The 230,686-nt window shown below is 74.8% G+C and carries 203 protein-coding genes, 1 tRNA gene and 1 pseudogene (1 of these 205 cut by a window edge); 115 read left to right on the top strand and 90 right to left on the bottom strand.

Features of this window, described 5'->3' with window-relative positions; genetic code table 11:
• The 11 genes from PH189_RS20860 to truA all read left to right on the top strand — a co-directional run.
• Positions 1–149, top strand: the final stretch of a protein-coding gene (locus tag PH189_RS20860; protein WP_274190747.1) for an adenylate kinase. Its footprint begins 409 nt before the window's first position; only the last 149 of its 558 coding nucleotides appear in the window; its start codon lies beyond the left edge, outside the window; it ends in the stop codon at positions 147–149.
• A 100-nt stretch (positions 150–249) separates the two neighbouring features.
• Positions 250–1,011, top strand: a complete 762-nt coding sequence (gene map, locus PH189_RS20855; RefSeq protein WP_274190756.1) for a type I methionyl aminopeptidase — start codon at positions 250–252, stop codon at positions 1,009–1,011.
• Between the two features lie 71 nt (positions 1,012–1,082).
• Entirely contained in the window at positions 1,083–1,538 is a 456-nt protein-coding gene (locus PH189_RS20850) for a DUF1707 SHOCT-like domain-containing protein (protein WP_274190746.1), read from the top strand.
• A gap of 199 nt (positions 1,539–1,737) precedes the next feature.
• Positions 1,738–1,959, top strand: a complete 222-nt coding sequence (gene infA, locus PH189_RS20845) for a translation initiation factor IF-1 (RefSeq protein WP_030532868.1) — start codon at positions 1,738–1,740, stop codon at positions 1,957–1,959.
• Positions 1,960–1,981: 22 nt separating this feature from the next.
• On the top strand, positions 1,982–2,095 hold the full coding sequence (gene rpmJ, locus PH189_RS20840) for a 50S ribosomal protein L36 (RefSeq protein ID WP_018330934.1): 114 nt from the start codon (positions 1,982–1,984) through the stop codon (positions 2,093–2,095).
• 198 nt (positions 2,096–2,293) lie between these two features.
• The gene (rpsM, locus tag PH189_RS20835) at positions 2,294–2,674 is read left to right on the top strand and encodes a 30S ribosomal protein S13 (protein WP_274190745.1); all 381 of its coding nucleotides are present in this window, start codon (positions 2,294–2,296) and stop codon (positions 2,672–2,674) included.
• A 32-nt stretch (positions 2,675–2,706) separates the two neighbouring features.
• A complete protein-coding gene (gene rpsK / locus PH189_RS20830; RefSeq protein WP_116708483.1) occupies positions 2,707–3,117 on the top strand; it encodes a 30S ribosomal protein S11 in 411 nt (136 codons plus the stop codon).
• 19 nt (positions 3,118–3,136) lie between these two features.
• The gene (rpsD, locus tag PH189_RS20825; protein WP_274190744.1) at positions 3,137–3,742 is read left to right on the top strand and encodes a 30S ribosomal protein S4; all 606 of its coding nucleotides are present in this window, start codon (positions 3,137–3,139) and stop codon (positions 3,740–3,742) included.
• 101 nt (positions 3,743–3,843) lie between these two features.
• Positions 3,844–4,917 carry a DNA-directed RNA polymerase subunit alpha gene (locus PH189_RS20820; RefSeq protein ID WP_274190743.1) on the top strand — a complete coding sequence of 358 codons (1,074 nt, stop codon included), beginning with the start codon at positions 3,844–3,846 and terminating at the stop codon, positions 4,915–4,917.
• A gap of 86 nt (positions 4,918–5,003) precedes the next feature.
• Positions 5,004–5,699, top strand: coding sequence for a 50S ribosomal protein L17 (gene rplQ, locus PH189_RS20815; protein WP_274190742.1), 696 nt, complete (start codon positions 5,004–5,006; stop codon positions 5,697–5,699).
• Positions 5,700–5,746: 47 nt separating this feature from the next.
• A complete protein-coding gene (gene truA / locus PH189_RS20810) occupies positions 5,747–6,571 on the top strand; it encodes a tRNA pseudouridine(38-40) synthase TruA (RefSeq protein WP_274190741.1) in 825 nt (274 codons plus the stop codon).
• A gap of 81 nt (positions 6,572–6,652) precedes the next feature.
• On the opposite strand, the gene PH189_RS20805 is transcribed toward truA, so the two are convergent.
• From PH189_RS20805 to eccD, 6 genes are all read right to left on the bottom strand, one after another.
• On the bottom strand, positions 6,653–7,030 hold the full coding sequence (locus tag PH189_RS20805; protein WP_274190740.1) for a VOC family protein: 378 nt from the start codon (positions 7,028–7,030) through the stop codon (positions 6,653–6,655).
• Positions 7,031–7,075: 45 nt separating this feature from the next.
• Positions 7,076–7,390, bottom strand: coding sequence for a Rieske (2Fe-2S) protein (locus PH189_RS20800; protein WP_274190739.1), 315 nt, complete (start codon positions 7,388–7,390; stop codon positions 7,076–7,078).
• Between the two features lie 17 nt (positions 7,391–7,407).
• On the bottom strand, positions 7,408–8,085 hold the full coding sequence (locus PH189_RS20795) for a hypothetical protein (protein ID WP_274190755.1): 678 nt from the start codon (positions 8,083–8,085) through the stop codon (positions 7,408–7,410).
• 80 nt (positions 8,086–8,165) lie between these two features.
• Complete coding sequence (gene eccE / locus PH189_RS20790; RefSeq protein WP_274190738.1) at positions 8,166–9,392, bottom strand: type VII secretion protein EccE; 1,227 nt, start codon at positions 9,390–9,392, stop codon at positions 8,166–8,168.
• Positions 9,389–10,735, bottom strand: a complete 1,347-nt coding sequence (locus PH189_RS20785; protein ID WP_274190737.1) for a S8 family serine peptidase — start codon at positions 10,733–10,735, stop codon at positions 9,389–9,391. The genes eccE and PH189_RS20785 overlap by 4 nt, the downstream gene beginning before the upstream one ends.
• Positions 10,732–12,270, bottom strand: a complete 1,539-nt coding sequence (gene eccD / locus PH189_RS20780; RefSeq protein WP_274190736.1) for a type VII secretion integral membrane protein EccD — start codon at positions 12,268–12,270, stop codon at positions 10,732–10,734. Before eccD ends, PH189_RS20785 begins: the two co-directional genes overlap by 4 nt.
• Before the next feature lie 165 nt (positions 12,271–12,435).
• Between eccD and eccCa the strand changes: the two genes are divergently transcribed.
• The 9 genes from eccCa (at position 12,436) to PH189_RS20735 (ending at position 23,363) form a co-directional block, all read left to right on the top strand.
• Complete coding sequence (gene eccCa / locus PH189_RS20775; protein ID WP_274190735.1) at positions 12,436–16,500, top strand: type VII secretion protein EccCa; 4,065 nt, start codon at positions 12,436–12,438, stop codon at positions 16,498–16,500.
• Positions 16,497–18,593, top strand: a complete 2,097-nt coding sequence (locus PH189_RS20770; RefSeq protein WP_274190734.1) for a type VII secretion-associated protein — start codon at positions 16,497–16,499, stop codon at positions 18,591–18,593. Before eccCa ends, PH189_RS20770 begins: the two co-directional genes overlap by 4 nt.
• Positions 18,594–18,718: 125 nt before the next feature.
• Complete coding sequence (locus PH189_RS20765; RefSeq protein WP_274190733.1) at positions 18,719–19,090, top strand: WXG100 family type VII secretion target; 372 nt, start codon at positions 18,719–18,721, stop codon at positions 19,088–19,090.
• Positions 19,091–19,121: 31 nt separating this feature from the next.
• Complete coding sequence (locus PH189_RS20760) at positions 19,122–19,409, top strand: WXG100 family type VII secretion target (protein WP_274190732.1); 288 nt, start codon at positions 19,122–19,124, stop codon at positions 19,407–19,409.
• Between the two features lie 161 nt (positions 19,410–19,570).
• The gene (gene rplM, locus PH189_RS20755; RefSeq protein ID WP_274190731.1) at positions 19,571–20,014 is read left to right on the top strand and encodes a 50S ribosomal protein L13; all 444 of its coding nucleotides are present in this window, start codon (positions 19,571–19,573) and stop codon (positions 20,012–20,014) included.
• Positions 20,011–20,634 carry a 30S ribosomal protein S9 gene (gene rpsI, locus PH189_RS20750; protein WP_274190730.1) on the top strand — a complete coding sequence of 208 codons (624 nt, stop codon included), beginning with the start codon at positions 20,011–20,013 and terminating at the stop codon, positions 20,632–20,634. The genes rplM and rpsI overlap by 4 nt, the downstream gene beginning before the upstream one ends.
• Complete coding sequence (gene glmM, locus PH189_RS20745) at positions 20,634–21,998, top strand: phosphoglucosamine mutase (RefSeq protein ID WP_274190729.1); 1,365 nt, start codon at positions 20,634–20,636, stop codon at positions 21,996–21,998. The genes rpsI and glmM overlap by 1 nt, the downstream gene beginning before the upstream one ends.
• Before the next feature lie 250 nt (positions 21,999–22,248).
• Complete coding sequence (locus tag PH189_RS20740) at positions 22,249–22,611, top strand: hypothetical protein (protein ID WP_274190728.1); 363 nt, start codon at positions 22,249–22,251, stop codon at positions 22,609–22,611.
• Complete coding sequence (locus PH189_RS20735) at positions 22,608–23,363, top strand: hypothetical protein (protein ID WP_274190727.1); 756 nt, start codon at positions 22,608–22,610, stop codon at positions 23,361–23,363. Before PH189_RS20740 ends, PH189_RS20735 begins: the two co-directional genes overlap by 4 nt.
• Here the strand turns inward: PH189_RS20735 and PH189_RS20730 are convergent.
• Positions 23,335–24,216 carry a dienelactone hydrolase family protein gene (locus PH189_RS20730; protein WP_274190726.1) on the bottom strand — a complete coding sequence of 294 codons (882 nt, stop codon included), beginning with the start codon at positions 24,214–24,216 and terminating at the stop codon, positions 23,335–23,337. The two genes, PH189_RS20735 and PH189_RS20730, sit on opposite strands and share 29 nt — an antisense overlap.
• Positions 24,217–24,319: 103 nt before the next feature.
• Here PH189_RS20730 and glmS point away from each other — a divergent pair, with 103 nt between their 5' ends.
• The 9 genes from glmS to groL all read left to right on the top strand — a co-directional run bounded on the left by glmS (position 24,320) and on the right by groL (position 33,991).
• Positions 24,320–26,194 (top strand): glutamine--fructose-6-phosphate transaminase (isomerizing), encoded by a 1,875-nt coding sequence (gene glmS, locus PH189_RS20725; RefSeq protein WP_274190725.1) that lies wholly within the window; start codon positions 24,320–24,322, stop codon positions 26,192–26,194.
• Positions 26,195–26,262: 68 nt separating this feature from the next.
• On the top strand, positions 26,263–27,726 hold the full coding sequence (locus PH189_RS20720; RefSeq protein ID WP_274190724.1) for an NAD(P)H-hydrate dehydratase: 1,464 nt from the start codon (positions 26,263–26,265) through the stop codon (positions 27,724–27,726).
• The gene (alr, locus tag PH189_RS20715) at positions 27,723–28,904 is read left to right on the top strand and encodes an alanine racemase (protein WP_274190723.1); all 1,182 of its coding nucleotides are present in this window, start codon (positions 27,723–27,725) and stop codon (positions 28,902–28,904) included. The genes PH189_RS20720 and alr overlap by 4 nt, the downstream gene beginning before the upstream one ends.
• Entirely contained in the window at positions 28,901–30,097 is a 1,197-nt protein-coding gene (locus tag PH189_RS20710) for an alpha/beta fold hydrolase (protein WP_274190722.1), read from the top strand. The genes alr and PH189_RS20710 overlap by 4 nt, the downstream gene beginning before the upstream one ends.
• Positions 30,094–30,648, top strand: a complete 555-nt coding sequence (locus PH189_RS20705; RefSeq protein WP_378014985.1) for a tRNA (adenosine(37)-N6)-threonylcarbamoyltransferase complex ATPase subunit type 1 TsaE — start codon at positions 30,094–30,096, stop codon at positions 30,646–30,648. The genes PH189_RS20710 and PH189_RS20705 overlap by 4 nt, the downstream gene beginning before the upstream one ends.
• A gap of 10 nt (positions 30,649–30,658) precedes the next feature.
• Entirely contained in the window at positions 30,659–31,321 is a 663-nt protein-coding gene (gene tsaB, locus PH189_RS20700; RefSeq protein WP_274190721.1) for a tRNA (adenosine(37)-N6)-threonylcarbamoyltransferase complex dimerization subunit type 1 TsaB, read from the top strand.
• Positions 31,318–31,824, top strand: a complete 507-nt coding sequence (gene rimI, locus PH189_RS20695) for a ribosomal protein S18-alanine N-acetyltransferase (RefSeq protein WP_274190720.1) — start codon at positions 31,318–31,320, stop codon at positions 31,822–31,824. Before tsaB ends, rimI begins: the two co-directional genes overlap by 4 nt.
• A gap of 130 nt (positions 31,825–31,954) precedes the next feature.
• Positions 31,955–32,266, top strand: coding sequence for a co-chaperone GroES (gene groES, locus PH189_RS20690; protein WP_274190719.1), 312 nt, complete (start codon positions 31,955–31,957; stop codon positions 32,264–32,266).
• A 93-nt stretch (positions 32,267–32,359) separates the two neighbouring features.
• On the top strand, positions 32,360–33,991 hold the full coding sequence (gene groL / locus PH189_RS20685) for a chaperonin GroEL (protein WP_274190718.1): 1,632 nt from the start codon (positions 32,360–32,362) through the stop codon (positions 33,989–33,991).
• A 77-nt stretch (positions 33,992–34,068) separates the two neighbouring features.
• Here the strand turns inward: groL and PH189_RS20680 are convergent, their stop codons facing one another.
• Positions 34,069–34,365 carry a WhiB family transcriptional regulator gene (locus tag PH189_RS20680; RefSeq protein ID WP_274190717.1) on the bottom strand — a complete coding sequence of 99 codons (297 nt, stop codon included), beginning with the start codon at positions 34,363–34,365 and terminating at the stop codon, positions 34,069–34,071.
• 627 nt (positions 34,366–34,992) lie between these two features.
• On the opposite strand from PH189_RS20680, the gene PH189_RS20675 reads away from it, so the two are divergent.
• The 3 genes from PH189_RS20675 (at position 34,993) to PH189_RS20665 (ending at position 37,388) form a co-directional block, all read left to right on the top strand.
• On the top strand, positions 34,993–35,589 hold the full coding sequence (locus tag PH189_RS20675; RefSeq protein WP_116709579.1) for a response regulator transcription factor: 597 nt from the start codon (positions 34,993–34,995) through the stop codon (positions 35,587–35,589).
• Between the two features lie 323 nt (positions 35,590–35,912).
• The gene (locus tag PH189_RS20670; RefSeq protein WP_274190716.1) at positions 35,913–36,491 is read left to right on the top strand and encodes a sigma-70 family RNA polymerase sigma factor; all 579 of its coding nucleotides are present in this window, start codon (positions 35,913–35,915) and stop codon (positions 36,489–36,491) included.
• The gene (locus PH189_RS20665) at positions 36,492–37,388 is read left to right on the top strand and encodes an anti-sigma-D factor RsdA (protein WP_274190715.1); all 897 of its coding nucleotides are present in this window, start codon (positions 36,492–36,494) and stop codon (positions 37,386–37,388) included.
• Between the two features lie 68 nt (positions 37,389–37,456).
• Here the strand turns inward: PH189_RS20665 and PH189_RS20660 are convergent, their stop codons facing one another.
• Positions 37,457–37,846 (bottom strand): DUF5319 domain-containing protein, encoded by a 390-nt coding sequence (locus PH189_RS20660; protein WP_274190714.1) that lies wholly within the window; start codon positions 37,844–37,846, stop codon positions 37,457–37,459.
• A gap of 83 nt (positions 37,847–37,929) precedes the next feature.
• Between PH189_RS20660 and guaB the strand changes: the two genes are divergently transcribed.
• The 6 genes from guaB to PH189_RS20630 all read left to right on the top strand — a co-directional run bounded on the left by guaB (position 37,930) and on the right by PH189_RS20630 (position 47,690).
• Positions 37,930–39,435 (top strand): IMP dehydrogenase, encoded by a 1,506-nt coding sequence (gene guaB / locus PH189_RS20655; protein ID WP_274190713.1) that lies wholly within the window; start codon positions 37,930–37,932, stop codon positions 39,433–39,435.
• Positions 39,436–39,453: 18 nt separating this feature from the next.
• A complete protein-coding gene (locus PH189_RS20650; RefSeq protein WP_274190712.1) occupies positions 39,454–40,593 on the top strand; it encodes a GuaB3 family IMP dehydrogenase-related protein in 1,140 nt (379 codons plus the stop codon).
• An 83-nt stretch (positions 40,594–40,676) separates the two neighbouring features.
• Positions 40,677–43,511 carry an ATP-binding protein gene (locus tag PH189_RS20645; RefSeq protein WP_274190711.1) on the top strand — a complete coding sequence of 945 codons (2,835 nt, stop codon included), beginning with the start codon at positions 40,677–40,679 and terminating at the stop codon, positions 43,509–43,511.
• A 20-nt stretch (positions 43,512–43,531) separates the two neighbouring features.
• Positions 43,532–43,687, top strand: a complete 156-nt coding sequence (locus tag PH189_RS20640) for a hypothetical protein (RefSeq protein ID WP_274190710.1) — start codon at positions 43,532–43,534, stop codon at positions 43,685–43,687.
• Positions 43,684–44,412, top strand: a complete 729-nt coding sequence (locus PH189_RS20635) for a hypothetical protein (protein ID WP_274190709.1) — start codon at positions 43,684–43,686, stop codon at positions 44,410–44,412. The genes PH189_RS20640 and PH189_RS20635 overlap by 4 nt, the downstream gene beginning before the upstream one ends.
• Complete coding sequence (locus tag PH189_RS20630; protein WP_274190708.1) at positions 44,409–47,690, top strand: bifunctional cytochrome P450/NADPH--P450 reductase; 3,282 nt, start codon at positions 44,409–44,411, stop codon at positions 47,688–47,690. The genes PH189_RS20635 and PH189_RS20630 overlap by 4 nt, the downstream gene beginning before the upstream one ends.
• A gap of 118 nt (positions 47,691–47,808) precedes the next feature.
• Here PH189_RS20630 and PH189_RS20625 read toward each other — a convergent pair whose 3' ends face one another.
• The 4 genes from PH189_RS20625 to PH189_RS20610 all read right to left on the bottom strand — a co-directional run bounded on the left by PH189_RS20625 (position 47,809) and on the right by PH189_RS20610 (position 52,836).
• Positions 47,809–48,975: an RtcB family protein gene (locus PH189_RS20625; protein WP_274190707.1), complete on the bottom strand. Its 1,167-nt coding sequence runs from the start codon at positions 48,973–48,975 to the stop codon at positions 47,809–47,811.
• Positions 48,976–49,075: 100 nt separating this feature from the next.
• On the bottom strand, positions 49,076–49,879 hold the full coding sequence (locus PH189_RS20620) for an IclR family transcriptional regulator (protein WP_274190706.1): 804 nt from the start codon (positions 49,877–49,879) through the stop codon (positions 49,076–49,078).
• Between the two features lie 46 nt (positions 49,880–49,925).
• Positions 49,926–51,170, bottom strand: coding sequence for an MFS transporter (locus PH189_RS20615; RefSeq protein WP_274190705.1), 1,245 nt, complete (start codon positions 51,168–51,170; stop codon positions 49,926–49,928).
• A 55-nt stretch (positions 51,171–51,225) separates the two neighbouring features.
• Positions 51,226–52,836, bottom strand: a complete 1,611-nt coding sequence (locus PH189_RS20610) for a bifunctional 3-(3-hydroxy-phenyl)propionate/3-hydroxycinnamic acid hydroxylase (protein ID WP_274190704.1) — start codon at positions 52,834–52,836, stop codon at positions 51,226–51,228.
• 95 nt (positions 52,837–52,931) lie between these two features.
• Here PH189_RS20610 and PH189_RS20605 point away from each other — a divergent pair, with 95 nt between their 5' ends.
• Genes PH189_RS20605 through PH189_RS20595 form a run of 3 tightly spaced genes read left to right on the top strand, consistent with a single transcriptional unit; the run spans position 52,932 to position 55,791 of the window.
• A complete protein-coding gene (locus tag PH189_RS20605) occupies positions 52,932–53,891 on the top strand; it encodes an amidohydrolase family protein (protein ID WP_274190703.1) in 960 nt (319 codons plus the stop codon).
• A complete protein-coding gene (locus PH189_RS20600; protein WP_274190702.1) occupies positions 53,888–54,736 on the top strand; it encodes a dioxygenase family protein in 849 nt (282 codons plus the stop codon). Before PH189_RS20605 ends, PH189_RS20600 begins: the two co-directional genes overlap by 4 nt.
• Positions 54,737–54,741: 5 nt before the next feature.
• Complete coding sequence (locus PH189_RS20595) at positions 54,742–55,791, top strand: maleylacetate reductase (protein WP_274190701.1); 1,050 nt, start codon at positions 54,742–54,744, stop codon at positions 55,789–55,791.
• Here PH189_RS20595 and PH189_RS20590 read toward each other — a convergent pair.
• The gene (locus PH189_RS20590; RefSeq protein ID WP_378014990.1) at positions 55,763–56,425 is read right to left on the bottom strand and encodes a maleylpyruvate isomerase family mycothiol-dependent enzyme; all 663 of its coding nucleotides are present in this window, start codon (positions 56,423–56,425) and stop codon (positions 55,763–55,765) included. The genes PH189_RS20595 and PH189_RS20590 overlap by 29 nt on opposite strands.
• A 56-nt stretch (positions 56,426–56,481) precedes the next feature.
• Positions 56,482–57,111, bottom strand: a complete 630-nt coding sequence (locus tag PH189_RS20585) for a TetR/AcrR family transcriptional regulator (RefSeq protein ID WP_274190699.1) — start codon at positions 57,109–57,111, stop codon at positions 56,482–56,484.
• 70 nt (positions 57,112–57,181) lie between these two features.
• On the opposite strand from PH189_RS20585, the gene PH189_RS20580 reads away from it, so the two are divergent.
• Positions 57,182–58,336, top strand: a complete 1,155-nt coding sequence (locus PH189_RS20580) for a cytochrome P450 (RefSeq protein WP_274190698.1) — start codon at positions 57,182–57,184, stop codon at positions 58,334–58,336.
• A gap of 50 nt (positions 58,337–58,386) precedes the next feature.
• Here the strand turns inward: PH189_RS20580 and PH189_RS20575 are convergent, their stop codons facing one another.
• Together PH189_RS20575 and PH189_RS20570 are read right to left on the bottom strand one after the other, a co-directional pair.
• Positions 58,387–59,718, bottom strand: coding sequence for an FAD-dependent oxidoreductase (locus PH189_RS20575; RefSeq protein ID WP_274190697.1), 1,332 nt, complete (start codon positions 59,716–59,718; stop codon positions 58,387–58,389).
• Positions 59,719–59,761: 43 nt separating this feature from the next.
• Positions 59,762–60,334 carry a PadR family transcriptional regulator gene (locus PH189_RS20570; RefSeq protein ID WP_274190696.1) on the bottom strand — a complete coding sequence of 191 codons (573 nt, stop codon included), beginning with the start codon at positions 60,332–60,334 and terminating at the stop codon, positions 59,762–59,764.
• 69 nt (positions 60,335–60,403) lie between these two features.
• Between PH189_RS20570 and guaA the strand changes: the two genes are divergently transcribed.
• Both guaA and PH189_RS20560 read left to right on the top strand, forming a co-directional pair.
• The gene (gene guaA / locus PH189_RS20565) at positions 60,404–61,972 is read left to right on the top strand and encodes a glutamine-hydrolyzing GMP synthase (protein ID WP_274190695.1); all 1,569 of its coding nucleotides are present in this window, start codon (positions 60,404–60,406) and stop codon (positions 61,970–61,972) included.
• A gap of 7 nt (positions 61,973–61,979) precedes the next feature.
• Entirely contained in the window at positions 61,980–63,101 is a 1,122-nt protein-coding gene (locus PH189_RS20560) for an aminotransferase class I/II-fold pyridoxal phosphate-dependent enzyme (RefSeq protein ID WP_337994178.1), read from the top strand.
• Between the two features lie 73 nt (positions 63,102–63,174).
• On the opposite strand, the gene PH189_RS20555 is transcribed toward PH189_RS20560, so the two are convergent.
• Positions 63,175–63,621 carry a MarR family winged helix-turn-helix transcriptional regulator gene (locus PH189_RS20555; protein WP_274190694.1) on the bottom strand — a complete coding sequence of 149 codons (447 nt, stop codon included), beginning with the start codon at positions 63,619–63,621 and terminating at the stop codon, positions 63,175–63,177.
• 73 nt (positions 63,622–63,694) lie between these two features.
• Here PH189_RS20555 and PH189_RS20550 point away from each other — a divergent pair, with 73 nt between their 5' ends.
• Positions 63,695–64,066: a cupin domain-containing protein gene (locus PH189_RS20550; protein ID WP_274190693.1), complete on the top strand. Its 372-nt coding sequence runs from the start codon at positions 63,695–63,697 to the stop codon at positions 64,064–64,066.
• On the opposite strand, the gene PH189_RS20545 is transcribed toward PH189_RS20550, so the two are convergent.
• From PH189_RS20545 to ureA, 4 genes are read right to left on the bottom strand one after another with little or no spacing between them, the layout of a single operon-like run.
• On the bottom strand, positions 64,044–65,384 hold the full coding sequence (locus tag PH189_RS20545) for an MFS transporter (protein ID WP_274190692.1): 1,341 nt from the start codon (positions 65,382–65,384) through the stop codon (positions 64,044–64,046). The genes PH189_RS20550 and PH189_RS20545 overlap by 23 nt on opposite strands.
• Positions 65,381–67,054: an amidohydrolase gene (locus tag PH189_RS20540; protein WP_274190691.1), complete on the bottom strand. Its 1,674-nt coding sequence runs from the start codon at positions 67,052–67,054 to the stop codon at positions 65,381–65,383. The genes PH189_RS20545 and PH189_RS20540 overlap by 4 nt, the downstream gene beginning before the upstream one ends.
• A gap of 11 nt (positions 67,055–67,065) precedes the next feature.
• Positions 67,066–68,754, bottom strand: coding sequence for an urease subunit alpha (locus PH189_RS20535; RefSeq protein ID WP_274190690.1), 1,689 nt, complete (start codon positions 68,752–68,754; stop codon positions 67,066–67,068).
• Positions 68,751–69,356, bottom strand: coding sequence for an urease subunit gamma (gene ureA, locus PH189_RS20530; protein ID WP_274190689.1), 606 nt, complete (start codon positions 69,354–69,356; stop codon positions 68,751–68,753). Before ureA ends, PH189_RS20535 begins: the two co-directional genes overlap by 4 nt.
• 107 nt (positions 69,357–69,463) lie before the next feature.
• Here ureA and PH189_RS20525 point away from each other — a divergent pair, with 107 nt between their 5' ends.
• Positions 69,464–70,636 carry a helix-turn-helix domain-containing protein gene (locus PH189_RS20525; protein ID WP_274190688.1) on the top strand — a complete coding sequence of 391 codons (1,173 nt, stop codon included), beginning with the start codon at positions 69,464–69,466 and terminating at the stop codon, positions 70,634–70,636.
• A complete protein-coding gene (locus tag PH189_RS20520) occupies positions 70,633–71,856 on the top strand; it encodes an FAD-dependent monooxygenase (protein ID WP_274190687.1) in 1,224 nt (407 codons plus the stop codon). The genes PH189_RS20525 and PH189_RS20520 overlap by 4 nt, the downstream gene beginning before the upstream one ends.
• Before the next feature lie 50 nt (positions 71,857–71,906).
• Here PH189_RS20520 and PH189_RS20515 read toward each other — a convergent pair whose 3' ends face one another.
• Both PH189_RS20515 and PH189_RS20510 read right to left on the bottom strand, forming a co-directional pair.
• Positions 71,907–72,638, bottom strand: a complete 732-nt coding sequence (locus tag PH189_RS20515; protein ID WP_274190686.1) for an IclR family transcriptional regulator — start codon at positions 72,636–72,638, stop codon at positions 71,907–71,909.
• Positions 72,635–74,089: an APC family permease gene (locus PH189_RS20510; protein ID WP_274190685.1), complete on the bottom strand. Its 1,455-nt coding sequence runs from the start codon at positions 74,087–74,089 to the stop codon at positions 72,635–72,637. The genes PH189_RS20515 and PH189_RS20510 overlap by 4 nt, the downstream gene beginning before the upstream one ends.
• A 294-nt stretch (positions 74,090–74,383) precedes the next feature.
• Between PH189_RS20510 and PH189_RS20505 the strand changes: the two genes are divergently transcribed.
• Both PH189_RS20505 and PH189_RS20500 read left to right on the top strand, forming a co-directional pair.
• The gene (locus PH189_RS20505) at positions 74,384–75,823 is read left to right on the top strand and encodes an APC family permease (RefSeq protein WP_274190684.1); all 1,440 of its coding nucleotides are present in this window, start codon (positions 74,384–74,386) and stop codon (positions 75,821–75,823) included.
• A gap of 34 nt (positions 75,824–75,857) precedes the next feature.
• Entirely contained in the window at positions 75,858–77,792 is a 1,935-nt protein-coding gene (locus PH189_RS20500) for a primary-amine oxidase (protein ID WP_274190683.1), read from the top strand.
• 79 nt (positions 77,793–77,871) lie between these two features.
• Here the strand turns inward: PH189_RS20500 and PH189_RS20495 are convergent, their stop codons facing one another.
• Positions 77,872–78,207, bottom strand: a complete 336-nt coding sequence (locus PH189_RS20495) for a DUF3159 domain-containing protein (RefSeq protein ID WP_274190682.1) — start codon at positions 78,205–78,207, stop codon at positions 77,872–77,874.
• Complete coding sequence (locus PH189_RS20490) at positions 78,200–79,405, bottom strand: PspC domain-containing protein (RefSeq protein WP_274190681.1); 1,206 nt, start codon at positions 79,403–79,405, stop codon at positions 78,200–78,202. The genes PH189_RS20495 and PH189_RS20490 overlap by 8 nt, the downstream gene beginning before the upstream one ends.
• 209 nt (positions 79,406–79,614) lie before the next feature.
• Between PH189_RS20490 and PH189_RS20485 the strand changes: the two genes are divergently transcribed.
• Positions 79,615–80,961: an ATP-binding protein gene (locus PH189_RS20485; RefSeq protein ID WP_274190680.1), complete on the top strand. Its 1,347-nt coding sequence runs from the start codon at positions 79,615–79,617 to the stop codon at positions 80,959–80,961.
• Positions 80,958–81,635 carry a response regulator gene (locus tag PH189_RS20480; protein ID WP_274190679.1) on the top strand — a complete coding sequence of 226 codons (678 nt, stop codon included), beginning with the start codon at positions 80,958–80,960 and terminating at the stop codon, positions 81,633–81,635. The genes PH189_RS20485 and PH189_RS20480 overlap by 4 nt, the downstream gene beginning before the upstream one ends.
• Positions 81,636–81,641: 6 nt before the next feature.
• On the opposite strand, the gene PH189_RS30360 is transcribed toward PH189_RS20480, so the two are convergent.
• The 4 genes from PH189_RS30360 to PH189_RS20460 all read right to left on the bottom strand — a co-directional run bounded on the left by PH189_RS30360 (position 81,642) and on the right by PH189_RS20460 (position 86,682).
• Complete coding sequence (locus PH189_RS30360) at positions 81,642–83,375, bottom strand: serine/threonine-protein kinase (protein ID WP_337994177.1); 1,734 nt, start codon at positions 83,373–83,375, stop codon at positions 81,642–81,644.
• Between the two features lie 100 nt (positions 83,376–83,475).
• Positions 83,476–85,518: a hypothetical protein gene (locus PH189_RS20470; RefSeq protein ID WP_274190678.1), complete on the bottom strand. Its 2,043-nt coding sequence runs from the start codon at positions 85,516–85,518 to the stop codon at positions 83,476–83,478.
• Between the two features lie 254 nt (positions 85,519–85,772).
• A complete protein-coding gene (locus PH189_RS20465) occupies positions 85,773–86,090 on the bottom strand; it encodes a hypothetical protein (RefSeq protein WP_274190677.1) in 318 nt (105 codons plus the stop codon).
• Between the two features lie 202 nt (positions 86,091–86,292).
• Complete coding sequence (locus tag PH189_RS20460; protein ID WP_274190676.1) at positions 86,293–86,682, bottom strand: chorismate mutase; 390 nt, start codon at positions 86,680–86,682, stop codon at positions 86,293–86,295.
• Positions 86,683–87,145: 463 nt separating this feature from the next.
• Here PH189_RS20460 and pcrA point away from each other — a divergent pair, with 463 nt between their 5' ends.
• The gene (pcrA, locus tag PH189_RS20455; RefSeq protein ID WP_274190752.1) at positions 87,146–89,479 is read left to right on the top strand and encodes a DNA helicase PcrA; all 2,334 of its coding nucleotides are present in this window, start codon (positions 87,146–87,148) and stop codon (positions 89,477–89,479) included.
• Between the two features lie 385 nt (positions 89,480–89,864).
• Here the strand turns inward: pcrA and PH189_RS20450 are convergent, their stop codons facing one another.
• Together PH189_RS20450 and PH189_RS20445 are read right to left on the bottom strand one after the other, a co-directional pair.
• The gene (locus PH189_RS20450) at positions 89,865–91,082 is read right to left on the bottom strand and encodes a M23 family metallopeptidase (RefSeq protein WP_337994176.1); all 1,218 of its coding nucleotides are present in this window, start codon (positions 91,080–91,082) and stop codon (positions 89,865–89,867) included.
• A gap of 261 nt (positions 91,083–91,343) precedes the next feature.
• Positions 91,344–92,315 carry an alpha/beta fold hydrolase gene (locus tag PH189_RS20445; RefSeq protein WP_274190675.1) on the bottom strand — a complete coding sequence of 324 codons (972 nt, stop codon included), beginning with the start codon at positions 92,313–92,315 and terminating at the stop codon, positions 91,344–91,346.
• A 284-nt stretch (positions 92,316–92,599) separates the two neighbouring features.
• Here PH189_RS20445 and sucC point away from each other — a divergent pair, with 284 nt between their 5' ends.
• The 6 genes from sucC to purH all read left to right on the top strand — a co-directional run bounded on the left by sucC (position 92,600) and on the right by purH (position 100,221).
• Complete coding sequence (gene sucC / locus PH189_RS20440; protein ID WP_274190674.1) at positions 92,600–93,772, top strand: ADP-forming succinate--CoA ligase subunit beta; 1,173 nt, start codon at positions 92,600–92,602, stop codon at positions 93,770–93,772.
• A gap of 1 nt (position 93,773) precedes the next feature.
• Entirely contained in the window at positions 93,774–94,661 is an 888-nt protein-coding gene (gene sucD, locus PH189_RS20435; protein ID WP_274190673.1) for a succinate--CoA ligase subunit alpha, read from the top strand.
• A 57-nt stretch (positions 94,662–94,718) separates the two neighbouring features.
• Complete coding sequence (locus PH189_RS20430; protein WP_274190672.1) at positions 94,719–96,377, top strand: DUF5336 domain-containing protein; 1,659 nt, start codon at positions 94,719–94,721, stop codon at positions 96,375–96,377.
• A 244-nt stretch (positions 96,378–96,621) separates the two neighbouring features.
• Positions 96,622–97,941: a cell division protein PerM gene (locus tag PH189_RS20425; RefSeq protein WP_274190671.1), complete on the top strand. Its 1,320-nt coding sequence runs from the start codon at positions 96,622–96,624 to the stop codon at positions 97,939–97,941.
• A 61-nt stretch (positions 97,942–98,002) separates the two neighbouring features.
• Positions 98,003–98,620: a phosphoribosylglycinamide formyltransferase gene (gene purN / locus PH189_RS20420; RefSeq protein ID WP_274190750.1), complete on the top strand. Its 618-nt coding sequence runs from the start codon at positions 98,003–98,005 to the stop codon at positions 98,618–98,620.
• Positions 98,617–100,221 (top strand): bifunctional phosphoribosylaminoimidazolecarboxamide formyltransferase/IMP cyclohydrolase, encoded by a 1,605-nt coding sequence (gene purH, locus PH189_RS20415; protein ID WP_274190670.1) that lies wholly within the window; start codon positions 98,617–98,619, stop codon positions 100,219–100,221. Before purN ends, purH begins: the two co-directional genes overlap by 4 nt.
• Here the strand turns inward: purH and PH189_RS20410 are convergent.
• Complete coding sequence (locus PH189_RS20410; RefSeq protein ID WP_274190669.1) at positions 100,218–101,132, bottom strand: alpha/beta hydrolase fold domain-containing protein; 915 nt, start codon at positions 101,130–101,132, stop codon at positions 100,218–100,220. The genes purH and PH189_RS20410 overlap by 4 nt on opposite strands.
• Before the next feature lie 79 nt (positions 101,133–101,211).
• Between PH189_RS20410 and PH189_RS20405 the strand changes: the two genes are divergently transcribed.
• A complete protein-coding gene (locus PH189_RS20405; RefSeq protein WP_274190668.1) occupies positions 101,212–101,571 on the top strand; it encodes a chorismate mutase in 360 nt (119 codons plus the stop codon).
• On the opposite strand, the gene PH189_RS20400 is transcribed toward PH189_RS20405, so the two are convergent.
• Positions 101,523–102,305, bottom strand: coding sequence for an NAD-dependent epimerase/dehydratase family protein (locus tag PH189_RS20400; RefSeq protein ID WP_274190667.1), 783 nt, complete (start codon positions 102,303–102,305; stop codon positions 101,523–101,525). The genes PH189_RS20405 and PH189_RS20400 overlap by 49 nt on opposite strands.
• Positions 102,306–102,511: 206 nt before the next feature.
• On the opposite strand from PH189_RS20400, the gene PH189_RS30355 reads away from it, so the two are divergent.
• Both PH189_RS30355 and PH189_RS20390 read left to right on the top strand, forming a co-directional pair.
• Positions 102,512–103,384: a hypothetical protein gene (locus tag PH189_RS30355; RefSeq protein ID WP_337994175.1), complete on the top strand. Its 873-nt coding sequence runs from the start codon at positions 102,512–102,514 to the stop codon at positions 103,382–103,384.
• A complete protein-coding gene (locus PH189_RS20390; RefSeq protein WP_274190666.1) occupies positions 103,381–105,093 on the top strand; it encodes a DNA polymerase Y family protein in 1,713 nt (570 codons plus the stop codon). The genes PH189_RS30355 and PH189_RS20390 overlap by 4 nt, the downstream gene beginning before the upstream one ends.
• Before the next feature lie 12 nt (positions 105,094–105,105).
• Here the strand turns inward: PH189_RS20390 and PH189_RS20385 are convergent, their stop codons facing one another.
• The gene (locus PH189_RS20385) at positions 105,106–105,516 is read right to left on the bottom strand and encodes a RidA family protein (RefSeq protein ID WP_274190665.1); all 411 of its coding nucleotides are present in this window, start codon (positions 105,514–105,516) and stop codon (positions 105,106–105,108) included.
• A gap of 81 nt (positions 105,517–105,597) precedes the next feature.
• Here PH189_RS20385 and PH189_RS20380 point away from each other — a divergent pair, with 81 nt between their 5' ends.
• Positions 105,598–105,981, top strand: a complete 384-nt coding sequence (locus PH189_RS20380) for a winged helix-turn-helix transcriptional regulator (RefSeq protein ID WP_274190664.1) — start codon at positions 105,598–105,600, stop codon at positions 105,979–105,981.
• Positions 105,982–106,088: 107 nt separating this feature from the next.
• Positions 106,089–109,667, top strand: coding sequence for an error-prone DNA polymerase (locus tag PH189_RS20375; RefSeq protein ID WP_274190663.1), 3,579 nt, complete (start codon positions 106,089–106,091; stop codon positions 109,665–109,667).
• 84 nt (positions 109,668–109,751) lie between these two features.
• On the opposite strand, the gene PH189_RS20370 is transcribed toward PH189_RS20375, so the two are convergent.
• Positions 109,752–110,414, bottom strand: coding sequence for a GPR1/FUN34/YaaH family transporter (locus PH189_RS20370; RefSeq protein ID WP_274190662.1), 663 nt, complete (start codon positions 110,412–110,414; stop codon positions 109,752–109,754).
• 201 nt (positions 110,415–110,615) lie between these two features.
• On the opposite strand from PH189_RS20370, the gene PH189_RS20365 reads away from it, so the two are divergent.
• From PH189_RS20365 to PH189_RS20340, 6 genes are all read left to right on the top strand, one after another.
• Positions 110,616–111,197, top strand: coding sequence for a hypothetical protein (locus tag PH189_RS20365; RefSeq protein WP_274190661.1), 582 nt, complete (start codon positions 110,616–110,618; stop codon positions 111,195–111,197).
• Positions 111,198–111,229: 32 nt separating this feature from the next.
• A complete protein-coding gene (locus PH189_RS20360) occupies positions 111,230–112,267 on the top strand; it encodes a DMT family transporter (protein WP_274190660.1) in 1,038 nt (345 codons plus the stop codon).
• Positions 112,268–112,271: 4 nt separating this feature from the next.
• Entirely contained in the window at positions 112,272–113,123 is an 852-nt protein-coding gene (locus tag PH189_RS20355) for a bifunctional methylenetetrahydrofolate dehydrogenase/methenyltetrahydrofolate cyclohydrolase (RefSeq protein WP_274190659.1), read from the top strand.
• Between the two features lie 7 nt (positions 113,124–113,130).
• A complete protein-coding gene (locus PH189_RS20350; RefSeq protein ID WP_337994174.1) occupies positions 113,131–113,556 on the top strand; it encodes a DUF3017 domain-containing protein in 426 nt (141 codons plus the stop codon).
• 111 nt (positions 113,557–113,667) lie between these two features.
• Positions 113,668–114,879, top strand: a complete 1,212-nt coding sequence (locus PH189_RS20345) for an NADP-dependent isocitrate dehydrogenase (RefSeq protein ID WP_274190658.1) — start codon at positions 113,668–113,670, stop codon at positions 114,877–114,879.
• Positions 114,880–115,056: 177 nt separating this feature from the next.
• Entirely contained in the window at positions 115,057–116,337 is a 1,281-nt protein-coding gene (locus tag PH189_RS20340; protein WP_274190657.1) for an AI-2E family transporter, read from the top strand.
• A gap of 17 nt (positions 116,338–116,354) precedes the next feature.
• Here the strand turns inward: PH189_RS20340 and PH189_RS20335 are convergent, their stop codons facing one another.
• Both PH189_RS20335 and PH189_RS20330 read right to left on the bottom strand, forming a co-directional pair.
• On the bottom strand, positions 116,355–116,783 hold the full coding sequence (locus PH189_RS20335) for a DoxX family protein (protein WP_274190656.1): 429 nt from the start codon (positions 116,781–116,783) through the stop codon (positions 116,355–116,357).
• A gap of 82 nt (positions 116,784–116,865) precedes the next feature.
• A complete protein-coding gene (locus PH189_RS20330; protein WP_274190655.1) occupies positions 116,866–117,351 on the bottom strand; it encodes a GNAT family N-acetyltransferase in 486 nt (161 codons plus the stop codon).
• Positions 117,352–117,455: 104 nt separating this feature from the next.
• Here PH189_RS20330 and PH189_RS20325 point away from each other — a divergent pair, with 104 nt between their 5' ends.
• Complete coding sequence (locus PH189_RS20325) at positions 117,456–118,001, top strand: TetR family transcriptional regulator (protein ID WP_274190654.1); 546 nt, start codon at positions 117,456–117,458, stop codon at positions 117,999–118,001.
• A 66-nt stretch (positions 118,002–118,067) separates the two neighbouring features.
• Here the strand turns inward: PH189_RS20325 and PH189_RS20320 are convergent, their stop codons facing one another.
• Positions 118,068–118,853, bottom strand: a complete 786-nt coding sequence (locus tag PH189_RS20320) for an MFS transporter (RefSeq protein WP_337994173.1) — start codon at positions 118,851–118,853, stop codon at positions 118,068–118,070.
• 124 nt (positions 118,854–118,977) lie between these two features.
• A pseudogene (locus PH189_RS30350) lies at positions 118,978–119,418 on the bottom strand (MFS transporter); the annotation flags it as partial.
• On the opposite strand from PH189_RS30350, the gene cofG reads away from it, so the two are divergent.
• From cofG to yhjD, 4 genes are all read left to right on the top strand, one after another.
• Complete coding sequence (gene cofG, locus PH189_RS20315) at positions 119,401–120,747, top strand: 7,8-didemethyl-8-hydroxy-5-deazariboflavin synthase CofG (RefSeq protein ID WP_274190653.1); 1,347 nt, start codon at positions 119,401–119,403, stop codon at positions 120,745–120,747. The pseudogene PH189_RS30350 and the gene cofG sit on opposite strands and share 18 nt — an antisense overlap.
• Positions 120,744–121,829 (top strand): FO synthase, encoded by a 1,086-nt coding sequence (locus tag PH189_RS20310; protein WP_274190652.1) that lies wholly within the window; start codon positions 120,744–120,746, stop codon positions 121,827–121,829. The genes cofG and PH189_RS20310 overlap by 4 nt, the downstream gene beginning before the upstream one ends.
• Positions 121,826–123,292, top strand: coding sequence for a flavin-containing monooxygenase (locus PH189_RS20305; protein WP_274190651.1), 1,467 nt, complete (start codon positions 121,826–121,828; stop codon positions 123,290–123,292). The genes PH189_RS20310 and PH189_RS20305 overlap by 4 nt, the downstream gene beginning before the upstream one ends.
• Before the next feature lie 97 nt (positions 123,293–123,389).
• The gene (yhjD, locus tag PH189_RS20300) at positions 123,390–124,466 is read left to right on the top strand and encodes an inner membrane protein YhjD (RefSeq protein ID WP_274190650.1); all 1,077 of its coding nucleotides are present in this window, start codon (positions 123,390–123,392) and stop codon (positions 124,464–124,466) included.
• A 12-nt stretch (positions 124,467–124,478) separates the two neighbouring features.
• Here yhjD and PH189_RS20295 read toward each other — a convergent pair whose 3' ends face one another.
• On the bottom strand, positions 124,479–125,756 hold the full coding sequence (locus PH189_RS20295; RefSeq protein WP_274190649.1) for a PucR family transcriptional regulator: 1,278 nt from the start codon (positions 125,754–125,756) through the stop codon (positions 124,479–124,481).
• A 222-nt stretch (positions 125,757–125,978) separates the two neighbouring features.
• On the opposite strand from PH189_RS20295, the gene PH189_RS20290 reads away from it, so the two are divergent.
• Together PH189_RS20290 and PH189_RS20285 are read left to right on the top strand one after the other, a co-directional pair.
• Positions 125,979–126,923: an alpha/beta hydrolase gene (locus PH189_RS20290; RefSeq protein WP_274190648.1), complete on the top strand. Its 945-nt coding sequence runs from the start codon at positions 125,979–125,981 to the stop codon at positions 126,921–126,923.
• 13 nt (positions 126,924–126,936) lie between these two features.
• Positions 126,937–128,448, top strand: a complete 1,512-nt coding sequence (locus PH189_RS20285; RefSeq protein WP_274190647.1) for a flavin-containing monooxygenase — start codon at positions 126,937–126,939, stop codon at positions 128,446–128,448.
• Between the two features lie 19 nt (positions 128,449–128,467).
• Here PH189_RS20285 and PH189_RS20280 read toward each other — a convergent pair whose 3' ends face one another.
• The 4 genes from PH189_RS20280 to PH189_RS20265 all read right to left on the bottom strand — a co-directional run bounded on the left by PH189_RS20280 (position 128,468) and on the right by PH189_RS20265 (position 133,833).
• A complete protein-coding gene (locus tag PH189_RS20280) occupies positions 128,468–129,916 on the bottom strand; it encodes an AMP-binding protein (protein ID WP_274190646.1) in 1,449 nt (482 codons plus the stop codon).
• A gap of 16 nt (positions 129,917–129,932) precedes the next feature.
• Complete coding sequence (locus PH189_RS20275) at positions 129,933–131,132, bottom strand: D-alanyl-D-alanine carboxypeptidase family protein (RefSeq protein ID WP_274190645.1); 1,200 nt, start codon at positions 131,130–131,132, stop codon at positions 129,933–129,935.
• Positions 131,133–131,252: 120 nt separating this feature from the next.
• Positions 131,253–132,305: a PA containing protein gene (locus PH189_RS20270; protein ID WP_274190644.1), complete on the bottom strand. Its 1,053-nt coding sequence runs from the start codon at positions 132,303–132,305 to the stop codon at positions 131,253–131,255.
• Between the two features lie 148 nt (positions 132,306–132,453).
• The gene (locus tag PH189_RS20265; RefSeq protein WP_274190643.1) at positions 132,454–133,833 is read right to left on the bottom strand and encodes a primosomal protein; all 1,380 of its coding nucleotides are present in this window, start codon (positions 133,831–133,833) and stop codon (positions 132,454–132,456) included.
• A gap of 114 nt (positions 133,834–133,947) precedes the next feature.
• On the opposite strand from PH189_RS20265, the gene PH189_RS20260 reads away from it, so the two are divergent.
• The 8 genes from PH189_RS20260 to PH189_RS20225 all read left to right on the top strand — a co-directional run bounded on the left by PH189_RS20260 (position 133,948) and on the right by PH189_RS20225 (position 143,894).
• Positions 133,948–134,886 carry a haloalkane dehalogenase gene (locus tag PH189_RS20260; protein WP_274190642.1) on the top strand — a complete coding sequence of 313 codons (939 nt, stop codon included), beginning with the start codon at positions 133,948–133,950 and terminating at the stop codon, positions 134,884–134,886.
• Between the two features lie 11 nt (positions 134,887–134,897).
• Positions 134,898–135,527: a uracil phosphoribosyltransferase gene (gene upp, locus PH189_RS20255; protein WP_274190641.1), complete on the top strand. Its 630-nt coding sequence runs from the start codon at positions 134,898–134,900 to the stop codon at positions 135,525–135,527.
• 42 nt (positions 135,528–135,569) lie between these two features.
• Positions 135,570–137,369: a methionine--tRNA ligase gene (gene metG / locus PH189_RS20250; protein ID WP_274190640.1), complete on the top strand. Its 1,800-nt coding sequence runs from the start codon at positions 135,570–135,572 to the stop codon at positions 137,367–137,369.
• Positions 137,362–138,258: a TatD family hydrolase gene (locus PH189_RS20245; protein ID WP_274190639.1), complete on the top strand. Its 897-nt coding sequence runs from the start codon at positions 137,362–137,364 to the stop codon at positions 138,256–138,258. The genes metG and PH189_RS20245 overlap by 8 nt, the downstream gene beginning before the upstream one ends.
• A gap of 292 nt (positions 138,259–138,550) precedes the next feature.
• Positions 138,551–140,095: a resuscitation-promoting factor gene (locus tag PH189_RS20240; RefSeq protein WP_274190638.1), complete on the top strand. Its 1,545-nt coding sequence runs from the start codon at positions 138,551–138,553 to the stop codon at positions 140,093–140,095.
• Positions 140,096–140,171: 76 nt separating this feature from the next.
• Entirely contained in the window at positions 140,172–141,056 is an 885-nt protein-coding gene (gene rsmA, locus PH189_RS20235; protein ID WP_274190637.1) for a 16S rRNA (adenine(1518)-N(6)/adenine(1519)-N(6))-dimethyltransferase RsmA, read from the top strand.
• Between the two features lie 32 nt (positions 141,057–141,088).
• Positions 141,089–142,102 (top strand): 4-(cytidine 5'-diphospho)-2-C-methyl-D-erythritol kinase, encoded by a 1,014-nt coding sequence (locus PH189_RS20230; protein WP_274190636.1) that lies wholly within the window; start codon positions 141,089–141,091, stop codon positions 142,100–142,102.
• A 28-nt stretch (positions 142,103–142,130) separates the two neighbouring features.
• Entirely contained in the window at positions 142,131–143,894 is a 1,764-nt protein-coding gene (locus PH189_RS20225) for an ABC-F family ATP-binding cassette domain-containing protein (protein WP_274190635.1), read from the top strand.
• Between the two features lie 64 nt (positions 143,895–143,958).
• Here PH189_RS20225 and PH189_RS20220 read toward each other — a convergent pair whose 3' ends face one another.
• From PH189_RS20220 to PH189_RS20210, 3 genes are read right to left on the bottom strand one after another with little or no spacing between them, the layout of a single operon-like run.
• A complete protein-coding gene (locus PH189_RS20220) occupies positions 143,959–144,717 on the bottom strand; it encodes a CPBP family intramembrane glutamic endopeptidase (RefSeq protein ID WP_274190634.1) in 759 nt (252 codons plus the stop codon).
• Positions 144,718–144,762: 45 nt separating this feature from the next.
• Positions 144,763–145,353, bottom strand: a complete 591-nt coding sequence (gene pth, locus PH189_RS20215) for an aminoacyl-tRNA hydrolase (RefSeq protein ID WP_274190633.1) — start codon at positions 145,351–145,353, stop codon at positions 144,763–144,765.
• A gap of 9 nt (positions 145,354–145,362) precedes the next feature.
• Positions 145,363–146,070, bottom strand: a complete 708-nt coding sequence (locus tag PH189_RS20210) for a 50S ribosomal protein L25/general stress protein Ctc (RefSeq protein ID WP_274190632.1) — start codon at positions 146,068–146,070, stop codon at positions 145,363–145,365.
• A 173-nt stretch (positions 146,071–146,243) separates the two neighbouring features.
• Between PH189_RS20210 and PH189_RS20205 the strand changes: the two genes are divergently transcribed.
• Positions 146,244–146,891 (top strand): class I SAM-dependent DNA methyltransferase, encoded by a 648-nt coding sequence (locus PH189_RS20205; protein ID WP_274190631.1) that lies wholly within the window; start codon positions 146,244–146,246, stop codon positions 146,889–146,891.
• A 282-nt stretch (positions 146,892–147,173) separates the two neighbouring features.
• Here the strand turns inward: PH189_RS20205 and PH189_RS20200 are convergent, their stop codons facing one another.
• The 4 genes from PH189_RS20200 to PH189_RS20185 form a co-directional block, all read right to left on the bottom strand.
• The gene (locus PH189_RS20200) at positions 147,174–147,665 is read right to left on the bottom strand and encodes a class I SAM-dependent methyltransferase (RefSeq protein WP_274190630.1); all 492 of its coding nucleotides are present in this window, start codon (positions 147,663–147,665) and stop codon (positions 147,174–147,176) included.
• A gap of 10 nt (positions 147,666–147,675) precedes the next feature.
• Positions 147,676–148,647, bottom strand: coding sequence for a ribose-phosphate diphosphokinase (locus PH189_RS20195; protein ID WP_274190748.1), 972 nt, complete (start codon positions 148,645–148,647; stop codon positions 147,676–147,678).
• An 8-nt stretch (positions 148,648–148,655) separates the two neighbouring features.
• On the bottom strand, positions 148,656–150,140 hold the full coding sequence (glmU, locus tag PH189_RS20190) for a bifunctional UDP-N-acetylglucosamine diphosphorylase/glucosamine-1-phosphate N-acetyltransferase GlmU (RefSeq protein ID WP_274190629.1): 1,485 nt from the start codon (positions 150,138–150,140) through the stop codon (positions 148,656–148,658).
• Between the two features lie 121 nt (positions 150,141–150,261).
• Positions 150,262–151,959 (bottom strand): GGDEF domain-containing protein, encoded by a 1,698-nt coding sequence (locus tag PH189_RS20185; protein ID WP_274190628.1) that lies wholly within the window; start codon positions 151,957–151,959, stop codon positions 150,262–150,264.
• 205 nt (positions 151,960–152,164) lie between these two features.
• On the opposite strand from PH189_RS20185, the gene PH189_RS20180 reads away from it, so the two are divergent.
• Positions 152,165–152,980, top strand: a complete 816-nt coding sequence (locus PH189_RS20180; protein ID WP_274190627.1) for a phosphatase PAP2 family protein — start codon at positions 152,165–152,167, stop codon at positions 152,978–152,980.
• On the opposite strand, the gene PH189_RS20175 is transcribed toward PH189_RS20180, so the two are convergent.
• A complete protein-coding gene (locus PH189_RS20175) occupies positions 152,905–154,326 on the bottom strand; it encodes an MFS transporter (RefSeq protein WP_274190626.1) in 1,422 nt (473 codons plus the stop codon). The genes PH189_RS20180 and PH189_RS20175 overlap by 76 nt on opposite strands.
• A gap of 50 nt (positions 154,327–154,376) precedes the next feature.
• The gene (locus PH189_RS20170) at positions 154,377–155,414 is read right to left on the bottom strand and encodes a carboxylate--amine ligase (protein ID WP_274190625.1); all 1,038 of its coding nucleotides are present in this window, start codon (positions 155,412–155,414) and stop codon (positions 154,377–154,379) included.
• Between the two features lie 277 nt (positions 155,415–155,691).
• Between PH189_RS20170 and PH189_RS20165 the strand changes: the two genes are divergently transcribed.
• Complete coding sequence (locus PH189_RS20165; protein WP_274190624.1) at positions 155,692–156,627, top strand: glycosyltransferase family A protein; 936 nt, start codon at positions 155,692–155,694, stop codon at positions 156,625–156,627.
• Between the two features lie 14 nt (positions 156,628–156,641).
• Here the strand turns inward: PH189_RS20165 and PH189_RS20160 are convergent, their stop codons facing one another.
• From PH189_RS20160 to PH189_RS20145, 4 genes are all read right to left on the bottom strand, one after another.
• Positions 156,642–157,604 (bottom strand): heparin lyase I family protein, encoded by a 963-nt coding sequence (locus tag PH189_RS20160; RefSeq protein WP_274190623.1) that lies wholly within the window; start codon positions 157,602–157,604, stop codon positions 156,642–156,644.
• A 122-nt stretch (positions 157,605–157,726) separates the two neighbouring features.
• Positions 157,727–159,745 carry a lipopolysaccharide biosynthesis protein gene (locus tag PH189_RS20155; protein ID WP_274190622.1) on the bottom strand — a complete coding sequence of 673 codons (2,019 nt, stop codon included), beginning with the start codon at positions 159,743–159,745 and terminating at the stop codon, positions 157,727–157,729.
• A 256-nt stretch (positions 159,746–160,001) separates the two neighbouring features.
• Positions 160,002–160,072: transfer RNA gene (locus PH189_RS20150), tRNA-Gln, on the bottom strand.
• Positions 160,073–160,182: 110 nt separating this feature from the next.
• Positions 160,183–161,175 carry a heparin lyase I family protein gene (locus PH189_RS20145; RefSeq protein ID WP_274190621.1) on the bottom strand — a complete coding sequence of 331 codons (993 nt, stop codon included), beginning with the start codon at positions 161,173–161,175 and terminating at the stop codon, positions 160,183–160,185.
• 586 nt (positions 161,176–161,761) lie between these two features.
• On the opposite strand from PH189_RS20145, the gene PH189_RS20140 reads away from it, so the two are divergent.
• The 5 genes from PH189_RS20140 to PH189_RS20120 are packed head-to-tail and all read left to right on the top strand — an operon-like array spanning position 161,762 to position 167,372.
• Positions 161,762–163,519: a sugar transferase gene (locus PH189_RS20140; RefSeq protein ID WP_274190620.1), complete on the top strand. Its 1,758-nt coding sequence runs from the start codon at positions 161,762–161,764 to the stop codon at positions 163,517–163,519.
• A gap of 1 nt (position 163,520) precedes the next feature.
• A complete protein-coding gene (locus tag PH189_RS20135) occupies positions 163,521–164,792 on the top strand; it encodes a class I SAM-dependent methyltransferase (RefSeq protein WP_274190619.1) in 1,272 nt (423 codons plus the stop codon).
• Complete coding sequence (locus tag PH189_RS20130) at positions 164,789–165,610, top strand: glycosyltransferase family protein (RefSeq protein ID WP_274190618.1); 822 nt, start codon at positions 164,789–164,791, stop codon at positions 165,608–165,610. The genes PH189_RS20135 and PH189_RS20130 overlap by 4 nt, the downstream gene beginning before the upstream one ends.
• Positions 165,611–165,613: 3 nt before the next feature.
• A complete protein-coding gene (locus PH189_RS20125) occupies positions 165,614–166,288 on the top strand; it encodes a PIG-L deacetylase family protein (RefSeq protein ID WP_274190617.1) in 675 nt (224 codons plus the stop codon).
• Positions 166,289–166,346: 58 nt separating this feature from the next.
• Positions 166,347–167,372 (top strand): NAD-dependent epimerase/dehydratase family protein, encoded by a 1,026-nt coding sequence (locus PH189_RS20120; protein ID WP_274190616.1) that lies wholly within the window; start codon positions 166,347–166,349, stop codon positions 167,370–167,372.
• 43 nt (positions 167,373–167,415) lie between these two features.
• Here PH189_RS20120 and PH189_RS20115 read toward each other — a convergent pair whose 3' ends face one another.
• Positions 167,416–167,964: a dTDP-4-dehydrorhamnose 3,5-epimerase family protein gene (locus PH189_RS20115; protein WP_274190615.1), complete on the bottom strand. Its 549-nt coding sequence runs from the start codon at positions 167,962–167,964 to the stop codon at positions 167,416–167,418.
• A 49-nt stretch (positions 167,965–168,013) separates the two neighbouring features.
• On the opposite strand from PH189_RS20115, the gene PH189_RS20110 reads away from it, so the two are divergent.
• Complete coding sequence (locus PH189_RS20110) at positions 168,014–169,171, top strand: class I SAM-dependent methyltransferase (protein WP_274190614.1); 1,158 nt, start codon at positions 168,014–168,016, stop codon at positions 169,169–169,171.
• Between the two features lie 7 nt (positions 169,172–169,178).
• Here PH189_RS20110 and PH189_RS20105 read toward each other — a convergent pair whose 3' ends face one another.
• On the bottom strand, positions 169,179–170,393 hold the full coding sequence (locus PH189_RS20105; protein WP_274190613.1) for a glycosyltransferase family 4 protein: 1,215 nt from the start codon (positions 170,391–170,393) through the stop codon (positions 169,179–169,181).
• On the bottom strand, positions 170,390–171,493 hold the full coding sequence (locus PH189_RS20100) for a glycosyltransferase family A protein (RefSeq protein WP_274190612.1): 1,104 nt from the start codon (positions 171,491–171,493) through the stop codon (positions 170,390–170,392). The genes PH189_RS20105 and PH189_RS20100 overlap by 4 nt, the downstream gene beginning before the upstream one ends.
• Positions 171,494–171,797: 304 nt before the next feature.
• On the opposite strand from PH189_RS20100, the gene PH189_RS20095 reads away from it, so the two are divergent.
• Positions 171,798–172,784 carry a polysaccharide lyase family 20 protein gene (locus PH189_RS20095; protein ID WP_274190611.1) on the top strand — a complete coding sequence of 329 codons (987 nt, stop codon included), beginning with the start codon at positions 171,798–171,800 and terminating at the stop codon, positions 172,782–172,784.
• On the top strand, positions 172,781–173,800 hold the full coding sequence (locus PH189_RS20090) for a hypothetical protein (RefSeq protein ID WP_274190610.1): 1,020 nt from the start codon (positions 172,781–172,783) through the stop codon (positions 173,798–173,800). Before PH189_RS20095 ends, PH189_RS20090 begins: the two co-directional genes overlap by 4 nt.
• A 198-nt stretch (positions 173,801–173,998) precedes the next feature.
• Here the strand turns inward: PH189_RS20090 and PH189_RS20085 are convergent, their stop codons facing one another.
• The 9 genes from PH189_RS20085 to PH189_RS20045 all read right to left on the bottom strand — a co-directional run bounded on the left by PH189_RS20085 (position 173,999) and on the right by PH189_RS20045 (position 188,631).
• Entirely contained in the window at positions 173,999–176,101 is a 2,103-nt protein-coding gene (locus PH189_RS20085) for a lipopolysaccharide biosynthesis protein (protein ID WP_274190609.1), read from the bottom strand.
• A 130-nt stretch (positions 176,102–176,231) separates the two neighbouring features.
• Positions 176,232–178,385: a heparinase II/III family protein gene (locus tag PH189_RS20080; protein WP_274190608.1), complete on the bottom strand. Its 2,154-nt coding sequence runs from the start codon at positions 178,383–178,385 to the stop codon at positions 176,232–176,234.
• A 26-nt stretch (positions 178,386–178,411) separates the two neighbouring features.
• A complete protein-coding gene (locus tag PH189_RS20075) occupies positions 178,412–179,590 on the bottom strand; it encodes a glycosyltransferase (RefSeq protein ID WP_274190607.1) in 1,179 nt (392 codons plus the stop codon).
• Positions 179,568–180,770 (bottom strand): glycosyltransferase, encoded by a 1,203-nt coding sequence (locus PH189_RS20070; RefSeq protein ID WP_274190606.1) that lies wholly within the window; start codon positions 180,768–180,770, stop codon positions 179,568–179,570. Before PH189_RS20070 ends, PH189_RS20075 begins: the two co-directional genes overlap by 23 nt.
• 19 nt (positions 180,771–180,789) lie before the next feature.
• Complete coding sequence (locus tag PH189_RS20065) at positions 180,790–181,908, bottom strand: glycosyltransferase family 4 protein (RefSeq protein ID WP_274190605.1); 1,119 nt, start codon at positions 181,906–181,908, stop codon at positions 180,790–180,792.
• Entirely contained in the window at positions 181,905–183,491 is a 1,587-nt protein-coding gene (locus PH189_RS20060) for an O-antigen ligase family protein (protein ID WP_274190604.1), read from the bottom strand. Before PH189_RS20060 ends, PH189_RS20065 begins: the two co-directional genes overlap by 4 nt.
• Positions 183,488–185,992: a hypothetical protein gene (locus PH189_RS20055; protein ID WP_274190603.1), complete on the bottom strand. Its 2,505-nt coding sequence runs from the start codon at positions 185,990–185,992 to the stop codon at positions 183,488–183,490. The genes PH189_RS20060 and PH189_RS20055 overlap by 4 nt, the downstream gene beginning before the upstream one ends.
• 136 nt (positions 185,993–186,128) lie before the next feature.
• Positions 186,129–187,325, bottom strand: coding sequence for a glycosyltransferase family 4 protein (locus tag PH189_RS20050; RefSeq protein WP_274190602.1), 1,197 nt, complete (start codon positions 187,323–187,325; stop codon positions 186,129–186,131).
• A complete protein-coding gene (locus PH189_RS20045) occupies positions 187,306–188,631 on the bottom strand; it encodes a nucleotide sugar dehydrogenase (protein WP_274190601.1) in 1,326 nt (441 codons plus the stop codon). Before PH189_RS20045 ends, PH189_RS20050 begins: the two co-directional genes overlap by 20 nt.
• Before the next feature lie 234 nt (positions 188,632–188,865).
• Here PH189_RS20045 and PH189_RS20040 point away from each other — a divergent pair, with 234 nt between their 5' ends.
• Both PH189_RS20040 and PH189_RS20035 read left to right on the top strand, forming a co-directional pair.
• Positions 188,866–190,047 (top strand): GNAT family N-acetyltransferase, encoded by a 1,182-nt coding sequence (locus PH189_RS20040; protein WP_274190600.1) that lies wholly within the window; start codon positions 188,866–188,868, stop codon positions 190,045–190,047.
• A gap of 97 nt (positions 190,048–190,144) precedes the next feature.
• On the top strand, positions 190,145–191,101 hold the full coding sequence (locus PH189_RS20035) for a polysaccharide deacetylase family protein (RefSeq protein WP_274190599.1): 957 nt from the start codon (positions 190,145–190,147) through the stop codon (positions 191,099–191,101).
• Here PH189_RS20035 and galE read toward each other — a convergent pair.
• Positions 191,076–192,059 carry a UDP-glucose 4-epimerase GalE gene (galE, locus tag PH189_RS20030; protein WP_274190598.1) on the bottom strand — a complete coding sequence of 328 codons (984 nt, stop codon included), beginning with the start codon at positions 192,057–192,059 and terminating at the stop codon, positions 191,076–191,078. The two genes, PH189_RS20035 and galE, sit on opposite strands and share 26 nt — an antisense overlap.
• A complete protein-coding gene (locus PH189_RS20025) occupies positions 192,056–193,435 on the bottom strand; it encodes a glutamate-1-semialdehyde 2,1-aminomutase (RefSeq protein WP_274190597.1) in 1,380 nt (459 codons plus the stop codon). The genes galE and PH189_RS20025 overlap by 4 nt, the downstream gene beginning before the upstream one ends.
• Before the next feature lie 255 nt (positions 193,436–193,690).
• On the opposite strand from PH189_RS20025, the gene PH189_RS20020 reads away from it, so the two are divergent.
• Together PH189_RS20020 and PH189_RS20015 are read left to right on the top strand one after the other, a co-directional pair.
• Entirely contained in the window at positions 193,691–194,320 is a 630-nt protein-coding gene (locus PH189_RS20020; RefSeq protein WP_274190596.1) for a hypothetical protein, read from the top strand.
• Between the two features lie 81 nt (positions 194,321–194,401).
• Positions 194,402–195,226 carry a hypothetical protein gene (locus tag PH189_RS20015; RefSeq protein ID WP_274190595.1) on the top strand — a complete coding sequence of 275 codons (825 nt, stop codon included), beginning with the start codon at positions 194,402–194,404 and terminating at the stop codon, positions 195,224–195,226.
• A gap of 128 nt (positions 195,227–195,354) precedes the next feature.
• Here PH189_RS20015 and PH189_RS20010 read toward each other — a convergent pair whose 3' ends face one another.
• The 5 genes from PH189_RS20010 to PH189_RS19990 form a co-directional block, all read right to left on the bottom strand.
• Positions 195,355–197,052 carry a glycine/sarcosine N-methyltransferase gene (locus PH189_RS20010; RefSeq protein ID WP_274190594.1) on the bottom strand — a complete coding sequence of 566 codons (1,698 nt, stop codon included), beginning with the start codon at positions 197,050–197,052 and terminating at the stop codon, positions 195,355–195,357.
• Between the two features lie 260 nt (positions 197,053–197,312).
• Positions 197,313–198,521: an OmpA family protein gene (locus PH189_RS20005; protein WP_274190593.1), complete on the bottom strand. Its 1,209-nt coding sequence runs from the start codon at positions 198,519–198,521 to the stop codon at positions 197,313–197,315.
• Positions 198,518–199,531 (bottom strand): hypothetical protein, encoded by a 1,014-nt coding sequence (locus PH189_RS20000; RefSeq protein WP_274190592.1) that lies wholly within the window; start codon positions 199,529–199,531, stop codon positions 198,518–198,520. Before PH189_RS20000 ends, PH189_RS20005 begins: the two co-directional genes overlap by 4 nt.
• Positions 199,528–200,328 (bottom strand): hypothetical protein, encoded by an 801-nt coding sequence (locus PH189_RS19995; protein ID WP_274190591.1) that lies wholly within the window; start codon positions 200,326–200,328, stop codon positions 199,528–199,530. The genes PH189_RS20000 and PH189_RS19995 overlap by 4 nt, the downstream gene beginning before the upstream one ends.
• A gap of 2 nt (positions 200,329–200,330) precedes the next feature.
• The gene (locus PH189_RS19990; protein WP_274190590.1) at positions 200,331–201,182 is read right to left on the bottom strand and encodes a hypothetical protein; all 852 of its coding nucleotides are present in this window, start codon (positions 201,180–201,182) and stop codon (positions 200,331–200,333) included.
• Between the two features lie 394 nt (positions 201,183–201,576).
• Between PH189_RS19990 and PH189_RS19985 the strand changes: the two genes are divergently transcribed.
• Positions 201,577–202,209: a vitamin K epoxide reductase family protein gene (locus PH189_RS19985; RefSeq protein WP_274190589.1), complete on the top strand. Its 633-nt coding sequence runs from the start codon at positions 201,577–201,579 to the stop codon at positions 202,207–202,209.
• Entirely contained in the window at positions 202,206–204,419 is a 2,214-nt protein-coding gene (locus PH189_RS19980) for a heavy metal translocating P-type ATPase (protein ID WP_274190588.1), read from the top strand. The genes PH189_RS19985 and PH189_RS19980 overlap by 4 nt, the downstream gene beginning before the upstream one ends.
• A gap of 103 nt (positions 204,420–204,522) precedes the next feature.
• On the opposite strand, the gene PH189_RS19975 is transcribed toward PH189_RS19980, so the two are convergent.
• The 4 genes from PH189_RS19975 to PH189_RS19960 form a co-directional block, all read right to left on the bottom strand.
• A complete protein-coding gene (locus PH189_RS19975; protein ID WP_274190587.1) occupies positions 204,523–205,251 on the bottom strand; it encodes a DsbA family protein in 729 nt (242 codons plus the stop codon).
• A 104-nt stretch (positions 205,252–205,355) separates the two neighbouring features.
• A complete protein-coding gene (locus PH189_RS19970) occupies positions 205,356–206,729 on the bottom strand; it encodes a cytochrome c oxidase assembly protein (RefSeq protein WP_274190586.1) in 1,374 nt (457 codons plus the stop codon).
• A 94-nt stretch (positions 206,730–206,823) separates the two neighbouring features.
• Positions 206,824–207,597 carry a zf-HC2 domain-containing protein gene (locus PH189_RS19965; protein WP_274190585.1) on the bottom strand — a complete coding sequence of 258 codons (774 nt, stop codon included), beginning with the start codon at positions 207,595–207,597 and terminating at the stop codon, positions 206,824–206,826.
• Positions 207,598–207,599: 2 nt separating this feature from the next.
• Positions 207,600–208,157, bottom strand: a complete 558-nt coding sequence (locus tag PH189_RS19960; protein ID WP_274190584.1) for a sigma-70 family RNA polymerase sigma factor — start codon at positions 208,155–208,157, stop codon at positions 207,600–207,602.
• 343 nt (positions 208,158–208,500) lie between these two features.
• Between PH189_RS19960 and PH189_RS19955 the strand changes: the two genes are divergently transcribed.
• From PH189_RS19955 to PH189_RS19945, 3 genes are read left to right on the top strand one after another with little or no spacing between them, the layout of a single operon-like run.
• A complete protein-coding gene (locus tag PH189_RS19955) occupies positions 208,501–208,746 on the top strand; it encodes a hypothetical protein (RefSeq protein ID WP_274190583.1) in 246 nt (81 codons plus the stop codon).
• Positions 208,743–209,477, top strand: a complete 735-nt coding sequence (locus tag PH189_RS19950; RefSeq protein ID WP_274190582.1) for a DUF5134 domain-containing protein — start codon at positions 208,743–208,745, stop codon at positions 209,475–209,477. The genes PH189_RS19955 and PH189_RS19950 overlap by 4 nt, the downstream gene beginning before the upstream one ends.
• A gap of 28 nt (positions 209,478–209,505) precedes the next feature.
• Complete coding sequence (locus PH189_RS19945; protein WP_274190581.1) at positions 209,506–210,930, top strand: PepSY-associated TM helix domain-containing protein; 1,425 nt, start codon at positions 209,506–209,508, stop codon at positions 210,928–210,930.
• Here PH189_RS19945 and PH189_RS19940 read toward each other — a convergent pair.
• A complete protein-coding gene (locus PH189_RS19940; RefSeq protein WP_274190580.1) occupies positions 210,918–211,727 on the bottom strand; it encodes a class I SAM-dependent methyltransferase in 810 nt (269 codons plus the stop codon). The two genes, PH189_RS19945 and PH189_RS19940, sit on opposite strands and share 13 nt — an antisense overlap.
• 110 nt (positions 211,728–211,837) lie before the next feature.
• Between PH189_RS19940 and PH189_RS19935 the strand changes: the two genes are divergently transcribed.
• The 4 genes from PH189_RS19935 to PH189_RS19920 all read left to right on the top strand — a co-directional run bounded on the left by PH189_RS19935 (position 211,838) and on the right by PH189_RS19920 (position 215,426).
• Positions 211,838–213,184 (top strand): UDP-glucose dehydrogenase family protein, encoded by a 1,347-nt coding sequence (locus PH189_RS19935; protein WP_274190579.1) that lies wholly within the window; start codon positions 211,838–211,840, stop codon positions 213,182–213,184.
• Positions 213,185–213,295: 111 nt separating this feature from the next.
• A complete protein-coding gene (locus PH189_RS19930; RefSeq protein ID WP_274190578.1) occupies positions 213,296–213,772 on the top strand; it encodes an SRPBCC family protein in 477 nt (158 codons plus the stop codon).
• Positions 213,773–214,055: 283 nt separating this feature from the next.
• Complete coding sequence (locus PH189_RS19925; protein ID WP_274190577.1) at positions 214,056–214,847, top strand: DUF1990 family protein; 792 nt, start codon at positions 214,056–214,058, stop codon at positions 214,845–214,847.
• A 225-nt stretch (positions 214,848–215,072) separates the two neighbouring features.
• Entirely contained in the window at positions 215,073–215,426 is a 354-nt protein-coding gene (locus PH189_RS19920) for a hypothetical protein (RefSeq protein ID WP_274190576.1), read from the top strand.
• Between the two features lie 29 nt (positions 215,427–215,455).
• On the opposite strand, the gene PH189_RS19915 is transcribed toward PH189_RS19920, so the two are convergent.
• Together PH189_RS19915 and PH189_RS19910 are read right to left on the bottom strand one after the other, a co-directional pair.
• On the bottom strand, positions 215,456–216,523 hold the full coding sequence (locus tag PH189_RS19915; RefSeq protein ID WP_274190575.1) for an endonuclease/exonuclease/phosphatase family protein: 1,068 nt from the start codon (positions 216,521–216,523) through the stop codon (positions 215,456–215,458).
• Between the two features lie 53 nt (positions 216,524–216,576).
• Positions 216,577–218,109 carry a heparin lyase I family protein gene (locus tag PH189_RS19910; protein ID WP_274190574.1) on the bottom strand — a complete coding sequence of 511 codons (1,533 nt, stop codon included), beginning with the start codon at positions 218,107–218,109 and terminating at the stop codon, positions 216,577–216,579.
• Between the two features lie 527 nt (positions 218,110–218,636).
• Here PH189_RS19910 and PH189_RS19905 point away from each other — a divergent pair.
• Together PH189_RS19905 and PH189_RS19900 are read left to right on the top strand one after the other, a co-directional pair.
• On the top strand, positions 218,637–219,551 hold the full coding sequence (locus PH189_RS19905) for a hypothetical protein (protein WP_274190573.1): 915 nt from the start codon (positions 218,637–218,639) through the stop codon (positions 219,549–219,551).
• A gap of 119 nt (positions 219,552–219,670) precedes the next feature.
• Positions 219,671–220,477, top strand: a complete 807-nt coding sequence (locus tag PH189_RS19900) for an SCO4651 family lipoprotein (protein WP_274190572.1) — start codon at positions 219,671–219,673, stop codon at positions 220,475–220,477.
• A 94-nt stretch (positions 220,478–220,571) separates the two neighbouring features.
• Here PH189_RS19900 and PH189_RS19895 read toward each other — a convergent pair whose 3' ends face one another.
• Positions 220,572–221,120 (bottom strand): hypothetical protein, encoded by a 549-nt coding sequence (locus PH189_RS19895; RefSeq protein WP_274190571.1) that lies wholly within the window; start codon positions 221,118–221,120, stop codon positions 220,572–220,574.
• A gap of 233 nt (positions 221,121–221,353) precedes the next feature.
• On the bottom strand, positions 221,354–221,944 hold the full coding sequence (locus tag PH189_RS19890) for a TetR/AcrR family transcriptional regulator (RefSeq protein ID WP_274190570.1): 591 nt from the start codon (positions 221,942–221,944) through the stop codon (positions 221,354–221,356).
• 122 nt (positions 221,945–222,066) lie between these two features.
• Here PH189_RS19890 and PH189_RS19885 point away from each other — a divergent pair, with 122 nt between their 5' ends.
• Positions 222,067–224,100, top strand: a complete 2,034-nt coding sequence (locus PH189_RS19885; RefSeq protein ID WP_274190569.1) for an acyltransferase family protein — start codon at positions 222,067–222,069, stop codon at positions 224,098–224,100.
• 1 nt (position 224,101) lies between these two features.
• Here PH189_RS19885 and PH189_RS19880 read toward each other — a convergent pair whose 3' ends face one another.
• Positions 224,102–224,248, bottom strand: a complete 147-nt coding sequence (locus tag PH189_RS19880) for a hypothetical protein (RefSeq protein WP_274190568.1) — start codon at positions 224,246–224,248, stop codon at positions 224,102–224,104.
• Between the two features lie 203 nt (positions 224,249–224,451).
• Between PH189_RS19880 and PH189_RS19875 the strand changes: the two genes are divergently transcribed.
• Together PH189_RS19875 and PH189_RS19870 are read left to right on the top strand one after the other, a co-directional pair.
• Entirely contained in the window at positions 224,452–224,616 is a 165-nt protein-coding gene (locus PH189_RS19875) for a hypothetical protein (RefSeq protein ID WP_274190567.1), read from the top strand.
• A 61-nt stretch (positions 224,617–224,677) separates the two neighbouring features.
• Entirely contained in the window at positions 224,678–225,784 is a 1,107-nt protein-coding gene (locus tag PH189_RS19870) for a C39 family peptidase (RefSeq protein WP_274190566.1), read from the top strand.
• Positions 225,785–225,821: 37 nt separating this feature from the next.
• Here the strand turns inward: PH189_RS19870 and PH189_RS19865 are convergent, their stop codons facing one another.
• Positions 225,822–226,460, bottom strand: coding sequence for a hypothetical protein (locus PH189_RS19865; protein ID WP_274190565.1), 639 nt, complete (start codon positions 226,458–226,460; stop codon positions 225,822–225,824).
• Positions 226,461–226,721: 261 nt separating this feature from the next.
• On the opposite strand from PH189_RS19865, the gene PH189_RS19860 reads away from it, so the two are divergent.
• On the top strand, positions 226,722–227,075 hold the full coding sequence (locus tag PH189_RS19860) for a VOC family protein (RefSeq protein WP_274190564.1): 354 nt from the start codon (positions 226,722–226,724) through the stop codon (positions 227,073–227,075).
• Between the two features lie 136 nt (positions 227,076–227,211).
• Entirely contained in the window at positions 227,212–228,309 is a 1,098-nt protein-coding gene (locus PH189_RS19855) for a GNAT family N-acetyltransferase (protein ID WP_274190563.1), read from the top strand.
• 22 nt (positions 228,310–228,331) lie between these two features.
• Here the strand turns inward: PH189_RS19855 and PH189_RS19850 are convergent, their stop codons facing one another.
• Both PH189_RS19850 and PH189_RS19845 read right to left on the bottom strand, forming a co-directional pair.
• Positions 228,332–229,585, bottom strand: coding sequence for a cytochrome P450 (locus PH189_RS19850; protein WP_274190562.1), 1,254 nt, complete (start codon positions 229,583–229,585; stop codon positions 228,332–228,334).
• A gap of 5 nt (positions 229,586–229,590) precedes the next feature.
• Positions 229,591–230,247 carry a response regulator transcription factor gene (locus PH189_RS19845; RefSeq protein ID WP_274190561.1) on the bottom strand — a complete coding sequence of 219 codons (657 nt, stop codon included), beginning with the start codon at positions 230,245–230,247 and terminating at the stop codon, positions 229,591–229,593.
• Positions 230,248–230,686 lie beyond the last annotated feature (439 nt).

Here is a 230,686-nt window from a genome sequence, read left to right as displayed (position 1 = left end):
TCCGGCACCGCCAGGAGGTCTACCGCTCGGAGACCGAGCCCCTCATCGCGCACTACAGCGACATCGCCGTGCGGGTCGACGCCGTCGGGTCGGTCGAGGAGATCACCGACCGGGCCATGGACGCGCTCGCCGACGAGCCCGACGACTGACTTGGGGAACCCGAGTCGGCGCCCGATGACGGAGGTCGTCGCAGTGCTCACAGCGGGGGTCGGCGGGATCGCCGACCGCGTGCGGGGACGCTTCGTGGAGATGAAGACGCCGGGCCAGATCGAGGCGATGCGCGCGGCCGGCCTCGTGGTCGCGGCCGCCCTCGCCGCCGTCACCGACGCGGTCCGTCCCGGGGCCAGCACGGCCGACCTCGACGCGGTCGCCGAGGCCACGATCCGGGAGGCCGGCGCGGAGCCCTCGTTCCTCGGCTACCAGGGGTTCCCGGCCTCGATCTGCGCCTCGGTCAACGAGCAGGTCGTGCACGGCATCCCCTCCGCCACGAGGGTGCTCGCCGACGGCGATCTGATCTCGATCGACTGCGGCGCGATCCTCGAGGGCTGGCACGGGGACGCCGCGGTCACGGTCCCCGTGGGCACCCCACGCCCCGAGGACGAGTCGCTGTCGGCGGCCTGCCGGGCGGCCATGTACGCGGGCATCGAGCGCCTCGTGCCCGGCGGCCGGCTCGGCGACGTCTCGCACGCCGTCGAGGACGAGGCCCGACGTCGCGCGGCCGCGGACGGACGCGAGTACGGGATCGTCGCCGACTACGGCGGGCACGGCATCGGGACCTCCATGCACATGGACCCGTTCGTGCCGAACCTCGGGCGGGCCGGTACGGGCATGCGCCTGCGCAGCGGGATGGTGCTGGCCATCGAGCCGATGCTCACCGGCGGCACCGACGAGACCGACGAGCTCGCCGACGGCTGGACCGTCGTCACCTCGGACGGCAGCCGGGCCGTGCACTGGGAGCACTCGGTGGCCGTCACCGACGACGGGCCCCGCATCCTCACCGCGCCGGCGTGAGCGGAGCCGCCGGCGGATAGCAGAACTATCCGCTCGCTGTTATCCTCGGGCCAGTGGCGTGAGGAGACGGGGTGGTCGTGGTGGCCGGGGACGAACTGCGGGTGTCGGACGCGGACCGCGAGCGTGTGGCGGCGCGACTGGGGCGGGCGCATGCCGAGGGGCGGCTGACGCTCGCCGAGTACGACGAGCGGGTGCGCGCGGCGCACGGCGCGGTGGTGGGGTCCGACCTCCTGCCGCTGACCGCGGACCTGCCGGTCGAGGCGCCGGCGCGCTCGGGAGGCGCGGCTGGTTCGGAGGCGCGGCCGGCGCGCTCACCGATGCGAGCCGCGGTGGCGGTGTGGGCGGTGGTCTCGGTGATCAACCTCGTGATCTGGGTCGCCGTCTCGGTCGGCACGGGCGGGGTCGTGGCACCGTGGTGGATCTGGGTCGCCGGACCGTGGGGGGTCGCCCTCGCGATCGGGGCACTCGCCGCCCGGGCGGGCCTCCCGTTCCCGGGTCCGTGCGCCGGGATGCCGATCCGGCGCTGACGTGATGGTCGAGGGCCCCGGTGGCGAGGCTCCCGACACGCCACGCGTACACTCGACAGCTGGTGCGCGTGTCGTGCCGGCCCTCGCTCGTGTGTCGGTCCGGTGTCGAGCGCGCTCCCCGTCCCTTGTGGACGTGTCGCCGCGACGCGGTGGCACCGAGCCGGGGACGGCAGCGTACGTCGAGAAGAATGCGGAGGACATGGCGAAGAAGGACGGCGCCATCGAGGTCGAGGGCCGGGTCATCGAACCCCTGCCCAACGCGATGTTCCGGGTGGAGCTCGAGAACGGGCACAAGGTCCTGGCGCACATCAGCGGCAAGATGCGTCAGCACTACATCCGGATCCTCCCCGAGGACAAGGTCGTGGTGGAGCTGTCGCCCTACGACCTGTCGCGCGGCCGGATCGTCTACCGCTACAAGTGATCCACACAGCGAGGAAGAGGACGTGAAGGTCCAGCCGAGCGTCAAGCGCATCTGCGCGAAGTGCCAGGTGGTCCGCCGTCACGGGCGGGTCATGGTCATCTGCGACAACCTGCGCCACAAGCAGCGCCAGGGCTGAGAACAGACCCAGGGCAGCAGTACCAGGCACCCGCGGCCACACGCGGCCGCACTCCATTCCTCCCCGCACCTACGTCGGCTCGAGAGATCGATGCCCCGGCGGAACACCCCCGGCTCGGGAGGCCGGGGCCCGGACCCGTGAGGTCCGGGACGGGCGGGGAGCCAGACCTCCCGGACGACACGAGGAGCACGTCGCCACATGGCACGACTCGCCGGCGTCGATCTCCCCCGCGAGAAGCGGATGGAGATCGCGCTGACCTATATCTTCGGGATCGGCCGTAGCCGTTCCAAGGAGATCCTCACCGAGACCGGCATCGACCCCGACCTCCGGTCGAAGGACCTGTCGGACTCCGATGCCGCGACACTGCGTGCGTACATCGAGAACCACTTCCGGGTCGAGGGTGACCTGCGCCGCGAGGTCCAGGCGGACATCCGGCGCAAGGTCGAGATCGGCAGCTACCAGGGGCTGCGGCACCGCCGCAACCTGCCGGTGCACGGGCAGCGGACGAAGACCAACGCCCGCTCGCGCAAGGGCCCCAAGAAGACGGTTGCCGGCAAGAAGAAGGCCGCACGCAAGTGATGCAGGCCCCCCTCGATCAGGAGAAGAGCTAGATGCCACCCAGGACTCGCCAGGGCGCGGCCGGGGCCAAGAAGGTCCGTCGTCGGGAGAAGAAGAACGTCTCCCACGGGCACGCGCACATCAAGAGCACGTTCAACAACACGATCGTCTCCATCACCGACCCGACCGGCAACGTCATCAGCTGGGCCTCGGCCGGACACGTGGGCTTCAAGGGCTCGCGCAAGTCGACGCCGTTCGCCGCGCAGATGGCTGCCGAGAACTGCGCCCGCAAGGCCGCGGAGCACGGGATGAAGAAGGTCGACGTCTTCGTGAAGGGCCCGGGCTCGGGCCGCGAGACCGCGATCCGGTCGCTGCAGGCGGCCGGCCTCGAGGTCGGCACGATTTCCGACGTCACCCCGCAGCCGCACAACGGCTGCCGCCCGCCGAAGCGTCGCCGGGTCTAGGGCGGAGAGGAGACACACGATGGCTCGCTACACAGGACCTGCCACCCGCAAGTCCCGCCGCCTGAAGGTCGACCTGATCGGCGGCGACAAGTCCTTCGAGCGCCGCCCGTACCCCCCGGGTCAGCACGGCCGGATTCGCATCAAGGAATCCGAGTACCTGCTGCAGCTGCAGGAGAAGCAGAAGGCCCGCTTCACCTACGGCCTGCTCGAGAAGCAGATGCGCAAGTACTACGAGGAGGCGAACCGTCGCGAGGGCAAGACCGGCGACGAGTTCCTCAAGCTCCTCGAGTCGCGTCTCGACTCGGTGGTCTACCGCGCCGGGATCGCGCAGACCCGTCGTCAGGCCCGCCAGCTCGTGGGCCACGGCCACTTCCTGGTCAACGGCCAGAAGGTCGATGTCCCCAGCTACCGGGTGACGCAGTACGACATCATCGACATCCGGGACAAGTCCCGGAACATGCTGCCCCTCGTGGTGGCGAAGGAGAACTTCGGCGAGCGGCCCGTCCCGGGCTGGCTCCAGGTCGTTCCCGACTCGCTGCGCATCTTCGTCCACTCCCTCCCGGAGCGGACGCAGATCGACACGCCGGTCTCGGAGCAGCTGATCGTCGAGTTCTACTCGAAGTAAGCCCACGAAGTACGCAAGACCCCCGGCCCGGGCGATCGTGCCCGGGCCGGGTCTCACGTTCGGCGTCAAATAGCGGACGCCGCATCGGAAAGGTTTCGCACGTGCTGATCTCTCAGCGTCCCGCACTGTCCGAGGACGCCATCGACGACACCCGTTCCCGGTTCATCATCGAGCCGCTGGAGCCGGGTTTCGGCTACACCCTCGGCAACTCGCTGCGTCGTACCCTGCTGTCGTCCATCCCGGGCGCGGCCGTGACCAGCATCCGCGTCGACGGTGTCCTCCACGAGTTCACCACCGTCCCGGGGGTGAAGGAGGACGTCACCGACATCATCCTGAACCTCAAGGAGCTCGTCGTGAGCTCCGAGGAGGACGAGCCGGCGACGATGTACCTGCGCAAGCAGGGCCCCGGCACCGTGACGGCGGGCGACATCGTCCCGCCGGCCGGCGTGACCGTGCACAACCCCGACCTCCACATCGCGACCCTGAACGACCAGGGCCGCCTCGAGGTCGAGCTCGTCGTCGAGCGTGGTCGCGGGTACGTCCCGGCCGCACAGAACAAGGCGTCCGGCGCCGAGATCGGCCGCATCCCGGTCGACTCGATCTACTCGCCGGTGCTCAAGGTCAGCTACAAGGTCGAGGCGACCCGCGTCGAGCAGCGCACCGACTTCGACAAGCTGATCCTCGACGTCGAGACCAAGCCGTCGATGACCCCGCGCGACGCGATCGCGTCCGCCGGGCGCACCCTCGTCGAGCTCTTCGGGCTGGCCCGTGAGCTCAACGTCGACGCCGAGGGCATCGAGATCGGGCCCTCGCCCGCCGAGGCCGACTCGATCGCCGCGTTCGCGATGCCCATCGAGGACCTCGACCTCACGGTCCGGTCCTACAACTGCCTCAAGCGGGAGGGCATCCACACGGTCGGCGAGCTCGTCGGCCGCTCGGAGGCCGACCTGCTGGACATCCGCAACTTCGGTGCGAAGTCCATCGACGAGGTCAAGATGAAGTTGGCCGGGCTGGGCCTCGCGCTCAAGGACAGCCCGCCCGGGTTCGACCCGTCCGCCGCGGCGGCGGACTACCCCTCGGAGGGCTTCGAGTCCTACGGCTCCGACGGCGGCTTCGGCGGCTACGGGGCCTCGGAGGACGACGGCCAGGACTACGCCGAGACCGAGCAGCTCTAGCACCCCAGCAACTCTGACGTGCTGCCCCCTCCCCGGTCCGTTCGCGGGCCGGGGAGGAAAGGCGTCACGAGACAGGAGCATTCGACATGCCCCAGCCCAGCAAGGGCCCGCGGCTCGGGGGTTCCCCCGACCACCAGAAGCTGATGCTGGCCAACCTGGCCACGTCGCTCTTCACCCACGGCCGCATCCACACCACGCGGGCCAAGGCCGACCGGCTGCGCCCGTACGCGGAGCGGCTGATCACCAAGGCCAAGAAGGGCGACCTGCACAACCGGCGTCTCATCCAGGAGCAGATCCGGGACAAGGACGTCGTGCACCGTCTGCTCGCCGAGATCGGCCCGTTCTTCGCCGACCGGCCCGGTGGCTACACGCGCATCGTGAAGACGCTGCCGCGCCGGGGCGACAACGCGCCCATGGCGGTCATCGAGCTGGTGAACGAGCGCACGGCCAGCGCGGAGGCCTCCCAGGCCACCCGCGTCGCGGCCCCGCCGACGTCCCCGTCGGGCCCGGGCGCCGAGGTCGGTGACACCGCGACCGGTGCCGCCGCCACGGCGGCCTCCATCGCGGCGGCCGAGAGCGGCGAGGAGACCTCCGCGCCGGAGGTCCCCGAGGCCGAGGCCGCGGCGGCCGAGGACACCGCCTCCGAGGACACGACCGAGTCGTCGGCGGCCGCCGACGACGACGTGCCCGAGGACATGGCCGACAATGCGGCGGCCAGCGCGGGTCTCGAGACCTCCGGTTCGGACTCGGACTCGGACTCGAAGGACTCGGACAAGTCCTGACCCCGCACGACCCCCACGAGCCCGCCGTCGACCCCGACGGCGGGCTCGTGGTGTCTCCGGGCCCGACCCGGCGGTACCGGATCGACCTGGCCTACGACGGCACGGACTTCTCGGGCTGGGCGCGCCAGCCGGAGCTGCGCACGGTGCAGGGCGTCCTCGAGGAGACGCTGTCGACGATCTGGCGGGTGCCGGTCGCGCTGACCGTCGCCGGGCGCACCGACGCCGGCGTGCACGCCGACGCGCAGGTCTGCCACGTCGACCTGCCCGCCGGGGTGGAGCTCCATCCCGGTCTGATCGGCCGGCTGGCGCGGATGCTGCCGGCCGACGTGCGGGTGCGCGCGGTGACGCCGGCGCCCGACGGCTTCGACGCGCGGTTCTCCGCGATGCGCCGCCACTACGCGTACCGCGTCAGCACCGCCCCGTGGGGGCCCGAGCCGCTGCGCGCGCGCGACACCCTGCGCTGGCCACGGCCCCTCGACGTCGACGCGATGAACACTGCCGGTGCCGCGATGCTCGGCGAGCACGACTTCGCGGCCTACTGCCGTCCCCGCGCCGGCGCGACCACCGTGCGCGAGCTGCAGCACCTGCGTTGGGACGCGGAGCCCGGCGAGCCCGACGTCCTCGTCGCCCGGCTGAGCGCCGACGCGTTCTGCCACTCGATGGTCCGCTCCGTCGTCGGCGCGCTGCTCGCCGTGGGCGAGGGCCGGCGGCCCGTCGAGTGGCCCGCGGCGCTGCTCGCGGCGCGCGCGCGGTCGAGCGAGGTCACCGTCGTCGCCGCCCGGGGGCTGCGGCTGACCGGGGTCGACTACCCGGACGCCGCGGACCTCGCGGACCGCGCCGCGCGGACGCGGCGTCGTCGTGACGAGGTGTGAGTGTCGATCGATAGGTGTCAGCGAAGTGCCGTCGCAGACACTGGGTGTCCGTATCGGTACTTCGATCATCGGGACCAGAGCTCAGCCGCCGCTGCCGTAGGGCCGGGTGAGGATCTCGAGGTTGTGGCCCTCGGGGGAGTCGAAGTAGGCGCCCCGGCCGCCGTCGTTCGTGTTGTGGCCCGAGCGCCGGTGACCGGGGTCGGCGTAGGTGGGCACGCCCCGGTCCTGCAGGCGGGCGGCGATGACCGCGAACTCGTCGTCGGGGACGAGGAAGGCGTAGTGCTGCGGGTGCGGGTCGTCGACGTTCATGAAGTCCAGGCTCGTGCCGTGGGCGACCTCGACGACGGTGAACGGCCCGAAGTGGACGGGCGCGGGCAGACCGAGGACCTCGGCGAGCCAGGCCGCACCGGCGTCCTGGTCCCGGGTCTCGACGATGGTGTGGTTCAGCTCGATGGGCATGACGTCGAGGGTCCGACCTCGAGGGCGGTCGAGGTCAAGCCCCGGTCAGCCCCCGGCCGCCACCTCGACGGTCCCGCCGTCGACGCGGCAGGGCAGCGCGACCAGGTGGCAGTCGCCGGGGTCGATCCCGCGGCCGGTGGCCACGTCGAAGGTGTAGCGGTGGTTCGCGCAGGTGAGGACGCCGCCGACGAGCGTCCCGCGCTCGAGCGGCCAGGCCCGGTGCGGGCAGCGGTTGTCGTACGCGCGCACCTCGCCGTCGACGCGGACCAGCAGCACCCGCCGGCCGCCGACCATGACCGCGATCATCCTGCCCTCGGGCAGGTCCGCGACGGCCAGGACCGGGCTGAACGTGTCGTCCATCGTGTCTCCTCGCCGGGCTAGTCACCCCGGCGCACCGGGCCCAGGATCGCGCTCTCGCGGGGGCCGGTGACGAGGTCGACGCGACGCCAGAGGTTGCGCCCGAGCACCACGATGCCGCGATCGGGGAGGGTCCGCAGGGTCTCGGTCATCGCCGGCGTGAGTCGCCACAGCCGCCCGGCGAGCTCGGCCTCGTGCGGGGGCAGGCGCTGGATGAGGACGAGGTCGGCGTCGTCGGCCAGGTCGGACACCGCGGGCACGAGCGACGGCAGGACGACCAGCGTCGTCTGCCGCGGACGTCGCGCCGGTGCGGGACCCCGCGCCGTCGCGCCCCGGTCGTAGACGACGAGCAGGGGCTCGCCCCCGGCGGCGAGGTCGGCGGGGGGCTCGCGCACGACGCGGACGGGGACGGCCGGGTCGTCGGCGGCCGGGTCGTCGGCGTCAGCGGCCTCGGCGCCGGACACGCTTCCCGCGCGCCGGACCGCGTCCCACACCGGCGGGCGCCCGGTGACGACCACGGCGCGCGTGCCGGTGCCGACCGCGCGCAGCGTCACCTGGCGGGCGAGGTAGAGCCCGCCGAGGAGGACGACGCGCGTGGGGGCGGGGCGCACGAGGGTGACGGCGACCGGCTCGCCGTCCGCGTCGGCGCCGAGGACGACGCCCGCCGGCCGCACGGGCGGACCGAGGGCGTCGAGCATCTCCGGCGGCACCGAGAACGTCGGCGCGAGCTCCGGGTCCGCGCGGGTGGGGGCGACGCGGCCCGCGGCGCCCGGCGTCGTCACGGCGCCACCCCGAGCGGGAGCGTCGCGGCGAGCCCGGCGGCGTGCTGGCCGTCGAGCGGGTCGAGGGTCATTCCGAGGGCGTGCCCGCGGGCGACCAGCTCGCGGCCGGCCTCCTCGAGCGCGTCCGGGGTGTCGGCGGTGAGGCGCACGGTGCCGCGCAGCCCGACGGTCGCCGGCGCGCTCCCGTCCGCCCGCGGGTCGGGCTCGAGGGTCAGGGCGAGCGTGCAGGTGCGCGCCGCCGTCGCCGTGAGGGCGGTCAGGCGCTCCGGGGCGTCCGCGGCCGGCCAGCACGTCACGGCGTGCGCCGCGTGCCCGACCTCGCCGACGACGACGGCGCGCCAGTGCTCCCGGAGGCGCTCTGGCCCGCCCGGGGTGTCGGAGACCTCGAGGCCGGACTCCAGGACCTCGTCGACACCGAGCGGGCGGACCGCGGTGCCATGCTCGGCGAGCACCCGCCCGATCCGCGCGAGCGCCCCGACCACGGCCCGGTGCGCCCCGGCGACCCCGCCGCCGCGCTCGGCCACCGCGTCGGGGCAGCGCGAGGGATCGAGCCGCACGACGAGCCACGCGTCCCGGCGCGAGAGCGGCGGCAGGGCGCCGAGGACCTCGCGGTACGCGGCGGCGGCGGGAGTGTCGTCGGCGACCGGACGGCAGTGCCAGAGTGCGCTCACGGCGTCGAGCACGACCCCCCGGTCGGCCAGGCACCCGGCGAGCGACGCCAGCGGGAACGTCGCGGCGCCCGACGAGGCGTCGCCCGCGACGAGGCCGGGCGCGCCGTCGGGGGAGGTCGGGTCGAGCGCGAGGACGGCGCTCCAGCCGCCGCCGTGCCCGAGCATCCCCACCTCGCGGCCGTCGTGGTCGCGGGTGCGCGCGACGGTGAGGTCGCCGGTGAGCAGGCGCAGCGTCCGCAGGCGCGGGTCGGCGTCGGGATCGAGCGGCTCGGATTCGCGCTCGCGGGTCCGGAGCCGGTAGCGCAGCGCCAGCCCGATCCACACGACGAGCCAGCGCCCGCGCACCCGCAGCAGCCCGACGAGGATCGCGGCGGACAGCACGACCCCGGCGAGCGGCAGGAGCCCGCGGTCGACGGCGACGAGCGCCACCGCCAGGGCGAGCCCGACCTCGACGACGACCACACCCGCGAGCGGGACGGGCCCGAGCGAGGGCCCGGACGGCCGGCGCGACACCGACGGTGCCGGGCGGACCGGAGTGACGACGAGGCTCATCGCGCACCACCCCGCCGGCGGCGGACCGCGACGGCGCCCACCGCGAGGACGGCGGCGACGGCACCGACGGCGGCGGTGATCCACCCGCTGCCGGACCCCTCCGTCGGGGGCGCCGGCGGCTCCGGACGGACCTCGGGCCCCGTGCGGGGCGGGCCGCCGCGGATCGCGGCCGCGGCGTCGAGCACCCCGTAGCCGACGGCGTCGTCGCGGACGCCGGGTGCCAGCCCGGGCGGCGGAGTCGCGGAGCGCACGAGCGCGGCGGCGACCTCGCGCGCCGGGGTCTCGGGCGAGCGCTGGCGCAGCAGGGCCGCGGCCGCGGCGACCCGCGCCGCGGCGAAGCTCGTGCCGACCAGCGGCCCCGAGGAGCCGTCGGGCGCGCCGAGGGTCGTGGTGAGGCCGTTGCCGCTCGCTGCGAGCGACGACGGCTCGCGCCCGGGGGCGGCGAGGTCGACCCAGGGTCCGGCGAGCGACGAGGGGTCCGGAGCGCCGGCGTCGTCGACCGCGCCCACGGCGAGCACGTCGTCGCCGAACCATGCGGGCACGGGGACGCTGCGCACCGGCCCACCGGTGTTCGGGGCGCAGGCCGGGCCGGTGTTGCCCGCGGCGGCGACCACGACGACACCCCGGTCGACCGCCTCGCGGACGGCGGCGCGCAGGGCCCCGAGCGCGGGCGCGTCGGACGGGTCGGCGACCTCGGCGGGCGTACGGCAGGCGGTCAGGGCGAGGGTGAGCACCCCGACGCCCGGGGTGTCCGCGGCGTGCCGGACGGCCCGGGCGAGGCTGGTGACGTCGCCGACCCCGGCGCGGCCGTCGACGCCGAAGAAGGCGCTGGTCTGGCGGACGGCGAGCACGCGGACGGCAGGTGCCCGGCCCACCACCAGGTCGTCGGGGGCGGGGCTGGCGGCGATCACCCCGGCCACGGCGGTGCCGTGCCCGTCGCAGTCGTCGAGGCCGGAGGTGCCGGCCACGAAGTCGCCACCGTCGACGATGCGGCCCGCGAGCCGGGGGTGGGCGGCGACGCCGGTGTCGACGACGGCGACCAGCTGGCCCTCGCCGCGGCCGCCCACCCAGGCGTCCGCGGGGTCGGGGCCCGGCGGGAGGTCGCCGAACCCGGTGCCCGACGGCGGGGTCGGCGAAGGGCAGGGGGCGTCGCGGCGCGCGCCGGGCACGCCGTCCGGGGCGGCGTCGAGGGCGTCGAGGGCCGCGCGGTCCGGCGCGGGGGGCGTCGGGGCGCTGGAGGGGGCGTCGACGGGATCGGCGGCCCCGGCGGGCGCGGCGCTCAGCACGACCGTGAGCACGGTGAGGACGACGGCGACACCGGCGCCGGCGAGCGTGCGCGTCACAGGAGCCGCATCGCCGTGTACAGGTCCATGACGGCCAGCGCCACGGGCAGCACGGCCGCGATCCCGAGGGCCTCCGCGATGTCGACGGCCCGCCGGGCCACCGGGGAGAACCGCCGCCGGGGCACCACGGCGCCGAGCACGAACGCGCCCGCGCCGGCGGCGAGGGCGACCGCCGGCACGGCCAGCATCGCGACGGGCGGCGGGGCGACGAGCAGCCAGCCCACGACCAGCCCTGCACCCGCGAGCAGCGCGCAGACGAGCAGGGCCACGGCCTGGACGCCGTTGGCGTAGGTGCGCGAGCGCAGGCCGAGCAGGAGCGTCAGCAGGACCGCGAGCGCCCAGCCGGCGACACCCCGCCAGCCGCCCACCGGCGCGAGCGCGAGCACGGTGACGGCGCCCGCGGTGACGGCGCCGCATCCGAGGACCAGGCCGGAGAGGGCGGCGTGGGCGCGATCGGCGCGTCGTTCGATGTCGGCGTGCTCGGCGACACCGGGGTCCTCGGCGAGCTCGTCGGCCGACGCCGGGACGCGGGGCAGGGGGAGGCGGGCGAGCGCGATCCCGGTGCGCGGGAGCAGGGCGGAGGCGACGAGGGCGAGCGCGCCGACCCCGGCGGCGATGCCCGCGGCGTCGCCCGCGTCGGCGACGGTGGCGATGCCCGTGGGCAGGGCGATGAGCACCGCCGCGGTGAGGGCGCCGAGCAGGGCGGCGACGCCGGTGCGCCCGGCCCGGCCGAGTGCCAGGAGCGAGGCGGCGGCGACGGCCGCGGCGAGGACCGCGCCGAGCAGCAGCTGCGGGGCCCCGGCCGTCGCGGCCAGCGAGGCGGCGGGGCCGGCGGGGGCGGCGGCTCCCCATGGCACCACGGCGACGCCCGCCACCCCCGCGAGGGCCACGGCACCGATGGCGAGGACCGATCCGGCGGCCGTGCCGTCGACCACCCGGGTGCACACCGCCGCCGCCGCGAGCGCCCCGAGGGCGGCGACGCCGGCCACCGCGGCCGTGCCCAGCCCTCCGGCGGTGCCCGGGCCCCGACCGGCGACGACGAACGCGAGGACCGCGCCCACGAGCCCGAGCGCCAGCCCGCAGAGCCCGAGGACGCCCGCGAGCCCCGGCCCCCACGCCCGGTAGCTCGGCGGCGTGGCCTCGGCGACGGCGTCGACGACGTCGTCGAACAGCGGTGGCGGCGCCGCGTCGGCCCGGCGTCGCAGCACGAGCTGGTCGCCGTCGAGGACACCGAGGGAGGCGAGCGTGCGCGACGGGTCGACCGGGCCCTGCCCGAGCGGGGCGAGCGTCCAGGCGCCGCCCCGCGCGCCGGCGGCCGGCTCGCCGGTCATGTCCAGCAGCGCCGGCAGCAGGTCGGCCAGCGGGACGTCGGGAGGCAGGGCGACGTCGACCCGCGTGCGGGGCGCGAGGACCGACACCCGGCTCGCGGCCGTGACCGGCGCCGCCGACCCCGCGGACCCCACGGGCAAGGAGGCGCGGGCCCCGTCGCCGGCGGCCTCCGGCAGCGCGCGACCCGGGCGGGCGGTGTCCGTCATGCGCTCCTCCCGGCTCTCGGCGACCGTCGGTTCGGGGATCTTGTCATCGGCGCCGTCCGGGACCGTCCGGAGGTTCGCCGAGACGGACCCGGCGCGGGCCGCGGCTCCTTAGTATGGCCGGACCGCGAGGGCCGGGTGGTGCATTCGGAGGATGGGGGGCGACCGGTGGGCACACGGGTCTTCCGGCGCGCGGCGCGCCCGGCGCCCCCGGAGGTGCCGTCGGGCGAGGTCCATCTCGAGGCCCCGCCGGAGATCCCCCGCGCGGTGCCGACGTCCCCGTTGCTGCGGCTGTTGCCGCTGCTCATGGTGCTCGGCTCGCTCGGGTTCGTCGTCGTCATCGGCGTCGACAACCCCACCTCGTGGCTCTTCGGCGGGATGTTCGCGCTCTCGACCATCGGCATGGTGGCCGGTGGCGCGACGCGCGGCGGCGGGCAGCGCCGGGCGGAGGCGGACGAGGACCGCAAGGACTACCTGCGCTACCTCGCGCAGATGCGCCGGCGGGCCCGCGAGACGGCGGTCGACCAGCGGCGCGCTCTCGAGTGGACCCATCCCGAGCCGACGAGGCTCGTCGGTCTCGCGCGCGGCCCGCGGATGTGGGAGCGCCGCCCGTCCGACCCGGACTTCGCGCACTTGCGCGTCGGCCGCGGCTCCCAGCGACTCGCCACCGCCCTCGTCCCGCCGCAGACCGGTCCCGTCGACGATCTCGAGCCGGTGTCGACGGTGGCCCTGCGCCGCTTCGTGCGCACCCACTCGATCGTCCCGGATCTGCCCACCGCGGTGTCGTTGCGCGCGTTCGCGTCGGTGGGCGTCACCGGGGGCGACGCGGCGGCCCGTCGCGGGCTCGTGCGGGCGCTGCTCGCGCAGCTCGTGACGTTCCACAGCCCCGAGGACCTCGTGGTCGCCGTGGCCGCGACGGGGCCGGCCCGCGGGGAGTGGGAGTGGGTCAAGTGGCTCCCGCACGTCGCGCACCCGCGGCTCTCGGACGGGGCCGGGCCGGTGCGGATGGTGACGTCCTCGCTGGCCGCCGTGGAGTCGTGGCTGGCCCCGGAGCTCGCCGGGCGGGGCCGGTTCACCCGGGGCGCCGCGCCGGCCGCCGACACCCGGCACGTGGTCGTCGTGCTCGAGGACGCCGAGGTCACGCGCTCCGAGCAGGTCGTGCTCGAGGAGGGTCTGGCCGGCGTCACCCTGATCGACCTGTCGGACTCGCTCGGCACGCTGACCGCGCGCCGGGGCCTCGGGCTGGTCCTGGGGGAGGGTGGGGAGGACACGGCCGAGGGCCGCATCGGGGCCCGGGGCCAGCAGGGCGTCGAGTGGTTCGGCCGTCCCGACACCCTCGGCGGCGCCGAGGCCGAGGCGCTCGCGCGGCGGCTCGCGCCCTGTCGCCCGCCCGCGGCCGGCGCGCACGACGAGGAGCCGCTGCTGACCAGCCCCGGCATCCTCGAGCTGCTCGGCGTCGACGGGGAGCCCGACACGTTCGACGTCACCGCGGCCTGGCGTCCGCGCCCGGTGCGCGACCGGCTGCGGGTGCCGTTCGGGGTCTCGGCCGACGGCGAGCCGGTGGAGCTCGACATCAAGGAGGCCGCCCAGGAGGGGATGGGCCCGCACGGGCTGTGCGTCGGGGCCACCGGGTCGGGCAAGTCCGAGCTGCTGCGGACCCTCGTGCTCGGGCTGATCACGACGCACTCGTCCGAGGCGCTCAACCTCGTGCTCGTCGACTTCAAGGGCGGCGCGACGTTCGCCGGGCTCGCCGGCGCGCCGCACGTCGCCGCGGTGATCACCAACCTCGCCGACGACCTGAGCCTCGTCGACCGCATGCAGGACGCGCTGGCGGGCGAGATGCAGCGCCGCCAGGAGAAGCTGCGCGCCGCGGGCAACCTCGCCAACGTCGGCGAGTACGAGCGCGCCCGGGAGAACGGCGCGCCGCTGGAGCCGTTGCCGACCCTGTTCGTCGTCGTCGACGAGTTCTCCGAGCTGCTGAGCCAGAAGCCCGACTTCGCGGAGCTGTTCGTCGCGATCGGGCGGCTGGGCCGCTCGTTGCCGATGCACCTGCTGCTCGCCTCGCAGCGCCTCGAGGAGGGACGGCTGCGGGGGCTCGACTCGCACCTATCCTACCGCATCGGGCTCAAGACGTTCTCGCCGTCGGACTCGCGTGCCGTGCTCGGCGTCCCGGACGCGGCGGAGCTCCCGCCGGTGCCGGGCTCGGGCTACCTCAAGGTCGAGTCGTCGACGATGACCCGGTTCAAGGCCGGGTACGTGTCGGCGCCGTACCGCTCGGCCGAGCCCGCGCCGCCCGACCCCTCCCCGGTGCCCCGCGAGATGCGCCCGCGCCCCTTCACCGCGGGCTGGGTGGAGCCCGGCGCGGTGCTCGAGGGGGGCCACGCCCCGGCCGGCGGGCCGCCCGCGGTGATCGGCCCGCACGGCCCCTCGGCCCCGCGCGGGGCGGGGACGCCGTCGGTGCTCGACGTCGTCGTCGAACGGCTGCGCGGCCAGGGCCCGCCCGCGCACGAGGTGTGGCTGCCGCCGCTGGCCGACCCGTCCACGCTCGACGCGCTGCTGCCGCCCCTGACCGCCACCCCGGACCGCGGGCTCACCGCGCCCGGCTTCCCCGCCAACGGGCAGCTCGCGGTGCCGGTGGGCGTCGTCGACCGCCCCTACGACCAACGTCGCGACGTGCTGTGGGCAGAGCTCGCCGGTGCGGCGGGGCACGTGGTGGTCGCCGGCGGGCCGCAGTCGGGCAAGTCGACGCTGCTGCGCACGCTCGTCGCCGGGGCCGCGCTGACCCACACGCCGGCCGAGGTGCAGTTCTACGCGGTGGACCTCGGCGGCGGCACGCTGTCCGGGCTGGCGGGGCTGCCGCACGTCGGCACGGTCGCGGGACGCGGCGAGCCCGAGCTCGTGCGGCGCACCGTGGCGGAGGTGACCGCGCTGCTCGCGGGGCGGGAGCGCTGGTTCCGGGAGGCCGGCGTCGAGTCGATGGCCGACCTGCGGGCCCGGCGCCGCCGCGGCGAGCTCGCGCCCGGCACGGGCGGCAGCGACATGCTCGGCGACGTCTTCCTCGTCGTCGACGGCTGGCACGCCTTCCGGAGCGAGCACGAGGGCCTCGAGCAGACGGTGATCTCGCTGGCGACGGGCGGGCTCTCGTACGGGGTGCACGTCGTGATCACGGCGAGCCGGTGGGCGGAGCTGCGGCCCGCGCTCAAGGACCTGCTCGGCACCCGCTTCGAGCTGCGGCTCGGCGACCCTTCGGAGTCCGAGGTCGACCGCCGCGTCGCCGCCGTCGTGCCGTCGGGGCGGCCGGGGCGCGGGCTCTCGCCGGACAAGCGCCACGTCCTCACCGCCCTGCCGCGTCTCGACGGGGTCGCCGACACGGCCGACCTCGGGCGCGCCACCGGCGAGCTCGTCGCCCGCGTCGCGGCGGCCTGGAGCGGCACCGGGGCGCCGCGGGTCCGGCTGCTCCCGGACCGCGTGGGCGTCGAGTCGCTGCCCGGCCCGGACGAGGGCCCGCCGCACCTCCTGCCGCTGGGGCTGTCCGAGGAGCGCCTCGCGCCGGTCCTGCTCGACGTGTCCGCCGACCCCCACTTCGTCTGCTTCGCCGACGCCGAGTCGGGCAAGACGGCGCTGCTGCGGGGGCTGGCCCACCAGATCGTCACGCGGTACCGGCCGGAGCAGGCCCGGCTCGTGATCGTCGACTACCGGCGCTCGTTGCTCGGGGCGGTGGCCAGCGACCACCTCATCTCCTACACGTCGTCGGCCGCGGCGCTGACCCGGGCGCTCGCCGAGCTCGTCGAGTCGCTGCAGCGCCGGCTGCCCGGCCCCGACGTCACCCCCGAGCAGCTGCGGGCGCGCTCGTGGTGGACCGGCCCGGACGTCTTCGTCCTCGTCGACGACTACGACCTCGTCGCCGGCGCCGCGACCAACCCGCTGGCCGTCCTGCTCGACCTGCTGCCCCAGGCCCGCGACGTCGGCCTGCACCTCGTCGTCGCTCGGCGCACGGGCGGGGCGTCCCGCGCGGTGTTCGAGCCGGTGCTCGCCCGCCTGCGCGAGCTCTCGTCGCCCGGGATCGTCATGAGCGGCAGCCGCGACGAGGGCGTGCTGCTGGGCACGGTGCGGCCGGGTCCGCAGCCGCCCGGGCGCGGGTGGCTCGTCGGGCGACGCCACGGGGAGCGCCTCGTGCAGGTCGGGTGGCGTGCCCCGGATCCGCCGATCACGGTCCCGGACGCCGCACCGTGAGCGAGGGCCCGACGGTCGCGATCGATCTCGGGGTGACGACGGTGGCCGCGGCGGTGGACGTGTCGCCGTCGCCCGACCCCGCTGAGGGACGCACTCCCGCGGAGACCGTCGAGCCCGCCGACGTGCCGCTCGATCTCGCCGCCGTGTTCGCCCCCGCCGACGGCACGGCCCTCGCCGTCGGGGCCGCCGCCCGGCGGCTGGCTCCGACCGATCCCTCGCGCTACGAGCCGACGCCGCGCCTGCGGGTCGACGATCCCGACCTCCTGCTCGGCACCCGGGTGGTCGGGATCGCGGAGGCGTGGGGCGCCGTCCTCGCCGGGGCGCTCGAGCGGGCGGGCCCGCTGCTGCGCGGCGACCGGCCGCGCCACCTCGTCCTCACCCACCCGGCCGGTTGGGACGCGGGGCGCCGCGAGGTGCTGCGGCGCGCGGGCTCCGGGCTCGCCGCCGAGCTCACCCTGCTCGCGGAGCCCCTGGCGGCCGCCGCGTACGCCGCATGGATGCGCCCGCGGGAGAGACGTCCCGGACCGATCGCGGTGCTCGACGTCGGGGGGCGCGGCGCCGATGCGTCCGTGCTCGCGCCGGAACCCGGGCGCTGCGGCGGGGCCCGGCTGCTCGCGCGGCGACGGGACGAGCGCTTCGGGGGCGACGACGCCGACGAGCTGCTGCTGGGTCACCTGCTGTCGACGCTCGCGGACGAGCCGACCCCCGAGGACCCGTCGCGTGATGATCCTGCGGCGCGGCGCGACGCCGACCGGGTCCGCGAGGTCGTCGCCGCCACGACCCTCGGCGACCGCCGCCACCGTCAGGTGCTGCTCGACGACGTGCGCGCCGCGAAGGAGCGGCTCTCCGACGCCGAGCAGGCGGCGGTGCCGCTGCCCGGACGGCTCACGGCGGCGTGGCTGTCCCGGGGCGAGCTCACCGAGGTTCTGCGCCCGTCGCTGCGGCGGGTCGTCGACCTGCTCGCCGAGACGCTCGCCGACGCCGGCACCGGCCCGGAGCACCTCGACGGCGTGTGGCTCACCGGCGGCGGCGCCCGGATGCCGCTGCTCGCGGCGCTCGTGCACCGCGAGCTGGGTGTGCCGGCCACCGTGGCCCTCGAGCCGCGGCTGGTCGTGGTGCAGGGCGCGCTCGTCGTGGCGCGGGAGGACGAGGCGTTGCGCGGAGGCGGCGCCGGTGCCGCGGCGTCGCGGGCGGCGGTCGCCGTCGGGGCCGGTGCGGGCCGGTCCTCGTCGTCCGCGCCCCGACCGGCCGCCGGTCCGCTGCTCGACCCCCCGACCGTCGAGCTGCCGCCGGGGGAGCGGGCGTGGCCCCGGGCCGAGCCCGCGAGACCCGACGCCGAGCCGACCGAGGACCTCGGCGATCCCGCGGACACCCCCGCCTGGCTGACGCCGACCTCGTCGGGGTCCGCGGCGCTGCTCCCGGTGCGCCGTGTCGGCGCCACGAACGGGGACGGCGGGGACGACGGGAGCGAGGGCGCCACCGCCCCCGGGGCCTCGCGCCGGCTCCCCGCACGCCGGCCGGGGTCGGCGGGCCCGCCGCGGGGCCCGGTGGGTGTCGGCGCGGTCGTGATCGCGGTGCTGGCGATCCTCGCTCTGGTCACCGGGATCGTCCTGGGCGTGCGGGCCGTGAGCCGCCCGTCCGGCACGCCCACGGTCGTCGGCGGGCAGGTCTTCGTCACCCCGGTCGGGTGGGTCACCGCCGGCGGCGACGCGGCCGCGCGCCGGGTGCTGCTCCGCCCCGCCGGTGCCCCGCGGGGGACCGACCTCGTCGCCGTCCAGGAGAACCCCCTCGACGGCGCCGCTGCCGAGGACCCGGAGCGCGCCCGCGGGCAGCTGGCCGCCCAGTACGAGGCCGCGCGCGCCGCCGGCGATCCCGTGTCGGGCTACGAGGCGCGTGCCGAGTTCGGCGACCGCGAGGTCGCCCGCTACCGCCAGGACCCCGCGCCGGGTGTGCGGGTCGACTGGTTCGTGGTGCTCTCGTCGTCGTCCTCGATGGTCAGCGTGGGGTGCCGACACGCCACGGACGACGCCGGGGCGACGCGGGTCCTCGCGGCCTGCGCGCAGGTCGTCGAGACCCTCGGGCCCGCCGGCTGACCGGGGTCGCGGACCGGGTCCGCGGGTTTCACCAAACGACCACCACGGCCCGCGCCCGCTCGTCATGCTCGATCCGTCAGCAGCACACGGGGCCGGTCGGCCCCCGGACACGGAGGGAGCCGCGGATGGCCGGGCAGTTCGGTACCGAGACCGACGTCATGCTCACCGCCTCGCAGCGGATCCAGGACATCAAGCAGGGCATGCAGGGCCACATGAGCAGCCTGCAGTCGCAGCTCGCGCCCCTGGCGGGCACGTGGCGCGGCCAGGGCTCCGTCGCGTTCCAGGGGCTCATGGCGCGGTGGAACGAGGACGCGACGCGGATCAACACCGCCCTCGACGAGATCGCGGCGAAGATCGGCCAGAGCGGGCGGAACTACGCGGCGTCCGACGAGGACAACCGCCAGGCGTTCTCCCAGCTCGGCGGCACGGGCGGGTCGGGCCCGGCCCCCGGTGCGACGACGCCCGCCTCCGGCGGCGGCCTCGGCCAGTACCTCTGAGACACCCCGCACGTACGAGGACGGAGTTGCCATGAGCAGTGAGATCCGGGTGTCGTTCGGCGACATCGAGGGCGCGCAGGCCAGCATCGGCCGGGGCGCGTCCGCCATCGAGCAGGAGCTGGCCGATCTGGACTCGACGATCGCCCAGCTCGCGGTCTGGGACGGCGCGGCCGCCGACTTCTACCGCCAGCGCCAGCAGCAGATCCGCACGTCCTGGGAGGACATGAAGGGCCTGCTGGCGCAGATCGGCACGCGCACCGGCACGGTCAACGCGAACTACCAGAACACCGAGAACCAGGTGAGGAACATGTTCACCTGACGGCGGCTCCGCGGGGACGACCAGCGGCGAGGGGGTGGTCGCCGTCGTCGACGGCCGCACGCGTACTCTGGACGACTGATGCGCGGTGCATGTCCCGCGCCCGCTCGACCACACCCCGGCCCCGAGCCGACCGCCCAGCCGTCCGTGACGAGGTAGCTTCCGTGCGCACGTTCAGTCCGAAGCCCGGTGACATCGACCGCGCCTGGCACGTCATCGACGCGTCCGACGTCGTCCTCGGCCGCCTGGCCGCCCAGAGCGCCCAGCTGCTGCGGGGCAAGCACAAGCCGACGTACGCGCCGCACGTCGACACCGGCGACTTCGTCGTGATCGTGAACGCGGAGAAGATCGCCCTCACCGGCGGCAAGCGTGACGACAAGATGGTGTACCACCACAGCGGCTTCCCCGGTGGTCTGCGCTCGCGCACGATCGGCGAGGAGCTCGACAGGTTCCCGGCGCGCGTGGTCGAGAAGGCCATCAAGGGCATGCTTCCGCACAACCGCCTCGGCCGCGCCATGGGCAGCAAGCTCAAGGTGTACGCCGGTCCCGAGCACCCCCACGCCGCGCAGAAGCCGGTGCCTTACGAGATTCGACAGGTGAGCCAGTGACCAGCCCCGACGACGCGACCGACCAGCCCGAGGTCAACGACACGGACGCGGCCCAGACGCTCGCCGAAGCTGCGGACCTGCCCGAGGGCGCCGTCGGCGGCACCCCGGTGTCCGCCACGGACGAGCCCGGTGCCGATGACGAGGTCCTGGCCGAGGTCGAGGTGGACGCCGACACCGACGCCGAGACCGACGTCTTCGGTGACGCCGCGCCCGCGCCGGTGTTCGCCCAGATCGACCGCCCCATCCAGACGGTCGGCCGCCGCAAGGAGGCCATCGTCCGCGTCCGCCTCGTGTCGGGCACGGGCCGCATCGTGTGCAACGGGAAGGCCTTCGAGGAGTACTTCCCGAACAAGGTGCACCAGCAGCTCATCCGTGAGCCGCTGGTGATCACCGAGCGCACCGAGCAGTTCGACGTCTTCGCCACCCTCCACGGCGGCGGCACGTCGGGCCAGGCCGGCGCCCTGCGCCTGGGCCTCGCCCGCGCCCTCACCGAGGTCGACCCCGACGACCGTCCGGGCCTCAAGAAGGCCGGCTTCCTCACCCGCGACCCGCGGGCCACGGAGCGCAAGAAGTACGGCCTCAAGAAGGCCCGGAAGGCTCCTCAGTACTCGAAGCGCTGATGGCGCGGCTCTTCGGCACCGACGGTGTCAGAGGGCTGGCCAACGCCGACCTGTCGCCCGAGCTGGCGACGGCGGTCTCCGCGTCGGCCGCGGGCGTGCTCGCCGAGCACGCCCGGGTCGGCGGTCGGCGTGGTGCGGCAGGCAGTCGTCCCCTGGCCGTCGTGGGTCGCGACCCGCGAGCCAGCGGCGAGATGCTCGAGGCGGCCGTCACCGCCGGCCTGAGCGCCGCGGGTGCGGACGTCCTGCGCGTCGGCGTGCTGCCGACGCCCGGTGTCGCATACCTCACCGGCGAGTTCGACGCCGACCTCGGCGTGATGATCTCGGCGTCGCACAACCCGATGCCCGACAACGGCATCAAGCTCTTCGCTGCCGGCGGGCACAAGCTGCCCGACGCCGTCGAGGACGAGATCGAGGCGCACGTCCGCGAGGGTCACGCCACGCCGCGTCCCACCGGCCGTGACATCGGGCGGGTGCGCGACGTCCCCGACGCTCTCGAGCGCTACGTGGCCCACCTCGCCTCGGCCACGCCGACGCCGCTGACGGGGCTGCACGTGGTCGTCGACTGCGCGCACGGCGCCGCCTCGCAGGCCGCGCCCCGCGCGTACGCCGCGGCCGGTGCCCGGGTGACGGCGCTGCACGCGGACCCCGACGGCTGGAACATCAACGACGGCGTCGGCTCCACGCACATGGACGTCCTCACGCGCGCGGTCGTGGCCGAGGGTGCCGACCTGGGGATCGCCCACGACGGCGACGCCGACCGGTGCCTGGCCGTGGCGGCCGACGGCTCCGTCGTCGACGGCGACCAGATCCTCGCGATCCTCGCGCTCGACATGCACGAGCGCGGCGAGCTCGCGGCCGACACCCTCGTCGTCACCGTGATGAGCAACCTCGGCCTGCACCTCGCCATGGCCGACGCCGGGGTCGCGCTGAGGACGACGGCGGTGGGCGACCGCTACGTCCTCGAGGAACTGCGCTCCGGGAGCTTCTCGCTCGGCGGCGAGCAGTCCGGGCACGTCGTGCTCCCGGCGCACGCCACCACGGGCGACGGCCTGCTCACGGCCCTGCGCCTCATGGCGCGCGTGGCGCACACCGGACGCCCGCTCGGCGAGCTCGCCGCGGTGATGACGCGCCTGCCCCAGGTGCTCGTCAACGTGCCCGTCGCCGACAAGGCCGCCGTGGGCGCCTCGACGGAGGTGGCCGACGCCGTCGCCGCCGCCGAGGCCGAGCTCGCCGGTCGGGGCCGGGTGCTGCTGCGCCCCTCGGGCACCGAGCAGCTCGTCCGCGTGATGGTCGAGGCGCCGACGCAGGTGGTGGCCGGCCAGGTCGCCGACCGGCTCGCGGGGCTCGTCTCCAACGTCCGCTGACGGCCTCCGCCGACGACCCTCCGCGGACGACCCCCGACGACCGCCTGACGCCCGCCTGACGACACAGCGCCACCGGCCTACGACGCTCGGTGTCGCCGCGCCCACCGGGGCGGGGGCGGGGCCGGGTTCGCGCTCCTCGGCGGTCGGTCAGGCGTTAACCTGACGGCGGTCCCGCGCCCCGGCGTCATCGCCGACCGGGACGGGACGGTGTCGGCACCCCGCGCGTGCGGGCCGGACGCGGAGGACGCGGATGGACTCGATCCCGCCCCCGCACGGCCCGGCCCGGCACCTCGAGGACCTCGTCGCGGGTCTCGACGAGGACGCCGCCGAGGACGACGGCCCGCCGCCGGACCTCCCCGAGGTCGTCGAAGCCGTGACGGGACGCGCGCGCGACCTCCACGAGCTGGCCGACCGGCTCAGCGCCGAGCACGGCGAGCCCGGCCGGGTCGGCGAGGCCGGCACGCTCTCGGCCGTCGCGCTCCTGCGGGCCCACGCCGGCGCGGTCGACGACCTGGCGGAGCACCTGCTCAGCGCCGGATCGGGCGACGGTCCCGGCGACGACACGGGCCCCCAGGGCCCCGGACCGCGCGGGGTGCCGCGCAGCGCCGGGTGACCCGCCCCGACCGCCCGCTCCGGCTCGTCGGAGAGGCCGGCCCGGTCGACGTCACGGGGCCGTCCCGCGCGGCCCTCTTCGGCGCCGTCGACGCCGCGGTCGGCGTGCTGGCCACCCACCTCACCCGCTGGGCGGCGCTGCCGCCGTGCTGGCGGGGCATCCCCGCCGGCCCGGACACCGACCCGGCCACCGTGCGGCGCGCCGGCGCCGAGGCCCGCGAGCTCCCGGACCCGGCAGCCCTCGCCGCGCAGGCGGAGGCGCTGCGCGAGGCGGCGACGCAGGTGCGCCGCCAGCACGTCGACACGGCCGAGGACCTCGGGCCGCTGTGGGACACGTGGGCGGGTCCGTCGGCGGACGCCGTGCAGAAGCGGGTGTCGGCGCTGGCGCGCTCCGCACACGGCCTCGTGGGCGAGCTGGGGGACACCGCGGACGTCTTCGAGGTGGCGGCGGCCACTGTCGCGGCCGCGGCGCGCGACCTCGCGGCGGGCGCGGCCGCCGTCCGGCCCGCCGATCCCGTGGGCGGCCTGCACCCGGCCCAGGTCGACGCCCTGCTGGCCGCAGCGCGGGCCGACCCGTCGGCGGAGCCCCGGCTGCGGGCCTGGGCCGCCGACCTCGAGGAGCGCCTGCGTGTCTTCCTCGCCGCCGCCGCGCGCAGCCGTGCCGCCGGACGCGAGGCCGGCGCGCGGGTGCGCGAGCGCCTCGCGGCGGGCGGGGGCGACCCGCTCAGGCCGAGTGGACCTCGGTCCCCTTGACGGGGCCGTCGAACGCCGCGGCGTAGCGCCCGTCGCCGTTCAGCCGGTGCAGCAGGAACCCGGTGAGCAGCGCCTTCACGAGGCTCCGCGTCGCCGCCTCGCCCTTCCCGTCGAGCAGGATGTCGCTCCAGTGCCGCCCCTCGAGCAGGCCGAGGTGGGTGGCCTTCTTGATCGTGCGCAGCGAGGACTCGCCGCCCCAGTTCTGCTCGACCAGATCGGCACCCGCCGCGGGCGGCGACACGAGGTCCTTGCCGAAGCCGAGGTGCATGCCGGGCAGGTGCACGGCGCGGGCGGCGTCGACCGCCGACGGCTTCGTGTCGGTCAGGGCGATGGTGGCGACGGCCTGGACCGCGACGCCGTGACCCACCTCCCAGTACGGCTCGCCGACCGCCTGCACCTGGGTGTCGGCCGCGGGCACCGCCGCGGCGAGGACGGCCGAGCCCGCGCCCATGCCGTGCCCGGCGAGGCCGAGCTTGCCCGGGTCGACGCTCACGGCGGCGCCGCGGGCGCTGCCGCCCAGCCGCACACCCGAGCAGACGCCGAGGGCGGTGCGCAGATCGTGGGCGAGGGCACGGTGCGAGCCGATCGGGCTGCGCTGGGTGTCCGGGGCCGCCGCGACGATCCCCCAGCTCGCGAGATGCCGGAGCAGCCCGAAGTAGCGGGAGGCCGGCTGCAGCCAGTCGTGCGCGAAGGCCACGGCCGGCAGGCCGGTGCCCGTGGCGGGGGTGAACACCGCTCCGGGCAGGCCCACCAGCGCGAGCTCTCCGCGCAGCACGGGGTACGGGCCGGGCCGCGAGAGCTCGGCGACCACGGCCTTCGGCGCCAGGGCCTTCCCACCGATCACGCTCGCCATGGCCCGGGAACCTATCGGAGCGGGCCCGTCACGGCCCGTCGTGACCCCCGGGAGGGTCGTGCACCCGCAGGGGCCGCGAGCGGGCGCGTCTACCCTGAGGCCCGTGTGCGGGATCGTGGGATACGTCGGCTGGCGCGGAGCCCAAGAGGTCCTCGTCAATGGTCTGAGACGACTGGAGTACCGCGGGTACGACTCCGCGGGGGTCTCCGTCGTCGACGGGACGGGGTCGCTCGAGGTGCACCGGGCGGCCGGACCGCTCGACAACCTCGTCGCGGTCCTGCCCGAGGGCGGGGCGTCGGACGAGCCCACCGGGCGCGGTGGGACCACCGGGATGGGTCACACCCGCTGGGCCACCCACGGGCCGCCGACCGACCGCAACGCCCACCCGCACCAGGACGCCACCGGCAAGGTCGCGGTCGTCCACAACGGCATCATCGAGAACTTCGCCGCGCTGCGCGCCGAGCTCGAGTCCGAGGGCGTCGAGCTGGCCAGCGACACCGACACCGAGGTCGCGGCCCACCTCGTCGCGCGGGCGTTCGACGCCGAGCCGGGCGCGGGGCTCACGGGTGCCGTGCGCGCCGTCGTGGCGCGTCTCGAGGGCGCGTTCACGCTGGTGTTCACCCACGCCGACCGGCCCGACGAGATCGTCGCCGCCCGGCGCTCCTCGCCGCTGGTGGTCGGCGTCGGCGAGGGCGAGATGTTCGTCGCCTCCGACGTCGCCGCGTTCATCGACCACACCCGCGAGGCGGTCGAGCTCGGTCAGGACCAGATCGTCACGCTGACCCGCGACGGCGCGGTCGTCACCGACTTCCACGGCGACACCGCCAAGACCCGCCCCTTCCACGTCGACTGGGACATCGCCGCCGCCGAGAAGGGCGGCCACGACTTCTTCATGCTGAAGGAGATCGAGGAGCAGCCGACCGCGCTGGCCGACACCCTGCGCGGGCACCTCGTCGACGGCCGCATCGTGCTCGACGAGCAGCGCCTCTCCGACCAGGAGCTGCGCGACATCGACAAGGTGTTCGTGGTCGCCTGCGGCACGGCCTACCACGCGGGCCTGCTCGCGAAGTACGCGATCGAGCACTGGTGCCGCATCCCCGTCGAGGTCGAGGTGGCCAGCGAGTTCCGCTACCGCGACCCCGTGCTCGACCGCTCCACGCTCGTCGTCGCGATCTCCCAGTCGGGCGAGACCGCGGACACGCTGGAGGCCGTGCGCCACGCCCGCGACCAGAAGGCCCGGGTGCTCGCGATCTGCAACACCAACGGCGCCCAGATCCCGCGCGAGTCCGACGCCGTGCTCTACACCCACGCCGGCCCCGAGGTCGGTGTCGCGGCGACGAAGACGTTCACCGCGCAGGTCGTCGCCTGCTACCTCGTCGGCCTCGCGCTGGCGCAGACGTTCGGCACGAAGTACGCCGACGAGGTCGCCCGCGAGTACGCCGAGCTCGAGTCGAGCACCGACGCCGTGGCCCGCGTGCTGCAGACAGTGGTCGAGCCGACCCGCGCGCTGGCGCGCGAGCTCTCCGCCTCGAAGGCGGTGCTCTTCCTGGGCCGTCACGTCGGCTTCCCGGTGGCCCTCGAGGGCGCGCTCAAGCTCAAGGAGCTCGCCTACATGCACGCCGAGGGCTTCGCGGCCGGCGAGCTCAAGCACGGCCCGATCGCGCTGATCGAGCAGGACCTGCCCGTCGTGGTGGTCATGCCCTCGCCCAAGGGGCGCGCGATCCTGCACCAGAAGCTGCTCTCGAACATCCGCGAGATCCAGGCCCGCGGGGCCCGCACGATCGTCGTGGCGGAGGAGGGCGACGAGACGGTGCGCCCGTTCGCCGAGCACCTCATCGAGGTCCCGGCGGTGTCCACCCTGCTCCAGCCGCTCGTGGCGAGCGTGCCGCTGCAGGTCTTCGCCGCCGAGGTCGCCCGCGCTCGCGGCTACGACGTCGACAAGCCCCGCAACCTCGCGAAGTCCGTCACCGTCGAGTAGTCCTATGTGCGTGATCTTCTGAGCTGTAGCTCAGAGGATCACGCACGTACGGCGGAGGAGGCAGCCAGGTGTACGGCGTCTGGACGCCCGAGCAGGTGGGTGCCGCCGAGGAGCCCGTGCTCGCGCGCACTCCCGAGGGCGCGCTGATGCGTCGGGCGGCGCACGGCGTCGCGCAGGTCGCGCTCGCCGAGCTCCGGCGCCGCACCGGCGGGGTCGCCGGGCGGCGGGTCGTCGTGCTCGTCGGCGCCGGCAACAACGGCGGCGACGGGCTCTGGGCCGGCGACGAGCTGCGCCGGCGCGGCGTCGCCGTCACCGCCGTGCTGCTGAGCCCGGACCGCGCGCACCCCGCGGGGCTCGCGGCCTTGCGGAAACAGCGCGGACGCATCGTCACCGACGTCGAGCACGGCGTCGTGGCCGTGGACCACGCCGACCTCGTCCTCGACGCGATCGTCGGCACCGGCGCTCGTGGGGGCCTGCGGCCCGAGGCGGCCACGCTGGTGGACGCCGCCCGCACGACGGACGTCCCGATCCTCGCCGTCGACACCCCCAGCGGCGTCGACCCGCTCACCGGCGTCCCGGGCGAGCACCACGTCCGCGCCGCCGCCACCGTGACGTTCGGGGCCCGCAAGCCCGTCCACGTGCTCGCCGCGCCCCTCTGCGGCCCCGTCACCCTGATCGACATCGGCCTCGGCCCCGAGCTCCCGCCCGCCCCGGTCGACGTGCTCGACGCGGCCGACGTCGGCGCGCGCTGGCCGGTGCCCGGGCCCGGCGACGACAAGTACAGCCAGGGCGTCGTCGGGATCGCCGCAGGCTCCCGGACCTACCCCGGCGCCGCCGTCCTCGCCTCCGGGGCCGCGGCGCTGTCCACCAGCGGCATGGTCCGGTACGCGGGCAGCGCCGCCGACGAGGTCCGCGCCGCGTGGCCCGAGATCGTCGCCACCGACACCGTCGGCGAGGCAGGGCGCGTGCAGGCGTGGGTCGTCGGCCCGGGCCTCGGCACCGACGACGCCGGCGCGCAGACCCTCGCCGACGTCCTCGACACCGGCCTGCCGGTGCTCGCCGACGCCGACGCGGTGACGCTGCTCGGCCAGCACGCCGGGCTGCGGGAGAAGGCCGCGGGCGCCCCGGTGCTGATCACCCCGCACGCCGGGGAGTTCGCCCGGGTCGCCGAGCTCACCGACGACCGCGTCGACTCCGCCCGGCGCGCGGCCGCCGACCTCGGGGTCACCCTGCTGCTCAAGGGCAACGCGACGGTCGTCGCGGCCCCCGACGGACGTGTGCTCGTGCACCCCGCGGGGAGTGCCTGGCTCGCCACCGCGGGCTCCGGCGACGTGCTCTCCGGGGTCGCCGGTGCCCTGCTCGCCGCCGGCCTCGAGCCCTGGTGGGCGGGCGGCTGCGCGGCGTTCGTGCACGCCAGGGCCGCCGACATCGGGGCGGGCGCGGACATCGGTCCCGGCTCGCCGGTTCCGGCGTCGCACGTCCAGGCCGCCCTGTCGACGGCGATCCGCCAGGTCCGGGAGGCACGCGGATGACCCCCCACGGAGCCGCGACGAACACCCGCCCCCGCGTCGAGGCCCACATCGACCTCGACGCCCTCGCCCACAACGTCGACCTGCTCGCCGGCCTCGCCCGGCGGTCCGGCGCCGCCACGATGGCCGTGGTCAAGGCCGACGGCTACGGCCACGGGGCGGTCGACGTCGCGCGCACCGCCCTCGCGAGCGGCGCCACCTGGCTCGGCGTCTGCACCCTCGGCGAGGCCGCCGAGCTGCGCGCCGCCGGCATCGACGCCCCGGTGCTCTCCTGGCTGCACCTGCCCGACGAGGACTTCGCGCCCGCGGTGGCCGACGGCGTCGACCTCGGGGTCTCGTCGCGCCCGGAACTCGACGGCGTCGTCGCCGGGGCGCGCCGCGCCGGCCGGCCCGCCCGCGTGCACCTCAAGATCGATACCGGGCTGAGCCGCAACGGCTGCCCGCCCGAGGCCTGGGGCGAGCTGCTCGACGCCACCGAGGACGCCCGGTCCGCGGGCGAGGTCGAGGTCGCCGCCGTCTGGTCGCACCTCGCGCACGCCGACGCCCCCGCCCACCCGACGATCGACGTCCAGGCGGCCCGCCTCGACGAGGCCTGGCGCACGGCGTCGGCGCGCCTCGGCGGGCCCGCCCCGTGGCGGCACCTGGCGAACTCCGCGGCCACGCTCACCCGCCCCGACCTGCACCTCGACCTCGTCCGGCCCGGCATCGCCGTCTACGGCCTCGACCCGCTCGAGGCTCCGGACCATCACGGGCTGCGTCCGGTCATGACGTTCCGCACCCGGGTCGCGCTGGTCAAACGGATCGCCGCCGGGGAAGGTGTCTCGTACGGTCACGAATGGGTCGCTCCCAGCGACCGGGTACTCGCACTGGTCCCCACGGGGTACGCCGACGGGGTGCCCCGACGGCTCGGAGGGACGATGACGGTGCAGCTGGCCGGTCGGCGCCGACCGGTCGTCGGGCGCGTGTGCATGGACCAGGTCGTGGTCGACCTGGGTCCGGCCGCCGACGCCGCAGACGCGGCCGTCGCCCCGGGCGACGAGGTCGTCCTCTTCGGCCCCGGCGACGCGGGCGAGCCGACGGCCGCCGAGTGGGCGCGCTGGCTCGACACCATCCACTACGAGGTCGTCACGGGCGTCGGCTGCCGTCCCCGCGTCACCCGGACCTCCGGGTCCCGCCCATGAGCGACGACGGACGCCACGACCACCGCGTCTCCCCGGGCGGCGTCGCGGGGGCCGTGGCCGGCGCGGTGCTGGGCGGCGCCGCCGCGGCGGGTGCGGTCGGGGCCGGCCGGGCCCGCAACCGCATCCTGCGCCAGCGGGCGCGCCTCTCCGAGGAGGAGCAGGCCCACCCCTCGAAGCTCGGCATGCTCCCGCCGGGCCGCGAGTCGTCCGTCGCCGCGGACGACGGTGTGCGGCTCTCGGTGGAGGAGGTCGACCCGGTCACCCCGGGCGCGAAGGCCGAGCTGACCGTCGTGCTCGTCCACGGGTTCGCCCTCGACCGCAAGTGCTGGCACTTCCAGCGCCGGATGCTCTCCGAGCTCACCGAGCCCGCGGTACGCACCGTGCTCTACGACCAGCGACGCCACGGCCGCTCCGGCCAGGCGAGCGCGCGCTCGTGCACGATCGCCCAGCTCGGCGCCGATCTCGACGCGATCCTGCGCTCCGTCGTCCCCGAGGGCCCGATCGTGCTGGTGGGGCACTCCATGGGCGGCATGACGATCATGGCACTGGCCGAGCGCCACCCGAAGCTGTTCACGGAACGCGTCGCCGGCGTGGCACTGGTCTGCACCTCGGCGGGCGACGTCATGGCCGGCGGGCTCAAGCAGGCCGTGCTGTCGCACCGCAACCCGACGGTCAACGTGCTGGGGCGGGTGGCGCACTGGCAGCCCGCCTTCGCCGACCGCGTGCGGCGGGCCGCCGGCAACGTCATCTGGGCGTTCGTGCAGGGCCTGTCGTTCGGTGACCGCTCCACCGACCCGGCGCTGGTGAACCTGGTCGACCGGACGATCGCCTCCACCCCGCTCGACGCGCTCACCTCGTTCGCCAACACCCTGTCCACGCACAACCGCCGCGCGGCGCTCGCGGGGCTCTCCCAGTGCGAGGTGCTGGTCGCGGGCGGGACTCTGGACCGGATGATCCCGTACGAGCACTCCGAGCTGATCGCCGCGGAGATGCCGCACGCCGAGCTCCTGCCCCTCGAGGGCGCCGGGCACATGGCGATGCTCGAGCAGCCCGGCGAGTTCGACGCCGCCCTGCTCGAGCTCCTGCGCCGCTGCACCCACCGCACCCAGGTCCTGCGCCGCCTGCGCCCCGGCCGCGCCGCGTCGGACGACCGGCCGCGCCGGGGACTGCGACGACCGCGGCGACGGGCGTGACCCGGCCGGGAGCCGTGGGGGCGGGGCGGCGCGTCGTGCTGCCCACCGCGGCGGACACGACGGCCCTCGGGCACGAGCTGGGCACGCGCCTGCAGCCCGGCGACCTCGTCGTGCTCGCGGGCCCGCTCGGGGCCGGCAAGACGTGCCTCGCCGCCGGCATCGGCGAGGGCCTCGGCGTCGAGGGCCCGGTGACGTCCCCGACCTTCGTCATCGCCCGCGAGCACCCGCCGCTGCCCGCCGCCCTGGGCGGCCGCGGGGTCGTGCTCGTCCACGTCGACGCCTACCGGCTCGGGGTCGGGACGAGCGGCGACCCGGACCCCCGCGACGTCGCCGCCCAGATCGACGACCTCGACCTCGACACCGACCTCACCCGTGCCGCCGTGGTGATCGAGTGGGGCGAGGGCGTCGCCGAGCACCTCGCCGCCGAGCACCTGACGGTCCGGCTGGACCGCACCGGGACGCCCGACGGGGCGGGTGGGGATCTCGACTGCAGGCTCGCCGTGCTCGAGGGCCCCGCCCGCCTCGTCGGCGGCGGGGACCCCGGCTCGTAGGGTCTCGGGCGTGCTCGTCCTGGCTCTCGACACCGCCACCGCCCGCATCACCGCGGGTGTGGTCGAGCTGGGTCCGGACGGACCCCCCGTCACCCTCGCCGCCCGCGACGGAGTCGGCGCCCGGGCTCACGCCGAGCTCCTCGCCCCCGCGGTCCGCGACGCGCTGGCCGAGGCCGGACGCACCCGCCGCGAGCTGGACGCCGTCGTCGTCGGACTCGGCCCCGGGCCGTTCACGGGCCTGCGCGTCGGGCTCGTCACCGCGGCGGCGATGGGCGACGCGCTCGGCATCCCGGTGCACGGCGTCGGCACCCACGACGCGATGGCCGCGGGCCTGCCGGGACGGATCCTGGTCGTCACCGACGCCCGCCGCCGCGAGGTCTACTGGAGCCTCGTGGTCGACGGGGTCCGTACCCACGGCCCCGAGGTCGTGGCGCCCGCCGTGCTCGCCGAGCGCCTGGAGGCCGACCTCGGACCGGTGGACCGGGTCGTGGGCGACGCGGCACACCAGCTCGGCGCCGGGGGCGAGGTGCCCGGCCCCACGCCCTCCGGACTGGTCGCCGTCGCCGCGGCCGCCCTGCGCGCGGGAACGCCGCCCGCTCCACTGTCGCCGCTCTACCTGCGCCGCCCCGACGCGATCCCGCCCGGCGCGCCGAAGACCGTCACGCGCGCATGACCAGCACCGACGTCGTCGTCGACGCCCTGACCCCCGACGACGCCGACCGGTGCGCGCAGCTCGAGGCCGTCCTGTTCCCCGGCGACGACCCGTGGAGCGCGCGGGCGTTCCGCGACGAGCTCCGCGCCGGCCACGTCTACCTCGCCGCCCGCAGCGCGGGGGAGCTCGTCGGCTACGGCGGCATCGCCCTGCTCCCGGCGCGGCTCGGGCAGCAGGCCGAGGCCGAGATCCACACGATCGGGGTGGACCCCGGCCACCAGGGACGCGGCATCGGGCGCGCCGTGCTCGACGGCCTGCTCGCCGCCGCCGACCGGATCGGTGCGACCACGTACCTGGAGGTGCGCACCGACAACGGGGCCGCGCAGCACCTCTACCGCGTCACGGGGTTCGAGATCGTCGGCACCCGCCGCCGCTACTACTCCTCGGGTGCGGACGCGCACACGATGAAGCGGCCGCCCGGCGGCGAACCGGCCGGCGACCCGCCCAGGTCAGACCCTCGTTGATGACCTGGCACTCTCGGGGATAGAGTGCCAGCAGCACGGCGTCGGAGCCGCCCCGGCACCCGCGACGACGGGACGGACCGCCGGCGCCGTGGAGATCGTTTCCGGCGTATACCGCTCCGACCCCAGACAGGTGGAGGTCACCGACGTGGCCAGCGTGAACATCAAGCCGCTCGAGGACAAGCTCGTGGTGCAGGCCAGCGAGGCCGAGACCACGACCGCGTCCGGCATCGTCATCCCGGACACGGCCAAGGAGAAGCCCCAGGAGGGCAAGGTCCTGGCCGTGGGCCCGGGCCGCGTGGACGACAACGGGAACCGCATCCCGCTCGACGTCGCGGTGGGTGACGTCGTCGTGTTCTCGAAGTACGGCGGCACCGAGATCAAGTACAACGGCGAGGACTACCTGATCCTCTCCTCGCGCGACGTGCTGGCGGTCGTCAACTAACGACGCCGCTCCACAGAGCACAGCGATGCCGCCCCGGTGGCCCCGGACGGGGTGACCGGGGCGGCGTCGTCTCGCGTCACGAAAGGTAGGTCAGTGCCCAAGCAGATCACGTTCGACGAGACCGCCCGCCGCGCCCTGGAGCGCGGCGTCGACCAGCTGGCCGGTGCGGTCGTGGTGACCCTCGGACCGCGGGGGCGCCACGTCGTGCTGGAGAAGAAGTTCGGTGGTCCGACGATCACCAACGACGGCGTCACCATCGCCCGCGAGATCGAGCTCGAGGACCCCTTCGAGAACCTCGGTGCGCAGCTGGCGAAGAATGTCGCCACCAAGACCAACGACGTCGCCGGCGACGGCACCACGACGGCCACGGTCCTCGCCCAGGCGCTGGTCGCCGAGGGCCTGCGCAACCTCGCCGCGGGCGCCAACCCCACCGCGCTCGGGGCCGGCATGGTCGCCGCCACCGAGAAGATCACCGAGGTGCTGCGCTCGCGCGCCACCCCGGTCGACGGCCGTCAGGGCATCGCCGCCGTCGGCGCGGTCGCGTCCCGCGACCAGACGATCGGCGACCTCATCGGCGAGGCCATGGAGAAGGTCGGCGAGGACGGCGTCATCACCGTCGAGGAGGCCTCGACGCTCGCGACCGAGCTCGAGGTCACCGAGGGTCTCCAGTTCGACAAGGGCTACATCTCGCCCTACTTCGTCACCGACAACGACTCCATGGAGGCGGTGCTCGAGGACGCTCAGGTCCTGCTGCACCGCGACAAGATCAGCGCCATCCAGGACCTCCTCCCGCTGCTGGAGAAGGTCGTCGAGGCGGGCAAGCCGCTGCTGATCGTCGCCGAGGACGTCGAGGCCGAGGCGCTCTCGACGCTCGTGGTGAACTCGATCCGCAAGACGGTGAAGGTCGCCGCGGTCAAGGCGCCGTTCTTCGGCGACCGCCGCAAGGCGTTCATGGACGACCTCGCCGCCGCGCTCGGCGCGACGGTGGTCAACCCCGAGACCGGCACCAAGCTGGCCGACGCCGGTCCCGAGGTGCTCGGCAGCGTGCGCCGCGCGGTGATCACCAAGGACACCACCACCTTCGTCGAGGGTGGCGGCTCCAAGGACGCCGTCGACGCCCGCGTCGCCCAGATCCGGCGGGAGATCGACGAGACCGACTCCGACTGGGACCGCGAGAAGCTCCACGAGCGGCTGGCGAAGCTCTCCGGCGGCGTCGCGGTCATCAAGGTCGGCGCGGCCACCGAGACCGAGATGAAGGAGCGCAAGCACCGCATCGAGGACGCGATCGCCGCCACGCGCGCGGCGGTCGAGGAGGGCATCGTCCCCGGCGGCGGCAGCGCGCTGCTGCACGCCTCGGCCGAGCTCGCCGACGGCCTCGGCCGCACCGGCGACGAGGCCACGGGCGTGGCCCTGGTGCGCCGGGCGCTCTCGGCGCCGCTGCGGGCCATCGCCCGCAACGCGGGGCTCGAGGGCTCGGTCGTCGCCGCGCGCGTCGCCGAGGCGGGCTGGGGCACCGGCTACGACGCCGCGGCCGGCACCTACGGCGACCTCATGGCGACCGGGATCATCGACCCGGTCAAGGTGACGCGCTCCGCGCTGGAGAACGCCACCTCCATCGCGCGCATGGTCCTGACCACGGAGAGTGCCGTGGTGGACAAGCCCGTGGACGAGGAGCCCGCCGCCGCGGGCGGTGGCCACGGCCACGGTCACGGGCACGGCCACTGACAGACCTGCACGAAGCACGACGGGCCCCACCGCAGCCGCGGTGGGGCCCGTCGTGTGTGCGGGGGTCGGGAAGCGGCTCAGCCGCTCGTGAGACGGCGCGGGCGCCCGGTGGCGACCGCGACCCGCTCGGATTCCGACATGCCGCCCCAGATGCCATAGGGCTCGCCGGCGGCGATGGCGTGCCGACGGCACGGCTCGACCACCGGACAGTCGCGGCAGACCGCCTTCGCCCGGCGCTCCCGGTGCGCGCGGGCGGGGCCGCGCTCACCGTCGGGGTGGAAGAAGAACGCGCTGTCCATGCCTCGGCAGGACCCGAGTCGCTGCCAGTCCCAGATGTCGGCATTGGGTCCCGGAAGCCGGCGGACGTCCGCCATGAGCCACCTCCTACGCGAGGACCCGTGGGTCCGGCTGCTCCGCGCGTCCGCACGGGGGTCGGTGTGGTCCGCCTCCGTGCGGTCGCGCTTCCGGTGGCCGTCACTGACCGTGCCCACGACGGCGCGGACCGCGACCACCGACGGGGACCCTATGGCGGTTGCGCGCGACCGGACAAGAGCTTGCGACGTGCGCCATCCCTCACGTCGAACGGTCGCCTACATGCAGGGGTGCTTGCCGAACCGGCTCCGATCCGTGATCATCCTCCGCACGCGGAGTACACGGGAGGTCGCCGGACGGTCGTATTCGGTGGATCTCCGGTCGTCACCGTAAGGTCGCTGGGACGTTGGACAGGGGGAGGGTCGTCACGCTCCTCCGGTCGTCGTACCGGGCGGAGTCGGGAGGCCGTGGTGGCCCTCGGCCCCATCGAGGCGTGGACTGCCCTGCGCCCGTCGTGAGGAGAGCGCATGGACCGGCACGTCGAGCGGGGACTCGACCGCGGACGCGAGCCGGGGCCGACGCGGCCCGGCGAAAAGAGCGCCGACGGCGGGTCAAGCTCGTCGCTCCGGGTGCCGATGGGGGAGAGTGCTCGCTCATCGGCTGCTGCGTCCGTGCAGAAAGGAGCTCCCGTGACCACGGTTCTGATCTGCGACGATCGTCGCAGCGTCCGTGAAGGCCTCACGAGGGTGATGTCCGCGGTCCCGGGGGTCCACCGCATCGACTGCGTCGCCCACGGCGACGAGCTGCTCACGCGGTTCTCGCGGCAGACCGTCGACGTCGTGCTCGTCGGCACCCAGCGCGCGGTGCCCACGGGTGTCGAGGCCACGCGCCGCCTGGTGGCCGCCCACCCGCAGGCCAACGTCATCGTCTTCGGTGCTCCCGACGACTCCGGCAGCATCGCCGCCGCGATCGCCGGCGGTGCCCGCGGCTACCTGCGCTGGGACGCCTCGCGCCCCGAGCTCGTCGCCGCGCTCGCCCACACGCTCGCGAGCACCTCGGTGCCCGCCCCGCGCACCCCGGCCGACTCCGGCGTCCAGCTCACCGAGCGGGAGCTGCAGGTCCTGCGCGGCATGGCCCAGGGCAAGAGCAACGGCCAGATCGGCCGCGAGCTCTACCTCTCCGAGGACACCGTGAAGACCCACGCCCGCCGCCTGTTCCGCAAGCTGGGCGTTCGTGACCGTGCGCAGGCCGTGGCGCACGGCTTCCGACGGGGCCTGGTCTCCTGACCGCTTACCGGAACGACGGCCGTTCGGGGGGTGCCGGCGACGTGACCCGAGGGACGCACGCCGACGACGTCCCGACGCCGGTGTTCGGGATCCCTCGCGCGGTGCACCGCGCGGCGGATCGGTGGCGTGGCCCGGATCGGGCGAACGTCGCACCTCCTGCTTCCTGGGCCGCGCAGGGCCCGCCGACCGCCCGCTACGCTGATCCGACCAACCCGTCGACCGGTCACCTCACCTCGGCCGGACCGTCGGACCGTCCGGCGGTGGAGCCGACGCCGATGCGCCCGGTGCCACCGCCCCGCGTAACACCGGGGCCACGCGCAGCGATGAGCGAAGTAGGGAACGACCTCGAGGGTCTGGTGGCCGCCGCCAACGACGGCGACCGTTCGGCTCTCAACCGCGTTCTCGCGATCATCCGGCCGCTGGTCGTGCGGTACTGCCGCGCGCGCATCGGCCGGCAGGAACGGTCGGCGGTCTCCGCCGACGACGTGGCCCAGGAGGTGTGTCTCGCCGTGCTGACAGCGCTGCCGGGCTACCGCGACCAGGGTCGCCCGTTCCTCGCGTTCGTCTACGGCATCGCCGCCCACAAGGTGGTCGACGCCCACCGTTCGGTCGCCCGCAGCCGCTCCGAGCCGGTGGAGGAGCTCCCCGAGGAGCTCGATCCCCGGGACGGCCCCGAGCAGCGTGCACTGAACGGCGCGTTGTCCGTCCAGATGGGTCAACTGCTCGACACGCTTCCCCCCAAACAGAGGGAAATCCTCGTGTTGCGTGTCGTCGTTGGATTGTCGGCGGAGGAGACCGCGGAAGCGGTCGAATCCACTCCCGGCGCTGTGCGGGTGGCACAGCACCGGGCCCTGTCGAAGCTGCGGACCGCCGTGTCCGCGATCTCGGAAGAGGTGAGTTGAGTGGGCGGCCACCGGGCGTCGGGCGGGTCGGAGGGCGACCTCGTCGACGGCCCCGTCGACCTCGCAGCGGTCCGGGCGGACGACGCCCTGATCGACGCGCTCGCCGGCGGTGCCGGCGGAGGGGCTGACGGCTACGGATTCGGCGGCTCCGACGACGACGACCGCCTCGCGGCGATCCTCGCCGCGTGGCGGGCGGACATCGAGGCCGACCCGATGCCGGAGCTCGTGTCCCTGGACGAGGCGGCCGAGGCCGTCGCCGCCGGGCACGAGTCGCGCGACCGGTTGCGCTCGCGCGGCCGACGACGCATGCCGTTCGCGATCGCCGCGGTGGCGGCTGCCGTCGCCTGTGCCGGGCTGACGGTCGCGGTCCACGGCGCGATGCCGGGCGACACGCTCTGGGGCGTCTCCAAGGTCTTCTTCGCCGAGCGCGCGCAGGGTGTCGAGCGCGTCGAGGAGGTCCGCACCCGCATCGAGGCCGCCAACGGCGCCCTGGCGCGGGGCGACACCGCGGCGGCCCGCAACGAGCTGGCCCAGGCCAACATCGCCATCCCGCAGGTCGCCCCCGAGCAGCGGGCCCCGCTGGTCCAGGAGCGCGACCGGGTTCAGAGCTCGATCGAGTCCGACCCCTCGCCCTCGTCCCGCGAGCCCGCCGGCTCCGAGCCGAGCACGGCGCCGTCGTCGGGCGCAGGGCAGCAGACCGCGGACGACCCCGCGAGCCCGAGCCCGGAGGCCCCGGCCGCGGCGACACCGGAGGAGTCGGCACCGACCCAGTCGGAGCCCCAGGAAGTGCCGGCGACCCCGCAGGACGGCGACGACGCCCCGCCCCCGCCGCCGCCCGGCGGGACGACCACCAACGGGATGTCCTCCAGCCCCGGTGCGACGACCACGACGGGCTGACCCACTCCGAACGCCGAACGGCCCGGCCCCCGCGAGGGGACCGGGCCGTTCGTGCGTGAGGAGGAGGGCTACTCCGCGAGCGTCGCGTCCGCGAACCCGCGGCAGTACTCCCAGGTGACGTAGGACGCCGGGTCCGGGTCGAACGGGGGCTCGTGCGGACGCATGTGGCCCTCGTCGAGGAGCTGCTGGAGGCTCGCCCGCAGGAGGTCCCAGTCGTGGTAGTGCTGCTCGGAGCAGTCCTCGCAGTCGACCACGACGCCACGGACGCCGCGGGGCGCCAGCAGGGCCTCGAACACGGCGAGGTCGCCGAGGTCGGCCACCACCTCGTCGCGCTCGGCGTCGTCGAGGGGCGCGTCGTCGGCGGCGTCGGCGTCCGGCCCCCCGAGCGCGCGGGCGGGGTCCGCGGGATCTCCCGCGAACGGATCGGGCGGCAACGCTTCGTACGGCACGACCAGCAATTTACCCGTCTCGCGGCGAGCGTCACGCGGCGGCGGTCCGCACGCCCGGGGGACCGGTCGGCGGCGCGACTACGATTGACCGCATGGTGTTGACCGAGCCCGGGTTGCCCGAGAAGTTCGCGTTGCTCGGCCTGACCTTCGACGACGTCATGCTCCTGCCGGCCGAGTCCGACGTGGTGCCCTCCGAGGCCGACACGTCCGCGCGGCTGACCCGCCGGGTCACCCTGCGCGTCCCGCTCGTGAGCTCGGCGATGGACACCGTCACCGAGTCGCGGATGGCCATCGCGATGGCCCGCCAGGGCGGCATGGGCGTGCTCCACCGCAATCTGCCGGCGGAGGCGCAGGCGGCGCAGGTCGAGGTCGTCAAACGGTCCGAGGCCGGCATGGTCACCGACCCGGTGACCTGCTCGCCCGAGGACACCCTCGCCGAGGTCGACGCGCTGTGCGCCAAGTTCCGCATCTCGGGGCTGCCGGTCGTCGACGGGTCCGGCCGGCTGGTCGGCATCATCACCAACCGCGACATGCGCTTCGAGGTCGACCACTCGCGTCGCGTGCGCGAGGTCATGACCTCCGAGGACCTCGTCACCGCGCAGGTGGGCGTGACGGCCGAGGCCGCGCTCGGCCTGCTGCGCCGACGCAAGATCGAGAAGCTCCCGCTCGTCGACGGCGCCGGGATCCTGCGCGGGCTGATCACGGTCAAGGACTTCGTCAAGACCGAGCAGTACCCGATGGCCACGAAGGACCCCGACGGCCGCCTGCTCTGCGGCGCGGCGGTGGGTGTCGGCGACGACGCCTGGTCGCGCTCCATGGCCCTGGTCGACGCCGGCGTGGACGTCCTGGTCGTCGACACCGCGCACGGGCACTCCCGCGCGGTCACGGCGATGGTCGCGAAGCTCAAGCAGGAGCTCGGCGAGCGCGTCGAGGTCGTCGGCGGCAACGTCGCCACCCGGGCGGGCGCCCAGGCGCTGGTCGACGCGGGCGCGGACGCCATCAAGGTCGGCGTCGGGCCGGGCTCGATCTGCACCACGCGCGTCATCGCCGGGGTCGGCGTCCCGCAGATCACCGCGATCCACGAGGCCGCGGCGGCCGCGTCGCCGGCCGGTGTCCCGGTCATCGGCGACGGCGGGCTGCAGTCCTCCGGCGACATCGCGAAGGCGCTCGCCTCCGGCGCGAGCACGGTGATGCTCGGGTCGCTGCTGGCCGGCACCGCGGAGACGCCGGGCGACCTCGTCCTGCTGGACGGCAAGCAGTTCAAGACCTACCGCGGGATGGGGTCGCTGGGGGCGATGCAGACCCGCGGTCGGCAGGGCTCCTACTCCAAGGACCGCTACTTCCAGGACGACGTCCTCTCCGACGACAAGCTGGTGCCCGAAGGCGTGGAGGGGCGCGTACCCTTCCGGGGGCCGCTGGCCCAGGTGGCCCACCAGCTCGTCGGCGGACTGCGGGCGGCCATGGGCTACACGGGCTCGCGGACCACGGAGGAGCTGCAGCGGGCGCACATGGTGCGCATCACCGCCGCCGGGCTCGCCGAGTCGCACCCGCACCACGTCACCATGACCGCCGAGGCGCCGAACTACGGCGCGCGCTAGCCAGGAAGGACCTCCCGCGTGCGCGAGCAGGTCGAGATCGGTCGGGGCCGCAGCGCCCAGCGCAGCTACGTGTTCGACGATCTCGACATCGTCCCGTCCCGCCGGACGCGCTCGTCGTCGGCGGTGTCGACGGCCTGGCAGCTCGACGCGTACCGCTTCGAGCTCCCGCTGCTGACGCACCCGACGGACGCCGTGGTCTCCCCGGCCACCGCCGCCGAGGTCGGACGGCTCGGGGGCCTCGGCGTCCTCAACGCCGAGGGCCTGTGGGCCCGGCACGCCGAGGCGGAGAAGGCGCTGGCCGAGGTGGTCGCCCGCGCCGCCACCGACCCCGCGGACGCCGTCGCCGAGCTGCAGCGCCTGCACGCCGCGCCGGTGCAGCCCGCGCTGCTCACCGAGGCGCTCGAGCGGATCCGGGGCGGCGGCGCCACCGTCGCGGCGCGGGTGAGCCCGCAGCACGCCCGGGAGCTCACGCCGACCCTGCTGGCCGCAGGTGTCGAGGTGCTCGTCGTGCAGGGGACGATCATCTCGGCCGAGCACGTCGGGGGCGAGGACGACGGCACCCCCGAGGGTCCGCTCGACCTCGAGGACTTCATCGACGGGCTCGACATCCCCGTCGTCGCGGGCGGGGTCGCCGACTACCGCACCGCCATGCACCTCATGCGCACCGGCGCCGCCGGCGTCATCGTCGGCTACGGGCAGAGTGCGGCCACGTCGACCGACGCCGTGCTGGGCATCGGGGTGCCGATGGCCACCGCGCTCGTCGAGACGGCCGCCGCACGGCGCGACTACCTCGACGAGACCGGCGGGCGCTACGTCCACGTCGTCGCCGACGGCGGCATGGGCACGTCCGGCGACATGGCGAAGGCCATCGCCTGCGGGGCGGACGCGGTGATGCTCGGCGAGCAGCTCGCCGCGGCCGAGGAGGCCCCGGGCGCGGGCTGGTACTGGACGGCGTCGGCCGCGCACCCGTCGCTGCCCCGCAGCGGGATCACCCGTGTGCCCACCGTCGCACCCGACCTGGCGACCGTCCTCACCGGACCCGCCCGCTCCGGCGCGGGCACGATGAACCTCTTCGGCGCCCTGCGTCGCGCGATGGCCAAGACCGGTTACTCCGACCTCAAGGAGTTCCAGCGCGTGGGGCTGTCCGTGCGCCGCTGACCTGCGATCACGCAGGGCGATCACCCGGTCTCCCGCGGAAGTGGGCCTGGACAGGAAACGACGGGTGCGCTCAGGTCGCCCTCATGAGCGCGCACTCCGGGGGGTCGTGGCCACGGCGTGCGGCGTCGGCTCCCGTGTTCGTCGGGCGCCGCGGCCCGCTGGCGCTCATCGATGAGGCCTGGGACGACGCGTGCGCCGGGCGACCGGGGGTCGTGTGGGTGGAGGGCGAGGCCGGCGCCGGCAAGAGCGCGGTGCTCGCGCGCGCCGTCGCCGGGCGTCGGGCGTCCGCCGTCCTCACCGCCACCGGCGACGCCGCGGAGGTCGGGCTCGCGCACGGGCTGCTCGACCAGCTCCTGACGGATCTCCCACCGGCCCTGCTGGACCGCTTCCCGCTGCTTCGCCCCGACCGCGACCCGCGGGCCGACCCGCTGGCCGTGGGCGCCGACCTGCTCGGTGCGCTGGGCGCCCTGCCGGACGACCGGCCCGGGGAGGACCCGGTGCTGCTGGTGCTCGACGACCTGCAGTGGGCCGACCCGGCCTCGGTGCGGGTCCTGGTGTTCACGCTGCGACGGCTGCGCCACGACCGGGTCCTCGTGCTGGCCGGCGTGCGGGTGGCCGGGACCGGGCCCGGCGCGCGGGAACCGGGCCCCGCCGACGCCTGGTGGGAGCGCCTCCCGGCCGCGGGTCGGGCGATCCGCCGCGTGCGCCTCGAGGGTCTCGAGCCCGCGGAGCTCTCCGAGCTCGCCGCCGCCGTCGGTCGTCCGCTGGGGGCCACCGGCGCCGCCGAGCGGCTGTGGCGCCACACCCGGGGCCACCCGCTGCACGCGCGGGCGCTGCTGGAGGAACTGCCGCCCGAGGTGCTCGCGGGCAGCGCCGACGCGCTGCCGGCGCCGCGCAGCCTCGCGTCGGTCGTGCTCGTGCGCCTCGCCCGTGCGGCGCCGGCGACCGAGGCGCTGGTGGTCGCGACGTCGGTGCTCGGCGAGAGCGCCCCGCTCACGCTCGCCGCCGCCGTCGCGGGCCTCGACGACCCCGCTGCCGCCCTCGACGAGGCGGTGGGGATGGGCCTGCTCGAGGAGCTCCCCGGCGGGCCGACGGTCCGGATCGGGTTCGTGCACCCCCTCGTGCGGGCCGCGATCCGTGGGGACCTGCCGCCGATGCGGCGCCGCGCGCTGCACGCGGCGTCGGCCGGTCTCCTCTCGGGACGCGCCGCCCTCGACCACCGGGTCGCGGCGGCCGCCGGCCCGGATCCGGAGCTCGCCGCCGAGCTCGAGGACCTGGTCGCCGAGCCGGGCGCGGCCCTCGCCGGCTCCGAGGCGGCCGACCTCCTGCGCGCGGCTTCCGATCTCAGCACCGACGCGGACGACCGCGAGCGCCGGCTGCTCGCGGCGGTGTCCCGGCTGCTCGCGGACGGCGAGGTCGCGCGGGCCGTGGCCCTCGAGGGCGCGGTCGAGGGCTGCCGGCCGGGGCCCTGGCGCACCGCGGTGCTCGGCCAGCTGGCGCTCGTCACCGGACGGTTCGGCGTGGCCCACGAGCGCCTGGAGGCGGCGCTGGCGACGGGCGATCCGGGCGCGGGACGGCCGGGCGACCGGGCGCGCTCCGGCGCCGCGGCCCACCTCGCGGTGCTGCATCTCCTGCGCGGCGACCCGGCGCGGGCGATCGAGTCCGCCGGCGTCGCGCTCGCCCACCCCGCCCGCGGTGACGACGTCCGCCTCCCGGCGGGGCTGGCGCTGATCGTGGGGCTCGCGGTCGCAGGACGCGGCGACGACGCCCGGGCGATCCTCGACGGCGCCGGGGGCGACGACGGGCGCGGACCGCCGGTCGACGCGCTGACCCTGCGGGGGATGCTCGCGACGCTCGGCGGCGACGACGCGACGGCGTCGCTGCACCTCGACGAGGCGGTCCACCGCGCGCGGGCGGGTGAGCCGGTGCGCGCACTGGCCCTCGCCCTGGCCTTCCGCCCGGCGGTCGCGGACCGGATCGGGGTCACCGAGGGCGTGGTCGAGGGCTTCGAGCTGGCGATCACGCTCGCCCGCGACGGGGGAACGGCGCTGCCCGGCGCGCTCGCGCACGCGTTCGCGGCGGAGGCGCTGGCGATCCGGGGACGCGGGGACGAGGCGCGGACCCACCTCGCGGCGGCGGCGGCGCACGGCCCGCACTGGTGGGGCGTCGACCTGTGCACGTCGGTCGCGGGGGCGGTGCTCGCGGAGGTCGAGGACGATCCCCACGGGGTGCTGCGGGCGCTCGCGCCGGCGCAGGAGCCTGCGGTGCGAGCGGCGGCCGACGGCCTCGGGGTGCTCGCCCCGCGGGTGCTCGAGGCCGAGGCGCTGCTGTCCCTGGGCCGGGTCGACGAGGCCGCGGCGGCGCTCGACGCCCTTGCCCCGCGGGCGACCGGCCGGTACGCCGTCGACGTCGCGCGGCTGCGGGTCCGGCTCGGGGCCGCCCGGCGCTCGGTGGCCGAGGCGGGCGTCGCCGACGTGGTCGCCCCGCACGCGGTGGCCCGCCTGGAGACCGAGATCGGGCGCCGCCTGCTCGCGGCCGGCGAGCGCCGGGCCGGCGTCGACCTCCTGCGCACCGCCCGCGACACCCTCGCCCGCCTCGGTGCCGCGCCGTGGTGTGCCCGCGCCGAGGAGCTGCTGCACGCGGCCGGGCTCACGCCGGCGCCGACCAGCAGCGATCCCGGCGCGCTCGGGCTGACCCCGCACGAGGAGGCCGTCGTCGCCCTCGTCGCGCGGGGGCTCACGAACCGCGAGGTCGGGAGCGACCTCTACATCACCCCGCGCACCGTCGCGTACCACCTCAGCAACGTCTACGCGAAGCTCGGCGTGACATCCCGGCGCGAGCTGCGCTCGCGACTGGAAACCCGACTGGAAGGTCCGGCCGGGGCGTCCGTCCCCTCCTCGCCGCACGCTCGACGCTGACGAGCGGAGAGGAGGCCGGCATGCAGCTGACCGTCGATCTCCTCCGCACCCCCGACGGGCGCCTGGAGGGCACCGTGATCACCGAGACCGGCCGGGAGCAGGCGTTCTCCGGCACGCTCGACCTGCTGCGGGTCCTGGAGGACCTGCAGGCCGAGCCCGTGCAGGACGAGCGGTGAAACCCGCGACGCCGCGGCTCGCCGCGGTGATGGGTCTCGTCTTCTCGGGCCTGTTCGTCGCCGCCCTCGTGGTGGTGAACGGCGTGCCGCACCTCGGCGCCCCCGACGCCGCGTACGGGACGTTCTACGACGGGGCCGGCAACACCGTCGTCACCGCCGTGGCCCTCTACCTCGTGCCGCTGGCCGGGATCGCGTTCCTCTGGTTCGTCGTCGCCCTGCGCTCCGTGCTCGACTCGCTGGAGCCGGCGCCCTCGGCCATGGCGAACGGCCTCAACCTGCTGTCCGGGGTCCTGTTCGTCGCCCTGCTCTTCGCGGGCACGGCCGCCCTCGCGACGCCGGTGCTCGTGACGACCATCGGCGGCGGTCCGCCGCTGTCTCCCGAGGCCGCGCGCGCCCTGTCCGGGCTCGGCTACGGCCTGGTCTTCGTGTTCTCCGTGCGCGGTGCCGGCATGTTCGCGCTGACCACGACGACGCTGCTGCGCAGCGCGGGCGTCATGCCCCGCGGCGCGGCGATCGCCGGCTACGTGCTCGCGACCTGGCTGCTGATCACGGCGACCGACCACCCCGCGAGCCTGCTCGTGCTGCCGGCCTGGGTGGTCATCGTCGCGGTCGTGCTCCTGCGCCACGACCGCCGCGGCCGCCTCGAACAGCCGGCCGCGAGCGCGCCCGGATCCGCGGCGCCCACCACCGTCACCCCCGTGCCCACCCCGAGGAGCGAGCCATGACCACCCCGGCGTCGACGACGGCAGCCACGACCACCGCTGGGCAGCCCGCCGCCTCCCGCCCGCTCTCCGACATCCCGGGCCCGAAGCCGCTGCCCGTCGTCGGCAACATGCGCGACGTCGACACGCATCGGCTGATCCAGAGCATCATGGAGCTGGCCGACGAGTACGGCACGATCTTCCAGCTGCACACGCCCGGCGGGACGACGTACGTCGTCTCCGGTCTCGAGATGGTGCAGGACCTGTGCGACGACAGCCGCTTCGACAAGCTCGTCGGCACCGGCCAGCGCGAGATCCGCAAGACCCACACCAGCGCCGGTCTCTTCACCGCGGACACCGCCGACCCGCTGTGGAAGTCCGCGCACGACATCCTGCTGCCGAGTTTCTCGACCTGGGCGATGAAGGGCTACCTCGACCCGATGGTCGATATCGCCCAGCAGCTGATGCTCAAGTGGGAGCGGCTCAACCCCGGCGAGCCGATCGACGTCGCGGGCGACATGACCCGTCTGACGCTCGACACCATCGCGCTGTGCGGCTTCGGCTACCGCTTCAACTCCTTCTACCGCGACACCCAGCACCCGTTCGTCGAGGCGATGATGGAGTCGCTCTCCGAGAGCCTCAAGCGCCAGCAGATGCTCCCGATCCAGGTCAAGGTCCGTCGGGGCGCCCAGCAGCGGTTCCTGGCGAACGCGAAGTACATGGACGACACGATCGACACGATCGTCAAGGAGCGGCGCGCCTCCGGCGATCCGGGCACCGACCTGCTCGGACACATGCTGGTCGGCACCGACAAGCAGGGGAACACGCTGCCCGACCACAACATCGTGGCGCAGTGCGGCACCTTCCTGATCGCCGGCCACGAGACGACGAGCGGGCTCCTCTCGTTCGCGATCGCCTTCCTGCTCAAGAACCCCGATGTCGTGGCGCGCGCCCAGGAGGAGGTCGACCGCGTGCTGGGCACCGACCCCAGCGCCGCGCCGACCGTGGCGCAGATCGGCCGGCTCGGCTACGTGCGCCAGATCCTCGACGAGACGTTGCGGCTCTGGCCGACCGCGCCCGCGTTCACGCGCCAGGCGAGGACCCCGGGTGAGACCGTCGGCGGGTACGGCCCGTTCGACCCGGGCACGGGGATCGTCGCCCTGACCCCGATGCTGCACCGGTTGCCGGAGGTCTGGGGCACCGACGCGCGGGAGTTCAACCCCGACCACATGGCCCCGGAGCGCCTCGACGCGCTGCCGCCCAACGCCTACCGGCCGTTCGGCTCGGGCCAGCGGGCGTGCATCGGGCGGCAGTTCGCGCTGCAGGAAGCGGTCCTCGTGCTCGGCATGGTCCTCCAGCGCTTCGAGCTCGTCGACCACGCGAACTACCAGCTGAAGATCAAGGAGTCGCTGACCATCAAGCCCGACGGGCTCACGATCACCGTGCGGCCCCGGGTGGGCCGGACGTGGGGGTCGGCAGAGCGGCCCGTCGTCAGCATCCCCGAGCCGCGGGCGGCGTCCCTCCCGGTCGCCTCCCCGGATCGTCACGGCACCCCGCTGCTCGTGCTGTTCGGCTCGAACCTGGGCGCCGCCGAGGACCTCGCCACCCGCATCGCCCGCGACGCGAGCGACCGCGGCTACACCGCACGTACCGCCGCGCTGGACGAGGCCGTGGGCGAGCTGCCGACCGACGGTGCGGTGGTCGTCGTGACCTCGTCGTACAACGGGGAGCCGCCGGACAACGCGGGGAAGTTCTGCGCCTGGCTGGACGGAGCGGCGTCGTCGGCCGCAGGCGTGAAGTACACGGTCTTCGGGTGCGGCAACCGCGACTGGGCCGCGACGTACCAGGCCGTGCCCATGCGCGTCGACCGCGGGCTCGAGGCCCGCGGCGCGACCCGCGTGTACCCGCGCGGCGAGGGTGACGCCCGCGGCGACTTCGACGCGCAGTTCGAGGACTGGTACGCCGGGCTGTGGGACGGCCTCGGTGCCGCCCTGGGCCTGGACGCCTCGACGACGGCGACGGCCGACGGCGGACCGCGGCTGTCCGTGACGCTCGAGCAGCGGCGCACCGCGAGCCCCGTCCTGCAGTCCTATCGCGCGCAGGCGGCCACGGTGCGGGTGAACCGCGAGCTCACGGCCCGCGCCGGCACGCCGGGCGGCCGCTCGGTGCGCCACCTCGAGATCGCGCTGCCCGCCGGTGCCACCTACGCGACCGGCGACCACCTCGGGGTGCTGCCCCGCAACCCGATGGGGCTGGTCAACCGCGTCATCACCCGCTTCGGGCTCGACGGGGGCCAGTTCGTCACCGTCACGGCGTCCGGCAGCGCGCCGACCCACCTCCCCGTCGGCGAGCCCTACCCGCTGCTCGGCATCCTCGCGGGCTGCGTCGAGCTGCAGGACGTGGCGAGCCGCGCGGGCCTCACGGCGATGGCAGCGGCGATGCCCGAGGGCCCGGCGCGCGACGAGCTCGCGGGCCTGGCGGCGAGCGACGACGACGCGAAGGCGCGCTACCGGGAGCAGATCGCCAAGCCCCGGCGCACGCTGCTCGAGCTGCTCGAGGCCCACCCGGAGTGCGACCTGCCGTTCGCGACGTTCCTCGACCTGCTGCCCCCGCTGCGCCCGCGGTTCTACTCGATCTCGTCGGCGCCCCAGACGTCGTCGGAGGTCGCGCTGACCGTCGGGGTGCTCGAGGGCCCGGCGCGGGCGGGCGACGGCGTGACATTCCGGGGCGTGTGCTCCGGGCACCTGGGTGACGTCCCCGAGGGCGGCACGGTGTTCACGTTCGTCCGCTCGCCGAGCATCAGCTTCCGGCCCCCGGAGAACCCGCACGTCCCGATGATCATGGTGGGCGCGGGGACGGGGATGGCCCCGTTCCGCGGGTTCCTCCAGGAGCGCGAATCGCTCCGGGCGCGCGGCGTCCCGATCGCACGCTCGCTGCTGTTCCTCGGCTGCCGCGACCCCGAGGACGATCTGCTCTACGCCGACGAGCTCGCGGCCTACGAGAAGGCGGGCGTGGCCACGCTGTTCCCGGCGTACTCGCGGGTGCCGGGCTCGCCGTACCGCTACGTCCAGCACGCACTCGAGGGCGCGGCCGACGAGGTGTGGGCGGCGATGCAGTCCGACGCCGTCGTCTACGTGTGCGGCAACGCCTCGACCATGGCGCCGGGGGTGCGCGCGGCCCTGGTCGCGGTGTTCCGCGCGAAGACCGGCGCGGGCGAGGCCGACGGCGAGGCCTGGCTCGCGGGCCTGCGGGCGTCGGGCCGGTACCTCGAGGACATCTGGGGCGAGACCGCGGTGGTGTAGGCGCGGGGTGCCACGGCGGGCCCGCCCCGGACGAACGAACGGCGCTTTCGCTGCTTGCGATGCAACGACAGCGCCGTTCGTTCTGTCGGAGGTCCGGCCGGACGGGCCAGCTCGCGTCCTAGGAGCCCTTGACGTTCACGATCTGCCGCAGGGTGTGCCGGACCTCGACGAGGTCGGCGGCGTCGGCCATGACCACGTCGACGTCCTTGTACGCCGCGGGGATCTCGTCGAGGAACGCCTCGGCGTCCCGGAACTCGATCCCGGCCATGGCCTCCCGCAGCTGGTCGTGCGTGAAGGTCTTCCGGGCCGCGGTCCGCGAGTACGCCCGGCCCGCCCCGTGGGGCGAGCTGTGCAGCGACGCGGGCTCGCCCTTGCCGGCCACCACGTACGACGCGGTGCCCATCGACCCCGGGATCAGGCCGGCCCGACCGGCCGAGGCATCGATGGCGCCCTTCCGGGAGACCCAGACCTGCTCGCCGAAGTGCTCCTCGGACTCGGTGTAGTTGTGGTGACAGGAGATCCGCTCCTGCTCCACCACCTCGGTGCCGACGAACTCCGAGGTCTGCCGCACGACCCGGTCCATCATCTCCTCGCGATTGAGCAGCGCGTAGTGCTGGGCCCACCGCAGCTCGCGGATGTAGGCCCAGAACTCCTCGGTGTCCTCCGTGAGGTAGGCGAGGTCCGGGTCGGGCAGGTCGACGCCGGCGCAGGCCTCGCGCGCCACGGCCGTGTGCCGCTGGGCGATCTTGTTGCCCACGCCCCGGGACCCGGAGTGCAGGAACAGCCACACCCGGTCGGCCTCGTCGACGGTGACCTCGATGAAGTGGTTGCCGCTGCCCAGCGTGCCGAGCTGCGCCTCCCACCCCTTCTTGTCCCGCGACGGGTCGAACCCGGCCTCCTCGGCGAGGTTCGTGAGCTCCTCGACCCGCGGCACGGAGGTCGCCACGACCTTCCGGTTGTGGTGCCCGGCCCCGAGCGGGATCGCCCGCTCGATCGACTCCCGCAGCGGCGCGAGCGACCCCTGCGCCCGCAGCTCCCCGACGTCGAACTGGGTCCGGACGGCCGCCATCCCGCAGCCGATGTCCACGCCCACGGCCGCCGGCATGATCGCCCGCAGGGTCGGGATCACCGAGCCGACGGTCGCGCCCCGGCCGAGGTGCGCGTCGGGCATGAGTGCGACGTGGGGGTGGATGAACGGCATCGCCGCGGTCCGCTCGGCCTGCTCGCGCGTGCGCGCGTCGAGGATCGACGCCCAGTTGACCAGACGCTCGCGGATCTTCTGCATCGTGTTGCCTCCTCTCCGCGGCGCGGGTGCCGTCGGACGGGGAGGGACGCTAGCCGCGAGATCGGGTCGGGGCCGCCCATTTGCGCGGAGCACGAAGTGCTCAGGCCACGCCGAGCTCCGCGGACATGGCGGCGGTGGCCTCGAGCAGCGCCGCGGTCACGTCGCGCAGGACGTGCTCCGACGCCGCGCGCTCGGGCAGGGCCAGGGCGACCACGAGCGGGAGGGAATCGCCGGTGGTGAGCACCGGCGCGGCCACCGAGGCGATGCCGGGGATGACGCCGCCCGACGTCCGGGCGTAGCCCAGGCGCCGGACCTCCTCGACGACGGCGTCGACCTCGCACGTCGAGCCGGCGCCGGTGTCGGCCTCCTGGGCGCGCAGGACGGGCTCGGTGAGCGAGCGGGGCAGGTGGGCGAGGTAGACCCGGCCCACCGACGACGTCAGCATCGGCATCGTCGCGCCCACGCGCACGGTGATCGGGAGCGCGTAGGCGCCGTAGTCCCAGCGCACGATCACGGGCCCGTGGTCGCCCCACACCGCGAGGTTGACCGCGTGGCCCGTGCGGTCGCGCAGGCCCGGGATGTACTGCGAGACCAGCCCGACCTCGTCCATGCGCCGCAGCGACTCGGCGCCGAGGCGGCGCAGCGCCGGACCCATGTCGTAGAGCCCGGAGCTGCGCGACTGCGCCACCATCCCCGCACGCCCCAGGCTCACGAGGTAGCGGTGCGCCTTGCTGGCGCCCATCCCGCTGGCGTGGGCGATCTGCGTGAGGCTCATCGGCCCGCCGCCGCGCTCGAGGGCGTCCAGCACCGTCATCGCGATCTCGACCGACTGGATGCCCTGACGGGAGGCGCCCGACGCGCTCTGCGGTTCGGGGTCGTCGTCCTGCGCGCCGGCGGGGGCCACGCCGGGGAGCGTAGTCACGGCCCCGTCATCACCCGGGCCACGATCGTCACGCCGTGACCCGCGCCGTCTCGGACGTCACCGAGCGGGACCGGATCGCCGGGACCGCCACCGCCAGCAGCGCCCCGACGATCCCGGGGACGGCGAACAGGTAGAAGTTCCACGCCACGCCGAGCCCGGAGGACAGGATCGCCGCGCCCACCAGCGGGCCGGCGATCGCGCCGAGGCGCCCGATCGACAGCGCCCAGCCGATCGCACGGCCGCGCAGCTCCGGCGGGTGGTGGCCGACGATGTAGGCGTTGGTGAGCACCTGCGAGCCGATGAGTCCGAGGCCGCCGATGAACATGAGCAGGAACAGGACCCCGAGCGCGGGACGGGCACTCATCACCAGCAGGCTCGCGGCGCCGGCGAGGAACGCGACGGCCACGACGGGCTTGATGCCGACGCGGTCGGCGATCCGTCCGCCGAGGACCATGCCCACACCGGCGCCGACCCACAGAGCCGCGGTCTGCAGCAGCGAGGAGCCGAGCGAGTAGCCGGCGGTCTGCATGATCGTCGGGAGCCAGGTGCTGATGCCGAACACGAGCAGCAGGCCGCAGAACGACATCGCCCAGAACAGCAGCGTCGCGCCGCGCACCCCGGGGGCGAGCAGCGGGCGCAGGCCCAGGAGGTCGCCGCGTGAGGTGCCGCCCGACTCCTCGTGCACCGGGCTCTCGGGGAGCATCCGGATCGCGAGCGGGAGCAGCACGATCGCCGGGGCCGCGCCGATGACGTAGATCCAGCGCCAGCTCCCGCCGGTGAGCAGGGCGGCGCCCAGCAGCGGGGCGAGCAGGGCGCCGGCGGCGTAGCCGGACATCATGATGCCGACGTTGCGAGCTCGGCGTTCCGGCGCGGAGAGGTCGGCGACATAGGCCGTCACCGTCGGCAGCACGATGCCCAGCCCGACGCCGACGGCGAGGCGGGCGGCCCCGAACAGGGCGAAGGTCGGCGCGATCGCGCACACGAGCATGCCGAGGGAGAACAGGCCCGCGCCGCCGATCAGCAGCCGCCGGCTGCCGGCCCGGCGGATGGTGGCCGCGCAGATCGCGGCACCGAGCAGCATCCCGATGGCCACCAGCGAGCCGACGGTGCCGGCGGCGGCCTTGTCCGCGCCGAAGCCGCGGTCGGCGAGCAGGGACGGGACGGTGACGCCGTAGCAGGCGAGGTCGTAGCCCTCGAGCGCGGCGAAGCCGGCCGAGAGGACCAGGACGAGGCGCTCGGTGGCGCGTGCGGGTGGGTCCGGAGGGAGAGTCATCGGGGCTCCTGGCGTCGTCGGCGAGGGTGGCTGCGGGCTGGTCAGTGCTTGCCGGTCAGTGCTGGAGGGCCGGGCTGGGCGCGCCGAGCGCCGCGACGAGCTCGCGGGCCAGCGCGTCCGTCGTGTCGGCGTCGGTCGCGGTGCCGAAGACGTAGAAATCGGGACGGACGGCGGCCGCGACGGCACCGAGGGACGCGAGCCAGGCCAGGTGGGTGCCGTCGGTGTCCAGGAGGCCGTCCACGACGGCCCCGGGTCGCGGGTCCGTGTGCAGGGCGACGACGCGGACGCCCGCGGCGGCGAGGGTCGCGGCGGTGTCCTCGTCGAGGGTGACGCTGCGGGCGTCGAGCAGCAGGTGGGCACCGTGCCCCGCGACCTGGTCGAGCCGGTCGCGCACCGTGCCGTCGTCGACGACGCCCTGCACCGCGAGCTCCCCGCGCCCGGGACCCGACGCCGTCGCCAGCAGGCCGTCGAGCAGCCCGGGGAAGCGGATGGTGTCGGGCTTCTGGTTCGCCGCCCGGCGCCCGAGCAGGACGCGGTCGCGCTCGGCGGCCCGCTCCGGGTCGCGCACCGTCTGCTGGCGACCCAGCTCGATGCCCTTCTCGATCACCGCACGGACGTGGGGCTCGCGCTCCTGCTGGTAGGTGTCGAGGACGTCGTCGGCGAGCCGGCCCCGCAGGACGGCGTCGAGCTTGAACGCGATGTTCTGGGCGTCGCGGATCCCCGAGCACATGCCCTGCCCGAGGAACGGCGGCATCTGGTGCGCGGCGTCGCCGGCGAGCAGGACGCGCCCGACCCGCCAGCGGTCGGTGACCAGGGAGCGGAACGTGTAGGTGGCGACGCGGATGAGCTCGGCGTCGTCGCGGGAGAGCCAGCGGGTGGTGCGCGCCCACACCTTCTCGGGGTCGCGCTCGACGTCGAAGTCCTCGACCGAGTCGAGCATGTAGCTGAAGCGGTGGTGCGCCGGACCGAGCGAGATGATCGAGGTGGGGCCGGCCGGGTCGCCGACCTGCCGCGCGGTGGGCACGGTGTGCGCCGCGGCGGCGTCGCGGAAGCGGAAGTCGCACACCATCCAGGGCTCGGAGAACCCGTAGTCCTCCATCGCCAGCCCGAGCGCGGAGCGCACGAAGCTGTTGCCGCCGTCGCAGGCGATCACCCAGCGGGCCCGGACCCGGTGCGGCTCGCGGCCGCCGACCCGGAGCTCGACGTGGTCGCCGTGGTCGGCCAGGCCCGTGACCGGGCTGTCGAAGCGGACGTCGACTCCGGCCTCGCGGGCGCGCCGGTCGAGCGCGTCCTCCAGCTCGGGCTGGTACATCATGTACCACTCCGCCCAGCCGCTGCGGCCCGTCTCGGCGAAGTCGTGCTCGATGAGCAGCTCGCCCGCGGCATTGCGCCACTCGTAGTTCCGCTGCACGTGCAGCGTCGGCACCAGCTCCTGCGCGACGCCGAGACGCGCCAGCGTCCGCATCGTCTCGTCGTCGAAGATCGCCGCCCGGGGCAGGTTGTAGAGCCCGGCGTAGCGCTCCAGCGCGACGACGTGGTGTCCGGCGGCGCCCAGCAGCGCGGCCGTCGCCATCCCCACGGGCCCGTAGCCCACGACGGCCACGTCCACGGTCTCGGAGTCGGGGGTCGAGCTCCGCTGCGCTCCGTCTCCGGCGCTCTCGATCATGCGTGCTCCTCCTGTGAGGTTTGACACCGACGAACGGTAGGATTCATCATTGAGGAAGTCAATGCGCGATGGTGAATCTCAGGAGCGAGGTCAGGATGCGGACGATCGGGCTGGAAGAGCACTTCGTCACCGAGGAGCTCGCCGGGTACGGCGCGGGCACGGCGACGATCGCGGAACCCCACGTCTGGGCGGAGATGTCGCGCCGGCTGCTCGACCTCACCGGGGCGCGGCTCGAGCGCATGGACGCCGCCGGGCTCGACGTGCAGGTGCTCTCGCTGAACTCGCCTGGCCTGCAGGCCGAGCCGGACGCCGCGACGGCGGTCTCGCGCGCCACCGCCGTCAACGACCTGCTCGCCGCGACGATCGAGGCCCACCCGACACGGTTCGCGGGCTTCGCCGCGCTGCCGCTGCAGGACCCGCAGGCCGCGGCGAAGGAGCTCGAGCGCTCGGTGACGCAGCTCGGCCTGCGCGGGGCGCTGGTCAACGCCCACACCCAGGGCCGCTACCTCGACGACCCCGAGCTGCGCGTCGTCTGGGAGTACGCGGCCGGCCTCGACGTCCCGCTGTACCTGCACCCGGCCAACGGCGTCGACGCGGCGGACGTCCTGTCCGGCCACCCCGAGCTCATCGGCCCGATGTGGAGCTGGGGCACCGACACCGCGTCGCACGCCCTGCGGCTGATCTTCTCCGGGGTGTTCGACGACTTCCCCGAGGCGAAGCTGCTCCTCGGGCACATGGGCGAGGCCCTGCCGTTCGTGCTCTGGCGCCTGGACTCGCGCTGGGACTTCCATGCCCACCACGGCATCGAGCTGGCCCGCGGGCGCCCGTCGGAGTACCTGCGCCACAACCTCTACATCACGACCAGCGGCGTCTGCTCCGCCGCGCCGCTGCTGTGCTCGCTGCTCGCGCTGGGGTCCGACCACATCCTCTTCGGCACCGACTACCCCTTCGAGGAGATGGACGTCGCCACCGAGTTCCTGCGCACCGCCCCGATCAGCGAGGCCGACCGCGCCAAGATCGCGCACGGCAACGCCGAGCGGCTGCTGCGGCTGTGAGCACCGGACTCACGGACGAGGTGCTCGCGAGCTTCGCGTCCACCCCGGACCAGCGTCTGCGCACGATCCTCGAGCGCGTCGTCGTGCACCTCCACGAGCTCGTGCGCGAGGTGGAGCCCACCGTGGCCGAGTGGGAGACCGCGATCGGCTTCCTCGCCGACGTCGGCGCGATGTGCGACGACACCCGCCAGGAGTTCATCCTGCTCTCCGACGTGCTCGGGGTGTCGTCGCTGGTGGAGACGCTCAACGGCTCCCCTGAAGGCACCGAGAGCACCGTGCTCGGCCCCTTCCACATGACGTCGTCCCCGGCGCGCGAGCTCGGGGACAGCATCGACGACGTCGGCGGCGGGCGGCGCGCGCTGGTCACCGGCCGGGTGGTCGACCCGGCCGGGCGGCCCGTGCCCGGCGCGGAGATCGACGTCTGGCAGTGCACCGAAGACGGTTTCTACGACGTCCAGCAGCCGGACGTGCAGCCGGCGGGCAACGGGCGCGGGCTCTTCCACGCCGACGACGAGGGCCGGTTCCGGTTCCGGACCGTCGTCCCGGCCCACTACCCGATCCCCACCGACGGACCCGTCGGCGCGCTGCTGGGCACCACCGGGCGTCATCCCTACCGGCCCGCGCACGTGCACCTGCTCGTCTCGTCGCCGGGGTTCGAGACGCTGACGACGCACCTGTTCGTGAAGGGCAGCCCGTACCTCGTGCAGGACGCGGTGTTCGCGGTGAAGCCCGACCTCGTCGTCGATTTCGTGGAGGTCGATCAGGTCACCGAGGGGATGGACCGGCCGTACCGGCACGCGGACGTCGAGATCGTGCTGGTCCCCGCCTCCTCGGACGTACGTTGACGGGCATGCGCTTCGTCCACGACGCCCTGCCGATGCGCGTGGTGTTCGGCCCCGGCCGCCTCGCCGAGCTGGGCGAGGAGGTCGAGCGCCTGGGGCTGACCCGGGTGCTGGTGCTCGGGACCCCGGAGCAGGAGGCGACGCTGCAGCGGGCCGCGGACGGGCTCGGCGGGCGCGCTGCGGGCGTCTTCGCGGGCGCGCGGCAGCACGTGCCGGTCGAGGTGGCCGGCGCGGCTGCCGACCGGGCCCGGGAGCTCGACGCGGACGGCTGCGTCGTGGTCGGCGGCGGGTCGTCGGTGGGGCTGGGCAAGGCCGTCGCGCTGCGCCACGGCCTGCCCGTCGTCGCCGTGCCGACCACCTATGCCGGCTCGGAGATGACCCCGATCTGGGGGCTCACCGAGGACGGGGTCAAGCGCACCGGTCGCGACCGGGCGGTCCTGCCGCGCTCGGTCGTCTACGACCCCGAGCTGACCGTCTCCCTGCCGGTCGGCCTCTCGGTGACCAGCGGGCTCAACGCCGTCGCCCACGCCGTCGAGGGGCTGTGGGCGCCGGACGGCACGCCGATCACCGCGGTGATGGCCGAGGAGGGCGCGCGGGCGCTGCTGGCGGCACTCCCGGTGATCGTGGAGACGCCCGACGACCTGGACGCGCGGTCCGGGGCGCTGCAGGGCGCGTGGCTCTGCGGCGCGGTGCTCGGGGCGACGACGATGTCGTTGCACCACAAGCTCTGCCACGTCCTGGGTGGCTCGTTCGACCTGCCGCACGCCGAGACCCACGCCGTGGTGCTCCCGCACGTCGTGGCCCACAACGGCCCCGCCGCGCCCGCGGCGGCCGCCGCGCTGGGCCGGGCGCTCGGGGTGGGCCCCGACCCCGACACGGTGGCGAAGGCCCTGGCCGCCCGGGCCCGCGACCTGGGCGCCCCGACCTCGCTGGCGGCCCTCGGCATGCCCGCCGACGGGCTGCCCCGCGTCGTGGAGCAGGTGCTCGCCGCGCCCTACGCGAACCCCGCCCCGGTGACGCGGGAGAGCCTCATGGGGCTTCTCGAGGCGGCGTTCTAGCGAGTCGGCTGCGCAGGGCCGCGACACCGGGTCCGTCGAGGTCATCGAGGTGGGCGGCGCGCCCGGCCATGACCATGACGAGCGCCAGCGTCGGACCGGTGACCAGGGGGCCGTCGCCGGCGGCGAACGGGCCATCGGTGGCCTCGAGGCGCAGGCCCTCGCTCACCGTCTTCCCGGCGACCGTGAAGTCGCGGCTCGCGACGAACTCGGCGACCGTGGTGGTCGTCTCCACGGGCGGCGTGCGCACGATCCCGAGCGGGCGGCGGATGTCCTCGCCGTGGATGACGACCTCGCCGAGCCACGCCGCCTTCGGGCCCCACGTCGACGTCGTGCTGTCCTGCACCGCCCGAAAGCGCGCGAGGGTCTCCGCGGGCGTCGTGCCGCGGTGTTCGGCGAGCCGGCGGTCGTTGTGCCGGTCGAAGTCGAACCGCGCACCCAGGACGCTGCGCACCCAGCGCCAGGGCCCGATGCTCGCGGCGGCGGTGAGGTGGGCGACGGTCTCCTCGACCGTCCACCGGTCGGACAGCGACGTCGTCGCCCACTGCGCGTCGGTGAGCCCGGCGAGGTCGTCGGCGAGCGCGGCCCGCTCGACGTGGGTGGCGGCGTAGACGGTGCGGGGGTCGGCCACGGGCATGAGGATCCCTTCCTCGGCGGGTGCGTCGAGAGGTGGACGGCCGCCGCGCCGCGAACTCATCGATGCTCCGCACGTGGGTGTTCCGGGTCGTCAGGACGACCGAGAACACTCACGTGGCCGAAGGCCATCCGCAGGTGGGCGTCGAGGGTGGCGACGGCGTGGTCGGCGGTGACGTGACCGCCCAGGACGTGGACGGCCAGCCCCTCGACGAGCGAGAGCAGGCCGGTGGCGGCCTGCTCGGGCTCCAGGGCGCCACGTCCTGCGGACCGGATCTGCTCCGCGATCATGGCGCGCATCCCCCGGGTGTCCTCGCGCAGCCGGGTCGCCACGGTGGGGCGGCTCGCGGCGTAGGCGTGGAAGGCGATCGCGACCCGGCCCTCGAGCACGCGGTCGTCGTCGACCGGCAGGAGCTGGACGAGCAGGGCGCGCACGACTGCCCGTGGCCCGTCGTGCGTGGTCGGGTCGGCCTCGAGACGGGCCTGGACGCGGGCGGAGACGACGTCCAACGCGAAGACCATCATGTCGTCCTTGGTGCGGAAGTAGTGCTGCACCATCCCCGCGGTGACCCCGGCCTCGGCCGCGACGTGGCGCAGGCTCACGTCCATCAGGCCGCGGGTGGCGGCGACGCGGAGCAGGGCGTCGGCGAGCAGCGTCCGGCGCTCGTGGGGGTCGACCTGCTTCGGCACGGCGTCACCTTGTCACATTGCACTTGTATCGTCATCCTTCTCGTGGCATCGGCACTGTGGAGGAGGAGCCGTGGAGCAGGCGCTGCCGCTCGAACGCCCGGACCCGGTGGGGCCGCCGGCGTACGACCGGACGGCCGGATCCGTGAGCCGTGTCGTCCGCGACGATGGGCGCCGCGCGTGGCTCGTCACGTCCTACGACCTGGTCGCGGCCGGACTCGCCGACCGGCGTCTCGGGCTCGTGCCGCCCGGGGTCCCCGTCGACGAGCGCGCGTCGTTGTTCCAGGACGGGCCGGCGCACGCCCGCCTGCGCCGCCTCGTCGCGCGGGCGTTCACCCCGCGCCGCATCGCCGATCTGGCGCCGCGGGTGACCGCGCTCGCCGAGGCCCACGTCGCGGCGCTCGTGGACGCCGACGGCCCGGTCGATCTGGTCGACGTGCTGTCGACGCCCCTGGCCGTCGGGAGCCTCGGGCTGCTGCTCGGTGTCGACCTGGCCGAGCACCCCGAGTTCCGGAGTCTGGTCGAGGACGCCCTGCGCGCCGATCCGGCGGCCGCTACGGGCGACCCCGCCCAGCTCGCCGAGGCCGAGCGCGCGTGGGGCGCGCTGAGCGCGTTCACCGCCGGGCTCGTCGCGGCCGCCCGGCAGGACCCCGGTGCGGATCTCCTCAGCGCCCTCGTCGCCGTGGACGACGCCGACGACGGGCGGCTGGGCGACGGCGAGCTGGTCGCCCTCGTCAGCGCGCTGCTGGCGGCCGGGGTGATCACGGTGCGGGGAGGGCTCGCGGTCGCCGTGGTCCACCTGCTGCGCACCGACGCCCTGGCCGGCCTCGCCGAGCGGGCCGACGTCGAGGCCCTCGTCGACGAGCTCGTCCGGCGCCTGGGTGTCGAGGTGTTCCCGCGCTGGGCCCAGGAGGACCTGGAGATCGGCGGCGTCGCGGTCGCGGCCGGCGACGAGGTGCTCCTACGGATCGAGGCCGCGAACCACGACCCGGCCCGCTTCGACGACCCCGAGGCGTTGTGCCCCGGCCGGCGCGGCCCGCACCTGGGCTTCGGGCGGGGCCCGCACCACTGCCTGGGCGCGGCGCTGGCCCGGCTGGAGATCACCGCAGCGCTGACGGCCCTCTCACGACGGGCTCCGAACCTGCGCCTGGCCGTCCCGCTCGCCGAGGTGCCCTGGCATCGCGGCGACGTGGACGCAGGACCCCTCGCACTGATGCTCCGCACGTGAGTGTTCCGGGTCGTCAGGACGACCCGGAACACTCACGTGGCCGGAGGCCCTCACACGAGCTCGGAGTCCCGCACCTTCTGGAAGCCGCGGGCCATGCGGCGCTTGGCGGGCGGGATGCGGTCGACCAGGCGCATCCCGGTGCGCTGGGCCAGCACCGAGAGCGGGCCGATCACCGGGCGACGGGCGGTGCCGTTGTCGTTCATGAACTCCAGCGACTCGCGCACGGCGAGCGACGAGTACCGGCGCATGAGGTCCTCGTACTCGCCGACGGCCTCGACGAGCCCGAGCTCCCCGTCCCGCACGCGCACGAGCCGGTCGCGCAGCTCGCGGGCGTCGCGCAGCGCGGTGTTGGCGCCCGCCCCGCGGCCCGGGGTCATCGTGTGGATCGCGTCGCCGAGCATCGTCACGGTGCTCGGGGTCCACGCCGGGACCGGGTCGGCGGTGCGGATGCTCAGCGCGACCGCCGCGCCGGGGTCGGAGGTGGCGATCAGGTCGAGCCAGCGCGGGTCCCAGTCGGCGCCGAGCTCGCCGGCGAGGGCGACGAGGTCGGCGCCCTCGCGCTCGAGCACGTCGGCCGGCGCGAGGGTGCGGGACGTCGTGATCGCCCAGGACACGTGGTCGGTGGTGTTGTCGAAGCGCAGGCCGGGCCAGCGCTCGACGAGCCCCTCGTCGTTGGAGCCCGGACCGTCGACGCCGCCCCACGGCATCCGCATCACGTGCGTGATCCCGAACTGGCCCCGGCGGTCGAAGCACATGCCGAAGCCGTTCCGCACGGGGTCCGGCAGCAGGGCCTCGGTGCGCTCGGTGAGCAGCGTCTTCCCGCCGATGCCGACCAGGCCGGTCTCGGTGTGCCTGGCGTGCGGGAGGTACTGGCGCCGCACCGGCGAGCCCGCGCCGTCGGCGCCGACGAGCAGGTCGCCGGTGTCCGAGCTGCCGTCGTCGAAGTGCGCGGTCACGCGCCCGTCGGGGTGCTGGGAGTAGTGCGTGAAGCGGCGGTCGAACGTGATGACGTCCTCCATGCCCGTGAAGAGGACCTGGCGCAGGGTCATCCGGCTGACGTTGTGCTCGCTGTCCTCCGGGTCGCCGCTGGTGTGCGGCAGGTCGTCGAACGACATCGTGAGCAACGTCCGGTACCGCTCGGTGAGCATCGCGAGCGTGTCGTAGGGCGCGGCGGTGGTGGCCACGAACGTCGCGAAGAGCTCGGGGGACAGACAGGCCTTGAGTGCTCGGGCGCCGTTGGGGGAGATGCCGACCCGGTAGCCGTGCAGGCCGCTCGTCCGGGTCCGGTCGCGTTCGTGCACGGCGACGTCGACGCCGGCGCGGCGCAGGCCGTGCGCGAGGCACATGCCGCCGGTCCCGGCGCCGATGATGATCACCTTCATGGCGTGTCCTCCCCGCCGGTGTCCGCCCGGCGTGCGATGTCGGTCAGTTCGGCGCGGCGCGGTCCCAGGTGAGGGCGCCGGAGCGGAGGTCGTCGAGCAGGGCGGCGATCCAGGCGACGTCGGTCTCGAGGTGCGCGATCGCGTACTCGGCCTCGACGACGACGATGCGCGGCAGGAACGCGGGCGCCGTCTCGAGGTCGTGGCGCACGCGCTGGAGCTCGCTGCGCCGGTCGGACAGGCGCAGGGCCAGCGCGTCCGCGGCGACCTCGGGGTCGAGCAGCGGCAGGTGGGCGAGCGCGGCGGTGAACTCGGCGAACTCGTGGCGTGGCGCCGTGAGCATGTCGAGGGTCCAGGTGATCGCCAGCTCGCGGCCGGCGTCGGTGGCCGCGTAGACGGTGCGCTCCGGCCGCGTCGCCTCCCGTTCGGTGGCCCGGGCGACGAGCAGGTCGTCGCGCACGAGGCGGTCGATCGTCTTGTAGAGCTGCGAGCGCTGGCCGACGTTGACGACCTGGTCCTTGCCGCGCTCCCGCAGGAGCTGCTGCATCCGGTACGGGTGCATGGGCTCCTCGGCGGCGAGAGCGAGGACGGCGAGGGCGAGTCCGGAGCGCTGAGTCATGGTAGCGAGGACACTAGTGTCATGGACACTACAAGGCAAGGACGTCCCGGTGGTGCGCCTTCCGGCACGATGGGGGCCGTGAGCTCCAGTGGTGACCGCCCCGTCCTCGTCGTCGACTACGGCGCGCAGTACGCGCAGCTCATCGCCCGGCGGGTGCGTGAGGCGCAGGTGTACTCCGAGGTCGTCCCGCACACGACGGCCGTCGACGACATGCTCGCCAAGGACCCGGCGGCGATCGTGCTCTCCGGCGGGCCGGCGAGCGTCTACGCCGACGGGGCCCCGGGCGTCGACCCCGCGCTGTTCGACGCCGGGGTGCCGGTGTTCGGCATCTGCTACGGCTTCCAGCTCATGGCCGGCGCGCTCGGCGGCGTCGTCGAGAACACCGGCGCGCGGGAGTACGGGCGCACGGAGCTGTCGGTGACCGATCCCGGGCGCCTGCACGACGCCCTGCCTGTCGCGCACCCGGTGTGGATGAGCCACGGCGACGGCGTGACCAAGGCGCCCGAGGGCTTCACGGTCACCGCGTCGTCGCCCGGTGCGCCGGTCGCCGCGTTCGAGGACGTGGCGCGCCGGTTCGCCGGTGTCCAGTACCACCCGGAGGTCGGGCACTCGCCGCACGGCCAGGAGGTGCTGCGCCGCTTCCTGCGCGACGTCGCCGGCGTCGACGCCGACTGGAACACCGCGAACATCATCGCCGAGACCGTCGACGCGATCCGCGCGCAGATCGGCCCGGAGGGTCGCGCCGTCTGCGGCCTCAGCGGCGGCGTCGACTCCGCGGTGGCCGCGGCGCTGGTGCAGCGGGCGATCGGCGATCGCCTCACCTGCGTGTTCGTCGACCACGGCCTGCTGCGCGAGAGCGAGCGCGGCCAGGTCGAGCGCGACTTCGTCGCGGCCACGGGCGTCGACCTCGTCACCGTCGACGCGGCGGAGACGTTCCTGCGCGAGCTCTCGGGCGTCGTCGACCCGGAGGAGAAGCGCAAGATCATCGGCCGGGAGTTCATCCGGTCCTTCGAGGGCGCGGCGCGCGAGGTGGCCGAGGGCAAGGGCGCGGACTTCCTGGTCCAGGGCACGCTCTACCCCGACGTCGTCGAGTCCGGCGGCGGGTCCGGCGCGGCCACCATCAAGTCGCACCACAACGTCGGCGGTCTGCCCGACGACCTGCAGTTCTCGCTGGTCGAGCCGCTGCGCGCGCTGTTCAAGGACGAGGTGCGCAAGGTCGGCGCCGAGCTGGGCCTGCCCGAGACGATCGTGCGTCGCCAGCCGTTCCCCGGTCCGGGGCTCGCGATCCGGATCATCGGGGCCGTCGACGCCGACCGGCTCGCCACTCTGCGCCGCGCCGATGCGATCGCCCGCGAGGAGCTGACCTCGGCCGACCTCGACGAGGTGATCTGGCAGTGCCCGGTGGTCCTGCTCGCCGACGTGCGCTCGGTGGGTGTGCAGGGTGACGGGCGCACCTACGGGCACCCGGTGGTGCTGCGTCCCGTCTCCAGCGAGGATGCGATGACCGCCGACTGGACCCGCCTGCCCTACGACGTGCTCGAACGCATCTCCACCCGGATCACCAACGAGTGCGCTGAGATCAACCGTGTGGTCCTGGACGTGACGAGCAAGCCGCCGGGGACGATCGAATGGGAGTGACCGACTAGTGGCCGAGACGATCTTCAGTGAGATGTCCCGGCTGGCGCTCGAGCACGACGCGATCAACCTCGGCCAGGGTTTCCCGGACACGCCGGGCCCGCACGAGGTCGTCGACGCCGCCGTCGCCGCCATGCACAAGGGATGGAACCAGTACCCGCCGGCGGTGGGCATCGCGTCATTGCGTACGGCGATCGCGGAGCACCAGCGCCGCTGGTACGGCCTCGACGTCGAGGCGACCGGCGGCGTGGTGGTCTGCTCCGGCGCGTCCGAGGCGCTCTCGTCGGCCATGACCGCGCTGCTGCGTCCCGGCGACGAGGTGATCGCGCTCGAGCCGTACTACGACCTCTACGGGGCGACCGCGCAGCTGCTCGGCGCGCACCTGGTGCCCGTGCGCATCCACGCGCCCGACTACGCGCTCGACCCCGCGGCGCTGCGGGCGGCGGTCACCGGGCGCACCCGCATGATCGTGCTGAACACCCCGCACAACCCCACCGGCGCGGTGCTCTCGCGCGACGAGCTGCAGGCGATCGCGGACGTCGCGATCGAGCACGACCTCATCGTGCTGGCCGACGAGGTCTACGAGCACCTGGTGTTCGACGACAACGTCCACGTCCCGATCGCGACGCTGCCGGGGATGTTCGAGCGCACGATCACCGTCGGCTCGGGCGGCAAGACGTTCTCGGTGACCGGCTGGAAGATCGGCTGGGCGACAGGCCCGGCCCCGCTGGTCGAGAAGGTGCTCGGGGTCAAGCAGTGGTTCTCCTTCGCCGCCGGCACGCCGTTGCAGCACGGCATCGCGGTCGGGCTCGAGCTGCCCGACAGCCGGCTCGCCGCCCTGGGCGCCGACCTCGGACGCAAGCGCGACCTGCTCACCGACGGCCTGCGCGAGCTTGGCCTCGAGGTGTTCCACTCCAAGGCGACGTACTTCGTCACCGCTGACGTCGCGCCCCTCGGCGTCACCGACTCGCTCGAGTTCTGCCGCTCGCTGCCCGAGCGCGTCGGCGTCGCGGCCGTCCCGAACCAGGTCTTCCACGCCTCGCCCGAGGGCGTCGAGACCCAGGTCCGCTTCGCGTGCTGCAAGCGCGACGAGATCCTCGCCGACGCCCTGCTGAGGCTGCGCAAGCTCTGAGGCCCGGGGTGTCAGCGAAGTGCCGTCGCTGACGTTGAGTGTCCGTATTCTTCCGTCGATCACTCGCGGCCGGTCACCACGCGGGGCGCAGCGGCCCCGGGGTGACGACGCGGCGCAGCATCGCGTGCAGGGCGCCGAGCGACGCCCGGGGCAGCACCTCGTTCCAGCCGGCGACGACGTCGGCGGCCGCCGCCTCCGCCGCACGGGTGCACGCCTCGCCCGCCTCGGTCAGCCGCAGCAACCGCGCGCGGGCGTCACGGGGATCGGGCTCGCGCACGACGTAGCCCCGCTCGACGAGCCCCGCGACGAGCTGGCTCGCGGCCTGCTTGGTCGTCCCGAGGTGCTCGGCGAGGTCGACGACCGTGGTGTCCGCCGCCGCGATCCGGGCGAACGCGAAGCCGTGCGCGGGCCGCAGGTCGTCGTACCCGCGAGCCGCCATGCCCTCTCCGATGCCGTCGACCACCTCGGTGGCGGCGCGCAGCACGAGCATGGCCAGGTCGGTGGCAGCACGGTCGTCCACGCCCGCACCTTGACACACCGGTCAAGCAGACTGACCATATGGTCAATCACATTGACTATCCCGAGGAGTCCCGATGCCCGTCCTCCGCCCCGCCGACGCCGTCCGCCACGAGGTGCACGGCGCGTCCTTCCACGCCCTCGTCGCCCCGTCGCGCGGCAGCGCCGAGCTCTGCGCCTGGCGCCTCGAGGTCCCACCGGGCCAGGTCGGGGCGCCGCACCGGCCGAGCCGCGAGGAGGTGCTGCTGGTGCTCGACGGCGAGCTGACCGTGGTCCTCGACGGCCACCCGGAGACGGTCGTCGCCGGCGACGTCGTCCTCGTCCCGGCCCGCGCCGAGCTGCGCGTCGACGGCGGGACGACGACGGCGTCCGTCTGGGTCACCACGTCGCCCGGTCTTGAGGCGGAGCTCGCCGACGGCTCCCGGCTCACGCCTCCCTGGGCGCAGTAGGCCGGCTGTCCTCGAGGGACAGCTCGCCCTCGGGCACGTAGAGCCGCGGCGCCACCATCCCGCTCACCACGGTGATCAGGGCGATCCCGACCAGCAGGAGCCCCGGCGCCCACGAGCCCCCGCCGGCCGCCGCGAGCACCGCGGTGGCGACGAGGGGGACGAAGCCGGACACGATCCCCGCGAGGTTGGCGGCGAGCGCGATGCCGCTGTAGCGCAGGCGCGCCGGGAAGAGCCGGGCGAGCAGGTCGCCGGAGACCGCGTACGGGATCGAGAGCATCGCGACCCCGAGCGTCACGCCGAACACGACCGCGGCGGCGTTACGGGTGTCGAGGAGCCAGAACATCGGCAGCGCGACGACGGCGGACGCGACGCCCCCGAGCACCGTCACCCGCGCGGCCCCGAAGCGTTCCGCGAGGCGGCCGCCGATCACGAGCACCCCGATCTCCACCACGGCGGCGACGAGGGTCGCGCCCAGCACCAGGGGTCGCGGCAGGTCGAGGTCACCGGTGGCGTAGCTGATGACGAACGTGGTCGCGAGGTAGAAGCCCCCGACCCCGAGCAGCGCGGACCCGGCGCCGACGAGCAGGCCCGGCCACGCGCCGGTGATCACCTCGCGGACGGGGGCGGACGCGCGGGCGTCCTCGGCGAGCAGGCGGTCGAACAGCGGCGACTCCTCGACGCGCCGCCGCAGCCACAGGGCCACGGCGACCAGCGGGAACGCCGCGAGGAACGGGAGGCGCCAGCCCCAGGAGTCGAAGTCCTCGGGCGGCAGCAGCGCCACGAGCAGGAACGCGCCGGAGGAGAGCAGCGTGCCGACGGGTGAGCCGATCTGGGGCATCGCCGCGTACCGCCCGCGCTTCTCCGGCGGGGCGTGCTCGACGGCGAGGGTGATCGCGCCACCCCACTCCCCGCCGACCGCGACGCCCTGCAGCAGGCGCAGGAGGGTCAGCAGCACCGGCGCCGCGACGCCGATGTCGGCGAAGTCGGGCAGCACACCCACGAGACCGGTGACGATGCCGATCATGACCACGGTGATCAGCAGGCAGGCGCGCCGCCCGATGCGGTCGCCGAGGTGGCCGAAGATGATCCCGCCGAGCGGGCGCGCGGCGAACCCGACGGCGAAGGAGGCGAACGCGGCGAGGGTGGCGACCACGGCGTCGTCGGTGGCGAAGAACAGCCGGTTGAACACCAGGGACGCGGCGGTGCCGTAGAGGAAGAAGTCGTACCACTCCAGCGCGGTGCCGACGAAGGCGCCGACGGCGACGCGGCGGGCGTCGGCCGCGGTGGGGGTGCGGTCCGGGGACGAGGTGTCGCTCATGAGGGGTCTCCGTCGGGCGGCAGTCCCAGGGCGTCGGCGCCGTGCGTGGCGCGCCCGCCCCGGAGGGTGGCGACGACCTCGATGTCGCCGATGCGGTCGGTGTCGACGCGGGTGAGGTCGTCGCCGAGGACGACGAGGTCGGCGGCGAGGCCGGGCGCGAGCCGCCCGCGGACGTCCTCGTCACCGGCGATCCAGGCGGCGTCGACGGTGTAGGCGCGCAGCGCGGCTTCGACGTCGACGGCCTCGTCGGCGCCGAGGACGCGCCCCGCCGCGGTACGGCGCTGCACCATCGACGCCATCCCGCGCAGGGGGTGCCCGTCGGCGACGCACGGCCGGTCCGAGCTCGCGGGCACACGCACGCCGGCCCGCAGGAACGACGCGTGGCGGTAGAGCAGGCCGGCGCGCTCGTCGCCGACGGCGGCGGCCATCGAGTCGCCGATCTCGTACAGGAAGCGGGCCTGCGGAATCGGCGTGACGCCGAGGGCGGCCAGGCGCGAGAGAGCGGCGTCGTCGACGACCCCGGCGTGCTCGAGGCGGTGCCGGGGTGGGCGCACGCCGGGCCAGGGCCGGTCGGCGGCCGCGGAGAAGGCGTCCACCGCGGCGTCGACGGCCCGGTCGCCGATGGCGTGCGCGGCGACGGTCCAGCCGCCGGCGACGGCCTCGACGAGGGCGTCGTGCAGGACCTCGGGCTCGGCGCCGAGGTAGCCGGCGTGGTCGCGATCCGCGTAGGGCTCCCGCATCGCCGCCGTGCGCGAGCTCAGGGCGCCGTCGAAGAAGATCTTCGCGGGTCCGATGCGGAGCTCGTCATCACCGAGGCCCGGCCGCAGCCCGAGATCGAGGCCCCGCCCCGCCCCGCCGGGCGCGTCGTGCAGCACCGAGATCTCGGGCATGAGGTCGACCCGCACGGTGAGGTCCCCGCGCTCGCGGGCGAGCTGGTAGGCGGCCAGCTCGCGCGGCGAGCGCCCGATCCACCCGCCGGCGATCCCGGCCTCGGTGACGTGGGTGAGGCCCTCCCGGGCGAACACGGCGGTGGCGCGCGCGATCGCGTCGGCCAGGTCGGTCACGCCGTAGGGCCGCAGGAGGTCGCCGGCCAGCGCCTGCGCGGCCTCGAGCAGGACGCCGGTGGGGTCGCCGGCGTCGTCGCGGACGATCACGCCCCCGGCGGGGACGACGGCCTGCCCGTCCAGCACGCCGGCCCGCGCCAGGACCACGGTGGACACTGCGCAGACGTGCGCGGAGCGGTGCTTGAGCCACACCGGCCGGCCGCCGCCGGCACGGTCGAGCGCGTGCCGGTCCGGCGAGCCGCCGAGCGCGACGTCGTCGTAGCCGCTGCCGACGACGAAAGCGTCGGGCGGGAGCTCGGCCGCCCGAACGGCGACCGCGTCGTAGACGGCGTCGAGGTCGCGCAGCCCGCCGAGGGGGATCTCGGCGAGCGACTGCCCGAACCAGGCTGTGTGCTGGTGGGCGTCGTCGAATCCGGGCACCACCGTCGCGCCCCCAACGCCGGCCACGCGGCGCGCCCGCACCCCGGCCGGGAGCTCGTCGTCCTCCAGCACGGCGAGGATGCGGCCCTGGTGGACGGCCAGCGCCCGGCCGCGCGGGCGGGCGTCGTCGAGGGTCAGGACGTCGGCGTCGCGCAGCAGGAGGTCGATCTCCAGTTCGTCGGACACGGGAGGCCTCCTCACGCCAGGTGGTGGAGTCGGGTCAGGGGCAGGTCCACGGCGTGGTGCAGCGGCACCTCGCGGCCGTCGACCCGCACCGGCGCCGGCTCACCGGGGATCTCGACGTCGGGGGTCGCGGTGTTGAAGAGCATGTCCGCGGCGCCGAGGCCCCGGCTGTCCGCGATCGCGGTGTAGCGCGGCCCGATCGGCAGGGCGGCACGCGTGGCCGGGTCGTCGAGGCACGCGGCGGCGACGAACTGGTGGGACAGCCGGGCGGGCGCACCGCCGCGGGCCCCGTGGAAGCCGCGCATCCGGCGGGGCTGACCGATCCGCGTCGAGCCCGACCCCGACCCGGCCGCGCCCCAGGCGACGAACCCGGACTTGATCACCAGTTCGGGCACCGCCCCGAACCAGGCGGGCGACCACAGCACGATGTCGGCGACGCGGCCGGCCCGCAGCGAGCCGACGTGCCCGGCGAGCCCGTGCGCGACGGCCGGGTTGTGCGTGAGCTTGGCGAGGTAGCGCAGGACCCGCGCGTTGTTCGCGACGTCCGGACCGGTCTCGCCGGCGAGGTGGGCCTGCACGTGGGCGAGCTGCCAGGTGCGGCGCACGGTCTCGCCGATCCGGCCCATGCCGAGCGCGTCCGAGTTGATGATGGAGATGGCGCCGTCGTCGTGCAGCCGGTTCTCCGCCGCGATGGCGTGCTCGCGGATGCGGCTCGCGGCGATGGTCCGGTCGCTGGGCAGGTCGGGGTGCCCGCGGTGCACGGTCATCGTCATCGGGCCCAGCTCGCGGACGGTCGCGGCGGTGAGCGGGAGGGTGGGCGTGGTCGACGACGTCAGGACGGAGTCCCGGCCGACGATGCGCAGCAGGTCGGGGTGCCCGCCGCCGCCCTCGACGTGGTACGCGTGCACGGTCCGCCCGCCCACGGCGTCGAGCGTGTCCTCCAGGAAGCCGGACTCGTTCAGGGTGTCGGTGTGCAGGGCGACGGGGAGGTCGGCCTGCTCGGCGACGCCCAGACAGGTGTCGACGGCGTCCGGGCCGGCGCCCCAGTCCTCGTGGACCTTGAATCCGCCCGCGCCGGCGAGCACCGCCCGCTCCAGGAGCTGGGCCGAGCCGGACGACCCCCGGGCGAGGAACGCGGCGTTGACCGGCGCGCCGGTCCAGGAGGCCATGAGCGTGTGCAGGTTGGGCGCGGGGTTGGCGCCGACGTCCCAGACGCCGCCGATGCCCATGCCGACCAGCGTCGTCACGCCCGCCGAGAGCGCGGCCGGGACGAGGTCGGCGTTGGAGAGGTGGACGTGGGAGTCCACGGCGCCCGGCGTCGCGACGAGGCCCTCGCCCGGCACCATCGCGGTGTGGGCGTCGACGACGAGCTCGACGCCGTCCTGGACGTCCGGGTTGCCGGCACGGCCCACCCCGACGACGCGCCCGTCGGCGATGCCGATCGAGGTCTTGCGGATCCCGAGGACGGGGTCGAGCAGGAGGACGCCCAGCACGACCATGTCGAGCGCGCTGTCGCGGGGCGCGCGGTCGGTGACCAGCGCGCCCTGGCGGGCGGTCTTGCCGCAGCCGCCGAGCATCTCCTCGCCGGGCTCGGTGTCGTCGGCGGCCACCTCCACCCACAGGTCGGTGTCGCCGAGGCGCACGCGGTCACCGGTCGTGGGGCCGTAGAGCCTCGCGTACTCGGCGCGGTCGAGGGAGCTCACCGGGCGACACCTCCCAGGCGCACGGCCGTCGCCGCCCGCGTCGTCCCGGCCTCCACCCGCAGCGCCGTCCCGGCGGCGATGTCGAGGCGCAGGCGCGCGGGGTCGGCGTCGTCGGTGTCGACCTCGTCGTCGACCTCGACGCGGAGCCGCCGGTTGAGCCGGTCGAGCGGGACGTGCGAGGTGACCCAGACCGGCTGGTCGCCCTCGTTGTGCAGGCGGACCCCGCAGCGGGCCCGGCCCGGGGCGAGCTCGACCGTCCCGGCGGCGGGGCGGACGGCGCCGGGGCCCTCGGGCGTCGGCGGCCCGAACGGCCGGTCGACGTGCACGAGGGTCGTGCCGTGCGGGAACAGCGCCTCGACCTGCACCGACGGCACGGTCGTGGCGACGCCCGCGAGCACCTGGTCGGGCCCGACGATCCCGTGCGCGCGCCGCACCACCTCGTCGAGGTCGTGACCGTCCCAGGCCAGCTCGCAGATCTCGTCGCACACCAGCGCGACCGCCTCCGACGCCCCGAGCCGGGCGCCCCGCGCGAGGCGACGACGGGCGAGCTCGGCCGCGCTGTGCAGCAGCACCCTCTCCTGCTCGCGGGGGATCAGGTGCACGGCGTCCTCTCCGGTGACGGCCTCGGTGGTGAGCGCTCCAGCGTGCCCGGACCGTCCGGCGCACGGAAGGCGTCCTCGTCGCGTCCCGCGCGCCCTAGGTTGGGCAGATGCACAACGATCGTCGCTGGCGGGATCTCGTGGAGCGCGTGCGCGACGACGCCGACGCGCTGCGGGTCGCGTTCGTCGACCGGGTCCGCACGGTGCCGGCCTACGGGCGGGGCCTCGTCCCCGCCGAGCGGCTCGACGCCGACGCCGACGACACGTTCGCCTACCTGCTCGGCCGTCTCGCGGGGCGCGCCGTGCCGGAGCGGCTGGCCGAGGTGGGGCCCACGATCGGCCGGGACCGGGCTCGCCGCGGCGTGCCGCTCGACGACCTGCTCACCGCGGTCCGCCAGGACTTCGGCGTGCTGTGGGAGGCCCTGCGTGCACGGGCGACGCCGGACGAGGCGGCGCTGCTGGTCGAGCGCGTCCAGACCGTGTGGACCGTCGTCGAGGACTACTCGTCCCGCATCCGGCTCGCGTACCTGGAGGAGGAGGCGGTGCTCGCGCGGGAGCGCCAGGGCGAGCGCACGGCGCTGGTCGGGATCCTCCTCGCGGCCGACGACCCCGCTCCGGAGGACGTCCGGCGGGCCGCGATCGCGCTGGGACTCGACGCCGGGGACGACGTCCTCGTCGCCGCGGCCGCGGGTGGGGACGCGGCCGCGCTCCGACGGGCCGCGGACCGCCTGGCCGCCGGCGGTCGCCCGGTGCACGTACAGCCGACCGGCCGGCACAGCGTGCTGCTCGCGCGCTGGGAGGGGCCGGACGGCGCGCCGGTGCGGGCCGCCCTCGAGGGCGTGCGCTGCGGGGTGGGACCGACGGCGCACGGCCTCGCCGAGGTCCCGCGCCGCGCCCGGCTCGCGGGCGAGCTCGCCGACGTCACGGCGGGCGGGCCCGCCGAGCCCCGCACCCTCGCCTCGGCCTGGCTCCCGCTCGCCGCGGCCCGACTCTCCGACGTCGGGCCCGACCTCGTGGCGTGCGAGCTCGGCGGTCTGGCCCGCGTGCCCGCGGCGGAGCGGGAACGGCTCGTCGCGACGGTGCGCCGCTTCGCCGTCGACGGAGCGGTGGCCGACACCGCCGCGTCGCTGTTCTGCCACCGCAACACCGTGCTGAACCGTCTGCGCCGCGTCACCGGGCTCACCGGGCGGGACCCGACGGTCCCGGCGGACGCCGCGGTCCTGCTGCTGGCGCTCGCCTGCGACGAGATATCTCCATCGTCGAGAGGTATCGTGATGGAGTGAGCGATGTCGTGGTGGTCGGCGGGGGTCCCGCCGGAGTGCTCCTGACCTACCTGCTCGCCCGGGGCGGGGCGTCGGTGACGCTGCTCGAGTCCCGCCACGACTTCGCGCGCCGCTTCCGCGGCGACACGCTCGCGCCCGGGGTGCTCGAGTACCTCGACGGGCTGGGGCTGGCCGAGCCGCTGCTCGCCGAGGTACCGCACACCCGCTCCGACGCCTTCCGCTGGCACACGGCGTCGCGCACCTGGACGCTCGTCGACTACCGCGGCGCGAGCACGCGTTTCCCGTTCTACGCGCTGATCCCGCAGGCCGAGTTCCTGCCGTGGCTCGCCGAGCGGGCCCGCGCGCACGGGGCGACGGTGCACATGGGGGCGCGGTTCTCCTCGCTGCGCCACGATCCCGACGGGCGCGTGTCCGGCGTCGAGTACACGGTGGACGCCGCGAAGCACCACCTCGACGCCGCACTGGTCGTCGGGGCGGACGGCCGGAACTCCAAGGTCCGGGCGACGGCCGGGCTCGCGGTCACCGAGCTGGGGGCGAGCCTCGACATCCTCTGGCACGCCCTGCCGCGCCGCGACGACGACCCGTCGTACTCGGGCCTCGACCTGTTCGGCACGCCCACCGGCAGCGTCGCGCTGCTCGATCAGGGCGGCGACTGGCAGCTCGGGTGGACGATCCGCGCGGGCACGCTCGCCGAGGTCCGCACTCGCGGCATCTCCGCGCTGCGGGACGCCGCCGTCGGCGCCCTGCCGTGGCTCGCCGGGCGCCTCGACGACCTGGGCGACGTCGCCGACCTCACCCTGCTCCCCGTGCGCATCACCACCGTCGAGCGCTGGACGCGGCCCGGGCTGGTGCTGCTCGGCGACGCCGCGCACGTGATCTCGCCGGTGGGTGGCAACGGGATCAACCTCGCGCTCGCCGACGCGGCCGACCTCGCCAACCGTCTCGTCGGTCCCCTGCGCCGGACCCCGCCGTCGCCGCGTCAGCTCGACGACGCCGCGGCGGGCCTCGAGGCCGCGCGCCGCCCGGCCGTCGAGCGCGAGCAGCGGGCCCAGGTGCGCACGGAGCGCGCCGCGGCCGAGCGCATCGGCAACGGCGATCCCGGCCCGCCGCCGGTGCTGCGCGTACTGTCCCGCCTGCCGGGCTTCCCGCGGCTCGCCGGGCGGCGCAACCGCGTCGACGTGCCGGCACCGGTGCCGGTGATCGCGGCCGCCGCACCCTGAGCTGGGGGATTTCCTGCTGCTGGACGTCAGCGGGCCCCCAGGCTGGTAGGTCAGGCGAGCAGCGGGGCCAGCTCCGCCGCGTGCTCGCGGAGGAGCTCGATCAGCTCGGTGTTGGGCGCTGCGACGCGGTCGGCGGGGCCGGTGAGGGCGAGGCCCGCGACGAGGCGGCCGTCGCCGGGCGCGCGGATCGCGACGGCGAGGCAGCCCCGGGCGGCGTGGAACTCGCCGCACTGGCGGGCGAGGCCGGTGCGCGCGACCTCGACGAGCGCGACCTCGAGCTCGTCGCGGTCCACCACCGTCCGCGGGGTCAGGCGGGCGAGCGGGCCGTCGGGGAGCTCGTCGTGCTCGGCGAGCAGCAGGCGGCCGAGCCCGTTGGCGTGCGGGTGGCGGGCGAGCTCGTCGGCGTCGGTCGGCGGGTGGTCGGGGTCGGGGTCGACGAACAGGAACCGGTGCCGGTCGTAGGCGACGAGGTGGGCGCCCCAGCGGACGCGCTCGCGCAGCCGGCGCATCACGTCGCGCGCGGCGGTCGGGGCGGAGAGGGGCGCGGGCGCGAGGTTCGCGATGCGCCGGCCGAGGGCGAAGCCGCCGAGGTCGGGCAGCCGCACGAGGTACTCCTCGGCGACGAGCAGGTTGAGCAGCCGGTAGGTCGTGGCCGGCGGGATCCGCAGTGCGGCGGAGATCTCCTTCGCGGTGACGCCGACCCCGGCCGCGGCCACCTCCTCGAGGATGAGCAGCGCGCTGCGCACCGCCTGGGGCTGCCGCCCGCTGATCGGCGAGGTCACCGGGGTCCCGCGGCGAGGACGTCGGCGGTGGTGGTCTCGTCGTACACGCCCATCCCCCGCAGGGCCGCCCCGCGGCGCCGACGCAGGACCACCCAGCCGCCGGCGCCGAGAACGAGCAGGCCCGCCAGGGTGATCAGCAGGCCGGCGCTCGCGTGGAGCACCACCACGACGACGGTGGCGACGAGCGCGGCCGACGCGAGCACCGAGGCCACGACGACCCCGCCGGTGAGCTCGCCGATGCGGGCGAGGAACCGGGGCGCGGCGAGGCACACCAGCAGGTAGGCGGCGAGGAAGCCGAGGGTGGCCACCGCGACCAGCCCGCCGAACACCGTCGCGGGCGCGACGCCGGCGGCGGTGCCGACCACCACCACGGCCGCCGGCACCGGCACCGTGACCCACACCGCGACGGCCGGTGTCAGGTGGCGACGGTGGGTGCGCCCGAGCGCCGCGGGTGCCACGCCCTCGCGGGCCAGCGAGAACAGCACGCGGACCAGCGTGTTCAGCGCGGCCAGCGCACACGCGCCGAAGGAGGCCACGATGCCGACGTCCATTCCGACCGAGGCCCAGCTGAGGTCCCCGACGGTCGCCGGGACGCCCGACGTCGGGCTCGTGGCGCGGCCCGCGCCGCCCGGCGTGGCCAGCTGCACGAGGGTCGCCACGAGGTAGAGCACGGCGGCCACGGCGGCCGTGGTGGTGATGGCCCGGGGGATCGATGCGAACGGCCTGCGGGCCTCGACGCCCAGCGACGCGGCGCTGTCGAACCCGATGAACGCGGCCAGCGCCGGCAGCACGCCGACAGCGATGCCGCCCAGCCCGGGTCCACCCAGCCCCGACCCGGACCCGGCGCCCACCGGGGCCGGCGGCGTGCCGGGGGCCGTGGTCAGGGCGAGCGCGACGAGCACCACGAGGATGAGGCCGATCGACACGGCCTCGATCACCAGCATCACCCGCCCGGCCAGACGGACACCCCGGACCGCGCCCACCGCCACCGTGATCGCGAGGACGACGACGAGCGCGACGCCGACGCCAGCGGCGAACGCGTCGCCGCCCCCCGCGAGCCGCGCCACGAGCGCGCCGCCGTACCAGGAGACGCCGGCGAACGTGACGGCGACGAGCATCCCGTACCCCACGACCATCGCCACCGCGCAGGCGTAGGCGCCGCCGGGGCCCAGCCCCTGCGCGGTGAAGCTGTAGAGACCGCCGGCCGCGGCCATCCGTCGCGCGAAGACCGTGATGCACGCGGCGACCAGCCCGACCACGACGGCGGCGATCGCGAACGACCAGAGCGCCCCGTTGCCGGCGGCGGCGATGACGAGCAGCGGGGTCGAGGCCATCGCGCCGGCCGGGGCGGTGGTGGCCACGGACTGGGCGAAGACCCCCGGCGGGCGCAGGGAGCGACGGCGCAGCCCGGCCACCGGCGAGCGCGACCGCAGCACGGGGATGCGCGTCACGGCGGACCTCCGGGCGTCGGCACGCCCGTCACCGTAGGGCCGGAGCCCCGTCACGGCGACGAACTCGTCCTCCGAACGAGAAACGACCCGCCGCGATTCTCATTCCGACGGCTCCGCGCGAATGGCCGATCTCCGTTCGGAGAACGATCGAAGGTCACGACGTGGATTCGTGGGAGTTCGGATCTCTCCGGACCCCGCGCAGCTCAACGAGGGGTTGACCCCGCGGGAACGCCTCCGCAAACGTGACCCGCGACATTCTCCTCGGCCCCTTTCCTCCGATTCCCGGGAGTCGCCATGGCCGCGCCCACCGAATCCGCCCACGCGCCCGCCACACGCCTGTCCGGCACCCTCGGGGTCGGTGCCATCGTCTTCATGGTCGTCGCGGCGGCCGCCCCGCTGACCGTCATCGCGGGCACCATCCCGCTGGGGGTCGGGGCCGGGAACGGCGCCGCCTTCCCGGCCACCTTCGTGCTGTGCGCGGTGGTGCTCCTGCTCTTCGCCGTCGGGTTCTGCGCGATGAGCCCGCACGTCCCCGACGCCGGCGCCTTCTTCACCTACGTGCGCCACGGTCTCGGGCGGCCGCTCGGGATGGGCGCGGCGTTCCTCGCGCTCGCCACGTACACCGCCGTCCAGCTCGCGGTCTACGGCTACATCGGCGCGGCGATCGACGAGCTCGTCACCAGCTACGGCGGTCCGAGCGTGCCGTGGTGGGTCTGGACGATCGCGGTGATCGCCGTGGTCGCCGTCCTCGGCTACCGCCACATCGAGCTCTCCAGCCGGGTCCTCGGCGTGCTGCTGATCGCGGAGATCGCGATCGTGGTGGTGCTCGACGTCGTGGTGGTCCTGGCGGGCGGCTCCCCGGAGGGCCTCTCGACGGCGGCGTTCGACCCCGGCCAGATCTTCTCGGGCGCGGTGGGCATCGCGATCATGTTCGCGATCGCGAGCTTCATCGGGTTCGAGGCCACCGCGGTGTTCCGCGACGAGGCCCGCGACCCGCAGCGCACGATCCCGCGCGCCACCTACCTCGCGCTCGTCATCATCGGGGTCTTCTACGCGGTGTCCAGCTGGGCCATCGTGTCCGCATGGGGCGACGAGGCCGCGGTCGCGGAGGCCGGGGCGAACCCGGGCACGTTCCTGGTCTCGACGGCGACGAACTGGCTCGGTCCCGTCGGCGGGCACATCGTGACGATCCTGCTCGTGACCAGCCTGTTCGCCGCGATCCTCGCGTTCCACAACGTCGCGGCCCGCTACTGGTACGCCCTCGGAGGGCACCGGGCCGTCCCGGCCGCGTGCGGTCGCACGCACCAGAGCCACGGCTCGCCGCACGTCGCATCGCTCACCCAGACCGGGATCTCGCTGCTGTTCATCGTGGTGTTCGCGGTGGCCGGGCTCGACCCGGTCGCCCAGGTCTTCGCGTGGATGGCGGGCACCGCGACGCTCGGCGTCCTCGTCCTCATGGTGATGACCTGCCTGGCCGTGCTCGTGTTCTTCGCCCGCAGCGGGGTCGACCGGCGCGTCTGGAACACCCGGATCGCCCCGCTGCTGGGGCTGCTGGGGCTGCTGGGCTGCCTGGTGCTCACCCTCGGCAACTTCCCGACGCTCATCGGCGGCTCCACGGCGCTGGCGGTCGGGATCGGCGCCGTGCTCGTCCTCGTCACCCTCGCGGGCGTGGCCGTCGGCATCACCCGGCGCGAGGGCACGCCGCCCGTCGTCACCCGCGAGACCGCCCTGTGACCACCCGTTTCCAGCCGATCCGGAGGACTGCACCGTGACCGCCACCGCCCCGGGGAGCGTCGCCGCCGACGCCGCGACCCACCCGCTCGACCTGGCCACCACCGAGGAGTTCCGGGCCGTCCGGGAGGTGCTCGCCGACGCCGGGATGCTCGGCGACTCCGTCCGCTACTGCTTCGCCGGGCTCGAGGAGCCCGACAAGGCGGCCGTCCTCGCCCACACCGACGGCGACCGCGTCGACCGGCGGTTCCGCGTCCTGCTGCTCGACATGAGCGGCGCGCCCTCGCGCGACGTCGTCGTCTCCGCGACCCGCGGCGAGGTCGACGCGGCGGTCGAGCTCGACCCCGCGACCAGCGGCCAGCTCCCGATCATCGACTCCGAGTTCGAGATCATGGAGGAGATCGTCCTGGCCTCCACCGAGTGGTGCGACGCGCTGCGCCGCCGCGGCATCGACCCGGCGACGGTCCGGGCCGTGCCGCTCTCGGCCGGGGCCTACTACCCGGAGGAGACCGGGCGACGCATGGCGCGGGTGCTCGGGTTCCGCCAGGACCACGAGAAGGACTCGCCCTGGGCGCATCCCGTCGACGGTGTCGTCGCCTACGTCGACCTCGTCGCCCGCGAGGTCTCCCGCGTGATCGACCACGCGCCGCTGCCGGTGCCCGACGAGCCGGGCAACTTCGACGACCCCGAGCAGGTCGGCCCGCAACGCACGACCCTGAAGCCCATCGAGATCACCCAGCCCGAGGGGGTCAGCTTCACCCTCGAGGGCAACCGGCTGCGCTGGGAGGGCTGGGACCTGCGCATCGGGTTCAACGAGCGCGAGGGCCTGACCCTGCACCAGATCGGCATCCACGGCCGGCCGGTGGTCTACCGGGCGTCGATCGCCGAGATGGTGGTGCCCTACGCCGATCCGTCGCCCGTGCGGTTCTGGCAGAACTACTTCGACGCCGGCGAGTACATGTTCGCCCGCTACGCCAACTCGCTCGAGCTCGGCTGCGACTGCCTCGGCGAGATCCGGTACATGGACGTCGTGGTGGCCGACGACGACGGCTCGCCGCGCACGATCACCAACGCGATCTGCCTGCACGAGGAGGACTACGGGATCCTCTGGAAGCACACCGACCTGTTCACGAACGCGTCGGAGACCCGCCGGCAGCGTCGCATGGTGATCTCGTTCTTCACCACGATCGGCAACTACGACTACGGCTTCTACTGGTACCTCTACCTCGACGGCACGATCGCGTGCGAGTCGAAGTTGACCGGCATCCCGTTCACCTCGGCGTACCCGTCCGAGGGGCACCCGTTCGCGACCCGGGTGGCGCCGGGGCTGGGCCTGCCCTACCACCAGCACCTGTTCTCGGCGCGCCTGGACATGGCCGTCGACGGCCAGCGCAACGCCGTCGAGGAGTGCGAGGTGGTCGCCCTGCCGATGGGGGAGGACAACCCCTGGGGCAACGCCTTCACCGAGTCGCGCACGCGGCTGACCCACGAGGCCGAGGCCCAGCGCCTCGCCGATCCGGGCCGCGGCCGCACCTGGCAGGTGGTCAACCCGGAGTCGACCAACCGCCACGGCCGCCCCGTCGCGTACGCCCTGCAGTCCGACGGGAGCCCGACGTTGCTCGCCGACGAGCGCTCCGTCGTCGCCGGCCGCGCCGCCTTCGCGACGAAGCACCTCTGGGTCACCGCCTACGACGCCGACGAGCGCTATCCGGCCGGCGACTACGTCAACCAGCACGCCGGCGGGGCGGGCCTGCCGACCTGGACCGCGGCCGACCGTGCCCTCGACGAGGACGGCCGGGGCGCCGACGTCGTCCTGTGGCACACGTTCGGCCTGACGCACGTGCCGCGCCCGGAGGACTGGCCGATCATGCCCGTCGACTACGCCGGCTTCCGGCTGATGCCCGTCGGGTTCTTCGACCGCAACCCCACGCTCGACGTCCCGCCGTCGTCGAACGGTCACTGCCACTCGTAGGCCCCGGCACTCCTGACCCTGCACAGCATTACTGGCTGGTATCGCTCGCTGTGCGAGCGATACCAGCCAGTAGTCGTTCTCAGGGGCGGCGGCGCAGGGTCGCGAGGAGGACGCCGAGCCCGACGCCGACGGCGCCGAGGGCGAGGACCCAGCGCGGGTCGACGCTTGCGATCGTGCCGGTGAGGGCGAGGACGGCGACGAGGATCGCGGCCAGGCCGGCCACGAGGCCCAGCGGGTCGGGCCCGGGCCGGCGGGCCGGGGCCTCGCCGGCCTCACCGTCCATCGTGTCCACGTCGTGGTGGATCGTGTAGGGCTGGTCGGGGGTGTAGGGCTGGTCGGTGTAGGACTGGTCGGTGTAGGACTGGCCGGTGTAGGACTGGCCGGTGCCGGTCTCACCGGGTCGGCGCTCATCCACGGCGCACCTCCACGTCTCCGCCGCCGCTGACGGCCTGCAGCTGGATCCTCGGGCCGCCGGGCCCGTCGGGTCCGAGGTCGGTCACCGGGCCGTCGACCCGGCCGAGGCACTCCGCCGTGCCGCCGCCGCTCTCGCAGGTCGCGGTGACGTCGGCGTTGATCGGCACGAGGACGGTGACGTCGCCCGCGCCGCTGCTCACCTCGGTCTGCACGGGCGGCGACCCCGGCGGGGTCGCGGCGAGGCCGCGCAGGTCGAGCTCGGCGTCGCCGTAGGCCGTCTCGTAGGCCGGGGCGACCGTGCCGATCATCGGCGCCCAGGAGGCGTCACCGAGGGTCTGGACCGCGCCCGGCGCGCCGTCGGAGTCGAAGCGGAAGTCCCCGTCGTTCCACGGGCCGTTCCCGGCGCCGTTGGCGGCGGCCACCAGCACGAGCGCGAGCGGCACCGCCGCGATGATCAGTCCGCGTCCCCGGTGCAGGAACGCACCGACCACCAGTCCCGCGCCGATCACGGCGAGGGCGGTGCCGAGCACGGCGGTGACGCCGAGCGGCACCAGGCCGAGCAGGCCCAGCAGGGCGACGATCCCGGCTGCGACGATCGCGGCGCCGAGGGTCACGGGCACGACCTTCGAGCGCGGCTTCGACGGCTCGGGCGGCGCCGCGGGCTCCGGGAGGTCCCAGGCGAACGGCGCCGCGCCGAGCGGGTCCCACGACGGCGGCTTCGGGGCGTCCCCGGTGTCGGCGGTGGGCGCCACCCCGTCGACCGCGACAGGCCGCTGCGGGTCCCGCAGGTGGCCGCGGCTGCGGTGCAGCGCGTAGAGCAGGCCGACCGCGACGACGATGCCGATCACCGTGCCGAGGTCGCCGGAGAACGCCGAGGCGACCGCGGCGATCCCGAGGAGCGTCCCGATGACGACCGCCCACACCGGCGTCTCGCGGCGCCGGCCCGTCTCGTCGACCCGCGGGAGGACGAGGATGCCGGCGATGTAGACCAGCAGGCCGACCCCGTAGAACAGCGAGACCACGAACCCGACCCGCACCAGCGTCGGGTCGACGGCGTAGCGCCGCGCGATCGCGGCGGCGACGCCCGCGATCTTGCGGTCCTCCTTGAGCCGGGCGGGGCGCGTCGCCCACATCTCACGGAGGGTCGCGCCGACGTCGGCTCCCGCCGGCGCCCGCGACCCCTGGCCGGGACTGCTCATCGTCCTCATCCTCCTCGCCGTTCGGGCCGGTGTGCGCGGCCCGTCGTTCCCCGTCGGCCCCGTGCGAGCCGGCGATGACGTCGACACTGGCCGCCGCACAGGCCCGAAACCTCCGGGAGCGACCCCGGTCCCCACCCCGAGACGACCCCGAGGACCTCGGGGGTCTCCGACCGGCCCGCCCGGGGGCGCGCGCGTGTGACGATGACGTCGTGGACGAGACGGCCTCCGTGGAGGAGGTGGACACGGTGAGCGAGGCGGCGGCACCCGCTGCCCCGGCACCCGCTGCCCAGCCCGCGCCCTTCGCCCTCTCGCGTGTCCGCCGCCGCCGGCAGGGATCGGTGATCGCGGGCGTCACCGGCGGGGTCGCCGACCACCTCGGCGTCGACGTCCTGCGCGTGCGGCTGGTGTTCGTGCTGCTCGTGGCCGCCTCCGGCGCCGGGTTCCTCGCGTACGCCGCGCTGTGGCTGTTCTGCCCCATCGAGCCGCGCGGCGTCCGGCGCGAGCTGCCGCCGAACGAGCGCCGCCAGGGCCTGGGGCTCGCGACGCTCGGGGTCGGGCTCGCGTTCGTGCTCTCCGCGCTGGGCGGGGAGCTCTCCGGCTGGGTGACCGTCCCGCTCGGGGTGGTGCTCGCGGGCGTGGCCCTGGTGTGGCGGGAGGCCGACACCGGCACCGGGGTCGCCGCCGGAGCGACGCGTCGCGCGCGCTGGCTCGGCGGGAAGCTCGGCCTCGTGCGGGCCCTGGCGGGCGCGCTGCTGGTCACCGCGGGGATCGCGGCCTTCCTGCTCGGCAACATCGACCTCGGCCAGGTCCAGTTCGGCCTGCTCGCGGCCCTGGCCACCCTGGCCGGCGTCGTCGTGCTCACCGTGCCGTGGTGGCTGCGCCTGGTCCGCGAGCTCGGCACCGAGCGCACCGAGCGCATCCGCGGGCAGGCGCGTGCCGACATCGCCGCGCACCTGCACGACTCGGTGCTGCAGACCCTCGCGCTGATCCAGAAGCAGGCGGGCGAGGACGCCTCCGGCCGCGAGGTGCGACGCCTCGCCCGCAGCCAGGAGCGCGAGCTGCGGGCCTGGCTCTACGGCCCGCCCGGCGGCGACACCGGGCACCCCGCCGCCGCGACCGACGCGACGCTGGCTGCCACCCTCGCCGCGGCCGCCGGCGAGGTCGAGGACGACTACGGGGTGCGGGTCGCGCCGGTCGTGGTGGGCGACGCCCCGCTGGACCCGGACACCGCCGCCCTGGTCGCGGCGGCCCGCGAGGCGATGGTCAACGCCGCCAAGCACGCCGGCGTCGACGAGATCGACGTCTACGCCGAGGTGGAGACCGAGACCGTGGAGATCTTCGTGCGCGACCGCGGCTGCGGGTTCGACCCGGCCGCGGTGCCCGACGACCGGCGCGGACTCGCCGGCTCGATCACGGACCGCATGGCCCGCCACGGCGGGAAGGTGCAGCTGCGGAGCACACCGGGCGCGGGCACGGAAGTCGGTCTCGTCCTGCCCCGTGCCCGGCGCGGGACCCCGGCCGCCGCCACCCCCGACAGCGAGGAGGAGACCCGATGAGCGAGCCCGCCGCGCCCGACGACGCCGTCAGCGTCGTGATCGTCGACGACCACGCGCTCTTCCGGCGCGGGGTGCGCGCCGAGCTCGAGTCGCTGGCTCGCCGCACCGTCAGCGTCGTGGGCGAGGCGGGCTCGGTCGACGAGGCCGTCGCCGTCATCGGGCACCGCCGGCCCGACGTCGTGCTCCTCGACGTGCACATGCCGGACGGCGGCGGCGCCGCGGTGCTCGCCCGGACCCGGCCGGAGCACCCGGAGGTCGTGTTCCTGGCGCTGTCGGTGTCCGACGCCGCCGAGGACGTCATCTCGGTGATCCGCGCGGGCGCGCGCGGCTACGTCACCAAGACCATCTCGGGCCGCGAGCTCGCCGACGCCGTGGTGCGGGTGCACGCCGGCGACGCTGTGTTCTCCCCGCGTCTCGCGGGCTTCGTGCTCGACGCCTTCGCCGACCGCCCCGGCGCGACCGGTGTCGTCGACCCCGAGCTCGACCAGCTCACCCGGCGCGAGCGCGACGTCCTGCGCCTGCTGGCCCGGGGCTGGTCGTACAAGGAGATCGCCGCCGAGCTCGTCATCTCGGTGAAGACGGTCGAGACCCACGTCTCGAGCGTCCTGCGCAAGACGCAGTCGTCCAACCGGCACGAGCTCACGCGCTGGGCGAGCGACCGCCGGCTGGTGTAGCGCCGATCAGCTGTCGTCGTCCCTGCCGCGACCGCGGTCGCCGCGGTCGCCCCCGCGGTCGCCCCCACGGTCGCCCCCACGGTCGCCCTGCTCGTCGCCCGAGCGCCCGTGGGAGTCGTCGTCGCCGTGGTCCTCGACGCGCGTGGTCGGGGGTGACGAGGTGGTGGTCGGGCCGGACGCCTCCGCGACAGGGGCCTCGAGGCTCAGCCCGGTGGCGGCCGCGCGGGGGCTGGCCGCGTCGACGTTCTCGTCGGTGTCGATGAGCCAGCGGCCGTCGGGCCCCTGGACCATGCCGAGCTCGTGCACCTCCTGGCTGCGCTCGCGGCCCTCGGGAGCGAAGTCGAGCGTGGCCCGCACCGTGTCGGCGTCGAGCGCCGAGGCGTCGACGACCTGCACCGACGAGATCGTCGACCAGAACGCCTGGTAGTTCCCGAAGCCGCCCGTGCGGGCCTGCAGGTTCGGCCCGAGGCGCGCCCAGCCGGCGGCCTCGTTCCCGGTGACCACGCCGTAGTAGTCGCGGACCGCGCTCACCATCGCCGCCTGCGGGTCGGCCTCGCCGCCGCCGACGGTCGACCCGACGGTCGCGCCCGTGGTGTCCGTGCCCGACGACGAGAGCAGGGCGACGCCGACGACACCGCCCGCCACCAGGGCGACGAGGAGCACGATGACGGCGATGGTCGCGGTCGGCCGGCGACGTGGGCGTCGCCGCGATGCCGGCGGCTCGGGGGCCGGCATGCCCTGGCGGGTGGGCGGCCCGGCCGGTGCCGGCCCGCTGGCCGGCGGGGAACCGGGCCGGCCGGGTCCGCCGGCGCTGCCCCAGGGGTCCGACCCGTGCCGCGCCTCGGGCACGGGCGGCGGGCCGCCGGCGGGGTCGGTGGCGCCCAGGGGGACGAGGTCGGCGAGCGGGGTCTCGGTGCGCCCGCCCGCGTGCGCGATCCGCCCCAGCTCCTGGCGGGCCTGCGCGGCGGACGGGCGCTCGGCGGGGTCGTCGCGCAACAGGCGCATGAGCAGCGCGGTCAGTGGCCCGGCCTGCTGCGGCGGGACGACCTTGCCGGCGGCCACGGAGTGCAGGAGCGCGAGCGCGTTGTCGTCGGCGCCGAAAGGCGGGATGCCCTCGACGGTGGCGTAGAGGGTGGCGCCGAGGGAGAACACGTCGGACGCGGAGGTCGAGTTCTCGCCCCGGGCGACCTCGGGGGCGAGGTAGGCCGGCGTGCCGGCGAGCATCCCGGTGCGGGTCAGCGTCAGGTCGCCGGTGGCGCGCGAGATGCCGAAGTCGGTGATCTTGACGGTGCCGTCGGCCCCGAGCAACACGTTGCCGGGCTTGACGTCGCGGTGCACGATGCCGGCCTGGTGGGCGGCGTCGAGCGCGTCCGCCACCTGGCGCCCGATCCGCGCCACCGTGCGCGGCTCGAGGGTGCCCTGCTCGCCGAGGACGGCGGCGAGGCTGCGCGACGGCAGGTACTCCATGACCAGCCACGGCTCGTCGCCCTCGATCGAGGCGTCGAACACCGAGATCGCGTGCGGATGCTGCAGGCGGGCGGCGATCCGGCCCTCGCGCAGGGTGCGCTGGCGGACCTCGTCGGCCTCCCGCTCGTCGAGGCCGGCGTGCAGGAACACCTGCTTGACGGCGACGACCCGGCCCAGACGCTCGTCCGTGCCGCGCCACACGACACCCATCGCCCCCGCGCCGATCCGTTCCTCGAGGCGGTAGCGCCCGGCGACCACGCGGGGAGCGCTCACCGGCTGCTCCCCGTCCGTGTGTGCACGAGGGTCACAGTAGAGGTCCCGACCGGGTGACGACCACGCGCCCGGCGAGCCCCCACCGCACCCCCGCGGCGGTTCAGGAGCCGCCCAGCAGGCCGTCGACGGTGTCGTCGACGGCGCCGGTGGTGTCGCTCGCGGTGTCGGTCACCGAGTCCACCGTGTCGTCCACCGTGTCGCCGACGGCGTCGGTGGTGTCCTCGACCGTGTCGCCCGCGGACTCGGAGACCTCGTCGACGGTGTCGGCCGTGTCGGCCCCGGTGTCGTCGGCCGTGTCCGCGCTCTCCTCGACCAGGTCGGAGGCCGTGTCGCCGACGACCGGGGTGTCGTCGACGGCGTCGGAGGCCGAGTCGCCGACCTCGTCGACGGTGTCGGTGACGTCGTCGGTCGCCGACGCGACCTCGTCCGTGGTCGCGTCCAGCGCGCTCCCGACGTCCTCGCCCGTCCCGTCGACGGCGTCCGTGACCGCGTCGGTGGTGGGCTCGACGACGTCCTCGGTGGACGGGACCGGCGTGGTCGCGGCGACCTCGCGGGCGCCCCGGACGGTCGTGGCAACGGTCGAGGCGGCCGGCGCCACGACGTCGTTCCCGACCGTCGCGGGCACGCCGCTCACGGGGGTCGAGCCCGCCAGCACGCCACCGAAGAGGCCGCCGACGCCGTCGACGACCGGTCCGACCTCGCCGACCGTGGTCTCGACGACCCCGGCGAGGCCGCCGACGGTCGTCCCGACCGTGGTGCCGGCGCCGCCGACCGTGTCCCCGAGCCTGCCGGTCACACCCTCGACGGTGGTGCCGACCCCGCCGACGGTGTCCCCGACGGTGGTGCTCAGGCCTCCCACGGTGTCGTCGACGGTCCTGGTGAGGCCGCTGGCGACGGGCCTGACGGGGCCGCCGACGAGGCCGCCGACGGAGTTGCCGACACCGCCGATCGTGCCGCCCACGCCGGTGCCCAGCTCGCCGACGGTGTCGCCGACGCCGCCGACGAGACCGCCGGCGGTGGTGCCGACGCCGCTGATCACGCCGCCGGCGCCGGCGCCGACGTCGCCGATGACACCGCCGGCCGTGTCGCCGACGCCACCGATCACGCCGCCGACCCCGCCGATCACCCCTCCGACGGGACCGCCACCGGGCGCTCCGCCGCCGGGTGTTCCGCCGCCGGGTGTTCCGCCGCCGGCTCCGCCACCGCCGGCTCCGCCACCGCCGGGGAGCCCGGGGGCGCCGCCGGGGAGGCCGCCTCCGCCGGGCGCTGCGCCACCGTTCGCGCCGCCCGGGGTGCCCGCGCCGCCGGGGAGCGTGCCCGCCCCACCGTCCAGGAGGCCGCCGGCGAGCCCGCGGCCCGCGACGGCGGACCCGCCCGGGGCGCCGAGCCCCAGGCCGAGGTCGGCGACCGAGGCGCTGAGCGTCACTTGCGCCGGCGTGGCGATGCCGTCCGGGCCCAGGGCGCCGGGGATCGAGCCCGGCAGGCCGGGGCCGCCGAGGCCGGGCGGGAGCGCGACCGGGCCGCCCGTCCCCGGACCCTCCTCGATGAGCGGCGGGACACCGGGCAGCGGCAGGCCGGCCACGCTCGCGACCGCACCGGCGACCAGGAGGACGCCCGTGCTCGCTCCGAGCGCCCGGCTGTTCCCGCGGCCGAACACGTTGGTCCGGCGGCGCGCGGAGCGCCCGGGGGTGGGCGGGGTGGGTCGCCGGAGGGCGAGGGGGGCCGGGGGCTCGTCGGCGACGATCTCGTCCGTCGCCGGCTCGTCGGCTGCCGCCGTGGCCGGAGGCGACCCGTCCATCACCGGCGGCGGCACGGTCAGCCGGGCGAGGATCTCGGTGACGGGGATGCCGGCGGTGTGGCGGGGCTCGTCGGCGACGGACGCGCTCTCGGGGTCCCGGAACAGGTCGTGGACGGGATGGCGCGGCACCGGGACGAGCTCGATCAGGCCTTCCTCGTCGACGCTGTCCTCGTCCGGGCCGGCGTCGTCGAGGTCCTCGAGGTCGTCCGCACCGTCGTGGGCGACGATCTCGGGGTCGTCGTCCCCCGGGAGCGCCGGCGGGGGGACGGTGGGGACGGCGAGGAGTGAACCGGTGGTCGTGGCCGGCTCGTCGAACCAGGCGTGCCGGCCCTCGCCCTCGCGCATGTCTGCCGCTCCTCGTCCGTCGAGGACGCGCCGGGTCCGGGTTCACCGGGACGGGGGCGCGTCGTCCACTCCGTGTGAGGACATAGCTACTCGCGTGTCATCCGGGCGGGGAAGGTCTATCCAGGGGACGAAGGTCCATCGTCCGGGTCAGGGCGCCCAATGGGCGTGCCGTGCCTCTTGGCGCGCCCGGCGCTGCCCGCCGACCGGTCGTACACAATCGACCGCCGTCGGTCGTCCGGCGACGACCGTTCGGCTCAGGACGACCCGGAGGCGAGCCGCTTGCGGGCGCCCTGGAACTGGTTCACCGCGACGAGACCCACGCCGCCGCCGACGAGCAGTCCGACGACGTCCAGCGGGACCCCGCCGCCGGTGAGCAGCAGGGCCACGAGGGCGCCCAGCGCGAGACCCCCGGCGGCCGGGATGCGACTGCGCGCGTCCGCAGCCAGATGTCCGGCGCCCGGACGCTTCGATGCCACCGACGAGAGCATCAACAGGTACCCGCCGTAGCCCAAAGAGGCGAGCAGGCCCAGCACGGTGATGATCGTGGCGATCAGGTCGATGACCGTTCCCATGACACCAGGGTGCCACTCGTCGTGTGGGGTCCGTAGTACGTCGCGAGGGTCTGCGGTGTGCGGCGCGTGCGCCCGGTGCCGGGACCTCACCCGTCAGGACGCAGAGGATGCGGCCGTTCGTGTGGCGGGCCCGATGCGGCCCGTCCCGTTCGCCCGCCGGACAGGAGGCCGGGGCGGGGGTGCCGCACCCCGCGGCGCGTCCTCAGCTCCGCCCGCCGAGGCGTCCCCGGCCGAGGCGCAGCAGCAGCATGGCGAGCTCGCGACCCTCGGTGCCGAGCCCGCGGAAGCGGGCGAGGACCTGCATCTCGCGGTTGTAGACGATGCGCGGCCCGCCGGCGGCCATGCGGGCCAGGCCGATCCGCTGGGAGATCTCCGAGCGCCGGCGCACGAGACGCAGCAGTTCGGCGTCGATCGCGTCGATCTCCTCCCGCAGCGCGGGGATCTCCTCGGCGGTCGCCGGGGCCAACGGCGCGGCGGCCTCGGGCGCGCCCTCCTGGCCGTCCTCGGGCGCGGTCTCCGGCGCGCCCTCGGGGGCGGGCTCCGCCGCCGTCGCGGCGTCGGACGTCGGGGCGTGCGCGGGATCGCTGGTCATGGCACTCACGGGATCGGCCTCCAGGGGGTGTCCGGGGTGGGTGGGGTCCTCCTGACCCCGGACACGAAGACGCCCCGGGGTCCGTGGACTCCGGGGCGGCGTGGGTCGGGCGCGGCGGGCGCGTCAGGTGTCCACGGGCACCAGGGTCCGGTACCCGTAGAAAAATCGACGCGACTGCTCGTGCACGCGGATCACTATGCCATCGCGCCTCGATGCCGCCAACCGTCGGCTGTCGGGGGTTGTCGGACGGTCCCGGTAGCGTGGACCGACGATGAGCACCGGTCCCGCCACCCGCCCGCCCGCGTCCGACGCCGGGTCGGGTCCGCCGGTGCGCTCGGCGGCCTCCGCCCTGTCGCGCCGCCTCGCCGCCGCGGCCGCCGGAGGCGGTGACGCCGGGGCCGGAGCTGCGGTCCGCCGGGACACCGGCCGTCCCGATCCGGCCGAGGATCCGCTGCTCGAGGGCATGAACCCGCCCCAGCGCGAGGCCGTGGTGCACACCGGCTCGCCGCTGCTGATCGTCGCGGGCGCCGGGTCGGGCAAGACGCGGGTGCTCACCCACCGCATCGCCTGGCAGATGCGCCACCAGGGGGTCGGACCCGGCCAGTTCATGGCCATCACGTTCACCAACAAGGCCGCGGCCGAGATGCGCGAGCGGGTCGCGGCGCTGGTGGGTCGCCGTGCGAACGCGATGTGGGTCTCGACGTTCCACTCGATGTGCGTGCGGATCCTGCGCCGGGAGTACCGCCACCTCGGGCTGAGCTCCACGTTCTCGATCTACGACGCGGACGACTCGCGGCGGCTGGTCGCCACGGTCGCCCGCGGGCTCGACCTCGACACCAAGAAGTACTCGCCGCGCGGGCTGCTGGCGCGCATCTCGGCGTGGAAGAACGAGCTGGTGTCGCCGATCGAGGCCGTCGACGCCGCCGCCACCGAGGCGGAGAAGCGCACCGCCGAGGTCTACACCGTCTACCAGGACCGCCTGCAGCAGTCGAACTCCCTCGACTTCGACGACCTCATCGGCCGCACGGTCGACCTGCTCACCCGCTTCCCGGACGTCGCCGAGTACTACCGGCGCCGGTTCCGGCACATCCTGGTCGACGAGTACCAGGACACCAACCACGCCCAGTACATGCTGGTCCGGGCGCTGGCGGCGGGCAGCGACGACGGCTCCGTCGAGCCCGCGGAGCTCTGCGTGGTGGGCGATGCCGACCAGTCGATCTACGCCTTCCGCGGCGCCACGATCCGCAACATCGTCGAGTTCGAGCGCGACTACCCCCAGGCGCGCACGATCCTGCTCGAGCAGAACTACCGCTCCACCCAGCGCATCCTCAGCGCCGCCAACGCGGTCATCAGCCGCAACGCCGAGCGGCGGGACAAGCGGCTGTGGACCGACGCCGGCGACGGCGAGCTGGTCGTCGGCTACGTGGCCGACAACGAGCACGACGAGGCCGCGTTCGTGGCCTCCGAGATCGATCGCCTCGTCGATGCCGGCGAGGTCCGGTTCGGCGAGGTCGCGGTGTTCTACCGGACCAACGGCCAGTCCCGTGTCTTCGAGGACGTCTTCATCCGCCTCGGGCTCCCGTACAAGATCGTCGGCGGGGTCCGCTTCTACGAGCGCCGCGAGGTCCGCGACGCGATGGCCTACCTCAAGGTGCTGTCCAACCCCGAGGACACGGTCTCGCTGCGCCGCATCCTCAACGTCCCGAAGCGCGGCATCGGCGACCGCGCCGAGTCGGTGGTGGCCGACGCCGCCGACCGCGAGCGCATCACGTTCGCCGCGGCCCTGCGCCGTGCCGCGGCGGGCGAGGTCCACGGGCTCGCGACGCGCTCGCAGCGCAACATCGCCGACTTCGTCGAGATGATGGACGGCCTCGCCGCCACCGTGGCGGGCGGCGCGTCGGTCGACGAGGTGCTCGACGCCATCCTCGACCGCTCCGGCTACCGCAAGGAGCTCGAGGGCTCGGAGGACCCGCAGGAGCAGTCGCGCCTGGAGAACCTCCAGGAGCTCGTCAGCGTCGCGCGCGAGTTCGTCCAGGACGCCATCAACGCCGAGGGGCTCGAGGAGGAGCCGGCTGCCGCGGCCGTGAGTGACGATGACGGCCAGGACGACACCCCGGGCGACGGCCTCGCCGAGCCCGGCTCGCTCGAGGCGTTCCTCGAGCGGGTGTCGCTGGTGGCCGACGCCGACTCGATCCCCGACGGCGGCGACGGCGTGGTCACGCTGATGACGCTGCACACCGCGAAGGGCCTCGAGTTCCCGGTCGTGTTCGCCACCGGCTGGGAGGACGGCATCTTCCCGCACTCGCGGGCCCTGGCCGACCCGGCGGAGCTCTCCGAGGAGCGCCGCCTCGCCTACGTCGGCATCACCCGCGCCCAGCAGCGTCTCTACCTCTCGCGGGCGGTGATGCGCTCGGCGTACGGGCAGCCGCAGGCCAACCCGCCGTCGCGGTTCCTCGACGAGGTGCCCGCGGACGTGTGGGAGTGGCGGCGCGTCGAGCCGACCTTCGAGCGCTCGTCGCCGGTGGGTCGCACGCGGTTCGGCTCCGGGCGCTGGGCGAGTCCCGGCACCGACGTCAGCGGGCGCCCGTCGCGCCCGTCACCGATGCGTCCGGACTGGAAGGAGGCGCCGACGATCTCGCTGGACGTCGGCGACCGCGTCAGCCACGACAAGTACGGCCTCGGCACGGTCACCACCGTCGACGGCGTCGGCTCGCGGGCCACGGCCACGATCGACTTCGGGTCCTCGGGCACCGTGCGGCTCATGCTCATCGGCGGCGTGCCGCTCACGAAGCTGTAGCCGCTGATCAGGGGCGCGTCATGCACCCGGGTCGGCCGGCCCGGGTCGATGAGGTGCTCGTGATCCCGGCGATGACGTGAGACCGCCCGCCCGCACATCGCGAGTGGCACGTTCCGCAGACCGTCGGGCGTGTCGGTCATGCGCAACGTGCCGCTCGCCGCGGGCCGGGTGCGCCGAGGTTCGGCCCGACGCCTCGACGCGGCGCGTCAGTGGTCCTCGCCGGCATCCGAACACCCGGCGTCCGAACGGCCCCCACCCCGCAACACGAACGGCGCGTTCGCTGCTGCGGAAGCAACGAGAGCGCCGTTCGTCGGGCACCCGCTGCCGACGAGGGCCCCGGAGCGCGGTGCGCTGCGGGGCCCTGGTCGTCCTACGGGGGAGCGGACTAGTCCTGTTGGGATCCCAGCGAGATGCCGCGCTCGGCGAGCCACGGCAGCGGGTTGATCTTGTTCTCGCCGTTGGTCCAGACCTCGAAGTGCAGGTGCGGGCCGGTGGAGCGGCCGCGGTTGCCGATCTCGGCGATCTCCTCGCCGGCCCGGACCTGCTGGCCCTCCCGCACGTAGGAGCGGTTCACGTGGCCGTAGACGTTGATCGTGCCGTCGTCGAGCTCGACCTTGACCCACATCCCGAAGCCGCTGGCCGGGCCGGACTCGACGACCGTGCCGTCGGCGACCGAGACGATCGGGGTGCCGATCGGGCCGGCGATGTCGATGCCTCGGTGCGACGAGCCCCACCGGGCGCCGAAGCCCGAGGTGAAGCGACCCTCCGCCGGCTTGACGAAGTCGGGGCGGGCGGCTTCGGCGGCGGCGCGGGCCTGGGCGGCGCGACGCTCGGCGGCCTTGCTGATCGCGCTGACCTGACCCGGGCCCTCGGCGGAGTCCTCCTCGTCCGAGGACGCGGCGGCGGACGAGGCCGGCGCCGTGACGGGCAGGACGTTCGAGGTGGCCGCGTCGAGGCCCGTCGAGGAGACCGAGGAGGCCGAGGAGGCCGAGGAGGCCGCGGAGGACGACCCGGTGTCGGTCGTGGTGCCGCGGTCGGCGGCGAGAGCCAGCTCGGCGGTGGTGGGCGCCTCGCCCAGCGCGTCGAGGCCGGCGAGGCTGTGACCCGCAGTGGCCACGGCGCCCACGGCGACCGCGGCGACGGCCAGACGGCCCCGCAACGGCGACGGGCCACGCCCGGCGGGCGGCGCGGGGCGCAGGCCACGGCCGGGGTCGGCGTCACGGCGCTGCGGTGCCGGCCGGGGTTCCCGGCGCGGCTCACGGGGGAGCTCGCGCGGGTCGGACGGCAGGGGACGGCGACCGTCGCCCTGGGGGCCCTGCGGCCCCGCGGGCCGGCCACCGGCGGGCCGTGCGGGGGCCGGAGCCGGACCGGGACGGAGGCCGACGGGCCGGGTGGGGAGCGGTCCCGGTGCGCGCCCACCGGTGACCAGGCCCGCGGCGTCGCCACCGCGGCGCCCACCACGGGCGCCGAGCCCGGGCAGACCACCGGCGATGCCGCTGAGGTCGGGGAAGCGCGGGCCCGACGGTCCGCCGGCGAGAGCCGGGGTGAGACCGAGGGCGAAGAGGGGCGCGGACGGCGGGCGGGGGGAGCTGTGACTCGCCAAGACCATCCTTCCCGCAGATCGGGGTCCGTCGCGGCGGCGCGGGCCGGGGGAGCCCTGAGGAACGTTCGGGGTCGTTCCGTATGCCGTTCGTGACCAGACCGTGATGAGGACCAGCGGAAGGTAGCCAGGACGTCACGTCCCCGGCAAACGACACGAGTGCCTCGAGCGGGTCGCTACGCCGTGCGTGCGGGCGGGCGCGCTGAGCGGTCGTCACCGGGACGGGTGACGCCGTTCGACCCGTCCGGACCTAGAAGAAGCCGTTCATCCGGCGAGTGCCCGCTGGTCGCGCCCGCCGCGGAGCGGGCGTCGGGCGAGCAGCCGGCCCACGAGGTGTACGACCTCGGGGTCGATGGTCATCGACAGGTGCCCGACGTGCTCGAGCGTCACCTCGGTGACCTGCAGGTCCGGGTGCTCGAGCCGGGCGTGGGACTGCGGGATGATCAGCTGGTCCTGCTTGCTCCACACGGCGACGATGTGGGTGCGGCACCCGGGGGCCGGCTCCTCGAGCTCGCGGAGGAGGTCGGAGCCGGGGCACAGCTGCTGCGGCACCGGCGTCGGCGGCAGGAAGTGCGCGATGAGGCTGCCGCGGTGCGGCGTGCCCAGGGTGACCAGCGTGTCGACGCGGGCGTCGCCCCCGAGCCGCTGGACGTAGTAGCGCGCCATCAGACCGCCCAGCGAGTGGCCGACGATGTGGACGCGGTCGGCCCCGGTGCTCGCGCAGATGCGCTCGACGTGGTGGCCGAGCTCGCGTGCGGCCTCGCGGATGTCCCCGGTGAACGCGGTGAGCACGCTGAAGTTGACGGCGTGCACGACGCCGAACCCGCGCCGCCGCAGCTGGCGGGCGAGGAGTGCGAAGATCGAGCGGTTGTCGACGATGCCGTGCACCAGGAGCACCGGTGTGGTCGACGCGTCCATGTCGGAGACGACGAGGCTCCGCTGCGACGGGCTCAGGGCGTCGGTGCGGTGATGGACGAAGGTGCCCGCCGGGCGCAGGGCCTCGTCGATCAGTCCCCACGGGTAGAGCGAGAGGTGCACGGCGGTGTAGGCGAGCTCGACGGCCAGCCCGCGCACGCCCGCGGGGACCCCGACCGTGCGGGCGGCGTAGGTGACGCCGCGCCAGAGGGCGCCCGCCACCGAGGCGAGGGGGCCCGCCCCGACCGGCTCCACGGCCAGGTCGACGGGTCCGACGCCGCCGTGCTGCGCGTCCCTCGACATGACACTCGTCACGTCCATGAGGTGGACGTTAGGCGCTGTTCACGTACGTGTCACCTGGACCTGGGTCCAGACCGATCAAGATCAGCGTCCGGATCACGGGTCCGTGCGCGGTCCGGAACGATTCAGCACTCCGTGGGGTGCTTCCTGTGTCCTGCGTCGCCCCGGTCACGGCGACCGGTGCCGACCAGCCTGGATAGGGTCCCCGCACATCCGTCGAATCGTGGGCGCCGGCGGCGCCGCGCGACCTCGCCCGGCGCCCGCCGACCGGCGGCGGCCGGGGAGTTGGTGAGGAGAGTTCACGAGTGGACCTGTACGAGTACCAGGCGAAGGACGTCTTCGCCGCCCACGGCGTGCCGGTGCTGCCCGGGCGCACCGTCGACACCGCCGCGGAGGCGGAGCGCGCTGCGCAGGAGATCGGCACGGCGGTGGTGGTCAAGGCGCAGGTGAAGACGGGCGGCCGCGGGAAGGCCGGCGGCGTCAAGCTGGCGAAGGACCCGGCCGAGGCCAAGGAGAAGGCCGAGGCGATCCTCGGCCTCGACATCAAGGGCCACATCGTCCATCGGGTCCTGGTCACCGAGGCCAGCGACATCGCCGAGGAGTACTACTTCTCCTTCCTCCTCGACCGGTCCAACCGCACCTTCCTGGCCATGGCGTCGGCCGAGGGCGGCATGGAGATCGAGGAGCTCGCCGTCGAGCGGCCCGAGGCGCTGGCCCGGGTGCCGATCGACGCGATCGCCGGCGTCGACCGCGCGAAGGCCGACGAGATCGTCGCCAAGGCCAAGCTGCCCGCCGAGGTCGCCGACGAGGCCGCCCAGGTCATCGTCAAGCTCTGGGAGACCTTCGTCGGCGAGGACGCCACGCTGGTCGAGGTCAACCCCCTGGTGCGCGACCCGCAGGACAGGATCATCGCGCTCGACGGCAAGGTCACCCTCGACGAGAACGCCGAGTTCCGGCACGCCGAGCACGCCGAGCTGGTCGACGAGCGCAGCCAGAACGCGCTCGAGGCCAAGGCGAAGGAGAAGGGCCTCAACTACGTCAAGCTCTCCGGCGGCCAGGTCGGCATCATCGGCAACGGCGCGGGTCTCGTCATGTCGACCCTCGACGTCGTCGCGTACGCCGGCGAGGCGCACGGCGGCATGAAGCCCGCCAACTTCCTCGACATCGGCGGCGGCGCTTCGGCCGAGGTCATGGCGGCCGGGCTGGACGTCATCCTCGGCGACGACGACGTGCGCAGCGTCTTCGTCAACGTCTTCGGCGGCATCACCTCGTGCGACGCGGTCGCGAACGGCATCGTCGAGGCCCTGAAGATCCTGGGCGACGACGCCGCCAAGCCGCTCGTCGTCCGCCTGGACGGCAACAACGTCGACGAGGGTCGCCGGATCCTCGCCGAGGCGAACCACCCCCTGGTCACGGTGGTGGACACGATGGACGACGCGGCCGCGAAGGCCGCCGAGCTGGCTGCGGCAGGGGCCTGACATGTCGATCTTCCTCGATGAGAACAGCAAGGTCATCGTCCAGGGGCTCACGGGCTCCGAGGGCATGAAGCACGCGACGAAGATGCTGGCCTCCGGCACCAAGATCGTCGGCGGCGTCAACGCCCGCAAGGCCGGGACGACCGTGGAGATCACGGGCACGAACGTGCCGGTCTACGGCGGCGTCGAAGAGGCCATGAAGGAGACCGGGGCCGACGTCTCGGTGCTCTTCGTGCCGCCGAAGTTCGCCAAGGACGCCGCGGTCGAGGCCATCGACGCCGGCATCGGGCTCGCCGTCGTGATCACCGAGGGCATCCCGGTGCACGACTCGGCCTGGTTCTGGGCGCACGCCTGCGCCAACGGCAACCGGACGCGGATCATCGGTCCGAACTGCCCGGGCATCATCAGCCCCGGCAAGTCCAACGCCGGCATCATCCCGGCCAACATCGCGGGCCCGGGCACGATGGGCCTCGTGTCGAAGTCGGGCACGCTGACCTACCAGATGATGTACGAGCTGCGGGAGATCGGTTTCTCCACGGCGATCGGCATCGGCGGCGACCCGGTGATCGGCACGACGCACATCGACGCCCTCGAGGCGTTCGAGGCGGACCCCGAGACCGAGGCCATCGTCATGATCGGCGAGATCGGCGGCGACGCCGAGGAGCGTGCGGCCGACTACGTGAAGGCCAACGTCACGAAGCCCGTCGTCGGCTACGTTGCGGGGTTCACGGCTCCCGAGGGCAAGACGATGGGCCACGCCGGTGCCATCGTCTCCGGCTCCGCGGGCACCGCGCAGGCCAAGAAGGAGGCGCTCGAGGCCGCCGGCGTCAAGGTGGGCAAGACGCCCTCCGAGACCGCCGACCTCGCGCGCTCGCTGGTCAGCCGGGGCTGACGCCCCGGCCCGACCGCCCGCTCCACCGCTGACGTCGTCGTCCCGGGAGGACACCTCATGAGCTCACCGACCCAGGGTCCGCCCCCGGGCGGCCCGTCCGGCCAGCGGCCGCAGGGCGCGTCCGGTCCCGGCTGGGGCTCCGGCGGCGGGTCGCCGTACGGCGCGTCGTCGCCGTACGGGGGGTCCTCCTGGGCCGGCGCCGGTCAGGGCCAGCCCGGGCAGGTTCAGCCCGGTCAGGGCCAGCCGCCGGGCCAGGGCCAGGGTCAGGGCCAGAGTCAGGGCCAGACCGGTCAGGGCCAGCCCTACGGCCCGCCCGGCCAGGGCGGCTACGGAGGCCAGCAGCAGGGCTACGGGCAGCAGGGCCAGCACACTCAGCAGGGCTGGGGTGCCGGGCCGGGGGCCGGCGGCCAGGCCCCGTCCTACCCGCCGTCCGGTGGCTTCCCGGCGGCGACCACGACGATCGCGACGACGCCGGAGTCCGGCGCCGCGACGGGGCCGAACCCGTCGGCGTCCGGGGCCTCCGGGATCACGGCGTCCTCGAGCGCCGAGAAGGGCGTCGCGCTCGGGGCGGGCATCCTCGCGCTGCTCGCGTACATCCTGACCTTCTTCGGCTCCGCCGAGGCGTCGGGCGTGGCCTCCGACCTCAGCGCGGCCTTCGGGTCGCTGTTCTACCTGCCGCTGGTGCTCGCCGGCGGGCTGCTCACGGCGGCCTCGCTCCTGCCGCGCGGCCCGCAGACGCTGGTGCCGGGCGCCGTCGTGGGCGTCACCGGCGCGCTCGCCATGCTGCCGCTGCTGGCCTATGCCGACGGGCTGCTCGTCGTGCAGGTCGTGCTCGCGGTCCTCGCGGCGGTCGCCTCGGTCGTCGCGGCGCTGTTCGCCAGCGGCGTGATCAACGCGCCGGCGTCGCGCCCGGCCTCCTCCGGGTTCGGCGCACCGGCGGGCGGCGCCGGGTCCGGTGCCCACGCCGCCGGGCCCGGTGGCCCCTGGGGCGGGGCCCCGGGCGGACCGTCCGCCGGCCCGCCCGGGTACGGCGCTCCGGGTGCGGGTCCGCAGACCGGCCCCGGGTCGGGCCAGTTCGCCAACCCCCGTGGCCCGGGTGGTCCCGGCCAGGGTGGCCAGGCGGCGGGTCCGCCGTCGGGTCCCCTCGGCGGGGGCTACGGCGGCCCGGGCTCGCCGGCCGTCGGTTCGGCGGCGGCCACCACCCAGGTGGTCCCCGGCGCCACCGCCTCCGGGCAGGGCTCCTCCACGTCGGGCGGCGACACGTCCGGCGCCCGCTCCGACCGCGACGACGCCCCCGACGCGTCGGGGGGCAGCACCACCGTCACGCCGACGTCGGGCGCGGGCCCCACCGGCACCCCCGCCGCCGGGTTCTCCACCTACGGCTCCGGCGACGGCGGCCCGTCGTACGGCTCCGGCCCGGGCAGTTCCTCGTCCGCAGGCCCCGCCAACGGGGCCGGGTCGAACACCCCGCCGTCGGGCACGCCGCAGGCCTCCGCGGCCGGCTCGACGCCCGGGGGCGGCAGCTCCACCCCCGGCTACGGCATCCCGTCCACCGGCTGGGGGGCGCCCTCGGGCAGCCCCGGTGGCTCGGGCGGCCCCGTCGCGCCGCAGCCGCCGACGGGCGAGTCCCGGGGTGCCCACGAGTCCGGCGAGGACCCGGGCCGCCCGCAGTCGTCGTCCGACGACCGGCGCGGCGAGTGGGGCTCGCCCCGCTGAGTCCTGCGCGTCGCGGAGGGAGCGAGGGACGCCCTGGCTGCCCCGGACGCCGTCGGGGTGACCCTCGCTCCGACCCCCGGAGCGGCCGCGCGGCGTGGCAGCCGGGTGCGACGACGCCCGGCTGAGAGGGTCTCGAGGCGTGACGGCGCCGACGGACGATCCCCCGCGGCGCGGCCGTCGTGCCGCTGGCACCCCCACCGCTACGGCCCCGGCGCGGTCGACCGGGACGCCGGCGTGGCTCCCAGTGCTCGCGCGGGTGGCGCTGCTGCCGCCGGCGGTCTGCTACGGCATCGCGGTGGTGGTCGCGGGCGTGGTCGCCGCGCTGGCCTCCGGCGCGACCCCGGGCGGTGAACCCGGCCTGGGCCAGGCGCTCGCGGTCGGCATCCCGCTGTGGCTGGTCGCCCACCTCGTGCCCCTGCAGGTCACCGGCGTCCCGCTGGGCGTCCTGCCCCTGACGCCGGCGATCCTGCTCGCCGTCCTCGTCGCCGGCGTCGCGCGCGGCGCGGTCCGGCGGCTGGGCGCTCGGCCGGGCGATCCTCGGCCCCTGCACGGCGTCCTCGTGCCCGTCGTGGCCACCGCCGCCGCGGCGCACGCCGTGATCGGGGTGCTCGCCGCCGCCCTGCTGACCCCGGAGAACGTCGTCGACGCCTCGCCGGGGCTCGCCGGCGTCTCCTGCGGCGTGCTCGCGGGCCTGGCCGCGCTGGCCGGGGTCGCGGGTCCGTGCGGCGTCCTCAGGGTGACCCGCCGCCTGCCGGCGTGGGCCCGCCAGGGTCTGCGCGGCGGCCTCCTGGCCACTGCGGGCCTGCTGACGGCGGGGGCGGCCCTGCTGCTCGCCGCCCTGTTCGCGGACGTCGCCGACGTCCGCGGCGTGTTCGTCGGCATCGCCCCCGAGGCCGGGAGCGGTGCCGGGCTGGCCCTGCTCACCGCCGCCTACCTGCCGAACGCCGTCGTGGCGGCGACGGGCTGGCTGATCGGGCCCGGGGTGTCGATCGGCGCGGCGTCGGCCACGCCGATGGCGATCACCTCCGGCCTGCTGCCGCCGATCCCGCTCGCGACCCTCCTGCCGCAGAGCCCGCCCCCGACCTGGGCCGGTCTCGCGTTCGCCGTCCCGCTCGCCGTCGGCAGCCTGGTGGGGTGGCGCCTCTCGCCGACCGCCCCCGACGCCCCGACCCGGGTCCGCTCGGTGCTCACCGCGGCCGCGACCGCCGCCGTCCTGCTGGGCCTCGCCGGCGTGCTGTCCGGGGGGCGCCTCGGCGCGGGGCCCTTCGACCCCGTCTCGGTGCCCGCGGTCCCGGTCGCGCTCGCCGTGCTGGGCTGGGTGCTCGTCCCGGGCCTCGTCGTCGCCCTGCTCGCGGTGCCGATGGGCACCAGCGGGGCCGCCGCCCGTCCGGCGCGGCGGCGTCCGAGGACCACGGCGCCGGAGGTTCCCGCCGAGCCCGACGAGGTGACCGACGCGCCCTCCGGGGACGTCGACGACGCACCGGACGGGGGTTCCGCCGCCCCGGACCCGGCCGAGGCCGCCGGTGACGAGGGCGTCGGTCCTGGTGACGGCGTCCGCGGCTAACCTGGGGGCGACATCCACGCCCGGCCCGGGAGCAGCGCTGACCACCACCGAGCAGCACCGGCTGCGACTGCCGGCGCCCGCCCGCGTCGTCGTCCTGGCCTCAGGGTCGGGGAGCCTCCTGCAGGCCCTGCTGGACGCCGGCGAGGACGAGGGGTACCCGGCGCGCGTGGTCGCCGTCGTCTCCGACCGCTCGGCCGTCGGGGCCCTCGACCGTGCGACCGCGGCGGGTATCGACACCGTCGTCGTCCCCCCGGCCGAGCATGCCGACCGCGCCGGGTGGGACGCCGCGCTGGCCGACACCGTGGCCGCCGCGGAGCCCGACCTCGTCGTGTCGGCGGGGTTCGCGCGGTTGCTGGGCACGGCGTTCCTGGCGCGGTTCGGGGGGCGCACGATCAACACCCACCCCGCCCTGCTGCCGGCGTTCCCGGGCGCGCACCCGGTGCGCGACACCGTCGCCTACGGCGTGAAGGTCACCGGCGCGACCGTGCACCTGGTCGACGCCGGCGTGGACACCGGGCCGGTCCTGGCGCAGGAGGCCGTGATCGTGGAGCCGGACGACACCGAGGACACGCTGCACGAGCGCATCAAGGTGGTGGAGCGGCGCGTGCTCGTCGAGACCGTGGCGGCGCTCGTCCGCCACGGCGCCACCGTCACCGGACGAGGAGTGAGAATTCCGTGACCGCCACCGAGTCCCAGGCCGCCGCCCGGTCGGGCACCGACGGCCGCCGCCCGATCCGCCGCGCACTGGTCAGCGTGTTCGACAAGGCCGGACTGCTCGACCTGGCCACCGGGCTGCACGCGGCCGGCGTCGAGATCGTCTCCACCGGGTCCACCGCGGGGCGGATCGCCGACGCGGGCGTGCCGGTGACGCGCGTCGAGGAGGTCACCGGCTTCCCGGAGTGCCTCGACGGGCGGGTCAAGACACTGCACCCGCGGGTGCACGCCGGACTGCTCGCGGACACCCGCCTGCCCACGCACACCGAGGCGCTCGAGTCGCTGGACATCGCGCCGTTCGACCTGCTGGTGGTCAACCTCTACCCGTTCACCGCCACCGTCGCCTCCGGCGCCTCTCCCGACGACTGCGTCGAGCAGATCGACATCGGTGGCCCCGCGATGATCCGCGCGGCCGCGAAGAACCACGAGTCGGTCGCCGTCGTCACCGACCCGACGCGCTACGCCTGGGTGCTCGAGCAGGCCGCCGAGGGCGGCGTGCCCCTGGCCGACCGCCGGGCGCTCGCGGCCGAGGCCTTCCGCCACACCGCGTCCTACGACGTCGCCGTGGCGTCCTGGATGGGCAACGTGCTGGCCCCGGACGGGGAGGGCTCGCCGTTCCCGGGCTGGGTGGGCACCACCGCCCGGCGCCGCGCCGTGCTCCGGTACGGGGAGAACCCGCACCAGGCTGCCGCGCTCTACGGCGACCCGGAGAACACCTCGGGCATCGCCGGCGCGACGCAGCTGCACGGCAAGGAGATGTCGTACAACAACTACGTCGACACCGACGCCGCCTGGCGGGCCGCGCACGACCACGGTGCTGACGGAGGGGTCTGCGTGGCGATCATCAAGCACGCGAACCCGTGCGGGATCGCGGTCGGCACCGACGTCGCCGAGGTGCACCGCCGGGCCCACGCCTGCGACCCGACCAGCGCGTTCGGCGGGGTGATCGCCGCCAACGCCGAGGTCTCGACGGCCATGGCCGAGACGGTCTCGGAGATCTTCACCGAGGTGATCGTCGCCCCGTCGTATGCCGACGGCGCGGTGGAGATCCTGGCCCGGAAGAAGAACATCCGGGTGCTCACCGCCACCTGGGTGCCCTCGCCCGCCGAGCAGCGGGCGATCTCCGGCGGGCTGCTGCTCCAGCAGCGCGACGCCGTCGACGCCCCCGGCGACGACCCCGCGCACTGGACCCTGGCCTGCGGTGCGGCGGCCTCGCCGGAGCAGCTCGCCGACCTCGCGTTCGCCTGGCGCGCCTGCCGCGCGGTGAAGTCGAACGCGATCCTGCTCGCCCACGGCGGCGCGACGATCGGCGTCGGGATGGGGCAGGTCAACCGCGTCGACGCCGCCAAGCTCGCCGTCGCCCGGGGCGGCGACCGCGTCGCCGGCTCCGTCGCCGCCTCCGACGCCTTCTTCCCGTTCCCGGACGGGTTCGAGGTCCTCGCCGAGGCCGGGGTCGCCGCCGTCGTCCAGCCCGGCGGCTCGGTGCGCGACGAGCTGACCATCGAGGCCGCGAACAAGGCCGGCGTGACCATGTACTTCACGGGCACCCGCCACTTCGCCCATTAGGCGGGCGCGTCCCACCGCTCCCGCAGCCACGCCCCCGCCCGCGCCAGGGCGGCGGCGGCCTCGGGGTAGACACCGACCCCGAGCTGGAAGAAGTGCTGCATCTGCGACCAGACGTCCAGCGTCACGGGGACGTCCGCCAGGGCCGCGACACGGGCGACCGCGAGGGCGTCGTCGAGCAGCACCTCGTGGCTCCCGACCTGGACGAGCAGCGGGGGCCACGCCGTCGCGGCCTCCGACGGCGCGACGAGCACGGGGGAGACGGCCGGGTCGGCGGGGTCGTGGCCGTCGAGGTACTCGCCCGCCATCCGCGTCAGGCTCTCCTGGCTGCACTCGAGGTCGAGGTCGCCGCGCGCGCCGAACGAGGCCGACGAGCAGCGCAGATCCGCCCACGGCGACATGAGGTAGGCGGCGGCCGGCCGGGGGAGCCCGGCGCGGGCGGCCGCCTGCAGCGTCTCGAGGACCAGCCCGCCGCCCGAGGACTCCCCGGCGAGGACGAGGCGGTCCGCCGGGACGTGCTGCTGCTCCAGCAGCCACCGCGCGGCGCGCACCGCCGCGTCCACGTCCTGCGGGTAGGGGTACTCGGGGGCCAGCGGGTAGTCGAGCAGCAGGACCCGGGCCTCCAGCGCGCGGGCGAGGTGGCCCGCGAACTTGTGCCGCGACTTCGGCGAGGTGATGACGTGCCCGCCGCCGAACAGGTAGAGCAGGGTGCTCGTGGGCGCGGCGTCCGTCGCCTGCGCCCACACCCCGGCGACGCCGCCGTCCGCGACGGTCTCGTAGGTGATCTCCTCCGGCGTCGCGCTGAGGTCCTCGGCGTGCTCGCCCGCCGTGCGCTGGGCGGCGAGCGGGAGCTCGGCCATCCTCGGCGCCCGTCGCACCATGTCGGCGAAGCGCTGTGCCTCGGCACTGACCACGGGTCGTCCTCCTCCGGGCGGGCACGACGGAAGCGCTACGTGGCTCTCCGTTCGGCCATGAGGAGTACAGTAAGCCGCCGTGCCCGACCCGTCATCACTGCGCGTCGATCCCGAGCTCGCGGCACTGCGCGGGGAGCTCGACGGCATCGACGAGGCTCTGTTCGCCCTCGTGCGCGACCGGATTCGCTGCATCGAGCGCGTCGGGGCGATCAAGGCGCAGGCCGGGATGCCGGTGTTCCAGCCCGGTCGGGCGGCCGAGGTGCAGCGTCAGGCCGCGGCCCGCGCGCGGGAGCACGGCCTCGACGAGGGCTTCCTGGTGCGCCTGGCCGACCTGCTCATGGAGGAGGCCATCCGGATCGAGGAGGCCGTCGTGGCTCAGACCGGCGTGGCTCAGGCCGGGGCGTCGAAGGACGCGCCCGCGAACTCGCCGCCCACGTAGGAGTCGGTGTCGACCGGACGCCGGTCCACCTCGTCGGCGAACACCTCGGCGTCGTCCTGCGGGCGGTAGCCGATCTCGTGCGCGCCGGCGAGCGCCCACCGTCGGCGCGTGTTGGCCGAGACGCCCCAGACGATGCGGAAGCCCGGGGACGGGCAGGTCAGCGAGGCCTCGACGAGCCGGCCGCAGTCGTCGGGCGAGAGCCACGTCGACAGCCCACGGGCGTCCGTCGGGCGCTCGCGGCACGTCCCGATCCGCAGGCAGACCACGTCGAGGCCGTAGCGGTCGTGGTAGAGGCTGCCGAGCGCCTCGCCGGCCACCTTGCTGACGCCGTAGTAGGTGTCCGGTCGGGGCGGGAGGTCGTCGGGCACGGGGTCGACGGCGGGGTGGAAGCCGGCGGCGTGGTTGCTGCTGGCGAACACCACGCGGCGGACGCCCGCGCGACGTGCGGCCTCGAACACCGTGTACGTGCCGTGGATGTTGGTGGCCAGGATGTGGTCCCACGCCTCCTCGCCGCTGTGGCCGCCGAGGTGGATGACGGCGTCGGCTCCCGCGCTCGCCGCGACGAGCGCGTCGAGGTCGGTGACGGAGGCGGTGACGACCTCCTCGTCGGCGCCCACGTCCTCGGGGGTGGCGATGTCGAGCAGGCGCAGGGTGCGGCCGGGGCGGGCGAGACGAGGGCGCAGGTAGCCGCCGATCCGCCCGGCGGCTCCGGTGACGAGGACGCGCTCGGTCATGGTCCGGAGCCTGCCCGTCCCGTGCCGGCGGGGCGACCGGCGGGCCGATGCGGCGGCGAGGAGCGGACCGGACCTGTCCGCGGGGGATGCTTCGGTTTCCGACGCTTTCCGTCGGTCGGGGTGACCCTCGCCCGGAGGGCTCGTGGCTGTCGGGGGACTGAGCTAGCGTTCTCCTCGTTCGAACACATGTTCGATGAGGAGGGGTCGTGGCCGCTGCACCGGTGTCGTCGTCGTCGGTCTCGTCGCTGCTCGACGGGCAGGGTTCCCCGTCGCGCCGCTGGGCCGACCTGGGGGTGGTGCGGGCCTCCGAGCTGAAGGGGCGCCGTGCCGGCCGGCCGCCCGCGCCCACGCACGTGGAGCCCTCGCCGGAGTCCTCACCGGAGCCCGAGCCACCCCGACCGATCGATCGCGAGGGCGACGCGGTGCTGCCGGTGGCGGGCCCGCTGGCCGGGCTCCTGCCCGGGGGCGGGCTGCGGCGCGGGTCGGCGGTCGCGGTGTGCGGCTCCACGTCGCTGCTGCTCGCGCTGCTGGCCGAGGCGTCACGGGCCGGGGCGTGGTGCGCGCTGGTGGGCCTGCCCGACCTGGGGATCCAGGCTGCCGCCGAGGCGGGGCTCGACCTGTCGCGCACGGCGCTGGTGCCGCGTCCCGGTCCCCGTCCGGCGGCGGTGGTGGCCGCCCTGGTCGACGGGGTGGACGTGGTCGTGCTCGACACCACGCTGCCGGGCGTGCGGTGGCCGGCGGGGGATCGGCAGCGGCTCGGGGCACGGGTCCGTCAGCGGGGGGCGGTGCTGGTCCCCGTGGGCGCGCCGGGGACGTGGCCGGGCGCCGAGGTCGAGCTGCGGGCCGAGGGCGGCGCGTGGGCCGGGCTCGGCGGTGACGGCACGGGACGGTTGCGTTCGCGGCGCGTCCGCGTGCGCTGCGCCGCCCGCGGCCGTCCCGGCGAGCAGGAGGTGCCGGTACTGCTGCCGGGGCCGGCCGGGGAGTGCGCGCCGGACGGCGAGCTGCCGATCGGGGCGCCGTTGACGGGTCCGCCGCGCCCGGTGCCGGCCGAGCCGACGCGCATCGGGGCGGTCGGATGAGCGCGCCCGCGCGGGTCCTGGCGCTGTGGTGTCCCGACTGGCCGGTGGTGGCCGGCGCGGCCGAGGCCGGCCTGCCGTCCGCGCGCCCGGCCGCGGTCCTGGCGTCGCACCGGGTCGTGGCGTGCTCGGCGACGGCGCGGGCGCAGGGGGTGCGCCGGGGGCTGCGACGCCGCGAGGCCCAGGCCCGCTGCCCCGACCTCGCGGTGCTCGCCCGCGATCCCGAGCGCGACGCCCGGGGCTTCGAGCCGGTCGCCGCGGCGGTGGAGGAGCTGGCGCCCGGCGTGGAGGTGGTGCGCCCCGGGCTGGTCGCGCTCTCGGCGCGCGGGCCCACCCGGTACTTCGGCAGCGAGGAGATCGTGGCCGAGCGCCTGGTCGACCACGTCGCCGCGCGCGCCCGCGTGGAGTGCCAGGTGGGGGTGGCCGACGGGCTGTTCGCCGCCGGGCTCGCCGCACGTCGCTCGCTGCTGGTGCCGGCGGGGGAGAGCCCGGCGTTCCTGGCGCCGCTGCCGGTCACCGAGCTCGAGCTCGAACCGGGCGTCGAGCCCGACACCGCAGGTGCCGACGACGACGCCAGCGCCGCCCGCGCGGAGCTGATCGGCCTGCTGCGCCGCCTCGGTCTCGGCACGCTGGGTGCCTTCGCCGAGCTGTCGGCGACGGACGTGGCCTCGCGCTTCGACGCGGCCGCGGTCCGGGCCCACCGGTTGGCCCGCGGGCTCGACGAGCGCCCGCCTTCACGGCGCCGCATCCCCGACGAGCTCACCGTGGAGCTCCCGCTCGACCCCCCGGTCAACCGCGTCGACGCCGCCGCCTTCGCCGCCCGCTCGCTCGCCGAGCGGCTGCACGAGGCGCTGGGGCGGGCGGGGCTCGCGTGCACGCGCCTCGGGGTGCAGGCGCGCACCACCGAGGGCGACGAGCTGGCCCGGGTGTGGCGCTGCGCCGAGCCGCTGACCCCGAACGGCACCGCCGACCGCGTCCGCTGGCAGCTCGAGGGCTGGCTGTCGCGTCGAGGAGAGGGGGCCGGGCGGTCCGACGGTGGGCTCACGGTGCTGCGCCTCGTGCCGGAGGAGGTCGTCGAGGCGGGGCGGCTGCAGCTCGGCCTCTGGGGCGAGGTCGGGGTGGCCGACGAGCGGGCCGGTCGGGCGCTGGTGCGGGTCCAGGGCCTGCTCGGGCCCGAGGAGGTGCTCACCGGGGTGTCCGGTGGCGGGCGGGGACCGGGCGAGCGGGTCCAGCTGGTGCCGTGGGGCGACGAGCGCGAGACCCCGGGCATCGACCCGCAGGCCCCCTGGCCAGGGGCGCTGATCGCTCCGTCGCCGGCCCGGGTGCCGCCCGAGCCGCTGCCGGCGCGGGTGCTCGACGCCGACGGCGCCCCGGTGCGCCGGGCCACCCGTGGTCGTCTCTCGGCGCCGCCCGCGCACGTGGCCCTCGGCGCCGACTCGGCGGCGCCCACCGCGCCGGTCCGGGCCTGGGGCGGCCCGTGGCCCGATCCCGGCCGCTGGTGGGACCCACGGTCCGCGCCCGGGGGCAGCGTGCGCATCCAGGTCGTGTGCGCCACCGACGCCGACGAGATCGCCGCCGGTCGCGACCCCGAGCCCGACCCGGCCGCCGACCTCGCGCCCGACCCGGTGGCGTCCGGCGCCGACGCGGTGGGACGTGCGCTGCTGCTCGTCCACCGCGACGAGCGCTGGGCGGTGGAGGGGATCTACGACTGAGCAGGGCCCCGCTCAGTCGAGGACGGCCGTGGCCTCGACCTCGACGAGCACGTCGGGCTCGAACAGGTGGTCCACGCCGATGAGCGAAGCCGGAGGCATCGGCGTCGGGAGCCCGATCTCCTCGGCGACGCGGTCGACGCCCGTCATGAAGGCGGCGATCTTCTCCGGTGCCCAGCCGACGACGTAGAAGGTCAGCCGCACGACGTCGTCGAACGTCGCGCCCGCGCCGGCGAGGCCTGCCGCCGTGTTGCGCAGCGCCTGGGCGACCTGTCCGGTGAGGTCGTCCGGCGCGACCGGCGTGGCGTCCGCGCGGCGGGCGATCTGGCCGGCGACGTGGACCTGACGGGTCCCGGTCCCGACGGCGACGTGGGCGTACGGGGTGGGCTGCATCAGGCCCTCGGGGGTGAAGCGCACGACGGTCACGGGATCCTCCTGGAGGGGGAGCGGCACTGGGATACCGTGGATACCTGGTTCCTCCAGGACACTTCAACGAGACCAGGTGTCATGCCGGATACCCCGAACGCCCCCTACGAGGGGATCGTCATCCTCGCGCCGCACCGGGAGCTGCTCGACCAGGTGCTCGACAAGTGGTCGCTGGCCGTGCTGAACGAGCTCTGCGAACGCCCGTGCCGGTTCAACGACCTCCGCCGCGCGATCCCGGCCGTGACCCAGAAGTCGCTCACGGCCACCTTGCGACGCCTCGAGCGCAACGGCGTCGTCGAACGGGTCGTCGTCAGTTCGCGTCCCGTCGCCGTCGAGTACCGGATCACGCCCCTGGGCAAGACGTTGCGGCACCCGGTCGACGTCCTCCTGGCGTGGGCGGCGGAGCACATGCCGGAGATCGAGCGCGCTCGCGCACGTTTCGACGAGGACGTGCCCGCGCACTGATCGCACGCCTCCCCGGCGCGGAGCACCGATCTCGTCGTTCGTGTCCCGTGTGTCGGACTCGTCGACTAGTCTGTCGAACACGTGTTCGAACGACGTCGGAGGCGCGGATGGGGTGGGGCAACCCGCCGGTGAGCTGGTCGGAGATGGAGCGCCTGCTGTCGGGGCGCCCCTCCGACGGGCCCAGTCTGCAGGGGCGGGGCAACGGGACGCGCCAGGCGATCCTGGGCGACGCGGCGAAGCGGAGCCCGGCCAGGAGGGACGGCGAGCCGCACGAGGGGCGCCTCGGCCCCTGGCCGCCGGACGACGGGCCGGAGGACGGCTGGGTCCGCGATCCCCTGGCCTTCGACGACAGCGAGCGGATCGACGGGCCGGGCACGCTCCGCCCGCCGCGCGAGGAGCACTTCCCGGGCGACGGGGGCGACAGCCCGGCGTGGTCGCGGCACCGCACGCCCTACCGGTCGCCGGCGGGGGCGCGCCCGACGGGTCTCACCGTCCCCTACGCCGAGCTGCACGCGCACTCCAACTTCAGCTTCCTCGACGGCGCGTCGCACCCCGAGGAGCTGGTGGAGGAGGCCGCACGGCTGGGGCTGGAGGCGATCGCGCTCACCGATCACGACGGCATGTACGGCGTGGTCCGTTTCGCCGAGGCCGCGCAGGAGCTGGGGGTGCCGACGGTCTACGGCGCCGAGCTCTCGCTGGGCCTGTCCGCGCCGCAGAACGGCGTGCCCGATCCCGAGGGCGACCACCTGCTGGTCCTGGCCCGCGACCCCGACGGCTACCGGGCGATCTCGCGGGCGATCACCGAGGGGCAGATGCACACCCACGGAGAGAAGGGGCGCCCGGTCTACGACGCCGAGCGGGTCGCGGCGACGCTCGGCGGGCACGTCCAGGTGCTGACGGGGTGCCGCAAGGGATCGGTGCGCCGGGCGCTGGCCGCGGAGGGGGCGCTCGGCGCCGCCCGCGAGCTCGACCGTCTCGTCGCCCTGTTCGGCGCCGAGAACATCGCGGTCGAGCTCACCGACCAGGGCCTCCCGGACGACACCGAGCGCAACGCGGCGCTGGCGGGGCTCGCCGCGGGGGCCGATCGGGGGCGCGGCCTGCGCACGGTGGCCACCACCGGCGCGCACTACGCCACCCCCGACCGTGCCCGGCTCGCAGCCGCGCTGGCGGCGGTGCGGGCGCGGCGCAGCCTCGACGACGCCGAGGGCTGGCTGCCGCCGGGGCCTGCCCACCTGCGCTCCGGCGCGGAGATGGCCGAGCGCTTCGCCCGCCACCCGCAGGCCGTCGCCCGCGCCGCGGAGCTGGGTCGCGAGTGCGCGTTCTCCCTCGACCTGCTGGCGCCCGAGCTGCCCCCGTTCGCGGTGCCCGAGGGCGAGACCGAGGCGAGCTGGCTGCGCCGGCTGACGTGGATGGGGGCCGCGCTGCGCTATGGCGACCGGATGCGCTCGCCGCGGGCGTTCGAGGTGATCGAGCACGAGCTCGGGGTCATCGAGACGCAGGGCTTCCCCGGCTACTTCCTCATCGTCGCCGACATCGTGAAGTACTGCTCCGATCATGACATCTACTGTCAGGGTCGGGGGTCGGCCGCGAACTCGGCGGTGTGCTTCGCGCTGGGCATCACCCACGTCGATGCCGTCGAGATGAACCTGCTGTTCGAGCGGTTCCTCTCCCCGGAGCGCGACGGCTATCCCGACATCGACCTCGACATCGAGTCCGACCGCCGTGAGGAGGCCATCCAGTACGTCTACGCCCGCTACGGGCGCGACCGCGCGGCGCAGGTCGCCAACGTCATCACCTACCGGCCGCGCTCGGCGGTGCGCGACGCCGCCCGCGCGCTGGGCTTCGCCCAGGGCCAGCAGGACGCGTGGAGCAAGCAGATCGACCGGTGGGGGCCGTCGGCCGGAGGTGCGGGCGCAGCGCTGGCGGGGCAGGTGCCCGAGATGCCGGCGGCGGTCGCCTCCCTCGCCGAGCAGATCGCGGGCTTCCCCCGCCACCTGGGGATCCACTCCGGCGGCATGGTCATCTGCGATCGCCCGGTCGACCAGGTGGTGCCCGTGGAGTGGGGACGGATGCCGGGGCGCAGCGTCATCCAGTGGGACAAGGACGACGCGGCGGCGGTCGGGCTGGTCAAGATCGACCTGCTGGGCCTGGGGATGCTCTCGGTGCTGCACTACGCCGCCGACCTCGTCGCCGAGCACCACGACGTCCGCGTGAAGCTGCACGAGCTGCAGGCCACGGACGAGAAGGTCTTCGCGATGCTCGCCGAGGGCGACTCGGTGGGCGTGTTCCAGGTCGAGTCCCGGGCGCAGATGGCAACGCTGCCGCGGCTGCGGCCACGGGAGTTCTACGACCTGGTGGTCGAGGTCGCGCTCATCCGTCCCGGGCCCATCCAGGGCGGTTCGGTGCACCCCTACATCCGGCGGCGCAACGGCCTGGAGCGCGTCGTCTACGACCACCCGCTCTGCGAGCCGGCCCTGGAGAAGACGCTCGGGGTGCCGCTGTTCCAGGAGCAGCTCATGCAGCTCGCGGTGGACGTCGCGGGCTTCTCCGCCGCCGAGGCCGACGAGCTGCGGCGCGCATTGTCGGCCAAGCGCTCGAGCGAGCGGATCGAGCGGATGCGCGAGCGGTTCTACGAGGGGATGGCCGCCAACGGGATCACCGGGGACCTCGCGGACACGATCTTCGGCAAGACCAGGGCGTTCGCCAACTTCGGCTTCCCGGAGAGCCACTCGATCAGCTTCGCGTCGCTGGTCTACGTCAGCGCCTGGTACAAGTTCTACTACCCGGCCGCCTTCTGCGCGGCGCTGCTGCGCGCCCAGCCGATGGGCTTCTACTCGCCCCAGTCGCTCACCGCCGACGCCCGCCGCCACGGGGTGGTCGTGCTCGGCCCCGACGTCCTGGTCTCCGCGGACACCTCGGGCCTGGAGCCGCACCCGGACAGCACCGGCGGGGTCGCGGTGCGGCTCGGTCTCGCCGGGGTGCGCGGGATGGGGGACGAGGTGGCCGCCCGGATCGTGGCGGAACGGGAACGGGAGGGCGCCTACCGGGACGTCGCGGACCTCGCGCGCCGCGCCGAGCTGCCCACCGCACAGGTCGAGGCGCTGGCCACCGCGGGGGCGCTGCGCTGCTTCGGGCTCGAGCGCCGCGAGGCGCTGTGGGCGGCAGGCGCGGCGGCCGCCGGGGTCGGGGTGGTGCGCGACGGCGTGCGCCACGACCGCCTGCCCGGCACCGCCGTGGGTCTCGAGGCGCCGGCGCTGCCGGGGATGAGCGCGGTGGAGCTCACCGTCGCCGACGTCTGGGCCACCGGCCTCACGCCCGACAGCCACCCGGTGACCCACCTGCGGAACGCGCTCGACGAGCGCGGCGCCTACTCGGTCGGCGCGGTCGCCCGCGTGCCCGAGGGCGAGCGCATCGAGGTCGGTGGGGTGGTCACCCACCGCCAGCGCCCCGCGACCGCGGGCGGCACGACGTTCCTCAACCTCGAGGACGAGACCGGCATGCTCAACGTGGTCTGCTCGGAGGGGCTCTGGGCGCGCCACCGGGTGGTGGCCCGCACCAGCGCGGCGCTCGTGATCCGTGGCCGGGTCGAGCGCGCCCACGACGCGCCGACCGTGGTCAACCTCGTCGCCGACCGCATCGAACGCCTCGAGCTCCGCGTGCCCTCGAGCTCCCGGGACTTCCGGTGAGCCCCGCACTCAGGACGAGGGACGCCCCGACGCCGTCGCCGACGGTCCGGGGCGCCCCTCGCGGTGCGTGGGTGCGCGGGTCGGTCAGCCGCCGATCAGGGCCTTGCCCATCGGCATCGGCTTCCCGCCGGTCGCCTGCCCGAGGGCGTCGAAGAACAGGTAGACGCCGACCAGGGCGAAGGCGAACACCACGATGCCGCCGACGAACAGCAGGCCCGTCGAGCCGCTCGAGGTCCCCAGCAGCACCAGCAGCAGCGCCGCGTCGATGAGGACGAACAGCACGGTGAACGCGGCGGGCAGGCGCAGCGAGGCCACCGTGAGGATGACGATGCCGATCAGCCAGGTGAGCAGGAAGGTCTCCTGGGCGCCCGTGGCGACGGCGGTGTCGGTGGAGGTCGGCCCGAACCAGTCCTGACCCAGCGAGGTCGCCAGGAGGGCGAAGCTCAGCCAGAACCCGGTGAAGATGCCGAAGATGGCCGCCGGTGCCCCGGCCCCGATGCGCACCGACCAGACCGTGGCCACCAGCTGCCCGATCCCGGTGCACATGAACAGGATCGGGAGCATGCCCACCAGTGCGGTGCTCGACGCTCCGGTGAAGCCGACCAGGTAGAGCCCGAGGGCCACCGAGCCGATCACGAAGGTCGGGACGCCGACCAGCGCCGGGTTGGCGCCCGCCGCGGCCGCCGCTTCGGCTCCGGTGTCCGGGGCCGCGTGCGCCGCGGTGGACTGCTCGTCGATGGTGCTCATCCGCACTCCTTCGTGGGTCTCGCCCGGAGCGTGGGTCGTGAGACCGTCCCCGTTGGTACGCGTGGACGCACGGTGTGGCCCCGGTGCCTCACAAGTGTGAGGTGGACCACGCCCTCTGCGGCACCGCCCGAACGGAGGGGGACGGTTGGAGGGGTACCTGCCCATCCGCATCGTGAACCGATCCAGGGCATGCTGCGACGTATGCGCGCACGGCGGGGGACCGCGGACATCCTGCGCGAGGCCGCTCGCGGCGTGGTCTGCGGGGCCGTCGGTACCGGGGCGATGGCTCTGACGGCACGGCTGCATCGTGAGCTCCACGCCCGCCGCCACGGCATCCGTGTCGACGAGATCGAGGAGATCGAGGAGATCCTCGACTACGACGACAGCGAGCACGTCGTCATCGCCGCCTCGACGCTGTTGCAGCACGTGATCGGCTGGGCGCCGCGCTCCGAACGTGGCCGGCGGACCCTGTTCTGGCTCGTGCACTGGGGCTACGGCTCGACGGTCGGCGTCGGCCACCTCGCCCTCCGACGCGTCCTCGGGCGCGAGCCCGGGCCGGGCCTGGCCTTCTTCGCCGGCTGCCAGACGATGGCCCTCGGCCTGTTCCCCGTGCTCGGCGAGACCCCGCCGCCCTGGCGGTGGGAACGCCACCTGCTGGTGACGAGCACGGTCCAGCACGCGGTGTACGCCGGCGGCGTGGCCGCGGCGAACACGGCGACGGCCCGTCTCGTCGACACCCGGTCCCGTCGCCGAGGGTGGCCGCTCCGGCTTTCCGGCCGGTAGGAGTCCGGCCGGGGCACTACCGTCCCCGGACCGTGGCTCCCCAGCGTTCGCGGACCCTCATCGGCCTCGCCGGGGCCTTCATCACCGGGATGTTCATCGTCGGGCAGGCGCGGGTCAACGCCGAGCTCGGCGCCGAGCTCGGTGACGGGATCGTCGCCGCGGTCATCTCGTTCGGTCTCGGGCTGGCGCTGCTGCTGATCCTCGTGGCGCTCCTGCGCCCGGGTCGCCGGGGCCTGCGGCGCGTGGGGTCGGCGCGGCGGCGCGGCACCCTGAGGTCCTGGCAGCTGCTCGGCGGCCTGGGTGGCGCGCTGCTGGTCGCCGGCCAGGGCGTCACCGCGCACGTGCTGGGCACGGCGCTCTTCACGATCGCGGTCGTCGCCGGCCAGTCCAGCGGCGGGCTCGTGGTCGACCGCGTCGGTCTCGGGCCGGCCGGACCCCAGGCCACGACGCCGCCGCGGGTCGTCGGGGCGCTGCTGATGCTCGGCGCCGTGGTGCTGTCGGTGGCTCCATCGGTCAGTTCCGACGCGCCTGTCGCCCTGGCACTGGTCCCGCTCGCCGCCGGGCTCGCGATCGCCACGCAGCAGGCGCTCAACGGCCGGGTCGCGGCGGCCGCGGGCGGCGCGGGCACCCGGACCGGCGACGGCGCCGACGACGCGGAGAGCGACTCGTTCGTCGCCTCCGTACTCCCCGCCGCGACGATCAACTTCGTCGTCGGCCTGATCGCGCTGGTGCTCGCCGGGATCGTCGCGGTGCTCGTGCTCGGGCCGCCGAACCCGCTGCCGAGCGCCTGGTACCTCTACCTCGGCGGCCCGTTCGGCGCGATCTTCATCGGGCTCGGGGCGTGGGTGGTCGGCCAGATCGGGGTGCTGCTGCTCTCGCTCGGCGCCGTGGCGGGCCAAGTCGTCGCCGCGCTCGTCCTCGACCTCGTGCTGCCGTCGGCGGCCGGGACCCCGGGCGTCACGACGGTCCTCGGGGCGCTGCTCACCCTGGTCGCGGCGGCCGTGGCCGCCGCTCCGTGGCCGCTGCGGCGGCGAGGCGACCGGGAGCGCACGGCCGACCTGCCATCATGAGGTCGTGACCGCGACCAAGCTGGATGGGAAGGCCACCCTCGCGTCGATCCTCGACGAGCTCTCCGGGAGGGTCGCCGCGCTCACCGCGGCGGGTCGGACCCCGGGGCTCGCCACCGTCCTGGTGGGCGACGACCCGGGCTCGCAGTCGTACGTGAGGGCCAAGCACAACGACTGCGCGAAGGTCGGGATCACCTCGATCCGCCGCGACCTGCCCGCCGACGCGACGCAGGCCGACGTCGAGAAGGTGATCGACGAGCTCAACGCCGATCCGGCCTGCACCGGCTACATCGTCCAGCTGCCCCTGCCGAAGGGCCTCGACTCCGGCGCGGCCCTCGAGCGCATGGACCCGGACAAGGACGCCGACGGCCTGCACCCGACCAACCTCGGGCGCCTCGTGCTCCAGGAGCCGGGCCCGCTGCCGTGCACCCCGCGCGGGGTGGTCGAGCTGCTGCGCCGCTACGACGTGCCGTTGAACGGCGCGAAGGTCACCGTCCTCGGCCGCGGCGTCACCGTCGGGCGGCCCCTGGGCCTGCTGCTGACCCTCCGCTCGGTGAACGCCACCGTCACCCTGTGCCACACCGGCACCAAGGACGTGGCCGCCGAGCTCCGGGCCGCGGACGTCATCGTGGCTGCGGCCGGCGTCCCCGGCCTGGTCACCGCGGACATGGTCAAGCCCGGCGCCGCCGTCCTCGACGTCGGCATCACCCGGGGTGAAGACGGCCTCGTCGGTGACGTCGCCCCGGAGGTGGCCGAGGTCGCCTCGTACCTCGCGCCCGTCCCGGGCGGGGTCGGCCCGATGACGCGGGGCATGCTGCTCACCAACGTCGTCGAGCGCGCGGAGCGCGGGACGGAGTGAGCGTGCGGTGACTGCCGTGACCCCGCGCCCGGGACGGCCGTCGGCACCCCAGCCGACGGGCCGACCGGCGCCGCCGCCCGACGAGAGTCCCACCGAGGTGCTCCCGTCCGCGGCAGGACGGCACGCCCGCCCGCGCACCACGCGCGCCGAGATGATCCGCAAGGTCCGCGCGCACCTGCCGTTCCTCGCGGTGATGCTCGTCGTGGGCCTCGCGTTCGGTCGCATCGCGCTGCAGCACTGGCGCGAGGGCACCACCGAGCTGGGCCTCGCCCTGCTGCTCGCCGGGGCGCTGCGCGCGAGCCTGACCCGCACGGCGGCCGGTCTACTCGCCGTGCGCAGCCGCCGCGTGGACATCGTCACGTACGTCCTGTTCGGGCTCGTCGTGATCGCCGTGGCGCTCACGATCACCGGAGGACCGCTCGCCACACGGTGACGTCCGCCCCTCGTGGCCCGCGCGCCCGTTCCGGGTACTCGCTGCGTTGATAGCGTGCGGGCAGGTCGGACGGCGCCGATGGTCGGCGCCCACGAGGAGGGCATTCGAGTCGTGGCGAAGATCAAGGTAGAGGGCACCGTCGTCGAGCTCGACGGTGACGAGATGACCCGGATCATCTGGCAGTTCATCAAGGACAAGCTGATCCACCCGTACCTCGACATCGACCTCGAGTACTACGACCTCGGCATCGAGCACCGCGACGAGACCGACGACCAGGTCACGGTCGACGCCGCGAACGCCATCAAGCGCCACGGCGTCGGCGTCAAGTGCGCCACGATCACGCCGGACGAGGCGCGGGTCGAGGAGTTCGGCCTCAAGCGCATGTACCGCTCGCCCAACGGGACGATCCGCAACATCCTCGGCGGCGTCATCTTCCGCGAGCCGATCGTCTGCCAGAACATCCCGCGCTACGTGCCGTCCTGGACGAAGCCGATCGTCGTCGGCCGCCACGCGCACGGTGACCAGTACCTCGCCCAGGACTTCAAGGTGCCGGGCCCGGGCACGGTGACGATCACCTACACGCCGGAGAACGGCGAGGCCCAGGAGCACAAGGTCGCGGAGTTCCCGGCCGAGGGCGGCGTCGCGATGGGCATGTACAACTTCAAGGCCTCGATCGAGGAGTTCGCGCGGGCCTCGCTGCAGTACGGGCTCGACCGCAACTACCCGGTCTACATGTCGACGAAGAACACCATCCTCAAGGCCTACGACGGCATGTTCCTCGAGACCTTCCAGGAGATCTTCGAGTCGGAGTTCAAGGCCGACTTCGAGAAGGCCGGGCTGACCTACGAGCACCGCCTGATCGACGACATGGTGGCCCAGGCCATCAAGTCCGAGGGCGGCTACGTCTGGGCCTGCAAGAACTACGACGGCGACGTGCAGTCCGACATCGTCGCGCAGGGCTTCGGCTCGCTGGGCATGATGACCTCGGTGCTCATGACCTCCGACGGCACCGTCGAGGCCGAGGCCGCCCACGGCACGGTGACGCGGCACTTCCGCAAGCACCAGCAGGGCGAGGAGACCTCGACCAACCCGATCGCGTCGATCTTCGCGTGGTCGCGGGGCCTCGCCCAGCGCGGGCGCCTCGACAAGAACGACGAGCTCGTCGAGTTCGCCCAGAAGCTCGAGGACGTCTGCGTGCAGACCATCGAGTCCGGGAAGATGACCAAGGACCTGGCGCTGCTCGTGGGCGGCGACGCGAAGTCGCTCAACACCCAGGACTTCCTCGACGCGATCGACGAGGGCCTACAGAAGGCGATGGGCTAGAAGGCGATGGGCTGACGGCCGATCGACTCCCACCCGGGCCCCTCTCCCACCTCGGGAGAGGGGCCCGCGTGCGCTCGGCGCCCTCTCCCTGATCGAGGGGTAGCGTCCGACCTCGTCGGGGACCCGCTCGAGCCAGCCTGCCCGCCGGAGGACCCCATCGCTGACACACTCGGCTCCATGGACAAGGCCCCCGCCTCCCGGGACGTCGCACGGGGGGACGCCCCGACCCGCGGGCACCTGATCGGCGAGGGACTCGCCTGGACCGCCCGCTGGAGCCTGCGCTTCCTCATCGTCATCGCCGGGCTCACGGTCGTGACGCTGATCCTCATCGAGCTGTGGGACGTCGTGTTCCCGGTGTTCCTCGGGCTCGTGATCGCGACGATCGTCGAGCCCCCGGTCACGTGGCTGCGGCGCCGTCGGGTCCCCGGCGCGCTGGCGACGGCGCTCGTGCTGATCCTGGGGCTGGCCGTGCTCGGCGGGGTCGTGGCGCTGATCGCGCCGTCCGTGGCCGGTCAGGCGCCGCAGATCGCGCAGGGTGCCGTCGGCGGCATCCAGCAGATCCAGGGCTGGCTGCAGGGACCGCCGTTCAACCTCGGCGCCAGCCAGATCGGCGGGTACGTGCAGGCGGCCGTCGAGCGCCTCCAGCAGAGCGCGGGCCAGATCGCCACCGGTGTCCTCACCGGCCTCACCACCGTCGCCAACAGCGTCATCAATGCGGTGCTCGCGCTGGTGCTCGCGTTCCTGTTCGTCAAGGACGGCCCGAAGTTCCTGCCGTGGGTGCGCCGCACGGCGGGCCCGACGTCCGGGGACCACCTCGCCGAGATGGGGGCCCGCAGCTGGCTGCGCCTCGGGGGGTTCATCCGCTCCCAGGCGCTCATCGGCTTCGTCGACGCGGTCTTCATCGGTGTCGGCCTGGTGATCTTCGGGGTCCCGCTGGCGCTGCCCCTGGCGGTGCTGACGTTCTTCGGTGCCTTCATCCCGATCATCGGTGCGCTGGTGGCGGGTGCGCTCGCGGTGCTCATCGCGCTGGTGGTGCAGGGGCCGGCGACGGCGATCGGGGTGCTGATCCTGATCCTCGTCGTCCAGCAGGTGGAGGGGAACCTGCTGCAGCCGCTGGTGCAGGGCCGCGGCCTCGGGCTCAACTCGGCGCTGGTGATCCTGGCCGTGACGGCGGGCTCGAGCCTCGCCGGCATCGCCGGGGCGTTCCTCGCGGTGCCGGTGGCGGCGGTGCTCGCGGAGATCCTGCGCTACTTCGGGGAGCAGATCGACCGGCGCACGGGCGAGCACGAGGACGGCGCCGGAGACGCCTCGTCGGGGGAGAAGGCTCCGGGGGAGAAGCCGACGTCCGTCGCGGGGACGACCACCGTCGGGCCCGACGAGGAGCCGGGCGACGCGACGGCGGACGTTCCCGGCGACGGCACCGTGCGCGCGCGCTCGCGGGGCGCCCGAGACGCCTGAGCCGCGGGGCGTCCGCGTCAGCGGGTCAGGGCGGCCCGCGGGTTCCGGACCAGCGCGACGGTCTCGTGCCGCCGCACCCACGCGACGACCGCGACGCCGACCAGCACGACGGCCGGGACGGGGACCATCGCGCCGCCGAGCGTGGCCAGGGTGCTGATCACGGCACCGATCATGAGGACGACGCACCCGGTGGCGGCCAGGCCGGACAGCCGGGGGATCAGCAGCCCGATCGCGGCGGCGAGCTCGATGACGCCGATCGTCACCGTCAGCCCCGGCCCGATCCCCATCATCGCGAACCCCTCGACGACCCTCGGGTCGAGCGAGATCTTCCCGAGGGCGGAGAACAGATACACGGCGGCCAGGAGGACCTGGAGCACGCCGAGCGCCCAGCGGGCCGACCTTGGGCGGGTCGTGGTCGGGGCGGCGGACGCCGTCGTGGTGCTCATCGTCATCTCCTCGGTTGGACAACCTTTCGGTTTGATATAACAACAGGACTGGTGGGTACGGTCAAGAGGTGGAGCCTCGCGATCAGGCGTTCAGCTCGAGCGCGTAGGACTGGCCGAGCACCTCGGCGCCGAACTCGCGGTGGCGCTCCTCGCCGGTCAGCCTGAAGCCGCCGTCGAGGTAGAGGCGCCGGGCGGCGGCGAGCGGCTCGTTGGTCCACAGCACGAGGCGCGCGTAGCCGGCGTCGCGCGCGAAGTCGATGCAGCACGTCACCAGCTGTCGACCGAGGCCGTGGCCGCGGGCGCCGGGGTCGACGAGCAGCAATCGGAGGCGGGCGGTGCGCTCGTCCTCGCGGACGCACAGGACGCTGCCGACGCGCCGGCCGTCGAGCTCGGCGATCCACCCCGCGTCGAGGCCCGGCCGGGCGTGCGTCGCGTGGTCGGCGACGATCCGCGCCGTCACGGCCTCGATGGCCCAGCCGTACTCGCGGGCGTAGAGCTCCCCGTGCGCCATCAGGACCCAGCCCAGGTCCCCCGGCCGGTCCATCGCCCGGATCGTGACCTCGCCCATGTCGACCTCCTCACTGAAACGACTGTTTCAGTGAAGCACACTGAGGATGTGGATTTCCTGGCGTTGAGTGCAAGCGAGGACGCAGGGCTGGCACGGACGTGCCCGTGAGCGAGCCCGAGGGGTCGGCGCGGCGGCGGGAACTGCTCGAGGCCGCGTACGCCTGGGTGCTCGAGCACGGGTGGGCGGGGATGTCGCTGCGCCCGCTGGCCGAGGCGATCGGGTCGAGCCCCCGGGTGCTGCTGTTCCTCTTCGGCAGCAAGGACGGGCTGATCGCCGCCCTGCTCGACCGCTCGCGCGCCGACCAGCTCGCCGTCCTCGACGACCTGCGCGACGGGCCGGCGGACCTCGCGACGGTCGGCGCGCGCGTCTGGGCGTGGCTGGCGGCGCCGGGACACCGCGCCCTGCTGCGCCTGTGGCTCGAGGCCTACACACGCTCGGTCGGCGCCGCCCCGGACGCGCCGTGGGCGGGGTTCGCGGCCCGGACCGTCGGCGACTGGGACGCCCTGCTCGCCGCGCACCAGGACGTCGACGACCCGGCCCGGCGCGCCCTGCTGCTCGCCGTGCTGCGGGGGTCACTGCTCGACCTGCTCGCGACCGGGGACACCGCCCGCCTCGACGCCGCCGTGGCCGCCCACCTGGCGACGCTCTGATCCACCAGTCGGGGGGCCACGCTGACGTTCAACGTCAGGAAATCCCCCACGATCACGAGCCTGCCGTCAGACCACGAGACCCACGACCGCGGCAAGGAGTGTCATCAGACCGAGCACGAGGAACGCCGCCGGGAAGCCGCCGACGAGGCCGGCGACGGCGACCCCGCCGGCCGGTGCGAGCGCGACGGCGAGCGTCACGGGCGCCGAGAAGACGCCGTTGATCCGCCCGAAGGCGCGGGTGCCCCAGCGGTCGGCGACGGTCGAGGCCTGCAGCAGGGTGTGCAGCCCGCGCCCGGCGCCGGCGACCACGGCGAACGCGACGAGCAGCGGCGCCGGTCCCGGCACGAGGGCCAGGGCGACGACGCCGACCCCGCCGAGCGTGAACACCATCGCGATCCGCGCCTTCGGCCCCGTCCGGCGGACCAGGGGCACGAAGCCGAGCCGGCCCAGTACCTGCCCGGCGCCGGTGAGCCCGAGGGCGAGCGCGGCGAGGCCCAGGTCGAGCCCACGGCCCTCGAGCAGCGGGACGAGGTTGATCGTCGTCGCGTAGAGCCCGAAGGCGCCGACGGTCATGACGACGGTGACGCCGACGAAGCGGGGGTTGCGCAGAACGGCGCGGGCGTGCTCGGCGTCGGTCTGCCGGCCGTCCACCTCGCCGCCCGCGTGCTCCCGCGGGCGCCACGGCGGCGTGAGCAGCAGCGCGTGCAGCGGGACCGTGACGACGGCGAGGATGCCCGCCAGGACGACGAACGTGCTGCGCCAGCCCAGCGGCCCGACGAGTGCCGCGGTGAGCGGGGCGAAGACGGTGCTGGAGAACCCGGCGACGAGGGTCAGCGTGGTCAGCGCGCGCACCCGCTGCTCGCCGTACCAGCCTGTGATCGCGGCGAACGCCGGCGGATAGAAGGTCGCCGCCCTGCGCGAGACCAGCCACCGCCCACGCCGCGTAGAAGAGCGGCAGGCTCGGGGCGCCGGCGATCGCCAGGGTGGCCAGGACGCCGATCACCGACCCGGTCGTCATCACGAGGCGCGGACCGCGGCGGTCGATCAGCCGCCCGACGACGATCCCGGCGCCGGCCGAGACCAGGGCACCGAGGGAGAACGCCCCCGTCGCCGCGCCGACCGACCAGCCGGTGTCCGCGCTGATCGTCCCCACGAGGACCGGGAACGCGTAGTAGAGGACGCCCCAGCTGACGATCTCGGTGGCGCACAGCGCGGCGAGCGCGCGGCCCCGGGCGTCCACCCGGCCCACCCTGGACCACGCGTATGCCGTCCCGCGAGCGGTGATCGACGCGCCTTTTCTCGCACCCGGTGCACGCGTGGACGCAGGGCTTGCACGCCCGCGTGCACACCCGGCGTGCGGTCGTGGGCGTGCGGGCGGGTCGCGGCGTAGGTTCGTGACGTGGCCGATCTCGGACATCCGGCGGTGCCGCCGCCTGCGCTGGTCGAGCTGGACGAGCCGGCGGAGCCGTCGCGCGCCCAGGTGCGGACGGCGCTCGAACGCCTGCTCGCGGAGGCCCCTACCCTCGCCGACGCCACGACCGTGCTCGCGGCGCGGGGCGAGGAGCTCGAGGCCCTGCTCGCGGCCGCCGCCGCCCGGCGCGACGAGCACCTCGCGGGCGAGGGTCGGCCGGGCGTCGTCACCTACAGCCCCAAGGTCTTCGTGCCCCTGACGCGCCTGTGCCAGGACCGGTGCCACTACTGCACGTTCGCCACCGTGCCCGGGCGCCTGCCGGCGGCGTACCTCGAGCGCGACGAGGTCCTCGAGATCGCCCGGGCCGGCGCCGAGCAGGGCTGCACCGAGGTGCTGTTCACCCTCGGCGACCGCCCCGAGGCCCGGTGGGCGGCGGCTCGGGACTGGCTCGGCGCACGGAACCTCACCTCCACGCTCGATCACGTCTACGACAGCGCGGAAGCGGTCCTCCAGGAGACCGGGCTGCTGCCGCACCTCAACCCCGGCGTCATGGACCTCCTCGAGCTCCAGCGGCTGCGGTCGGTGTCGCCGTCGATGGGGATGATGCTCGAGACCACCGCGACCCGGCTCTGGTCGCAGCCCGGAGGGGCGCACTTCGGCTCGCCCGACAAGGAGCCCGCCCTGCGCCGCCGGGTGATCGACGACGCCGGCCGCGCGCGGGTGCCGTTCACCACGGGGATCCTCGTCGGCATCGGCGAGCACCGCGCCGAGCGCGCCCAGTCGCTGCTGCTGCTCGCCGAGTCCGCGCGGCGCGGGGGGCACGTGCAGGAAGTGATCGTCCAGAACTTCCGCGCCAAGCCCGACACCGCGATGCGCGGCGAGCCCGACGCCGAGTTCGACGCGTTCGTCGCCGCGGTGGCCGTCGCGAGAATGATCATGCCACTCGGTGTCAGCGTCCAGGCGCCGCCGAACCTCGCCGGCGATCTGGACGACTCGGCCAGCGCGGCCCAGGACCAGGCGCTGCTGCTACGGGCCGGCATCGACGACTGGGGCGGGGTGTCGCCCGTGACCCCCGACCACGTCAACCCCGAGCGCCCCTGGCCGGGCCTCGACGCGCTGCGCCACGTCACGGGCCGCGCCGGGTTCACCCTCGCCCCGCGGCTCACGATCTACCCCCGCTACGTGCGCGACCCGAACGCCTGGCTGCACCCCGACCTCGTCGACCCCGTGACCGCCCTGGCCGACCAGCGCGGGCTCGCGCGCGAGCGCCAGCCCTTCCCTCGTCCGATGACCGCCGGCTCGATGACCCCCGGCTCGATGACCGCCGCCCGATGACCGCTCCCGCGCGCTCCGCGCTCGCCCGCGCGGAGAACGATCCCGCCGGCCTGTCCGACGAGGCCTACGTCGACCTGCTCGCCGCCGACGGCGAGGAGCTCGAGGCCCTGGCGGAGCTCGCCGACGAGGTGCGGCGCGAGGTGGTCGGCGACCGACTGACGTTCGTCGCCAACCGCAACCTCGACACCGCGGTCGTCCGCGACCCCGAGCACGTCGCGGCGCTCGCCGACGAGGCCTGGGCGCTCGGGGCCACCGAGGTGTGCGTGCAGGGCCCGCTGCCGCCCGACGTCCCGGACCGCGGGCAGCTCGACCTGCTCGCGCTGATCACGGGCCGCGCGCCCCTGCACGTCCACGGCTTCCGGCCCGCCGAGGTCGCCGACGGCGCCGCCCGCCTGGGCCTGTCCCCGCGGGAGTTCCTCGAGACCGCGCGCGACGCCGGGCTCGGGTCGGTGCCGGGGACGGCGGCGCGCATCCTCGACGACGACATCCGCGCGCGGCTCACCGGCGGCACCGACATCCCCGCCGCCCGGTGGATCGAGCTGATCATCACCGCCCACGAGGTGGGGCTGCGGTCGACGGCGACGATGGTCTACGGGCACGTCGAGACCCCGGCCGACCAGGTCGCCCACCTGCGCACCCTGGCGGCGATCCAGGACCGCACCGGCGGGTTCACCGAGATGATCGCCATGCCCATCCCGTCGGAAGCCCTGCCAGCTGGGGGATTTCCTGACGTCCGTCGTGAGTACGGCCCCCACGCTGACACCACCCGCGAGACCCGCGCCCTCTACGCCGTCACGCGGTTGCTGCTGCACGGGCGGATCGCGCACGTGCAGGCCGCCTGGCCGAAGTTCGGCCCGGGGCTCACCGAGGCCGTCCTGCGCGGGGGTGCCGACGACGTCGGCGGCCTGCTGCTCGACGGCGTCCTCGACCCGTCCGCCGGTGCCGAGGCGGGCCGGGCGCTGACCCTCGCCGAGGTCGAGGCGCTCGCCGCCGACCTGGGGCGGACGCCGCGGCAGCGCACGACCGTCTACGGCGACCCGCCGGCGGACCGAGTGGCGGTGCTGCGGGGAGGCACCCCGTGATCGGCCCGATCAACGACGTCGACGTCGCGATCATCGGCGCCGGCTTCGCGGGCATCGGTCTCGGGATCCGGCTCGCCCGCCGGCGCCGGGAGTCGTTCGTCATCCTGGAGCGTGCCCACGGCGTCGGCGGCACCTGGCGCGACAACCGCTACCCCGGCGTCGCCTGCGACGTCCCGTCGCACCTCTACTCGTTCTCCTTCCGGCCCAAGCCCGACTGGTCCCGCGTCTTCGCCCCGGGCGACGAGATCCACGGCTACCTGCGCGAGTGCGCCCGCGACGAGGGCCTGGACCCCCACCTGCGCCTGGGCGCGGAGATGCAGCACGCGCGGTGGGACGGGACGCGGTGGCGGATCGAGACGTCGGCGGGCACGTACTGCGCGCGGGTGCTGGCCGTGGCCGCGGGCCGCCTCTCCGAGCCGCGGATCCCCGAGATCCCCGGCCTGTCCGACTTCGCGGGGCCCGTGTTCCACTCCGCGCGCTGGGACGGGGGCGCGGACCTCGAGGGCAGGCATGTCGGCGTCGTGGGGACGGGCGCCTCGGCGGCCCAGATCGTACCCGCGCTGGCAGGGCGGGCCGCCGGGCTCGTGGTCTTCCAGCGCACGCCGCCGTGGGTGGTGCCGCGCGGCGACCGCGCCTACACCGCGCAGGAGCGGCGCGGCTTCGCCCTCGACCCGGGCGCGGAGCGCGCGCTGCGCGAGGAGCTCTTCGACGAGGCCGAGCGGGCGATCGGCGCGCGCCGGCGGGTCCGTCCGGACATCGACCGGCTGCGTCAGCGGGCCCTCGACCACCTCGCCGCCCAGGTGCCCGACGAGGCGCTCCGCGCCCGCCTGACCCCCGACTACGAGATCGGGTGCAAGCGCATCGTCATCTCCGACGACCTCTACCCGGCGCTGCGCCGCGACGACGTCACCCTGGAGCCCAGCGCGCTCGCCCGCGTCGAGAAGTCGACGGCGATCGCGGCGTCCGGTGCCCACCACCGCGTCGACGCCCTCGTCCTCGCCACCGGTTTCTGGACGACGCGGCTGCCGTTCGCCCAGCGCATCGAGGGACGACACGGCCTGCTCGCGCAGCGGTGGGCGGACGGGATGACCGCGCACGCCTCCACCGCGGTGCACGGCTTCCCCAACATGTTCGTCATCAACGGGCCCAACGCGAGCCTCGGCCACAACTCGGCCGTGTACATGATCGAGACGCAGATCGACCACGTCCTCGGCGCACTCGACCACCTGCGGACCCGGCCCGGGACCTCGCTGGAGGTCACCGCCGAGGCCGAGGAGGCCTACACCCGCGAGATCGACGCGATGAGCGAGGACACGGTCTGGCTGCAGGGGGGATGCGCCAGCTGGTACGTCGACGAGTCCAGCGGGCGGCTGACCCTCCTCTGGCCGGGCACCGCGCGGTCGTTCCGCGCGCGCAACGGGACGTTCGACCCGGTGCCGTACGGCGGACGGGCACCCGCGTGAACGGCGCGTGAGGGTCGACGACGCGGGGTAGTCGGTTCCCGCGCGGGCCGGTTCGGTCCGCGGGGAGTCGGGGACCGCGAGAGGACGACGCGCAGCGATGACGAGCGCCGCCAGCACGACCGACAGCACCACCGGCACGGACGCGTCGGGGACGACCGAGCCGACGCAGCTGGAGAAGCTGCGCGCGAAGTACCCCTGGCTCGACCACCTGATCCGTGCCGCCACCCGGTACACCGAGAAGCACGGCGACCACTACGCCGCGGCGATCACCTTCTTCTCGATCCTCGCGCTCGTCCCGCTGCTGATGGTGGCGTTCGCGGCGGCGGCCTTCGTGCTGGCGAACAACCAGGCGCTGCTCACCGAGATCCAGAACGCCATCACGGCCGCGGTGCCGCCGGGGCTCGGCGACCTGCTGAACTCGGTCATCGACCAGGCCATCGCGCAGCGCAACGCCGTCGGCATCATCGGTCTGCTCGGTGCCCTGTTCTCGGGGCTCGGGTGGATGAGCAACCTGCGCGAGGCCCTCTCCGAGCAGTGGGACCAGCGCGGCGAGCCGCCGTCGATCGTCAAGCGCTACGGCAGCGACCTGCTCGCCATGATCGGCCTGGGGCTCGCCTTCGGGCTCTCGTTCGCCATCACCGGAGTCGGCACCGGCCTCTCGACCACGATCCTCGAGTTCCTCGGGCTCGGCGACGAGACCTGGGCGCGCTTCCTGTTCTTCCTCGCGGGTCTCGTGATCACCCTCGCGGCGAACTGGCTGGTCTTCCTCTGGGTCATCGCCCGCCTGCCCCGCGAGCCCGTGACGCTGCGCTCCGCCGTCCGTGCGGCGCTCTTCGCCGCCGTGGGCTTCGTGATCCTCCAGCAGATCATGACCGTCTACATCTCGAGCGTCACCAACTCGCCCGCGGGCGCCGCGTTCGGCCCGATCATCGGTCTGCTGGTGTTCGCCAACTTCGTCTCACGCTTCATCCTCTTCGTCACCGCCTGGGCGGCCACGCTCAAGGAGAACGAGCGGGAGGAGCTGCCGGAGCCCGCCCCGGTGATCGTCCGGCCGGCCATCACCGTCGGACGCACGCCCGGTCCCCGCGCCACCGCGGGCCTGCTCGGGGCGGGCGCCCTGCTCGGTGTGCTCGGCCTCGGACTGGGCCGGACCCGGCGGGACCGCGAGAACTAGTCGGCGCACGGACTAGTCGGCGGGGGCCGCGGGCGGGCCCAGCCACACGCACGCGCGCAGGGCGAGCTCGACGTCGAGGCGGTCGTGGTCGGAGCTGCCCAGCGGCCGGCCCCGGACCTCGTACGCGCGCCCGACCCGGTACTTGACGGTGTTGCGGTGGACCTGGAGCCGCCGTGCCGTGGTGGCGAGGCTGCCGCCGGTGGCCAAGAAGACCTGCAGGGTCTCCCGCAGACGGGCGGTGGCGGGCTCGGGGTCGGCGAGCGCCCCGAGCACGCGCCGCACCCAGGCCCGGGCGCCCTCGCGGTCGGCGCACAGCAGCGCCACCGCGCCCACCTCGTCGAACAGCGTCGCGACGGGCGCCTCGACGCCGGCCGCGAGCGCCACGTCGCGGGCCCGGCGCGCCTGGTCGTGGGTGGAGCGGAACCCCTCGGCGCCGGGGGTGGGCGACCCGCACGCCACGCGCACCGCGTCGCCGTGCCGGGCGACGGTGCGGGCGACGACCTCGCGCGACGGGGCGGTGTCGTCGCGGCACGGCAGCCAGGCCAGCACGCTGGCGGCGTCCCACGGGACCACGAGCGGGCGGCCCGCGGCCTCGAGCGCGGTCCCGAGGTCCAGCGCGACGCGCTCGAGGACGGCGAACGCGCCCTCCGGCGGCTCCGGCTCCAGCCACACCACGAGCCCCAGGTGCACCGCGGAGAACCGGTAGCCCAGCGTCGACTCGACCGCGAGTCGGTCGTCGGGGCCGGTCGGTGCGCGGCCGGCGAGGACGTCGCGCACGCGCGCCACGCGCAGGGCGTGCCGGCTGCGGCGCGTGCGGTCGCGCTCGGCCTCGTAGGCGGCCACCACGTGCTGGGTGACGTGGTCGACGTAGTCCATGACCACGAGCACGATCCGCTGCGACGCGGCCGTGGCGCCGAGCCGTCGCGCGGCCTCGGCGAACGCCCACTCCATGAGATGGGCCTGCCCGACGCGGTACGCCCGGATCAGCGCGTTGACCGGGACCCCGCGCTGCGCGAGCCGCTCCGCGTAGGCGACGGCCGCGGCCGGCGGCTCGACGCCGCGCGGATCGAGGTCGTGGCGCAGCACGTGCAGGATCGTCTCGACGTTCCCCTCGACGCTGGCGCCGAGCAGGTCGCGCAGGGCGGGGTCGCCGCGCAGCTCGTCGATGCGCGTCGCGAGTGCGTCGCTGATCGACACGCTGACCTCGGTGCGCCGTGGGGCCAGCGCGTCGGCGACCTCGGCGACGGTGGCGACCGCGTCCTCCGGGATGGGGGACGGCTCGATCGTCACCACCCTGCACCACCACCCGAGTGCGCTCGTCGGCCCACGACGGCCGTCCTCGGACCGTAACCGCCGGTCGTGGACCAGGACCAGCACTCGTCCGGCCCGGTGGACGGGAGACGGGGCGAGGACAAGGGCCGCGGGCGGTTTCGTCCCCGCCGCACAAGCGCCATCCGTGTGGCCCGGGTCACGCTCGGTGGGACCCGTCCGCTCGACCCCCCGGGAGACTCCGTGCCCCTCCACCCCGAGGCCCAGGCCCTGCTCGACGCGCTGGTGGAAGCAGGTATGCCGCCCATCGAGTGCATGACCGTGCCGCAGGCACGTCAGGCCGCCGCCGCGTTCCTCGACCTGCAGCCGCCGCCCGAGGAGGTCGGCACGGTGTCGAACCGGGCCATCCCGGGCCCCGCCGGTGACATCCCCGCGCGGATCTACACGCCGAGCGGCGGCGGCTCCGGCGGCGTGCTCGTCTACTTCCACGGCGGCGGCTGGGTCATCGGGGACCTCGAGACCGTGGACCGGCCGTGCCGGCAGCTCGCGAACGCCGGCGACGTCACCGTGGTGTCGATCGACTACCGGCTCGCGCCCGAGCACGTGCAGCCCGCGGCGTTCGACGACTGCTACGCGGCGACCGTGTGGGTGGCGGAGAACGCCGACGAGCTCGGGGTGGACGCGTCGCGCCTCGCGGTCGGTGGCGACTCGGCCGGCGGCCACCTCGCCGCCGCGGTGAGCCTCGCCGCCCGCGACCGCGGCGGCCCGGCGATCGCGTGCCAGCTGCTCTTCTACCCGGTCGTCGACTTCGACTGGACCAGCCCCTCGATCAACGACAACGGCGAGGGCTACCTGCTCGGACGCGCCACCATGCAGTGGTTCTGGGCGCACTACCTCGGTGCCACCGACCCGGCCGACGACCCCTACACGTTCCCGCTGCGCGCGACCGACCTCTCCGGGCTGCCGCCGGCGTTCGTCGCCACCGCCGAGTTCGACCCGCTGCGCGACGAGGGCGAGGCCTACGCCCGCAAGCTCGAGGAGGCCGGCAACTCCGTGACCGCGAAGCGCTTCGACGGCATGATCCACGGCTTCCTCTGGACTCTGGGCGCGACGCCGTCCGCCGCCGTGGTGATCGACGACGCCGTCGCCGTGATGCAGCCCGCCCTGAGCCCGACCGTCTCCGCGTAGAGGAGGAAGCACCGTGACCATCACCGAGAGCAGCCCGACCACGCGGCCCGCCGGGAGCGGGGACGTCGAGCACGTCGACGTCCTCGTGATCGGCGCCGGCGTCTCCGGCATCGACGCCGGCCACCACCTGCGCGAACGCTTCCCCGACAAGTCCTTCGCGATCCTCGAGAAGATGCCCGGACGCGGCGGGACGTGGTGGACCCACCGCTTCCCGGGCGCCCGCTCGGACTCGGACCTGTTCACCTACGGCTACGGCCACAAGCCGTGGCGCGGCCCGTCGATCGCCACCTCCGAGGAGATCACCAACTACCTCGACGAGGTCATCGAGGAGGACGACCTCAAGGCGGCCATCCGCTACCGCCACGAGGTGCGGGCGGCGTCCTGGTCGTCGTCCGAGCACCGCTGGACCCTCGACGTGCACCGCGAGGACACCGGCGAGACGCTGCAGATGACCTGCGGGTTCCTGTGGATGTGCCAGGGCTACTACAACCACCAGGACCCCCACCGCCCCGAGTGGCCGGGACAGGAGACGTTCCGCGGCGTCATCGTCCACCCCCAGACGTGGCCGGAGGACCTGGACTGGGAGGGCAAGCGCGTCGTCGTCATCGGCAGCGGCGCGACGGCGGCGACGGTCGTCCCCGCGATGGCCGAGAAGGCCGCGCACGTGACGATGCTGCAGCGCACGCCGACGTTCGTGGCCGCGGTGCCGAAGACCCACGAGCTCGCGATCCAGCTCCGGGCGCTCGACATCCCCGAGGACTGGACGCACGAGATCCTCCGGCGGGCCTACATCGAGCAGTTCAACGAGCTGACCCGCATGTGCATGGAGACCCCGGAGGAGGCGCGTCAGTTCCTGCTGGGCGAGATGCGCCCGCTCCTGCCCGAGGGCTACGACGTCGAGAAGCACTTCAACCCCGGTTACCGGCCGTGGCAGCAGCGGATCGCGGTGGTGCCCGACGGCGACATCTTCACCGCCATCAGCGAGGGACGGGCCTCGGTGGTCACCGACACCATCGACACCTTCACCGAGACCGGCATCCGGACCTCGTCGGGCGAGGAGCTCGAGGCCGACATCGTCGTCAGCGCCACCGGGTTCAACCTCGCCGCCCTCGGCGACATCCCGTTCACCGTGGACGGCGAGGCCGTCGACGTCTCGCAGCAGATCACCTGGCGCGGGATCATGATCTCGGGCATCCCGAACATGGCCTACGTCTTCGGCTACTTCCGGCACAGCTGGACGCTGCGCGCCGACCTCGTCTCGGACCTCGTGTGCCGCCTCATGGCCCACATGGAGGCCAAGGGAGCGGCGCAGGTGACACCCGAGCTGCGGCCCGAGGACGCCGACATGGAGATCCGTCCGTGGTCGGACCCGGAGAACTTCAACTCCGGCTACGTCATGCGCAGCCAGCACAAGATGTTCAAGCAGGGCGACCGCGCGCCGTGGACGCACATGCACGAGTACGCCGAGGAGCGCCACACGCTGCCCGCCGCCGACCTCGACGACGGGACGCTGCGGTACAGCTGAGGTCTCTGCGAGAGAGAGCTCAGCGGAACGCCGAGCGCCGGACCTTGCCCGCGTCGTCGCGCAGCGGTCCCTCCGAGCGTCGCCACGCCCGTGGTCGCTTGGCCGGGGACAGCCGCGCGGCGACGTGGGCGTCCAGGTCGGCGTCGGTGACCTGCTCGGCCGAGCCGTCGGTCTGGACGACGGCGTGGGCCACGGAGCCCAGGTCGTCGTCGGGGGCCGGGACCACGACGGCCGAGATCACCGCGGGGTGGGAGAGGATCGCCGCCTCCACCTCCGCGGGGTACACGTTCTGCCCGCCGACGACGATCATGTCGTTCGCCCGGTCGGCGAGGTAGAGGTAGCCGTCGGCGTCGAACGAGCCCATGTCGCCGAGCGACTCCCACCCGCCCGGCCGGGTGCGGGGCTCGGCGCCGAGGTAGCGGTAGGTCGTGCGCCCCGGTTCGGGGCGCAGCCACAGCTCGCCCACCTCGCCCACGGCGCACGGCCGCCCGTCGTCGGGGTGACGCGCCTCGATCTCGCCGCCGGTCACGCGCCCCACCGAGCCGGGATGCTCCAGCCACTCCGGGCCGGTGATCGTCGTCCGGGCCTGGGCCTCGGTGGCCGCGTAGCCCTCGAGCACCCGGTCGGCGCCCAGCCAGTCGATGACGGCCCGCTTCACGGCGGGCGGGCACGGCGCGCCGATGTGGAACAGCATGCGCAGCGCCGGCAGCTCCGGCCGCGCCGGCAGCCGGACCATCCGCCCCATCATCGTCGGCACCGCGTACATCCACGTCGCGGCGTGCTCCGCGGCCAGCGCCACGGCCCGGGCGGCGTCGAAGCGGCCCATCAGCACGACGTGGTTGCCGGTCATGAGCGCGAGCAGCGAGAACAGGTACGGCGCGTTGTGGAACAGCGGCGCCGTGCACAGGAACGTCCCGTCGGGCTCGATGCGGTAGATCGGCGCGCGGCCGGCGATCGCCGACTCGGTCGTCCCCTCCTCGCCGGCGACGATGACCTTCGGGCGCCCGGTCGAGCCGCCCGACGTCGGCGCCTTCCAGGCCGGCGGCGCCGGGGCGGGCGGGGGAGGGGTGTCCGGCCCGGTGGGCACGTGCCCGAGAGGCAGCACGATGGTGCTCGCGGGCGCGACATCCGGGTCGGTGCCGGGGGCGAGGCCGACCACCACGGGCGGGCGCACGACGTCGAGCACCGCGGCGAGCTCGCCGGGCGTGAGCCGGTGCGACACCGGCTGCGGGACCGCGCCCAGCTTCCACGCCGCGATCGTCAGCGCGTAGTGCTCCGCGACGTTCGGGAGCGCGATCGAGACGAAGTCGCCGGGGCCGACCCCGTGCCCGGCGAGCTCGTGGGCCCAGCGGTTGGCGAGGGCCTCGAGCTGGCCGAAGGTCGAACTCGAGACGTCGTCCGTGACCGCCGGTCGCTCGGGGTGGGCGGCGGCGAGGCGCGTGAACGCCTCTCCCAGGGGCTCGGGCATGGCGCCGATCCTGCGCTCAGCGGCGTGCGGCGCGCAGGGCGAAGAGTCCGCCGACGGCGGCCACGACGGCGAGGAGCAGCACGGGCGTGCCCCAGGAGGTGGTGGCCCCGGACTCGGGCGCGGCGGCGTCGGGGTCCGGCGTGCCGGTCGTCCCCGGCTCCGCCGGCTCGGCGGGGTTCGAGTCGGTGAGGGTGCCGACGCCCCGGAGATCGGGGAGGGCGAAGCCGTGGTCGAGCAGCGCGCCCGCCTGCTGGTACATCGGCACCGGACGCTGCTCGCCGCGCATGAGCACGACGACGAGCCGCCGCCCGTTGCGCTCCGCCGCCCCGATGAAGGTGTGCCGGGCGTCGTCGGTGAAGCCGGTCTTGCCGCCGATGTAGCCCTGGTAGCCGCTGGTCAGGAGCTTGTTGTCGTTGACGACGACGAAGGGCGGGCTCGTGCCGAAACCGGGGAACGGGATCTGCCGCGTGGCCACCGCCTGGGCGAAGGGCTCCTCGCGCATCGCGACGCGGAAGATCGAGGCGAGGTCGTAGGCCGAGGTCTGCATGCCCGGCCCGTCGAGCCCGGACGGGGTCGCCGCGCGGGTGTCCAGCGCGCCCAGCTGCCGGGCGGTGGTGTTCATGAGGTCGACCGTCGCGGGGACGCTGCCGGTGAGGCGCACGGCCAGCGCGTGGGCGGCGTCGTTGCCCGACGCCATCATCATCGAGTCGAAGACCTGGCGGATCGTGTACTGCCCGCCCGCGCCGATGCCGACGCGCGTGCCCTCCTGGTCGGCGTCCTCCTGGGTCCCGGTGATCGTCTCGTCGAGGGGGAGGCGCTGGGCCACGAGCAGCCCGGTGAGCGTCTTCATCAGCGAGGCCGGGCGCAGCCGCGCGTGCGGGTTGCGGGCGGCGAGCACCTGGCCCGAGTCGAGGTCGGCGAGGACGTACGACACGACGCCGACCGGGGGCGCCGCCGGGGTGCCGTCGGGGACGACGTCGCCGCAGGAGCCCATCGCCGGTCCGCCGACGGGCGGATCGGGGATCGGCAGCGGCCTCGGCTCGGCCTGACCGGGCTGCGGCGCCTCGGACTCGTCGACCGGGGGCCCGGGCGCGGTGCCGAACTCGCAGGACGCGCCGGCCGGGAGTGCCGGGGCGGCCACCGCGGCCCCGGGCAGCGCGGTCAGCCCGATCGCGACGGCCGCCGTGACCGTCGCGAGCATCCGTCGGGTGCTCATCGCGGGCGACAGTAGCCGCCGCCCTCTCGCGGTCTCCGCCCGACGTGCCGGTTCCGAATGGTCAACGAGCCCGGACGGGCACCCGGGAGATCACCATCGACCGCGGGGACCGCCCGACCATCAGTTCTCGGCGTTGGAGCTCTCGGTCGGGAGCTCGGAGCCGTTGTTCTGCCCCTCGCGGATCGAGGGCTTGCGCGAGCCGCGGCGCGTGGTGGGGCGCGGCGCGGGCATCGAGCCCGAGGAGCCGCCGCCCGGGCCGAGGATGATCTCGGCGAACGTCGCCATCGCCTCGTCCAGGTGGCCGGCGTTGCGCCGCTCGGACTCCTCGTTGGCCTGGCGGACCAGGGCGACGACGGCCTCGTGGTCGGGGCGGTTGACCAGGGTGCCGTCGAGGCGGTCCAGGCCGTTCTCCACCGACGTCGACAGCGCGCCGACGCGGTCACCGAGCCCGGACTCGACGCTGTCGAGGCGCGTGCCGACCTGGTCCAGACGCTGCGTCAGGTTCTCGAGACGCCCCGCCAGCTCGCCGACCTGCGTCGTGGTCTCGTTCCGCGTGGTCGTGGCGTCGGTGCGCGCGGCCTCGCGGGTCCCGGTGATCTCCTCGGACACACCGCGGGCGAGATCGTCGAGTCGGTCGCGCAGGCCCGAGTCGACGGCGTCGACGCGCTCGCGCATCGGCCCCGTGACGGCCGCGGGCAGCCCGTCGAGGCGCATCTCGTGGCGGTCGAGCTTGTTGTCGAGGTCGTCGAGGCGCTTGTGCAGCCCGGAGATGCGGTCCTCGAGGCCGTCCATCCGGCCCGCGACACCCTCGAAGCGGCCGCTGACGCCGTCGAGGCGTCCGTCGATCTGCGCGAACGGCGTCGCGAGGCGCTCGGCCACGCGGTCCACCAGGCCCTCGACCAGACGCGCGAGCGACGAGACCGAGGACTCCTGGGCGTCGATCTTCGCGACGGTCTCGTCGAGACGCTCGGCCAGCACGCTCATCTCGGTGCGGTCGGGGACGTCGGAGAGACGCTTGCGGATCGCGCCGAGGCCGTCCAGCGCCGCCAACCGGCCGTGGATCTCGTCCAGCGAGTCGAAGATCTGCTGCTGTTCGCTGTCCCGGACCTCGGCCGCCCGCACCAGCATGCTGCGCATGCGGTCGAAGGACTGGGTCTGGTTGTTGTCGATCACGCGGATCCCGCTCTCTCGGAAGGTCTGGCCCGGGCCGGACCGGGGTCGGCGGACTCGAAGGGTAAACACCCCCCGGGGTGCGACCCCATCCGGGTGAGCGACCGGCATCCGGGTGTCCGCCACACGGGCACCAGGCGTGCGCTGGCGATCAGTGCTGCCGCAGCCGTCCCAGGAAACGGTCCTCGAGAGCGCGCCATGCGGCGGCCTCGCGGTCGAACGGCGGCGACGGCGTCAGGCGCGTCGGGTCCGGCCGCACGACGAACGACACGAGCCACCCGAGGCTCTCCGAGGGCGCCAGGTCCTCGCGGGTGCGGGTGTCCCCGGCCCACGTCGCGGCGTCGACGATGAGCTCGACGGCGAGCTCGAGCTGCTCGGCGTCGACGACGTCGGGACCCTCGCCGAGGTCGTCGCCCAGGCCGGCGAGCACGTACCGGTTCTCCGGCGCGATCTCGATCTCGAGGTCGCCGCCGGTCGCGGCGGACACGACCTCCTCCCAGGTCGAGACGTCGGCGAGGTCGTGGCCCTCCGCGCCCTCCCCGGCGATCCAGGTGCGCAGCGCGCGCGCCGAGGAGAACACGTCGATCTGGCGGCTGCTGCCGAGGAACACGGGCTCGTCGTCGAGGTAGCACCGCAGCGTGATCACCTCGCCGTCCGAGGTGGTGATCGCGATCGGGTCGATGCCGACCTCCTCCCAGAAGCCCGGCGGGGGCTCCTCGGCCTCGTCGACGAAGTCGGTGCGCAGGGACTCGCCCGCGGTGTCCTCGCGGAGCTCCTCCGGCGCGTCGGCCAGGGGCCCGGACGTGGCGGAGTCCTGCGGGTCGGAGACGACGGCGGCCGGGTCCTCGGGGTCGTTCTGCGCGTCCTCGGACGGTGCGGCGGGCTCGCCCTCGGGATCCGGGTCCCGGTCTCCCGCCGGGGCCGGCGGCGTGGCGGTCGCGCGGAGGCGGGCGGCGAGCTCCTCGTCCACCTCGGGGCTCGAGATCATCGCGTCGAGCGCGTCGACGACCTCGTCCCAGCGCTCGTCGACCACCTCGGCGAGCTCGGCCCACAGCGCCGCGCCGTCGCGCCCGGCGAACGCCGGCGGGCCGGCGGTCAGGGCCGCGAAGGCGGGCGTCGCGTCGAGGACCTCGTGCACGACCGCCAGGTCGCAGACGTCGGCGAGCGAGCGGCACATGGCGGCGACCTCGGCGAGGTCGTCCAGGGTCCAGGTGTCGGGGTCCTCGGCGACGAGCTCCGGGACGCCCACGACGTCGTAGCGCTGCACGTCCTCCGGGGTCAGCTCGTCGACCGAGAGCTTGACGACCACGGGCCACGCGGGGTGGTCGGAGAGGTCGTGCTCCTGGCCCGAGGACTCCGCCGCCGCGATCCAGGCCGCGAGGTCGGCGGCGTCCGCGAAGGCGAACAACGCGTCGTCGTCGCCGAGGAAGGCCTCCCATTCCTCGCCGTCCTGGCGCCACCTCGGGGCCCAGAGCGTGACGAGGTCGCCGGCGGTGAGCGCCAGCGTGATCGGGATGATGTCCTGCGCCATACCGGGCGGGCCTCCGCGAGCCGTGGAGAAGGGGGTGCGCGGCGCACCCTATGACGACGCCGGTGACCTGCCCGTACCGGCGCGGTTCCCCCGGTCGGCTGACACGCTGGGGGCATGGACCTCCTGCGGACGCCGGACGACCGTTTCGACGACCTGGCGGGCTTCCCGCTCGCCCCGCGGTGGGTGGAGGTGGCGAACCCCGACGGCGGCGCGGCGATCCGCGTCGCCACCTACGCGGCGGGCCCCGACGACGCCCCCGCCGATGTCCCCACCGTGCTGATGCTCCACGGCGAGCCGACCTGGTCGTACCTCTACCGGCACGTCGTCGACGCCGTGGTCGAGGCCGGTCTGCGGGCGGAGGCGGTCGACATGGTCGGTTTCGGACGGTCGGACAAGCCGGCGGCGATCGCCGACCACAGCTACGCGCGCCACGTCGCCTGGACGACCGAGGTCGTCGCCGCGCTCGACCTGCGCGACGTCGTGCTGCTCGGCCAGGACTGGGGCGGGTTGATCGGGCTGCGCCTCGTGGCCGCCGAGCCCGACCGCTACGCCGGCGTCGTCGCCTCGAACACCGGCCTGCCGACCGGTGACACCGACATGCCGGCGGTCTGGTGGCAGTTCCGCAGGGCCGTCGAGAAGGCGTCGGAGCCCGGGAGGGTGCTCGACGTCGGCCGCCTCGTCGCGTCCGGCTGCGTGCGCGGACTCTCCGACGCCGATCGCGCCGCGTACGACGCCCCGTTCCCCGACGAGACGTTCAAGGCAGGGCCGCGGGCGATGCCGCTGCTCGTCCCGACCCGCCCGGACGACCCGGAGACCGAGCGCAACCGTGCCGCATGGGAGGCGTTGGGCCGTTACGAGAAGCCGTTCCTCGTCGCGTTCTCCGACTCCGACCCGATCACCGGGGCGATGGGCCCGGTGCTGCGGGGCCACGTGCCCGGAGCGGCCGGGCGTGAGCACCCGACGATCGAGGACGCCGGCCACTTCCTGCAGGAGGACGCCGGTGCCGAGCTCGGTCGGGTCGTCGGCGCGTTCGCGGGCGGCCTCCCGCACTAGCCTTCCCGCCCATGCCCGAGCCGCGGATCGTGCGCCACCCCCTCGTCGACGTCCGGCTGACGACCTTGCGCGACGAGACCACCGACCGGGCGTCCTTCCGCGCCGCGGTGCGGGAGCTGACCGCGATGGTCGTCTACGAGGCGATGCGGCACGCCCCGACGCGGCCCGTGGAGCTCCGGACGCCGGTGACCACGACGACGGGCGCCGAGCTCGCGACGCCCACGGTGCTGGTGCCGGTCCTGCGCGCCGGGCTGGGGATGGCCGAGGCCGCCCACGCCCAGGTACCCGGCGCGATCATGGGCTTCGTCGGCATGGCGCGCGACGAGGAGACCCTGCAGCCCACGACCTACCTGGCGTCCCTGCCGGCGAGCCTCGCCGGGCGCCCGGTGCTCGTGCTCGACCCGATGCTCGCCACCGGCGGGTCCATGGCCGGGACCATCGACCTGCTCGTCGAGCACGGGGCCGACGACGTCACCGCGGTGTGCCTGGTGGCGGCCCCCGAGGGCATCGCGCGCCTCGCGCAGGCGCACCCGGGCGTGGGGGTCGTCGCGGCCGCCGTCGACGAGCGGCTCAACGAGCACGGCTACATCGTCCCGGGCCTCGGGGACGCGGGGGACCGTCAGTTCGGGGCGATGCCCTAGCCGACTGAGGAGCCGTTGGCGCGTGCGCGGACAATGGTCGGTATGAGCGTCCCCGTGCTGACCGCCGTGGCGTGGCCCTACGCCAACGGCCCGCGGCACATCGGCCACGTGTCCGGGTTCGGTGTGCCCTCCGACGTCTTCTCGCGCTACCAGCGGATGGTCGGGAACCGGGTGCTCATGGTGTCGGGCACCGACGAGCACGGCACGCCGATCCAGGTGCAGGCCGACGCCGAGGGCTCGACGCCCCGCGAGCTCGTCGACAAGTACTCGCGGGTGATCCAGGACGACCTCGTCGGGCTCGGCCTGTCGTACGACCTGTTCACGCGCACGAGCACCGACAACCACCACCGCGTCACGCAGGACCTCTTCAGCGCGCTGTGGAACAACGGCTACGTCCGCACCGAGAAGACCCTCGGCGCGATCAGCCCGTCCACCGGCCGGACGCTGCCCGACCGCTACATCGAGGGCACCTGCCCGATCTGCGGCTACCCCAGCGCGCGCGGCGACCAGTGCGACAACTGCGGCAACCAGCTCGACCCCGCTGACCTCATCACCCCGCGCAGCCGGATCAACGGGGAGACCCCGCAGTTCGTCGAGACCGAGCACCTCCTGTTCGACCTGCCGGCGTTCTCGAAGTCGCTCGGGTCGTGGCTCGAGACCCGGACGCACTGGCGCCCGAACGTCCTGAACTTCAGCAAGCGCCTGGCCGACGACCTCAAGCCCCGCGCGATCAGCCGCGACCTCGACTGGGGCGTGCGCATCCCGCTGGACGGCTGGCACGACCAGCCGATGAAGCGGTTCTACGTCTGGTTCGACGCCGTGATCGGCTACCTGTCGGCATCGGTGGAGTGGGCGCAGCGCACCGGCGACCCCGACGCGTGGAAGCAGTGGTGGTGCGACCCGGACGCGCAGTCCTTCTACTTCATGGGCAAGGACAACATCACCTTCCACTCGGTGATGTGGCCCGCGATCCTGCTCGGGCACAACGGCGAGGGCGACCGCGGCGGTGAGGTCGGGCCGTTCGGCCGTCTCAACCTGCCCACCGAGGTCGTCAGCTCCGAGTTCCTGACCATGAGCGGCTCGAAGTTCTCCACCAGCCGCGGCACCGTCATCTACGTCGGCGACTTCCTGCGCGAGTTCGGGCCCGACGCGCTGCGCTACTTCATCGCGGTCGCCGGCCCGGAGAACCAGGACAGCGACTTCACCTGGGACGAGTTCGTCCGGCGCACCAACTTCGAGCTGGCCAACGAGTGGGGCAACCTCGTCAACCGCTCGGTGTCGCTGGCCGCGAAGAACGTCGGGTCGGTCCCGGAGCCGACGTCGCCGGACCCGGCCGACGAGGCGCTGCTCGCGCAGTCGCGGGCCGCGTTCGACACCGTCGGCGCGCACCTCGCGCGGTCCCGGTTCAAGCAGGCGATCTCCGAGGCGATGCGGATCGTCGGCGAGGCGAACGCCTACCTGTCGCACCAGGAGCCGTGGAAGCGCAAGGACGACCCGGCGCGCCGCGACACGATCCTGCACACCGCCCTGCAGGTCGTGCAGGACGCGAACACCCTGCTCACGCCGTTCCTGCCGCACGCCGCGCAGAAGGTCCACGAGGCGCTCGGGGGTACCGGGGTGTGGGCCGAGCAGCCGCACCGCGAGGACGCCGGCGTCTCCGGTGAGCTCGGCACCAGCCACTCGGTGCTCACCGGCGACTACGCCTCCGAGCAGGCGCGCTGGGCGTCGACGCCGATCCCCGTGGGCCGGCCCCTGGAGCGCCCGACGCCGCTGTTCGCCAAGCTCGACCCGTCGCTGGGCGAGACCGGGCCGTCCTGGGCGCCCATCGCGACCGATGGGTAGCGGCAGAGGCGACCGGAATGTTCCACCGCCCGTCCCCGAGCCCATCGGGGACGGGGTGGTGGACGCGCACACCCACCTCGACGCCTGTGGGGCCCGGGACCCCGAGGTCCTCGTGCAGGTCCTCGACCGCGCCACGAGCGCGGGCGTCACGGCGATGGTCACGACGGCCGACGACCTCGCCTCCGCGCGCTGGGCGGCGTGGGCGGCCGACAGCGACCCGCGGGTGTTCGCGGCGGTGGGTCTGCACCCGACGCGGTCGAACGACCTCACCGACGACGCCCGGGCGGCGATCGAGGACCTGACCGCGCGGCCCCGCGTCGTCGCGGTGGGGGAGTCGGGGCTCGACGACTACTGGACGACGCGGCGCGAGGACTGCGCACCGCTCGACGTCCAGCGCGAGGCGTTCGCGTGGCACATCGACCTCGCGAAGCGCACGGGCCTGCCGCTGGTGATCCACGACCGCGACGCCCACGACGCGATCCTCGACGTCCTCGCCGCCGAGGGCGCGCCGCCGACCACGGTCTTCCACTGCTTCTCCGGCGACGTCGCGCTCGCCGAGCGCTGTGCGCAGGAGGGCTGGTACGCGTCGCTGTCGGGTACCGCGACCTTCCGGAACGCCAACGCCGCCGAGCTGCGACGAGCGGCGCTCCGGTTGCCCGCCGAGCTCGTGCTCGTCGAGACCGATGCCCCGTTCCTGACTCCGCATCCGTACCGCGGTCGGCCGAACGAGCCCTATTGCATCCCCCACACGGTGCGAGACCTCGCGGAGCTCCGTGACGAGCCCGCGGAGCGGTTGGCCCGGATCAGCGCGGACAACGCCCGGCGGGCCTTCCAGTTGGCCGAACAGCCTCAACCTTCACTCTCCGTCGCACGAGAGAGCGCACAGTAAGCACGCTCGTCGTCGCCGGGACGCCGTTCGGCGCAACACGGTCGTGTCGGCTTGATGGTGGCGACACCCAACTCGTTACCGTGCTGTGACTCGCCGGGATGGAACCACCCCCGAGGCCCGCGTGATGAGGACTTCCCCAGGTCCCCACCACAGGGAGGACGTCACGAGGTCGTGACGCACTCCCGAGGGCGCGGTTCCTGCCCGGAAGTACGAACGATGTGGACTCCCCTGTGTTTGTGCGCTCCCTGCTGGCCCTGAGGTCCTCCTCGCTCGTCGCGGCGGTCGACGCCCGATGAGCGCCGACACCGCGACCGCCTGCGGACGCGCGGGCTCGTACGCCGACACCGGCGACGACACCGCCGGCCTGCCGATCGTCTCCGACGGTCACGGCGGCTGGTACGGCCACGCCGGCGCCGACCAGGGCTACGCGGCGGACGAGTACGCCACCGAGTACGCCACGGAGTACGCGTCGGACTACGGCTACGACGCCGCCCACGAGTTCGGCTACGACACCGGGTACACCGGCGAGGCCCCGGGCTGGTTCGACGACATCACCGGCCCGCTGCCGATCGCCACCGGCGACGCGACGGCCGCCGACGGCGCGATCGCCCTGGACGACCTCGACGACTGGAACGACCTCGAGTCGTTCACCGGCGCGCAGGACGTCGACGGAACCCTCGACGGCGCCGCTCCCGCCGGACTCACCTCGTTCGACGACCCCGAGCGCCTGACCACCGACACCAAGCGCCGCTCGAACGCGGTCAAGGGTGGCGTGGCGGTGGCCCTGCTGGCCGTCGCCGCCGGTGGCAGCACCGCGGTGGCGCTGGACAAGGAGGTCACGGTCACGGTCGACGGCGTCGACCAGGTCGTGCACACCTTCTCCGGCGACGTCGCCGGTGCCCTGGAGAGCGGCGACATCGAGCTCGGCCCGGCCGATCAGCTCGCTCCCGGCCCGAACGCCGACGTCCACGACGGCGACCACCTCGTCATCAACCGCTCGCGCGACGTCGCGCTGATGGTCGACGGCCGCCCGCAGACGATCACGACGACGGCCCGCACGGTCGCCGACGCGCTCGCGCAGCTCGGCCTCCCGACCAACAGCATCGTCGCCTCGGCGCCGATGAACGCCGCCATCCCGGTCAACGGGATGAACCTCGACGTGCGGGTCCCCAAGACCGTCACGCTCATCGACGGCGGCGCCGCCCCCCGCCAGGTCACGACGACGGCGCTGAACGCCCCCGAGCTGCTCGCGCAGAACGGCCTGGCGCTCAGCCCGACCGACACGGTCGCCGGCGGCGAGGCCCTGGCCGGCGGCTCGACGATCACCGTCACCCGCAACACGGTCAACCAGGTCACCGAGACCCGTCCGATCGCGCCGCCGATGCGCACGGTCGACGACCCGGACCTCGAAGAGGGCAAGACCCGCGTCCAGCAGGCAGGGACCGCGGGCGAAGAGGTCGTCACCTGGTCGGTCAACGCCACCAACGGTGCCGAGACCGGCCGCACGCAGATCGGCGAGTCCCGCGTGACCCGTCAGGCCGTCGGCGGTGTCATGGCCCGCGGCACCAAGCCGAAGTCGTCGGCCCCCGCGGTCAGCAACGGCGCCAAGTGGGACCGGATCGCCCGCTGCGAGGCCACCGGCGACTGGTCGATCAACACCGGCAACGGCTACTACGGCGGCCTGCAGTTCGACCGCTCGACCTGGCGGGCCTACGACGGCGACGAGTTCGCCCCGCTGCCGCACCAGGCCACCCGCGAGGAGCAGATCGCGGTCGCCGAGCGCGTCCGCGAGGACCGCGGCGGCTACGGCGCCTGGCCGGTCTGCGGCAAGAAGTAGCGTTTGCGCTCCGCGCTCGTGCGCGCTTTCCCGTGCCGGAGCACGGGAGGGCGCGCACAGGCGCGAAGATGACCGCGTGACGAGTCCGGTACGCCCGCTCGGGGTGGGTGACGTCCGGGCTCTCGCCGCGGAGCTCGACCTGCGACCCACGAAGCGCCTGGGTCAGAACTTCGTCCACGACGCCAACACGGTGCGCCGCATCGTGCGGCTCGCCGAGGTCGGGGCCGACGACGTCGTGCTCGAGGTCGGCCCGGGCCTCGGCTCGCTGACGCTCCCGCTGCTCGAGGCCGCGCGGGCCGTGGTCGCCGTCGAGATCGACCCGGTGCTCGCCGACCGGCTGCCGGCGACGGCTGCCGAGCGGGCACCCGGCCGAGACCTGCGGGTCGTCACCGCGGACGCCCTGCGCATCGGGCCCGGCGACCTCCCGCTCGCCCCGGACGTCCTGGTGGCGAACCTCCCCTACAACGTCGCCGTGCCCGTGGTGCTGAACCTGCTGGCGGCCCTCCCGGGGCTGCGCCGCGGGCTGGTCATGGTGCAGTCCGAGGTCGCCGAGCGGCTCGCGGCCCGTCCCGGCGAGCGCGCCTACGGCGCCCCGTCGGTCAAGCTCGCCTGGTACGCCGATGCGCGGCGGGCGGGCCCGGTCCCGCGTGCGGTGTTCTGGCCGGTCCCCGGCGTCGACTCGGGCCTCGTGGGGTTCACCCGCCACGATCGGCAGGACGGGGCCGGCACCGACGACACCCGCGGCGCCGACCGCGAGGACGTCTTCGCCGTCGTCGACGCCGCCTTCGCCCAGCGCCGGAAATCGCTGCGGGCCGCCCTCGCGGGGTGGGCGGGCTCGGCACCGGCCGCGGAGGCGGTGCTGCGGGCCGCCGGGGTCGATCCCGGGGCGCGCGGGGAGGCGCTGGACGTGGCCGCGTTCACCGCGATCGCCCGCGAGGGCCGCCACGCCCCGACTCCCTGAGGCCGGTCGCGCGCGGTCCGTACCCTGGACGGGTGCTCTCCGCCGTCGGACCGCCGGTCACCGTCCGCGTCCCGGCCAAGATCAACCTTCACCTGGCCGTGGGCGATCTCCGACCCGACGGCTACCACGACCTCGTCACCGTCTTCCAGGCGCTGAGCATCACCGACGAGGTGTCCGTGACCGCCGCGGTCCCCGGTGTCGTCGAGCCCGGCGTGGCGATCTCCCCGATCGACGGGGTCGACGCCTCCGAGGTGCCCGCCGACACCACCAACCTCGCCTGGCGTGCGGTCGAGGCGCTCGCCCGCCGCGTCGACCGCGCCCCCGACATCCGCATCGGTCTGCGCAAGGCGATCCCGGTCGCGGGCGGGATGGCGGGCGGCAGCGCCGACGCCGCCGGCGCGCTGCTGGCGACCTCCTCGCTCTGGCGGCTCGACCTGGCGCGCGACGACCTCATGGACGTCGCGGCCGAGGTCGGCTCCGACGTCGCCTTCGCCCTTCACGGCGGCACCGCGCTCGGCACCGGGCGCGGCGAGCGGCTGGTCCCGGTGCTCTCGCGCCACACGTTCCACTGGGTGGTCGCGGTCGCCGACCACGGCCTGTCCACCCCCACCGTCTTCGCCGAGCTCGACCGCCTGCGCGACCGACCCGAGGCGCCCCGGCGTGTCGGCGACGTCGAGCCCGTCCTCGAGGCGCTGGCCTCCGGGGAGGCGCGCTCGCTGGCGCTGCTGCTCGGCAACGACCTGCAGGCCGCGGCCGTGAGCCTCGACCCCGGCCTGCGCCGCACCCTGCGCGCCGGGGTCGACGCCGGCGCGCTCGCGGGCGTGGTCTCCGGCTCCGGGCCCACGTGCGTGTTCCTCTGCGCCGGCCAGGACGCCGCGGTCCGGGTGGCCGCCGAGCTCGCCGGCGCCGGCGTGTGCCGCACGGTCCGCGTCGCCCACGGCCCCGTGCCGGGCGCCCGCCTCACCGACGGCGGCCCTCCGAGCTCCCGACCTCCCAGCCCGATCGACCCCAGCCCGGTCGACCCCGGCCCGGGCGCCTACGCCTGACCCCGTCCGTCCTCCCAGGAAGGCCTCCGTGCCCAACCTCGTCAACCTCGAGTCGGTGTCGATCGGCTTCGGGGGACCGAAGCCCGTCCTCGACGGCGTGTCCCTCGGCGTCGACACCGGCGACCGCATCGGCGTCGTCGGCCGCAACGGCGGCGGGAAGTCGACGCTGGTGAAGGTGCTGGCCGGGACGCTGACGCCCGACGGCGGCCGCCGCAGCCCCGTCGGCGGGCTGCAGATGGCGCTCGTCAGCCAGCAGACGCAGCTGTCGGGGGCGACGGTCCGCGAGGCCGTGCTCGGTGGCGACGTGCCCGACCACGAGTGGGCCGCCGACGCCCGCAGCCGCGCGGTGGTCGAGGGCCTGCGCCCCGGCGGCGACCGGGGCCTCGACGCGTCGGTCGACGGGCTCTCGGGGGGCGAGCGCCAGCGGATCGCCCTGTGTGCGGCGCTGGTGCAGGACCTCGACCTCCTGGTGCTCGACGAGCCCACCAACCACCTCGACGTCGAGGGCATCGGTTGGCTCGCCGAGCACCTGCTCGCCCGCCGCACCGCTCTCGTCGTCGTCACGCACGACCGCTGGTTCCTCGACACCGTCGCCTCGCGCACCTGGGAGGTCGTCGACGGGCACGTCGAGCAGTACGAGGGCGGTTACGGCGACTGGATCTTCGCCCGCGCCGAGCGCGCCCGGCTCTCGGACGCCGCCGAGCAGCGCCGGCAGAACCTCGCCCGCAAGGAGCTCGCGTGGCTGCGACGCGGGCCGCAGGCGCGCACGTCGAAGCCGAAGTACCGGGTCGAGGCCGCCGAGGCGCTCATCGCCGACGTGCCGGCCCCGCGGGACACCGTCGAGCTCGTGACGATGGCCAAGCACCGCCTCGGCCGTACGGTGATCGAACTGGAGGACGCGACCCTGACGGTGGGCGACCGGACCCTCGTGAACCGGCAGACCTGGCGCATCGGTCCCGGCGACCGCATCGGCATCGTCGGGATCAACGGGTCGGGCAAGACGTCGCTGCTGCGGGCCGTCGGCGGCGAGCGCGCCCTCGACGGCGGGCACCGCATCCAGGGCACGACCGTGCGCCTGGCCCACCTCTCGCAGGACCTCGCCGACCTGCCGATGCACCGGCGCGTCCTGCAGGCCGTCGAGGACATCGCCGAGCGGGTGACGATCGGCCGCTACGAGCAGACCGCCTCCCAGCTCGCCGAACGCTTCGGTTTCCCCGCGAACCGCCAGTGGACGCCCGTCTCCGACCTCTCCGGCGGCGAGCGGCGGCGCCTGCAGCTCGTGCGGCTGCTGATGACCGAGCCCAACGTCCTGCTCCTCGACGAGCCCACCAACGACCTCGACGTCGACACCCTCCAGCAGCTCGAGGACCTCCTCGACGGCTGGCCGGGCACGCTCGTCGTCGTCAGCCACGACCGCTACCTCACCGAGCGGGTCTGCGACCGCGCCGTCGCGCTCTTCGGCGACGGCAGGATCACCGACCTCCCGGGCGGCATCGACGAGTACCTGCGCCGCCGTGCGGGCCAGCCCGCGGCCCCGTCGATCTCCGCGTCGTCGGCGCCGGGGAGCGGGGCGCCCCGCGGCGAGGCGGAGCGCCGCGCCGCGCGCAAGGAGGCGACGCGGATCGAGCGACGGCTGGAGAAGATCGACAGCCAGGAGAAGAAGTTGCACGAGAAGCTCGCCGCGGCGGCGACCGAGCCGGGCCGTCTCCAGGAGCTCGACGCCGAGCTCCGGGCGCTGGTCAGCGAGCGGGAGCAGCTCGAGGAGGCGTGGCTGGAGAACGCGATCGACTGACGCACGGCAGCTCCGGTGACACTCCCGGGAGATCGCCGTCGCGAGCCCGGGCGAAGGTCCTCCGTCAGCGCACCCGCGCGGTCGTCGTCGGCACGTCCGGCGCCCACGTCGCCTCCACGGGCGCGGGCCGGAGCCAGGACCTCAGGTCGACCACGACGAGGACGACGGCCACCGCCAGCCAGACGAGCATGTAGAGCAGACCCTCGTGCGCCACGGCGCCCTCCGCGGCGTGGGCGATCACCACGAGCAGGACGCTGCCGCCCGTGTGGTCGAACAGCCACGTGTACCAGAACGTCACCGCGACGGTGCCCACCACGATGATCGCCACGTTCGAGCGCGGGTCGCCCTCGGCGAGGAACGCCAGGGGCAGGTGCCACACGGTGATCACCACGGCGAGGATCGCGGTGGTGGCGAGCGGGGAGAGCCGGGTCTGCATCCCGGGCAGGGCGAACCCCCGCCACCCCGGCTCCTCGCCCAGCGGCCCGTCGGTCGGGTTCACGAGGCGGAGCAGGAACATCAGCAGGACGGTGCCGGCCGAGACCGTGGCCGTGGTGCCGTCCACCGCGAACGCGAGCAGGTGCACGGCGACCGGCACCCCGATCGCGAGCGCGTACCAGTACCACCGGACGCGCCACCGCACGAGACGTCTCCCGAGCTCGACCAGGCCGGCCCGTCCCCGGCTGATCGGCGCCACGATCAGCGCGGCGACCAGCGGGGCGAACGCGCCGAACGAGCCGAAGGGCACGAAGCCCCAGGCGATGACGAAGGACAGGACGAAGAAGGCGATGAGGGGGTGGCCGCGGAGCACCGGCATCGCACGCATGCACCAGAAGGGTCCGCCGACTCCCCGGTGCGGACCAGCCGCCGTCTAGTGGAACCGGTTCTGCGCCGGCTCGAGGCCCTCGACGGCCAGCGCCTCGATGGCGTCGGCGGCGAGCTCGACGGAGACGTCGAGCTCCTTGCGCTCGGCCGCCGACCAGCGCTTGAGCACGTAATCGGCGGGGTCCTGGCGTCCCGGCGGGCGCCCGATGCCGAAGCGCACGCGGAGATAGTCCTTCGTTGCGAGCGACTTGGAGATCGAACGCAGCCCGTTGTGGCCGCCCTCGCCGCCGCCGCGCTTGAGGCGTACGACGCCGAACTCGAGATCCAGGTCGTCGTGCACGACGATCACCTCGGTGGGCGGCACCGAGAAGAAGCGGGCGGCGCCGGCCACCGGCCCGCCCGAGAGGTTCATGTAGCCACGCGGCTTCGCGAGCACCGCGCGCCGGCCGGCCAGCCGGCCCTCGGCCACGTCGGCGCCGGAGCGCTTGTGGGCCGAGAACCGGCTGCCCATCCGCCCGGCCAGGGCGTCGACGACGACGAACCCGACGTTGTGCCGGGTGCCGTCGTAGTCCGGGCCGGGGTTGCCCAGCCCGACGACCAGCAGGGGGCCGTCGGGCCGGGCAGCGGGAGAGCTCACGCGGGCAGGTCAGCTCTCGTCGGCGTCGGAGGACGAGGCCTCGGCGCCCCCGCCGGACCCGTCGCCGGAGGCGGCCTCGGAGGACTCGCCGGTCTCGGCGGCCTCGTCCTCGGAGGCGTCCTCCTCGACGCCGGCACCCTCGGCGTCGATCTCCTCCTCCATGGCGGCCTCGGTCGGCGCCTCGGTGACGTTGACGACCAGGATCTCCGGGTCGGTCACGAGCTCGGCGCCGTCGGGCAGCCGGATGTCACCGGCGTTGATCTGGGTGCCGATCTCGGCGTCCTCGATGACGACCGTGATCTCCTCGGGGATGTCGGTCGCGTCGGCCTCGATGGTCAGCGTGTCCTCGTTCTGGAAGACCAGCGTGCCCGAGGCGGCCTCACCCAGGATCACGATGCGGACGTCGACCTGGACCTTCTCGCCGCGCCGGACGAGCACGAGGTCGACGTGCTCGAAGAAGCCCTTGATGGGGTCGCGGACGATGCTCTTGGCCAGCGCCATCGGCGGCTGACCCTCGAGGCCCGTGATGGTCAGCAGGGCGTTGCGCCCGTTCTCGCGCAGCACCGCGGCGAACTCGACGGTGTCGAAGGACAGGTGCACGGGGTCGGTGCCGTGTCCGTAGAGGACGGCGGGGACCTTGCCGGCGCGACGCGTGCGGCGCGCGGCACCCTTGCCGAACTCGGTGCGGGTCTCCGCGGCGATGCGGGTGTCGGCCATGGTGCGTCTCCTGCGGTTCGTCCTGGGTCGGCGCGCCGCGCGCGGCCCACCCGGACGCCCGGGACGGCCGCACCGCGTCGATGACGGTCGGCTCTCGAGAGCCGACCCTCGCCGAAGTGCGTGGTCCACGATACCGGTGGACCCGTCGGAGCCCGCTCCTAGGGTGCGTGGCCGTGGACGAACCCGCGGACCGCGCCGCGACGCGTGCCGGATACGACGCGATCGCCGAGCCGTACGCCGAGGTGTTCGGCGCCGAGCTCGCCCGCACGGTGATGGACCGCGCCGTCGTCGGGGCGTTCGCCGAGATGGTGGGGGACGCGGACGTCCTCGACGCGGGCTGCGGGCCGGGCGAGGTGGCTGCCCACCTCCACCGGCTGGGTCCGCGGGTCCGTGGGATCGACCTGTCGCCCGCGATGGTGGCGCTCGCGCGGCGCGCCCACCCCGGCATCCCGTTCGAGGTGGGCGACATGGCCGCCCTCGACGTCGCCGACGGCGCGCTCGGCGGGGTCGTGGCGTGGTATTCGATCATCCACATTCCTCCGCCCGAGCTGCCGACTGTCGTCCGCGGGTTCCACCGCGTCCTGCGCCCCGGCGGCCACCTCCTGCTGGGCTTCCAGATCGGGGACGACGTGTCGCATCACGACGAGGCATTCGGGCACCGGGTCTCGCTCGATTTCCGCCGCCTGCAGCCCGACGACGTCGTGGCACTCCTCGAGAGCACGGGCTTCGAGGTCGTCGCCCGCGTGGTGCGCCCGCCGGAGCCGGACAGCGCCGCGTCGAGGACGCCCCGGGGCGCGGTCATCGCCCGCCGGCGCGGCTGAGGTTCGTCGAGCGAGGGGCGCCTTCGCTGCGTCCCACGCAGTCGGGGTGACCCTCGCTGCGTGCGAGGTCGTCAGGGTGCGCGGAGCGAGGGGCGCCTTCGCTGCGCACCACGCAGGCAGGGTGACCCTCGCTCCCACGACCCCGGTTCCCGCCGACGCGCGCTCAGGGCGTCGCGACGCCCCGGTAGAGGTACGACATCGGCCCCGGGCCGCGCAGGCTCTCGTGCTCGAGGTCGGTGACGGTCAGGCCGGCGTCGCGGACGAGGACGTCGATCGGGCGGGTCAGGTGGCAGCCGGCGACCAGGCGCTGCTGGAGGCCGTCGAGGCGGTGCTGCCAGCGGGCGGTCGACGGGTCGGGGAGAGGCCGTGCTCGAGGAACAGGAACACCCCGCCGGGACGCAGGATGCGGCGCACCTCCCGCAGCGCGCGCTCGACGTCCGGGATCGTGCAGAGGGTGAAGGTGCTGACGACGGTGTCGGCCGTGGCGTCGGGCAGGTCGAGGTCCGCGCCGTCGAGCCCGACGTGCTGCACCGGGATCGACGCGGCGGCGATCCGCCGCGCCCCGAGTCGACGGGCCACCGCCGAGGGCTCGACGGCCCGCACCGAGGTCACCGCGGCCGGGTAGAGGGGCAGCGTCGGTCCGCTGCCGAAGCCGAGCTCGACGACCTCACCGCGCGCCCGCTCCACGGCCCGGGCGCGCACGGCCCGGACGTCGGCGGTCCCGAGCGCGAGGTCGGTGAGCCGTGGGACGACGTGCTCGCTCCACAGGCCCATGGCGACCAGGCTAGGCGTTGCCGTCGAAGAGGTTCGTCACCGAACCGTCCTCGAAGACCTCCTTCACCGCGCGGGCGATGATCGGCGCGATCGACAGGACGGTCAGCGACGGGAAGCGCTTGGAGTCCGGGATCGGCAGGGTGTTCGTGATGATGACCTCGCGGGCCCCGCAGGTGGAGAGGCGCTCGACGGCAGGCCCGGAGAGCACGCCGTGGGTGGCGGCGATGACGACGTCCTTCGCCCCGTCCGCGAGCAGGGCCTCGGTGGCCTTCGCGATCGTGCCGCCGGTGTCGATCATGTCGTCGACGAGGATGCAGGTGCGGCCGGTGACCTCGCCGACCACGCGGTTGGCGACGACCTCGTTGGGCTTGGTCTTGTCGCGGCTCTTGTGGATGAAGGCCAGCGGGACGCCACCCAGCATGTCCGCCCACTTCTCGGCGACGCGCACGCGACCGGAGTCGGGGGCGACGACGGCGAGCTCGTGGTCGGCGTAGGTGTCGCGCAGGTGCTCGGCGAGGACCTTGTTGGCCAGCAGGTGGTCGACGGGACCGTCGAAGAAGCCCTGGATCTGGTCGGTGTGCAGGTCGATCGTCATGATCCGGTCCGCGCCCGCGGTCTTGAGCATGTCCGCGACGAGGCGGGCCGAGATGGGCTCGCGGCCGCGGTGCTTCTTGTCCTGACGGGCGTAGCCGTAGAACGGCACCACGGCGGTGATCCGCTTGGCCGACGCCCGCTTCAGGGCGTCGATCATGATGAGCTGCTCCATGATCCACTGATTGATGGGATCGGTGTGGCTCTGGATCACGAACGCGTCGGAGCCGCGCACCGACTCCTCGAAGCGGACGAAGATCTCGCCGTTGGCGAAGTCGTACGCCTGCTGGGGCGTGATGGTGACGTCCAGCTCCTTGGCGATCTCCTCCGCGAGCTCCGGGTGTGCCCGCCCGGAGAAGAGCATCAGGCTCTTCTTCGGGATCGACGACATGCTCACGGTCACGGGTCCTCCTGCTCGTGGTCGTCCGAGCCGGCGGCCCGGGTGGCGGCCTTGCCGGCCTGCTCGGCGGCCTGGGCCGCCGCGGTGCCCGGGCGCTTGCGCCCGACCCAGCCCTCGACGTTGCGCTGCGGCCCCGAGGACACCGCGAGCGCGCCCGGCGGCACGTCCTCGCGGACGACGGTGCCGGCACCGGTGTACGCCCCGTCGCCGATGCTCACGGGGGCGACGAAGGTGTTGTCGGAGCCCGTGCGCACGTGGGAGCCGACGGTCGTGCGGTGCTTGGTGACGCCGTCGTAGTTGACGAACACCGAGGACGCCCCGATGTTGCTGCCCTCGCCGATGGTGGCGTCGCCGACGTAGGTGAGGTGGGGCACCTTGCTGCCCTCGCCGATGTGGGCGTTCTTGACCTCGACGAACGTGCCGATCTTCCCGCGGGCGTCGAGCTCGACTCCCGGGCGCAGGTAGGCGAAGGGCCCCACCGAGGTCTCGGGCCCGATGCGCGACGACGAGCCGTGCGTGCGCACGACGGCGGCGCGCGCGCCGACGACGACGTCGGTGAGCGTGGTGTCGGGCCCGACCGTGGCGCCCTCGGCGACGGTGGTGCCCCCGTGCAGCTGTGTCCCCGGGTGCAGGGTGACGTCGCGCTCGAGGCGCACGCCGACGTCGACCCAGGTGCTCGTCGGGTCGACCACCGTGACCCCCGCGCGCATCCAGCGCTCGAGCAGCCGGCGGTTGAGCTCGGCGCCGAGCGAGGCCATCTGCACCCGGTCGTTGACGCCGGCGACGAGCCACGGGTCGGCGGTCTCCACCGCGCCCGCCCCGCGGCCGGAGTCCGCGGCGATCGCGACCACGTCGGTGAGGTAGAGCTCGCCCTGCGAGTTGTGGGTGGTGAGGTGCCCGAGCGCCTCGCGCAGGAAGGCGAGGTCGAAGGCGTAGACGCCCGAGTTCACCTCGTTGATCGCGAGCTGCTCGAGCGTCGCGTCGCGGTGCTCGACGATCGCACTGACCTGGTTGGCCTCGTCCCGGACGACCCGCCCGTAGCCGCGCGGGTCGTCGAGCTCGGCGGTCAGCAGCGTCACCGCGTAGCCGCCGTCGACGTGCTCGGCGAGCAGGGCGCGCATGGTGGCTGCGTCGAGCAGGGGCACGTCGCCGTAGGAGACGAGGACGGTGCCCTCGAGGTCGGCGGGCAGCCGGGCGATGCCGCAGGAGACGGCGTGCCCGGTGCCACGGCGGCGGTCCTGCACGGCGGTGACGACCTCGCGGTCGAGCTCCGCGGCCAGCCCGATCGTGTGGGTGCCGACCTGCTCGCGCTCGTGCCCCACGACCACCACGAGGTGCTCGGGGGTGGTGCCCGCGGCGGCGTGCACGGCGTGCCCGAGGAGGCTGCGGCCACCGACCGGGTGCAGCACCTTGGGGGTGGCCGAGTGCATCCGGGTGCCCTCACCGGCGGCGAGGACGACGACGGCGGTCGGGCTCGGCGGCATCGGCTCTACTGGCTCCCACTCGTGCGCGGGCCGGCCCCGGGTCCGGGGCTCGTCGCGCCCGATCCTACGACCGCCCTCTCGCGCGGGGATGGGGGCGTGCGCCCGAGGCCCCCGGGGCGGCTCAGGACCGGCTGCCGGACGGGGTCACCTCGTGCACCCGGACCGCATCCCCGCCGGCCCGTTTGACCGCGTACATCGCCGCGTCGGCCCGGGCGAGGACCTCGGTGGCGTCCTCGCCGGGACGGGCGGCGACGACGCCGACGGACAGGGTCACGACGTCGCCACGGCCCCGGGGGGTCGAGGTCCCCCGGACGTCGTCGCCCCCGGTCGGCAGCGCCGCCACCGCCGCTCGGGCGCGCGCCATCGCCGCCCCGGCGTCGCCGGCCGCGGTGTCGGGGAGGACGACGACGAACTCGTCGCCGCCGTAGCGCGCCACCAGGTCCGGTGCCCGCAGCGACGACCGCAGCGCCGCCGCCACCCCGCGCAGCACCTCGTCGCCGCGGGCGTGGGAGATCGCGTCGTTGATCTGCTTGAAGCGGTCGACGTCGATCATCACGACCGCCGGCCCGGGGCCCGTCCCGCGCAGGGCCGCGGCGGCGAGGGCCTCGTCGAGGAAGCCGTCGAGGGCCCGGCGGTTCGGCAGGCCGGTCAGGGGATCGGCGAGCGCGAGCGCCGCCACCTGGCCGTGCTCACGGCTGAGCCGGTCGTGCGCGAGCCGGGTCTGCAGCGACAGCACGCGCGCCTGCTGCAGCGCCCACAGCTCGGCCTCGAGGTCCGCGGTGTAGTCGCCGAGCGCGGCCTTCGCCGCGCGGTTCGGCGGGTCGCACGACACCGCGAGCAGCGTCCGGAGCCGGGCGAGCTCCCGGGTGACCGAGAGCATGAGGCTCTGCTCGCCGCGCGGGGGGCGGGCGCGCACCTCGGCGAGCAGGGTCGCCGCGGCGCCCGCGTCGCCGGCCCGCTCGAGGGCGCGGGCCCGGGCGATGTGGACGAGGAGCCGATCGTGGTGCGACGGCAGGAACGGCACGCGGGCGAGGGCCAGCGCGTCGTGCCGCGCGAGGTGGCGCTCGACGGTCGTGGCCGCCGGGCCCGGCGCGTGGCGACCGAGGACGCCCGCGGCCCGCAGCAGGGGACGCTCGACGGCGCTCGCGCCGCGGCGCATCCCGTCGGCGGCGTCGGCGGCCGCACGCAGCCGCTCGGAGCCGTGGTGCCCACCGCGCTCCAGGCGCAGGCCCCACGACAGACCGACGCGCACGTGCTCGTACCCGGGGCCGCGGTCGTCGGAGAGCGCGTGGGCCTGGTCGAGCAGCGTCTCCGCCAGGTCGTGCAAGCCCAGCGACACGAGCGTGCCGGCCGCGAGGCGACGGGAGCCCTGCACGTTCTCGCGGTGCTCCGCGACGGTGGGGGCGTGGTCGACGAGGACGGGCTCCTCGAGGTGCGACAACGCCGTCGACACCGCCGACAGGGCGCGGTCGTCGTCGGCGTCGAGCATCGCGCGGCGCGCCAGCAGCATGTGCGCGTCGGCGGCGAAGAGCGTCAGCCCGTGGTCGGCCACCAGCGTGAGGAGCTCGTCGATCAGCTCGTCGAGCGCGGGGCCGGAGGCGACGTGACCGGGGTCGGCGGCGAGGACGATGCGCGCCACCAGGGTCTGGCGCAGCAGGAGCGCCCGCAGGCCCGGGTCGCACGGGCGGGCGGCCGTCGCACGCAGGACGGCCTCGAGCGTGGCCAGGCTGCCCTGCGGGTCGGGGCACGGGACGCGCGTGGCCGTGAGGGTGGCGGCGCTGGCGCGGCCGACGAGCTCGGCGCGTGCGGGCGCGCGCACATGCGGTCGCTCCGGTGCGCTCGTCGTGCCTCCCGGGAGCATCGCCACCTCCGGCGTCCCGGGACCCCCGTCGGGAGTCCTGATTCGGACGATCGGACGAACGGCCGCGCCGAGAGGCGACGCAGCGCCGAACGTCGGAGGCCACTCTCCTACGTGGCGGGGAGGCGCCTGAACCCACCCCGGTGATGAGGCATCCTCGATCACCATGGCGCGCTCGTCCCCGGGATCCGCGCGGTCGCTCGTCGACCGTGACGCACCCCTGATCCGTGACCACCTGCGCGGCCGTGCGGCCGTGCTCGCGGCCGTCGCGGCGACGGCCGTCGCCGCCCTGGCCTGGCGCTACGCGGGTGACTCGGACGGCGGGCGCACCGACCGGCAGCTCTCGGGGCTGCTCGAGATGCGGCAGGGGACGGCCCGCGCGGTCGGGCAGGGGTTCGCGGCGCTCGGCGGCCCCGCGCCCGTCGTCGTGGCCCTGCTCGTGCTGGCACCGCTCGCGTGGTGGCTGCGCGGGGGGCGCGGGCTCGCGCTCGTGCTGGCCGGCCCGCCCATGGCGATGGTGACGACGTCGCTCGTGCTCAAGCCGCTGGTGGAGCGCACGCGCGGCGACGACCTGGCCTTCCCCAGCGGGCACGCCACCTCGGTGGGCTCGCTGGCGGTGGCCGGCGCGGTCCTGGTGCTGGGGCTGCCCACCCTGCCGCGCGCCCTGCGCCTGCTGACGGTCGGCGGGCTCGCGGTGCTCGTCGGGACGGTCGTCGCGTCGCTCGTCGGGCGCGGCTACCACTACCCGACCGACACGCTCGGCGCGCTCGGCGTGGCCGTGGCCGTCGTGCTGGTGATGGCCCTCGCCGTCGACGCCTGGGCCGACGTCGTCACCGACCCCGGCCCGGACCCGCGTGCGTTCGATCCCCGCGAGCGCCCGACCGACGTCCTGCCCCCGCTCGACCCTCAGCCGGACGCGCGGGCGAGCTCGCGGGCCTCCTCGTCCGAGGTGGCCGCCGGGTTCGAGCCCGCCAGCGGCTGACTTCCCGGTTCCCGCAGGTAGCGCACGGCGACGAGGCCGACGACGGCCGCGAGCATCAGGTACACCGCCGGCATCACGAGCACCCCGGTGAGGGCGATGAGCCCTTCGACGATGACCGAGGTCGTGCCGCCGAAGACCGAGACCGCGACGTTGAAGGTGATCGCGAGCGACCCGTAGCGCACGCCGGTGCTGAACAGTGCCGGCAGCGTCGAGGGCATGGTGGCGTTGAAGCACACCATCGTCAGGCCGAGCAGGAGCAGGCCCGCGAGCACACCGGGGATGGACCCGGTGCGCATCAGCAGGAAGGCCGGGACGGCGAGCACCACGAGCATGAGGCAGCCGGTGAGGATGATCGGCTTGCGCCCCACGCGGTCGGAGAGCTTGCCGAGCACGGGCACGACGGCCAGGAGCACGAGGAACAGGACGATCTGCAGGACGTGCGAGGTCGTCGTCGTGAGCGTCGGCGCCCCGTACTCGCCGAGCGTCTCCGTGAGGTAGGTGGGCACGACCGTGGTGAGGGTGTAGTTGGTGACGTTGAAGACGATCACCAGGCCGCCGCAGACGAGGACCGGCTTCCATCCGTGGCGCGCCGCGGCGCGGAAGAACTCACGGAACGACTGCTGGCCCTGCTCCTCGGAGGACTCCGAGAGCTGGGAGAACGCCGGGGTCTCCTCGAGGCGGTAGCGCAGGTAGAGCCCGATCATGCCCATCGGCAGGGCGAGGAGGAACGGGATGCGCCAGCCCCAGCTCAGGAGCTCCGGGGAGTCCTCGCCGAGGACGGCCTGGAGGACGGTGACGACACCGGCACCGAGCAGGTAGCCGGTGATCGTGCCGAACTCCAGGAAGCTCGCCAGGAAGCCCCGGCGCCGGTCGGGCGCGTACTCGGCGACGAACGTCATCGCCCCCGCGTACTCCCCGCCGGTGGAGAAGCCCTGCAGCAGCCGGCACAGCAGCAGCAGGAGCGGCGCCGCGAGCCCGATGGAGGCGTAGGTGGGCAGGACGCCGATCCCGAAGGTGGCGACCGCCATGAGGAGCATGGTCGTGGCCAGCGTCTTCGTCCGACCGATGCGGTCGGCCAGGGGCCCGAAGAAGAGCCCGCCGAAGGGCCGCGCGAGGAACGACGCCGCGAACAGGGCAGCGGTGATGACCGGACCGCCCGCGGTGCCCGGCGGCAGGAACACCACCTGGATCGTCGTCTCCAGGTAGGCGTAGACCCCGAAGTCGTACCACTCGGTGACGTTGCCGATGCCCGAGGCCGTGACGGCCCGTCGGACGAGGCTCGGCGGCGTCACGGTGACGCCGTCCACGGTGTGGGGCCCCTCCGGGGCCGTGTCACGGCTCGACATGGCCGTGCGGATACCCGACGGGGCGGACGTTCTCCCCTGCTCGACGGGGCTCAGTGGGCGGCGCGGTCCGGGGCCGTGGGCGTCTTGTCCGGCGTGATCCCGGAGCCCAGGCGGGCCAGGAACGGGCGCGGGTCGGACGCGTCGAACGTGGCGAGGACCCGCGAGGAGAGGTAGGGCCGCAGGCCGCCGAGCGGGGCGAGCCGGCCGTCGCGCCAGCGCGTGGTGAGGATGCGCGGGTCCTTGAACTCGTTCACCCAGTGCACACCCTCGCGCCACGGGGTCTGCGTCGGCACCACGCCGTCGACGAGGTGGCGGTAGGTCAGCAGCGGGAAGTCGACGCCCGCGCGGACGGCCAGGCGCCCCGACATGTTCGGGCGGCCGTTGACCTCCATGAGGTAGTAGCGCCCGTTGCGCTCGTCCTGCTTGAACTCGACGTTCGCGAAGCCCTCGATGCCCATCGCGGCGACGATCGCGCGGCCCGGCTCGACCACCTCGGGCACGCGGCCGCTGACGACGGCGCAGGGGTAGCCGAAGTCGGACGGCGAGAGGCGCAGCTTGCGCGACGTCATCTCGACGCGCGGCTCGCCGTCGACGACGTAGACGTTGTAGTTGACCCCGCCGGTCTCCGGGCCGGGGATGAGCTCCTGGACCATCGTGCCGATGGCGAGCGCGTGCGCCTCGCCCCACGCGGTGCGCAGCTCGTCGGGGGTGTGCACCCGCTTCATCTTCACGCCGAAGGCGCGGTTGTAGCGGTAGCTCTCGGCCGGCTTGACCAGGCACGGGAAGCGCAGGTGGCCGACCAGCGCCTCGAGCTCCTCGTGCGAGGTCGGCGACGCGGTGCGCGGCGCCTCGACGCCGGCGCGGTCGGCGATCTCCGAGGTGATGCGCTTGTCGAGGAAGCCCTGGGCGACGCCGTCGGTCGCGCAGGCGACCGTGTGCCGCGCGGAGAGCACGTCGTGGTGGGCGGCGACCGCCTCGAGGCTCTCGTCGGTCGTGGGCACGATCAGGCCCGGCCCGTACTCGTCGGCCAGGCGCAGCAGCGCCTCGACGTACTCGAGGGTCCGGTCGGCGGGGTCGGGCACGGTCACGCAGGCGGCGATCCGCCGGGAGTGCCGCGTCGTCTCCCGGGGTGTCGTGACGACCGAGACGACGGGGACACCCGCTCGGCCGAGCGAGCCGACGACAGCCAGCCCTGCTTCGTACCCACCGAGTACATAGGCGGGCGTGCGGGTGAACCTCGAGGCGGTTCGATCCGGGCGCATAGGCCGAAAGAGTAGAGCGGGGCGCATTCCACGTCCGAGCGACCCGACCCCGGGGGGTCGGACCCGAGCGGGGGGCGTCCGTTCTGCCCGCTAATCTCGTGTCGTGGCCCCGCTCCCCGGACCGCAGTTCACGGTGTTCACCGCCTCCTACAACCGCGCGCACACGCTGCCGCGGGTCTACGCGAGCCTGAAGGCGCAGACCCTGCGTGACTTCGAGTGGCTCATCGTCGACGACGGCTCCACCGACGGCACCGCCGAGCTCGTGGCGGGGTGGGCCGCCGAGGCGGACTTCCCGATCCGCTACCTGGTCCAGGACCACGGAGGGAAGCACAAGGCCGCGAACCTGGGCGCCCGCGAGGCGCACGGGGAGCTGTTCCTCCCGCTGGACTCCGACGACGAGTGCCGGCCGGAGGCGCTCGAGCGCTTCGCCGCGCACTGGGCCGGCATCCCGGAGTCGCAGCGCGCCTCGTTCTCGGCGGTCACCGCGCTCTGCGACGATCAGCACGGCGAGATCGTCGGCTCGCGCTTCCCGCGCGACCCGACCGACTCCGACGCGCTGGAGATCCGCTACCGGTACCACGTGACCGGCGAGAAGTGGGGCTTCCAGACCACGGCCGTGCGCCGGGAGTTCCCGTTCCCCGAGGTCGACGGCCAGCCGAACGTGCCCGACGCGATCGTGTGGAACCGCATCTCGCGCTCCTACCGGACGCGGTTCGTCAACGAGGTGCTGCGCACCTACCACGTCGACGGCAACGACTCGATCACGCAGCAGAGCCGGTCGTCCGCGGTGTGGCGTGCGCCGGCGTTCGCGCTGCGCTGGCGCGTCACCCTCAACGAGGAGCTGGACTGGTTCCGCCACGACCCGCGCTGGTTCGTGCGCGCCGCGGCGAACTACTCACGGTTCTCGTGGGACCAGGGCCGCTCGTTCCGCGACCAGGGCCGTGACCTGACCAGCCCGAAGGCCCGCCTGCTGCACGCCGCGACGGCCCCGCTGGGCTGGGTGCTGCACCGGCGCGACCGCGCCGCCGCGGCGGCCTGACGCCGGCCTGGTCCTCAGACCTTCTGGCGGCGACGCACGACGACGACCGCCGCGACGACGATCGCGATGAGCGCGAGCGTGCCGGCGGCGAGGCCGGTCCGGAGGCCCGAGTCGGACCCGGTGGACTCGTCGGGCGAGGCATCGGGGCTGCCCTCGCTGGACGCGGCGCCCTGGTCGACCATCGCGGAGTCGACAGCCGCGCGCGTGCGGCCCACGGCCACGTCGTCCATCGTCAGCTCGGCCCGATCGGTGAGGTCCGTGGAGCGGTAGAGCCCGACCTTCATGTAGTCGCCGTCGTCGTAGAGCGTGCCGTCCGGCGGGTGGAACGCCGTCACGGTGCGGCGGCCCTGGGACCACACGTCGACCGTTCCGGTGTCCGGGTTCCGAGAGAACACGATCCGCACGATGATGTCGATCGGGTCGCCCGGCCGGATGCGGGCGATCGGCTGCTCGTAGCGCTCGTTCCGGTTGTCGTCGCCACCGGTGATCATGAGCTGGCCGCTCTGGATGGCGATCGCCACCGGCGGCGAGCCCTCGTCGCCGTAGTGGTGCCACTGCATGAAGATCTGGAAGCGGTCGGCGTCCACGGGGAAGTCGTCGGCCAGCTGGCCGCGGTACCCGTAGTAGTAGACGTCGCCCTCGCGCCCGTCGGGGACGCGCGGCAGGAGCTCGCTGCGCTGTTCGCCGCCGTCGAGGGAGAACCGCAGGGCGCTGCCGTGGCCCGTCGGGGAGGAGACCTCCCGCGGGGCGCCGTCCTGCTCGTTGTAGTCGTTGCGGTTGAACGACCCGAGCATGTCGCCGCCGGTGTCCGCGCGCCAGATCAGCGGGTTGCCCCCGGGCGGGCTCTGCTCGTCGGCGAGGGCGGGCGGCGCGACCAGCGCGACGAGCACGGCGACGATCGCGGTGGTGAGGGCGGCGACGACTCGCCGCTTCCGAGTCTGCGCCCGGGTCCGTCCACCGTGGCTGTTGACCGTCACACCGCTCCCGGATCGTCCGTCGGATGAGCCGCGAGGGGCGCCCCGTCCCGATGGGTCACCGCACCTCCCGGCTCGATCGACAGTACCTGGACAGGGTGAAGGCCCGGTCGGCTCGACCGCGCTCAGGAGCCGTCGTGACGGGAGCGACGCACGATCTGCAGCGGCTCCGCGTCACGGTCGTGGCGACCGTCACGCCGCGCGTGCGCGGGGTGGCCCGGGCGCGACCGCCCCGGGCCCCGCCCGTCGGCCTGGCCGTTGGAGTGGCCGTCGGCCTGGCCGTTGGAGTGGCCGTCGGCCTGGCCGTTGGCGTGGCCGTTGGAGTGGCCGTTGGAGTGGCCGTTCGTCTGGCCGTTGGTCGACGGCGCCACGGGGGCCAGGTAGAGCCGCTCGGTGACCGCGACGGCCCAGGGGGGCGCGGTCTCGACGCCCTCCCCCGACGCGATGAGCACGGTGGGGGCGTCGAGCGCGTTCCACTCGGGCGCGTCCGGGCCGGAGGAGCCCGACGGGAGGGCCTCGGTCGGGGCCCCGATGACGGTCGGGACGGCCGCGGTGGGCACGACCTCGGGCTCCGGCTCCGGGACGGCGGCGTCGGAGCCCGTCCGGCGCTGGGGGCGGCGCAGCGCCGACCGCACCCCGGAGGCGAGCTCGCGGCTCACCGAGGGGGAGAGGATGCGCAGCAGACCCAGGTAGAGGCCCAGGAAGACGAGGACGTCGACCAGGAGCAGGCCGAGCCCGATGACGATCGGGCGCCCGTCGGAGCGGAAGAAGCCGTTCTCGAGGACGAAGGTGGCGCCCATCGCGGCGACCCCGGCGACCAGCACCGGGAGCAGGACCTTGAGGGCGTCCCCGACGCGGACCCCGGCGACCCGCATGCCGATGACGATCGCCAGCGTGCCCGCGCAGAGCGCCTCGGCCGAGGCGGCCATGCCCACGCCGAGCAGCCCGAGGGTCGGCAGCAGGATCACCAGGGCGGTGATGCTGACCACGAGGCTGGTGCCGGTGACCCAGTTGAGCAGGCGGCTGCGGCCGGTGCCCTTGATGGACTCCTTGCCGATCGAGCCGAGCGCCATCCCGGGTCCGTAGCCGGCCATGCCCATGAGCACCAGGCCCGCGCCGCGCCACTGCTCGCCCAGTGCGACGACGACCAGGGGCTCGCCGATCGCGACGAGCAGCGCCCCGGCGGGCAGCGAGGTGACCCACAGCGCCGTCATCGCCCGCAGGAAGCCCCGGCGCAGCCGGCCCGCGTCCTTGGCGATGCGCGAGAACGCCGGGAAGAGCACGTAGGAGGCGATCTGGATGATCGCCGTGCCGGGCAGGGCCGCGATGCGCCGCCCGTAGCGGTACATGCCCAGCGAGGCCTCGCCGAGGATGCGGCCGGTGAGGCCCGCCTCGGCGAACTCGCGGCCCTTCTGGGCGAACTCGCTGGCGATGAGGGGGAGGGCGAACCGCGCCATCTCCCGCCAGATCGTGAAGCTGAAGTGCCCACGGCCGGGCCACCAGCCCGCGAGCCACCAGGTGAGCACCAGGGTGACGATCTGCGAGGCGTACAGGGCGATCACGAGGCCCCAGACGCCGAAGCCGAGCGCGGAGAGCGCGATCGCGGTGGCCGCGAACGTCACCGCCGTCGACGGGTTGACGATCATCCGGCGCTTGAAGTTGAAGCGCCGCTGCATCAGCCCGTCGGGCACGTTCGTCAGCGCGTGGATGGTCAGGACCGCGGCGGTGGCGGCGCAGACCGCGCCGGCCACGTCCCCGCCGAAGAAGGCCCCGATCAGCGGGGAGACGGCGAACGCGATCCCGGACATCACGATGCCGTTGATCAGCGTCACCCAGAACACGGTGTCCGCCGCGTCCTCGAGGTTCTTCTCCCGCTGGATCAGCGCCGCCCGCAGGCCACCTTCGGAGAACGTCACGAGGAAGTTGGTGAGGATCGACCCGGCGGTGAAGGCTCCGACCTCGGCCGGGCTGAGCAGGCGGGCGACCGCCAGGGTCTGGATCAGCGAGATCGACTGTGTGACGACCAGGACGATCGCGGAGATCTTCGCCCCGCGCTGGAGGGTCTTCGAGAGCTTGTCGACCGACGGCTGTGCCGTCGCCTCGGCGGTTCTGTCCGCCGTGCCGGGCTGCTCGGGGCCGCTCATGCGGTCGGAGGGGTCACTTCTCCGGCGCCGGGTGTCGGGGGACGGCACCGGCCCGGGGACACGCCACCCACGAGCGCAGTCGTCGGTCCGACGTACCGACGTGGGGAGCGGGGCACGAGCGCAGCGTATCGAAGCGGACACGCGGCACGTCCCGCGGTGCGCTCACGATCGGGCTTGACCATGCCGCGACGTCATCGTTTCTGCTCCACCTCGACCAGACCGATCGGCCGGACGAGAGGAGCCCCGTGGGCCGCTGCTCCGCCGCCTGGATTCGAACCAGGATCATCGGAACCAAAATCCGAGGTGTTGCCCTTACACCACGGCGGATCGTCGCCTGCGACGGTGACCATGGTGACACGCAGGACCCGGCGCCCGGCGCGCGCGGTGACCGGGTCGTCGCGCCGGAATCCCTGGTCGGGTGCGGGTCGGTCCGGCGCTCAGCGCCGGGTGCGGGCGTCGCGGCGGGTGGCCACGAGCAGGAGCACGACCGCGACGAGCAGCACCCCGGCCACCCAGGTGACGGCGTCGTCGTCGCGGTCGGCGGCGGTGCCCGACGGCGAGGCCTCGACGGCGGGGTCGTTCGAGGCGTCCCCGTCCTCGCCGGCGGTCGCCGAGCCCGTGCCCGTGGGGGCTGTGGGGGAGACGGAGGCCATCGTGCGTCCCACCCGCAGGTCGTCGACCCACAGCCGACCGCCCTCGTCGATCGCGGTGGCCCGGTAGAGGCCGACCTTCAGGTAGTTGGCGCCGTCGAGCATCGTCCCGGCCGGAGGCCGGTGGCCCTCGAGGACGGGACGGCCGTCGCGCCAGATGTCGACGGCGCTGCGCTGGGGGTCCTGGGAGAACGCGACACGCATCGTGACGTCGAGGCGGTCGCCGCCCCGGACCGGCCCGAGATCCTGGAGGTTCTCGCCCTCCGTGGCCAGCAGCAGCCGGCCCTGCTTGATCTCGAGGGCGAGGGGCGGCGAGCCCGAGTCGCCGGTGTGGTGCCACTGCAGGACGACCTGCCAGGCCTCGGTGTCGGTCGGGAAGTCCCGCGCCAGCCCGCCGCGGTACGTGTAGAACCACACGTCGCCCTCGACCTGGTCGGGCACGCGGGGCTGGACCTCGCTGCGCTGGTCGCCGCCGTCGAGCCGGAACTCGAGAGCCTGGCGGCCCGGCGCCGTGGGCGAGGCGATCTGGCGGGGCGCGCCGTCCTGCTCGTTGTAGCCGTTGCGGTCGAACGCGGCGAGCACGTCGCCGACGGCCGGGAGCTCCCAGGTCGCCCGGTCGGAGCCGGGGGCGTCGGGCGCGGCGGCGGCCACGGGGGCGCCGGCGCCGAGCAGGGCGGCGAGCAGGGCGGTGACCGCGACGACGGAGCGGGCGGCGCGGCCGGTGCGACGGGGAACGCGACCGTGCCGGGTCGCCCGGCGGGCGACGGCGTCGTAGGGCATCGGGGCGCTCCTCGTCTGGCGCGGTCGGGGTTGCGTCGACCGGGAGCCGAGCACGGGGTCGATCGCAGGGTCGATCACCCGGTCGATCACTGGGTCGATCACTGGGTCGATCACCGGGTCGATCACCGGTGATCGACGTCGACCACGGGCCGAACCCGGACGAAACCGGCGAGGTGGTTCGTCCGGCGGCACCATACCGAGCAAGGCGGTGCCCCTTCCGGCGGTACCGGCGACGGTCCGTCGCGCCCGGTCCGTCCCGTTCGTCCGGGAACACGGTGGTGTCGCCGGCGATCGGCCACCGTGACCGTCGGGAGCGCGTTCGGGGCACCCGCGCCGCCCGGGCTGCTCCGGGCGTGCGGCAGGATGCCCCGGACGGTGGCGGCGCGTACCCGGGCCGGGGTTCTCGACCGTGGCCGTGCCCCGCCCGGTCCAATCCTGAGCGACATCGGCGTGACCGCGCCGGTGGCGATTCGTTGATCCGGACGGCACCGGAGGTGGGGTGCCGGCGGCTCGACGGAAATTCGGGTGAACGGCCACGCAACCTCACCGCGGCCCTGGGCGTCATACGTCGAGCGGAAAGGTGTCCATGGCCGACGAGGTGCTACGAGTGGGTCCGCCCACGCGTACGACCCACGACGGGGGCGACGTGAAGAACGGACAAGCACGGATCGAGGAGCAGGCGGGGTCGTCCCAGGCGGACGGCCCGGCCGGCGTGCCCCTCGATGCTTCGACCGGGGCCACGACCGGGACCCCGGTCGGGACCGGGATCACGCGCGGGATCGGCGGCAGGATCGACCCCAGGATCGACACCCCGATGTCCCCGGGCCTCGACACCGGGATCGAACCCGGCGTCTTCGTCGAGCCCGCGCCGACAGCCCCGGGCTTCGTACGCATCTGGGAGGACGAGGGCCCGGAGCAGCCCGGCAGCGTCGCGGTGGCCACGAGCTGGCAGCTGAAGTTCGCGCTCGCCGTGGCCGTCTCCGACCTCGCCACCCTCGCGATCTGCGTCGTGCTCGGCGCGTTCGTCGGCTTCGGTGAGGGCGTCGGCCCGCAGAGCTCGGACCCGTGGGTCCTCGGCGGGGTGGCGGGCGTGCTCGTCACCCTGGCGATCGTCGCCTGCCGGGCCTGGGACCCGCGCACGCTCGGCCAGGGCGCCGAGGAGTGGAGCCGTCTCATCCGCGCCTTCGTCTCGGCGGCGATCGTGCTGGGCCTCGGCGGCCTCGCGATCGAGCGCCTCGGCGTGCGGCCCTGGGTGTTCGGCGTCCTGCCCGTCGCCGGCCTGCTGGCGATGGCCGGGCGCTACATGCTGCGGCGCTGGCTGCACCAGGCGCGCAAGCGTGGCCGCGGGATGCTCCCCGTCCTCGCGGTGGGCACCGAGCAGTCGGTGCGCGACCTCGTGGAGCGCACCCGGCGCGTGCCGCACATGGGCTGGGTCGTCATCGCGGCCTGCACCCCGACCGGTCTCGGCGAGGAGGGGCAGGGCCACGTGGCCGGCGTCCCGGTCATCGGCGACCTCGACGACCTCTCCACCAGCGTGGGCAGCGGGCGCTACGGCGTCGTCGCCGTCGCGCCGACCCCGGGCTGGAGCCCCAAGCGCCTCCACCGTCTGGCGTGGGACCTCGAGGGCACCGGTTCCGAGCTCGTCGTCGACCCGGGCCTCATGGAGGTCGCCGGGCCGCGCCTGCACGTCGCGCCCGTCGACGGCCTGCCGCTGCTGCGCCTCACCGAGCCACGCCTCTCGGGCGTGCCGCGGGTGTTCAAGCTGATGTTCGACCGCGTCACCACCGCGGCGATCCTGCTGCTGCTGGCGCCGGTGTTCGCGGTCATCGCGTTCGTCGTGAAGCTCGACGGCGGGCCGGTGTTCTACCGCCAGACCCGCGTCGGGCAGCGCGGCAAGACCTTCCAGATGATCAAGTTCCGGTCGATGGTGCCGGACGCCGACAAGCTGCGCGAGGACCTCGTCGCCGGCACCAACGACGGGTCCGGCCCGCTGTTCAAGCTGCGCAAGGACCCGCGCGTCACCCGCATCGGCCAGCTCCTGCGGCGCTACTCGCTCGACGAGCTGCCCCAGCTGTTCAACGTCATCGGCGGCTCGATGTCGCTGGTCGGACCCCGCCCGCCGCTCCCCGGCGAGATCGAGGTCTACACCGACGCCGCCAAGCGCAAGTTCCTCGTCCGCCCCGGGATGACCGGGCTGTGGCAGGTCAGCGGCCGCTCCGACCTCTCCTGGGAGGAGTCGGTCCGCCTCGACCTGCGGTACGTGGAGAACTGGTCGCCCGCCATGGACCTGGTGATCATGTGGAAGACGGTCTCCGCGGTGTTCCGCGGCGACGGCGCCTACTGAGATGGACCGAGTGGACAACAAGATCATCTGCCGGCTCTGCGGCTCACCGGACCTGACGAGCTTCGTCGACCTCGGTGCCACCCCGCCGTGCGAGCTCTTCCTCACGGCGGACGCCCTCGAGGCGCCGGAGCAGACGTTCCCGCTGCACCCCCGTGTCTGCGCGTCGTGCCTGCTCGTGCAGCTGCCCCCGCTGATCGACCCCGACGAGACGTTCACGGAGTACGCGTACTTCTCGTCGTTCTCGACCTCGTGGGTGGACCACGCCCGCCGCTTCGTCACCGCGGCCACCGAGCGCGCCGGGCTCGGTCCCGACTCGCTCGTGGTCGAGGCCGCGAGCAACGACGGCTACCTGCTCCAGCACGTCGTCGCCGACGGGATGCGCGCGCTGGGTGTCGAGCCGAGCGCCAACGTCGGGCAGGCCGCCCGCGACAAGGGCGTGCCGACGCTGACGGCGTTCCTGTCCCCGGAGACCGGCGCCTCGGTCCGCGCGGAGAACGGGCCGGCGGCGCTCGTCGTCGCCAACAACGTCTACGCGCACATCCCCGACCTCGTCGGCTTCACCCAGGGCCTGCGGGCCATGGTCGCCGACGACGGCTGGGTGTCGATCGAGGTGCAGCACCTGCTCACGCTGATGCGGTACCGGCAGTTCGACACGATCTACCACGAGCACTTCCAGTACTACACGCTCGGCACGGCGCAGAAGGCGCTGCGCTCGGGCGGCCTGGAGCTCGTCGACGTCGAGCTCGTGCCCACCCACGGCGGGTCGATCCGGTGCTGGGCGCGGCCCACCGAGGTCGGCCAGGGCCCGTCGCAGGCCGTCGCCGACGTGCTTGCCGAGGAGACCGCGGCCGGCCTGGACACCGTCGAGGGTCACGCCGGGTTCGCCCGCGAGGTCTCGCGCATCCGCAACGACCTGATGCGCTTCCTGGTCGACGCCGCCGACGCCGGGAAGACCGTCGTGGGCTACGGCGCGCCAGGCAAGGGCAACACCCTGCTGAACTACTGCGGGATCCGCCCCGACCTGCTGGCGTACACGGTGGACCGGAACCCCTACAAGCACGGGCGCTACACCCCGGGCACGCGGATCCCGATCCACGAGCCCGAGCGGATCGACGCCGACCGGCCCGACTACGTGCTGGTCCTCCCGTGGAACCTGCGGGAGGAGATCACCGCGCAGCTCGCGCACGTGGCCGACTGGGGTGGGTCGCTCGTCTTCCCGATCCCCTCGCTGCAGGTCGTCGAACCCGGGTCTGGCAAGGTCCTGGCACCGTGAAGGTCGTTCTCTTCTGCGGTGGCTACGGCATGCGGATGCGCAACGGGGACTCCGACGCACCCAAGCCCATGCAGATGGTCGGGCCGCGCCCGCTCATCTGGCACGTGATGCGCTACTACGCACACTTCGGTCACAAGGAGTTCATCCTGTGCCTGGGGTACGGGGCCCACCACGTCAAGGACTACTTCCTCGACTACCGCGAGACCGAGTCGAACGACTTCGTGCTGCGCAAGGGCGAGGTCGAGCTGCAGGGCTCCGACATCGCCGACTGGACGATCCACTTCGTCCACACCGGGCTCGAGTCGCCGATCGGCGAGCGTCTGCGCCGGGTGCGCCACCTCGTCGAGGACGAGGAGATCTTCCTCGCGAACTACGCGGACGTGCTCACCGACGCCCCGATCGACGACATGATCGAGACGTTCCGGGGCTCGGACGCCGTCGCCTCGCTGCTCGCCGTGCCCCCGCAGGCCGTCTTCCACATCGTGGACGTCGACCCGAGCGACCGGGTGAACTCGATCTACCCGGTCACCGACATGCGGATCCGGGAGAACGGGGGCTACTTCGCCCTGCGTCCGGAGGCGATCGACTACATCCCCGAGAACGGGGATCTCGTCGGCGACGCGTGCACGAGCCTGGCGAAGGAGGGCCGCCTGCTCTCCTACACCTACGACGGCTTCTGGCAGCCCGCGGACACCCTCAAGGAGCGCAACGCCCTCGAGGCCGCCTACCGGGCCGGCACGCGCCCCTGGATGGTGTGGGAGCGCGAGCCCGAGCGCACGCCGTTGGAGGGCCTCGTCGACGAGGCCCTCGGCCGCTGAGGCATGCGCACGCTGATCCCCGAGGCCCTCGACGAGCTGGTCCTGCTCGCCGCCCACTGCGACGACATCCCGCTCGGCGCGGGCGGGACGGTCCTCACGCTCTGCCGTGCTCGTCAAGCTCTGGGCGCCGTCCCGCCGCTCCGCGTGCGGGCCCTCGTGCTCTCGGGCGGCGGGACGCCGCGGGAGGACGAGGAGCGCGCGGCGCTGGCGGCCTTCTGCCCCGGCGCCGACCTGGCGGTCACCGTGCGGGACATGCCCGACGGCCGCCTGCCCCACCACTGGCAGTGGGCCAAGGAGGCGCTCGAGGAGTTCCGCCGGACCTGCGAGCCCGACCTCGTGCTCGCCGGGCACCGGGGCGACGACCACCAGGACCACCGTGGCCTCGCCCGCCTCGTCCCGACGGTCTTCCGCGACCACCTGGCACTGGGCTACGAGATCCTCAAAGCCGAGCCCGACCTCGCCCAGCCGCCCCTGCTCTGGCCGCTGGAGCCCGAGGTGGTCGCGGAGAAGAGCCGCCTGCTCCACGAGCACTACCCGTCCCAGGTCTCCCGGGCCTGGTTCGACGACGAGGCCTTCTCGGGCCTCGCCCGCATCCGCGGGGTGCAGGCCGGGGTGCGCTACGCGGAGGGTTTCCACCTGACGCGGGCGCTGCTCGGGCCCCCCGTACCGTCACGCTGACGCACTCAGCCAGGATCCGTGCACGCCAGAGTCGGTGCACGAAGGAAGGACGCCCGCCATGCGCGTGCTGCTCACCGGTCACCAGGGCTACCTCGGGACGCTGATGGCCCCGATGCTCACCGAGGCGGGGCACGAGGTCACCGGGCTCGACTCCGGTCTCTACGCCGACTGCGTCCTCGGCGAGCTCCCGGCGCCCGAGCCGCCCGCGCTGGCGGTGGACCTGCGTGACGTCACCGCCGAGCAGCTGCGCGGGTTCGACGCCGTCGTGCACCTCGCGGCGCTGTCGAACGACCCGCTGGGGGCGCTCGCGCCCGAGCACACGTACGACATCAACCACCACGCCTCGACGCGCCTCGCCCGCCTGGCGAAGGACGCCGGCGTCTCGCGCTTCGTCTACGCCTCCACGTGCTCGGTCTACGGGGCGTCGGGCACCGAGGACGTCCTCGACGAGGAGGCGCCGATGAGGCCGGTGACCCCCTACGCCGAGTCGAAGGTGCGTGTCGAGGCCGACCTCGTCGACATGGCGGACGACGACTTCGTCCCGGTGTCGATGCGCAACGCCACCGCGTTCGGCTTCTCCCCGCGCCTGCGCGCCGACATCGTGCTCAACAACCTCGTGGGCCACGCCCTGCTGTCGAACCGCATCCTCGTGATGAGCGACGGCACGCCCTGGCGGCCCCTGGCGCACGCCCGCGACATCGGCGGCGCCGTGGTCGCGGCCCTCGCCGCGCCGGCCGACGTCGTCCGTGCGCAGGCGTTCAACGTCGGGTCGACCGAGAACAACGTGCAGGTCCGCGACATCGCCGACGCCGTGAAGGTCGCGGTGCCCGAGGCCGAGCTGGTGATCACCGGCGAGACCGGCGGCGACCCGCGCTCCTACCGGGTCGACTTCGCGAAGATCGGCAAGTTCCTGCCGGACTTCCGCGCCGAGTGGTCGGTGGCCGACGGCGCCGAGGAGCTCATCCGCGAGTACCGCGCCCGCGGGCTCACCCAGGAGGCCTTCGACCGGCGCTTCACCCGCCTCGCGGTCCTGAAGGACCGCCAGGCCGCCGGCACCCTCGACGGCTCCCTGCGCCCCTCCTGACCCATGTGAGCACTTTCCGCCCCTGTTGGGGGCGGGAATGTGCTCACGTACCGAGGAGGGCGCGCAGGTCGGCCCAGGAGCCGGCGGTGCGGTCGCGCTCCGAGATCGCGGTGACGGGCTCCGGCCAGGCGATCGCCAGCTCGGGGTCGTCGTGCGCGACGGCGAGGTCCTCGCCGGGGGCGTGCGGACGGTCGATGCGGTAGCAGACGTCCGCGACCTCGGTGAGGGCCTGGAACCCGTGCAGGAGACCCGGGGGCACGTAGAGGTGCCAGAAGTCCTCGTCGTCGAGCCGGAACGTCTCCACCCGCCCGAACGTCGACGATCCCGGCCGGGCGTCGACGAGGACGTCGAGCACCGCCCCGTGCGCCGCGCGCACCAGCTTGGCCTCGCCGGCGCCCCGTCGCCCGTGCATGCCGCGCACCGTGCCGTAGCGGGAGCGCGACTGGCTGTCCTGGGCCGCCGGCCCGAGGTCGATGCCGTGCTCCGCGGCGATCGCGGTGTCGAACGTGCGGGTGAAGAGACCCCGGTCGTCGCGGTGGGGCGTCGGGACGAACACCCGGACGCCGTCGATGCCTGCCGTGCGAACCTCCACCCGCCGACCCTCCCATCCCGCCCCCGACGACCTCCGAGAGGATCCCGCCGTGGACCATCCCGGCACGATTCCCGACACCCTCACCTGCCGCTGGTGCGCCGGCTCCGACGGCACGGTCGTGCTCGACCTCGGCGACCAGCCGGCCTCCGACCACTTCCCGGCCCTCGACGACCCGGGTCCGGACGCCGTGCACCCCCTGCGGATGTGGCTGTGTGCGACGTGTGGGCTCGCGCAGCTCGCCGAGGACCCGACGACCCCGGAGGAGCCGCGCGGCGCCGAGCCGGACGCCCTGGTGGCCCAGGCCCGCGATGCCGTCGCGCGCGTGGAGGCCGCCGGGCTGCTGCCCCACGGTGGCGGGTCGGTGATCGAGTTCGGCAGCCCGCACGGCGGCTCCTGGCTCGACCTGCTCGCGGCCACCGGCCTCAAGGAGGCGAGCGCGCAGGACGGCCCGGCCGACGTGGTCATCGACTGCTTCGGTCTCATGCACGCCGCGGACCAGCGCGCGGGCCTGCTCGAGCGCGCCGCGGCGACCGCGCCGGGCGGTGTGCTGCTGCTGCAGTTCCACACGCTCGCCGCGATCGTGGCCGACGGCGGCTGGAACGCCCTGCGTCACGGGCACTTCGCGTACTACGCGACGCCGGTGCTGGTGGGGATGCTCGACGAGCTCGGCTTCGACGTCACCCACGGGTTCCTGTTCGACCTCTACGGCGGCACGGTGCTGCTGGCCGCCCGGCGCCGGCGCGCGGACGGCACGCGCGACGAGGCCTCGGTGGCGTCGCTCGTCGAGCGCGAGGCGGCGCTCGGCGTCACCGACCCGGCCGTCGTGGCGGGGCTCGAGGACGCGGCGCGACGCAGCGCCGAGGAGCTGCGCACCCACCTCGAGGGCTCCCACGAGGCCGGGCGGACGGTCATGGGCTACGCGGCGGCGTCGCGCGCGGTGCCGCTGCTCAACCGCGCCGGGATCGGGCCGGACCTGCTCCCGGCGGTGGCCGACGCCTCGCCCGGCAAGCAGGGCCGCCGCCTGCCCGGGGTGGGCGTCCCGATCGTGGCGCCGGAGGCGGTCGCCGAGCGTCGCCCCGACGAGGTCGTGCTCTTCGTCACCGACATGCTCGCCGAGATGCGCCGCCGGATGCCCGAGGTCGAGGCAGGCGGCGGCCGGTGGGTGATCGTCGACCCGACCGTGCGTGTGGTGCCACCCGCCCGGTGAACCGGTGTCAGGCCGGGCTCGTCGTGGCCGCGAAGAGCCCGGCCCACTGGCGCCCGACGGCCTCCCAGCGGTAGTGCTCGTCCACCAGCCGGTGGGCGTCCTCGCGCAACGCGTGGGCGTGCTCGGGGTCCTTGAGCACCTCGCGGACCGCGTCGGCGAAGGCGTCGGGCGCTTCGGCGGTGCGCAGGTGCACCCGGTCGCGGACCTCGGGAAGCGCCTCCACGCCGAGAGGGGTGGAGACGACGGCGATCCCGAGGCCGAACGCCTCGAGCACCTTGTTCTTCAGGCCGCTGCCCGTGCGCATCGGGTTGATCATCACCGGGTACGGCGCCACGGCGCTGCGCAGGTCCTCGACGTAGCCGGTGAGGACGACGAGGGGGTCCTGGGCCGCGATCTCCGCCAGCCACGACGGGGCGTTGGGTCCGACGATGCACAGCTCGACGCCCTCGTCGCGCAGGTACGGCGCCCAGACCTCGTGCACGAAGAACCAGAGGGCGTCCCGGTTGGGCGCGAACCCGAGGTTGCCCCAGAACGCGACGCCGTGACGGTCGCCGGCCCGGGGGAGCGGGGTCAGGAAGGCCTCGTCGACGCCGTTGGGCACCGTCGCGATCGTCTCCCGGCGCCCGCGCCGCAGCCGCTCGATGGCCCGGGTGTCCGGGAGGCTGATCGTCGTGACGACGTCGAAGCGGTCGGGCAGCCGTGACTCGGTGGCCCTCTTGCGGCGCAGGGCGAGCTTGTCCATCCAGCGCTGCACGCCCGTGGAGGGCTGGGTGCTCGCGGCGAGGGCGCGCTCGGTGGTGAGCACCCCGCTGTCGCAGACGTCCAGCACCACCGGCACGCCCGGGAGGGTCGCGGCGAGCTCGGCGAGCGCGACGCCGAAGACGACGACGTGGGTGATCCCGCGCTCGGCGACGATCTCGCGCAACCGGTCGCGGGCCGCGGCGAACCGGCCGGGCCGGGAGAGCTGCATGTAGTGGTCGTTGGACCGCCGCAGGTAGCGACGTGCTCGCTCGCGGCCCGGCGGGAATGCGGAGAGCACCTCGACCGAGGCGAAGAGCGGGTCCACCGCGAGCCCGGTCGGGCCGGACCCCCGGTCCTCCTCCAGCGGGACCACGGCGAGATGGGCCTCGCCGGGGAGGTGGGCGCAGAGGTTCGCGACGCGCAGGTCGTAGCCGCTCTGTCGCGACTCGATCCGCCGCGAGGCCAGGACCAGGATCCTCATCGCACCGTCCGCCGGCGCGACCAGCGCGCCCGCCAGTCGCGCGCGCGCAGGCGGGCGACGCGCGCCTGCAGGCCGCGCTTGAGCGGGTGGACCGCCGAGAGCGCGCCGGGGGCCACCCTCAGGGCGACCACCAGGGCGCCCGTGCGGGCCGACGGTCGCTGCGCGTGGGCCTCCCCGACGTGCCGGCGGGCCGCCGCGGCGTCGCCCCGCGAGAACGCGACCCGCGCCCGCCGGATGGCCTGCTGGTAGGTCAGGCGCCGCAGGACGCGGTCGAGCGCCTCGCGGGCGTCGGGGTCGGCGGCGGCATCCGCGGCGCGCCGCAGCACGAGCTCGCGCTGGCGCTCGAACTCCTCGGTGGCGTCCGGGTCCAACGGCCGGCTCTCCGAGCCCCGCTCGAGGCGGAACAGGCCCAGCCGGTCGCCGATGAGCCGCACGTCGTGGCCGGCGAGGATCGCGCGCAGCCAGAACTCGAGGTCGTGCACCACCGGCGCGTCGGTGTCGTGCCCCATCCCGCCGAGCGCGTCCCAGACCTCGCGGCGGATCGGCGCGCTGTAGTAGGGACAGGGGCCGTCGATGATGTCGGCGACGCCGAGGCGCACCGCGCCCTCGGGCGCCTCCGCGAGGCCCGCCGTCTGCAGGTACGTCCGGGCCAGGAGCTGCTGGCCGGGGTCGACGAACTGCACGGCGTCGCAGGTGACCGCCGCGACCCCCGGGTCGGCGTCGAGCACCTCGCCGGTGCGCGCGCAGAAGTCGGGCGTCACCGCGTCGTCGGCGTTGAGGACGACGAGGTAGCGGCCCGTGGCGTGCTCGGCGGCCGCGCGGACGCCGCCCACCGCACCCTTGTTCTCCTGCCGGACCAGATGGATGCGGGGATCGTCCAGGTGGGCCTCGACGACCGCGGCGACCGCGTCGTCGTTGCCGTTGTCGACGACGACGAGCTCCCAGTCGCCCCGCGTCTGCGCGAGCACGGCGTCGATCGTGCGGCCGAGGGTGTCCGCCGCCCTGTAGGCGGTCGTGAGGAAGCTGAACGCCGGCGGGCCGTCCGGCAGGTGGGAGCCCGCAGCGCGGGCCGGGCCGCCGCCGTCGGAGCTGGTGGTCACCCCGCGAACGCTACCGCCGCCCCCCGGTCGCCCGTTCGGCCGCCCGGGGCCTCCGCATCCGCCCCGCATCCGCCCCGGGTTCCCCGTTCCGGTGACGACCGGGCCCCGATCGTGGAGAACGGGACGTTCTACCCGTGTTTCACTGGAGTCACAGCAGTCCCATCGTGCACTCAGACCTCATCAGCCCGTGTAATTGTGGTCGACAGCGACGAGTGGTCGTCTAGATACGACGAACGGACGCCATGACTAGTCCGGTCGCGCTAAGCGGCAGGCGTTCGACGGTCGACGGTCTGGAGGGGTACGCGTGGCGAGGATCGGCACCGGCGGCAACACGTCGCGGCACGACGGCGGGAGGGGTGAGCGGCAGGTCGTCCGGTGCGCCCGGACGGGTGTGCGCCGGACCGGCCGGGTGGTGGCCGCCCTCGCGCTCGCCCTCGCGATCTCCGCGACCGATGCGGCGAGCGGTTGGGCCGAGGAGCCGACGCCCCCGACCGACCCGAGCACCCCGTCGGCCGAGGTCGACGTGGACGCCGATCTGGGCGGGCTCGGCGTGGACGTCGGCGCCACCCTCGACGGCGGTGCGATGGACAGCACCCGCGGGGCGGTGCCGGTCGGTCGCCGCCAGCTCTTCACCGGCGACTGGGAGACCGGCGACTTCAGCCAGTGGCAGGTCTGCCAGTCGAAGCTGGTCAACGGACGCTGCTCCACGATCGGGCGCGGCAACGCGAACATGACGATCGTCGACGCGCCCGGCGCGCGGCAGGGGCAGCACGCGGCGCGGTTCACGGTGCGTCCGGGCGACGTGCCGAACTTCGGGGGCGGGGAGCGCAGCGAGGTCCAGTCGAGCGCGGCGGGTGCCCTCGTGCACGAGGGCGACGAGCGCTTCTACGAGTGGTCCGTGCAGTACCCGGAGAACATGCCCGACGTCTCGGGCCGCTACTTCATCATCCTGCAGTGGCACAGCTCGTCGGGGTCGCCGCCGCTGGCGATCGACCTCAGCCGGGGCTCCGTCGACATCGGCGGTGACGGCGTGAAGTCGGCGCCGCGCCGCACGATCGGCCCGATCCGCCGTGGCGAGTGGGTCGACTACGTCCTGCACGTGAAGTTCTCCCGGAGCTCGGGCTCCGGCTTCGTGGAGGCCTGGGAGAACGGAAAGCAGACGGTGCAGCGCACCAACCGGGCGACGATGGTCGACGGCGAGAACTACCTCAAGCAGGGCATCTACCGCGGCTCGAACTCCGAGGGCACGGTCGCCCTGACGATGGACGGCCTCCGGGTGACGGCGCCGTGAGGGGCGCGCGGCTCCTGACGACCGCCCTGGTCGCCGTGCTCGGGGTCCTCGGTGGCCCTCTGCTCGCGCCCGCGTCCTCGACGTCGCTCGCCGCCGAGACGGGACCCGTGCGCGACCTCTACCGCCAGCCGTTCTCCTGGGACTCCCCGTGGAACCTGCCCCTGGCGGACTCGGCGCGCTTCGTGCCCTTCGACAGCGGCGCCGACCGCATCTACCTCGACATCGAGGACATCTCCGTCGACCCCGCCTTCCCCGTGAAGACCCTCGACGCCGACGGCCGCGATGTTCAGGTGCACACCGACCCGGAGCTCACCGCCGACGGGTCGTGGAACCACTGCTCGACGTTCCTCGTCGACGACGGCTCGCGACGCACCGTGGTGCAGGGCCAGCCCCTGAAGCTCGAGGCGGGCGGCGACCCGTCGTTCGAGTTCGGGTGGCCGGAGGTGTCGCTGACCTCGACCGGCCTGCCCGGGTGCCACGGCGGGTCCGGGCTCTCGGGGCTCGGGGGCAGCGTCCGCGTCGGCGAGGTGTCCGGCGCGGCACCCATCCGCCACGCGCTGAAGATCAGCTTGAACTGCAAGCGGACCTGCAGCACCGCCGGCGGCGGGTTCCGCTGGCCCGCGACGAAGGCCGACGGGTACTTCGAGGACCAGTACGGCGGGACGCTCGACGGCGTGCGCATGGGATCACTGTTGGCCGTCCCGCCCGACACCGACCTCGCGGGCCTGCGCAACCCCGACGTTCGCAAGATCGCCGAGGCCATGCGCACCTACGGCGCCTACGTCGTCGACGACACCTCCGGCGAGAGCACGAACTCGCTGTCGGTGCAGGCCGGCGCCGAGAGGGAGCTGCCGAACATCGACTCCGAGGAGATGCAGGAGCTGTTCGGGATGCTCGATCTCGTCGAGAACAACACCGCCGCGACCCCGGGCGGCGGCCCGCTCGGCAGCCCGCGCCGGGCGGCGTGCGCAGGCCCCTTCGCCGACGGCACCGGCGGCGCGCCGGCGGGGTGCTGAGCCGCCGGGTGCCGGGCCGCCGGGTGCCGGGCCGGCGGGTTTCTGGGGAGCGAGGGTCACCCTCGGTGCGCAGGGCGCAGGTGGGGCGTCCCTCGCTCCCTCCGCGGGGCGCGGTCAGGAGCCGTCGGGGGTGGAGCGAGGGTCACTCTCGCTGCGCGGGGCGCAGGTGGGGCGTCCCTCGCTCCCGGGACGAGGCGCTCAGGATGCGTCGGGCGGCGGGTCCTTGCGGCCCTGGCGGCGGGTCACGACCGACACGAGACGCCGGGATCGACCGCCCGCGCCGTTCCCGTTCGCCGGTGGCGCGGCCGGGGCGGGCTCGACGGCCGTGGTCGGCGCGTCGAGCGGGGAGACCGGCTCGCGCAGGGCGGTGGTCGGGGCGTCGAGGAGCGGGCCGTGGGGAGGGGCGCTGGGCGCCCCGTTCCCGGCGGCACCGGGGGGCCGCGCCCCGACCGGGACCGGCGGCGGGCCGGGACGCGGAGCCGGGCGTCGGACGGGGACGTGGTCGGTGACGTCGTCGACCATGAACGGCAGGCGCAGGACGACGGTCGGGGCGTCGAGCAGATCGCGGCGCCAGCCCTCGATGGCGTCCTCCGCGTCCGGCTCGGCGGCCCCGGCGCCCTCGGTGTCGTCCCGGTCGTCCGTGGACTTCCCGCGGCGGCGCACGGCCGCGAGGACCTCGCGCACGCTGGCCGGGGCGATGAGGAACAGCACCCCGAGGAAGATCCCGAGCAGCAGGAGCGTCTCACCGGCGAGCGCGAGCAGGCCCAGCAGGATCGGCAGCTGGTCGGCGTTGACCACCGTCTGCTCGAGGAACCCGACGGCCACCCCGGCCACGACCGCCGCGATCGTCGGCGGGACGAGCAGGCTCAGGAGCTCGCGCCACGTCACCTTCGCGAGGTCGCGCGCGAGCACGAGGCTGACGAACCCGCCGACCGCCGCGTCGATCGAGACCGCGATGCCGACGCCGAGCAGGCCGTACGGCAGCAGGAGGACGAGCCCGCCGACGCCGAGGACGACCGAGAGCCCCGTGAGGATGTGGATGCGCCGGCTCTTGCCCGCGCCCTTGATCGACTCCATCCCGATCGCGCTCATGGCCGCGCCGGGCCCGTAGCCCGCCATCGCCGCGACGAACAGGCCGGCGGGACGCCACTGCTCGCCGAGCAGGACCACGATCATCGGCTGGCCGAGGGCGATGAGCACCGCGGAGAACGGGATCGTCGCGATCCACAGGGCGCGCAGGCTGCGCAGGAAACCGTCGTGGAACCGCTTCGCGTCGGAGGAGATGCGCGAGAACGCCGGGAACAGCACGTAGGACGCGACCTGGATGATCGCCGTGCCGGGCAGCACGCCGATGCGCCGGCCGTAGCGGTACTGACCGGCGCCGCCCTCGCCCAGGCCGCGCCCGATGAGGGTCGACTGGACGAGCTCGCGGGACTTGTCGGTGAGGTTCGAGACGATGAGCGGGAACGAGAACCCGGCCAGCTCGCGCCAGACGCGGTAGCTCGGGCGGGTCCTGCCGGGACGCCACTTGCACATCACCCAGCACGCGATGAGCGTCGCGAGCTGGGAGGCGTAGAGGCCGATCACCATGCCCCACACGCCGAACCCCGCGAACGCGAAGGCCACGGTGACGATCGCGAACGTGCCCGCCGTCAGCGGGTCGACGATGAGGCGCCGCTTGAAGTTGAAGCGCCGCTGCAGCAGCGCCTCGGGCACGTTGACCAGCGAGTGGATGAGCAGGGTGCCGGAGGTGGCCGCGCAGACCAGGCCGACCATCTCGCTGGAGAAGAACATCCCCAGCAGCGGGGCCGCGGCGAGCGCGGCGCCGGACATGAGCACGCCGGTGATCAGGCTCGCCCAGAACGCGGTCTCCGTGGCCTTCTCGACGTCCTCCTCGCGCTGGATGAGCGCCGCGCGCATCCCGCCGTCGGCGATGGTCACGGCGAAGTTCGCGAGCAGGGTGCCGAGCGTGAAGATGCCGATCTCCGCCGGCGTCAGCAGGCGCGCGACGACGACGGTCTGCCCCAGCGAGATGAGCTGGGTGAAGACCAGGGCGATCGCGGCGAACTGGGCGCCCCGGCGCAGCCGGCCCCCGAGGCCGTCGAGCGACGGGTTGTGCTCGTCGGGCTCGTTCACCTCGGGGGTGGCGCCACCCTCCGAGAGCGGGTCCGACGCCGCCTCGGGCATCGCCTCGGCGAGGTCCGGCTCGGCGTGGTCCCGCGAGCCGGGGTCCCGCGAGCCGTGGTTCCGCGAGCCGTGGTCCCGCTCGGGGTGGCCGTCGCTGTCCGGAGGCTGCGTCATGGACCTGTCATCGCCGTCGGGACCCCGGGACCGGACGATCCCGCGGCGCCGCGCCCGGCATGGACGTGGCACCCCATCCTATCGGGGCCTCCGAGGACGCTCCCGTATCCCGCGGTCCGCCCCGTGCCCCTCAGGGAGCACCGACGACCGTCTCCCGCGGGCCCGTGGTGCCGCTCCAGCGCACGCGGACCGTGCCGTCGGCGCCGGTCTCGATCGCCGGGGCGTCCACGTCCCCGGCCGCGCCCGCGGCCAGGAGGGTGGCGACGATCACGGTCCCCGTGTCCGGGGCGACCTGCGTGCCGACGAACCAGCACGGCCGGCGTGCCTCGAGGCGGTCGGACCACCAGCCCAGCTCGCCGGCCCCGTCGTCGCCCCCGTACAGGCGCCAGCCGGTCAGCGGCGCCGTCGCGGCGGTGACGATCCGCAGGACCGGCTCGCCGTCGCGGCGCGCGAGGAGCGTGCCGTCGGGGCTGTCGTCGACCGTGAGGTCCGGGTGCAGGGGCCAGGTGGTGCGGGCGGGAGCCGGCGCGGCGCCGTCACCGGTGAGGACGTCCACCACGAGCACCACGTCGTCGTCCGGTGGGGCGTCGACGACGCGGCGGTGGGTCACCGGATTCGGCAGGCGCCGGTAGCCGTCGTGCTCGGCGTCCACGCGCCCGGCGGGCAGGTCGACGCCGTGCACGCGGACCGTCGCGTGCTCGGTCCAGAGGAACGGTCCGCCCATCACCGACTGGTCGGCGTCGTCGACGGCGACCGTGGCGTGCGCGCGGGTGCTGCGGTGCGCGGTGCGCCACGCCGGGTGGGCGAAGTAGCTGCCGGTGCCCGGGTCGCCGACGAGGTCGTGGCCGTCGACGGCGAGCCCGACGGCCAGCGCGTCGGCGTGCCCGTGCGCCGCGATCGCCAGGTAGCCGAGCGGGCCGACGTCGACCGTCACCCGGCGCCGCCCCGCGCGCAGGATCGCCAGCCCGCCGTCGGGGGCGTAGGCGGACCCGGGCTCCCAGGCGAGGTCGGCACCGGACGACGCACCGAGGCGGGTCGCGATCCAGGCCGAGGTGAGGTCGGTGGTGCCCGCGCGGCGGGCGGCTGGGAGACCGGTGAGGGCGGCGGCGAGCGCGAGGTGCGTGCGGACCTCGCGGGTCGGGGCCGGGTCGAGGCGCAGCGCGAAGCCCTCGTCGTCGTCGCCCGTGCGCGGGGTGGGGTCGCCGGTGCCGACGAGGTCGGCGAGGTGTGCCGCCGATCGTCCGAGCGCCGCGAGCAGCGTCCCGTCCGCCGGCGCCGGGACGTGCGCGGGACGCAGGCGGCGCAGCAGCGCCACGACGGCGAGCAGCTCGGCGGTGAAGACCTGGTAGCCGACGGCCTGCTCGGCGCCCACGCCGTCGGGAAGGATCTGGCGGTCCGCCTCGACGGCGAGGGCGGCGACGGCGTCGCGCTCCCAGCGGGCCGACGCGGCGAGCTCCGGCAGCAGGATCGCCACCGTCGCGAGGCCCGCGAGCTCGCCGACGAGGTGGTTGTTCGCCGAGCTGTGCTTCGAGCGGTCGCGCCAGCAGCGCCGCGCGCCGGCGGCGAGCACGCGTACCGCCCGTGCGTAGCGCTCGGGGGTCAGCGCCGGGTGGTCGGCGAGGCCCTGGAGCGCGACGAGCACCGAGATCGCCCGCACGCCCACCTCGAACGCCCCGCGCCAGGCGATGCCGCGCCCGGGCGGGTTGGCGGTGATCCAGGCGTCGAGCTGGTCGAGGGCCTCGGTGCCGTAGCGCTCGTCGCCGGTCAGGAGCCAGGCCTGGGCGAGCCAGGGGAGGTGCTGGAGCCGGTTGAGCTCCCAGATCCACTTGGGGTCGCCGTGTCCGGCGCGGTGGTTGATCGCGTGCGACGGCAGGTCGGGCCAGTGCACGCCGGAGAGCGCGTCGTACGACCAGTCGATCGGACCCGGGTAGCGGGCCTCGGGGTGCGCGAAGAACGTGAACCGGTGCTCGAGGACGCGGTCGGCCGCGGCGAGCAGCTCCTTGACCGCCTCGGGGTGCGCGGCGGCGACGGCGGCCGCGCTGTCGCGGTCGAGCAGGACGGGGCGCCCGGTGCCGGCCCGGAAGTCGCCGAGCAGGGCCGTCCAGTCGGGGTCGGCGCGTCCCAGCAGCGTGGCGTCGTCCGGCTCGCGGTCGCCGGTGACCCGCCGCGCTGCGGTGGCGCCGACCGTGAGTGCGCGGTCCGCGACCTCGCGCGGGCCCATCGCCTGCAGCCGCCGGACGTACCAGGTGAGCTTGGCCGGGGCAAGAGCACGCAGACCGGGCATACGGAGCACGGTAGGCGGGGCGCCGATCAGGCCCGGCGCCGGGCCACCGACTCGACCATCTCGGTGAACGCCGCGGCGGTGTTCTCGACGGTGAACTCGGCGCGGGCACGCTCCTGCGCGCGACACCCGAGCTCGGCGCGCAGCGCGGGGTCGTCGGCGAGCCGGGCGAGGCGCCCGGCGAGCCCCTCGGCGTCGCCGGACGGGACGAGGAAGCCGTCGACGCCCTCGGTGACCTGGTCGCGCAGCGCGCCGACGTCGGTGGCCACCACCGGCAGCCCGGCGGTCATCGCCTCGATCACCGAGATCGGGACGCCCTCGTGCACCGAGGACAGCGCGAACACGTCCCCGCCCGCGAGCAGCCGCGGGACGTCGCGGCGCAGCCCGAGGAACGTCACCGCCTTCTCCAGGCCCCGCTCCGCGACCAGCGCCTCGAGCTCCTCGCGTCGCTTGCCGTCGCCGACGACGACCAGCCGGAGGTTCGGGCGGTCGGCGCGGGCGATCGCGTCGAGCATGACGTCGTGGGCCTTCTGCCGGCTCAGCCGCGCCACCATGAGCACCACGACGTCGTCGTCGGCGACGCCGAGCTCGGCGCGCACCTCGGCGCGGCGCTCGGGTGGCACGGGCTCGGGCGCCGGGATCCCGTTGGGGACGACGTACTCGCGCGCCCGGCTGCGCCAGGAGGCGCCCACGCCCTCCTCGTCGTGCAGGTAGCGGCCCTGGCTGGGGGCGAGCAGCGCCAGCCCCGAGCTCAGGAACAGCGTCTCCACGACGTGGCGCGGCAGGACGCGCGACCCGACGCGGGTGAGGTCCATGTCATGGGCGGCGACGACCGACCGCGCTCCCGCCAGGACCGCCGCGATCCGCGCGAGCGTCAGCGCCGCGCGGTGGTGGTGCGAGACGACGACGACGTCGGTGCGGCGACGCCGGAAGTGGCGCACCAGGCGCGGGATGCGTCCGAGACCGGCACGGTCGAGACGCCCACCGCGCGGCAACGTGACGACGCCGTCCGTGACGGACCGGAAGTCGTCGGCCAGCGGGCCGGCCTCGCGCAGGCACACGACATCGGCGACGACCCGGCGCGGGTCGAGGTGCGCGAACGTGTTGCGCAGGACGATCTCGGCCCCGCCGACCGCGGCGACGTCGAGGACGAGGGTGACCCGGACCGGCCCGTGCCGGCCGGCCTCAGCGTCCGGCCGCGAGGGCATCGGTCTCCCGGACGGGCCGCCCGGCGGTCTCCTCGATGACGGCCTGCGCGCGGTCGATCGAGCGCCGCAGGGTGAACTCCTCGCGCACCCGGCGGCGGCCCGCGAGCCCCATGGCCCGGGCGCGGGCCGGGTCGCCCAGCACGTCGAGGAACGCGGCGGCCAGCGCCTCGGGGTCCTCGCGGGGCACGACGCGGCCGGTGACGCCGTCCTCGATCATCTCGGGCACCCCGCCGACCGCGGTGCACACCGCCGGCAGCGAGGCGCTCATCGCCTCGAGCACCGACATCGGGAAGCACTCCACGGTCTTGCTGCTGAGCGTGAAGACGTCGAACACCCGCAGCAGGCGCGGCACGTCGTCGCGATGGCCCAGGAACAGGACCCGCTCGCGGAGGCCGAGCTCGTCGACCAGGGCCTCGAGGCGCGGGCGCTCGCGGCCGTCGCCGGCGAGCAGGAGCTTCACGTCGGCACGCGCGTCGGCCACAAGCCGGAAGGCCCGCAGCAGCGTGGCCTGGTCCTTCTCCGGGCGCATGACCGCCGCGGTGCCGATGACCAGCTCGTCGTCGGCGACGCCCAGCTCGTGCGCGAGCGCGGTGTCGCGACCGGAGGCCTCCGGCGTCGTGAACCCGAGCTGGGTGCCGTTGTGCACGATGCGGACCTTGTCGGCGTCGTGGCCGAGCTCGCCGGTGATGTAGGGCGTCTGGGCGTGGGCGACGCCGTAGACGGCGTCGGTGACCTTGGCCAGCGCCCCGTCGACGGCGCGGCGCAGGCGGCTGTGCGGGACGACGTCGCCGCAGTTGTGCACCCACACCGCGAGGCGCGGCACACCGGCCAGCACGCCGGCGATGCGGCCCAGGGTCTCGGCGTTGAAGCCGCGCAGGATCACGACGTCGGGACGCTCGCGGCGCAGGTGGCGCACGAGGTCGACGAGCAGGCCGGGCACGTTGCGCTTGCCGCGGTGCAGCTCGACGGTGGGGAGGCCGGCGTCCCGGACGGTGGCCAGGTCGGTGCCCGGGCCGCCCTGCTGCTGGAGGCACAGCAGCGAGCCGGCGAAGCGGTCGGGGTCGAACCCCGTGAGCAGCGTGGCGACGTGGCGCTCGGCCCCGCCGACGGCCATGTGCGGGACGACGAACAGGACCCGCAGCGGGCCCTCGGTCTGCACCGGGCGTCGGGGCCGTCTCACTGCGTGACCGTTCCGTCGATCATGTATCCGAGCGTAGCGAGGGGGACGACACGGGCCCCCGAGCCCTCTGTCCGCGCCCGGACAGGACCTCGTGATAGATGCCCTCGATGCGCGCCGACACGGCGTCGGCGGCGAACTCGGCCCGTGCTCGGGCCGCACCGGCCTCGCCCAGGGCGCGCCGGCGGCCCTCGTCGGCGAGCAGGTCGCCGAGCGCGTCGGCCAGCGCCCCCGCGTCGTGCGACGGCACGAGCAGTCCCTCGACGCCGTCGGAGACGATCTCGGGGATCCCGCCGACGCGCGTCGCGAGCACCGCGAGCCCGCGCGACATCGCCTCGAGCACGACCATCGGCTGGCCCTCGTTCTCCGAGGGCAGCGCGAGGACGTCGGCGTCGGCGAGCAGCTCGTCCACCTGGGCGGTCGAGAGCCAGTCGTGCACGGTCACCGAGTCGGCCACGCCCAGCTCGCGGGCCGTCGTACGCGCCCGCTCGTGCTCGCCGTCGCCGGCCATCGTGAGGTGACCGCCGCCGGCGCCGACCTTGGCCCAGGCCTCGAGCAGCGCGAACGCGCCCTTCTTGTCCCAGATGCGCCCGAGGAAGACCACGTGCGGTGCCGCGCCCGCGGGCCGCCGGGTGACCGGGGAGATCGGGACGGGGTTGGGCAGCGAGGTGAGGCGGGCGTCCGGGGCGATCGCCGCGAGCCGGCTGCGCATCAGCTCGCCGAGCGCGATCACGACGTCGGCACGCGAGAGCGTCGCGGCGATGACCCGGCGCACCGGTGCCGGAGCGCGGTCGTGGAAGAGGTGGAAGCGCCCCGAGTGCACGTGCAGCACCACCGGCACCCGCAGCAGGTACGCGAGCCAGGCCAGCGCGGCCTTGCGCACGAAGCTGCCGGCCGACGACATGTGGATGTGCACCAGGTCGGGCCGGCGCAGCACCATCTCGGCCGCGTAGCGCACGAGGCCGCGGGCGAAGGTCAGCGCCTTGGTCGCCGACGACCCGTCGCGGTGCGTGGCGACGTGCCGGACGCCCCAGCGTTCCCAGAGCCCCGTCGCCGACAGCGTCCGCACGCAGGTGGCGATGCCGCCCTGGGTGGTCGTGCTCGTGGAGACCCACAGGGTGCGCGGGGCGCGTCCCGTCACGGGGCCCCCACGAGGCCACCGCGCCCACGGGTGGAGCCCGCGGCCCGGTCGGCTCCGTCGCGCGGGTGCGCGTCGTACCAGGCCGAGACCTCGTCGGGCGTCATCCCGCCGGGCAGACCGCCCCCGGCCGCACCCGGGCGGGCGGTGAAGCGGACGGCGTTGAAGCGGTCGAGCTGACCCACGACCATGCCGGCGTAGAGGAACGGGATCATGCTGGCGAAGTCGAGGACGCGCAGGTCGACGGTGATGCCGTTGACCACGAGAACCGTCATCGCCATCCCGCCGACCAGGGCCAGCGGGGCGCCGAGGAACGTGTCGCGCGGCAGGTCGTGCATCGCCCGCCACAGCGCCCAGAACACGGTCACGAGGATCGCGAGCCACATGAGCAGGCCCGGGATGCCGAGCTCGGCGCCGATCCCGAGCTCGTTCTCGTGCGAGATGATGCCGAGCCCGCGGTTCCAGTCGATCTCCTGCGACCACGTGACGTGCTCGTAGGTGTTGTAGACCTGGAAGCGGCCGATGCCGATCCCGACGAACGGGTGCTCGCCGATCGCACGCAGCGAGGTGGCCATGATGTTGAGCCGGTCGTAGACCTCGTTCGACGACCCGACACCGCCGGCCGACCGGTCGCTCGAGAAGAACGTCGACGCGTTGGCCCCGACGGCCGCGAGACCGAGCAGGCCGGAGACGACGAACGCACGGCGCCATCCGGCGGCGAAGACGATGCCGAGCCCGACCACGACGACCAGCGCGAGCAGCGCGGCGCGGGTGTGGGTGAGGTAGACCGAGTAGGCGAGGAGCCCCGCGAGGCCCCACAGCGCCCAGCGCATCCACTTCTTGGTGTCCGGGCGGGACGCCAGGAACAGGCAGACCACGAACGCGATGACCAGGATCATCCCGTTGACGACGGGCTGGTTGAACACCCCGTTCGCGCGGCCCTTCCAGTTCGGCGAGTCGACGATGTACGACGGCCAGACCAGCGACTTCGGCCCGTGGAACTGCAGGATGCTGACCCACGCCGAGTACGCGCCCATCGCGACAGTCGTCCACAGCAGGTAGCGCACGGAGCGCTCGTCGTCGAGGACGCTCTTGGCCACGACGTACACCACGATCGGCAGCAGGACGCCGCTGAAGATCCAGCGCCAGACGTCGACGGACGCGCCCGTGACCGGGTCGATCGCCTCGTACTCGTGCGGCAGCCACATCGAGAGGACGTTCCAGACGACGTAGACCGTCATCAGCCACTCGATGACCCCGAGCCGGGGCATCTGCTTGGCGCGCTGGGCCACGGCGAGCGCGAGGGCGAGCACCATCGCGTAGAACGCCGGGGTCAGGGCCTCCATCGAGACGAACTCCTTCTGCGCGGTGCGCAGGAAGCTCGAGACGAACACCAGCAGCAGTGCCAGCAGCGGGTTGCTCAGGGCCAGCAGGCCCACCCCGGCCCCCACGGCCAGGGCCGCCAGCAGGATGCCGACGTCGTCGGGCGCCGCGAACGCGAGCCCGAGGACGCCGACGACCGTGATGGCGCCGATGACCAGGTCACGGCGGGACGAGGCGCGGAAGCGCCCCGGGAGCAGGCTCACTTCTCCGTGCGCAGCGTGACCGTGGGGGCGGAGAGCCCGCCGGCCTGCTGCGCGCTCGGGGCCGCGCTGTCCGTGCCCTTGGCCGGGGCGCCGTCCTTCGACGACGGCGAGCCGCCGTTGCCGTTCGGGGCCGCGCCGGAGGAGGCGCTGGAGGAGAACCGCGCCGTGCCGACGCGCTTCGCGCCGGGGGGCGAGCTCGGCGACGCCGACGCGCTCCCGGCCTTCGAGCCGGACGACGTGGCCGGCTTCGGCGCCGAGGCGGCCGGGCGGGCGGACGCGGAGGGCTGCCCGTTCTGCGGGGCGCCCTGCTGGCCGCCGGCGGGCTGGGGGCCCTTCGGCTGCGGGCCGGCTCCGACGCCGGGCTTCGGGCTCGGCGAGGGCTTCACGCCCGAGCCGCGGCGGGTGTGCACACTGACGCCGGGCGCACCCTCGGGGCCCGACGGCGCGGGCTGACCGGGAGCGCCACCGGGGGTCGGCTTCGCGGGAGCGGCGGTCGCCGACGGCGACGACGTGCCGCCGGCCGACGGGCCCGTGCCACCGGCCGAGGGGCCCGTGCCGCCGGCCGGAGGCTTCGTGCCGCCCTGGGGGCCGCCGGAGCGGTCACCGGGCTGGCCGCCCGACGGGGCACCCGGGCCGGAACCCGGCTGGCCGCCCGGGGAGGGCTTCGCGCCCGGGGACGGCTTCGCGCCGGAGGCGGACGCGCCGCCCGTTGGCTTGTCGTCCCGGCGCTCCTCGCGTCGCGGCGAGGGACGGTCGACGGGCGCGCCGTTGGTGGCCTTCGGGGCGGAGGCTCCGGAGCTTCCGGTCCCGCTGCGCACCGCGGTGCCGTTGGTGGGCTTCGCAGCACCGTTCACGGGGGCGCCGTGGGTGCCCTCCGGACCGGCCGAGGCCGAGCCGGCCGCGGCACCCGCCGCTGCTCCGGCGGCGCCGGCGCCCATCGCGGCGCGGGCCTCCTCGAGCTTCTCGCGGGAGATCGGGGCCGTGCGGTCGGCCGGCGGGACCTGAGCCGGGCGCCCGGGACCGGGCTGGCCGGCGGGCACGCCCGGACCACCGGGGCCACCGGGGCCACCGGCGGGCGCCGGGCGGGCCTGCGGCACGGACGGGCCGGCCGGCAGACGGACCGGCGACCAGGAGCGCTCGGCGAGGAAGCCGGGGTCGACGAGCTGGCTCGGGTTGCGGACGAGCACGACGCCGAGGGCGGTGCCGCCGGCCTGCGCCAACGCCTCGAGCGCCGCGGAGGCGTCGCGGGAGCGGGTCTCGCCCTCCTCGACCACCAGCAGCGAGCGGTCGGCGGCGGAGCACACGACCTGGCCCTCGACGGACTGGACCGGCGGGGCGTCGATGATCACCAGGTCGGCGAGCATCGAGCCCTGCTGGAGCAGGCGCGAGACGTGCGAGCGGGAGAACAGCGCGAACAGGTCGTCGCGCTTGCTGCCCCGGGGGGACACCAGCAGCGCGCGGCCGTTGGAGAACACCTTGCCGTCGAGACGGCTGTCGCCGCGCTCGGCGAGGAAGTCGGCCACACCGGACATCGAGGCGAGCTCCGACGAGCCGCCGGCGTCGCTCTCGAAGTCGGCCTGGACCAGCAGCGTCGTCTGGCCCTGCAGCGCGCGCAGGCCGGCGAGCGCGACGGCGACCCGGGTCTTCGAGGCGCGCGTCGTGGTGGGGCCGGTGATCGCGAGCGAGCCCGGCACGGGCATGCCGTGCGCGTTGGTGAGGCCCATGAGCGCGCGCAGCATCTCGTTGCGGGCGTTCTCACCGGACTTCCGCTTGCCGCCGACGGCCGCGAGGACCTGGAGGCCGAGGCGGTCGCGGACCTCGTTCGGGGTCACGATGCGGTTCTCGAAGCGGCCCAGCGCCATGGCGAGCAGGGCGCCGAGGAGCAGACCGCCGACCAGGGCGGCGGCGGCGTTGCGGCCCGCGTTCGTGGGGTTGGCGACGACACCGGCGTTGAGCTGGAGATCCTGCAGCTGGTTGGTGCTCTGGCCCTGGAGGTCGCTGATCTGGCGCTGGAGCGTGCTCACCTGGGCTTGGTCGCCGGTCCGCTGGGCCGCGGCGAGCTGCTGGTTGAGGTCGGCGAGCTGCCGGGCCTGCGAGTCGCCACCGAGGCTGGAGTTGACGTCGTCGCGCAGGGCGACGGCCATCTTCGTCGCGGCGTCCGAGGCGACCTCGGGGCTGTCCGCGACGGCCTCGATGTACACGATCGGGCTGGCGGCGGCGATGCGGGCGTTGAGGCCCACCGAGGAGTCGATACCCGCGGTCTGGCGCAACTGCTGCTGCGACGACGCCTGGTTGAAGTAGTCGGCGTAGCCCTGAGCGAGGACGGTGTCCTGCTCGGGTGCGCGGTCCTGCGAGACGATCGTCAGCGCGGACCGGCCCGTGTAGGTCGATCCCTGCAGGAGCGAGGCCCCCAGCGAACCGGCCGCCGCCACGATGCCGATGACCAGGATCAGCACCCACCGGCGACGGATGCGATCCCACTGGATCTGGAGCGGGCTCATGACGTGCCTTTCCTCGGGTCCTCGGCGTGTCGCTCGGAGCGGCTACCTGCCGGCATCCTAATGTCGAGCGTCGGAGTCTCAGACGTGCTTCGCCCGTCGGAGCGCCTTCGCGCGGGGTCGGCGGCGTGGTTCATGCTCAGCGGCCTCGCGTGGCCGATTCGTACGCGGCCAGCAGTTCCTTCTCGGAGTTCGTCCACGAGAGCGGCCCGGAAACCCGTTCCACGCCGATCTCGCCCATCGCCGCGCGGCGACGGGGGTCGTCGAGCAGCTCGGACACCAGGCCCGCGAACTCGCCGACGTCGTTGGGACGGGCGTAGACCGCCGCCTCGCCCGCCGAGACGCGCGCCTCGACCAGGTCGAACGACACCACGGGCCGCCCCATCGCCATGTACTCCATGATCTTGTTCATGGTGGACACGTCGTTGAGCGGGTTGCGCGGGTCCGGGGCCAGGCACACTGACGCGGTGGACAGGTGCCGCAGCACGTCGGAGTCGGAGATACGCCCGGTGAACGTCACGCGGTCGTCGAGCCCGTGGGCGTGGGACAGGGCGACGACGTCGTCGAACGCGTCGCCGGTGCCCATGAAGACCGCGTGCCAGTCGTCGCGGCGCTCGGCGAGGTCGGCCAGCGCGCGGATCGCGTAGTCGACGCCGTCCTGCGGGCCCATGACGCCGAGGTAGCAGAGCAGGTGCTCGCGACCGCGGGCCAGCGCCGGCTCGGCCTCGCGCAGCCGGAACCGCTCGACCGCCGGCGCGCTGCGGACGACGAACGTGTCCTCGACCGGCACCCGGCCGCGTCCGGTGGCCACGGCGCGGTAGCTCTCGTTGGTGGCGATGACGGTGTCCGCGGTGCGGTAGGTACCCCACTCCAGCAGGCGCATCGCCCAGTACATCGAGTCGCGCTTCTCGCGGAACCGCGAGAGGTAGAGCTCCGGCACGAGGTCGTGCTGGTCGAAGATGATCCGGGCGCCGCGGGCCTTCGCGCGCAGCGCGGGGAGGAACAGCAGGTCCGGCGGGTTGCACAGGTGGACCACGTCGACCGGCGCGCGCTTCTGGATGCGCTTGATCAGACGGTTCGTGTGCCAGAGGGCGGTGCCGTACTCCTTGAGGTAGCCCTGCGGCCCCCCGGTGGCGGCCACGAGGGGGTAGCGGTGGATCCGGACGCCGTCGATGACGATCTCGGTCTCGGTGTCCCGCTTCGTTCCCAGCGGGCAGATCACCTCGACCTCCCAGCCGTGGCCGGTGAGGGTCTGGCACTCCTGCCACACCCGCCGGTCGAACGGGACCGAGAGGTTCTCGACGACGATCAGGGCTCTACCAGGCAAGGCCGACATATCCCTCCTGTTGGCGACGCGCCGCCGCGTCCGGGAGCCGGACGAGGTCGATCACGGGCACGGGGGTGCCGTGGCCGAGCGCGGTGCGGACGTCGTCGTCCGCCTTCCCGACGACGAGCACCTCCGCGTGGTCGACGACCTCGGCGACGGTGTCGACGAGGAGGTCACGCAGGTGTGGCAGGTGGGCCTCGATGAACGCGCGGTTGGCCCCGAGCAGCGCCGACTCGACGACGGCGGGGTCGTAGATGCGCAGGTCGTAGCCCTTGCCGAGCATCCGCTCGCAGAGCTCGACCAGCGGGCTCTCGCGCAGGTCGTCGGTGCCGCCCTTGAACGCGAGGCCGAACACGCCGACCCGCCGCTTGCCGGTGGCCGCGACGTGCTCGAACGCGCGCTGGATGTGCTCGTCGTTGGACGGGAGGACGTTCTCGAGGATCGGCACACGGACGTCGTGGCGGCGCGCGGCGTGCACCAGCCCGCGCAGGTCCTTGGGCAGGCACGAGCCGCCGAACGCGAAGCCCGGGCGCAGGTACGCCGGGCTGATGTTCAGCTTGGTGTCCGACAGGAAGATCTCCATGACGTCGTGGGAGTCGACGCCGAGCTCGCGGGCCAGGGCGCCGATCTCGTTGGCGAACCCGATCTTGAGCCCGTGGAACGTGTTGTCGACGTACTTCGTCATCTCGGCCACCGGCGGTTCGACCCGGAACTCCGGGGCCCCGAGGCCGGCGTAGAGGGAGAGGACCGCGTCCCCGCTGACCGGGTCGAGCTCGCCGACCACGGTCTTGGGCGGGTCGTAGAAGTCCTTGACGCTCGAGCCCTCGCGCAGGAACTCGGGGTTCACCGCGACGCCGAAGTCCTGGCCGGCGATGAGGCCCGAGGCCTCCTCGAGCAGCGGCACGAGGACGCCCAGGCAGGTGCCGGGCAGCATCGTCGAGCGGAAGACCACGGTGTGGCGGCCCGCGCTGTCGTCGCGCGTCGCGAGCGCGCCGCCGATCTCCTGCGCGGCGCGCTGCAGGTAGGTGGTGTCGAGGCTGCCGTTGGGCGCCGAGGGCGTGCCGACACACACCAGCGAGAGGTCGGTGCCGTGGATCGCGGCAGCGACGTCGTCGGTGACCGTCAGCCGTCCGGAGGCGACGACCTCGGCGATGATCTCGCCGATGCGCTCCTCGACGACGGGCGTGCGGCCCTCGCCGATCATCGCGAGCTTGGCCGGGTTGACGTCGACACCGACGACGTCGTGGCCCTCCGTGGCCAGGCACGCGGCGCTCACCGTGCCCACGTAGCCGAGACCGAAGACACTGACCTTCATCGCAGGGGGTCCTCGCAGAAGGGTCGGGGTCGCGTCGGGCCGTTGGGGAGCGGATCCGCGCGCCGGGGCGTTTCCACGGTACCGAGGCGTTTCCGGGCCACCGCCGTCGGGCAGTGGACCCGGTCCCGACGCCGAATCTCCGCTCACTGTTCCTGAAGACGTCCGGCACGGCCGGAGGTTGAGTCGCGGGTCGGCCCCGATGGGGGAACCGGAGCGCCCGTTAGCCTCGGATTCGTGAGCCCTGACGTCGAGATCCTCGCCGACCCCGCCGACGAGCCGGGTCTGGTCGACGAGTGGCGCGCCCTGGCCGAGGCCGCCGGGAACGCGTTCACGACGCCCGAGTGGTACGGCGCCTACGCCCGCCACTACGGCGCCGACGCCCCGCCGTTCGTGGTGCGCGTGCGCGACGCCGACGGCGCGCTGGCGGGCCTGCTGCCGCTGTGCCGCTCGGGGCGCACCGTGCGCTTCGCGGGCGCCAACGTGGGCGACCGCTTCGCCCCCGTGGCGGTCGCCGGGCGCGAGGCCGAGGTCGCCCGCGCCGCGGCGCGCGCGCTGGGGCGCGAGGCCGTCGTGCTGCACAACGTCGACGCCGGCGCCCCGTGGGTCGGCGCGCTGGGCGAGGGCCTGCGCGGGCGGGTCGCGGCCACCCGGCTGCGGGGCAGCGTCATGCCCTACGTCCCGCTGACCGGCCACACGTGGGACACGTTCCTCGGCGCGCGCAGCCGCAACTTCCGCAGCCAGGTCCGCCGCAAGGAGCGTGCGCTCGTCGACGGCGAGGGCGCGACGTTCCGCGCGACGGCCGTACCGGGCGAGGTCCGGGTCGACGTCGCGGAGTTCTTCCGCCTGCACAACTCGCGGTGGGACGAGCGCGAGGGCGGCTCGACGATCACGAGTCCCGCCGTGCACGCCTTCCACTCCGACTTCGCGGCCGCCGCGCTGGAGCGGGGATGGCTGCGGATGTCGTTCCTCGAGGTGCCGGAAGACGGGAATGAGCACAGCACGCCGACAGGGGAGCGGGGCTCGACCCACGGATCTCCCACGGCGGTCGCGGCGCTCTACGCGTGGCGCATCGGTGGGCGCTACGCGTACTTCCAGGCCGGTTTCGACACCGCGTGGGCGGACAGGAGCGTCGGCCTGGTGCTCATGGCGCACACGGTCCGTGAGGCCATCGAGGAGGGCGCCGACGAGTACGACCTGCTGCTCGGCAACGAGACCTACAAGGCCCGCTTCGCCACCGACGAGCGCGCGGTCGAGACCCTCGTCGTCGCCGGCGCGCTCGACCCGACGCGGTTGCTGGCCCAGGTCGACGCCGGGGTGCGCCGCGCCACCGACGGCCTGTCCCCGGAGCTGCGCGCGCGCCTGCGCGACATCGCCAAGCCCGTCCTCGCCCGCATGCCGGGGACGCGCTCGCGCTGAGCACCCGCCGGGTGCAAGCCCTGCGTCCACGCTGGCACTGGGTGCGAGAAAAGCCGCTTCGTCGGCGCGTTCCGGGGTGCCGATACGCTCGGTCGCCATGAGTCGACGGCTGCTCGTGCTGGGCTGGCACAACATCGACCCGACGCCCTTCTACCCCGCCGACCCGGGCGCCGGGCGCCGCGGCTTCGAGCGTCAGCTCGCGGCGATCGACCGGCTGGGCACCGTCGTTCCGCTCTCCGAGGCCGTCGACACCCTGGCCGCGGGCGGCGAGCTGCCCCCGCGGGCCGTGGCGCTGACGTTCGACGACGGCTACGCCGACTGGCTCGACGCCGCCGTGCCCGCGCTCGACCGCCGCGGGATGCACGGCACGTTCTTCCTCGTCTCCGACATCCTCTCGGGGCGCATCGGCGCCTGGTGGGAGGATCTCGCGGACGCGTTCGACCGCGTCACCGCGCCGAGCCTCGAGTGGGCCGGCCGCACCCACGACCTCTCGACGCCGACGGCCCGCCGCGCCGCGCAGGACGCCCTGAAGGACGAGCTCAAGCTCGTCGACCGCGCCACGCGCGTCGAGGCGGTCGCCCGCATCGCCGAGCGCATCGCCCCGCCCCCGCCCCCGCGTCCGCCGATGTTCCTCGACTGGGACGGCGCGCGGGCGCTCGCGGCCACCGGGCACGGCATCGGGTCGCACACCGTCACCCACCCGATCCTCTCCCGCGAGGACGAGGGCACCCAGCGCCACGAGCTCACCGCGTCGCGCCGCGCGCTCGAGGAGGGCCTGGGGCAGACCGTCGACCTGCTCGCCTACCCCAACGGCAACGCCGGCGACTACGACGAGCGGACGATGTCCGTGGCGCGCGGTGCGGGCTACCGCGCGGCCATCACCACCCGTCCGGGTCTCGTCGGGCCGAACGAGCCGCCGTTCGCGATGCACCGGATCGTGCTCACGCCGCTCACCGACGTCGGCGAGCTGTTCGGCAAGGTCGCCCGCAAGGGCACGGGGGTGGCGCGGAGGGTGGCGAACCGCGCCGTCAGGACCCTGACGCCGACGGGCTGACCCGCGCGTCCCAGGCCGAGGCGACGATGTCGTCGAGGTCGTGACGGGCGCGCCACCCGAGGCGTCCGGCGATGCGCGAGACGTCGGCGACCACGGCCGCGGGGTCGCCCGGGCGTCGCGGCGCGATCACCGGTGTGACCGGGCGCCCGGCGACGCGACCGACCGTGGCCATCACCTCGAGCACCGAGAAGCCCCGACCGACGCCGACGTTGAGGGTCTCGGCGCACGGCTCGTCGAGCAGGCCCGTGGCGGCGACGTGGGCGTCGGCGAGGTCGTCGACGTGCACGAAGTCGCGGACGCAGCTGCCGTCGGGGGTGTCGTAGTCGGTGCCGAACACGGTCGGCGCCCCACCGCGCGCGACGGCGTCGAGCGCGATCGGCACGAGGTTCGCCTGCCCCCGGTCGGCGAGGCGCGCGTCGCGGGCGCCGGCGACGTTGAAGTAGCGCAGCGCGACGTAGCGCAGGCCGGTGGCGCGGTGCACGTCGGCGAGCAGCCACTCCCCGGCGAGCTTGGTGGTGCCGTACGGGTTCACCGGCTCGCACGGGTCGTCCTCGGCCACCGCGGCCCCCGTCGTCGCGCCGTAGACCGCGGCGCTCGACGAGTAGACGAACCGCTCCACCCCGGCGCGCCCGCAGGCCGCGAGGACGCTGCGCAGGCCCTCGACGTTCTCGCGCCAGTAGTACAGCGGCTGCGCGACCGACTCGGGCACGCTCTTGCGCGCGGCGAAGTGCAGGACACCGTCGAGGCGGTGCTCGGCGAGCGTCGCGGCGACCGTGTCCTCGTCGAGCACGCTCGCGCGCACGAGGGGGACGTCGTCGTCGACGCGTTCGGTGAGCCCGGTGGAGAGGTCGTCGAGCACCACCACGGCGTCGCCCCGTGCCCGCAGCGCCCGCACGGTGTGCGCGCCGATGTAGCCCGCGCCGCCGGTGACGAGCCAGCGTCCCCCCGCCCTCGTCACCGCAGTCGCCTCGGGGCGGCCGTGGAGCGCAGCGCCGGCGCGACGGGACGGCCGTCGAGCACCGCGTCGGCGCCGAGCTCGAGCGCGCGCCCGTAGGCGGGCAGCGCCCCGGCGACGGCGTTGACGGTCTGCTCGACGTCGGCGTCGGTGTGCGCCGCCGAGATGACGAACGACTGCCCGAGGACGCCGCGGCGCAGCAGCTCGGCGAGGAACACCGTGCGCATCTCCTGCGACGGCCGGCCCGAGGCGTCGCGGGTGCGGAAGACGAGGCAGGCGGGGTGCCCGACGACGTCGACGAACTCGCCGAGCCCGGCCGCGGCGACGACCTCGTTGCACGCCTCGGCGAGCGTCGTGCCCTGGCGGCGCATCGTGGCCACCGGGTCCTCGCGGCGGTAGGCCTCCACGACGGCGCGGAACGCGGTGAGCCCGGCCGTCTCGGGACCGTGGGTGGTGGAGAGCAGGAAGACGCGGTCGGCGTCGGTGCGCAGCCCGCCGAGCTCCATGAGCTCCCGGCGCCCGGCCAGCGCCGAGACCGGGAAGCCGTTGCCCATCGCCTTGCCCCACGTGGACAGATCGGGGGTGACGCCGTAGACGGCCTGCGCGCCGCTCGCCGACCAGCGGAATCCGGTGATCATCTCGTCGAAGACGAGCACCGTGCCCTCGGCCGTGCACATCTCGCGCACGCCCTCGAGGAAACCGGGCGCGGGGTCGTGCAGCGCGGTCGCGGCCTCCATGAACACCGCGGCGATGCGGCCGGGGTGGGCGTCGAAGAGCGCGCGCAGCGAGCCGAGGTCGTTGTAGGTGAAGCCGACGGTGCCCGCGCGGACCGCGTCGGGGATGCCGGCGTTCATCGGGGTGTTGCCGATGAACCAGTCGTCCGTGGAGAAGAACGGCTGGTCGGCGACGGCCACCGTCTCGCGCCCGGTGGCGGCGCGCGCGAGCTTGAGCGCCGCGGTCGTGGCGTCGGAGCCGTTCTTGGCGAACTTCACCATGTCCGCGCCCGACACGAGGCCCAGGAAGTCCTCGGCGGCGTCCACCTCGAGCCGGCTGGGGCGCGAGAAGCTCATCCCCCGGTCGAGCGCCTCGCGCACCGCCGCGTTCACCGGCTCGTAGGCGTGCCCGAGCGTCACCGACCGCAGGCCCATGCCGTACTCGACGTAGGCGTTGCCGTCGACGTCCCAGACCCGCGCGCCCCGGCCGCGCTCGATGATCGGCGTCATGTGCTCGGGGTACTGGTCGGACCCTCGGGCGTAGGTGTGGGCCCCGCCCGGGACGAGGTCGTGCAGTCGCGCCTGGAGGCGGGACGACTCGGTGAACACCGGGTGCGGACCGTCGACGGCCCCGGGATCGGTCGGTGACGACGACAAGGACGTCATGGGCCTCAGCTTCCCTGGTGCGACGGGTGGGCGATCGACGGGGGTCGCGCGGCGTCGTCGGCGCGGGGCCCCGGTGCTCGGACGTCCGACCCTCACGCGGACGTTGCTCCGGCAGGAGGAGCGACGGCCACGGACGGGTCGTCCTCCCATCCTGCGCTGCGTCCCGTCACGACGGTCCGCGGGGCTGCCACTGGATCGGCCCAACCCCCGTCCCCCGGGCAGGACGGGCGTTCGGGGACGTCCACACTGGTCCGCATGGCAGCACCGGCCGCACCTCCCGGAGCACCGGCATCCGGACCGAACGGGCGCCACGCGCGGCTCGAGGACGGGCCCGCGGGGCCGCCCGGACGCTCCCGCCGCCGCCTCGCGAGCGCCCCCGTCCGCCGGGGCCCGTGGCCCTACGTCGCGACGACGGACGCGCCCGGCGCGCCGGCCCCCGCCGCAGCGAACGGGTCCCTCGCTGCTCCTGGGCGCCGGAAGTCCGCACTGATCACCCTGGCCCCCGCGCCGCCGGCCACCACGACGGTCCTGCCCGGCTCGCCTGCGGCGGCCACCGCGCACACCGGTGTCCCGGGGCTCGCGCCGGTCGGCCCGGTCGCGCCGGTCGGCCCGGTCGCGCCGGCCGGCCCGGTCGCGCCCGTCCCGCCGCGGGGGCTCGCGGCGCCGCCGACCGTGCCGCCCCCGGACGCGCCGACGTCGGTCACCCCGGCGTCGGCCGCGCCGCGCGCCCTCGCCCCGGTCGGCGCACCGGCCGCCCCGCCGCCCGCACCCGGCGCGCACGGCCCGCGGCCCCCGCGCCGCGCGCCGATCCGTCGCGGCCGTGCGCCGGGCACGCCCGTCGCCGCCTCCCGTCCCGTCTGGGGCCCGCCGCAGCACGCGCACTGACCTCCGCGGTGGGCGAGGGGCACCCCGCCCAGGTCGGACGTGCCCCTCGGCCGGGGCACCGCGACTGGCAGAGTCGTGCCGGTGGGCGAGATCGACGTGACGGCGTTCGTCGCCGACCTCGTCCCAGCGATGACGCGCCGCGTGCCCTACCGCCCACCCGACGACGGCGAGTGCGCGGCGCTCGAGGCGCTGGCCTCCGCGCTCGGGCGGGGCGAGACCGCAGGCGCCGCGTCGCTGGGCCTCGAGGCCACGGTCTCCGGGGACACGCTCGTGCTCGCCTCCGACCCGACGAGCGAGCGCGCGTGGCTCGTCGTCGTCCTGCGGCCCGGGGTGGTGCCGGACGTCGTCGTCGAGGTGCCGCACCCGAACGCCGACCTCGACACCGAGCTCGTCGGGCTCGCCCTGCGCGACCGCCGTGCCGGCGCCCTCCTGCTCCAGGCCGGGGCGCACCGCATCGCCGGGGCGCCGCCGGAGGCCACCGACCGCGTCGACTGCCCGGCCGACGTCTCGTCCCGTGCCGACGCGCCCTTCTCCCGGGTGGCGTCGGTCCTCACCGCGCGGGGGCTGCCCCAGATCCAGCTGCACGGGTTCGCGGACCGTGACGACGTCGACGTCGTGCTCTCGCCGGGCGCCGCGGCGGGCGGGCCGCTGCTCGACATCGTGGAGGCGCGGCTGCGGGCGGCGGGGGAGCGCGTGGGCACGGGGGAGGACCCGCGCTGGGCGGACCTCCTGGGGCGCCGCAACGTGCAGGGCCTCGACGCGGCGGCGTGCGGCGCGGCGTTCGTGCACCTGGAGCTTTCCCGGTCGCTGCGCCGCGATCCGGGTCGTCGCGAGGCCGTGGCCGCGGCGCTCGCCGGCGCGCTGGACGACGTCGACCTCAGCAGCGCGAGCTGGGGGATTTCCTGACCCTATCGGCGTGCTGCGTGGGATTGTCAGCACGGCTCCCACGCTGACAACACCCCGGAACGCAACACGGGGCCGGCCGGGAAGGCCCGGCCGGCCCCGCGCGTCACAGCGTGTCGTGCAGGGTTCCGTCAGCGACGGATGCGGAAGATGCCCCAGCTGAGCTGGCCGCTCTTGCCGCCGTTCACCCAGTTCTTCAGGCCCGTCTTCATGTTCGAGATGTACTCGTCGGAGATGGTGCCCTTGAACTTCGGCTCCGCCGCCTCGAGCTCGGAGAGCACGCGCCCGTAGTGGGTCGTGAGCTGGTCCGTGTGGTCCTCGAAGGTGAAGTCGTTGAAGCCGTGCTTCGCGAACTCCTCGCGGTAGAAGCCCGGCGACCCGAGGGTGTCGAGGTGCAGGCGCGCGAGGATCGGCGCGAGCGCCGACGTGTCGGCGTTGTCGTCGGCCATCGGGTCGGTGAAGACGACCTGACCGCCCGGCACGAGGACGCGGTTGATCTCGGCGACGACCTCACGGCGCTCGCCGGAGTGCAGGAACGCGTCCTGCGACCAGACGAGGTCGTAGTAGTTGTCCTGCACCGGCATGCTCTCGAACGACCCGTCGACGACGTCGACGAGGTGGTCGAGGCCCTGCGCGCGGTTCTTCTCGCGGTTCCGGTCGTTCTCGACCTCGGAGAGGTTCAGGCACGTCACGTGGCAGCCGTAGGTCTTGGCCAGCCAGCGCGCCGAACCGCCGTAGCCCGCGCCCATGTCGAGGATGCGGGTCTCCGCGGTGATGTTCATGCCCTCGGCCATCCGCTCCACCGTCCGCTGCGAGGCGGGGGCGATGGGCTCGTCGGGGCTGTTGTAGAGCCCGACGTGGATGTCCTCGCCGCCCCACACCTCGTGGTAGAAGGTGTCGGCGTCGGTCGAGTTGTAGTAGTCGCGCGCGGTGTGGACCGCGGTCGAGTAGTTCTCGGTCAATTCATCGTCCGGTCGGTAGGTCTTCTCCGCGACATGGATCCAGAAGTCGGGGCTCTCGGTCCCGTAGGTCTCCTGGAAGTCGCCGTACGAGTCGATCTTCTGGAACCCGACCTCACGCATGAGCCGGCGCACGTAGTCCTTGCGCAGCGGGAACATGTTGAGGTGGTACACCGAACCGTCGTCGTGGAACGTGTACCGGAAACGGGCGAGCCCGTCGTCGATGTACTCGGGCTCCGCGGTCACGGTGTCGCCGCAGTAGAAGAACTTGTGCTTCGACGAGAAGCCGTTGTCGAGAATCTCGTCGTAGTTGCGCTGATCGAGGATCAGGACGCCGTCGTGCTTGAGCATCGCGTAGAACTCGGCCAGCGCCTTGCGGCGGTCCCGTTCGTTGAACAGGTGGGTGAACGAGTTCCCGAGGCAGATGATGGCGTCGTACTCACCGTGGACATCGCGGTTGAGCCAGCGCCAGTCGGCCTGGACCACGCGCAGGACGTGCCCGTGCTGGCGACCGTTCTGGAAGGCCTTCGCGAGCATCTCCGCACTGCCGTCGGCGGAGACCGTCTCGAAACCGGCCTTCAGGAGCTGGACCGAGTTGAACCCGGTGCCCGTCGCGACGTCGAGAACCTTCTCGACCCCGCGGGCACTGAGCTGGTCGATGAAGAACGACCCCTCGCTGGCGGCGCGACCCTCCCAGCCGATGTAGTCGTCCCACTTGTCCACGAACCCCTTGACGTATTCCTCTTGGTAGTGGTTCGTGTCTCGGACCTCGTTCGGGTTCTCCCCGAACTCCTGATGAACATCGGCCTCGGTGTAGGTCTCCTCGAGGCCAGCCGCGGTGTCGGGGCTCCGGTCTGCGGCTGTGGTCATGTGTCCTCCGGACGTCGGTGACGCTTCCGGGGAGACGACGCTAGGCAGGCAGGCGCCGAGCCGGAAGCACCAGCAGGTCCGTACGGTCGTCAGAATCGATTCAGCGCGACGTCACACTGTGAGGCGAAAGGCGCCATCGACGCTGCTCCGACCGGGTGCGTGTGCCGGAGGATCTCCGTGACCACATCGTGCTGTGACGGCAGCCACGTTTCCGCGGGAATGCGTGGGAGCCGACGTGGGGACCGCGTGTGACCGGGCGGTTACCCGGAGGGCTCGACGATCACCGTGCGGTTGGCGCTGGCGGGTCCCGGCAGCTGACGCCCGTCCGGGCCCACGTCGTTGACGTAGCCGGGGAAGCGGCTGCCCACCCCGCGGGTGGAGATGCGGTCCGCCGGCGCACCGAGCTCGACGAGCAGGGCCTTCACGGCCTCCGCGCGCCGGGTCGAGAGGTCGACCTGACCGGCCTCGGTGCCGGCGCGCGCACTGGTGCCGGTGAGCGCGATCCGTCGCGACGGCGATTCCGTGAGGAACTGCGCGAACGGCGTGAGGACGGCGCGCGCGGCATTCCGGTCGCGGAACTCGGCGGTGTCCGGCTGGAAACCGACGGAATTGTCGTCCGGGAGCGCGGTGGTCTGTCCCGGCGTGATCGTCGGCGGCGGCGGGACGTCCACGACGCTCACCGCCGGCGCGTCGCTCGGGGCATCCCCGCCGCGGGGCTCGTCGACCACCGCGACGCACGAGGCGCCGCCCGCGGTGGCGATCGCCGTCCACAGCGCGACCAGCGAGGAGCGCTGGGCGGGGCTGAGCGCCGGCTGGGGCTCGGCGACGTCGCCGAGGCCCGCGAGGACGACCGTCTCGCCCTGCAGCCCCGGCAGCGCGTTGTTCGCCCGCAGGGCCTCGACGGTCTCGGCGGGCGGCGCGTCGAGCAGCCCGCGCTGGCGGAAGTCGAGCGGGGCGACGGTCGAGAGCCCGGAGTCGACGAGGACGACGGTGCCCGGCCGGTTGCCGCCGGCGGAGCGCCCCGCGAGGTCGAGGGCGGTGAGCACGTCGATCTCCGGGGTCTGCGCCCGCAGGCCCGTCACCGCCTCGCCGAACCCGTTGAGGAACTGGTTGCGGTCGTCCTCGGCGGCGATGCCGTTGCCGGCGTCGCTGGAGAACGTCTCGCTGCCCGCCGACACGGGCCGGCCGTCCACGTTGACCAGCGTGACGCGGGGCTCGTAGCCCTCGTCGACGGCCCGGGTGAGCACCGAGACCGTGGCGTCCTGGACGGCCTGCGGCAGTCCCGGCTCCGGGCTGTTCGCGCGGCCGGAGACCGCGAACGCCAGTGGACCTACCGGCACCGGGCAGGACAGCGCGCCCCCGGCGCCGCCGGAGAACCCGCCGCCGGCGGCGTCCTCACCGCTCGAGCAGCCGGCGGCCAGCGCCGCGGCCAGCAGAACGGACAGCAGGCCGGCAGTGCGGCTCGTCAACGATGGTCTCCGTTCGGGCTGGGCTCGGGGACGGTCGGGGTGAACGGGCGCATCTCCGGCGGCGCCTCCTCGCCGGGTACGACCTCGTTGGCCGGCGTGAACAGCGGGTAGAACGCCGAGCCGGTGAGCCCGTCGGTGACCGACGGGTTCCCCTTCTTCGAGGCCATGAGGGTGCGGGCGTAGTTCTGCAGCTCGAGCATCTCGGCCACCACCTGCTGGCGGGCCGCGCGCCAGCGCTGGTCCTCGCGCTCGCGCTCGTTCTCCTGCTGGCGCAGCGCCTCGCGGGCACGCTCCAGCTCGGCGCGGCTCGCGCGCTCGGACTCGGTCGCGTCCTGCATGCGGCGCTCGGCGCGGCGCAGGGCGCCCGCGACCGGGTTGAACGACAGGAACGTCGCCACCATCGCGGCGATCCCGCTGGCCAGGAACAGGGCACCGAACAGCATCGCAGGCAGCAGCGCGGTCAGCTCGATGCCCGACGACGAGCCGCCGAAGCCACCGCCGAAGCCGCCGCCGGAGCCGCCCGAGCCGAAGCCCCCGCCGCCGGAGCCGCCCGACCCGAACCCACCCCCGGACCCGGACCCGAAGCCGCCGGACGAGGAGCTGCTCGGGGTCATGAGCCGGGTGTAGAACGCGCTGACGCCCAGCAGGAGCCAGGTCAGCGCCGCCAGGACGGTGAGGGTGACCGACGCGCGCGGGTCGCCGCAGCGCCGCCGCGCGAGGCCCTGGCCGACGAGGTGCGCGAGCCCCACCGCCGCGGCCGCGAACCCGACCGTGCCGAGCACGATGAGCAGCGGCGAGCCCCGGAACACGCGGGCGAGCACGACGTAGAACGCCGCGATGTCGCCGCCGATGGCGAGCAGGATGATCGTCAGCGAGAGGTAGTCCTCCCGCGAACGGTTGATCATCAGGGTGGCGTCGCGGTAGGAGCGCGGCCGGACGCCGTCGCGCGGCTCGCCGCCGTCCCCCCGGGAGCGGCCGAGGCGCGCGCGGAGGCCGCCGTCGGCGCTCATCGGCCCGACCTGTCGGCCCTGTCGGCACGGTCGTCGGTCATCGGGTCTCCACGGTCGGGGGAGGACGGCGCAGTGTAGGTCGACGGGTAGGTCGACGGGTCGCTCGGCCCGCGCCCGGACGGCGGGCGCGGGAGGGGGCCGGTCGGCGGATCGGCCGGGGGTACGTAGAAGTCCTCGGTGCGGTCCCCCGGCCGGCCCCCGGCGCGATCCGCGTGGCGGCCGCCCGGGCGGGCGGTACCCGGCGCGGACGGCCCGTCCTCCTGGTCGTCACCCCCGACCGGTTCCGTGAGCCGATCGCGGGCCTCGTCGTAGTCGCGCCGGGCGATCGCGAGCGCGCGGCGGTCGCGTTCGTGCGCGGCCTCGGCGTCGGCCAGCTGCTGGCGCGCACCGCCGACGAGGCGGTCGATGACGGCCTGGTGGTCGGCGTGCTGGGAGTCGATGCGCGAGAGCCACCCCGAGGCCCAGGACGCGATCAGCGGGTCGAGCGCGCCACCCGTGCCCTCGTCGACGCCCTCGAGCAGCTCGGCGACGAGCGTGCGCACGCGGCCCCGTGCCGCCCCGATGTCGGGGCTGGCCTGATTCGGGTAGGGCATGGGCCCGACGCGGTCGGCCGCGTAGACCTGGGCGAAGCGGCGCTCCTCCGGGGACGCGGAGGCGAAGCTCACCCCGGGCAGGTGCGAGAGCGGCGCGCTCGAGGATCCCTGCTGGGGCCCCGACGGCGGCGTCGGTGTCGGGGGACGGGCGGTCTCGCTGCGGCGCCCGGGCCAGAACCTGCGGGTGGCCCTGCGATCGGGCATGGCTACTCCTGGTGGGTCGGGGCGCCGGACCCGGTGGCGGTCTCGGGGGCACGGCGGGCGGCGGGTGCGGTGGCGGTGCCCCACGGCGGGGTCGCGCCGTGCGGTGACGACGCCGGGACGGGACCCGCGTCCCCGGCGCTCGCGGCACCCGGGTCGGCCGTCTCGGCGGCGACGACCCACCCCGGGACGACGGGGTGCTGGGCGGCCAGCGCGGGGCCGATGCGGTCGCCGGCCGGGTGCCGGCGCACGAGGTGGCGCTCGTAGGCGCTGACCCGCCGCATGACCTGCGCGTGCAGCCGACGGACGCGGGTGGCACCGACGAGCTCGCACGCGCGGATCGAGCTGCCCAGACGCGCGAACTCCACCCGCATCTGCGTGAGCTGGGAGTGCAGCCGCGCGCCCTCGTCCACGAGGGGCCGCCGGGTCGCCTCGTGCTCACGGGCGCGGCGCGCGGCGACGACGTCGTCGGCGGTCTCGCCCTCGCCTCCGCGGCGCACGGCGAGCTGGTCGGTGTCGAGGAGCACCGGCAGTGCGTCGAGGCGCGCGCGGGCCCGGGCCAGCGCCTCCTCGGTCTCCGGGAGGCGCGCCGCGAGGGTCGCGCGGGTCTGGTGCATCGGCGACACCTCGAGGTCGACGCGCAGTCGCTCGCGGTGGACCCGGGCCAGGAACATCTGGTGGAACTCCTCCAGCGCCGGCGTGCCGACCGGGCGTCCCGGCTCGAGGCTCGGGAGCCCGGCGCGGGCGTCGGCACGCGCCTGCCACCAGTCGCGACCCCGGGCGAGCCAGCCGTAGCGGGGCAACGGCGAGCCCGTGGCGGAGCGGGACGGCCCGTCCGGCCCTGCGGGCCTGGTCATCGGGAGCTCGTCCGGGGCTGCCGTTCCACCTGGCGGGTTCCTCCTGCGTCGGCCCGGGGTTGCACCGGTTGCGTCCGTCGAGTCTAGGCCGCCCCCGGCAGGACCCTCACGTGCGACCGGTGCTGCGCGGCGGAGCCGCTTGCTGTCCTGCGGGCCGGCGCTCGTCACCCTCGCGTTCGAGGAGGACCCCCACACCCCGCGCTCGGGCGTGACGCTCGCCGACCGCCGGATGCCTTCGGCACGTGAGTGATCCGGGTCGTGGGGGCGACCCACTTCCTTCACGTGCGAAGCATCCGGGAACTCGCGGGAGCTCTCCGACGACCGGTAGACGATGGCCACGATCCCGTCCCCACCCACCGATGTCCTCCCCGTCGCCGGGGCGCACCATCAGGGGGTGGACGTCTCCGACACGCGGGCGGGTGAGGACGCGGTCGACGACCCACCCGACGGCACCGCCGTCTCCTCGCGCGGCGTCGGCGGCGTGCTGCTCGTCGGCGGCCTGGTCGGCGCGGTGGTGTCGCTGCTGCTCCTGCTTGACAAGCTCGCGCTGCTTGCCGACCCCACGTTCGTCCCGTCCTGCAGCATCGATCCGGTGCTGTCCTGCGGCACGATCATGCGGACGGCGCAGGCGTCGGTGCTCGGCTTCCCGAACCCCGTGATCGGGCTCGCGACGTTCCCCGTCGCCGCGGCCCTGGGCGCCCTCGTGCTCGGCGGGGCCGCGCTCCCGCGCTGGGCCTGGTGGGGCCTGCAGGCGGGCACGACCGCCGGGATGCTGTTCGTGCACTGGCTGATCGTCCAGAGCCTCGTGGTCATCGGTGCGCTGTGCCCGTGGTGCATGGTCGCCTGGGTCGCGGTCATCGCGATGTTCTGGAGCGTCACGGTCGAGAACCTGCGTGCGGGCCGGCTCGGCGGCGCGCCGGCGTCGCTGCGCCGTCACGGCCGGGGGCTCGCCGCCTGGTACCTCGTCATCGTCGTCGCGATCGTGGCGACGTTCCCCGCGTGGGCGGCGGGACTGGTGGGGCTGTGACGGCCCCGTCCGTCGAATCCACCGTCCTCGACCTCGAGATCGGCGGCATGTCGTGCGCGGCCTGCGCGGCCCGGATCGAGCGCCGGCTCAACCGCCTCGACGGCGTCGAGGCCAGCGTCGACTACGCCGGGGAGGGCGCCCGGGTCGTGCTCGCGTCCGCGGAGGTCACGACGGCCACGGTCGTCGAGACCGTCGGGAAGCTCGGCTACACGGCGCGGCCCGCGCGCCCGGTGTCCGCTGGGTCCCCGGGGTCGTCGGGCGAGGACGACGGGCCGTCCGACGACGCGGAGCTGCGCGACCTGTGGCGTCGCCTCGTGGTCGCCGCCGCGCTCTTCGTCCCGGTGGCCGACCTGGCGCTGGCGATGGCCGCGGTGCCCTCGCTGCGCTTCCCCGGCTGGCCGTGGGTGCTCGCGGCGCTCGCCGCGCCGGTGGTCGTCTGGTCGGCGTGGCCGCTGCACCGGCGCGCGCTGGCCGGGCTGCGCCACGGCACGACGTCGATGGACACGCTGGTCTCGCTCGGGATCGTCGCGGCGACCGTGTGGTCGCTCGTCGCGGTCGTGCGGGGTGCCGGGCCGGCGCCGACGGCGAGCACCTGGGACCTGCTGCTGCACCCCTCCGGCCCCGTCTACCTCGAGGTCGCGGCCGGCGTGACGACGTTCGTCCTCGCCGGTCGATACGTCGAGCGCCGGGCCCGCCGCGCCTCCGGCGACGCGCTGGCCGCGCTCGCCCGGCTCGCCGCGCGCGACGTGACGGTGCTCGACGACGACGGCACCGAGCGTCGCGTGCCGGTGGGCGAGCTCCACGTCGGCGCGCGGTTCGTGGTGCGGCCCGGCGAGAAGGTCGCGGCCGACGGGCGGGTGGTCTCCGGGCGCTCGGCGGTGGACCGCAGCATGCTCACCGGCGAGCCGGTGCCGTCCGAGGCGGATGTCGGCGACCCCGTGGTCGGCGGCACGGTGGCGGTCTCCGGGCGGCTGGTGGTCGAGGCGACCGCGGTCGGCGAGGCGACGGCGCTGGCCGGGATGGTGCGCCTGGTACGGGACGCCCGCGCCGACAGGGCCGACGTCCAGCGCCTCGTCGACCGGATCTCGGCGTGGTTCGTGCCGGCGGTGGTCGTGCTGTCCCTCGCGACCGGGCTCGGGTGGTGGCTCCTCGGCGCGGACTGGTTCTCGCCCGCGCTCGCCGTGCTCGTGATCGCGTGCCCGTGCGCGCTGGGCCTGGCGACGCCGATGGCGATGGTCGTGGCGTCGGGGCGCGGGGCCCGGGGCGGCATCTTCCTCAAGGGGCACCACGCGCTCGAGACGAGCCGCCGCGTCGACACCGTGGTGCTCGACAAGACCGGGACGCTGACGACGGGGCGGATGGCCGTGGTGTCGGTGCTCGGTCACTCGCCGGACCTGGTGCTGGCGCGCGCCGCCGCCGTCGAGCGGGGCTCGGAGCACGCGATCGCGACGGCGGTCGTGGCCCACGGCCCGGGGGACGTGCCCGCGCCGGTCGATTTCGTCGCCCTGCCCGGGCTGGGCGCGCGGGCGGTCGTGGACGGCGCCGAGGTGACCGTCGGGCGGCCCGACCTGTTCGAGGTCGGGGTGCCCTCCGACCTGCGCGCGGCATGGGACGACGCCGAGGCCGCGGGGCACACGGTCGTGGCGGTGGGCTGGGACGGTGTGGTGCACGGGGCCGTGGTGCTCGCGGACGACGTGAAGGCCAGCGCGGCCCCGGCCGTCGCGGCCCTGCGCGCCGCCGGCCTGCACCCCGTGCTGCTCACCGGCGACCACGAGCGCGCGGCCCGCACGGTGGCCGCGGCCGTCGGGATCGACGACGTCGTCGCCGGGGTGCTGCCCGAGGGCAAGCTCGCGGTCCTGGCGGAGCGCCGCGCGGCGGGCGCGGTCGTCGCGATGGTCGGCGACGGGATCAACGACGGCCCGGCCCTCGCCGCCGCCGACCTGGGCCTCGCCGTCGGCACGGGCACCGACGTCGCGCTCGAGGCCGCCGACGTGATCCTCGTGCGCGACGACCTCACCGCGGTCCCCGAGGCGCTCGCCCTCGCCCGCGCCACCCACCGCACGATCCGCGTGAACCTCGCCTGGGCGTTCGGCTACAACGTCGCCGCGATCCCGCTGGCCGTCGCGGGCCTGCTCAACCCCCTGCTCGCCGGCCTGGCCATGGCGCTGTCGTCCCTGCTCGTCGTGTCCTCGAGCCTGCGTCTGCGCTGATCATCCCTCGCTCCACGGTCGCGATGATCAGGAGCACCTGATGCGCGCCTCGGGCGAGCATGACGTGGACGACGCGCGCCTGATCATCGGTCGGAGCGCGCCGTCAGCCCCCCAGCACCTGGTCGAGCTCGGTCGAGCCCTGCTGCTGGAGCTTCCCGTCGACGACGATGGTCGGGGTGCCGAAGCTGCCCTGGCGCTGGAGAGCGGGGTCGTTGGACGCCTGCTCGAAGTTCTGGGCGATCTCGCCGGCGTGGCGGTTGCTCGTCACGCACTCGGCGTAGCCCGGCCCGGCGCCGGCGCGCTGGCCGAGGTCGACGAGCTGCGCGGTGTCGTAGCCGCGGCCACCCTCCGGCGGCTGGGCGGCGTAGAGGCTCGCGTGGACGGTGGGGAACGCCCCGTTCTCGGCTGCGCAGATGATCGCGTTGCCGCCCGCTGAGGAGTAGCCGGGCGGGTTCGAGCGCTGGTCGAGCAGGTTCACGAGGTGGTAGCGGACCTGCACGCGCCCGGCCGCGATCGCCTGGGTGATCGGCTCGCCCGCCCGCTGCTCGAACGACTGGCAGGCCGGGCAGAGAGCGTCCTCGTAGAGGTCGATGGTGTGCAGCGCCGGCCCCCCGGCGGTCACGACACCACCCTCGACGCTCGTCGGGTAGGACGCCGCGACCGGGGTGACCGGGATCGCCTGCCCCGAGGCGTCGGAGGGGCCGCCGGCGGAGAACAGCACGCCCCCGAAGACGACGGCCGCCACCAGCACCACGGCGACGATCCCGACGATCAACGGCGTCCGGGACGCCGTGCGCTTCGGTGGTGCGGGGCGCTTCGGGCGCGTGGCCATCCGGGGGATCCTCCTCGTGTCTCCGGTGGCGCCGACCCTCGCAGCGCCCGTCGTGCCGGTCGCGCCGAGGGCCCCGTCGGTTCCCCGCGGATCGCGACGGGCGCTCAGCGGCCGCGAGCGAGGTCGGCGAGCATCGCGTTCCACGCGGCGAGCTCGGCGTCGCCGTCGCGGTCGGCGTGCCGGTCGCGGCGGGTCGCGTCGCGCTGGTCGGCGCGCGACCACTGTACGAGCAGCGCGATGACCACCACGAGCAGCGGGACCTCGCCCGACGCCCAGGCGATGCCGCCGCCGAGGTGCTGGTCGGCCAGCAGGTCGGGCACCCACGGCAGGGCCAGCTGGCCGAAGAACTGCTCGCCGATCACGGTGCCGGCGCCCATCAGCGCGACGCCGAAGAACGCGTGGAACGGCATCGCCGCGAGCAGCAGCGCCAGCCGGCCGAGGTGCGGCAGCGGCCGGGGCGCGCGGTCGACGCCGATGATCGGCCAGAAGAAGAGCGCGCCGGTGAGCAGGAAGTGGGTGAACATCAGCTGGTGCGCCCAGTGGTAGGGCAGCGCCAGAGCGTAGAGCGGCGAGAAGTACAGCGCGGAGAACGAGCCGACGAACAGCGCGAGTGACACCAACGGGTGGGTCAGCACCCGCGCGAGCGGGGCGTCGAGCAGCGACAGGAGCCAGGCACGGGGCCCGTCCGGTGTCGCGGGCAGGGCGCGCAGCGCGAGCGTCACCGGACCGCCGAGCACCAGCAGGACCGGGACCAGCATCGACAGCAGCATGTGGACGCCCATGTGCGAGCTGAACGTCGCCATCGCGTGGGAGCCGAGCCCGGAGCTCGTCGCCCACAGCAGGAGCGCACACCCGACGAGCCACGCGCCGGTCCGCCCGGGCGGCCAGGCGTCGCCGCGCCGGCGGAGCCGCCACGCACCGGCGAGGTACGCCCCCGTGAGGACGAGCGCCACCACCGCCCACAGCAGGTTCAGCCGCCCGGGCCCCAGCACTCCGAGCACGGTGGGGGCGTCGAGCGGGTAGCCGAGCAGCGTGTCCTGGATGGTCGTCGGGGCCGCGAGGGCCGGGGCCGGTTCGCCGGCGAGCAGGGCGGCGACGCCGGCGGCGCCGGTGAGGAGGACGAGCGCCTGTCGTCGCGCCACCGCGGCGACCCCGAGCAGCACCAGGAGCACGAGCGCGAGCGGACCGTGGACGCCGGCGAGCCAGGCCCCGCGCACGAGGACCACCTCGACGACGACGGAGCCGGCGACCGTGACGCCGGCGACGACCAGCACCACGGGACGCCCACGGGCGGCCGCCGCGCGGTCCGGGCCGGGGACCAGCGCCTCGAGCACGAGCAGCCCGAACCACACCGCGCCCGCGACGGCCGCGAGCACCGCCGCGTCGGTGGCGACGTCGTGCCCGGCGCCGGCGCTCGCGACCTGCCCGGTGAGCACCGGGGCGACGACCGCGAGCGCGGCGAGGGGCACCGCGCCCACCGCGACCGCAGCGAGGGCGCCCCTGGCTGCTCCCGACGCAGCGGAGGCGTCCCTCGCTCCGGGACTCGGCGCTCTGGGTCCGGGCGCGCGGGGATCACGCGACGTCGGACTCACGCTCCCAGGGCGTCGGCGCCGGGCGGGTGGGGCCGTCGTCGGCGACCACGCTCCGACCGCCGGGCCGCCACCACCGCGCCCCCGGGCTCGGGCCCGTGCCGGGACGCGGCCCGCTGCGGACGACGGCGAGCCCGAGCAGGAACCCGGCGACGAGCACGAGGTGCGACACCACGCGGCCGGGCTCGACGCGTCCCGCGACCAGGTCGAGGCCGCTGAGCACCGCGAGCACCGCGATGAAGGCGCCCAGCACCGGCAGCAGCCCCGCGAGGTGCCGCGTGAACAGCGCACCGCCGAGGAAGGCGACGCCGAGCGCGAGGTTCCACGCTGCCGTCTCGTGCGTCGCGTGCGCCATGCCGGCGCCGAGCACCATGAACGGATCGGTCATCGCGTGGGCGTGCGTCGCGGCACCGAGCAGCGAGACGAGCCCGAGCACCGCCTGCGCCAGCCCGACGGCGGCGAGCCCGGCCCGCGCGGACACCCCGCGCCACCGCACCGACGCAGCGGGAGCAGCGTCGACGACGCGGTCGACCAGGTCGGGCCCCGCCCCGACCGCCGCCGTGCGCACATGTCGCGTCACGAGCGCGGCGTCCCGCTGCCAGGACCGGCAGGCGGCGCACCCGCCCAGGTGCGCGTCGATCCGGGCCTGCTCGGCGGCGTCGGCCTCGCCGTCGAGGGCGGCCGACATCGCCTCCCGGCACCCGTCGCAGTCCACGCCGTGCTGGTCGTCGCGACCGGCGCCGTGGTTCCCGGCCACCCTCACCCCGAGCGGTGCGGCCGCTCGGCGGGACGGTCGGCGAGCGCGTCGACGAGGTCGGCCCGGGCCCGCGCGACGCGAGAACGGATCGTGCCGATCGGGCACCGGCACACCGCGGCGGCCTCCTCGTACGACAGCCCGATCACCTGGGTGAGCACGAACGCCTCACGACGGTCGGGGTCGAGCGCGTCGACGGCGTGGCGCACCGCGACCGACTCCGCGAGGTCGCCGCGCGGGGCACCTCCCACGGGGCGGTCGTCCTCGGCGAGGGGCGCCGGGCTCACCGGGCGGCGGGAGCGGCGGCGCAGGTGGTCGGCGGCGACCCGGCGCGCGACCGAGAGCAGCCAGCTACGGGCGGGGGCGTCGCCCCGGTACCGGCGCAGCGAACCCAGGGCCCGCTCGTAGGTCTCCTGGGTCAGCTCCTCGGCGACCGACGGGTCGGCGAGGTGCACGAGCAGGCGCCACACCTGGTGCTGCGTCGCCGCCACGAACTCCCCGGCGGCGCCGCGATCGCCGTCCCGGGCGCGCAGCGCCAGCGCGGTGATCCTCGCGTCGTCCACCGGAGCTCCTCGTCGTGTGCCACCGTCGGACACCCGCCGTCCGCGTCGTCGCCGGGCGCCCCGGAGTTCCCGCGCGTGACCGTCCCGACAAACGGGGCTCGGTGTCGTGCCGACGATGCCTACCGTGCTGCCGCTGACGGTAGGCGCCCACCGGATCGTGCTCGCGGAGCCCTGCGACGCGATCACCTGAGAACGAACGGGTGATCTCCTGAGAACGCTCGGCCGTCCGGGCACACCGGGCCGGTGCGGTGGGGCGAGCGGTATGCCACCGGACCGCACCGCCGTACCGTCGCCGCTGGTCGCAGCACACACGGCACCGCAGCCCACGCCCTGGAGGACCGTCATGACGGACCACGACCCGCTCGCTGCCGGCCCCACCGCGGGCCTGCAGCACGTCGCCACGTTCTGCGGGCAGTGCTCCTGCGGGTGCCCCGAGCTCCACCTCGACCCCGACGCCGGTGACGAGCGCCGCGTCGTGATCACCGACGACTTCGGCCAGCGCATCCAGATGAGCCTCGCGCAGCTCGCCGTGATCGTCGACGACGCCCGCAACGGGGTCCTCGACGGCCTCCTCGCCGACGCCAGGTGAGCCTCCCCGCGCCCCTCGCAGGGTTCCTCGCCACCGTCCTGCTGGCCGCCGCGGCCCTCTGCGCGGTGAGCCTGTGGCGCCGCCGCGCCCGTCACGAGCGCGCGGCGGCGGCCGCCGAGGCCAACCACGTCGTGATGGGCCTCGGGATGGCGGCGATGGTGCTGCCCGCGACCGCGGACCTCGTGCCCCCGACGGCGGGCGCGGTCGCCTTCGGCGCGCTCGGCGTCGTGTGGGCGGCCCGCCTGCTGGCGCTGCGCCACCGGGAACGGCCCCTGGGCTCGCCGGTCGGCGGCGACCGCTGCGGCGCGCACCCCACCCACCTGTTGCTGAGCAACGCGGCGATGGCCGTGATGTACGTGATCATGGTGCCGGCCGGCGGGATGGCCGGCATGTCCCACGGCGCCGGTCACGCCGGGCACGGCGCCGCGGCGGCCTCGACCCCGCTCGCGCTCAGCGCCGTCGCCACCGCGCTCGCGCTCTACCTCGTCGTCCACACCGTCGCCACGGTCGCCGTGCTGGTGCGCCTGCGTGCCCCGGCCACCGTGACGGCCGGTGGCGGGACGGCCGGTGGCGGGACGGCCGGTGGCGGGACGGCCGGTGGCGGGACGGTTGGCGGCGGCGGTGCCGGCTTCGGCAGCGCGCTCGGCCGTGCCGTCGACGCCCCCGCCGTCCAGCTCGGCTGCCAGGCCGTCACCGGGGCCGCGATGGCCCTGATGCTCCTCGTGCATTAGAGCGACCCGATACCCCGAGAGGCTCCCCGTGACCGTCGACGAGCAGCCGGCGCCCCCGCGCCCGGCCGCCGCCCCGACCCGCGCGGGCCCCTGGTCGCTGCTGCGGCCCCTGGTGCTGCGCATCCACTTCTGGGCGGGCGTGCTCGTCGGGCCGTTCCTGCTGGTCGCCGCCCTGACGGGGCTGGTGTACACGCTGATGCCCGCCCTCGAGCCCGTCGTCTACCGCGACGAGCTGACCGTGCCGCCCTCGGACGCCCAGGTCCCGCTCGCCGACCAGGTCCGTGTCGGCATGGACGCCCTGCCCGGCACCGAGCTGCGCGCCGTGCGCCCCGGGGCGACCCCCACCGACACCACCCAGGTGATCGCTGACGATCCCGGCCTGCCCGAGTCCTTCTACCGCACCGCGTTCGTCGACCCCCACACCGGCGACCTGCGCGGCGTGCTCGAGACCTACGGCTCCGGGCAGGCGATGCCGCTGCGCGCCTGGGTCGACCAGCTGCACCGCAACCTGCACCTCGGCGACGCCGGCCGGCTCTACACCGAGCTCGCGGCCTCCTGGCTGTGGGTGCTCGTGCTGGCCGGGCTGACGCTGTGGATCGGGCTGGTCCGGCGCCGCCGCAGGGAGCGCGCGAGCGCGCTGCTCGTGCCCCGCACCACGGGCGGCCGACGGGCCCGGCTGCTCTCGTGGCACGCCGTCGTCGGGCTGTGGGCGGCGGGCGGGCTGCTGTTCCTGTCCGCCACGGGGCTGACCTGGTCGACGTACGCCGGCGAGAACATCAGCACCCTGCGCGCCCAGCTCTCCTGGGAGACCCCGGAGCCCGAGATCGCGCTGCCCGGCACCGTCGCCGTGGCCCCGGAGGCGGGCGAGCACGCCGGCCACGGCGGCATGACCATGACGACACCGACCACGGCCACGCCCGCGTCGTTCGACGTCGCCGCCCGCGCCGCCGCGGACGCCGGGCTCGACGGGCCGCTCGACATCACCCCGGGCGGCGAGGGCGCGGCCACGACCGTCAGCCAGATCGACCGCACCTGGCCCCAGCGCCTCGACGCGATCGCCGTCGACCCCGACACCGGGCAGGTCACCGACGTCGTGCGCGCTGAGGACTGGCCGCTCGCGGCGAAGCTCGCCCGCTGGGGCATCGACGCGCACATGGGCCTGCTGTTCGGGCTCGCGAACCAGGTCGTCCTCGCGGCCCTCGCCACCGGCCTCGCCTGCATGATCGTGTGGGGCTACGTCCTGTGGTGGCGTCGCGGGCCCGGCCGGCGGCCCGGGCACGTGCCCGCCGACGGCGTCCTGCGGTCCCTGCCGCGCGGGCTCTACGCCGGGGTGGTCGTGGTGACGATCGCGGTGGGCGTCGCCGTTCCGCTGCTCGGCGCGAGCCTGCTCGCGTTCCTCCTGATCGAGACGCTGCTGGACCGACGTCGCACGGGCGAGCCTCAGAACGCGTAGCGGTGCAGGCGCATCGCGTCGCGCAGGACCGGGACCGCGTCGAACCCGCGGTAGAGCCAGTGCCGCGGGCCGACGGTGTCCGCGGACGCGAGCTCGGAGACGGTGACGTCGTCGCGCTCGCGCAGACGCGGGTGGCGGGCCGTGAGCTCGGCGCCGTCGAAGCCCCAGGCGAAGCGGGTGTCGACGCCCAGCAGCGCGAACGCGGCGTTCGAGACCGGCAGCGTCCAGCCGGCGACGGCGTCGAACGCGACCTCTCCGGACGCGCACCGGGTGAGCAGCCGGTCGACCACGGCGTGCACGTCGGCCGGGGAGAGGTACATGAACAGGCCCTCGGCCAGGGCGAGCGTCGGGCGGTCGGCGTCCACCCGCTCCCACCAGCCCGGCTCGGTCACCGAGGCGCTCACCGTCTCGATGTCGTCGGGCAGGTCGTAGACCCGGCGGCGCAGGTCGGCGACGCGCGGCACGTCGACGTCGATCCAGCGCGAGCCGGGCGGGCGCGCGACGCGCAGCGGGCGGCTGTCCAGCCCGCACCCGAGGTGCAGCACCTGGCCGTCGGGGTGCTCGCCGAGGAACGCGACCGTCCACTCGTCGAGGCGCCGCGCGCGGGCGCAGATCGTCGCGGTGTCCGAGCTGAACCAGCGCAGGGCACCGGGGTCGTGCTGCACCCGCGCGAGGACCTCGCCAGCGAACCGGTCGCCCAGCACCGGGTGGGCCGAGCGGGCGTCGCGCTCGCGCAGGTAGAGCGTGATCAACATGGTCGTCTCCGACCCGCGGAGGTCGACCGACTCGGGCGACATGCCGTCACCTTGGCACCCGGGACCCCCGACGGCGGCCCACGCCCTCGTGCCCGGAGCGTGATCTGGCAGCGTGTGCTGCGGATTCGTCGGCGGAAACCTAGGGGGAAGCCGTGTTCACGCGTCGGGTGGCGGTGGTGGGGACGGGTTATGTCGGTCTGACGACGGGGGCGTGTCTGGCGTCGTTGGGGCACCAGGTGGTGTGCGCGGACATCGACACGGCGAAGGTGGAGCGGTTGCGCCGCGGTGTGGTGGACATCGTGGAGCCGGGTCTGTCGGAGCTGGTGACCGAGCAGGTGTCGGCGGGGCGGTTGTCGTTCGTGGTGGGTGCGTCGTCGGCGGTGTCGGCTCACACCGACGGGTTGGACGCCGAGGTGGTGTTCCTGTGTCTGCCGACGCCGATGGGTGTGGGCGGGGTCGCGGATCTGCGTGCGGTGGAGGCGGTGATCGAGGAGACCCGCGAGCTGCTGGCGTCGGGGACGGTGGTGGTGAACAAGTCGACGGTGCCGGTGGGGACGGCGGCGCGGACCGCGGAGCTGCTCGACCGCGCGGATGTGTCGGTGGTGTCGAACCCGGAGTTCCTGCGTGAGGGCTCGGCGGTGCACGACTTCCTGAACCCGGACCGGATCGTGGTGGGGTGTGACGCGGCGGAGGCCGCGGAGCGGGTGGCGGCGCTGTACGCCCGGCTGGGGGCGCCGACGGTGCTCACCGACGCGGCGTCGGCGGAGCTGATGAAGTACGCGGCGAATTGTTTCCTGGCGATGAAGCTGTCGTACGTCAATGCGATGGCCGAGCTGTGTGAGCGGGTCGGGGCCGACATCGGCGATGTCACCGAGGGCATCGGTTACGACCGGCGGATCGGGCAGGCGTTCCTGTCGCCGGGTCCGGGGTGGGGCGGGTCGTGTCTGCCGAAGGACACGCACGCGTTGTTGCAGGTCGCGGACGCGGCGGATTTCGAGTTCCGGTTGTTGCGCGCGACGATCGACACGAACACCCGGCAGCGTCAGCGGGTGGTGGACAAGGTGCGTGCGGCGGTGACCGGGAAGCGGACGGGGTCGCTGACGCGGGTGCGGCTGGGTCTGCTGGGGTTGACGTTCAAGGCGGGCACCGACGACCTGCGGGATTCGCCGGCACTGGCGATCGCGGCGCTGCTGCGTCAGGCCGGGGCGGATCTGGTGGGCTACGACCCGGCGCTGGTGGCCGACCCGGGCAACCCGGACAAGGTGGTGCGCGACGAGGTCGAGGGCGTGCCGCTGGTGGCCGACCCGCTCGAGGCCGCCCAGGGCGCCGAGGCGGTGGTGGTGCTCACCGAGTGGCCGGTGTTCCGGACGCTGGACTGGACCGCGATGGCCGGGGTGATGAAGCAGCCGGTGGTGGTCGACACCCGCAACCTGGTCGACCCCGCCACCCTGCGCCGCGCCGGCCTGACCGGCATCGGCATCGGCCGCCGGGACGCCTGACCGCGAGGCCCGGGGGCCGGGGGTGGCCCGGGCACCGGCCCCCGCCTACCGTGGGTGGACGTTGGGGCGGCCGCGCGGGCCGCGTGCCGAGTCTCATCGGAGAGGCGAGCCATGCGCTGCGAGATCGCGGTCGACATCGACACCTGCCCGGACCACGTCTGGGCCGTGCTCACCGACGTGACGCGCTGGCCGCGGTGGACCACCGCGGTCCGCGACGCGACCCTCGTGGGCGGCGGCGTCCTCACGCTCGGAGGCGTGGTGCGCCTGCGCGCTCCGCGCCTGCCCGAGCGCGTCTGGCGGGTGTCCGAGCTCCACCCCCGCCGGCGCCGCATCACGCTGAGCGACGAGGGCCTCGGCGCCCGGGCGAGCGTGCGCTTCGCCCTCACCACGCCCGAGGGCGACGGCGCCCGCACGCGCGTCACCGTGGTCCACGAGCGGGCCGGCTGGGTCGGCGCCACGGTCGCGTGGGTCACCGCGCGGACGGTCGAGGCGCACCTGCAGACGCTCGCCGGGGACCTCAAGAAGCACTGTGAGACGCGTCGGCGTGCGCGCGAGGCGGCCGGGAACGCTGCCACCACGGTGTCCTGAGGCGAGTTCGTCCGAACGAGGGCCATCGGTTGCTCCGGCCGCACGATCGCGCCCGGCCGACCGATGGGTGTCCGCGACGACGAGCGTGCAGCCCGTACGGCCGTCCGGGACTGGTCCAACCTGCGGTTCGCCCGGCCGCGTTCTTCCTCGCGTTCGAGGGCGTGCTCGACGACCCCGCCTCGGGCCTCATGCGACAGGACCACGTGCGCGCGGTGACGGGGTCCGCACGGTGACGTGAGCGGCGTCGGGGGAGGACGGGCCCGTACGGGGGTACGCCTGGACCATGACGTCGCAGGCCCCGTCGCAGGCCCCTGAGCTCTCCCTCGGCACCTCGGCCTGGATCCCCGGGCCGCGCCAGGTGCTGCGCGAGGCCCTCATGCTCACCCGCCTCCCGCGCGGCGTGGTGGGTGTCCTCTGGCGCTGCGTGCGCCCGGACGTCGCGGTGCACGTCGTCGAGGAGATCGGCGACCACCGGGACCTGCCGCCGCGACTGACCGACGCCACCGAGCGCGACCAGCCCCTCGAGATGGGGTACGGGCCGGCGCTGCACCGCGAGTTCCGGGTCCGCGTCGTCGGCGCGCAGCGTGGCGCGGTCGACCTCGTCGACGCCCTCGCCCGGAACATGAACCGCGCGGTCGTCCCCGGCGTCGCCCGTTTCGACTACGTCGCGGCGAGCGGGGCGATGGCGGTCGGAGAGGAGCTCGTCGTGCGGATGCCCGGGCCCTGGGACGGGCCGGTACGGGTGCTGCGCCGCGATCCGACGTCGTTCCTGCTGGGGACGCTGGACGGGCACCTCGAGGCCGGCCAGATCGAGTTCGCGGCCCGCGACCTCGTCGACGGCGACCTCGAGTTCGCCATCACCACCTGGGCCCGCGCGGGCGACCCCGTCGCCGACGTGCTCTACAGCCGCATCGGGCTGGCCAAGCAGATCCAGTACCTGCTGTGGGTCGAGTTCTGCGTACGCGCCGCCGCCCTGGCCGGTGGGCGCACCCCGGGCGGTGTGACGGTGCGGACCCGCACCGTCGCGTGGCCCGACGAGATTTCTCCCGAGGAGATTTCTCGGCAGACGGTGTAACGACCCGCCGACCCGGCACGACATCCCGGGTGCCCCGTGCGGCCACCGGACCCCCGACCCGGTGGCCCACGGGGCTTTGTCGTTCCCGGGTCGTCGCCTGGTCGTCTCCGGGCCCTCACCGGTCCGTGAGCGACCCCCTCCCTCCCGTGTGACTCGTGATCACTCAGGGACACGCGGGGTCGATGTGACCCCGGACGGTCCCTCGGTGGACGTACCCTCCTCCGCGTGGACGACGACGCGAGGGTGACGACGGCGATCGTCGGCCTGCTCATCGCGTTCTGCGCCGTACTGCTCGCCAAGTGGCTCGCGGTGGTCGCCCTCGCCGGGCTCCTGCTCGTGGTGGTGCTGCGCTTCGCGCTGCGCCGGGTGATCCGCTCGGTGCGCGGCGATCACACCTCGGGCGGGCTCGCGGTCGTCGCGCCCGACCCCGGCCCCGTCACCGGGCCTCAGCGCATGGTCGTGCCGATGCCCGACTGCTCCTGGTGCGGGCTCGTCGGCGGCCACCGCGACCTGCGCGGTGAACCCGTGCGCCCCCGGCACGCCCACGCGATGCCGGCGCCGGCGCGGCACGCGTCCTGAGTCGGGGCCACCTCCAGAGCTGAAGCCGGCTACAGGCGCAGGTGCACGAGCAGGGCGCGGTGGTCCGAGCCCGGCACGTCGAGCACCGTCACGTCGCGGGCCCTCGGCCCGCCGCTGGTCAGCACATGGTCGATCTGCGCGCCGACGGCCCGGGGCCAGCCCGCGTTCCAGGTCGAGGTCAGGCTCTCGCCGCGCTCGGTGGCGGCGTCGGCGCACCCCCGGGTGCCGGCGCGGAACGCGGAGTGGTCCGGGGTGGCGTTGACGTCGCCCACGACGAGCGACCCGCCGCCCGGGCGGGCGCACCACCGCTGCAACAGCTCGAGCTCGCCGGGCCAGTAGCCGATCCACCCCGGCACGATCGAGACGACGTGCACCGCGCCGAGGCGCACCGGGCCGAGGATCCCGCCGGTGACCTCGGCCCACGGGTAGCGGGTGTCCGTAGGGGTGCCGGGTGCGTCGGAGATCGTCCGGGCGGTGACGTCGCCGGCACGTGGTGAGGCGAGGACGACGATGCCGCGGACGTCCGCGGCGCGTGCCGGGACGTTGGTCCACGACCGGTACCCGGGCACCAGGGCCGCGATCCGCGTCCGGAAGCGCTCGCCGGCCTCGGGCAGCACGACGAGGTCGGGACGCTCGCGGCGGACCACCTCGGCGAGGGCGCCGACGTCGGCCCGGCCCTCGAAGGCGTTGAACGACAGCACGGTGAGCGCGGTGCCACCGGGCGGGGGCGGTTCGTCGGCGATCGCGCGGGGGACGACGAACGCCGCCGCCAGCGCGACGACCACCCCGACGCCGGCGAGACCGACGACGCCGGCCCGCCGCCGACCGGGCCGACGGGGCCGACGGAGGCGCACGACCAGGGCGAGCACCACGCCCGCCGCCGCGAGCACCGTGAGCAGGGGCCGCAGGGCGGCGAACACGGCGAACGGCAGGTGGCGGTCCAGACCGACCAGGTCGGGCAGGAGCACCAGGGCGGCGAGCACCGTCGGGACGACCGCGAGGCCCGCGGTCGCCACCGCCCGGCGCCATCCGCCCCGCGACCCGCCGGGCGCCGGCCCGGGACGTCCCCGCACCAGGTCGAGGACGCGGCTGGGCATCGGGCCAGGTTAGGGGCCCGGGGTGCCGGTGGCGCGTGAGGTGGGGCCCCGAGCTAGTCCCTCGCGCGCGGCCCGATGCCGCCGATCCCCGCGGCGTCCCGCCCGATCTTGAGGTCGGTGACGATGATCGAGCCGCCCTCGCGGATGGCCTGCGCGCGGTACATGCCCATCTTCAGGTACGCCGCGTGCGTGCTCATGGTCCCGTCGCGGGGGCTCCAGTTCGTGACGCCGGTGGGACGACCGTCCCGCCACACCGTCACCGAGCCCTCGCTGGGGTCCTGCGCGAACGTGATCTTCATCGCGAGGTCGATCCGCTGCCCCGGCGACACCGGCCCGATCGCCTGCATGTCGTCGCCCTCGCTGACCATGTAGAGCTGGCCGCGGGTGACCTGGAGCGCGAGCGGCGGCGACCCGTTGGGCGACGTGTGGTGCCACTGCAGGATGACCTGCCAGTTGCCCGTGTCCGTGGGGAAGTCGTCGGAGAGCTGCGCGGTGTAGCGGACGAACTGCTGGTCGCCGTCGACCGGCTCGGTGCCCGGGCCCTGTGGCAGCACCTCGCTGCGCTTGCCGCCGGGGCCGAGCGAGAACTGCCACGCCTGACGGTCCGGGTCGTCCGGGTTCGCGACGATCCGCGGACGGGGTCCGTTCTCGACCAGCCCGTCGTTGGCGCTGTTGTCGAACAGGTCGGAGAACGCCCCGGACGCGGCGTCGAACAGGGCGCCGATCACGGGCTGCGGCCCCTCGCTGGTCGGGGTGGTGGAGGACACCGACGGCGGCGTCACCGGCACCACGGGCAGCGCGGACGACGTCGACGCGTCGGGGCTGCTCGGCACGACGGGGGAGAACAGGCCCGCGGGCGCGGCCGACGACGGGGCCGCCTCGAGCGGGGCGGACGTCGACACCGGCGAGCCGGGCGTGGTCAGTGCGAAGAGCGCGGCCACCCCGCCGCCGCCGATCAGGCCGATCGTGGCCCGCAGGGGGAGGCCCCGACGGCGGGCGGAGGGCTCGGCGGACCCGCTCGATGCCGTGGTCCCGGAGGTCGTGGCCCCGGTGGTCGTGGCCGGCGTCGCGGTCGTGGTCGGTGCGGCGGCGGCGACCCGGGAGGTCGGGGCGGCGTGACGGCCGCTCGGCGGGCCGATCGCGGTGCCGGGGACCGCGGCCGGGGCGTGGCTCGTGGCGTCGATGGCGGCGTGCCGACCGGTCGACGTGGGCGAGGTCAGCGCGGTCACCGAGGTCGCCGCGGTCAGCCCGGTCGCCGCGACGTGGGTGGTCGCGGGCTCGACCTGCGCCGTGGGTGCGTGGGTGGTCGGGACGAGCGCGATCGGGGTCGTGGGGTCGTCGTCGCCGGCGGGGCCGGCGGCGTCACGGGACGCCGCGCGGTGGCGGGTTGCGCCGGTCGTCGTCGCCACGAACGGAGCAGTGCCAGGGGTGCGCCGGTGACGCGGGCGCCCGTCGTCGTCCGTGCGCTCGGTGCCGCCGGCGGGCACACTGCCGGGCACCCGGAGGCCCCGGTGGGCGCGGCGGGTGCGTGATCCGCGTCGGCCGTCGCCGGACGAGGGGTCGGCGTGGGTCACCACGTCGGTCATCGAGGGCGTCTCCCGGGTCGGTCCGGGCGGGCGTCTCGCGCCCACCCCGCGGCCGTGCGGACCGTGCTCATGTGCGAACAGATTGTCACCCGACCGAGGCCTCAAGGTGCTTCCGAGCGTGTCCTTGGGCCGAACGGCCTGCCCCTCGCGGCGGATGGCTGCTCCATCCTGCCTGCACGCCTCCACCACACCCGGTCGGTCGGCCTCCGGGTTCCGGAGCGCCCTGATCTCGGTCCGGTCACGGGTTGGTGTCGGCCCGGCGTCGACGACCGGTCCGGCGGACGGCGCCGGCGACGCGCGGACCCGGACCGGCGGCCCGCTCGGCGCGTGTCCCGCGCGGGTCGTCGCCGGGGATTCGCCCGGGCCGCCCGAATGAGGAGATTGCGGTCGGCGCCACCGCTCGCCGTGCTCCGAACGGGTGAGCGGCCTCGCCGGTCGTCGCGCGCCGACGGCGCGTGGGCGGCGTTCTCCTCAGCCTCTCTCAGGTTCGCGGTGCGTACCCGCCCGATTCCCTAGCGTTCCCGGCGATGAACACGACGACCACACCGGAGCGCCCCGCCACGGGGTCGGGTCCGGGCACCACCAGAGGTCTCCGCGGCCGTGACGGTGCCGGCCTGCTGCGGATCGGGCTCCACCTGATGCTGGCGGCCCTGCCGCTGCTGGCGATCTCCGCCCACGTGTTCGGCGTCATGAGGATGCAGGACTCCGCCCCGATCCTCGTCATCCCCCTCGCCGCCGCGATCGTCGCCCTCACCGTGCTCGCGCCGCACCAGGGCGACCGTGTCATCGCCGACGGCATGCTCTGGGGCGTCGTCGGCTGCGCGATCTACGACGGCTTCCGGCTCACCACCGTCCACGTCTTCGGCTGGTGGGCCGACTTCATCCCGGTGATGGGCACCTGGATCACCGGCAACCCGGACGACATGACCTCCGGCGCCGTCGTCGGCTACCTCTGGCGCTACATCGGCGACGGTGGCGGCATCGGCATCACGTTCTTCGCGATCGCCTCGGCGATGGGGCTGCAGAAGTGCTCGCGCCGTGTGGCGGTGCTGGCGGCCGTCGCGTTCTCGGTCTTCCCCGTGTGGGCCGGGCTGATCGCCACCGTCTGGATCGCGCCGCTGGGCCAGACCATGATGTTCCCGGTCACGGCGACCACGCTGACGCTCTCGCTGATCGGCCACCTGATCTTCGGCTGGATCATGGGCCTCGGCTTCCACCGCTCCCGGGCGGTGCGCGAGTCCTGGCCCTGGGAGCCGCTCACCGGCAGCATGCCCGCCCTCCCGGCCGGCAGTGTCCGTGCGGCCCGCCCGGCCCTCCTGCCCTCGCCGCGGACGCCGCACACGCCGCCGGCCGGGCAGGCGATCGACCCCGACACCTGGGAGCTCTGGCGCCAGCGCCTCGAGGAGAACTCCCGCGCGCGACGCACCCGCAGTCTGCACTGACCTCGTCCCCCTGAAGACCCCGCTCCCCAGCGCCGCCCCGGCCCCGGCCCGCTCCTCGCGGGTCGGGGCCGTTGCGGTGTCCGGGCGGCGATGGGGCACCGAGCAGCGATACTGATCCGGTGGCGCGACGCTCCGGGGTGCTGGCCGTCCTCGCGCTCCTGCTCGCGCTGGTCGCGGGGTGCGGCAGCGACGACCCGCTCACGGAGGTCCGCGACGCGGTCGGCCGGACCTACGAGGAGCGCACCGCGCGGGTGGCGTTCACGTCCCGCACCGGCCCGCCGGGCACGCCCGGGACCGAGGTGACGGGCAGCGGCGTTGCGGACCTCGTCGCGCGCAGCGCCGACACGACCGTCACGGTGCCCCTGCTCGGCGGCGGGACGCGGGTGCTGCTGGTCGGTGGGCAGCTCTACGCCCAGGTGCCGCCGGCGGTCGCGCTCCTGGTCCCCGGTGGGCGAGCGTGGGCGTCGATCGCCCTCGACCGGCTGGCGGCCGCGACGCTCGGCGGACCGCTCCCGCAGCTCGCGGGCACACCGACCGACCCGTTGCAGCAGGTCGCCGCCCTGCAGGGCGTCACCGAGGCCCGCCTCGTGGGGCCGGAGCCGGTGGACGGGACGCCCACGACGCACTACGCCGCGACGGTGGACCTGCTCGCCACCCCCGCGGCGGCGGACCCGGCGCAGCGGCCGGCGATCGACCGCCTCGTCGCGCAGATCGGCACGAGCCGCCTGCCGACCGACTGCTGGGTCGACGAGCAGGGACTCCTGCGCCGCATCGCCCAGACCACCACGGCCCCCGAGCGCCCCGGCCGTCCCGCGACCTCGACCGCGGTGACCCTGGACCTCACCGAGCACGGTCTGCCGGTCACCGTGGCGCCGCCGCCCGCCGACCAGGTCACCGACATCGGGGCGCTCCTGCCGGCGGGCTGACCCGGGCTGACCCGGTCGAAAGGGGCGGACAGCAAGCGGCCCCGGTGACGTTTCGGGGACGTCACCGGGGCCGCGGGCCGTGCGGCGTCCTGGATCAGGACGCGGCGGGCGCCATGGCCGGGATATCGGTGATCGTGGGCTCCTGGGTGGCCGAGGACGCGGTCTCCGCGGTCTTCCCGGCCTCCTCCGACTCGGCGGACTCCTCCGGCTCCTCGGAGGTGGCCCGCGGGGTGGCCTCCTCGTCCTCCTCCCCGTCCTCCTCCTCGTCGCCGGCGGACGGGAGCTGGCCGCTGAGCGGGTCGAGGATCTCGCTGGCCGGCGGGCAGACCGCGTCGTGCACCGGGGCGACGGCCTCGTTGCCGGCCTCGAGGGCCTGGGTGGTCGCGCCGCCGGTGGCGCCGTTGACCGTGGCGTCGAGCTGCTCGTTCGCCGGGTCGACGACCGGGATCTCGCAGTCGCTCGTGTGATCGCTGCCGTGCTCGGCGGTCCCGCTGTGCGAGCTCTCGTGGCCGTGGGACGAGGGCGCCTCGCCGGCGAACGCCATCCCGGTGCCGCCGCCGATCAGGGCGAAGGCGGCGGTGGCGGTGAACAGCCCGCGACCTGCGACGGTCGTCGTCGAGCCGGTGCGGCGAGCAGAGTGCATGCCCATACGGAAGAACCCCTCGCGTCAGGTGGGAAGCGGTGTCGGCGCGCGAGGGCGAGCCCTCACATGCCTGAGGGAACGTGACGCTGCGTTCCCTCGAGTCGGACAACGAGTGATGTCACGACTCGATAACGGTCGTGTCACGGACTCACACGGACGAGGGACAACCCGGGCGCGGTATGTCTCCACGGCCGGCCGAGAACCCGGTCAGGTCCGGCGGGTCACCCACGGGGTCACTCGGCCAGAGCGCCCGTGAGCACGGTCTCGAGCAGGTCGGAGAGCTCCGTGGCGAGGTCGAACGGCGCGGGCTCGACGTCGATCCAGCGGATCACGGCCGAGAAGTAGCCGAGCGCCAGCATCCGCCCGATCTGGTCCGGCCCGGCGTGGGGGCGCAGCGCGACGCCCGACTCGGTGACGAACTCGGCGAGGTCGCGGACGAGGGGATGGGTCACCAGCCAGTCGGTGTGGCGGAGCCGCGGGGGCATGAGGGCGACCGTCTCGCGCCGGGTCTCGACATTGAGATCGGCGAGGGCCGCGAGGTAGCGGCCGAGGACCTCGCGCAGCGGCAGCAGGGCCCCGGGCTCGTGGGCGAACGACGACGCCGCGCGCTCGCGTCGCCGCAGGGCCCACTCGTCGAGGAAGGCCATCTTGCGGGGGAAGTGGTTGAACACCGTGGTGCGCGAGAGGCCCGCGCGGGCGGCGACGTCGTTCATCGAGGTGTCGTCGAAGCCCTTCTCGACGATCAGCGCCACCGCTGCCTCGAAGACGCGGTCGTGGCGCTCGTGCCGCTTGCGGGTGCGTCGGGGCATCTCCGCGGTCTCCATCGGGCCCAGTAGAGCACGTGCCCGGCCCGGCACCCGCACCTCACGGACCGTGCGGGAGGCTGGTCACCGGCGGCGAGCGGGCCGCCGCAGGGTGTGACGGGGTGAGGGCGAGGGGAGCAGGAGTGGCCGGTCTCGAGACCGTCGACCGCGCGCCGGGCACGACCCGCAGCGCCCGCCGTCCCGAGATCGAGGGGCTGCGGGGTCTCGCCGCCGTCCTCGTCGTCGTCTACCACGTCTGGATCGGGCGCGTCTCCGGCGGCGTCGACGTCTTCTTCCTGCTCTCGGGCTTCTTCATCCTCGGGATGACCGCGCGCAGCGCGATCCGGGGCGAGCGGGTCGCGCTCGCCACCACGTGGACCCGGCTGTTCTGGCGGCTCTTTCCCACCGCCGGGCTGGTCCTGGCCGTCAGCACGGTGGTCGCGGCGGTCCTGCTGCCGGCCTCGACGTGGTCGCGCAACCTGCACGAGCTGCTGGCCTCGGCGTTCTTCGTCGAGAACTGGCGCCTGGCGCTCGACTCGGTCGACTACTACGCCGACAACGGCGCCGCGAGCGTCGCCCAGCACTTCTGGTCGCTGTCGATCCAGGCCCAGTTCTACCTGCTGGCCCCGCTGCTGGTGCTCGCCGTGGCGCGGTGGGCGCGGTTCCGGGGTGCCGATGTGCGCGCCGCGCTGCTCGCGGCCCTCGCCGCGGTCGCGCTCGCGTCCTTCGCGCACTCGGTGATCGCCACGTCCTCCGACCAGGCCTTCGCCTACTTCGACGCCCGCACGCGCCTCTGGGAGTTCGCCCTCGGCGGCCTCCTCGCCCTCGTGATCGACCGGGTGCGGCTCGGGACGGTGGCGCGCGCCGTGCTCGGGTGGGTCGGCGTCGCGGGCCTGGTGACGTGCGGCGCGGTCCTCGACGTCGGCGCCGCCTTCCCCGGCTACCTCGCGCTGTGGCCGGTGCTGTCCGCGGTCGCGATCATCGTGGCGGGCCGCACCGGGGGCGCCGACCGACTGCTCTCCACGCGCGCCGCCCAGTACCTGGGGAAGATCAGCTTCCCGCTCTACCTGTGGCACTGGCCGGTGCTCGTCGTGTTCCTGGTGCTCGCCGGGCTCCCGGCCGCGGGGCCGGTCGGCGGGCTGGTGGTCGTCGCGGTCTCGGTGGCTCTCGCGATCGCCACCCACCACCTCCTGGAGGAGCCGCTGCGCGCGGTGTCGCTCGCGCGGCTGGGCCGGGTGCGGGCGCCGGCGCTGGTGGCGGCCTGCCTGGCCCCGGCGCTGGTCGCGCTCGGCGTGTGGTCCGCCGTCGCGGCGGCCGGGGCGGGCGCGCCCGTCGCCCTCGGCGACCCCTCCCACCCGGGCGCCCTGGCCCTGTCCGGTGCGCTCGCGGCGGACCACGTCGTCGACGGCGACCCCGCGGCGCCGGTCGAGCCGTCGCTGGCGCGGCTGCAGGACGACTGGGCGGACTACCGGGCCGGGTGCGCCCCGGTGGCCGACCACCCCGTGCTCGAGGAGTGCGTGCCGATCAGCGCCGAGGGCGAGCCGCAGCGCCGCGTCACCCTCGTCGGCGACTCCCACATGCAGCAGATCCTCCCGGCCCTCGAGCCGCTGGCGCGGGAGCAGCACTGGGAGGTGCGCACGCTCGTCCGCGCCCGCTGCCCGTTCTCGACGGCGTCGGAGACCGACCCGGCCGACGCCTCGTGCATCGCGTGGAACGAGGCCGCGATCGAGCACCTCGCCGCCGCGCCGCCGGACGCGGTGGTCGTCAGCGCGTCACGCGACGTCCGGCAGGGGCTCACCGAGCAGACCCCGGAGGGCTTCGTGGCCGCCTGGCAGCGTCTCGACGCCGCCGGCGTCCCCGTCGTGGCCGTGCGCGACAACCCGCGCTTCGACCACCGGCCCGCGGAGTGCCTCGAGGCGCTGGGGCGCGGTGCCCCCGACTGCGAGATCCCCCGCGGCGAGCTCCTGGCCGCCGACCCGCCGTACGCGCTGCTCGACGGCGTGCCGGACAACGTCGGGTTCCTCGACCTCAGCGACGAGATCTGCACCCCCACGACCTGTCCGCCCGAGATCGGCAACGTGCTCGTCTACCTCGACGACAACCACCTCACGGCGTCGTACAGCCGCACGCTCTCCGCGGCGGTGAGCCAGCGGCTGCCCGGCCTCCTGGGCTGGTAGGTCAGCCGCTGGGCTCTTCGCCGGAGCCGGCCAGGCCCTGCTCGTCGGGCTCGAGGTCGATGTCGAAGGCCGGGTCGACCTCCTCGGGGTCGGCGTCGGGCGCCGTGTCGGGGTTCTTCTCGGTGGGGACCTTCGGGTCGCTGCTCATCACCGGGCTGCGTACCCCCGTCCCACCCCCGCGACGCCCGCTCGCGTGTCACGGGCGCGTGACGGCGCGGAGGTTGCGTCCGGGGCGCGAGACGACGCCCGTGACGTTGCCGACGGGCGCCGGCCGCCAACCACGGCGGGGGGACAGCCGTCTGGATCCATGAGTGCAGGGGCGTTCCCGGCGCTCGGGAAGAGGAGAGACGGATGTTCGTCATCGTGGCCGTGGTCGTCATCGGCGTGTTCTTCGTGACCGGTGCCCTGCTGGGCGTCAGCGTCGCGCAGAACCAGGCGTCGGACCGTGCTCGTCGCACCGCCCGCGACCGGCACATCTCGGCGATCCGCACCGACGCGCTCATCACCCAGGCCTGAGGCCACCCCGGCCCGGGACCTGGCCCGGAACATTCCGCCCGCCCGGCGACGTCGAAGCGGCGTGGACTTCGACGCGGGACACCCGGCTACGCAGGACCTGCCCGTCGACGAGTCTGCCGACCTCTTCACCGACCTCGACGGCGACGGGCTGGTCGACGTCACCGCGGTGGACACCAACGGCGACGGCGTGCTCGACCTCGCGTGGACCGACGCCGACGGCGACGGGCTGGTCACCGACGACGAGGTCCACCCGGTGACCGACGGCGGCTGGTCGACCGACTGGTACCGCCACGAGGACAACTTCCGCGACGGGGCCCTGCCCGCGGACGCCTCGGCGGCCCGCGACGACGGCGGCATGCACGGCGACCCCGAGCAGGCCTCGTCCTACTGGTACGCGCAGTCGGTCAACGGCTACTGCGTGCCGGCGGCGGTCGCGCAGGTCGTGGGCGAGTGGCAGGGCACCAACGTCGGCGAGGGCGAGGTCGTGGCCCGCGCGATCGAGCACGGCTGGCTCACCACCACCGACACCAACGGCGACGGCGCGCCGGACGACGCGTCGGGCATGACGTCGTCGGAGGGCGAGGCGCTGCTCGAGAGCTACGGCATTCCCGCGACCACCACGCACGGGAGCCTGAAGGACCTCGAGCTCCTGCTCGACCAGGACCGCGACATCATCGCCTACGTCGACTCCGACGAGGTCTGGTACCGCGCGGACGACGACGGATCGAGTGGGGCCTCGGACGGCGGCTCCGACGCGAACCACGCCGTCGTGGTGACGGGCATCGACGACGAGAACGTGTACCTCGCCGACCCCGGCGACCCGAGCGGCGCGATCTCGGTGGTGCCGCGGTCGACGTTCGAGGACGCGTGGTCGGACTCGGACCACGAGATGCTCGTGACCGACACGGCGCCGCCGCAGACGGCGCCCGCCGACAACGTCCCGGAGCACCAGCTCCCGCCCGAGGGCCACCCGGGCGCGGCGTCCGGTGCCCCTCCGACCGAGGTCTCGAAGCCGGCGATCGGCGACGGCCGCGGGCTGCTCTCGGCGGGCTCGACCGGGGTGGTGCTCCTGCCGATCGTGCTGCGCGACGTCGCGGTCGCGACCGCCGGCGTCTCCGCCCTGCTCGCCGCCGCCGGCATCGTCCGCCGCCGCCTCCCTCGTGCGTGATCTTCTGGGCTATGGCTCGGAAGGTCACGCACGTGCGTCAGGAGCCGCAGGCCGTGGCGACGGTCCGGGCGACGCGGGTGGTGACCGTGCCGTAGTCCTCGGTCGAGCCGTCGCGCAGCCAGCCGAGGATGTCGTCCGAGCCGGCGACGAAGGCGTCGTGCTCGGACGACGTGGTGCCGTAGGTCGCGGCGAGCGCGTCCCCGCGGGCGTCGACGACGCCGTCCCACCGGTCGCTCGGCGTCTGCCCGAGCGAGGTGACGGTGTCGTCCAGGGCGTCGGCGACCACCGTGGCGCACTGCTGGGCGACGGCGGGGGAGGCCGGGGCGCTCGCGGGGCTCGGTGCGCTCGCGGCCGTGGTGGACACGGCGTCGACGAGCGACGGGAGCTGCGAGCCGATCCCGATCAGCGCGATCGCGGCACCCGCGACGGCGACGGCCAGCGGGGTGCGGGTCCCGGGCCGGGCGGTGCGCGGTGCCGTGCGGACGGCCGGGGCGGGGTGGGCGGCGACCGCGCCACGGGGCGGGGTGGGCACGCCGGTGACCGGGTGCGGGCGGTAGGCCGTCGGTGCGGGGTAGCCGAGCCCGGCGGGCGGGGCGTCCTGCGGCACGCGGTGGGCGGGCGCCGGCACCGTCGCCGGCGTCACGAGGGTGTCCTCCCGCCGGTGGTGCTGCCCCATGATCGACCCCCGAACGGCGTAGCCCTCCAGCGGCCGGTCGGACGCTGTGTGCCCGGTTGTCGGAGCGTGTGCCGGGACCGTTAGCTCCCGAACGACCGGAACGGGCGGGTCCACCGGATGGGGTGAACCAGGGTGGGCCGGGTGGGTGGCGGCGCGAGGGCGTCCCCAGCTGCGTGGGACGCAGCGAGGGCGTCCCTCGCTCCTGCACGGGTGAGCGCAACCTGACGCACCCTGTCAGGAACGAGCCCTAGCGTCGGCGGCATGTCCACGACACTCGCCATGCTCAATCTCGACGGCCCCGACCCGCGGGCGCAGGCCGCCTTCTACGGTGCCCTGCTCGGTTGGGACGTCGTCCACGCCGAGGACGAGTACGCGATGATCTCGGGCGAGGGCGCCCCGATCGGCTTCGGACGCGTGCCGGGCTGGGTCGCGCCGCCGTGGCCGGACCCCGAGGGCACCAAGCGCTACCACCTCGACCTCGCGGTGGACGACCTCGACGCCGCGATCGACCGGGCCCGTGAGCTCGGCGCGTCGCTGCCCGACGACCAGCCGGGTGACCGGTGGCGCGTCCTCCTCGACCCCGTCGGCCACCCCTTCTGCCTCTGCCCGAGGTAGCGCTGCACGCGGCGGCCACCCGCACGGTGCTTACGTCGGGTGGTCCACTCGCACGACGTCACGCGGCCTTCACGTCCCTAGGGTTGCCGGGCACAGGGCCGGGGGTGGGGACCCTGGACGACGTGGGGGCGACGACGTGCAGATCAGGGTGGTCCGTCCGGACGAGCTCGGCGCGTCCGACCTCGAGAGCTGGCGCGGGTTCCAGGGCACCGGTGCGACGGCGCACCCGTTCCTCGCGCCGGAGTTCGTGCTGGCGGTGGGGCGGGTGCGCCCGCAGCTGCGCGTCGCGGTGCTCGAGGAGTCGGTCGGCACCGTCGGGTTCTTCCCCTTCGAGCGCGGGCCGTGGGGCTACGGCACCCCGCCCGCTCCCGGGCTCACCGACGCGCACGGGCTGGTGCACGCCCCGGACGTCGAGTGGGATCCGCAGCAGCTCCTGCGGGCCTGCGGGCTGTCGGTGTGGGAGTTCGACCACCTCGTCGACGGCCAGAAGCCGTTCGAGCGCTTCCAGGCGCTGCGCGTGCCGTCGCCGGTGATGGATCTCAGTGGCGGCTACGCGGCGTTCCGGGCGCACGTGCGCTCGCGGTCGAAGTCGTTCCTCTCCGAGCTGGAGCGCAAGCGCCGGGCGCTCGGGCGTGACCACGGCACCGTGACGTTCACGCTCGGCACCGCCGACCCCGACGGCCTGCGCCGGATCATGGACTGGAAGTCGCAGCAGTACCAGCGCACCGGGCGCAGCGACCGGTTCCGCGTCCCCTGGATCCGCGAGCTGCTCGAGTCGCTGCTGGACACGCGAACCGAGTCGTTCGCGGGCACGCTCTCGGTGCTCCGGGCCGGCGACACCCCGGTCGCCGGGCACTTCGGTCTGCGCAGCGGGTCGTCCCTGGCCGGCTGGTTCCCGGCGTTCGACATGGAATTCCGCCACTACTCCCCGGGCCTGCTGCACCACCTCATGCTCGCCGAGCACGCCGCCGCCGACGGCATCCTCGAGATCGACATGGGGCGCGGCGCCAAGGGCTACAAGGACTGCTTCCGCAGCCGCGACCTGGTCGTCGCCGAGGGCCGGATCGTGCGTCGTGGCCCGTCCGCCGCGCTGCACTGGGCGCGCCGCGAGCCCGTGCGGCGGCTGCGCAACCGGGTGCTCGACGACCCGCGCCTCTACGCCGCCGCGGACAGGGTCCTCAAACGGGCCGCCTCGGTGCGCACGAGGGTCGTGCCCGGCGCGGTGCGCTCCTGAGGCGTGCCACACGGCGTACGGGTCACACGGTGTAGGGCAGCGCGACGATGCCGTGGTCGAACGACGAGAGCAGCGGCACCGCCGGCCCGGCCGTCCGCAGGTGGGGCAGGCGCGCGAGCACCGCCCGGAACAGGGCCCCCAGCTCGCGGCGGGCGAGGTGGGCGCCCAGGCACAGGTGCGCGCCGGGCCCGCCGAAGCCGACGTGCGGGTTGGGCCGGCGCCCGACGTCGAAGGTGTCGGGGGCGTCGAAGACGGCCTCGTCCCGGTTGGCCGAGCCGTAGAACAGCACGACCTTGGACCCGGCCGGCAGCGGGTGGCCGCGCAGCTCGTGGTCGCGGGTCAGGGTGCGCCGGAACTGGACGATCGGCGAGCACATCCGCACGATCTCCTCGATCGCGGTGCCCATCAGCGCGTCCGGGTCGGCGGCGAGCCGCTCGCGCTCCCCGGGGTGCTCGGAGAGCAGCACCAGCCCGTGCGAGGCGGCGTTGCGCACGGTCTCGTTGCCGGCGACGAGGAGCAGGTCGAAGAACGACCCCAGCTCGCGCAACGAGAGCCGCTCGCCGTCGACGTCGGCGGTGACCAGCGCGGACAGGATGTCGTCGCCCGGGTCGCGCCGGCGCTGCCTCCCGAGACCCACGACGAACCGGCGCAGGTCGACGATCGCCCGCAGGTTCCCCAGCAGCAGCCGTGCCGTCGCGAGGCGGTGCATCTCCCCGCGCACCCCGGAGTACTCGGTCATGACGTCGATGCGCGAGAGGACGAACCCGCGTCGCTCGCGCGGGATCCCGAGCATCGAGCAGATCACGTGGATCGGCAGCTCGCGGGCCGCGTCGGCCACGAAGTCGCCCGAGCCCCGGCGCTCCAGCCGGGTGACGATCTCGTCGACGATCTCCGCGATCTCGACGTCGAGGGCCTCGAGGCGCCGGGGGGCGAACGCGCGGGACACGATCCGGCGCAGGCGCGCGTGCCGGGGGTCGTCCATGTTCACCAGGGGACGGCCGAACACCATCGGGAGCCAGGGCGGCGGCTCGGGGCTCACCGCGGCGGGTTCGCTGGAGAACACGGCGGTGAGGCGGCTGGCCTCGAGCACGTCGGCGTGGCGCACCAGGGCGTGGAACCCCCCGCCGGGGCGGAGCAGCGGCACCCGCGGCTCGGCGAAGAACACCGGACGGTCCAGGGACCGCAGGTGGGCGAAGGCGGCGAGCCGCGCGGACTCCGGAGCCGCCCAGAACGCGAGATCGGTCAGGTCGGGGAGGGTGGCGGCGTCGGCGCGCACTGTCGTCAGCCGGCCCGGGAGGGCAGCGCCCGGCCGACCAGGAGGTCGTGACGCACGGCGAGCGAGGCGGCCTCCAGCCGCGAGTGCACCCCGAGCTTCGAGAGCATCGACTGCACGTGGCTGCGGACCGTCAGGGTGGCGATGCCGAGGCGCCGCTCCATCTCGCGGGTGCTCACGCCCTCGACGAGCAGGGCGAGACACTCGATCTCACGCTCGGTCAGCAACGACACCAGCCGACGTGCGTGGGCCCCGGCCGGGTCCTGGTCCACCGGCGTGCGCGGGGCGCTGATCACGATCTCGCCGGCGGCCACACGCCGCAGCGCCCGCAGCAGCGACTCGACACCGTGACTGCGGTGGAGGTAGGCGCGAGCGCCGGCGGCCAGGGCGGCGTCGACGGAGGAGCGGAGGTCGTCGGAGGTGAGCACCAGGACCGCGGACCGCCCGCCACCGGCCTCGCGCAGCGCTCGGACGAACACGGCGACGTCGCGGTCGGCGTCGGCGAGATGGTCGGCGATCACCAGGTCCGGGCCGACCGCCGCCACGACGGCGACCAGCCCCTCCCGTGCGGCCGGCCCGAGCGTCACCGCGTGTCCGTGCGCGGTCAGCGTCGTCCCCAGCAGATCGGTGAGCAGCGTCCCGCGCCCACCCACGACCACATTCATCGTTCGACCACATTCATCGTTCCCCCCGGAGGAACATCCTTCGGCGCCCTGCCACATCGGCGGTGTGTTCAGCGTGACCACCCGGTCGATGGCACGTCAAGCACGGGGAGTGACCGACATCTGGATGCTTTTCGGGGCTGTCTACGGCGTTGAGACCTGAAGTATCTGCTGTTCGGTCGTACAGCGGCTCAGGTTGCCTGACAAGCCGTCACAGAACGGTTCCGTTTCGGATTGCGGACGGTTTCTCCTGCATCTTGGGGACGACTGTGGCGCACGTCATGCCTAGCGTCCTCGGATCGTGCGTCCCGTCCAGGTGCTCGTCGTCGCGGACCGGCTGCTGCACGACCTGCTCGTCGCGCGGTGGTCCGGTGAGCCGTCGCTGACCGTCGTCGTGCTCGACCTGGCGCTCCGCCCGTCACGGTGGGAGCGCGCCGTGGAG

Source organism: Actinomycetospora chibensis (genome assembly GCF_028737215.1).
GTDB classification, from domain to species: Bacteria; Actinomycetota; Actinomycetes; order Mycobacteriales; family Pseudonocardiaceae; genus Actinomycetospora; species Actinomycetospora chibensis.
Note: the sequence above shows the minus strand (reverse complement) of the source record. Positions and strands in the feature narration are given on the sequence as shown.

Coding starts and splice junctions, on each gene's coding strand:
- map (WP_274190756.1), top strand. CDS start 250: ATGAAGACGCCGGGCCAGATCGAGGCGATGCGCGCGGCCGGCCTCGTG.
- infA (WP_030532868.1), top strand. CDS start 1,738: ATGGCGAAGAAGGACGGCGCCATCGAGGTCGAGGGCCGGGTCATCGAA.
- rpsM (WP_274190745.1), top strand. CDS start 2,294: ATGGCACGACTCGCCGGCGTCGATCTCCCCCGCGAGAAGCGGATGGAG.
- rpsK (WP_116708483.1), top strand. CDS start 2,707: ATGCCACCCAGGACTCGCCAGGGCGCGGCCGGGGCCAAGAAGGTCCGT.
- rpsD (WP_274190744.1), top strand. CDS start 3,137: ATGGCTCGCTACACAGGACCTGCCACCCGCAAGTCCCGCCGCCTGAAG.
- rplQ (WP_274190742.1), top strand. CDS start 5,004: ATGCCCCAGCCCAGCAAGGGCCCGCGGCTCGGGGGTTCCCCCGACCAC.
- PH189_RS20805 (WP_274190740.1), bottom strand. CDS start 7,030: ATGCCCATCGAGCTGAACCACACCATCGTCGAGACCCGGGACCAGGAC.
- PH189_RS20800 (WP_274190739.1), bottom strand. CDS start 7,390: ATGGACGACACGTTCAGCCCGGTCCTGGCCGTCGCGGACCTGCCCGAG.
- PH189_RS20795 (WP_274190755.1), bottom strand. CDS start 8,085: ATGCTCGACGCCCTCGGTCCGCCCGTGCGGCCGGCGGGCGTCGTCCTC.
- eccE (WP_274190738.1), bottom strand. CDS start 9,392: ATGAGCCTCGTCGTCACTCCGGTCCGCCCGGCACCGTCGGTGTCGCGC.
- eccD (WP_274190736.1), bottom strand. CDS start 12,270: ATGACGGACACCGCCCGCCCGGGTCGCGCGCTGCCGGAGGCCGCCGGC.
- PH189_RS20765 (WP_274190733.1), top strand. CDS start 18,719: ATGGCCGGGCAGTTCGGTACCGAGACCGACGTCATGCTCACCGCCTCG.
- PH189_RS20760 (WP_274190732.1), top strand. CDS start 19,122: ATGAGCAGTGAGATCCGGGTGTCGTTCGGCGACATCGAGGGCGCGCAG.
- glmM (WP_274190729.1), top strand. CDS start 20,634: ATGGCGCGGCTCTTCGGCACCGACGGTGTCAGAGGGCTGGCCAACGCC.
- PH189_RS20740 (WP_274190728.1), top strand. CDS start 22,249: ATGGACTCGATCCCGCCCCCGCACGGCCCGGCCCGGCACCTCGAGGAC.
- PH189_RS20730 (WP_274190726.1), bottom strand. CDS start 24,216: ATGGCGAGCGTGATCGGTGGGAAGGCCCTGGCGCCGAAGGCCGTGGTC.
- alr (WP_274190723.1), top strand. CDS start 27,723: ATGACCCCCCACGGAGCCGCGACGAACACCCGCCCCCGCGTCGAGGCC.
- PH189_RS20710 (WP_274190722.1), top strand. CDS start 28,901: ATGAGCGACGACGGACGCCACGACCACCGCGTCTCCCCGGGCGGCGTC.
- rimI (WP_274190720.1), top strand. CDS start 31,318: ATGACCAGCACCGACGTCGTCGTCGACGCCCTGACCCCCGACGACGCC.
- PH189_RS20680 (WP_274190717.1), bottom strand. CDS start 34,365: ATGGCGGACGTCCGCCGGCTTCCGGGACCCAATGCCGACATCTGGGAC.
- PH189_RS20670 (WP_274190716.1), top strand. CDS start 35,913: ATGAGCGAAGTAGGGAACGACCTCGAGGGTCTGGTGGCCGCCGCCAAC.
- guaB (WP_274190713.1), top strand. CDS start 37,930: ATGGTGTTGACCGAGCCCGGGTTGCCCGAGAAGTTCGCGTTGCTCGGC.
- PH189_RS20645 (WP_274190711.1), top strand. CDS start 40,677: ATGAGCGCGCACTCCGGGGGGTCGTGGCCACGGCGTGCGGCGTCGGCT.
- PH189_RS20640 (WP_274190710.1), top strand. CDS start 43,532: ATGCAGCTGACCGTCGATCTCCTCCGCACCCCCGACGGGCGCCTGGAG.
- PH189_RS20630 (WP_274190708.1), top strand. CDS start 44,409: ATGACCACCCCGGCGTCGACGACGGCAGCCACGACCACCGCTGGGCAG.
- PH189_RS20625 (WP_274190707.1), bottom strand. CDS start 48,975: ATGCAGAAGATCCGCGAGCGTCTGGTCAACTGGGCGTCGATCCTCGAC.
- PH189_RS20615 (WP_274190705.1), bottom strand. CDS start 51,170: ATGACTCTCCCTCCGGACCCACCCGCACGCGCCACCGAGCGCCTCGTC.
- PH189_RS20610 (WP_274190704.1), bottom strand. CDS start 52,836: ATGATCGAGAGCGCCGGAGACGGAGCGCAGCGGAGCTCGACCCCCGAC.
- PH189_RS20605 (WP_274190703.1), top strand. CDS start 52,932: ATGCGGACGATCGGGCTGGAAGAGCACTTCGTCACCGAGGAGCTCGCC.
- PH189_RS20595 (WP_274190701.1), top strand. CDS start 54,742: ATGCGCTTCGTCCACGACGCCCTGCCGATGCGCGTGGTGTTCGGCCCC.
- PH189_RS20590 (WP_378014990.1), bottom strand. CDS start 56,425: ATGCCCGTGGCCGACCCCCGCACCGTCTACGCCGCCACCCACGTCGAG.
- PH189_RS20575 (WP_274190697.1), bottom strand. CDS start 59,718: ATGAAGGTGATCATCATCGGCGCCGGGACCGGCGGCATGTGCCTCGCG.
- PH189_RS20570 (WP_274190696.1), bottom strand. CDS start 60,334: ATGACTCAGCGCTCCGGACTCGCCCTCGCCGTCCTCGCTCTCGCCGCC.
- guaA (WP_274190695.1), top strand. CDS start 60,404: ATGGGGGCCGTGAGCTCCAGTGGTGACCGCCCCGTCCTCGTCGTCGAC.
- PH189_RS20550 (WP_274190693.1), top strand. CDS start 63,695: ATGCCCGTCCTCCGCCCCGCCGACGCCGTCCGCCACGAGGTGCACGGC.
- PH189_RS20545 (WP_274190692.1), bottom strand. CDS start 65,384: ATGAGCGACACCTCGTCCCCGGACCGCACCCCCACCGCGGCCGACGCC.
- PH189_RS20525 (WP_274190688.1), top strand. CDS start 69,464: ATGCACAACGATCGTCGCTGGCGGGATCTCGTGGAGCGCGTGCGCGAC.
- PH189_RS20505 (WP_274190684.1), top strand. CDS start 74,384: ATGGCCGCGCCCACCGAATCCGCCCACGCGCCCGCCACACGCCTGTCC.
- PH189_RS20490 (WP_274190681.1), bottom strand. CDS start 79,405: ATGAGCAGTCCCGGCCAGGGGTCGCGGGCGCCGGCGGGAGCCGACGTC.
- PH189_RS20480 (WP_274190679.1), top strand. CDS start 80,958: ATGAGCGAGCCCGCCGCGCCCGACGACGCCGTCAGCGTCGTGATCGTC.
- PH189_RS20470 (WP_274190678.1), bottom strand. CDS start 85,518: ATGCGCGAGGGCGAGGGCCGGCACGCCTGGTTCGACGAGCCGGCCACG.
- PH189_RS20465 (WP_274190677.1), bottom strand. CDS start 86,090: ATGGGAACGGTCATCGACCTGATCGCCACGATCATCACCGTGCTGGGC.
- PH189_RS20460 (WP_274190676.1), bottom strand. CDS start 86,682: ATGACCAGCGATCCCGCGCACGCCCCGACGTCCGACGCCGCGACGGCG.
- pcrA (WP_274190752.1), top strand. CDS start 87,146: ATGAACCCGCCCCAGCGCGAGGCCGTGGTGCACACCGGCTCGCCGCTG.
- PH189_RS20445 (WP_274190675.1), bottom strand. CDS start 92,315: ATGGACGTGACGAGTGTCATGTCGAGGGACGCGCAGCACGGCGGCGTC.
- sucD (WP_274190673.1), top strand. CDS start 93,774: ATGTCGATCTTCCTCGATGAGAACAGCAAGGTCATCGTCCAGGGGCTC.
- PH189_RS20430 (WP_274190672.1), top strand. CDS start 94,719: ATGAGCTCACCGACCCAGGGTCCGCCCCCGGGCGGCCCGTCCGGCCAG.
- PH189_RS20400 (WP_274190667.1), bottom strand. CDS start 102,305: ATGACCGAGCGCGTCCTCGTCACCGGAGCCGCCGGGCGGATCGGCGGC.
- PH189_RS20390 (WP_274190666.1), top strand. CDS start 103,381: ATGAGCGCGCCCGCGCGGGTCCTGGCGCTGTGGTGTCCCGACTGGCCG.
- PH189_RS20380 (WP_274190664.1), top strand. CDS start 105,598: ATGCCGGATACCCCGAACGCCCCCTACGAGGGGATCGTCATCCTCGCG.
- PH189_RS20375 (WP_274190663.1), top strand. CDS start 106,089: ATGGGGTGGGGCAACCCGCCGGTGAGCTGGTCGGAGATGGAGCGCCTG.
- PH189_RS20370 (WP_274190662.1), bottom strand. CDS start 110,414: ATGAGCACCATCGACGAGCAGTCCACCGCGGCGCACGCGGCCCCGGAC.
- PH189_RS20365 (WP_274190661.1), top strand. CDS start 110,616: ATGCGCGCACGGCGGGGGACCGCGGACATCCTGCGCGAGGCCGCTCGC.
- PH189_RS20340 (WP_274190657.1), top strand. CDS start 115,057: ATGGACAAGGCCCCCGCCTCCCGGGACGTCGCACGGGGGGACGCCCCG.
- PH189_RS20335 (WP_274190656.1), bottom strand. CDS start 116,783: ATGAGCACCACGACGGCGTCCGCCGCCCCGACCACGACCCGCCCAAGG.
- PH189_RS20330 (WP_274190655.1), bottom strand. CDS start 117,351: ATGGGCGAGGTCACGATCCGGGCGATGGACCGGCCGGGGGACCTGGGC.
- PH189_RS20310 (WP_274190652.1), top strand. CDS start 120,744: ATGACCGCTCCCGCGCGCTCCGCGCTCGCCCGCGCGGAGAACGATCCC.
- yhjD (WP_274190650.1), top strand. CDS start 123,390: ATGACGAGCGCCGCCAGCACGACCGACAGCACCACCGGCACGGACGCG.
- PH189_RS20280 (WP_274190646.1), bottom strand. CDS start 129,916: ATGCCCGAGCCCCTGGGAGAGGCGTTCACGCGCCTCGCCGCCGCCCAC.
- PH189_RS20275 (WP_274190645.1), bottom strand. CDS start 131,132: ATGAGCACCCGACGGATGCTCGCGACGGTCACGGCGGCCGTCGCGATC.
- PH189_RS20265 (WP_274190643.1), bottom strand. CDS start 133,833: ATGGCGCAGGACATCATCCCGATCACGCTGGCGCTCACCGCCGGCGAC.
- PH189_RS20260 (WP_274190642.1), top strand. CDS start 133,948: ATGGACCTCCTGCGGACGCCGGACGACCGTTTCGACGACCTGGCGGGC.
- upp (WP_274190641.1), top strand. CDS start 134,898: ATGCCCGAGCCGCGGATCGTGCGCCACCCCCTCGTCGACGTCCGGCTG.
- metG (WP_274190640.1), top strand. CDS start 135,570: ATGAGCGTCCCCGTGCTGACCGCCGTGGCGTGGCCCTACGCCAACGGC.
- PH189_RS20245 (WP_274190639.1), top strand. CDS start 137,362: ATGGGTAGCGGCAGAGGCGACCGGAATGTTCCACCGCCCGTCCCCGAG.
- PH189_RS20240 (WP_274190638.1), top strand. CDS start 138,551: ATGAGCGCCGACACCGCGACCGCCTGCGGACGCGCGGGCTCGTACGCC.
- PH189_RS20220 (WP_274190634.1), bottom strand. CDS start 144,717: ATGCGTGCGATGCCGGTGCTCCGCGGCCACCCCCTCATCGCCTTCTTC.
- PH189_RS20210 (WP_274190632.1), bottom strand. CDS start 146,070: ATGGCCGACACCCGCATCGCCGCGGAGACCCGCACCGAGTTCGGCAAG.
- PH189_RS20200 (WP_274190630.1), bottom strand. CDS start 147,665: ATGGGCCTGTGGAGCGAGCACGTCGTCCCACGGCTCACCGACCTCGCG.
- PH189_RS20195 (WP_274190748.1), bottom strand. CDS start 148,647: ATGTCGTCGATCCCGAAGAAGAGCCTGATGCTCTTCTCCGGGCGGGCA.
- glmU (WP_274190629.1), bottom strand. CDS start 150,140: ATGCCGCCGAGCCCGACCGCCGTCGTCGTCCTCGCCGCCGGTGAGGGC.
- PH189_RS20180 (WP_274190627.1), top strand. CDS start 152,165: ATGGCGCGCTCGTCCCCGGGATCCGCGCGGTCGCTCGTCGACCGTGAC.
- PH189_RS20175 (WP_274190626.1), bottom strand. CDS start 154,326: ATGTCGAGCCGTGACACGGCCCCGGAGGGGCCCCACACCGTGGACGGC.
- PH189_RS20155 (WP_274190622.1), bottom strand. CDS start 159,745: ATGAGCGGCCCCGAGCAGCCCGGCACGGCGGACAGAACCGCCGAGGCG.
- PH189_RS20145 (WP_274190621.1), bottom strand. CDS start 161,175: ATGCCCTACGACGCCGTCGCCCGCCGGGCGACCCGGCACGGTCGCGTT.
- PH189_RS20140 (WP_274190620.1), top strand. CDS start 161,762: ATGGCCGACGAGGTGCTACGAGTGGGTCCGCCCACGCGTACGACCCAC.
- PH189_RS20135 (WP_274190619.1), top strand. CDS start 163,521: ATGGACCGAGTGGACAACAAGATCATCTGCCGGCTCTGCGGCTCACCG.
- PH189_RS20125 (WP_274190617.1), top strand. CDS start 165,614: ATGCGCACGCTGATCCCCGAGGCCCTCGACGAGCTGGTCCTGCTCGCC.
- PH189_RS20120 (WP_274190616.1), top strand. CDS start 166,347: ATGCGCGTGCTGCTCACCGGTCACCAGGGCTACCTCGGGACGCTGATG.
- PH189_RS20105 (WP_274190613.1), bottom strand. CDS start 170,393: ATGAGGATCCTGGTCCTGGCCTCGCGGCGGATCGAGTCGCGACAGAGC.
- PH189_RS20085 (WP_274190609.1), bottom strand. CDS start 176,101: ATGACGCAGCCTCCGGACAGCGACGGCCACCCCGAGCGGGACCACGGC.
- PH189_RS20080 (WP_274190608.1), bottom strand. CDS start 178,385: ATGCCCGGTCTGCGTGCTCTTGCCCCGGCCAAGCTCACCTGGTACGTC.
- PH189_RS20075 (WP_274190607.1), bottom strand. CDS start 179,590: ATGCCCTCGCGGCCGGACGCTGAGGCCGGCCGGCACGGGCCGGTCCGG.
- PH189_RS20055 (WP_274190603.1), bottom strand. CDS start 185,992: ATGAGCCCGCTCCAGATCCAGTGGGATCGCATCCGTCGCCGGTGGGTG.
- PH189_RS20050 (WP_274190602.1), bottom strand. CDS start 187,325: ATGTCGGCCTTGCCTGGTAGAGCCCTGATCGTCGTCGAGAACCTCTCG.
- PH189_RS20045 (WP_274190601.1), bottom strand. CDS start 188,631: ATGAAGGTCAGTGTCTTCGGTCTCGGCTACGTGGGCACGGTGAGCGCC.
- PH189_RS20035 (WP_274190599.1), top strand. CDS start 190,145: ATGAGTCGACGGCTGCTCGTGCTGGGCTGGCACAACATCGACCCGACG.
- PH189_RS20025 (WP_274190597.1), bottom strand. CDS start 193,435: ATGACGTCCTTGTCGTCGTCACCGACCGATCCCGGGGCCGTCGACGGT.
- PH189_RS20020 (WP_274190596.1), top strand. CDS start 193,691: ATGGCAGCACCGGCCGCACCTCCCGGAGCACCGGCATCCGGACCGAAC.
- PH189_RS20010 (WP_274190594.1), bottom strand. CDS start 197,052: ATGACCACAGCCGCAGACCGGAGCCCCGACACCGCGGCTGGCCTCGAG.
- PH189_RS20000 (WP_274190592.1), bottom strand. CDS start 199,531: ATGAGCGCCGACGGCGGCCTCCGCGCGCGCCTCGGCCGCTCCCGGGGG.
- PH189_RS19995 (WP_274190591.1), bottom strand. CDS start 200,328: ATGCCCGATCGCAGGGCCACCCGCAGGTTCTGGCCCGGGCGCCGCAGC.
- PH189_RS19990 (WP_274190590.1), bottom strand. CDS start 201,182: ATGACCAGGCCCGCAGGGCCGGACGGGCCGTCCCGCTCCGCCACGGGC.
- PH189_RS19975 (WP_274190587.1), bottom strand. CDS start 205,251: ATGGCCACGCGCCCGAAGCGCCCCGCACCACCGAAGCGCACGGCGTCC.
- PH189_RS19955 (WP_274190583.1), top strand. CDS start 208,501: ATGACGGACCACGACCCGCTCGCTGCCGGCCCCACCGCGGGCCTGCAG.
- PH189_RS19940 (WP_274190580.1), bottom strand. CDS start 211,727: ATGTCGCCCGAGTCGGTCGACCTCCGCGGGTCGGAGACGACCATGTTG.
- PH189_RS19930 (WP_274190578.1), top strand. CDS start 213,296: ATGCGCTGCGAGATCGCGGTCGACATCGACACCTGCCCGGACCACGTC.
- PH189_RS19925 (WP_274190577.1), top strand. CDS start 214,056: ATGACGTCGCAGGCCCCGTCGCAGGCCCCTGAGCTCTCCCTCGGCACC.
- PH189_RS19915 (WP_274190575.1), bottom strand. CDS start 216,523: ATGCCCAGCCGCGTCCTCGACCTGGTGCGGGGACGTCCCGGGCCGGCG.
- PH189_RS19910 (WP_274190574.1), bottom strand. CDS start 218,109: ATGACCGACGTGGTGACCCACGCCGACCCCTCGTCCGGCGACGGCCGA.
- PH189_RS19905 (WP_274190573.1), top strand. CDS start 218,637: ATGAACACGACGACCACACCGGAGCGCCCCGCCACGGGGTCGGGTCCG.
- PH189_RS19895 (WP_274190571.1), bottom strand. CDS start 221,120: ATGCACTCTGCTCGCCGCACCGGCTCGACGACGACCGTCGCAGGTCGC.
- PH189_RS19890 (WP_274190570.1), bottom strand. CDS start 221,944: ATGGAGACCGCGGAGATGCCCCGACGCACCCGCAAGCGGCACGAGCGC.
- PH189_RS19880 (WP_274190568.1), bottom strand. CDS start 224,248: ATGAGCAGCGACCCGAAGGTCCCCACCGAGAAGAACCCCGACACGGCG.
- PH189_RS19875 (WP_274190567.1), top strand. CDS start 224,452: ATGTTCGTCATCGTGGCCGTGGTCGTCATCGGCGTGTTCTTCGTGACC.
- PH189_RS19865 (WP_274190565.1), bottom strand. CDS start 226,460: ATGGGGCAGCACCACCGGCGGGAGGACACCCTCGTGACGCCGGCGACG.
- PH189_RS19860 (WP_274190564.1), top strand. CDS start 226,722: ATGTCCACGACACTCGCCATGCTCAATCTCGACGGCCCCGACCCGCGG.
- PH189_RS19845 (WP_274190561.1), bottom strand. CDS start 230,247: ATGAATGTGGTCGTGGGTGGGCGCGGGACGCTGCTCACCGATCTGCTG.